At 50.1% G+C, this 230,686-nt stretch carries 156 protein-coding genes, 5 tRNA genes and 3 pseudogenes (1 of these 164 cut by a window edge); 48 read left to right on the top strand and 116 right to left on the bottom strand.

The window, feature by feature from the left end:
- The 3 genes from xseA to D2E26_RS00795 all read left to right on the top strand — a co-directional run.
- A protein-coding gene (xseA, locus tag D2E26_RS00805; RefSeq protein ID WP_125962817.1) for an exodeoxyribonuclease VII large subunit crosses the window boundary here: on the top strand, positions 1–336 show its 3' end. It extends 999 nt beyond the left edge of the window; only the last 336 of its 1,335 coding nucleotides appear in the window; its start codon lies beyond the left edge, outside the window; it ends in the stop codon at positions 334–336.
- Between the two features lie 104 nt (positions 337–440).
- Positions 441–803, top strand: a complete 363-nt coding sequence (locus tag D2E26_RS00800; RefSeq protein ID WP_125962816.1) for an exodeoxyribonuclease VII small subunit — start codon at positions 441–443, stop codon at positions 801–803.
- Positions 804–1,096: 293 nt separating this feature from the next.
- Positions 1,097–1,169: transfer RNA gene (locus D2E26_RS00795), tRNA-Arg, on the top strand.
- A gap of 301 nt (positions 1,170–1,470) precedes the next feature.
- On the opposite strand, the gene D2E26_RS00790 is transcribed toward D2E26_RS00795, so the two are convergent.
- Positions 1,471–1,839 carry a hypothetical protein gene (locus D2E26_RS00790; RefSeq protein ID WP_125962815.1) on the bottom strand — a complete coding sequence of 123 codons (369 nt, stop codon included), beginning with the start codon at positions 1,837–1,839 and terminating at the stop codon, positions 1,471–1,473.
- A gap of 541 nt (positions 1,840–2,380) precedes the next feature.
- Between D2E26_RS00790 and msrA the strand changes: the two genes are divergently transcribed.
- Both msrA and D2E26_RS00780 read left to right on the top strand, forming a co-directional pair.
- The gene (msrA, locus tag D2E26_RS00785; protein WP_206432050.1) at positions 2,381–3,352 is read left to right on the top strand and encodes a peptide-methionine (S)-S-oxide reductase MsrA; all 972 of its coding nucleotides are present in this window, start codon (positions 2,381–2,383) and stop codon (positions 3,350–3,352) included.
- 143 nt (positions 3,353–3,495) lie between these two features.
- Complete coding sequence (locus tag D2E26_RS00780; RefSeq protein WP_125962813.1) at positions 3,496–4,317, top strand: DUF4391 domain-containing protein; 822 nt, start codon at positions 3,496–3,498, stop codon at positions 4,315–4,317.
- 108 nt (positions 4,318–4,425) lie between these two features.
- Here D2E26_RS00780 and D2E26_RS00775 read toward each other — a convergent pair whose 3' ends face one another.
- Entirely contained in the window at positions 4,426–6,081 is a 1,656-nt protein-coding gene (locus D2E26_RS00775; protein ID WP_125962812.1) for a peptide ABC transporter substrate-binding protein, read from the bottom strand.
- 244 nt (positions 6,082–6,325) lie between these two features.
- The gene (locus D2E26_RS00770; protein ID WP_125963345.1) at positions 6,326–7,537 is read right to left on the bottom strand and encodes a pyridoxal phosphate-dependent aminotransferase; all 1,212 of its coding nucleotides are present in this window, start codon (positions 7,535–7,537) and stop codon (positions 6,326–6,328) included.
- Positions 7,538–8,003: 466 nt separating this feature from the next.
- Between D2E26_RS00770 and D2E26_RS00765 the strand changes: the two genes are divergently transcribed.
- Entirely contained in the window at positions 8,004–9,059 is a 1,056-nt protein-coding gene (locus D2E26_RS00765) for a Gfo/Idh/MocA family protein (protein WP_125962811.1), read from the top strand.
- 201 nt (positions 9,060–9,260) lie between these two features.
- Here D2E26_RS00765 and D2E26_RS00760 read toward each other — a convergent pair whose 3' ends face one another.
- From D2E26_RS00760 to glmM, 8 genes are all read right to left on the bottom strand, one after another.
- Positions 9,261–12,872 (bottom strand): AAA family ATPase, encoded by a 3,612-nt coding sequence (locus tag D2E26_RS00760; RefSeq protein ID WP_125962810.1) that lies wholly within the window; start codon positions 12,870–12,872, stop codon positions 9,261–9,263.
- 35 nt (positions 12,873–12,907) lie between these two features.
- Complete coding sequence (locus D2E26_RS00755; protein WP_164515813.1) at positions 12,908–14,164, bottom strand: metallophosphoesterase family protein; 1,257 nt, start codon at positions 14,162–14,164, stop codon at positions 12,908–12,910.
- Positions 14,165–14,294: 130 nt separating this feature from the next.
- Positions 14,295–17,897: a DEAD/DEAH box helicase gene (locus tag D2E26_RS00750; RefSeq protein WP_125962808.1), complete on the bottom strand. Its 3,603-nt coding sequence runs from the start codon at positions 17,895–17,897 to the stop codon at positions 14,295–14,297.
- 207 nt (positions 17,898–18,104) lie between these two features.
- The gene (locus tag D2E26_RS00745; RefSeq protein ID WP_125962807.1) at positions 18,105–19,442 is read right to left on the bottom strand and encodes a 3'-5' exonuclease; all 1,338 of its coding nucleotides are present in this window, start codon (positions 19,440–19,442) and stop codon (positions 18,105–18,107) included.
- A gap of 159 nt (positions 19,443–19,601) precedes the next feature.
- A complete protein-coding gene (locus D2E26_RS00740) occupies positions 19,602–21,350 on the bottom strand; it encodes an APC family permease (protein ID WP_125962806.1) in 1,749 nt (582 codons plus the stop codon).
- 49 nt (positions 21,351–21,399) lie between these two features.
- Positions 21,400–23,565, bottom strand: a complete 2,166-nt coding sequence (locus tag D2E26_RS00735; protein WP_241218811.1) for an APC family permease — start codon at positions 23,563–23,565, stop codon at positions 21,400–21,402.
- A gap of 105 nt (positions 23,566–23,670) precedes the next feature.
- Positions 23,671–24,318, bottom strand: a complete 648-nt coding sequence (locus tag D2E26_RS00730; RefSeq protein ID WP_125962804.1) for a peptide deformylase — start codon at positions 24,316–24,318, stop codon at positions 23,671–23,673.
- Positions 24,319–24,438: 120 nt separating this feature from the next.
- Positions 24,439–25,824: a phosphoglucosamine mutase gene (gene glmM, locus D2E26_RS00725; protein WP_125962803.1), complete on the bottom strand. Its 1,386-nt coding sequence runs from the start codon at positions 25,822–25,824 to the stop codon at positions 24,439–24,441.
- A 356-nt stretch (positions 25,825–26,180) separates the two neighbouring features.
- Between glmM and D2E26_RS00720 the strand changes: the two genes are divergently transcribed.
- Positions 26,181–26,414, top strand: a complete 234-nt coding sequence (locus D2E26_RS00720) for a hypothetical protein (RefSeq protein WP_125962802.1) — start codon at positions 26,181–26,183, stop codon at positions 26,412–26,414.
- Positions 26,415–26,491: 77 nt separating this feature from the next.
- Positions 26,492–26,764, top strand: coding sequence for a hypothetical protein (locus tag D2E26_RS00715; RefSeq protein ID WP_125962801.1), 273 nt, complete (start codon positions 26,492–26,494; stop codon positions 26,762–26,764).
- A gap of 213 nt (positions 26,765–26,977) precedes the next feature.
- On the opposite strand, the gene pepN is transcribed toward D2E26_RS00715, so the two are convergent.
- The 3 genes from pepN to dapA form a co-directional block, all read right to left on the bottom strand.
- Positions 26,978–29,593, bottom strand: coding sequence for an aminopeptidase N (gene pepN / locus D2E26_RS00710; protein WP_125962800.1), 2,616 nt, complete (start codon positions 29,591–29,593; stop codon positions 26,978–26,980).
- Between the two features lie 128 nt (positions 29,594–29,721).
- The gene (locus tag D2E26_RS00705; RefSeq protein WP_125962799.1) at positions 29,722–31,689 is read right to left on the bottom strand and encodes a ribonuclease J; all 1,968 of its coding nucleotides are present in this window, start codon (positions 31,687–31,689) and stop codon (positions 29,722–29,724) included.
- A 672-nt stretch (positions 31,690–32,361) separates the two neighbouring features.
- Positions 32,362–33,312: a 4-hydroxy-tetrahydrodipicolinate synthase gene (gene dapA / locus D2E26_RS00700; RefSeq protein WP_420897182.1), complete on the bottom strand. Its 951-nt coding sequence runs from the start codon at positions 33,310–33,312 to the stop codon at positions 32,362–32,364.
- Between the two features lie 162 nt (positions 33,313–33,474).
- On the opposite strand from dapA, the gene dapB reads away from it, so the two are divergent.
- A complete protein-coding gene (gene dapB, locus D2E26_RS00695; RefSeq protein ID WP_125962798.1) occupies positions 33,475–34,215 on the top strand; it encodes a 4-hydroxy-tetrahydrodipicolinate reductase in 741 nt (246 codons plus the stop codon).
- Positions 34,216–34,341: 126 nt separating this feature from the next.
- Here the strand turns inward: dapB and D2E26_RS00690 are convergent, their stop codons facing one another.
- Positions 34,342–35,070, bottom strand: a complete 729-nt coding sequence (locus D2E26_RS00690) for a GNAT family N-acetyltransferase (protein WP_125962797.1) — start codon at positions 35,068–35,070, stop codon at positions 34,342–34,344.
- A gap of 261 nt (positions 35,071–35,331) precedes the next feature.
- Between D2E26_RS00690 and D2E26_RS00685 the strand changes: the two genes are divergently transcribed.
- Positions 35,332–36,240, top strand: a complete 909-nt coding sequence (locus D2E26_RS00685) for a hypothetical protein (protein WP_125962796.1) — start codon at positions 35,332–35,334, stop codon at positions 36,238–36,240.
- 149 nt (positions 36,241–36,389) lie between these two features.
- On the opposite strand, the gene D2E26_RS00680 is transcribed toward D2E26_RS00685, so the two are convergent.
- Entirely contained in the window at positions 36,390–40,637 is a 4,248-nt protein-coding gene (locus D2E26_RS00680; protein WP_125962795.1) for an ATP-dependent DNA helicase, read from the bottom strand.
- 1 nt (position 40,638) lies between these two features.
- Positions 40,639–45,057 carry a PD-(D/E)XK nuclease family protein gene (locus tag D2E26_RS00675; protein ID WP_241218810.1) on the bottom strand — a complete coding sequence of 1,473 codons (4,419 nt, stop codon included), beginning with the start codon at positions 45,055–45,057 and terminating at the stop codon, positions 40,639–40,641.
- A gap of 323 nt (positions 45,058–45,380) precedes the next feature.
- Here D2E26_RS00675 and D2E26_RS00670 point away from each other — a divergent pair, with 323 nt between their 5' ends.
- Genes D2E26_RS00670 through D2E26_RS00650 form a run of 5 tightly spaced genes read left to right on the top strand, consistent with a single transcriptional unit; the run spans position 45,381 to position 57,403 of the window.
- Complete coding sequence (locus D2E26_RS00670; protein WP_125962793.1) at positions 45,381–46,922, top strand: serine/threonine-protein kinase; 1,542 nt, start codon at positions 45,381–45,383, stop codon at positions 46,920–46,922.
- Positions 46,919–52,540 carry an Ig-like domain-containing protein gene (locus D2E26_RS00665; protein ID WP_125962792.1) on the top strand — a complete coding sequence of 1,874 codons (5,622 nt, stop codon included), beginning with the start codon at positions 46,919–46,921 and terminating at the stop codon, positions 52,538–52,540. Before D2E26_RS00670 ends, D2E26_RS00665 begins: the two co-directional genes overlap by 4 nt.
- 8 nt (positions 52,541–52,548) lie before the next feature.
- Positions 52,549–53,886, top strand: coding sequence for a MoxR family ATPase (locus tag D2E26_RS07450; RefSeq protein WP_125962791.1), 1,338 nt, complete (start codon positions 52,549–52,551; stop codon positions 53,884–53,886).
- An 8-nt stretch (positions 53,887–53,894) separates the two neighbouring features.
- Positions 53,895–55,061: a DUF58 domain-containing protein gene (locus tag D2E26_RS00655; RefSeq protein WP_164515811.1), complete on the top strand. Its 1,167-nt coding sequence runs from the start codon at positions 53,895–53,897 to the stop codon at positions 55,059–55,061.
- Complete coding sequence (locus D2E26_RS00650) at positions 55,058–57,403, top strand: transglutaminase TgpA family protein (RefSeq protein WP_125962789.1); 2,346 nt, start codon at positions 55,058–55,060, stop codon at positions 57,401–57,403. The genes D2E26_RS00655 and D2E26_RS00650 overlap by 4 nt, the downstream gene beginning before the upstream one ends.
- A 145-nt stretch (positions 57,404–57,548) precedes the next feature.
- On the opposite strand, the gene D2E26_RS00645 is transcribed toward D2E26_RS00650, so the two are convergent.
- The 4 genes from D2E26_RS00645 to D2E26_RS00630 form a co-directional block, all read right to left on the bottom strand.
- A complete protein-coding gene (locus D2E26_RS00645; protein WP_125962788.1) occupies positions 57,549–61,568 on the bottom strand; it encodes a DNA-directed RNA polymerase subunit beta' in 4,020 nt (1,339 codons plus the stop codon).
- A 134-nt stretch (positions 61,569–61,702) separates the two neighbouring features.
- Complete coding sequence (gene rpoB / locus D2E26_RS00640) at positions 61,703–65,269, bottom strand: DNA-directed RNA polymerase subunit beta (protein WP_125962787.1); 3,567 nt, start codon at positions 65,267–65,269, stop codon at positions 61,703–61,705.
- A gap of 276 nt (positions 65,270–65,545) precedes the next feature.
- On the bottom strand, positions 65,546–66,733 hold the full coding sequence (locus D2E26_RS07505) for a hypothetical protein (protein WP_206432049.1): 1,188 nt from the start codon (positions 66,731–66,733) through the stop codon (positions 65,546–65,548).
- A gap of 200 nt (positions 66,734–66,933) precedes the next feature.
- Positions 66,934–67,839 (bottom strand): HhH-GPD family protein, encoded by a 906-nt coding sequence (locus D2E26_RS00630; RefSeq protein WP_125962786.1) that lies wholly within the window; start codon positions 67,837–67,839, stop codon positions 66,934–66,936.
- Between the two features lie 124 nt (positions 67,840–67,963).
- Here D2E26_RS00630 and D2E26_RS00625 point away from each other — a divergent pair, with 124 nt between their 5' ends.
- Complete coding sequence (locus D2E26_RS00625; RefSeq protein ID WP_125962785.1) at positions 67,964–68,626, top strand: tRNA (cytidine(34)-2'-O)-methyltransferase; 663 nt, start codon at positions 67,964–67,966, stop codon at positions 68,624–68,626.
- Positions 68,627–68,834: 208 nt separating this feature from the next.
- Here the strand turns inward: D2E26_RS00625 and D2E26_RS00620 are convergent, their stop codons facing one another.
- The 6 genes from D2E26_RS00620 to D2E26_RS00595 form a co-directional block, all read right to left on the bottom strand.
- Positions 68,835–70,199 carry a PFL family protein gene (locus D2E26_RS00620; RefSeq protein WP_125962784.1) on the bottom strand — a complete coding sequence of 455 codons (1,365 nt, stop codon included), beginning with the start codon at positions 70,197–70,199 and terminating at the stop codon, positions 68,835–68,837.
- 99 nt (positions 70,200–70,298) lie between these two features.
- The gene (locus D2E26_RS00615) at positions 70,299–70,571 is read right to left on the bottom strand and encodes an ACT domain-containing protein (protein WP_125962783.1); all 273 of its coding nucleotides are present in this window, start codon (positions 70,569–70,571) and stop codon (positions 70,299–70,301) included.
- A gap of 210 nt (positions 70,572–70,781) precedes the next feature.
- Positions 70,782–72,011, bottom strand: a complete 1,230-nt coding sequence (locus tag D2E26_RS00610; RefSeq protein WP_241218808.1) for a class C sortase — start codon at positions 72,009–72,011, stop codon at positions 70,782–70,784.
- 222 nt (positions 72,012–72,233) lie between these two features.
- Positions 72,234–73,505 (bottom strand): galactokinase, encoded by a 1,272-nt coding sequence (gene galK, locus D2E26_RS00605; RefSeq protein ID WP_125962782.1) that lies wholly within the window; start codon positions 73,503–73,505, stop codon positions 72,234–72,236.
- Between the two features lie 181 nt (positions 73,506–73,686).
- On the bottom strand, positions 73,687–74,979 hold the full coding sequence (gene galT, locus D2E26_RS00600; protein ID WP_125962781.1) for a galactose-1-phosphate uridylyltransferase: 1,293 nt from the start codon (positions 74,977–74,979) through the stop codon (positions 73,687–73,689).
- Positions 74,976–75,791 carry a DeoR/GlpR family DNA-binding transcription regulator gene (locus D2E26_RS00595; protein WP_125962780.1) on the bottom strand — a complete coding sequence of 272 codons (816 nt, stop codon included), beginning with the start codon at positions 75,789–75,791 and terminating at the stop codon, positions 74,976–74,978. The genes galT and D2E26_RS00595 overlap by 4 nt, the downstream gene beginning before the upstream one ends.
- A gap of 391 nt (positions 75,792–76,182) precedes the next feature.
- On the opposite strand from D2E26_RS00595, the gene D2E26_RS00590 reads away from it, so the two are divergent.
- Positions 76,183–77,277, top strand: a complete 1,095-nt coding sequence (locus D2E26_RS00590) for an iron-containing alcohol dehydrogenase family protein (RefSeq protein ID WP_125962779.1) — start codon at positions 76,183–76,185, stop codon at positions 77,275–77,277.
- Positions 77,278–77,340: 63 nt separating this feature from the next.
- Here the strand turns inward: D2E26_RS00590 and D2E26_RS00585 are convergent, their stop codons facing one another.
- On the bottom strand, positions 77,341–78,243 hold the full coding sequence (locus D2E26_RS00585; protein WP_125963342.1) for a polyprenol monophosphomannose synthase: 903 nt from the start codon (positions 78,241–78,243) through the stop codon (positions 77,341–77,343).
- 185 nt (positions 78,244–78,428) lie between these two features.
- On the opposite strand from D2E26_RS00585, the gene D2E26_RS00580 reads away from it, so the two are divergent.
- On the top strand, positions 78,429–79,577 hold the full coding sequence (locus D2E26_RS00580) for a quinone-dependent dihydroorotate dehydrogenase (protein WP_125962778.1): 1,149 nt from the start codon (positions 78,429–78,431) through the stop codon (positions 79,575–79,577).
- A gap of 222 nt (positions 79,578–79,799) precedes the next feature.
- On the opposite strand, the gene D2E26_RS00575 is transcribed toward D2E26_RS00580, so the two are convergent.
- The 14 genes from D2E26_RS00575 to D2E26_RS00515 form a co-directional block, all read right to left on the bottom strand.
- Complete coding sequence (locus tag D2E26_RS00575; RefSeq protein ID WP_241218849.1) at positions 79,800–80,873, bottom strand: NADH:flavin oxidoreductase/NADH oxidase; 1,074 nt, start codon at positions 80,871–80,873, stop codon at positions 79,800–79,802.
- Positions 80,874–81,230: 357 nt separating this feature from the next.
- Positions 81,231–83,447 (bottom strand): transglycosylase domain-containing protein, encoded by a 2,217-nt coding sequence (locus D2E26_RS00570; RefSeq protein ID WP_125962776.1) that lies wholly within the window; start codon positions 83,445–83,447, stop codon positions 81,231–81,233.
- Positions 83,448–83,801: 354 nt separating this feature from the next.
- Complete coding sequence (locus tag D2E26_RS00565; protein ID WP_125962775.1) at positions 83,802–84,584, bottom strand: Crp/Fnr family transcriptional regulator; 783 nt, start codon at positions 84,582–84,584, stop codon at positions 83,802–83,804.
- A 114-nt stretch (positions 84,585–84,698) separates the two neighbouring features.
- Positions 84,699–85,940: a lipoate--protein ligase family protein gene (locus D2E26_RS00560; protein WP_125962774.1), complete on the bottom strand. Its 1,242-nt coding sequence runs from the start codon at positions 85,938–85,940 to the stop codon at positions 84,699–84,701.
- Positions 85,941–86,389: 449 nt separating this feature from the next.
- Complete coding sequence (locus D2E26_RS00555) at positions 86,390–86,626, bottom strand: TM2 domain-containing protein (protein WP_420897194.1); 237 nt, start codon at positions 86,624–86,626, stop codon at positions 86,390–86,392.
- Positions 86,627–86,668: 42 nt separating this feature from the next.
- On the bottom strand, positions 86,669–87,277 hold the full coding sequence (locus tag D2E26_RS07540) for a hypothetical protein (RefSeq protein ID WP_241218807.1): 609 nt from the start codon (positions 87,275–87,277) through the stop codon (positions 86,669–86,671).
- Between the two features lie 255 nt (positions 87,278–87,532).
- Complete coding sequence (locus D2E26_RS07445; RefSeq protein ID WP_164515809.1) at positions 87,533–87,685, bottom strand: hypothetical protein; 153 nt, start codon at positions 87,683–87,685, stop codon at positions 87,533–87,535.
- A gap of 216 nt (positions 87,686–87,901) precedes the next feature.
- Positions 87,902–88,963: a 3-isopropylmalate dehydrogenase gene (locus D2E26_RS00545; RefSeq protein ID WP_125962772.1), complete on the bottom strand. Its 1,062-nt coding sequence runs from the start codon at positions 88,961–88,963 to the stop codon at positions 87,902–87,904.
- A gap of 147 nt (positions 88,964–89,110) precedes the next feature.
- Positions 89,111–91,618: a S9 family peptidase gene (locus tag D2E26_RS00540; RefSeq protein ID WP_125962771.1), complete on the bottom strand. Its 2,508-nt coding sequence runs from the start codon at positions 91,616–91,618 to the stop codon at positions 89,111–89,113.
- A gap of 95 nt (positions 91,619–91,713) precedes the next feature.
- Positions 91,714–92,910 carry an App1 family protein gene (locus D2E26_RS00535; protein WP_420897193.1) on the bottom strand — a complete coding sequence of 399 codons (1,197 nt, stop codon included), beginning with the start codon at positions 92,908–92,910 and terminating at the stop codon, positions 91,714–91,716.
- 156 nt (positions 92,911–93,066) lie between these two features.
- A complete protein-coding gene (gcvH, locus tag D2E26_RS00530) occupies positions 93,067–93,492 on the bottom strand; it encodes a glycine cleavage system protein GcvH (RefSeq protein ID WP_125962770.1) in 426 nt (141 codons plus the stop codon).
- Positions 93,493–93,652: 160 nt separating this feature from the next.
- Entirely contained in the window at positions 93,653–94,684 is a 1,032-nt protein-coding gene (gene nudC / locus D2E26_RS00525; RefSeq protein WP_125962769.1) for an NAD(+) diphosphatase, read from the bottom strand.
- Between the two features lie 95 nt (positions 94,685–94,779).
- Positions 94,780–95,631, bottom strand: coding sequence for an alpha/beta fold hydrolase (locus D2E26_RS00520; protein WP_125962768.1), 852 nt, complete (start codon positions 95,629–95,631; stop codon positions 94,780–94,782).
- A gap of 50 nt (positions 95,632–95,681) precedes the next feature.
- Complete coding sequence (locus D2E26_RS00515; protein WP_125962767.1) at positions 95,682–96,323, bottom strand: DUF4916 domain-containing protein; 642 nt, start codon at positions 96,321–96,323, stop codon at positions 95,682–95,684.
- 335 nt (positions 96,324–96,658) lie between these two features.
- Between D2E26_RS00515 and trxA the strand changes: the two genes are divergently transcribed.
- Both trxA and D2E26_RS00505 read left to right on the top strand, forming a co-directional pair.
- A complete protein-coding gene (gene trxA / locus D2E26_RS00510; RefSeq protein ID WP_125962766.1) occupies positions 96,659–97,027 on the top strand; it encodes a thioredoxin in 369 nt (122 codons plus the stop codon).
- Positions 97,028–97,473: 446 nt separating this feature from the next.
- The gene (locus D2E26_RS00505) at positions 97,474–98,487 is read left to right on the top strand and encodes an aggregation-promoting factor C-terminal-like domain-containing protein (protein ID WP_125962765.1); all 1,014 of its coding nucleotides are present in this window, start codon (positions 97,474–97,476) and stop codon (positions 98,485–98,487) included.
- Positions 98,488–98,683: 196 nt separating this feature from the next.
- On the opposite strand, the gene D2E26_RS00500 is transcribed toward D2E26_RS00505, so the two are convergent.
- From D2E26_RS00500 to D2E26_RS00450, 11 genes are all read right to left on the bottom strand, one after another.
- Positions 98,684–99,859: an acyltransferase family protein gene (locus tag D2E26_RS00500; RefSeq protein WP_125962764.1), complete on the bottom strand. Its 1,176-nt coding sequence runs from the start codon at positions 99,857–99,859 to the stop codon at positions 98,684–98,686.
- Positions 99,860–100,210: 351 nt separating this feature from the next.
- Entirely contained in the window at positions 100,211–101,632 is a 1,422-nt protein-coding gene (locus D2E26_RS00495; RefSeq protein ID WP_125962763.1) for a tyrosine-protein kinase domain-containing protein, read from the bottom strand.
- Positions 101,633–101,816: 184 nt separating this feature from the next.
- Positions 101,817–102,887, bottom strand: a complete 1,071-nt coding sequence (locus D2E26_RS00490) for an acyltransferase family protein (RefSeq protein WP_125962762.1) — start codon at positions 102,885–102,887, stop codon at positions 101,817–101,819.
- Position 102,888: 1 nt separating this feature from the next.
- Positions 102,889–103,896, bottom strand: coding sequence for a hypothetical protein (locus tag D2E26_RS00485; protein ID WP_164515808.1), 1,008 nt, complete (start codon positions 103,894–103,896; stop codon positions 102,889–102,891).
- Between the two features lie 188 nt (positions 103,897–104,084).
- Positions 104,085–105,185 carry a glycosyltransferase family 1 protein gene (locus D2E26_RS00480; protein WP_241218806.1) on the bottom strand — a complete coding sequence of 367 codons (1,101 nt, stop codon included), beginning with the start codon at positions 105,183–105,185 and terminating at the stop codon, positions 104,085–104,087.
- Between the two features lie 38 nt (positions 105,186–105,223).
- Positions 105,224–106,360 carry a glycosyltransferase family 1 protein gene (locus tag D2E26_RS00475; protein ID WP_164515807.1) on the bottom strand — a complete coding sequence of 379 codons (1,137 nt, stop codon included), beginning with the start codon at positions 106,358–106,360 and terminating at the stop codon, positions 105,224–105,226.
- A 1-nt stretch (position 106,361) separates the two neighbouring features.
- Positions 106,362–107,354 carry a glycosyltransferase family 2 protein gene (locus D2E26_RS00470; protein WP_125962758.1) on the bottom strand — a complete coding sequence of 331 codons (993 nt, stop codon included), beginning with the start codon at positions 107,352–107,354 and terminating at the stop codon, positions 106,362–106,364.
- A gap of 678 nt (positions 107,355–108,032) precedes the next feature.
- The gene (locus D2E26_RS07630; RefSeq protein WP_420897192.1) at positions 108,033–108,278 is read right to left on the bottom strand and encodes a glycosyltransferase; all 246 of its coding nucleotides are present in this window, start codon (positions 108,276–108,278) and stop codon (positions 108,033–108,035) included.
- Positions 108,271–108,390 carry a glycosyltransferase gene (locus D2E26_RS07625; protein ID WP_420897191.1) on the bottom strand — a complete coding sequence of 40 codons (120 nt, stop codon included), beginning with the start codon at positions 108,388–108,390 and terminating at the stop codon, positions 108,271–108,273. The genes D2E26_RS07630 and D2E26_RS07625 overlap by 8 nt, the downstream gene beginning before the upstream one ends.
- Positions 108,391–108,531: 141 nt before the next feature.
- Positions 108,532–109,656, bottom strand: coding sequence for a glycosyltransferase family 1 protein (locus D2E26_RS00455; RefSeq protein WP_206432048.1), 1,125 nt, complete (start codon positions 109,654–109,656; stop codon positions 108,532–108,534).
- Between the two features lie 40 nt (positions 109,657–109,696).
- The gene (locus D2E26_RS00450) at positions 109,697–110,941 is read right to left on the bottom strand and encodes a nucleotide sugar dehydrogenase (RefSeq protein WP_125962756.1); all 1,245 of its coding nucleotides are present in this window, start codon (positions 110,939–110,941) and stop codon (positions 109,697–109,699) included.
- A gap of 165 nt (positions 110,942–111,106) precedes the next feature.
- On the opposite strand from D2E26_RS00450, the gene D2E26_RS00445 reads away from it, so the two are divergent.
- Positions 111,107–112,558 carry a flippase gene (locus D2E26_RS00445; protein WP_125962755.1) on the top strand — a complete coding sequence of 484 codons (1,452 nt, stop codon included), beginning with the start codon at positions 111,107–111,109 and terminating at the stop codon, positions 112,556–112,558.
- Positions 112,559–112,741: 183 nt separating this feature from the next.
- Here the strand turns inward: D2E26_RS00445 and D2E26_RS00440 are convergent, their stop codons facing one another.
- Entirely contained in the window at positions 112,742–113,227 is a 486-nt protein-coding gene (locus D2E26_RS00440) for a hypothetical protein (RefSeq protein WP_125962754.1), read from the bottom strand.
- A 463-nt stretch (positions 113,228–113,690) separates the two neighbouring features.
- Between D2E26_RS00440 and D2E26_RS00435 the strand changes: the two genes are divergently transcribed.
- Positions 113,691–114,233: an arsenate reductase/protein-tyrosine-phosphatase family protein gene (locus D2E26_RS00435; RefSeq protein ID WP_125962753.1), complete on the top strand. Its 543-nt coding sequence runs from the start codon at positions 113,691–113,693 to the stop codon at positions 114,231–114,233.
- Positions 114,234–114,249: 16 nt separating this feature from the next.
- Here D2E26_RS00435 and rfbB read toward each other — a convergent pair whose 3' ends face one another.
- The 4 genes from rfbB to D2E26_RS00415 form a co-directional block, all read right to left on the bottom strand.
- The gene (gene rfbB / locus D2E26_RS00430) at positions 114,250–115,293 is read right to left on the bottom strand and encodes a dTDP-glucose 4,6-dehydratase (RefSeq protein WP_125962752.1); all 1,044 of its coding nucleotides are present in this window, start codon (positions 115,291–115,293) and stop codon (positions 114,250–114,252) included.
- Between the two features lie 114 nt (positions 115,294–115,407).
- Positions 115,408–119,940, bottom strand: a complete 4,533-nt coding sequence (locus D2E26_RS00425) for an Ig-like domain-containing protein (protein ID WP_164515805.1) — start codon at positions 119,938–119,940, stop codon at positions 115,408–115,410.
- Positions 119,941–120,510: 570 nt separating this feature from the next.
- On the bottom strand, positions 120,511–124,197 hold the full coding sequence (locus D2E26_RS00420; RefSeq protein ID WP_125962750.1) for an Ig-like domain-containing protein: 3,687 nt from the start codon (positions 124,195–124,197) through the stop codon (positions 120,511–120,513).
- 875 nt (positions 124,198–125,072) lie between these two features.
- Positions 125,073–126,611, bottom strand: a complete 1,539-nt coding sequence (locus D2E26_RS00415) for a sugar transferase (protein WP_125962749.1) — start codon at positions 126,609–126,611, stop codon at positions 125,073–125,075.
- A 695-nt stretch (positions 126,612–127,306) separates the two neighbouring features.
- Here D2E26_RS00415 and D2E26_RS00410 point away from each other — a divergent pair.
- Entirely contained in the window at positions 127,307–128,995 is a 1,689-nt protein-coding gene (locus tag D2E26_RS00410; protein WP_125962748.1) for an MDR family MFS transporter, read from the top strand.
- On the opposite strand, the pseudogene D2E26_RS00405 reads toward D2E26_RS00410, so the two are convergent.
- The 3 genes and pseudogenes from D2E26_RS00405 to D2E26_RS07665 all read right to left on the bottom strand — a co-directional run.
- A pseudogene (locus D2E26_RS00405) lies at positions 128,996–129,898 on the bottom strand (aldo/keto reductase); the annotation flags it as partial.
- 169 nt (positions 129,899–130,067) lie between these two features.
- Positions 130,068–130,850: an HNH endonuclease family protein gene (locus D2E26_RS00400; protein ID WP_125962746.1), complete on the bottom strand. Its 783-nt coding sequence runs from the start codon at positions 130,848–130,850 to the stop codon at positions 130,068–130,070.
- An 86-nt stretch (positions 130,851–130,936) separates the two neighbouring features.
- A complete protein-coding gene (locus tag D2E26_RS07665; protein WP_478213036.1) occupies positions 130,937–134,974 on the bottom strand; it encodes a thiol reductant ABC exporter subunit CydD/CydC in 4,038 nt (1,345 codons plus the stop codon).
- A gap of 593 nt (positions 134,975–135,567) precedes the next feature.
- On the opposite strand from D2E26_RS07665, the gene D2E26_RS00390 reads away from it, so the two are divergent.
- A complete protein-coding gene (locus D2E26_RS00390) occupies positions 135,568–137,403 on the top strand; it encodes an AMP-dependent synthetase/ligase (protein ID WP_125962745.1) in 1,836 nt (611 codons plus the stop codon).
- Positions 137,404–137,560: 157 nt separating this feature from the next.
- Here D2E26_RS00390 and D2E26_RS00380 read toward each other — a convergent pair.
- The 3 genes and pseudogenes from D2E26_RS00380 to D2E26_RS00370 form a co-directional block, all read right to left on the bottom strand.
- Positions 137,561–139,521: pseudogene (locus D2E26_RS00380) on the bottom strand (MSCRAMM family protein).
- 530 nt (positions 139,522–140,051) lie between these two features.
- Complete coding sequence (locus D2E26_RS00375) at positions 140,052–141,161, bottom strand: LacI family DNA-binding transcriptional regulator (protein ID WP_164515803.1); 1,110 nt, start codon at positions 141,159–141,161, stop codon at positions 140,052–140,054.
- Positions 141,162–141,179: 18 nt separating this feature from the next.
- A complete protein-coding gene (locus D2E26_RS00370; RefSeq protein WP_125962742.1) occupies positions 141,180–142,685 on the bottom strand; it encodes a Maf family protein in 1,506 nt (501 codons plus the stop codon).
- A gap of 117 nt (positions 142,686–142,802) precedes the next feature.
- Between D2E26_RS00370 and D2E26_RS00365 the strand changes: the two genes are divergently transcribed.
- Complete coding sequence (locus D2E26_RS00365) at positions 142,803–143,633, top strand: alpha/beta fold hydrolase (protein ID WP_125962741.1); 831 nt, start codon at positions 142,803–142,805, stop codon at positions 143,631–143,633.
- Between the two features lie 85 nt (positions 143,634–143,718).
- On the opposite strand, the gene thrB is transcribed toward D2E26_RS00365, so the two are convergent.
- From thrB to argS, 4 genes are all read right to left on the bottom strand, one after another.
- Positions 143,719–144,846 (bottom strand): homoserine kinase, encoded by a 1,128-nt coding sequence (gene thrB, locus D2E26_RS00360; protein ID WP_125962740.1) that lies wholly within the window; start codon positions 144,844–144,846, stop codon positions 143,719–143,721.
- Between the two features lie 9 nt (positions 144,847–144,855).
- Positions 144,856–146,190: a homoserine dehydrogenase gene (locus D2E26_RS00355; RefSeq protein ID WP_125962739.1), complete on the bottom strand. Its 1,335-nt coding sequence runs from the start codon at positions 146,188–146,190 to the stop codon at positions 144,856–144,858.
- Between the two features lie 114 nt (positions 146,191–146,304).
- Positions 146,305–147,747 carry a diaminopimelate decarboxylase family protein gene (locus D2E26_RS00350; protein ID WP_125962738.1) on the bottom strand — a complete coding sequence of 481 codons (1,443 nt, stop codon included), beginning with the start codon at positions 147,745–147,747 and terminating at the stop codon, positions 146,305–146,307.
- A gap of 241 nt (positions 147,748–147,988) precedes the next feature.
- A complete protein-coding gene (gene argS, locus D2E26_RS00345) occupies positions 147,989–149,764 on the bottom strand; it encodes an arginine--tRNA ligase (RefSeq protein WP_125962737.1) in 1,776 nt (591 codons plus the stop codon).
- Between the two features lie 357 nt (positions 149,765–150,121).
- Here argS and D2E26_RS00340 point away from each other — a divergent pair, with 357 nt between their 5' ends.
- Together D2E26_RS00340 and D2E26_RS00335 are read left to right on the top strand one after the other, a co-directional pair.
- Positions 150,122–150,526, top strand: coding sequence for an acyltransferase family protein (locus tag D2E26_RS00340; RefSeq protein ID WP_125962736.1), 405 nt, complete (start codon positions 150,122–150,124; stop codon positions 150,524–150,526).
- Entirely contained in the window at positions 150,463–151,431 is a 969-nt protein-coding gene (locus tag D2E26_RS00335; RefSeq protein WP_164515802.1) for an acyltransferase, read from the top strand. The genes D2E26_RS00340 and D2E26_RS00335 overlap by 64 nt, the downstream gene beginning before the upstream one ends.
- Before the next feature lie 117 nt (positions 151,432–151,548).
- On the opposite strand, the gene D2E26_RS00330 is transcribed toward D2E26_RS00335, so the two are convergent.
- Together D2E26_RS00330 and D2E26_RS00325 are read right to left on the bottom strand one after the other, a co-directional pair.
- The gene (locus D2E26_RS00330; protein ID WP_125962734.1) at positions 151,549–151,953 is read right to left on the bottom strand and encodes a Rid family detoxifying hydrolase; all 405 of its coding nucleotides are present in this window, start codon (positions 151,951–151,953) and stop codon (positions 151,549–151,551) included.
- A gap of 224 nt (positions 151,954–152,177) precedes the next feature.
- Entirely contained in the window at positions 152,178–153,440 is a 1,263-nt protein-coding gene (locus D2E26_RS00325; protein WP_125962733.1) for a hypothetical protein, read from the bottom strand.
- A 738-nt stretch (positions 153,441–154,178) separates the two neighbouring features.
- Here D2E26_RS00325 and D2E26_RS00320 point away from each other — a divergent pair.
- Together D2E26_RS00320 and D2E26_RS00315 are read left to right on the top strand one after the other, a co-directional pair.
- Positions 154,179–154,859 carry a CYTH domain-containing protein gene (locus D2E26_RS00320; protein WP_125962732.1) on the top strand — a complete coding sequence of 227 codons (681 nt, stop codon included), beginning with the start codon at positions 154,179–154,181 and terminating at the stop codon, positions 154,857–154,859.
- A gap of 10 nt (positions 154,860–154,869) precedes the next feature.
- Positions 154,870–156,276, top strand: a complete 1,407-nt coding sequence (locus tag D2E26_RS00315; RefSeq protein ID WP_125962731.1) for a sugar porter family MFS transporter — start codon at positions 154,870–154,872, stop codon at positions 156,274–156,276.
- Positions 156,277–156,614: 338 nt separating this feature from the next.
- Here D2E26_RS00315 and D2E26_RS00310 read toward each other — a convergent pair.
- Positions 156,615–156,687, bottom strand: a tRNA-Arg gene (locus D2E26_RS00310).
- A gap of 110 nt (positions 156,688–156,797) precedes the next feature.
- Between D2E26_RS00310 and D2E26_RS00305 the strand changes: the two genes are divergently transcribed.
- Positions 156,798–157,478 (top strand): CYTH domain-containing protein, encoded by a 681-nt coding sequence (locus D2E26_RS00305; protein ID WP_125962730.1) that lies wholly within the window; start codon positions 156,798–156,800, stop codon positions 157,476–157,478.
- A gap of 12 nt (positions 157,479–157,490) precedes the next feature.
- Positions 157,491–158,957 (top strand): sugar porter family MFS transporter, encoded by a 1,467-nt coding sequence (locus tag D2E26_RS00300; RefSeq protein ID WP_125962729.1) that lies wholly within the window; start codon positions 157,491–157,493, stop codon positions 158,955–158,957.
- Between the two features lie 97 nt (positions 158,958–159,054).
- On the opposite strand, the gene D2E26_RS00295 is transcribed toward D2E26_RS00300, so the two are convergent.
- The 3 genes from D2E26_RS00295 to D2E26_RS00285 are packed head-to-tail and all read right to left on the bottom strand — an operon-like array spanning position 159,055 to position 162,315.
- Positions 159,055–160,011, bottom strand: coding sequence for a tetratricopeptide repeat protein (locus D2E26_RS00295; RefSeq protein ID WP_125962728.1), 957 nt, complete (start codon positions 160,009–160,011; stop codon positions 159,055–159,057).
- Positions 160,012–160,033: 22 nt separating this feature from the next.
- Entirely contained in the window at positions 160,034–161,059 is a 1,026-nt protein-coding gene (locus D2E26_RS00290; protein WP_125962727.1) for a DUF8094 domain-containing protein, read from the bottom strand.
- On the bottom strand, positions 161,056–162,315 hold the full coding sequence (locus D2E26_RS00285; protein WP_125962726.1) for a GTPase: 1,260 nt from the start codon (positions 162,313–162,315) through the stop codon (positions 161,056–161,058). The genes D2E26_RS00290 and D2E26_RS00285 overlap by 4 nt, the downstream gene beginning before the upstream one ends.
- Before the next feature lie 81 nt (positions 162,316–162,396).
- Here D2E26_RS00285 and D2E26_RS00280 point away from each other — a divergent pair, with 81 nt between their 5' ends.
- Positions 162,397–163,356 (top strand): FKBP-type peptidyl-prolyl cis-trans isomerase, encoded by a 960-nt coding sequence (locus tag D2E26_RS00280; protein WP_125962725.1) that lies wholly within the window; start codon positions 162,397–162,399, stop codon positions 163,354–163,356.
- Positions 163,357–163,471: 115 nt separating this feature from the next.
- On the opposite strand, the gene nucS is transcribed toward D2E26_RS00280, so the two are convergent.
- The 10 genes from nucS to D2E26_RS00230 all read right to left on the bottom strand — a co-directional run bounded on the left by nucS (position 163,472) and on the right by D2E26_RS00230 (position 172,968).
- Positions 163,472–164,176, bottom strand: coding sequence for an endonuclease NucS (gene nucS, locus D2E26_RS00275; RefSeq protein WP_125962724.1), 705 nt, complete (start codon positions 164,174–164,176; stop codon positions 163,472–163,474).
- A gap of 211 nt (positions 164,177–164,387) precedes the next feature.
- On the bottom strand, positions 164,388–164,684 hold the full coding sequence (locus D2E26_RS00270; RefSeq protein WP_125962723.1) for a F0F1 ATP synthase subunit epsilon: 297 nt from the start codon (positions 164,682–164,684) through the stop codon (positions 164,388–164,390).
- Positions 164,684–166,177 (bottom strand): F0F1 ATP synthase subunit beta, encoded by a 1,494-nt coding sequence (gene atpD, locus D2E26_RS00265; RefSeq protein WP_125962722.1) that lies wholly within the window; start codon positions 166,175–166,177, stop codon positions 164,684–164,686. Before atpD ends, D2E26_RS00270 begins: the two co-directional genes overlap by 1 nt.
- A 6-nt stretch (positions 166,178–166,183) precedes the next feature.
- The gene (locus tag D2E26_RS00260) at positions 166,184–167,104 is read right to left on the bottom strand and encodes a F0F1 ATP synthase subunit gamma (protein ID WP_125962721.1); all 921 of its coding nucleotides are present in this window, start codon (positions 167,102–167,104) and stop codon (positions 166,184–166,186) included.
- Between the two features lie 3 nt (positions 167,105–167,107).
- On the bottom strand, positions 167,108–168,766 hold the full coding sequence (gene atpA / locus D2E26_RS00255; protein WP_125962720.1) for a F0F1 ATP synthase subunit alpha: 1,659 nt from the start codon (positions 168,764–168,766) through the stop codon (positions 167,108–167,110).
- 69 nt (positions 168,767–168,835) lie between these two features.
- The gene (locus tag D2E26_RS00250) at positions 168,836–169,672 is read right to left on the bottom strand and encodes a F0F1 ATP synthase subunit delta (RefSeq protein ID WP_125962719.1); all 837 of its coding nucleotides are present in this window, start codon (positions 169,670–169,672) and stop codon (positions 168,836–168,838) included.
- Between the two features lie 72 nt (positions 169,673–169,744).
- Positions 169,745–170,272 carry a F0F1 ATP synthase subunit B gene (locus D2E26_RS00245; protein WP_164515854.1) on the bottom strand — a complete coding sequence of 176 codons (528 nt, stop codon included), beginning with the start codon at positions 170,270–170,272 and terminating at the stop codon, positions 169,745–169,747.
- Positions 170,273–170,339: 67 nt separating this feature from the next.
- Positions 170,340–170,570 (bottom strand): ATP synthase F0 subunit C, encoded by a 231-nt coding sequence (gene atpE, locus D2E26_RS00240; RefSeq protein ID WP_125962717.1) that lies wholly within the window; start codon positions 170,568–170,570, stop codon positions 170,340–170,342.
- 110 nt (positions 170,571–170,680) lie between these two features.
- Positions 170,681–171,490 carry a F0F1 ATP synthase subunit A gene (gene atpB, locus D2E26_RS00235; protein WP_125962716.1) on the bottom strand — a complete coding sequence of 270 codons (810 nt, stop codon included), beginning with the start codon at positions 171,488–171,490 and terminating at the stop codon, positions 170,681–170,683.
- Positions 171,491–171,906: 416 nt separating this feature from the next.
- Complete coding sequence (locus D2E26_RS00230; protein WP_125962715.1) at positions 171,907–172,968, bottom strand: homoserine O-succinyltransferase; 1,062 nt, start codon at positions 172,966–172,968, stop codon at positions 171,907–171,909.
- 134 nt (positions 172,969–173,102) lie between these two features.
- On the opposite strand from D2E26_RS00230, the gene D2E26_RS00225 reads away from it, so the two are divergent.
- Positions 173,103–173,179 (top strand) — tRNA-Met (locus D2E26_RS00225).
- 394 nt (positions 173,180–173,573) lie between these two features.
- On the opposite strand, the gene D2E26_RS00220 is transcribed toward D2E26_RS00225, so the two are convergent.
- Positions 173,574–176,054, bottom strand: coding sequence for a hypothetical protein (locus D2E26_RS00220; RefSeq protein WP_125962714.1), 2,481 nt, complete (start codon positions 176,052–176,054; stop codon positions 173,574–173,576).
- 630 nt (positions 176,055–176,684) lie between these two features.
- Here D2E26_RS00220 and D2E26_RS00215 point away from each other — a divergent pair.
- Both D2E26_RS00215 and D2E26_RS00210 read left to right on the top strand, forming a co-directional pair.
- Entirely contained in the window at positions 176,685–178,691 is a 2,007-nt protein-coding gene (locus D2E26_RS00215; protein WP_125962713.1) for a maltotransferase domain-containing protein, read from the top strand.
- Between the two features lie 148 nt (positions 178,692–178,839).
- Positions 178,840–179,334 carry an inorganic diphosphatase gene (locus tag D2E26_RS00210; RefSeq protein WP_125962712.1) on the top strand — a complete coding sequence of 165 codons (495 nt, stop codon included), beginning with the start codon at positions 178,840–178,842 and terminating at the stop codon, positions 179,332–179,334.
- Positions 179,335–179,501: 167 nt separating this feature from the next.
- On the opposite strand, the gene D2E26_RS00205 is transcribed toward D2E26_RS00210, so the two are convergent.
- The gene (locus D2E26_RS00205; RefSeq protein WP_125962711.1) at positions 179,502–180,287 is read right to left on the bottom strand and encodes a hypothetical protein; all 786 of its coding nucleotides are present in this window, start codon (positions 180,285–180,287) and stop codon (positions 179,502–179,504) included.
- 148 nt (positions 180,288–180,435) lie between these two features.
- Between D2E26_RS00205 and D2E26_RS00200 the strand changes: the two genes are divergently transcribed.
- The 5 genes from D2E26_RS00200 (at position 180,436) to D2E26_RS07440 (ending at position 187,103) form a co-directional block, all read left to right on the top strand.
- Complete coding sequence (locus D2E26_RS00200) at positions 180,436–181,161, top strand: winged helix-turn-helix transcriptional regulator (RefSeq protein WP_241218803.1); 726 nt, start codon at positions 180,436–180,438, stop codon at positions 181,159–181,161.
- A gap of 1 nt (position 181,162) precedes the next feature.
- Positions 181,163–181,825, top strand: a complete 663-nt coding sequence (gene nth, locus D2E26_RS00195) for an endonuclease III (protein WP_125962710.1) — start codon at positions 181,163–181,165, stop codon at positions 181,823–181,825.
- A 212-nt stretch (positions 181,826–182,037) separates the two neighbouring features.
- Complete coding sequence (locus D2E26_RS00190) at positions 182,038–183,567, top strand: ABC transporter substrate-binding protein (RefSeq protein ID WP_164515801.1); 1,530 nt, start codon at positions 182,038–182,040, stop codon at positions 183,565–183,567.
- A 145-nt stretch (positions 183,568–183,712) separates the two neighbouring features.
- Positions 183,713–186,577 (top strand): valine--tRNA ligase, encoded by a 2,865-nt coding sequence (gene valS / locus D2E26_RS00185; RefSeq protein WP_125962708.1) that lies wholly within the window; start codon positions 183,713–183,715, stop codon positions 186,575–186,577.
- 364 nt (positions 186,578–186,941) lie between these two features.
- The gene (locus tag D2E26_RS07440) at positions 186,942–187,103 is read left to right on the top strand and encodes a hypothetical protein (protein ID WP_164515800.1); all 162 of its coding nucleotides are present in this window, start codon (positions 186,942–186,944) and stop codon (positions 187,101–187,103) included.
- Positions 187,104–187,128: 25 nt separating this feature from the next.
- Here the strand turns inward: D2E26_RS07440 and D2E26_RS00180 are convergent, their stop codons facing one another.
- Positions 187,129–187,500, bottom strand: a complete 372-nt coding sequence (locus D2E26_RS00180; RefSeq protein ID WP_125962707.1) for a chorismate mutase — start codon at positions 187,498–187,500, stop codon at positions 187,129–187,131.
- Between the two features lie 32 nt (positions 187,501–187,532).
- Positions 187,533–189,554 carry a transcription termination factor Rho gene (gene rho / locus D2E26_RS00175; RefSeq protein ID WP_125962706.1) on the bottom strand — a complete coding sequence of 674 codons (2,022 nt, stop codon included), beginning with the start codon at positions 189,552–189,554 and terminating at the stop codon, positions 187,533–187,535.
- 424 nt (positions 189,555–189,978) lie between these two features.
- On the opposite strand from rho, the gene D2E26_RS00170 reads away from it, so the two are divergent.
- The 3 genes from D2E26_RS00170 (at position 189,979) to D2E26_RS00160 (ending at position 192,143) form a co-directional block, all read left to right on the top strand.
- Positions 189,979–190,587, top strand: a complete 609-nt coding sequence (locus D2E26_RS00170) for a hypothetical protein (protein ID WP_125962705.1) — start codon at positions 189,979–189,981, stop codon at positions 190,585–190,587.
- Between the two features lie 67 nt (positions 190,588–190,654).
- A complete protein-coding gene (locus tag D2E26_RS00165) occupies positions 190,655–191,371 on the top strand; it encodes a hypothetical protein (protein WP_125962704.1) in 717 nt (238 codons plus the stop codon).
- A gap of 55 nt (positions 191,372–191,426) precedes the next feature.
- A complete protein-coding gene (locus D2E26_RS00160) occupies positions 191,427–192,143 on the top strand; it encodes a hypothetical protein (RefSeq protein ID WP_125962703.1) in 717 nt (238 codons plus the stop codon).
- Positions 192,144–192,296: 153 nt separating this feature from the next.
- Here the strand turns inward: D2E26_RS00160 and D2E26_RS00155 are convergent, their stop codons facing one another.
- The 12 genes and pseudogenes from D2E26_RS00155 to D2E26_RS00105 all read right to left on the bottom strand — a co-directional run bounded on the left by D2E26_RS00155 (position 192,297) and on the right by D2E26_RS00105 (position 204,511).
- A complete protein-coding gene (locus D2E26_RS00155) occupies positions 192,297–193,982 on the bottom strand; it encodes an NAD(P)/FAD-dependent oxidoreductase (protein ID WP_125962702.1) in 1,686 nt (561 codons plus the stop codon).
- A 227-nt stretch (positions 193,983–194,209) separates the two neighbouring features.
- On the bottom strand, positions 194,210–194,521 hold the full coding sequence (locus D2E26_RS00150; RefSeq protein ID WP_125962701.1) for a DUF2469 domain-containing protein: 312 nt from the start codon (positions 194,519–194,521) through the stop codon (positions 194,210–194,212).
- Positions 194,522–194,575: 54 nt separating this feature from the next.
- Positions 194,576–195,535, bottom strand: coding sequence for a GNAT family N-acetyltransferase (locus tag D2E26_RS00145; RefSeq protein WP_125962700.1), 960 nt, complete (start codon positions 195,533–195,535; stop codon positions 194,576–194,578).
- A gap of 285 nt (positions 195,536–195,820) precedes the next feature.
- Positions 195,821–197,320 (bottom strand): Asp-tRNA(Asn)/Glu-tRNA(Gln) amidotransferase subunit GatB, encoded by a 1,500-nt coding sequence (gene gatB, locus D2E26_RS00140; protein ID WP_125962699.1) that lies wholly within the window; start codon positions 197,318–197,320, stop codon positions 195,821–195,823.
- 19 nt (positions 197,321–197,339) lie between these two features.
- Positions 197,340–198,878, bottom strand: a complete 1,539-nt coding sequence (gatA, locus tag D2E26_RS00135; protein WP_125962698.1) for an Asp-tRNA(Asn)/Glu-tRNA(Gln) amidotransferase subunit GatA — start codon at positions 198,876–198,878, stop codon at positions 197,340–197,342.
- 1 nt (position 198,879) lies between these two features.
- Positions 198,880–199,176: an Asp-tRNA(Asn)/Glu-tRNA(Gln) amidotransferase subunit GatC gene (gene gatC, locus D2E26_RS00130; RefSeq protein WP_125962697.1), complete on the bottom strand. Its 297-nt coding sequence runs from the start codon at positions 199,174–199,176 to the stop codon at positions 198,880–198,882.
- Positions 199,177–199,321: 145 nt separating this feature from the next.
- On the bottom strand, positions 199,322–200,224 hold the full coding sequence (locus D2E26_RS00125; protein ID WP_125962696.1) for an ABC transporter permease: 903 nt from the start codon (positions 200,222–200,224) through the stop codon (positions 199,322–199,324).
- On the bottom strand, positions 200,221–201,258 hold the full coding sequence (locus D2E26_RS00120; RefSeq protein ID WP_125962695.1) for an ABC transporter ATP-binding protein: 1,038 nt from the start codon (positions 201,256–201,258) through the stop codon (positions 200,221–200,223). Before D2E26_RS00120 ends, D2E26_RS00125 begins: the two co-directional genes overlap by 4 nt.
- A gap of 247 nt (positions 201,259–201,505) precedes the next feature.
- Positions 201,506–201,841, bottom strand: a complete 336-nt coding sequence (locus D2E26_RS07605; RefSeq protein WP_420897189.1) for a TrmH family RNA methyltransferase — start codon at positions 201,839–201,841, stop codon at positions 201,506–201,508.
- A gap of 39 nt (positions 201,842–201,880) precedes the next feature.
- Positions 201,881–202,327, bottom strand: a pseudogene (locus tag D2E26_RS07600) (RNA methyltransferase); the annotation flags it as partial.
- Complete coding sequence (locus tag D2E26_RS00110) at positions 202,320–203,009, bottom strand: type I phosphoribosyltransferase (protein ID WP_125963334.1); 690 nt, start codon at positions 203,007–203,009, stop codon at positions 202,320–202,322. The gene D2E26_RS00110 and the pseudogene D2E26_RS07600, both read right to left, overlap by 8 nt.
- 209 nt (positions 203,010–203,218) lie before the next feature.
- Positions 203,219–204,511: a DNA recombination protein RmuC gene (locus D2E26_RS00105; protein WP_125962694.1), complete on the bottom strand. Its 1,293-nt coding sequence runs from the start codon at positions 204,509–204,511 to the stop codon at positions 203,219–203,221.
- 297 nt (positions 204,512–204,808) lie between these two features.
- On the opposite strand from D2E26_RS00105, the gene D2E26_RS00100 reads away from it, so the two are divergent.
- Positions 204,809–205,939, top strand: a complete 1,131-nt coding sequence (locus D2E26_RS00100) for an HAD family hydrolase (RefSeq protein WP_125962693.1) — start codon at positions 204,809–204,811, stop codon at positions 205,937–205,939.
- Positions 205,940–206,100: 161 nt separating this feature from the next.
- Here the strand turns inward: D2E26_RS00100 and clpB are convergent, their stop codons facing one another.
- From clpB to D2E26_RS00060, 8 genes are all read right to left on the bottom strand, one after another.
- Complete coding sequence (gene clpB, locus D2E26_RS00095; protein ID WP_125962692.1) at positions 206,101–208,824, bottom strand: ATP-dependent chaperone ClpB; 2,724 nt, start codon at positions 208,822–208,824, stop codon at positions 206,101–206,103.
- 439 nt (positions 208,825–209,263) lie between these two features.
- A complete protein-coding gene (locus D2E26_RS00090; protein ID WP_125962691.1) occupies positions 209,264–210,085 on the bottom strand; it encodes a fumarylacetoacetate hydrolase family protein in 822 nt (273 codons plus the stop codon).
- A gap of 211 nt (positions 210,086–210,296) precedes the next feature.
- Positions 210,297–211,898: a SpaA isopeptide-forming pilin-related protein gene (locus tag D2E26_RS00085; RefSeq protein ID WP_164515799.1), complete on the bottom strand. Its 1,602-nt coding sequence runs from the start codon at positions 211,896–211,898 to the stop codon at positions 210,297–210,299.
- 156 nt (positions 211,899–212,054) lie between these two features.
- Complete coding sequence (locus D2E26_RS00080; protein ID WP_125962689.1) at positions 212,055–215,078, bottom strand: DUF7604 domain-containing protein; 3,024 nt, start codon at positions 215,076–215,078, stop codon at positions 212,055–212,057.
- Positions 215,079–215,471: 393 nt separating this feature from the next.
- Complete coding sequence (locus D2E26_RS00075; protein WP_125963333.1) at positions 215,472–216,479, bottom strand: class C sortase; 1,008 nt, start codon at positions 216,477–216,479, stop codon at positions 215,472–215,474.
- Positions 216,480–216,784: 305 nt separating this feature from the next.
- Positions 216,785–217,594, bottom strand: a complete 810-nt coding sequence (locus D2E26_RS00070; RefSeq protein ID WP_125962688.1) for a YggS family pyridoxal phosphate-dependent enzyme — start codon at positions 217,592–217,594, stop codon at positions 216,785–216,787.
- A gap of 75 nt (positions 217,595–217,669) precedes the next feature.
- Positions 217,670–218,908, bottom strand: a complete 1,239-nt coding sequence (locus D2E26_RS00065) for a glutamate--tRNA ligase family protein (protein ID WP_125962687.1) — start codon at positions 218,906–218,908, stop codon at positions 217,670–217,672.
- A gap of 230 nt (positions 218,909–219,138) precedes the next feature.
- Positions 219,139–219,873, bottom strand: a complete 735-nt coding sequence (locus D2E26_RS00060) for an MIP/aquaporin family protein (RefSeq protein ID WP_125962686.1) — start codon at positions 219,871–219,873, stop codon at positions 219,139–219,141.
- Positions 219,874–220,108: 235 nt separating this feature from the next.
- Between D2E26_RS00060 and D2E26_RS00055 the strand changes: the two genes are divergently transcribed.
- Together D2E26_RS00055 and D2E26_RS00050 are read left to right on the top strand one after the other, a co-directional pair.
- Positions 220,109–220,182: transfer RNA gene (locus tag D2E26_RS00055), tRNA-Lys, on the top strand.
- Between the two features lie 44 nt (positions 220,183–220,226).
- Positions 220,227–220,300: transfer RNA gene (locus D2E26_RS00050), tRNA-Lys, on the top strand.
- Between the two features lie 1,220 nt (positions 220,301–221,520).
- Here D2E26_RS00050 and rplI read toward each other — a convergent pair.
- The 4 genes from rplI to rpsF form a co-directional block, all read right to left on the bottom strand.
- Positions 221,521–221,967: a 50S ribosomal protein L9 gene (gene rplI, locus D2E26_RS00045; protein WP_125962685.1), complete on the bottom strand. Its 447-nt coding sequence runs from the start codon at positions 221,965–221,967 to the stop codon at positions 221,521–221,523.
- Between the two features lie 17 nt (positions 221,968–221,984).
- Positions 221,985–222,233 (bottom strand): 30S ribosomal protein S18, encoded by a 249-nt coding sequence (rpsR, locus tag D2E26_RS00040; protein ID WP_004219092.1) that lies wholly within the window; start codon positions 222,231–222,233, stop codon positions 221,985–221,987.
- A gap of 138 nt (positions 222,234–222,371) precedes the next feature.
- The gene (locus tag D2E26_RS00035) at positions 222,372–222,962 is read right to left on the bottom strand and encodes a single-stranded DNA-binding protein (RefSeq protein WP_125962684.1); all 591 of its coding nucleotides are present in this window, start codon (positions 222,960–222,962) and stop codon (positions 222,372–222,374) included.
- Positions 222,963–223,122: 160 nt separating this feature from the next.
- Positions 223,123–223,410: a 30S ribosomal protein S6 gene (gene rpsF, locus D2E26_RS00030; RefSeq protein ID WP_125962683.1), complete on the bottom strand. Its 288-nt coding sequence runs from the start codon at positions 223,408–223,410 to the stop codon at positions 223,123–223,125.
- A gap of 614 nt (positions 223,411–224,024) precedes the next feature.
- Here rpsF and D2E26_RS00025 point away from each other — a divergent pair.
- Positions 224,025–225,038 carry a ribose-phosphate diphosphokinase gene (locus D2E26_RS00025; RefSeq protein WP_125963332.1) on the top strand — a complete coding sequence of 338 codons (1,014 nt, stop codon included), beginning with the start codon at positions 224,025–224,027 and terminating at the stop codon, positions 225,036–225,038.
- A gap of 588 nt (positions 225,039–225,626) precedes the next feature.
- Here the strand turns inward: D2E26_RS00025 and D2E26_RS00020 are convergent.
- The 3 genes from D2E26_RS00020 to D2E26_RS00010 all read right to left on the bottom strand — a co-directional run bounded on the left by D2E26_RS00020 (position 225,627) and on the right by D2E26_RS00010 (position 229,161).
- Positions 225,627–226,607, bottom strand: coding sequence for a ribokinase (locus D2E26_RS00020; protein ID WP_125962682.1), 981 nt, complete (start codon positions 226,605–226,607; stop codon positions 225,627–225,629).
- 154 nt (positions 226,608–226,761) lie between these two features.
- A complete protein-coding gene (locus D2E26_RS00015; protein ID WP_241218802.1) occupies positions 226,762–227,736 on the bottom strand; it encodes a nucleoside hydrolase in 975 nt (324 codons plus the stop codon).
- Between the two features lie 321 nt (positions 227,737–228,057).
- Positions 228,058–229,161 (bottom strand): LacI family DNA-binding transcriptional regulator, encoded by a 1,104-nt coding sequence (locus D2E26_RS00010; protein ID WP_241218801.1) that lies wholly within the window; start codon positions 229,159–229,161, stop codon positions 228,058–228,060.
- 286 nt (positions 229,162–229,447) lie between these two features.
- On the opposite strand from D2E26_RS00010, the gene D2E26_RS00005 reads away from it, so the two are divergent.
- Positions 229,448–229,996, top strand: a complete 549-nt coding sequence (locus tag D2E26_RS00005; protein WP_125962679.1) for a hypothetical protein — start codon at positions 229,448–229,450, stop codon at positions 229,994–229,996.
- Between the two features lie 482 nt (positions 229,997–230,478).
- Here D2E26_RS00005 and D2E26_RS07500 read toward each other — a convergent pair.
- Positions 230,479–230,686: hypothetical protein (locus tag D2E26_RS07500; RefSeq protein WP_206432047.1), on the bottom strand; the 208-nt coding region annotated here is incomplete at its 5' end.

The raw sequence follows: 230,686 nt of genomic DNA, 5'->3' as shown, positions 1-230,686 counted from the left end.
CGCTTTATTGAAGGCTATGTAAATCGTCCAAGTCTGCTTCAGCCACAGACGATGCTTGAGCCGCATGAGCGTTTTGTTGACGATGCTGTGAACCGTATGCGTATTGCTTTGACTCGTATTGCTGATGAAGAACAGCTGGTTTTGGAACGTAGCCAAGCATCACTGCGCGCATTGAGCCCTCAGTCCACGCTGGATCGCGGTTATGCCGTGGTTATGGATGCTGATGGCCATGTGCTTGATTCCGCATCGCAAGTCAATGTTGGCGATGATTTAACCGTCACATTGAAGCACGGTACTGTTGTTGCTCAGGCTAAACGCATTGTGGATCACGAGTAATGCGCTCAGCACTACCCCATTCCAACCCGACTTAAGTTGTCACATTTATTGAATTCGTACACGTTGAATTCGTACACATCGAATTAGTTATCGAAAGGACCATCATGGCCGCAAAGAAGACCGCAGCAGAAGCAAAGGATCAGACCGCTGCAGAGGAGACCACTACAGCTGAGGATCAGGCAGCAACCACCGAACCTGAGCTTGCTTCAAGCCTGACTGAAGAAGAGCGCCAGAACATTGCCGCTATGACCTATGAGCAGGCTCGTGATGAGCTTATTCAGGCAGTGCAGGCACTGGAGACCGGTGGCCTGAGCCTTGAGCAGTCGATGCGCCAATGGGAAATTGGCGAAGCTCTTGCTAATCGCGCTCAGTCCCTGCTTGCAGAGGTTCGTGCCAAGCTTGATGTTGCTCAGCAGCGTCAGGCTCAGACCGCCCAGACCGCAGGTACACAATCGAACCTCGAGTGATCACACGCAAATAATCACTGCCCATTAATCATCATGGGTCATCACGATAAGCAGCTATCGTGATGACCCATTTTGTGTACTACACAGCACTCAAAAATGATTGATTCAATTACAAAACAGGTACTCAAACTACGTCGCAGTATTCCCGCATTGCCGCGTTACCAGCGTCAAATTCACACCGCATAAGCGCAATTTGTTAACCCCTAAGAATCGCCGTTAAAGATACGATGTGACACTATTTCACAAAATCTGTAGGCCTATTTGTATAAAGCATGGTAGAATCGAGCACTGTTGCCCTGGTAGCTCAGTGGATAGAGCACCGCTCTCCTAAAGCGGGTGTCGTCGGTTCGAATCCGATCTGGGGCACCGATCATAAAAAAGCTTCAGCGTTACATCAGATAACGCTGAAGCTTTTTCTTTCTCTGTCACCCCGCCTAGAACAGCTCTTCTCTTTTTCTAGTCAGTATTCTCCTCACGTCTTCGAGGAATGCTCTCAAGGAATACTCTCAAAGAAATGCTCTCAAGGAACGCTCAAGGAACGCTCTCGAGGAATGTTCTCGAGGAATGTTCTCAAGCAATGTTCTCGAGGAATGTTCTCAAGCAATGTTCTCGAGGATCTAATTTTGCAATACCTCGAAGACCCAATTTTGCAACGTCTTTTCACTACTTACTTGCTACGAATTGTGCGACGCTCAAGAGAATTTGAAAGACCTAATCCAGCAAAAATCACAACAGCGACGACCATCGCATAAAGCAGCGTGGAATGCTCGCTTTCAGCAGCTGCCACCTCAGCAGGTTCAGCATCTTCTTCCGACATAACAACTTCCTCAGTACTTGCCGCTTCTGAATCGACAATCGCAGTATCTGATGCTGGATCTGCATTCACCGTTGTTGCAGGAGCAGCAATGGTCACTGAACTTGATGCTTCCTGTGCTGCAGGAGTTACTGCAAACGCAGAGCTTGTACCCATGAATCCCGTAATGACCATGACTGCAATAGCAACAAAACCGCTAAGCTTCTTCATCATCTTCTTCATGATTCTCCTTTGATCATGCGTTCGCAGCCTCACCACTGTGAAATGCGTCATCTGCATCAGCGGTCACGAGAAGAAACATTTGGCAACAATTACCTGATCCATAAAACAACAATGACGTTATCTAGAAAAGAACAGTGGAATCGTCTTCAGATCAGTCTCAAGTCAATAAACAATATGTACTGAGCCTCTCCCCATTCCGCTCGGTTACTCATCGTCGAGTTACTTCGCAGATGTATCTATGAGCTTAAGCTAACAGAATAATTCTTGCAACCCCTAAATGACTTAATCACAACCAATATCACAGGATTTTCGTCATATTTTATGGGTATACGCTAGCAATACCGCCCAAAACCACCCCTATACGGTATTTATTCATTTAAATATTTTCTGTCTATCCATATAAGAACGGATATTACTGCCATTATGACCAGTACCAGCTCAAACGTAAATCTCAGCAAATCTGCACCTATTTTTGGGAATGAATATTCATACTAAGTAATTGAGCAATTACATGGTTTCGAACCCATGGTTGGAGGCATTTATGAATACACGTTCTATTGTTTTGGCTGGTGGCTGCTTCTGGGGTACGCAGGCTTATTTCCAGCGCATTCCGGGCATTATCAACACTGAGGTAGGCTACGCAAATTCTCGCGTAGAGTCGCCGTCGTACGAGCAAGTGTGCAGCGGTACCACCGGCGCTGCAGAAGCTGTGAAGATCACCTATGATCCGGCCACGATTACACTGCCACTGCTGCTCAAAGCCTATGCTCGCACAATCGACCCAACGACCGTCAATCGTCAAGGTAATGATCGCGGCGAGCAGTATCGCACTGGTATCTATTGGACTGACGAATCCGATGCAGCAACTGTGCAGCAGTTCTTGGCATCACTACAAGAGCAATACAACGTTCCACTGGCCGTTGAAGCTGAACCACTGAAGAACTTCTACAGCGCAGAAACCTATCATCAGGATTATTTGCTGAAGAACCCAGGCGGCTACTGCCATGTGAATTTGCAGGATGCTGATCGCTTTGTGGCTGAAGAGATGTATACAAAGCCCGATGATCAGACGCTACGCGAAGAGCTCTCCCCTCTGGCCTATGAGGTAACGCAGCATGCTGCAACTGAGCACCCATTCTCGCACGAATATGATCACGAGTTTGAGCCTGGTATCTATGTTGACGTGGTTACCGGCGAACCGCTGTTCTCTTCTGCAGACAAGTTTGATTCGGGCTGCGGCTGGCCAGCGTTCTCACGCCCAATTAGTAAGTCTTCATTGACTGAGCATAAGGATTTCTCGCTGTTCAACCGTCCACGTATTGAGGTGCGCAGTCATTTTGGCGACAGCCACTTAGGCCATGTCTTTACCGACGGACCAAGGGAACTTGGCGGCTTGAGGTATTGCATTAATGGCGCAGCATTGCGATTCATTCCACTGGATCGTATGGAGGCTGAAGGCTACGGATGGCTTATTGACCGAGTCAAGCTTGATCAAGCCAAGCCAACCCGCTGACACTATTTTGCAAATCAATCTCATATAGCCTGCAATATGCTGCAGCCCCCTAAGTAATGCTGTAGAGTCATCTCAACGACATCGACCATTACGTCCACGATTCCTTCGTGGTTCGATGGACGCTTGTTTGAGAGGGGAACAAGTTGAACGACTCTACAGCAGAGCCTGAGGCAGCATCGTCCGCGCCTGAGGCGTCATCTACTACTCCATCCGCATTAAGCGCATGCGGCTCATTAACTGCTGTTGATCTCGGACTGCCACACTCGGTGGCAGTTCCTGCAGCAAAGGGTCGTTTACCAAAGGCCATGTTCGCTGGCCACGATCCAGCTGCTTTGTCGAACACTGTTCGTCAACAACTGACCCAGCAAGTCGAATCTATTCATCTGCTTGGCATTATTTCAGCAAAATCAGTGCATGCTGAGCCAAGTGCACATGTTCCAGAAGTCCTTGTACTTAGGCTTCAGCTTGCACAAGATACACAGCACTTCCCTGATGCCGTTATTGAGCTCATTGCCACGCAGCGTAAGGGTGGTATTCTGTTCGTCTGCACGCGCGAAGTCACTGAGCCACAGCCACATGCACCAGAACCTGGCACCTATGTTGCTTACGCAGTCCGTCGTGGTTTCTCAGCACGCGCTGGTCATATGCAAACGTTTGAGCGTTTCCATAGCCCATGGAAGCCAGTAAGCGAGCCGCAACAGTTACGCGTCGTTGGTGATTCAGTTGCACAAATCTGGGACAACCTGTGCGCACAAATCATGCTTCATAAAACAACAACCGAAAACTTGAGTGAGGATCTCAAACTGTTCCGCCAGAAAGCGGCGCTGCGCCGAGATCTCGCCAAGCTGACGGCCGATCACGCGCGAGCGAAAACAATCGAGAAGCGTAACGAACTGTTCGCGAGGAAGGCGCAGATTCAGCGAGCTCTCGACCAGCTCGAGCAGATGGAGCACCAGAGCGAGTAAGCCGCCCACTCAGCAGCAGAACCTAACAAAAATGCCGTAATTACGTGATCTAAAAAAGATCAGTAATTACGGCATTATTCGTATCTAGCAGCGCAAGCGCGCGAGCAATCAGTTGTTCGAGTTGCTCTTAGTCAGCGTCTGGTAGGTTGGCGTGTTGCTGTAGTCGAAGTGCACGCCGTGAATATCCTTGCCCGTAACGGCAGAGACGTTCGTCACCCACAGAGGAACAGCTGGCAGATCCTTGAGCAGGATGTCCTGAGCCTTATCGAAGTCCTGACGACGCAGCTTGTCATTAGGCTGGCGCAGAGCAGCGCTCAGAGCGGCATCGAATGCTGGGGACTTGTAATCACCATCGTTCGAACCCTTGCCATCAGCCGAAGCCGTTGAATACATAGGCGTGAAGTAGTTCTCAGCGCTTGGGTAATCCAACGTCCAGCCTGCGCGGAAGCCCGTCGTAATCGAGCGGTCCGTGATGCGGTTACGCAGATCAGAGAACGTTGCGTATGGATCACCAAGAGCCGTAATACCGAGCGTGTTGTGAATCTCGTTGCAGACTGCGTCCACCCACTGACGGTGATCACCATCGGAGTTGTAAGCAATCTTGAACGTATCGCTGCTCTTCCAAGGCGAGATCTTGTTGGCCTTATCCCAGAGTTCCTTAGCCTTCTTAGGGTTATACTTCAACACCGAAGCGGCTGGCAGGTTCTTCTCGTATTCAGGCACTACAGGCGACGTGAAATCGGTTGCAGGCGTACGCGTGCCAGCGAAGATCTTGTCGCAGATGAGCTTACGGTTAATCGTCATCGAAATGGCCTGACGACGCAGATCGCCCTCTTCGTTCAGACCGAAGTGAGCCAAGCGCTCAGGAATGATGAACGTCGAAGCTTCCGAGCCAGGAACCGTGTACGAGTTCAGTGCAGGATCGGCGCGGAACGAGCGAATTGCCGACTGTGGAACGTTGTCCAGCAGATCAAGGTTGCCAGCAACCACATCTGCGTATGCCGAGTCAACGCTCGTGTAAATGCGGTAGTCAATGCCCTTGTTCTGAGCCTGACGCGAGCCGATGTACTTGTCGTTCTTAGCAATCTGAATGTCTTCGTTATGCTTCCACGACTTGAACGTGTATGGGCCGTTGCCAATTGGGTGCTCACCGAAGGCATTAATATCCTTGTAAGCCACGCTTGGCAGTGGCACGAATGCAACGTAGCTCAACTCAGTTGGGAACACCGAGTCAGGCTGGTTCAACGTCACAACGAGCGTGTGATCATCTGGCGTCTGCACACCACTGAGGCGAGCGTCTTCAGGAGTCTTCTTAGGATCCTGCAGATCGTCGTAGCCCTTAATAATCGACATGAAGCTTGAGCCGAGCTGAGCGTTGCGAGCGTTTGCTGCGAAGCTCCATGCACGTGCGAACGATTCGGAAGTGATTGGCTCACCGTTCGTGAACTTCCAACCGTCCTTAAGCTTGATCGTAAATTGCGTAGCGTCATCGTTTGGGGTAATCGACTCGGCGACTTCCATGTGGGTGTCGCCCTTATAATCCACGCTGATTAAACCGTCGAACAGCATGCGAACAACGTCGCCACCGCCCGTCTCGATTGTGTTGGATGGCACGAGACCGTGCTGAGGTTCCGTGTCATTGACGCTAATTACATCATTTTGAGCAGCCTGCTGAGTGTGACCGCCGCACGCACCGAGCGAAAACAGCATCGTGCCAGCAGCAATAGCCGCCACTGACTTGATGAGTGCGGAACGCATGGTCATAGTGAATGTCCTCTCTCATTTTCTAAGACAACGCGTGCAAAAACGTGCACGACGTGATATAGAAGCCATTCCAATTTAGTTTTGCGTATCGTCACTTTCAGTCTCAGCAAATTCTCCACAAATTATTATTACATTTATTTTCCATCCGTCTAATTTTTAACGTTCACTTACGTTCAGCTCGTTATTCAATTTGTTTGATTTATGCAACGCCACAATCCCGCTGCAGCGTTGCAAAATCACTACCTCACTGCTTGGCCTTGTGCAACGACTGCACAAACTGGCCAAGTCGAGTAATTCCTTCATACAGATCTTCGCGCGATGCTGCATATGACATACGCACATGCGTCTTGGCTGTAATCTGACCGAAGTCAATTCCAGGTGTAAGTGCCACACCGACTTCATCGAGTGCACGCTTACAGAACTCTTCAGCCGTTAAGCCCGTATGCTCCACCGAGCAATAGGCATAGAATGCGCCGTTTGGCTCCACTTCTAATGGCATACCAATATCGGCAAGGCCTTGTACCACAATGGCTTGGCGCTCCAATAGCTCGAGTCGACGCTGTTCAAGAATCTGCTGCGATTCTGGTTCAAACGCTGCCAACGCGGCAACTTGTGTTGGCGTATGTGCAGCGAGGAAAAAGCTTGTAGCAAGGTCATGTACGGCTTCGAGGGCGAACTCAGGAACCACAATCCAGCCAAGCCTCCAGCCAGTCATACCGAATGATTTGCTGAAGCTATTGCAGATAATCGCATCAGGATCATAAGCCAAGGCCGTGCGTACAGCACTACCATCGGGTTCACAGTCAGCCAGATCAATATAAGTTTCATCCACAATGCGCCATAGCCCCTTGGCTGCAGCCTGTTGGCACGTTTCACGCAACGTTTGTGCACTCATTGTGGTGCCTGTTGGGTTTGACGGGCTCGTAATCATAACAACTTTGGCTGTTTCATCGGCATATTGGTCCACGAGCTCAGCATTCATGTGGAATCGCGTACTTGCGTTGGTTGGCACATCAATAATGTGACCGCCGAACACATGCACGAGTTGACGATTGGCTGGATATGACGGATCAGCGATCAGAACGCCATCACCATGGTCCACGGTCAGCGCCGTGGCAAGCATTAGCGCAGCTGAGCCACCTTCGGTGATAATAATGCGCGCTGGATCAACGCTGACGCCATGCTTCTTCAAGTAGTGCTCGCTAATGCGCTCACGCAGTGCTGGCAAGCCTGCTGCTGAGGTATAAGGCAATGGGCGGCCATCGTACAGTGCTCGCATGGCTTGCTCCACTGACGCTGGAGCACCAAAGTCTGGCTGGCCTAAGCTCAAATCAATAATGCTGCGACCTTCACGCTTGAGCTCAGCAGCACGTTCACCAATGCGCATGCCATGGAATGGCTTGACGATCTGTGCTCGTTGCGACAGCTGCGGATGTTGTGACGGTGACTGCTGCATAGTCTGCTGCTGTGCTGATGCTTGGTTCACTGGTGACTGCATGAGTTGGACTCCATCGTCGTTCGTAGTCGATGATGCGTCTCATCGCTGAGTGCTCATCAGAGTTATTGTTCTATTGAGTTCAAGCCTCGGATTTGAGTGCTTATTCCAAACCGGTGTAGCAATTGACGTAGTACTCCACATCGTTATCAGTGTTATATCCGGGTTATCAGTGCTGTATCTGGGTTATCAGTGTTGCATCCGGGTTTGCCTTCATTGTTGCAAACCAAATAGTTCCTTATGCTGTATCGTAGCAACAGAGAACAGTTTTCATCTAATGATTCTCGGCACAGCAGCATAGACGCTGCCTGCATGCTTCAAGGTGAAGTTCAAGTTCTCTTCAGCTTCAGCGCATTAGGCTGGTACCAGTTCCTATGCCTCTTGCAGAGCCAAGACGCTTGCATAGTTAAGAAAGAAGGATGAGTCAATGACACTGCCTCACGATGATGTCAATTTTGGCCGTATGAACGGCAAAGGCCAAGGCACAATTAACGTAGCTATTTTAGGTGCTGGCCGTATTGCCCAGTCCATGGCTAAAACACTGCAGCTCATGGCTCAGGATGACCGCTACTCGAGCCTCGTCGCTCCATATGCTGTTGCTTCGCGCAGCATGGATCGCGCTCAGTCGCTTGCTGACCAGTATGGCTTCGCTCGTGCTTATGGCTCCTATGATGAGCTGCTCGCTGATCCACTTGTTGATCTGGTCTATATTGCAACGCCGCACAGCTTGCACATGGAGCAGGCTATTGCTTGCATGCGCGCGGGTAAGAACGTGCTCGTTGAAAAGTCGTTTACGGCGAATGCTGAGCAGGCTCAGAAGATTCTTGATGTTGCTGATGACACTGGTCTGCTGTGCACCGAAGCCATTTGGACGCGTTATATGCCATCACGCTTGATTATCGATCAGATTGTCAGCTCTGGCGTACTCGGCGATGTAACGACGATTAGCGCCGACCTAAGCTATACGACGTCGTATAAGGCACGTCTGACTGATCCAGCACTGGCTGGCGGCGCACTGCTCGATGTTGGCGTCTACACGCTGAACTTCATTGACATGATTATGGGCGCACAAGAAATTGATCGTATGGTGACGTCGATGCTGCCGTATGAGACTGGCGTAGATGCTTCGAACAGCACAACGCTCTACTACCCTGACGGCACGATGGCTGTAGCAACATCGAGCATGATGTGTCAGTCCGATCGCGACGGTCGTATCCTCGGTACGAAGGGTTATGCCATCGTTCATAACATCAATAACCCTGAAGCCATTGACGTGTTCGGTGACGATCATGATCTGCAGCGCCACCTGCACATGCCTGATCAGCTCACTGGTTACGAATACGAAGTGGAAGCCGCAGCTCGCGCTATTTTGGCTGGCAACAAGGAATGCCTCGAAATGACGCATGCCGATACGCTGCGCATGATGTCACTTATGGATCAGATGCGAGCCAGCTGGCACATGCAGTTCCCATTCGAAAAGTAAGACGCAAGCAGTAAAGCGCAAGAGAGCTTAGACACAAGCGAACTCAAACGCAACACATACAAATGCGGTGTACGAGTAACGCAAACTTGAAGATCAAGTTGCACACTCATGCACCGCATTGTTCTACTGTATTTGCAACACAGTTCAACAGTATTTAGTGCTGCAGCATTCAGTTCTGTAGTACGGAATTCGGCAAGTTGTTTAGTGCACGCTCAACATACTTGGGCCATCTTCGCGAATACGACGCACCTCAATATGATCGCTAATGCGCTCACGCAGTGCACCCACATGCGAAATAATGCCAATCGTACGAGTGCGGCTCACTTCTTCGAGCACATCCATAACTTCATCAAGCACATCAGCAGACAGCGAGCCGAAGCCTTCATCAATGAACAGCGTCTCCATACGCACGCCGCCATTTTCCGCTTCCACAATGTCAGCCAGAGCCAAGGCCAAAGCCAGCGAGACGAAGAATCGCTCACCACCAGACAGCGTATCTGGATCAGCACTCGTATCCGAACGACGATCATAAATACGAATTGGCAGACCCATCGAACGCGTATCGTCATCCTCAAGCTGCAACTCGTAATAACCATCGTGAATATCGCGCAGCAAATCATTCGCGCGATCCAACACATCGCGGAAGCGCTCAGTAATGGCATACGTAATCAGCGTCGTCTTGCGATCAGCGCCCAAGTTGGCACCACCCGTAACAAGCTGAGCCATACGATACAGCGGCTCAAACTCACGCCTTGCTGCAGCCCACACGTGAGCAGCCACAATCATCGTGTGTACTGCCTCAGCGCACTGCTGAGCTGACTCAACAGCCGACTGCTGCTCACGAATAGCAACATCGCGCTGCGACATCGCTTCTGTTAACTGCGCAGTCACGTCCTGCAGTGTCGTATGCACTGCGTTGCGAATAGCAGCTTCGCGTGCTTCTTCAGAAATAAATAATGTCTGCGGAATCGTCAACCCGAGTCGTTCCGGCGTTGGCTTCTCCAGCATAGTTTTAATCTGCTCACGCAAGTGCTGAACGCGAGAAGTCACACCCGTGAACTCCTCGTCGAACTGGGCGATTTGCTCACGATAGTGTTCCAAATCAGCCTCAGTCAGCACAGCAGCTGCAGCCTCAGTGCCGTCTTCGAAACCGGACGCAGCGCAGGCAGTTTTGAACTCCGCATTTGTCAGTTCAAAGACCTTCTTACGCTCGCTGAACTTCGTGCGTTCGGCAGCTTCCTCACGCATCAGCGCCGTCAGCCTGTCCAAAATATGACGCAGAGAATCCAGCTTCTGAGAAGCATCCAGTGCCTGCACGCGCTGCTGTTCAAGCTCTTCGCGCTTCTGGTGCAGCTCCTCGCTGTTCAGACCATCAACTGCAGCCAGCGCCTTCTGATAGTGCTCATGCTCACTGTTCAGCGAAGCCGCGTTCGATTCAGCCTTCTCAACAGCTTCCTGCAGCTCCTCACGAGCCTGAATAATCGCACGCAGCGTGACGCGCGTCTCACCTAAGCGACGCTGAGCCAGCTTCGATTCCTCAACGTTCTCCTCGGCACGCTTCAGTTCCGTTTCGAGTTCTTCTCGCGTGTGGTTGGCAATCAGCTTGGCCAACTGACGCTCGTGCTCGTATGCAACGGCAACAGCGTGCTCAGCTTGCGTTTCCGTAGCCACGGACTCGTCGTAAATGGCACGCTGCTTATCGAGCTCAGCAGTTTGCTGCACACTTTTCATTACTAGTGTTGCTTCAGTAGCCGCTGCAGCTTCGCTATGCGCCGCGTCACTGGCTGCGTCAAGCTTTGGATGCTCAGTACTACCGCACACTGGGCAAGCCTGACCAGGCTTCAACATGGCGCCAACAGCAGCGAGGCCATCATCAATTTTGTCTTGGAAAGCGCGGTCAAGCAGCCTACGCTCTTCTTCCCTACGCTGGCGCGCACGAGACAAATCCTGATCAGCCTGAGCACACACCTGTACAGCAGCCATATGATCATCAAAAGCCTTGAGCATCGACTGCGCACGCTCAAGTGCATGGTCGCGCTTAGCTCGATCAGCAAGCAGCTGCTCATAACGATCAATATGAGCCAGATGCACATTAAAATCACCAAGCTCTTCAAGAGCCTGAATGCAAGCGTGATGACGAGCCTCTGCCTTTTGCTGCACATCGGCAAGCTCTTTAACGCGCTTCGACGACTGTTCCCATTCCTTCACGCGCTGCTCTTGTTCGGCAACGAGCTTCAGGCTCATAACAATCGCGTTTTCTTGCTGTGCAATACGGCTCGTGTCTTCGTACAGCTTGGATACATGCTCGTAGTCGCCATATTTTGCAGTTAACGCAGTGATCTGCTCATCCACATGCATGAGTGCATGCTCCGACTCATGCTGCAAACGAGCAGCTTCAAGCGAGCGATAGTGCAAAGCACTCACTGGCTGAGCCTTTTCCGAACGGTCGATCCAATTGCGCAGTGTCTGCACACGAGACTGACGCGATGCCTGCTTTTGCATCTCTTCAACAGCCTGCGACAGATCATCAAGCGTCGAAGAAATACGCGTCAGCTCATCATGATTGAACTGCAATTCCTGTACATGCTCTTCGGCTTCAGTAAATTGCAATTCGGTGGAGCTGCGCAGCTTACCAGCACGCTTATTAACTTCTTGGCCAACGGCAACAAGGCGATGCTCAATGTCATCAGTATTGCAATCGCAGCCACATTCAATCAAATGGCCGTCTTCGTGCAAGCACCACGTATCCAGATCAGCAAGTTCATCAGTCGATGCGGCGGCTGGCTCAGACTCGGTGCTTTCGCCAGATGCTGCATCGTCAGCCGATGCTGCTGCGGCATTGGCATTGCTGGAGCTCGACGCATTGTTGCTTGAACCTGCAGCGGATACTTCAGACTCTGCGGCATCCTTGCAATCAGCAAAGTCAGGAATCAACGAATCAAGCAGATCATTGATTTTGGCGTCAGTAACTTCATTAGCCCACTGTGCAACAGCATCAATATCTTGTGCGCCTTCTGGCATATCAATATGACGTGCTGCAGCGGTGCGTGCTGCAATAATGGCTGATTCAAGGCGCGTACGCAGCGTATCAACCTGGTCGCCACGTTCATCGCACATGGCCTGCAGCTCATCTTGAATATGTTCAAATGACGAAGCTGCAAACAGGTCTTTGACCATAGACGAACGCTGCTGTGGCTTGAGCTGCAAGAAGCGTGCGAACTGGTCCTGCGGCAACATCACGGTTTGGCAGAACTGCTCAGCGTTTAGACCAATAAGCTCAGTAATCGTATGAGCCACTGGCTGCACACCTTCGTTAACAACCTCAATCAGATCTGGATTGGAGAAGAAGGCAAAATACTCATCGGAATGATCACTTTGTGCGGGATCTGCGAGTAAATGCGATCGCACTAAATCATTAATTTGCGACTGTGCAAACGATGCTGCCGTTACCAGCACGCTTTCCGCAGCATGGCGAATTGTGCCTGTTCCCTGCTCATTCGGCATATCGTATTCAGGCTTGCGACGCACCATGTAGTACGAATCGTTAACCTCAAAAATGAGTTCAACAACAGTCTCTACGCGCGTGCCATTGAGGAAGCGCGAACGCAGACGCTGGTCCTCAGCACCCTGCTGGTCTGGGCCTGGAACGCGACCATATAACGCGAATGCAATGGCGTCAAGAATAATTGACTTACCTGATCCCGTATGGCCTTCAATCAGGAACATATGGTTACGGGACAGGCGTGCTAAATCGACGCTATAGTTCTGCTCATATGGGCCAAGACCCGTAAAGCGTAGCGCGATAAGTTTCATTGCATCATTCCTCTAAAGTCACTAGTCACATTCAATTATTGTTCGTCTGATGCGGCTTGTTTGGCGTGCACACGTTCTACAGCAGTGCGTAATACTTTGAGCTCTGCATCGGTCGCAGCTCGCCCATAGGAGTACTGCACAAAGGATTCGAGAATGCCAAGTTCATCGGCATAAGTCGCAACCTCTGGCACAACTCGCTTGTATTCGCGCTTGGAATCCATGTAGACAACTCGCTTTTCAAGAATGTGATGGAACGCTTCGCCAAGCTGTTGGTACTCGCGACGTTGAATAGGGCCCTTCGTTTCCAACGTAAGGCTCACCCAATCATCACGGTGCAACGGCGCTTCTTTGCTAATCAAGTTCTGCACTGTGTCAGTTAAGCTGACAAGCGCTGGCTGATCCGACTGCACATCAACAGCCTGTACCGTGCAAGGCGTTGCCGCATCATGCGTATCAAAATCAACAAGCATAACTTGCTTACCATTCCCGCGGCGTGGTGGAACCGTTGCCTCCGAGAACGAATAGGCCAAAATAGCACCACTGTATTGGGCAATTGGCGGACGCTGGTCGGCGGCAACAACAGGAATTGTCACCTGCTGCGCTGTATGCAAATGGCCAAGCGCAATATAATCCAGCTGCGAATCAGAGAAAAGCGAAGCTGGCACACTATCGACGCCACCAACGCAAATACCGCGCTCGGAATCAACCTGATGCGTTCCAGACACATATGCTGGTACGAGCATTGTTGCTGCAACATGAGGATCTGCTTGACGCTGCTGCTGCAGATTAGCCTCAATAAGTTCAAGTGCTGCACGCATAGCATCGGCATGCGAGCTGGCAACTGCATGACCGGTCAGCTGCTCTAATGTTTGGCGGCTGGTATCTGGATCAAGGAATGGAACGGCGTAGACGAGCAAATGCTCATTATTAATACGAATATCAACTGGATCAGCAATTGCGGCCACATTGCAACGCATATGAATATTGCTGCGCAGTAAATCGGAACCAACACCTAATCGTGCTGCCGAATCATGATTGCCTGGCACCATAACGATTTGTAACGGATGCCCATTGACTTGCAACGAGCCCAGCCGTTCAAATACGGTACTAAACAGCTCGACGGCTTTTGCACTTGGGAATGGCAAATCATAAATATCGCCACCCACACAAAGCACATCGACATGTTCTTGTTGGATTGTGTCGATAAGCCAATCGAGGGCCTTGGCCTGCAAATCAAGCAGGTCGAGACCCCTAAATCGTCTCCCTATATGCCAGTCAGATGTGTGCAGCATGCGCATGGTTGCTCATTATAGTGCTATTCAGTCTCATTTATGTTGAAATTTAGCCGAATTCCACACATTCTGAGACCGTTTCTTATGCATTTCTAGGCGTGCTGCATAAGTTCTTCGACTAAACAAATTACTAGTCGAGCAACGCAAGAATATCGTCACGCGTCATCGCAGCCACATTAGCTGTGGATTCCGCATCCAGCAACGCATGCGCAAGCTCACTCTTACGAATCTGCAATTGCACAATACGCTCCTCAATCGTGTCGCTTGCCACAACCTTATACACGTTTACCGTGTGCTTCTGGCCAATACGATGTGCACGATCCGTCGCCTGATCCTGAGCAGCTTCGTTCCACCAAGGGTCGGCATGAATAACTACAGACGCACCAGTTAAATTCAAACCTGTTCCTCCAGCCTTGAGCGAGATGAGGAACACAGGAGTGTCATCAGCGTTGAACTTGTCAACGAGTTCAAGGCGACGTTTCTTCGCCGTTGAACCGGTGATCTCGTAGAAATTGAACCCAGCTTCAGTGAGCTTGTCGCCAATCAACTCGAGGAAGCTGACGAACTGGCTGAAAATCAGGACTTTCTGACCCGACTCCTGAGCCGATTGAACAAGTTCAAGAATGGCAGTGAGCTTTGCTGAACCGTCCTTAGCGTTCTCATAGAGCAGGCGCGCGTCGCAGCACAGCTGGCGCAGCTGAGTCAACGCAGCCAACACCTGGAAGCGATCCTCGTTAATGTTCTGACTCGAGGCCAGCATCATCTTCAGCTTGCGCTCATGCGTTGCATAGAGCTTGCGCTGCTCACCTTCCAGAGGCACGTCAATAACGGTCTCAATTTTATCTGGCAAATCTTTGAGTACATCCTGCTTCAACCTGCGCAAAATAAACGGTTGAATAGCATGCTGCAAACGGTCAGAAACATCGGCACGGCCGTCCAAAATTGGCTTCTCGAACGTGTCTTTAAACGCACGATACGAACCCAAAAAACCAGGCATCAGGAAGTCAAAAATACTCCACAATTCACTGAGCCTATTTTCAATTGGCGTACCCGTTAATGCAAAGCGGTGCGCGGCCTGAGCACTCTTCACAGCCTTCGCAATTTTTGTTGCCGGATTCTTAATAGCCTGTGCTTCATCAAGCGACATAACAAGCCACGGCTGCTGCTCGAGCAACTCCGAATAAAGGCGGAACAAGTCGTATGACGTGACGACGACGCCGCTTAAGTGTGCGTAGAGCTTCTTGCGGTGCGCTTTACTGCCCGAAATAACAGTCACAGGTAGCGTTGGCGCAAACTTCTGGATTTCTCGAGCCCAGTTATAGACGAGCGACGCTGGACACACGACGAGAGAGGGGCGTGCGTCACGTTGTTCTTGTTCTGATTTCTGCTGTTCTTTGCTGTAGGCAACGAGCAGCACACTAATGAGCTGGATAGTTTTGCCTAAGCCCATTTCATCGGCCAAAATACCGCCCAAATGCTTATCCATGAGCGTGCGCAGCCAACGATGACCAGTCAGCTGATACGAACGCAAGGTTGCATTGAGATCTGCTGGTGGCTCGTACTGCATTGGATCTACAACGCGAACTTCACCGACGAATTCCTTAAACGATGGTGCTTCTTCAATAACCGATTCATCTTCGGCATCAAGCATGAAGGCACGCATAGCTGGCAGCTCGGCCGTACCGCGAGCCAAATCAGAAAGTGACAAATGATAGCGCTCGACCAGATCGTTGGACTTGGCAATATTGCCGCCATCGATTTTGATAAACGTGCCATCAGCAAGACGGTGATACTGTTTGCGGCGACGATAACTGTCGAGAATAGCGACAACATCTTGTGGATCGATTTCGTCAGCCAGCGGGCTAATACGGACGAGATCACCCTTAACCGACAAGCCCATACGCACCTGAGCTGGGCGGGCGCGCATAATCTTCGTGACCTTATCGGTCGTATATACTTCGCCAATACTGCGCAGTGCCGTAAGACCTTCGGTGTAGAGGCGTAGCAGCTCCCCTGTGGCGTCGAGCGACACATATGGAGCCGTGTGCGGCACGTGGTCTGGAATAACTAGCGGCACATTGCCCGGGCGCGCTACTGCATATGGCGTATGGAAATAAATGCCAACGGCTTGACGAGCAAATTCCTCGGTTGCTTCGTCGCGGACTACGGTCGGCTTATTGGCAGTGTTTGCACTTTGGCGGTTTTCTGTCTGACGATGCTCAGCATTATGGCTGCGAGCTTGAGTTGCTGACGCCTGTGCCTGTGCTTGCGCATAAGCCAGTGTCACTGGCTCAGAGAACACATTGAAGCGTAAGTTCTGACCGTACTCAGCAAAGGCTTCGCAAATGATGACGTCATCATCAGTGCGATCCAAATAGAACTTCAGTGTGCAATCCGCATGCTGTTGCGATTGCAATGGCTGAGGAATGCTGCTGACCTGACCAAATGCCATGAGCACTGGCGTAACCGCATTCGCGAAATGAGCGAAATCTTGTTGTGCGAGCACGAGTGGCATATCAGAGTTACACAGCGCCTGCAGCACGCTGAACTGCTGCATGTCCATCAGAGGAACCTGCTGGAAATATGGCTGACCATAGGCATCCTCAATAAACATGAACGCATTCTTGCCATTCGTGCAAGCATTCAGCACTTTGTTGCTATGTGTAATCGTGAAGGCCAACAGCTGCTGCTGCGAGGCATCAAATTGTGGCAAGAATGACAAGCCCAGATCAGGGAATGATGGCTCAGCATCAGAATCGGTCATCACGATTTGCGAAGGACGATAGGTGCTACGCCACGTTTGTGGATCGTCCACGGCAATTTCAGCATCGGTCTGCCCTGCTGCATGCAGCAATTGTGCAAGCTGCTCTTGCGAAATTGAAATCGTGTTGTATGGCACGCGCATGCCATAGTTGGCAGCAGCAAATGAGGCTGCATTGGCTGCTGTATAGGCTTGGCAAATGGCCGTTAATGCGTTAAGCAATGGTGCATACGAATCTTCAAACATTGCACGCTTGGGCACAAAATCCCATTTCGTTGAGAAATGGTATTGCAGGCCTTTGCGTATGGATCGCATCAACGTTGGAATCTTTTGAATGCGATACCAATGGCCATCAATGAAAATCTGCAGCTTAAACGTCCAGTGAATATCGTCGTCATCACCAGTTGGTGCGTGTAATTCCACACGCAAATGCATAGGATCATGTGGCTGCGAAGCCGATCCGCTGGCATCCATGCTGAGCTGACGGTACCCGCCGAGCGTGCTATGGCGCAGGAACTGCTGCTGCATTTGCGAAACCGTATCAACGAGTTCCGTATCGGCACTCGACATAATCGACATTAACGATGGCGACGAAGCTTGTGATTTGCGAGCGCCTACAGTGCCTTGTGCGATTGCATCACGCATGTGTGCAATATCGCTGGTGTTATGGCTGCCGAATACGGCATCGTTAGCATGTGGATCATTGCCGAACCGACGAGTTGCTGGGCTTGAGCTGGCGTAGTCATCGTCGGCTTCATAAACGTCGTCAAAGGCCATGTCACCGAAGGCATCGTCGTTATTCTGGTAGCGCTTCCAACCGCGTGAGCGTTTGCGGCTGAGTCCTTGTGGAACGTCATCTACGTATTCGGCTGGCTCGTAGGTCACATCATCAAATGCATCGTCATCGCTTCGAGAACCGAATGATGCGCCGAAGGTGCCTCCTGACAGGCGACCATTATTACGAATGACCATCTATCTTGCCTCTTATCTGCTACGAATACAGTTCCACTGTAGTTGCATATGGTCAAACACACGCTCGGCACAGGTAGCAGCGAAATTCCTTGCGTTCTAGTGCTGAAACAGCTGACTTTCTGCTGCAGTGCTCACAGTCTACGAAAGTGTTCATCTTCTACTGCAATGCTTACCTGCTACAGCAGTGCTTGCCTTATGCAGCAGTATTCACCTTCTACGACAGTGCTTGCCGCCTACACCTCGGCGTCCACGAGGACCGAATGGGCCTGCATTGTGTTCTTTGAGTTGGTGCAGATGAGTGCGCATGGCCTCGAGCATAATATGGGCATCTTCGAGTCCTAAGTGACGCTCCCCCAGATCTTCTGGCAGTGCACCCATACGTTGCGCATAGGCTTCCAAACGGTTATCACCCATCGGATGTTCTTCGCTTGGTTGCGAGCCTTCATCCCATTGACGGCTCATTGGCAACGTATCGATAATCGTGATGTGACCATTGCGATAGGCTTCGGCGTATCCGGCAATATTGAACATAAAGAATTTATGCTCGAATGTTGCATTATGAGCCACATATGGTTGGCGTTCGAGACGTTCCAACAACGACTTTTGTGCTGAGTCCCATTCGTCAAATGGACGATACTGTGCATCGGCACGCTTCGTCACATCAATGCCAGTGAGGTCAAGAATAAATGGGTTGCCAAGCTGTGCTGCCAGCGGTGGCACACCGAATGGCAAGCGTGCCTGATCATACGCATGCCTTGGCGAATATGAACTTTCGGTATAAATGTTGTATTGCTCGTGTTCTGCTGGGCTATCGGATTGCAGATTAATCATTTCGAAACCAACATCAATGATGTAATCGCGCCATGCGTTAATACCCGTGGTTTCAATATCGATGCCCATAACGGTATCTACATCGCGACCTGGCAAATAGGCATTACGCCAGTCAGAGTCCGAAGAACGCTTTGCTGACGAGTGAGCAGTAGTCGTGTTCTGCTGAGAGGTAGCGCCAGCTGATGTTGAACCTTGCTGTGCATTGTCAGCTTGTGCCGAGCCTTGCTGTGCAGCATGAGTTTTTGTAGCGTCAGAGTTATCTGCGGCAGCGACCGGTAATACTGCTGCATTTGCTGCTGCAGCAGCTTCGGAGCTGTTGTTCTGCTCATGTGCTGCTTGGACTTGTGCATGCAGAATACCGATTTCATCGTTTAAACGACGATTCAAATATGCGAGTGCACGTGGCAAGCGGAATGAGCTAATAGCACGCTCAAAATCACACATAAATGCCGATGTTGATTGCTTGAGCAGTGCTTCAATACGCTCACGCATGGCATAGTCAGCGCCAAGCGCCTGAGCAGCTGCATCAGCATCAACCTCAATAGGCTGTTCCATCGGGAATTGACCTAAGCCATGGTTGACATCCAGTGCCGCAATCTGATCCCAACTAATGCGCTTGTGATTGGCATCATTGGGCATAACATCACGCCACTGATCAACATCATCAAGAGCTTCTTGTAGCCAAGCCTCATTGATCTGTGTACGTGCACTCATATTGGCCCTTTCACTGGCGCTATACGCTATAACTCGTTCAAGCGTAGTTACTGAAACGCTTGTGAACAAAATCCATAGGCATAGTTGGTATCTATACTTACGGTTTTACTCGATACATTCGATACCATATAGCACCAGTAAAAATCGTGTAGCTGTCTACTAGCTGTTTTCTTCTACGAGTCCCCTGAATTCGTATTGCGATGTATTCACAGTATGCTGACGCTCAGATGTTTGTTGCGTATCAGCGAACTGAGCAAGATCAACGATTTCGTCAGCATCATACGAGCGTTTAATTGGCATTCCCATAGCATGCTGATCTGCACACATCACATCTGATGGCACATTCGAGGCAACACGTCCCGGCTTAGCGAGTCCCTCAATCTGCCAAGTAAACGGTGCAAAATTATTATTTGTATCAAGCCACTCAGTATGTCGCAGTGAAGCTCGATACAGCAGCACGCATGCGAGTGCCACTACGCCAATCATGCACAGAATAATCAGAATGTAGTTCAATTCAGAGCCAATAACATGCAGTAACTGTGCTGGCGGTACGAATGCGAGTGCAATAGCAAACGTTGCTGATGCCATGCCAACGCCTGCCGTTATCCACGCACCAACCATACCACCCGGAACCTTAAAGGAACGCGGCCTATTTGGCTGGTCATACCGAAGCTTCAAGAAGGCAACGAACATCACAATGTAGTACACCATGCACAGAATCGTGATGAGCTGGCCAATCAGTGCCATAAAGCCCTCAACATTTGGCAGAAGGAATACAACAAAAGCGACGGCCGTCATAATGCCCATTTGCAAATAAATAAGACGCGAAGGCATACCGAACTTGTTGTTTTCTTGCAGCCACTTTGGCAAGAATCCAGAACGGCCTGCTTCGCCCAACATACGTGAAGGACCAGCGAGATTCGTAATAAGCACAGCAAATGTATTAAATGTTGCTAAATAGTAGAGCACTATATACAGCTGTGGGAATCCAATAGCTGCACCAAGATCGCGATACACAGCAACCAAAGTTGATACCAAATTAATATTGGGCTCAACCATGGCTATAACCAACGTACCCACAATAAAGACGCCAAGTGAAAGCACCATCGAAATAAAAACAACAAGTGGGAATTGCTTCGATGGTTTCTTCAGATTATTAATATGCGCCGCATTAATATCAATGCCTGCATAGCTTAAGAACACGATTGCCGCTAAAGCAAGTGTTGGCATACCTTGCCAAGTTGGTATCAATGATGCAGCATCAAAATCAATGGCTGGTCGATGTCCTTGTGCGAGCCAGACTAAGCACAGCACAGTAATTATGGCAAGTGGAACAAAGGTACCGAAAATAACGCCATATTTTGCAATACTGGCAAACACTTTCACGCCACGTGTTGCACACCAGCAAATAAACCAGTAGAACACCAGCCAACCCAATAAAATTGGCAAAGAGATACTGAGCGGATGTGATTCTTCAGCGAACTGAACAGCTCTATCGAAATCAGCGGTAAAGAATCCAGTACGAGCTGCTGTTGTTGGAATACTCGAGCCGAACATAAAGGCCATACGGAACCACAGAATGAGTAAGCAGGCAATTGCTGGGAATCTACCCAAACCCTCGCCTACCCAGCGGAAAATACCGCCCTTTTGGCTCCATCCAGAAGCGAGTTCTGCAGCGACTAAGCCTGTTGGCACAAAGAACAACAAGCATCCGCCAATAAAGAATGTGACCGATGATAACCCGTAAAAGGCCATTTGCACATCATTCGTTAAATGTGCAACGGTGGCCACAGTCATCATAGTCAATGCCAGCGTGGTTATTGTTCCAGTACTGTTGGCAACAGTTGCTTCGTGTGTGACTTTTGCGCCGTCTTGTGCATGCGCGTTCGTCGTCAAAGGTGCATTCATCGTGTACCTACTTCAAGTGCGATTGATGACGTAGCGCACAACAAAAGAATTAACTGTTACGCTCGTCCTTATCGCTCTTCATTGTATGGTTAACCCGCTGTTCATGCACTTCGCCATTCACATGCTGACGTGCATATTCCACAGCGGCACGAGCTTCACGTGCGCGCTGGCGGATTTGCGACAACTGTTGCTCGACCTCAGCTTCGTTTTCTTCCGCTTGAGCCAAGACTTCGTAATCATGTGCAGTATTCATATCGGCCTTTGCTTGCTCTTGTGCCTGCAATGCATCTTGTGCTGCATCGTCTGGCAACTGCATCGATTCAACAAGTTCTGCAGGAGCTGCTGGCACTTCTACTTCATCGCCATGCGGTTCCATAATGACGTGAGGCATTGGCTGTGGCTCAATAGCCAAAGTCTTGACCATGCCCATATCGCCCATGAACACTGAAGTTGGTTCATCAGGTTCTGGTTCGCTGACATCCTTGCGCTTGAGCAGCTTATCGACTGCAGCAATAAACGCATCCTGATTCTTTGGATCTGGCAAATTGATCATGCGATCAGCATCGAAATGATGCTTAATTGGCATGCCCATTGGATCCTGATCTTGCGACAGCAGTGCCGTAGGAATATTTGACTTAGCAAATCCTGGCTTCTCCATGCCTTCAATTTGCCAAGTAAATGGGGCGAATTCATTAGCTGGATCTACCCAATCGGCATGATGCTGTGAAGCACGGAACATTAAGAAGCAAATCAGTACAACGAAGGCGATCAGGCTAATAATAATGACGTCATACGTTATGCCAGAGCCGACTTCCTTGGCCAGCTGTGCAGGTGGATACAGTGCGAGCACAATGGCGAATACTGCGGCAGCAATACCGACCAAAGCCACAATCCAAGCACCAACTTTGCCGCCAGGTACCTTAAACAGTCGTGGACGATTTGGCTGATCATAACGCAGCTTCAAGAACGAAGCGAACATCAGAATGTAGTAGATCATGTACAAAATCGTGATGGCCTGCGTAATCAATGCCACGAAGCCTTCAACGTTTGGCAAGAAGAACACGATGAACGCAATAATCGTCATAAACGCCATCTGTGCATACATCATGCGCGATGGCATGCCATGCTTGTTGTTGTTCTGCAGGGACTTTGGCAAGAAGCCCGAACGACCTGCTTGACCCAGCATGTATGAAGGGCCAGCCAGATTCGTAATCAGTGCTGCGAACGAATTAGCCATGCCCAAGTAGACGAACACCACATACAGATCTGGGAAACCAATAGTGGCGCCAAGATCGCGATACACGGTGTAGAGCGTGTAGAGCAGATTAATTTTCGACTCTGGCACGACGATTGCAATAATGACCGTTCCAATAACGAAGACGAGGAACGACAGCACCATTGAAATGAACACGACTGCTGGGAACTGCTTGGCAGGTTTCTTCAAATCTTTAATATGTGCTGCGTTCATATCAACGCCAGCAAAACTAAAGAACACACCAGCGGCCAAAGCCAGGGTGGACATGCCTTGCCACTTTGGCACAAGCGATCCCGCATCGAGTGGAATTGCTGGGCGGTTACCATGAGCCAACCAGACTACAGCCAGAATCATCATGACGGCTAATGGCAAGAATGTACCGAAAATAACGCCATATTTTGCAATATTGGCGAAGACTTTAACGCCCTTAGTAGCTAGCCAACAAATAAACCAGTAGTAGGCCAGCCAGCACAACATAATAGGCAGTTCAACGTTAACTGGATGCGAGTTTTTAGCGAAGTCTACTGCCCAGTCATAGTTTGTTGTAAAGAAGCCAATTGTGGATGACGTACTTGGAATGCCTGAACCAAATACGAATGACGTTTGGAACCACAGAATCAGCAGGCAGGAAATAGCTGGGAACGTGCCCAAGCCCTCGCCTACCCAGCGGAAAATGCCGCCTCGTTGACTCCAGCCTGACGCCAGTTCAGCTGCCACAAGTCCCGTTGGCACAAAGAACAGCAGGCCACCGATCAGGAAGTACGTGACGGCCGACAGTCCGTAGAACGACATCTGCACGTCGTTTGCGATGCCCGCGAGCGTCGTCACGGTCATCATCGTCAGTGCCAGCGTCGAAAGATTACTCGTACTCACTTCCGGCGTGCGTTTGTCGGCTTTGACTGCAGCAACAGCTGCTGCAGACGGTTGCGTTTGGGTATGTGAATGTGCCGTTTTACTCATGTGCATCCGATCAAATGGTAAGTTGGCAGCATTATGTGGCGCGTTCCGTAGCGTTGGGCATAACGCAAACAGGACCACACTGTTGTGGTCCTGCTTATATGGGAATCAGAGTGTGAAGCCGAGCTCAGTTGCTGCGTCTTCTGGAACTGGATCGTAGCTCCAGTAGTCATCCAGGTTCTCGTCAGACGTCAGCGAACGAATTTCAGACTTATCAATGTAGAGCTCGCCGCTCAAATGATCAGTTTCGTGCTGGAAAATACGGGCTGGCCAGCCGTGCAGCTGCTCGTCGTGACGGTGACCTTCCTCATCGGTCCAGTGCGCCATAATATCGAGATGGCGCTTACGCACAGCCTGGAATCCTGGCACGCTCAAGCAGCCTTCATAGAACTTCACGGTCTTCTCGCCGACTGGCTCATAGACTGGGTTAATAATGACGTGGAATGGGAACTCGGCGAATTCGCGTGGATCATCATCATATTCTTCGCTCGTGTGATCTTCCACAACGGCGAAAGCAAGCGACAGACCAATCTGTGGAGCTGCCAGACCAACGCCTGGAGCTTCAAGCATGCACTTACGCATTGCTTCAATGAGCTTGGTCATCGTCTTCTTGCTGAGCTGACCAACGAATGGTTCAGCCTGTGCACGCAGCACAGGATCTCCTGCTTCAACAATCGGCAGCGTCGTATCTTTGTACTGCTTTAACAAGCGTTCAACATCGCGGTTTAACGCGAGATCAACATGCGAGTGATTCATCGAGCATCCTTCATCAAAAATAAATTCGGCACATCGCTTGATGTGCCGAATATATTCAACGTATCTGATTCAAGCTGCCCTGATTATAAGACCTCAGAATCTAAAAACCCTGAGCGTCGCTCACAGCGCAAGTTCTTCTGCCACAACAGCAGCCAGACGCTCGCAGACCTCATCGGCCTGTTCCTGCGTTGCAGCCTCTGCCATAACGCGAACCAGTGGCTCAGTACCCGAAGCGCGCAGCAGCACACGACCGGTTTCACCAAGCAGTGCTTCTTCACGTGCAATAGCATCTTGCACAGCAGCGTTATCCTTGACGGCCGTCTTATCAACGTTTGGCACGTTCACGAGCGTCTGTGGCAGCTGTGGGAAGTCAGCAGCCAGTTCCTTCAGGCTGCGACCCGACTGCACAACTTCGTTGCACAGCGTCAGAGCGGTCAGCGTACCGTCGCCCGTCGTTGCGAACTCACGGTTAATCACGTGGCCGGACTGCTCGCCGCCCAGGCTGTAGTTACCACGCAGCATCTCTTCGAGCACATAACGATCGCCAACTGCAGTTTCGACCGTGCGAATACCCATATCCTTCAGTGCGAGCTTCAGACCAAGGTTGCTCATCACAGTTACGACGAGCGTGTCGTGGTTGAGCTTGCCCTGACGCTTCTTAGCGCGTGCCAGAATACCCATAATCTGGTCGCCGTTCACAAGGTTGCCGTCTTCATCAACAGCCAAGCAACGATCAGCATCGCCATCAAAGGCCACACCCATGTCAGCGTCCGAAGCCTTGACCATGGCCTGCAGCTGCTCTGGATGCGTAGAACCAGCGTGCTTATTGATGTTGTAGCCGTCTGGCGAAGCGTTAATGACAATAACGTCAGCGCCTGCACGACGCAGTGCTTCTGGAGCCACAACCGACGTTGCACCGTTAGCGCAATCAGCCACAATCTTGAGGCCCTTCAGAGGCTTTGGCTGCACCTTGTTTGGACCAACTGGAGCAATAGAAGACACCAAGTGATCGATGTACAGGTTCGTTGCCGTCGTGGAGTCGTGGCTAATACGGCCAACGCCAGCGCCAGTTGGGCGTTCCCAATCCTGACCCAGCACAGCTTCGATTTCGTCTTCCTTCGTATCTGGCAGCTTGAAGCCACCGCGTGCGAAGAACTTAATGCCGTTATCTGGCATTGGGTTGTGCGAAGCAGAAATAACTGCGCCCATCTCCACGTTGAGCACGCTCGTCAAATAAGCAATGCCTGGCGTTGGAATAATGCCAGCATCAATCACGTCGAAGCCACCGGCGCTCATACCTGCAGACAGTGCTGCAGCCAAGAAATCGCCAGAAACTCGAGTATCACGGCCAACGAGTGCACGATGACGACCTTCGAACTGGTCGCTGCGTTCACTCTCATCACCTAAAACACGTACGGCTGCATCGCCGAGTTCAAGAGCAAGTTGTGCGGTCAGGACGCGATTAGCAAGTCCTCGAACGCCATCAGTACCAAACATGCGCGGCATGATCTTCAATCCTCGTTTCCACTGCTGTTCAGGATGTTCTGCAACGAATTGTAGTCCTGCCCCTGCAGCTGCGCCGCGCGCGCAGCCGATTTGCCGCTAAATTTAGCCAAAAAGCGTACCTACAGAAATAAAAAGAAGCGATTTAAAAGAACGATTTTGAGACGCAATCTTAACTGCAGATGAACTTTAGGCATACCGTTGCTGAACTCGGGGGCCATAACGGACGAAACGACCTACTATGGCAGTGTCACCGCACGGCATAGTCAGAGTCGGAAGCGGGGGACGCTACGGGAAAAGAGGTGCAACGAGGCACCCTTTTACACAATTCCTTCGGGAAGAAGAAAGAGAGGTGCATCATGATTACGCGAAAACAGTGGATCAAAATAATTGTGGCTTGTGCCCTGCTGATGGTCGCACAAATTGTTGGCGTTGTATTGGCCGCAGGAGTGAACGAACTCTTGACGTTCCAAGTAATTACTGGAATAGTATTCACCACTGCGTGTATTGGCACTGCAGCAGCCGCAATGGTTGTGAGCAATAATTCGCCATTCGTCACTTCGTCAAGACGCAAGCGACGCATTCGAAAATAAAACAGTCTGCACATGGCTGTTGCGCAGTACTTTCGATCGCACAGGCTTAAGGAAGCCTGCAGGAAAGGAGATGAATCGTGAACAGCATGAGCACAACAACAAAACTGTGGTTCCGAGCGTTTCTTGTAGCCTGCATGGCGGCATTGCTACTCGTAATTGGCGCGATGCATGCGACCGGAGCTGAACAGCTGACCAAACATATGATCGCCAATATTGTCATTATTAGCGGTTTAGTAGGTTTTGAGTCACTGTGGCTCAGTTGGCGCCACGGCAATGTGGAGACCGGCGAGAGTGCTCTACCGCAAAATCATGAGCTCCAAGTGAACTTCGCTAATAAAGAGAATGACTGAAACTGAACTTCAAAGTTGGAATTATATATGGCAGTGGATTTGCTCAGTGATGTACGAATCCGCTACCTTATTCAGACTTTCGAATAAGACTTCCTAGGCTGCCAAAACTCAATTCAATTCCCCTAGGAAACAATTTGACCCGCCATCCGCACGTAACACGGATGACGGGTCAAATTATTTATCGTTTCAAACTAGCAGCTCATCAACTGCAGCTCACAGAGCCGAGTTGAAAGCGCACACGCGCTGCGTACGCTGCGAGGACTCGACGTTAGCGAGCACCATGCGCTTGAGAGCGTTGTCAGCATCAGCGTGCGAGCCGAGCCATGCTTCACCAGCCTCGACGAGCTTCTTTGGATCGGCGTACACAGGGTACAGGCCCTCGATCAGAGCCTCAGCCATGTGGAACGTACGGTTCTTCCAGATCCAGTCGAGCTCGTTGAAGAAGCGATCAACATAAGCGTTAGCAAGCTCAACATCTGGCGTTGCCGAGAAGCCGTTGGCCACTGCCTCGAGCTGGCTGTTCGTCAGATCCATGTTGCGCAGTGCCTGCTCGAATGCCCAGTCCTTAGCCTCAGCCGTTGGACGCTTTGCACGAGCGCCGAGTGCGAACTCACGGTTCTCAGTCGTCTCGTTAGCAGCGAGCTCCTTGTTCACTTCGTCGTCGGACATAGCGTCAACAGCAGCCAGAGCGCTGATAATTGCCCAGCGGAAGTTGTTGTCGATTTCCAGACCCGACAGCACGATGCGGCCGTCAAGCAGACCACGAGCGTTGTTGACGAACTCTTCGTCACCCTTAACGCCGTAGGTCAGGTAAGCGTTAGCGAGCTGGAACTGCTCATCGGAACCAGCCTCAGCAGCAGCTGCGAGCTTCCAGAGCTCTTGTGCCACGTGCTCAGCGATCTCGGTGCGCTTTGCAGGGTTCGTGTAGTGCCACACGGTCGTTGCGATCTGCTGCAGAGCGTAGCGGAACGTCGTCGACTCGTGCTCAGTGCCCAGAGCCTTGAGGCTCGTTGCAATGAACTGCTCAGCAGGCAGCTCACCATCACGCGTCATATCCCACAGCGACAGCCAGATGACTGCACGAGCCAGAGCGTCGTCGAAGCGGTAGAGGTTATCGAGAGCGAACTGCAGGCTCTTAGCATCGAAGCGCAGCTTCGTGTAGGTCAGATCGTCATCGTTGGTCAGCAGGAAGGCTGGCATTGGCTTGCCGGCAGCTTCTTCCACAACCGTACGATCGCCATCAACGTCGAGCTCAATGCGGTCGGTGCGCACGATCTTGCCCGTTGCTTCGTCTTCGTTGTAGAAGCCGATTGCGAGGCGGTGAGGACGCAGCACGTTGTGCTCCACTGGAGCGGTCTGCACGAGTGCGAGCTCAGCGATCTTCTCTTCTTCACCGTCAGAGGTGACGAGCTCAGTCGTCATCGTGTTAATGCCCGACTGCTCAAGCCACAGCTGGCTCCACGTCGTCAGATCGCGGCCCGAAGTGCCTTCGAGCTCGTGCAGCAGATCTGCGAGCGTTGCGTTCGAGTAAGCGTAACGGTTCAGGTAAGCGTTAATGCCCTCGAAGAAGCGATCGCGACCAACGTATGCCACGAGCTGCTTCAACACAGAAGCGCCCTTTGCGTAAGTGATGCCGTCGAAGTTGACGTAGGTGTCGTTCAGATCGTTAATAGGAGCCACGATTGGGTGCGTCGTGCTCAGCTGATCCTGGTTCAGACCCCAGCTCTTCTCACCGGAGCAGAAGGTTGCCCAAGCATCCTTCCAATCGGTTGCTTCAGCCGTAGCGAGCGTACTCGTGAACTCAGCGAACGACTCGTTGAGCCACAGGTCGTTCCACCACTTCATCGTCACGTAGTCGCCGAACCACATGTGAGCGAGCTCGTGCAGCACGGTCACGACGCGGCGCTCAGCCAGTGCGTCGGTAACCTTCGAGCCGAACACGTAGGAGTCACGGATCGTGACCATACCAATGTTTTCCATTGCACCTGCGTTGTACTCAGGCACGTAGATCTGGTCATACTTAGCGTATGGGTATGGAACGCCCCAAGTCTTGGCATAGAAGGCGAAGCCCTTCTTCGTGATGTCGAACAGGTAGTCGACATCCTTAGCCATAGCGTCCTTAAGTGCCTGACGGCAGTACATAGCCATTGGAACCGTGCGGCCATCTTCGTTGGCGTACTCGGTGTGCCATTCAGCGTATGGACCTGCGCAGATTGCGGTCAGGTAGGAAGACATCGTTGGCGTCGTCTCGAAGACCACGCGCTTCGTAGCTTCGTCAGCGTGATCGCCCATCGTGCCAGGCACGGTCATGCGATCCAGAGGCTCAGTTTCTGCAACTGGCATGTTGCTCGTCACGATCCAGCTCTGTGGAGCCACGACCGAGAAGTCGAACGAAGCCTTGAGATCAGGCTGATCGAACACAGCGTACACGCGGCGTGCATCTGGCACCTCGAACTGCGAGTACATGTAGATGTTGCCATCGGAAGGATCAACGCTGCGGTGCAGGCCTTCACCCGTGTTCGAGTACTGGCACGAAGCCACCACGGTCACCGTGTTGCGCTCGTCGAGGTCAGCGAGCTCAATGCGGTTGTCAGCGAATGCAATTGCTGGATCAAGCTGCTTGCCGTTGAGCTCGATGGACTCAACATTGTTAGCAATCAGATCCAAGAACGTCGTCACGCCGCGCTCTGCGCCGAACTCAATCGTCGTAGTCGACAGGAAGTCCTTTGGACCACGAGTCAGATCAAGTGCCACGTTGTAATGGATTGGAGCCTGGACGATTTCTTTACGCTCTTCAGCTTCAGTCCTAGTCAGGTTTGCACCCGGCATGCTTGCCTTCCTTTCAATTGTTGTAGTAATGCTTGGGATTACTTACGTTTGGGGGGTATTTTTCAGTTGTACGATTTCTGCTTGTGCTCGCAGTAGGTTCAATTGCGCGCTGATAGATAACCGTGCTGTCAGTTGTTCTGCGACAACATGTTGTCCATATCAGCAGCGACATCAGCCACTACTGGAACAATCATTGGCTTGCGATGCAGTTCGCGAGCAACCCAGCTACCCAGCGTGCGGCGCATAATCTGCTGCAGCTTGTAGGTATCCTTCGTGCCCGTCATCATGGCATCTTCGAGCTGCTGCACAATCTTGTGGCGCACCTGCTCGAATTCACTTTCATCTTCAGCCACAGCGTTGAGGTAAACCTTTGGACCGGAAAGCACTTCCTTAGCATCGGTATCAACAACCGTGAAGCAAGAAACGAAGCCTTCGGAACCGAGGATGCGGCGCTTCTCGAGCTCCACATCGGTCAGCTCACCAACCGAATCGCCATCAACGTAGACATAACCGCAAGGGACCGAGCCCACAATTGCTGCCTGGCCGTGGTACAGATCAACGACGTCGCCGTCTTCTGCAAGCACCACGTTCTGTGGATCGATGCCGGTCTTGACTGCAATCAGGCCGTTAGCCACCAAGTGACGGTTCTCGCCGTGAATTGGCATAGCGCACTTTGGCTTGACGATGTTGTACATGTACAGCAATTCGCCTTCGTTGCAGTGACCCGAAACGTGCACAGCTGCGTTATCGCGGTTGACCACGCGAGCACCCTTTTGCACGAGCTTGTTAATGACCTTGTAGACGCCATGCTCGTTACCTGGGATCAGCGAGCTTGCAAGAATAACAGTGTCGAACTCGTTGACCGTAATATCGCGGTGGTTGCCATCAGCAATACGGCCCAGTGCAGCCATTGGCTCGCCCTGCGAACCCGTGCACATGTAGACAAGCTTGTTGTCTGGGTAATCCTTTGCCTGCTTCAAGTCAATAACCGTGTCTTCTGGCAGGTGCAGGTAACCCAGATCTGCTGCGATAGACATGTTGCGCACCATCGAACGGCCGACGAACACAACCTTGCGGCCGTACTTGTGAGCAGCGTCAACAACCTGCTGCACGCGGTGCACGTGGCTCGAGAAGCTTGCCACAATAATCTTGCGCGTAGCCTGAGCGAATGCCATATCAAGTGCTGGGCCGATCGAGGTTTCTGGCTTCACGAAGCCTGGGACCTCAGCGTTCGTCGAATCCATCATGAGCAGATCAATGCCCTGCTCGCCGAGCTTACCGAATTCAACGAGATCGGTGATGCGGTGATCCAGTGGCAGCTGGTCGAGCTTGATATCGCCCGTATCAATCAGCGAACCAGCAGGCGTACGCACGCACACTGCGAGTGCGTCTGGAATCGAGTGCGTCACAGCAACGAACTCAAGGTTGAATGGACCAACCTTCATCTTGTCGCGGCCAGTCACCTCGTGCATGATTGGCTCAATGCGGTGTTCGCGGCACTTTGCTTCAACAAGGGCCAGCGTCAGCTTCGAACCGATCAGTGGAATATCCTTACGCAGCTTGAGCAGGTAAGGCACACCACCAATGTGATCTTCGTGGCCGTGCGTCAGCACCAGAGCCTCAACGCGATCCAGACGATCCTTGATGTAGTTGAAATCAGGCAGAATCAGATCAACGCCTGGCTGCTCTTCTTCTGGGAACAGCACGCCGCAGTCGATCAGCAGAATGTGACCGTTGTATTCAATAACGTTCATGTTGCGGCCGATTTCGCCAAGGCCACCGAGTGGCACAATGCGCATAGAGCCCTTGCGGTACTTAGGTGGGGCGATCAGCTCGCGGTGTTCGCGTGGATCAGACGATGCGATTGCTGGAATAGCCTTTGCTGGCTTAGTGGAACGCTTCGTGGTCTTGCGGGAGCGGGAAGTTGCCTTCGTCGACTTGGTGGACTTGGTCGACTTCGTGGACTTTGCGCTCGACTTGGTCGTGCTACGGCGAGTGCTCTTCCTTGTGGTTTCTTTTGCCTTTGCTCCCTGTGCGGTCTTCTTACGTGCGGAGCCGCGTTTACGCGTTGCCGTTTCCTTCTGTTCTGTTGTCATTACTTCTCTTATAGTTTCTGTTCGGTGTTCTACGCCTGTGCGCAGAACGGGGTCTTTGATGTACATACGGTTTGCCGAATCTGTGCTGAACAGATGCTGTCTGCAGCGGATAACTTGCGTCGACAACGCCGCATGGTTGTGCTTGAGCGGTATTCGTTTCGCCAAGCATGCGTGTCGTTCTATAGGTCCTTATGCATTGCGAATTCGTCTGAAGGCACGGAGCTTAGGCTCAACATGCCAAACGCATTAGAACCGACGCGGCACTTTTCCACGTCACCACAATTAGTTATACACGCTCCCCCGCTCAGAGCCTTTGCTGCGCGCGTGCATATACCCCCGTTATTGTGGGACCGGGAACATCATTGCTTGCATGAATACCATTGAGTAAACAAATTACAGGGGTTATTCATTCCCTGGCCTTATATGCCATGGCAATAGTTCAAATGACATTGCAACAACTCAGATAACATAGCTCAGGCTCAAATGCCACAGCAATTAATTCAAATTACATTGCAATAACTTAAATGACATAGCAAAAGACTCAGTTGCCCGCACCATGATTACGCGCTACTGAGTCTTTTGAAATCTAGTAAGTACAAAGTCAGATCGAATTAGAGCACTTTGCACTCATGTTCGTTGTGATGAGCAGATTGTCAACTCCTCTGCATGCATTCAGAGCAGTTTAGCTGCACGCAGGCCTTGAGCTACTTGTTCAATCTGTTCAGGAGTTGGTCCAACATTTGGCAAGCGCATCACTGTGGAATCGATAATGCCTCGTGCATACAGCGCAGCCTTGGCCATACCTGCTTGAAATCCAGCTCCATTCATAGCTTCAATAGCAGGTGCAATCTGCCCTGCAAGCTGCTGAGCCTTTACCACGTCACCATGGTCAAACGCATCGGCCAGATCATGCAGCGGTCCAGCGGCTGCGTGTGCTGCCACAGAAATAATGCCAACAGCTCCGATCGAAAGGAACGGAAGGAACAACGAGTCGTCGCCCGAATACCAAGTCAAACCAGTGTCGAGTCGCTTGCGGATGGCGCCGGAAATATCGCCCGACGCATCTTTGACAGCCGTAACGTGGTCGAGCTCAGCCAAACGGCAGTAAGTCTCATGAGCGATACGTACGCCTGTACGTCCTGGAACATCGTAAACGATCATTGGCTTGTCAACGCACGCATTGACGGAAGCATAGTGCTGGAAAATACCTTCCTGAGACGGACGTGAGTAGTACGGGCAGACGACGAGCACAGCGTCGGCACCAGCTTCCTGCGTCTTCTCAACCATGCGAACCGTATGGGCGGTGTCATTCGAGCCCGCACCAGAAATAACAGGAACATCAACGGCTTCTTTGACCGCGGTCACCAGCGCGACCTTTTCTTCAATGTGCGTGACTGGAGACTCACCCGTTGTGCCATTGACCACAATGCCGTCCGCACCGTCGGCGACGAGCTGGCGGGCCACGCGCTGGGCTGCCTCATAATCGATTGAAAAATCAGACTTCATAGGAGTCACCATGGCTGGTAGCACACGGCCGAATGGCGCCTCATCAAGTAAATGTATCGATGCAGTTGAATCGTTCTCATCAACGTGAACGTTCGTCATCTCATTTGCGTCTGTCATGGTTCACCACCGTAGCGGCTTTACTCAGGTGGAGCTGTGCAATGTCCAATTTTCGGCTCATTTGGTCATTGGGTGCCAACCTTCAGTGAAATTCGCTAGTGTGACGTGTGGAAATGCGCAAAATGAGGTTGCGGAACTCCGCAGATCTGTGAAGGAGAACCTATGATCAAGGTTTCTGTTGTTGGCGCCAAAGGACGTATGGGCTCGCACGTTGTTGAGGCTGTGAATGCTGCGCCAGATATGGAATTGGCGCTGGCGCTGGATGCTGGTGATGATTTGACGGCAATTACCCCTGCCAACACCGATGTGGTTGTGGAGTTCACTGTGCCAAGTGCTTCGCTGAACAATGTGCTGACACTTATTGGTCAGAGCGTTGATGTTGTTGTTGGTACGACCGGTTGGACGCCAGATAAGCTTGCTCAGGTTCGCGGGGTTATGTCTGCCCAGCAGAGCGTGTTTATTGCACCAAACTTTGCAATTTCAGCTGTGCTTGCTGACTACTTTGCTCGTGTTGCTGCACCATACTTTGAATCGGCTGAAGTCATTGAAATGCATCATCCAGATAAGGTGGATGCGCCTAGCGGCACTGCAATTCATACGGCACAAGGCATTGCTGCTTCGCGTAAGGCTGCTGGACTGGGTGCGATGCCTGATGCAACGCAGACCGATGGCGGTTCACGCGGTCAGGTTGTAGACGGTGTGCACGTACATGCCGTGCGTTTACGCGGTCTCAACGCTCATGAAGAAGTGCTGTTTGGCAATGCTGGTGAGCAGCTCGTGCTGCGTGCTGACAGCTTCGATCGCACTTCGTTTATGCCAGGTGTACTGCTGGCAGTTCGTAAGGTAGAAACTGGCGAATATCCGGGTCTGACCGTTGGCCTCGATAATTTCTTGGATCTGTGATGAAACGAAATGGGACTGAGCTTTGGTAATTGCTCAGTCCCATTTTTTATTACGTTTATTTGAGAATTACTCGGTCGGTACTTGAATTACCTTACTTGTAATTGAGTTACCCGGCTTGCTCCGTAATTACTCGGCTTGCACCTTGCCCATGTAAATGTACTGGTCATCGTCAAGGCTGATTGGACCGGTGCCCACTGGAGCAAGTTCAACGTCAGTGTCTTCTGGATGATCAGCGTGAATGCGCTCTGCCACGCGCTGCATACCCTTGTGATCGTAGAACTCGTAATCGCACGTGGAATCAGTGTGCAGGAAGAACGAAGTCACACCTTCTGCAGCGAACTCTTCCTGAGCACGACGCCACAAAGCACCACCAACGCCCATTCCTTGCGTAGTCGTATTGACCATGAACAGCTCGATTTCGCCCTGCGTATCTTGGTTGACGAGCGAATCATCCTCAAGTTCCTTCTCAACAGCAAGGAAGCGCTCTTGGAAGTCAAGCATGCGACGGCCATTTGGCGTAGCCTTCATCAGACCCTTTGCCATTTCCAAAGCTTCTGCGGCTTCAGGGAACATATATGGCTTGCCCTGCACACGCATAAGCAGTACGCCTGCGAACTCACCATTTGAGGTACGACCAACAAAACCATTCGTCGTCAGGCTCATGAAGTGCAGCGTCAAGAAGCGAGAAACGAGCACAGCAGTTGGTGTACCAGCGATGCCTGGAATCTCAATAGGCCATACGCGATCAAATGCCGTCAGAATATCCTCGAAATCGTCCCATTGCACTTGACGATAATCAACAATTTCTGGCCTAAGTCGTTCCACATTCTTCAACTGTGCATGATGCGAATTCATACTGTGCCTTTCTTGCTAGCCCGTAATGTAGCTTAGCCGCTTTTGCCTGTCTTATTCCATAGCAAAGTTCTGAAAATAATGAGCTATTCACAACCAACGATGGTTTATTAGCCTATTTCGATACCTCATTCTTCCATTACGCACTTGCCTATCCCTTGTTTATAGCTATTACACGCAAGGATTCAAGCTAAGAAAGACTGCTGAGTAGCATGACAATCGAGAGAAACAACCTTCTTTTAATCAATAGCAAGGAAGCGAAAGATGAAGAAGCTAATTCGAACATTACTATGCCTAATTGCGGCTATTGGATTTATTTCCGTGAGTGCATGCTCAAGTGAGCTTCCCGGAGCAAAGCTTGAACCCATTGAGGCAGACACCAATACAACAGTGACTTTTGGCAAAATTCAGGTGCCTATTTCTTCCAAGTGGGAAGAATCTGACGATAACGACAGTACGTATGTTATGAATCGTTACGTGATCGATAAGGATCAGTCCATCCGCATCGTTCTGTCGCGAGATAAGTTTGCATTAAATGAAAAGCCAACAACTTACGAAGCACTTAAAACACAAGCAGAGAATTCATTATCTGGTGCAACTTCTCTGAAGACAGAAGAAGCAAAAGTTGATGGTGAGATCGCTGTTAAGGCAACATTTACCAGTACTGGCTACGACGACAAAGAGATCAACGATAATGCTTACTACTTCACGGTAAACACAACTTTATACTCAATTGACTTTGTCAAAGCAGTTCCTGCCTCAGTGGATATTCAATCGTTAATCGACAAGATTCTTCCAAAAGTTAAGATCGAAAAAACAGTACAGATTGTTCCTGTAAATATTGAGATTACGGATCACAACGAAGGCTCTGAATATTACTATTTCAATGTTGTTGTGAAGAATCCAGCAACTTCCGATATTAAGGTAGAGCGGGTCGGAGTTGAGCTTCTTGACAAAGATAACAATGTAGTTGATTCAACCTATGCCTTTAGTAGCCCCGGTATAACGATTGCCCCAGATAAGACCGGTGCCTTTGAATGCAAGGCAAAATATTCTCAGAATGTTAGTAAGGTTCGCGTCACCCATTACTCCATTCCTGGAGATAATGGTCCAAACAGCTTTGAAGAAGTACCGTTAGAGCATCCAAAGACGCTTGATATGCCTGCAGTCTGATACAGCAAAGCAATTGATAAGCTCTATAGAGTAACGCCGAGCGGGTTGAGATGGACTTCCATTTCAACCCGCTCAGTTGTTTGTTACAACTACATTCTGCTCGGCTTGGACTATTAACTCCTCATTGTTTGAATCTTCATCGTTGCCGATTAGTCTTCATCGCTGCTTTGTGGAATGCCCGAGCTTAATTCTTCGAGAATCTGCTGCTCAGACTTCGGCTCTGCCACAATCGTGCGCTGTGATTCTTCAGCCTCGCTGACGTAATAGAGCGCCGCATCGATTTGCTCGATCGGAATGCTACGCATACGCGACCACAGTAATCGATAGAAATCAAGCTGACGCAACTTTTTCTCGATATCAGCCGCACCAACTGGACGATGACCAGTCTTCCAGTCGACAATTGTGAAGCAATCTTCTGTATGAGTTCCATCAAGACGACCGCGGAATACGGCGTCAAGCTTGCCAGGCATAACGGCGAGCGTTTCAGAAGACGGTGCAGTCGAGTCAGACGGAGCTGCGCCGGACGAAGCCGAAGCAGATTCAGCAGACGGAGCCTGAGCTGGAACAGCCATAACAACGCTCTGTTCAGCGGCCTCGAGCTGCCTACTACTCCACTGCGATTCAGCAAGACGCTGCTGCCAAGTCAGCATTTGCTTCTCACGACGCAACTCACGACGCTGCTCAGCAGTTGAAACAACTTGTCCCGTCTCTGCCTCTGCTGCTTGATCGGCCTCAGCCAATGCCTTGATCTCGGCTTCAACCTTCTGCTGTGCATGATGCAGCGAATTAATCATCGTTGCCTGCGACTCGAGAGACTCACCACTGCCAGCCTTCATGAATCGTTCGGCCCAGCTATGCAGACGCGTTCCAGCCTCTGCCGCCGCCGACGTCACGCGCGGAATTGGGCGCACCAACGAACGTTCGAATGCTCGACGCTGCTTCGTATCTTGTTCACCCGCGTTCGACTGCACAGTCGTTACCGTCAAACGATGTGTACGCATAACAGCCGCAGCTTTTCGGGAAACCTCGCGGTCAAGCGCTTCTCCCCTGAGCACTGCCGACGCACCAAGATCAACATCGTGCAGAATCTTCAGAGCCTGCGTTGTTAATGGCATAGTTGATTCCTGTGGCAGTTCCATAGCCGCTGCTTGTGCAGAGTCACCGCGTTTCTGCAGCTCGGTCATAGCGTCGCGTACCAACTGTGCCGATTCAGCAAGGCGCTGCTCAAGTTCAGGACTCAAGCTCGTTGGGAATTCCAGCGGATCAGATTCAATCTCTTCAGGAAGTTCCTCATTCCAAGCGTTACCAACAACTGCATTTTCAAACTCTTGTGCGTTGTCACCAACGAAGAAGCCCTTTGGTAGCTTAAAGCCGAGTGCTTCTGGAGTTTGCTGCTCACTACCTTCTTCTACGGGAGTGATATTCGTTGGCGTATCAACGATTCCACCCTGAGCGCCGCCATGCATGTATTGCATCACATCAGCAACCTCAAGCAAGAAGTTCGAAGCCTTCGTTTGCTCCTGCTGATCCTGCTGCTTCTTAGCTTTAGCTGGCTTCTTTGGCGGGAGTTTCCTCTCATCACGCGAGAGCAGACCGTTCTCACTTTCGGTGAGCAGCACGGACTTCTTTGCACGAGTAACAGCTACATACATAAGACGTCGTTCGTCAGCATGCAGACGACGACCATATTCTTCCTGCTGCGTGAGATACCAATCATCTGCATTGATATCGATACCTTCAAGAGAAGCTGCTAATTCTTGTGTTGCACGAAGCGTACCTTGAAGCTCATCATCCAGAGATTCCAGCGAATCAATGCGCTGAAGTGCAGCGATAGGATCCACTGCTCCAGTTTCATCATCACTGTTGCCGTCGGCAGCATCATGCGGGAACTGCGGCAAAATATTGGCATCCACTCGTACAGGAACTGGCACAGACTGTTCACGTGTTATCCAAGTCGTGGCTGTTTCCACATAGGTTGGCGCCTGCCATGGTTTAGCAGCTTCCAGAGCTCCTGCACCTGGCTGATACTTTGACCAAGCATCATCGCCTTCTGACGCTACGATCTTCAATTGATCGCCGACATTACTTGGGAATCTCTTCTGCTCAAGTGAAGGAATAACAACAGCATCCCATTCCAATCCCTTGGACTGGTGCACCGTCATCAGCACAACATCGCAAACAGCATCAAGACCCTGCGTTGTAGTGTCTTGTGCATCGTTCAACGAGTCGATCCACGAGAGGAATCCTCGCAACGTAACATTCTGGCTGCTCGAAATTTCTTGCACATACGTAGTCACCAGATTTTGCAATGCATCCAATGGCGACTGGATACTTGCCGGCGAATCCGTACGCCCCTGCAAACCAGCGGCAACAACCATATCGACATCAAGATTCAATGCCTCTGCTGCCACACGTACTGCTTCATCAAGAGGACCATGCATCGACTGCTGTACCAACATAACCGCTTGTGCGGCTGCTGTAATAGATGCACGACCCTGCTCGGAAATATTGCTCTGCTCCAGCAAGGTTTCAAGGTCGTCATGCATCAACGCATCAATAAGGAACACACTGTTTGGCAGACGATCACGATATTCACGAACAAGCTTGCGCTGAAGTTCGTACGGAATATCAGTTTGTTCGGCTCCCTCGTCTTGCAATTGCTTATCGCTAATCAAGCCTGATTCGAGCAGAATACGGAAGCGCTGTTCCGTGTTGAGCCGTTCAGCAAGATTGGCGAATGCTTCCAAATCTTCTGAACTGACGTGGTAACGCGGCGTTGCCAGCAAACGAAGCAAATGCACAGCATCAGTGTGGTCGCTAGCACTATGAAGCAATGCCAAAACATCGCGCACTTCTGCACGATCAAGTAATGCAGACTTACCAACAACTTGCACACTTAAACCTGTTGCTTCAAGTGCTGTACGGTACTCATCCATATGAGTTTTCGATCGGAACAGCAAAGCAACATGTGGTGCGTCTGGGTCTTTACCAGATTCATCGAGCTTGGCATAACGCTGCTGGACTTCGTGCACAAACCGCACGATGCCATCAATTTCTTCGCCTCGCGTGGCGTATCGCTGCACGCCCACGGTGCCAAGTGTGTCTTTGTTAAATGCCGTCAGTTCAGGCACATTAACCTCACGCATTGGCGAGCTGCTACGACGACGTTCTACTCGACGCAATGGCATCGTTAATGCATTAGCAGCCTCAAGTACCAATACTGAATTACGACGCGTCATTGTAATTGGCAATGGCTCGTACGTTGGCGGTAAACCGAAATCGCGCTGGAACATACGGAATGCACCAGGGCTTGCTCCTCGCCATGCATAAATTGACTGGAAAGGATCGCCGACAGCACCCACTGCTGCTGGTGAAACCGCTTGATCCTCTGACGTATGGAACAATGCAGCCAGCAATGAAGCCTGCGTTGTGGATGTGTCCTGATACTCATCAAGCAGCACATGCGAATATCGACGACGATACTGCTCGCCAATCGATGGGAACTGCGTTACGAGCTGGAATGCAGCGATGGTGAAATCACTGAACTCGGCCATATGACGCTGCTGCTTTGCTTGCGCATACTGTTCAACGAGCGAAAGCAGCATCTCACGCTTACGCGTTGCTGACAGCAAATCATAAGCCGTATTTACAGCGATTAATTCACCTTGTTGCTCATTTCCAGCTTTCCACTCCTCGACCCTCTCCAAATACTCAGTATCGGTTTCTTTTTTGGTGCGTTTTTTTGGATGGTCGACTATTTTTGGTGTATCTTCAGGAGGCTTACGGTCACCGATTAAGGATTCCAGCAGCGTAATGAATGCTTGGTCCCATTCATGAATACGCGAGCAGGCATCAGCAAATGTATGGCAATCGTTGCCAATCATGGAGCTTGCAATATCATTTGCAAGCGCATACACCTTATCGACCACTGTGGTAAACGCTTGATAGTCATCAGGCGCTGCGATCAAACGATCTACATTGTCAGAAACAACATCACTAATAAGTTGACGAGCGCCTGCTTCACTTAATGGTTGTACGTTCTGGTCGAAGCCGACGAGCAGACCATATTGGCGCACAATACCTTGGAAGAATGCATCATAGGTCAACACTTCTGGCTTCATGAATCGTGCTGCAGTATTCGTCTGCTGTGTATTCAATGTGCTGGTATAGGCACCAGAAACACGTTGCAACAGCTCGCTTGCTGCTTTACGAGTGAACGTCAGGCCTAGAATATGCTGCGGTGGCACACCCTCATCAATCAAATGAATGATGCGCTCGGTCATCGTAAATGTTTTTCCGGAACCTGCACCTGCAACCACAAGGAACGTGTCATTGTGGGCGGCATCAATAATGGCTGCCTGCTCTGCAGTAGGAGTTTTCTTTGGCGCTGCACTCATTTCAGGCCCTCCTTGTTTCGAATACGGTGTCTGTTCCTTGGCCGCATGCTGGGCAGATAGTGTGTTTTACATCGTTTTGGCAATGGTTCATATGGCCTGCTGTTGGATGCGCAGTCAACGTAGTAGATACGCTTGCTGCTGCTGCGTAGAACACACGAGCAATCATTGTTAATGACCAAATGGCGTTAGTGCCTCGTAGTTCAAGGAGCTGTTGCCAAGCGTGCTCGTCTACTCCTGCTGGAGCTTCTTCAGGGAGCTCAATGTTGAACAGCTTTGAGATTTCCTTGAAATACGGTCGCTGTCGATAAGCATCTGCATTCAATGCACCATTTACAAAGAGTGCTGGCTGTGCCACGTTCTCTCGGTAATGACTCTGCGCTGGGTATTGCACATGGCCTTTGTCATCCACACCGGCATAGAACAAATCACATTGAGAAATAACCGGCATATGAGCTAGCGAGTATTTTCTGTGCCCATGTTCTGGCTGCGGGAACGCATAGCCTAGCTGATAGCAGACAAGCTGTAGATCTTGATACTGTTCTGGACCAGTATGCGAGACACCAGTTTTGTAATCGATAATGCGTAATACTTCTGAGCCATTTCCCTGTTTACGCCATTCTTGGCGGTCAATACGTCCAGTAAGACGAACGTTGAGCCCTTCTGGCGAGTATCCCGGCCAGCCACCTACAAGCTGTTCCATAATAGCGAGCAGCGTTGGCTCATCAATGGCATCAACTGATGGCATTGCGTTATATGCAGCGAGTACATCACGAAGATTGAACAGTGCTTGGAACGGTACTTCTGCCTGAGCACTTTCCAGTTCACCTAATACTGGGCATTCCTCATACGACTTATATTGCTCCGTTGTACTGAGCACAAAGTAGTTCGCAATCGACCTCAGAACATCATGGGCACGCAACATATCTTGCTGCGCAGCGTACTGATCCGAGCCCTCTTCTAGCTCAGGTTGTTCGGCCACTAATCGCGTGAATTCAGCCATCATAATGTCAGTCAGTGCAGCAATACGAGCTTCTGTACCAGCTGATTCATCGAGACCAGGTATTGACGTATTTGGCATGTCATACTGGTGTTCTGTTGCGAATGCTGCAACGGCATGGATTATCACACCGAATGATTGGTTCAAGGATCCACGCTGCGGTCCCGAATAGACCTTGTCGAGTTTGGCGCAAATCGGGCAATCCCAATAGCTATCCACCTGAGACGGCGAAAGCATAACAGTCATCGTCTCTGGCTGTGCAGGCTGAATGGCATCCGACACGTGCTTATGTACCGTATTACGATGCTTGGTTCGCTGTTGATCAGCTTGCTGAGTTTCCTGCTGAGCCGAGCGTGCGCCTGTAGTTTCTACAAGTTTCGTGCCGTCTTCTGCTACTACCTCACTGAACTGCAGTTCATACGTTGGCGTTTCCGCAGTCTGTACATCAGCAGCCGACTGTTCCGTTTCTGCAACAGTTTGTTCTTTTACTTCCCTATTGACCACATATGGCCAATTCTTTGGATCTGCTGCATGTACGCCGCCTAAAGCCAGTTGTGCTAGAGCCATGGCAGCATCCTTAACGGATTCGTCTTGCATAGAAGCGTTTTGTTTCGCTAATTCAATACGTGCCAACGCAATAATGCCGCGCGTATCTTCATCAAGCGTATGCAAATCAGACCATGCAGCTTGTGCTACATCGGTGTCGTCATGTAGATCAGCTAAACGGCGTAATGGCAGCGCATATGGCTCTTCACGATCGAACCATTCAGAGCAATACCCGTAAAGGAATTCAGAAGGTACTGTTTCTTCGCTGGCAACTGCGCTCATCCACAGTCCAAACTGCGGTTGCGTTGTATCGACTCGAGTAAGTCCTACAAGGAAGCTCTTCTGCTCGTTGGCCAATACTTCACGGCTCGATTCATTACTCCAATCGAGTGCATCCGGCTGCTGGGTTGCAACGCCGTACAAAGCCATGCGCACAAGTTCCTCACCGCCAAACATCGTGCTTCGTGCTGCCAAGTTTGGCCATACACTTTCTTGCACGCCTGGCATAAACACATAGGCCCAGTGCCTGCCAGCAGCGCCGGCAGGCGTTGTTAAGGTAACCGCTTGATCAATTGGTGCCACTTGAGCCAACGAATCAGCCTCAATCTGCAGCTGTCGCACTTGATCAATAAATGCTGAAATCGACGCATCTTCACTGGCACCGCGTGCATATTCAAATAAACGCATAGCCACGTCGAGTCGATCATTAGCAGCACGACCAGCAGCATTATTCGTAAACGATGCTGTTTGCCAACGATTAGCAACGCCCGTAGCAAGCCAAGCAATTTCCAGTGCAGAAACAGCCGTATGCTCTGTATCTCTTTGCATACGATTTGCGACTGTATCAATGATGCGCCACAGTCGTTGGAATGCCTGATATTGACGTGTTTGGCCAAGCATGAGTCCAAGCATATCGAGCAATTGTGGTGCTCCATTATGCATCAGCATGAGCATCATGGCATCAATACCGAGGCCAAGTTCTTTCTCGTTTCCAGTTGCTTCTTCGAAGTTGGAATTGTCAATGGACAATTGAGAGGAATCAACAGTATTCTGCTGAACCTCGTTGAACTGAGCCGCAAGATCGGTCCAATCTTGCTGCAGCGAAGTGAGCACACTCGAGGACTGCTCTGATTCAGAATCTTCCGACGCAATAACGGTAGACAACGAATCAAGCGCACGCATAGCTGACTCAATACTCTCGAGTCGCAGCGGACGCGACATATGCAGCGACGAATTAGTGTCAGAAGCGGCATCAATAAGCGGGCTATCGGCGATCATACGGACTCGAGAACGTACCCATCCTGCGGCCTGACGAGGAGTCATACCTGAGTGGGCAATACCACGCTGACGCATTTGAGCAAGCTCAATAATGGCGAACAAACCCTGAACAAATGGCTCTTCAATAAGCGGACGAGTCACAGACGAATAACGCACAGGCACGCCATCGCGGCGCAAACGGGCACCAAGCGCACGAATTGCAGCGTTATCGTGCATAATAACGGCCATATCATTCCATGCAACTGGCTGCTTTTGATTTAAATGCAGCGACTTGATGCGCCAAACGACGCCATCTTCTTGCTCGCGGTCCGAGCGATACACCATGCCACGCATCGTGCCATCAGTCAGGCGATTATCTTGATCATCAAGCGTATGAATAGGCCAGGCGCCGTCCATAATTGGCATCTTTCCTGGACGATCTGGCATAGCTTGGTCAGTAGGTTCAATAGCGGCAATAGACAGCGAAACTCGCGACGCAATGGTGTTCAGCAACGTTGCATCAAAATGCGCATCAATAGGCACCATTTGTGCACCCAGCTCATCGCGCAGAATACGGAACACATACTCTGGGTAAGAACCGCGGAATGTTTGTACAGCTTCATCAGGATTACCTGCGAGCACAAGCGTTACCCCTTGTGCTGCAAGGGCTTTGAGGAAGCTCAATCCGGAAAGCGTCAGATCTTGCACATCATCAACAATGAGTTCATCTAACGCTTCAAAATGATCACTACTTGATACGAGCTGTGCAGCTTCAGACAGCAGCTCAGCTGCATCCAAACGGTATTCGCTCTTAAATGTTGCTTGTACAAGCGTCTTGTATTCATGGCGCAACGAGAATGCAAGCTGCCATTGCGTGCGTAAACGCTGACCCATAAGGCCTGAATTTGCAACGTTTTCCAGATATGTTGGTTCCTGTTCAGACGTGAGGCCAATCTCAGCCATACGCGTCAACATGTCACGCAACTGATCAATGAACTCACCATCAATGCCTTCAACAAGCAGGTCAGTCGTGGTTTCTGCAGGCAACGTTAATGCTGACGCCTCATCTACTGAATCTGAAGAGACGTTCTTAGGGGTAGATTTCGGCGCGATTTTCAGCCCAGATTTTGGCGTAGTTTCAGTAATAACTGGGCTACTAATCACGCGTTCCCAGTGGTCTTGCTCAAAGTAGGCGCGCAGTTGGCGGCAGGTTTCGCAGGTGTCGCCTGCCTCAGCTTCTGCAATATGGCGTGCAAGCACTTTACGTAACAGTAGATCCTGTTCTGCACCGTTAATCAGGCGTGGCAGAGGACGGTTTTCTCGCATGCGCTGCGCGGTCAGTAAACGGAATGCGATTGCATTCAGCGTGGTAATTGGACGTGCTTGAGAGCTCACACCGAGTTCGCGAATCAGCTGGTCTGACAGCGTATCAGCAATCTGGCGGTTAGCAACGGTCATAACGACGCAATCATCGCCCAACGCACGGCATTGTTCACTCATGATGTTGAACAATGTTTGTGTTTTTCCTGATCCAGGAGCGCCTGCATACAGCGTGACTTGGCTCGTAGGCATAGCGGCATGCTCGGGTTGACCGAAGACCTCGGTGTTGCGATTTTGCATATTCATAAACGCACCCCCTATTGCCACGGATATGCACTAGATCTTTCTAGGCACACGATCCTAAGAGTATCGTCACTCTTCAAAAGTTTCGAGTATTTCTTCAACCTGATAAATACGCCCTTTTTCGAGGGGTACTAGACGGTTCAAAGCTATAGATTTTCCGGTAGTTCAAAATCGTATATTAGAACATTTGTTCGACACGCCCGAGGGGTTGATGAAACGCTGTTGCGCTCCTCGATTTACATATTTGTTTCTTCGTACTATGGCTCCACGATGACGCAGCAATGGTGCTGTGAGTAGTGATTCGGACCAAAGGAGGAGCCATGCAGTGCATTGATTCACGATTGGAATCTGTTATGGATCCTCCTGTGCTTGAGGGGTTCTCGTATGTGCAGCTGCTGGGCGTTGGCTCAACTGCTGTGGTGTTTGAGTATCGGCAGCAAATTGTGGAACGCAATGTGGCTGTTAAAGTGTGGCGGCACCGACTTCGAGCGCATAGTCGTGATCGGTTTGAGCACGAGGCTGCGCTCATGGCTCGGTGCAGTGCATCGCTGGAAAGCGGAGCTCATGCTTTAGTTCAGGTGCATGCTGCTGGAGTGACGAAAGATGGCCTTGGTTATCTTGTTATGGATCTCGCTCAGCAAGGCAGTTTAAGCGAGCGCCTTGGTTTGCATACTGTTGAATCTACGCAATGGCTCGAAGCGCATCATACGTTAAATGCTGTTGACATGTTGCAATTAGGCATTGGCCTGGCGCATGCCTTGTCAGTGCTACATCAGCAAGGCATTGTGCACCGTGATATTAAGCCGTCGAATGTGTTGTTCGACGCTGCTAATCATGCGATGCTTGCTGATCTTGGCGTGGCAGCCGATTCGTATGAGACTGAGGCTACAGGATTTTCGCCGTTGTGGGCGGCTCCTGAAGTTGATGCTGCACATAGTGGCAATGAAGCTGCTGACATTTTTGCGTTGGCAGCCACATTGTATTGCTGCGTCGTCGGCCATACTGTTGCCGAGCATATTGCTGTTGCTCGTGCCGATCAGTGCAAGCATGCTGTTAGCTCTGCTCACGACGGCCAAGCCTATTCAAGTGACGAACACTGTTCAGATGATTACGAAACGGTGTTATTGGGCCACTTATCTGAAGCTCAAGTACCCGATATTTGTGCGGCTTCTCTTCTGCATGCGTTGCAACCTGAGATTGATCAACGACCACATTCCGCGCAAGCTTTTGCACAAGAGCTTGAGCAAGCTTTAGCCGATATAACCGCGAGCGCTGGTTCTGAATCAATAGCAAGCGCTGCGCCTGCAGACAGTCTTATTGCTCATTCGCATCCAGCTCGCGCTCAATCTGTTCCAGCTGCAGGTTGGCTGCGCTGTGCTATGCCTTGGATATTTCCGATTGTTACTGGTGCTGCTGTTACTGCTGTACTCATTGGCATGCATTGGAGTGCTTCGTGGACTACCTCTTCGTCTCAATCGGGAGCAACGTACGCAACGCCTCATCCTGAGCAGCATCATCCTAGCGGAGACATGTCTGTCGTGGCATCGTCGCCGAATGTGCCATCGGTGCAGGGCCTGCATGGAGTTTTCGACAATGCTGAGCATCCATCTCTTGCTACTTTTTCTTGGACTAATACGGATCCTCAGCAGGGTGATCAGTATGCATGGCATCGTGTAGATAATGTCGAGCAGACTCATGACTCAATGCAGCGACCTCGGCTTATTTCTAGTTCGCAAGTGACTGTTGATGCTGTCCATGCAACGCATATTTGCATTGCTGTGAGTCTGGTTCGATCTAGTGGGCAAATGTCTGCGACACCAGTGGTTGCTTGTGCTACTCGCCCATCGCAGGTGTCATCATGAATCCGCGTCAGTCGAAGTTTATGCGTGCAGTGCTTCTGATGAGCACGTTTGTTGCAGCGCTTGCCTGCGGCTTAGCTGCGATTGTGCGGCATATTGAACAGCCTCAAATGGTGCTTGACGATGGCAGTGTTTGGGTAACGTCTCAGTTTGATCGGCAAGCAGTGCGGTTCAATGTGCGTAATCGTCAATCGAATGCTGTTGTTCCATCGCAATCGAATCATGTTGATGTGCTGCAGTCTGGTTCTTCTACGGTTATGGTGCAGGAACGTGCAGCGATCAATATTGATGCTGCGACGCTTGATACTTCAACTCCTACTGCTGTGCCTCGCAATATCACTCTGCTTATGAATGGCCCTACCATTGCTGCATTTGATACGCAGACTGGTGATGTTTGGCGCGGTTCTGCCGATGATATGCAATCACTTGATTTCAGGAATGGTACACCGCTGTTGCAGTTAGGTGCTCATGCACAAATTGCTGTTGATTTTGAGGGAACAGTTTATGGATATCGGTCTGATAATGCGACTGTTTGGTCTGTGAAACTTGGTGAAACAAGCAGTCATCAAATTGCTTCATTACATCAAGGCCGCTCATTGATTGCCGATTCATTTACTGTTGTTCATCGCACGCCAGTTGTTGCTAGTGGATCCACTATTTATTGGCCACATGGATCTGCTCAAATTGATGTTGCCTCCATGCACAAAAACACAGCTAACAAAGCAATTGCTCATGACGAGTTACCAGTACAACTGCAGCAATCTCCTTCAGATGCTGTGCAGCAACATTGGGTTGCGGCTGCTACTGCATATGGTTTAGTTACTGTGCCGTTGCGTGTAGGACAGCAAACGGCTTCTGTTTTGCAGCACGGTTCACAATCTTCTTTTACTCAGCCCGTATCCGTGCAAGGTTGTGTGCATGCAGCTTGGAGTCAGCAATTAAAGAATTATGTTCGTCTCTGTGAGGCACAGGATCGTGCTCAATTCGTATCACTAGAGCAGATTTCAAAAACGAGCAACGTTGTGTTTCGTACGAATCATCGGTTAGTGGTGCTGAATGATGTTGCTGCTGGTCGGGTTTGGCATCCGCAATCTGGCGTTGAAGCAATAACTGTGCAGTCGAGCGCCGATGCTTCGGAACTCACTGAGCAGCATGATGCGACGGCACAGCATGAGCATACGGTAGCTCAGTTCAAACAAGCACCATGTTCTGAAAACTTTGATGTGCTTCATGCCCGTGATGATGAGTTTGGAATACGAGCACATAATCATGCCACTGTTGACGTGCTGCGCAATGACGAGCTGTCGCAATGTGCTGTGTTACAAATTGCTGAAATCAGTGCCGTTACTGGTGAACACGTTGCTGTTGCTATTGCTCATGACGGGCGCACATTGCAGGTGGATGCTTCTCAAGCGCAGCCTGGTCAGGCTTCTTGGAATTACACGATTAATGATGGCCAGGGGCATACATCAACTGCACGAGTGCAGCTACATATTGTTGGGTCAGGCAATCATGCACCTCGAGTAGCTGATGCTCAGGAGCATGTAGAAGTCGAACAAGGTTCCAGTACTGAGATCAACGCTTTAGCTTCATTTATTGATGATGATGGTGACTCTCTCCTGCTTGAGCATGCGCGTATTGAAAATACTGATGAGGCTGAGGTTTCGATAAGACCCGATGGAATGTTGCGTGTTTTTGCGGGGACTATGAGCTCCGGCACCATGCGTATCCGTATAACCGTGAGCGATGGTCAAGCGAGTACTTCAGATCTAGTTATGGCTACTGTTTGCGCTGCACATTCGCTGTCTCCACGAGTAGATCCTATGTTGTTCAGAGCCACGGTGAATACGCCAGTGCATATTGATCTTGAAAAGTATGTGCATGGTAATGCTGCCGATCCAGTGAAGCTTGCTGAGATTAGTGCGCCGGAGCATGCCACTGTGTCTCGTAATGTACGAGCATTGTCGTTCTCATTGCAAGCTCAGGAAGCTGGCACAGTTGTTGTGCGCTATTCAGTTGCCCAAGGTACGCATACAACAACTGGTATTGCACGGTTTGAAGTACAAGCGCATCAGCAACATAATGCTGCGCCTATTGCAGTTAATGATTTTGCATTTGTTGACAGTACACAAACGGCAATTATTGAGCCCTTACACAATGACATTGATCCAGAAGGTGGCGTACTTACTGTAACCGAAGTTGTGTTTCCATCTGATCAGGCATGCTCGGCAGGAATACAGCGCAATAATCGTATTTATGTTGTTTGTACTGCACTTCCAGAGCAGCCTATGCCATTCACGTATACGATCGCGAACGCCTCACATACAGCACAGGGAACGATAACGTTACTTGCCAAAACTGCTGAATCAGTTCCGGCGATGATATATGCTCCGCCAATTGAAGTGAGTGTCAAGAATCGAGGCATTGTCTCAGTTGATGTATTCGACTATGTTGCCAATGAGTTTAGCGACATTGAACTTGTTGATGTACAGCCACGCGAAGATGAACAGTTCAATGGTGTGCTATTTACCTCAGGAACGCAGATTCGTTTCCAATCCACTGATACTTCTGGTGTTGTTGACGCCACCTATCGATTGCGTAATAGTGCTCATCAGGAAGCTTCAGGCTCTATCTCGTTCCATGTGCATGAGCGTGATGCTGAGGATAAACCTGCTCCTCAGCCACGCATCATCGAAGCGCAAGTTACTGCTGGCGAGCGCCAGCTCATTCAAATCCCTCTTATAGGTATCGATGCTGATGGTGACGATGTACAACTCTTGGGACTTGGTAATACGCAGCCAACATTGGGCCGTGTAGTTGAAGTGAGCGCTGATGCATTGGTATATGAGGCTTTTGCAGATCAGACTGGCACTGATGAGTTTTCCTATGCTGTTGAGGATTGGACTGGCCAACGTGCGCAGGGATTGATTCGTGTTGGCGTATACCAGCAGAATCATGCACAGCCAGTACTAGCTCGCGATGATGCAATTGTGCTACGCCCAAATACAACTGCTAGTGTGCCTGTGCTCGCTAATGATTTGGGTTGTAATGATGAGCCTTTGAGTTTGCAATCTTCTCTTGATGTGCAAGGCCTTGATGATGCTCAGGTTGAAGATAACGCAATTGTTGTGCACACGCCTGCGTATTCAGGCACTGGATACATCCAATATGTGGCACAGTGTTCTACGGGCTTGACTGCTTCGGCAATGGTGACGGTGACCGTTGATATTGAAGCACCTATTGCAGCTCCTGAAGTTTGGGATATTGATGTTCCTGCTGTTGACACAATTGGTAAGCGCACTGTTGAGGTGGATCTTCAGCATGCTATGCGTAATCCTTCTGGCCCATTAGAAGATTTACGTGTATCAGTGCATGAGTCGGCTCATCATGGTGCTCAACTATCGTCGTCGCAATGTGCCGCCTGTGTTGTTGTCACACTTGGTGATGAGGCTCTTTCGATTCCTGTGATAGTGACGAATACGGTTCATCACACTTCTTCTATGGCGTTCATTCATGTACCAGCTTATGGCGTCTTTCCACCGATGTTACGGCCAAAAACTCCAACGGTTCAGGTACGCGCTGGTGATGCCGTGACGCTAGATATCCGTGATTTCGTACGTGTTGGCCCTGGTAAGTTACCATGGCTTGATCGATCACAGTCCCCAACTGCAACGAAGGCGGCACAGCAGCCCACCATAGAAGATGCACATAAGCTCACCTTTGTAGCAGATGAGCAGAGTGGCGGAGAAGCGTCAATATCATTTTTCGTTACTGATACTGATCCAGAATCTATACCCGAACAATCTCGTGTTCAGACTGCTTGGATTACTGTTCCTATTTCGATTGTGCCGTTACAAGCACGACCGCCTACATTGACAGCATTAAGTGTGGATGTTGAAGCTGGTGGTCAACCAGTAACTATTGATTTGCATGCTTTAACCCATGCTCATGAATCGTCGTCTCAGCCACTCACCTACACCGGTGGGCTAGACAATACTTGTATTCATGCCACGGTAACGCATGACGGCACTGCCACAATTAGGGCAGCAAGTAGTTGTGTAATTCCTACTACAGATACTGTTCCTATTCGTGTTACGAGTACGCACGCTGCTGTGCTACAAACCGAAAGCGCTATTACGGTTCATGTGACCGCGCCGAAACAGCCACTGGCCCGTCTGCAACCGCAACATGTGCAAATTCATGCAGGCCAATCAGCAGATATTGATATAGCAGCACAGGCGTTTAATCCATTCCCTGATCAACCATTACCAATTGTTGATGCGCAAGCTTCTGATACTGCTCTGCAAGTCTCTTTCCAGCGCAGCATATTGCATATCAGTACAACAGAGCAGACTGCTGCCGGAAGCTATACCATTCATGTCACTGTTCAAGACGTTTCACATACAGTTTCACGGCAAGTTACTACGACAGTGCAATTGGACGTGCAAGCCCGCCCATCGCCACCGTTACTAATGGTTTCCGAAACCGTAGTTCAATCTGGCGTAGTTACTGTGCACTGGATCCCCGGTCAGGCACATGGTTCGTCAATTGAGCAATATCAAGTTGAATGGCAGTCAGGATCACAGCTCTGTGGCAACCAAACTTCATGCACTATTCAAGGTCTGAAGAACGGTGTGACTTATGAGTTCCGAGTGCGTGCACAGAATGCTGTGGGATGGTCTGAACTGTCAAACAGTGTGCAGGCAAGACCAGATGCTGTGCCTACTGCACCAACACATGTAGTTCTTGAAGGTGGTTACCGCTCTGCCCATGTATCTTGGCGAGCGCCGCAATATGAAGGATCCGCCGTTCAAGCGTATGCAGTCACCATTCATAGCGCCGATGGAACTGCGAAGACTGTGGAGACAACACAGACCGCGATAGCTATCGAGATTCCGATGGATGGAACGTATACGGCTACGGTCCGGGCTCGTAATCAAGTAGGCGAAGGTGCCTTAAGTGCACCAAGTACGAGTGCCCAGGTTTGGTCCGATCCTCAACCGCCCACAGTCACTATTGAACAAGAACCAGATTCTCGCACGGTTCATGGCATGGTCATGGTACATGACTTACACGGTGCTGGTTGCTCGGCAATTGAATTGAGCCGCGGTCAGGTGAATTGCAATGGAGGTTCATTTAGTTTCACGGTTGAGTCCCATGAACTGTTCCATGATCTCAATGTTCAGGCAACGCTCATTCCGTCTCGACCTCATGCTGCTTCTGCACAAGCTCAGTCCAATACGATTCAACCAGGCGTTCCTATTGGTACTGCTGCTGTTACGGTTGCGCGTGATGATGCACGAACCTGCACTGTGCAATGGCAAGTGACGGGTAACGCCGACACAGTACGGGTCATCTTCGGATCTGCGTTTGAATTACATGAGCTTACTGGTTCGCGACAGCTTCTCGTTGAGGCATTACAAGCATGCCCAGCAGCAACCATAATGCCAATGCTCAATGGTCGTGAAGGTACTCCAGTTACGGCAACTGAGCCAGAGCACCAAGGCGTTCAAGACGATCCTCTTATAGATCAAAACTCACCATTAGCAAGCCGCAGCACACTACTTCACGGTCGAATCAGCCACTCCCTTTTCGTTAATTCTTCTTTTGCTACGAGTTAGGAATCATCATGGAATTTTGCAACGATGCAACAGTTTTGAGTGACGCAACAGTGCCGAGTAACGACGATGTCACCATTCACAACGAGCCCGCCCAATTAGGTGACGCAACAGTTGTAAGTGATGGAACCGCTCTAACGGACAGCACGGTTATGAGTGACAGCACGGTTCCAAATGACAGCGCAATCCTAAATGACAGTACAGTTCTGAGTACCAGAGAAGCCTTAAACGACGACACAGTTCTGAGTCCTCCAACTGCACCACATTCGGAGTCAAAGACTGCCTATACACCATCAAATCCAGCGACGAAGAACACCCACATAGCAGCCACAAATGCACCGTTCACAAATACGGATCCACTCTCATCAGATACAGGTCAGCTCTCGCCAGCGCAATTTCATCAGATTTATGAGTCTTTAATCAGCGCGATAGGGCGCACCATTATTGGTAAAACCTCTGTTATTAGGCTGTGCTTTATCGCTCTGATTGCAGGCGGTCATGTGCTGATTGAAGATACACCTGGTACTGGCAAAACAACTTTGGCACGCACTTTGGCAGCACTGCTCCATCTGCCAACCTGCCGTGTGCAGTGTACGCCTGATCTGCTGCCGAGCGATATCACGGGCATCACCATATTTGATCAGCACACAGGCTCATTCCGATTCCGCAAAGGTCCAGTATTTACGAACCTATTGCTCGTTGATGAGATTAATCGTGCATCGCCGAAGACTCAGTCAGCATTGCTTGAGGTTATGGAAGAGCATCAAGTAACAGCAGACGGTACAACCTATGCAGTGCCGAAGCCGTTCCTTGTGGTGGCCACGCAAAATCCAATTGAACAGTCAGGAACGTATGCGCTTCCCGAGGCTCAGATGGATCGGTTCATGTTACGCACTTCTATGGGATATCCGTCACATGACGCAGCCATTACGATTCTCTCCAATACTCATGCTGCCAAGCACACACAATCCGAAGAGATCCCGCTGCCATTAGATAGCGCTGCAACCATATTGGCGATGCAGGCAACTGCTCAGCACACGCATGCTGCCTCTTCCCTGCTTGATTACATTGTTCGCCTTGTTGAATCGGCGCGGCACCAGCCAGAAGTCGAATCAGGCCCTTCGATGCGTGCTGCTCTTGCGCTGCTGAGCTGTGCCAAAGTTCTTGCCCGTATTCATCAGCGCGATTATGTGCTGCCGCAAGATGTAAAACAACTTGCCATCAATGTACTCGCCCATCGCCTCGTGCTCAGTATGCAAGCACAGTTCAATCAGGTCAAACAAGAGGACGTGGTTCAACGAGTGCTTAATGCAATTCCGATGCCGCAAACCGATGCTGTTACACCATGAGGTGCGCTATGACCACGATCAAGTTCTGCAAAGCTAAGGCTCTTAGGCATAACCTGCCAAACATCACCGCACAAGGATGGGCCATGCTTGTCCTCTGCGGCATCGCAACGGCACTGACGATATGTTGCGGATGGCTGCAATCTTTTGCCATTGCAATTTCCTCGGGTGCATTATGCTTACTGAGTTTTATTCAGGCCTTGCGCTCAGCCCCATTGCAGACGCAGCTCGTGAATCTGCCTGACCGTACTTCAGTCGGTTCCAGAGTTACGGCATCCATTCAAGTTACTCACACTGGCCATATTCCAGCTAAAGCCAGTACTGTCACCATACCCATTGGCAATAGCATGCAACACATTCCGATTCCCGCGCTCTTGCCACAGCAGTCGATAACGCTGCCATTCTCTTTTACTGCAGAGCAACGCGAAGTATTAGTAATTGGACCAGCAACTGTGCAATGCGGCGATGTTTTCGGACTTTTTCAACGAAATGCTGCTATGAGCGAGCACTATCAAATTCACGTCGCTGCCTCAACAGTTGCAATCCGTCAGTGGTCACTGCGAGGAAATGCTGATTGCGACGGACTTAGTTCGCAGCAGGTTGTTGACGATGATCTCGAGTTTTATGCATTACGTCAATACACGTGTAACGATGATGCCCGTCGCATCCATTGGCCAAGTAGTGTGCGCACACAGCAGCCACTATTACGGCAATACGTACGCACGCTGCAACCAAGTCTCGTGCTGCTGCTGAATACTCATGCGCAGCAGTATTCGAGTTCCGAAGAATTTGAGCTGGCCGTGAGCTTGCACACTTCCCTCGCTCTCTATGCCGTGCAGCATCATGCGCACTGCGCCGTGCGAGCTGGCCAGCTCTCCTATTCCGCTCACTCACAGTCACAAGTGCTTGATTACAGTAGCCAAATCTGCGAGCACAATAGCACTGAACAGAATCCGCATGTGCTTGTGCATTCCGACTATGTCGTTTTTGTAACCGGCTCCGCGGTCGAAGCTCAGAAAACCGTGCACTTTCAAGATCTCTTATCAAACGCCACGCAGTATCTGATTGTGCAAGCGAACTCTGATCAGCCCTCAAGTATCCAGCGCAAAGCAACATACACCGAACTGACTGTGCAATCGCTTGCTGATTTGCCATTGCTACTGGGAGTACTGCGATGAAAGCGTTCAACAGTATCGTTCCAGCATTGCTCTCACTGTTGGCCGTAGTTCCATTAATCGATGTATACGGATCGCTCGCACTCTGGGCATCCGCAGCTCTACCTGCCGCCTGCTGTGCCACCCTCATTGCATTGCATCATCATCGGTATGCTCAATGGCCTGTTACACTGCTCCTCAGTCTGGTGAGTCAGTTCGTTATAGCACCAGTGTTGTGCTGTAACAACACCACAATCGCTGGTTTTGCGCCGACTCCAGCCACAGTTATCGCAAGTTTCACGGAGTTGTTCCCCGCTTTCCAAACACTGCTCACTTCGGCTGTTCCAGTCAGTTCCAACTACAGTTCACTACTCGTTGTTTGGACGCTCACCTTCTGGGGCACACTGCTGAGTTGTTATGTTGCTCAACTGCATTCTCGACTGGAATTCTTATGTTGTATTCCTGCTCTTGCACTGCTCACCGTTGCCTCGTTGCTTGGTGCATCAACCACTCGATTTGAACTCATTGCAGGCTTAGCTATGACACTGCTTTATGTGCTCTGGTTCTCTTGGCGGTACTCGGTTTTGCGGAAGTCCCGCAGCCTTGCCATTGCTGTGCAACTCGTTCTTTGTAGTTCAGTTACGTTTGCACTAGCACTCTGGTATCCGACGGAACCACTGCGATTACGCGATCATCTCACTACGTCGCAATGGGCTCTTGCTGCAGTCAGTCCCCTAAGCATTATGCGATCGTACGTACAGGACTATCAGTATGAACCACTACTCACCGTGCAAGGATTACCTGATAGTGAGCCCATTCGATTAGCTGTTATGGACTATTTTGATGGCAATATTTGGACTATTGCGCCTCATGCTACATCGCGCAATATGGCATACCAGCGCTACTCCAATAACGCTGCCCTAACACAGGCAAGTACTACATACGAAGTCCAATCTGATGACACATCATTCACAGCAACGGTCACTGTACATAACGGTTTGCATCAGATGTGGCTTCCCACAGCAGGCCAATTGCGTTCATTGAACTTTGCAACAGACTCGGATCGTAGCGAATGGCTGTATAGTGCAGAATCCGCTGCAGCCGTTGTCCTGCAAGGCCTACAGCGAGATACAACGTACACCTTCACGAGCATTCCATTACATCAACCGAGTGAACAGCAAATCAATGCCGTGCAATCCCCGATCCTCCTGCCACAACGCAGTACTTCGTTACAACAGTCAGTATCATCATCACAACAGCCAGCACTATCAGCACAGTCTTCTGCTGCTACGCAACAGTATGCCGGTTCAGCACAGATTCCTGATGCCGTGCAGCAATATGTGACTGCGACGATTTCATCGGACCTTGCTGCTGGTCAGGCTATGTTGCGACTGGCCCGATCACTACACGTGCATGGTGCTTTTTCGCATGGCCTTGCAAACGACTACCCGTCTGCAGCTGGTCATGGCATATTCCGCATTACCCAGTTGCTGAATGCCGATCTTATGGTTGGTGACAGTGAGCAATATGCTTCAGCACTAGCACTTATGGGACGTTGTATAGGTCTTGAAACTCGGATTGTGCTCGGATTCCAAACAGCAGATAAGCAACAACAGTCAAAACATGCTGACGATCAGAGCGCGCAATATCCATCAGAGCGCATGCGTTATACCGGTTCCGATATCAAAGCTTGGGTTGAAGCCAAACTCGATGGCTTAGGCTGGGTCGCTTTCGATCCAACTCCAGATGAAACACAAACACCAGAGTCCTTGCAACAGCAGCAAGTCAGCGAGCAAACAATGAATCGGCAACCACCGATTCCATTGAACGATCCAATTCGTGAACAGGAACAACCACCACCATCTTCGGTGATTGGCGGAGACGATGCTGAGCCTGAACAGTCGCAAAATCAAGTACAGCAACAGTTCTGGCGAATAGGCACGACCATCGCTTGGTGCATAGCACCGATTGTGCTCGTAATACTGGGTTTTGTCGCAGCTATTGCGTTGCAGCAACATCGTCGAAAACGTCAACTATGGCATGGCCGTGTGCAGGCGCGCATTGCATATGGCTGGTCAGTATTAGTGCAAACGGCATGCATCGTTATGAGGCATGATGCCAAACCATTGCTCACGCAATCATTCTCTCGCGAAGAGCAAGCAAGCGTCATCTCTGCATGGTTGAAACCGCAATCCAATAACCGCTTTTACGAAGCTGCTCGCCTTGCTGATCAATACCTGTTTGCAGGTCGTGCGCTGTCCACTAAGCAGGCACATGACTATGCGAAGCTCATTGAACAGCTTCGTAGAACACTGCTGAACCACTTGCCTCGTATACGCAAATGGTTTGCGCTCATGTGCTGCTGATCGCCATTGCTGCGACCACAGCAAACAAAACAGCATCCCCAGCAATAACAAAACGGCCCGCAACCCAATCGGATTGCGGACCGTTTGTAACAAGCTTTACAAAGCTTTAGGGGGCTTCTCTAAACCCGTGCGAAATTACCGCGGATCAGAACGAGAAGTCGTCGCCCAGATCGACTTGACCACCGTTGTCGTTGAGGAAGTCGTCAGGGTTGAAGTCGTCGCCCAGCTTCAGATCGCCGAAGTCGAGGTTCGAGAAGTCAACGTCAGACAGGTCGGCATCAGAGAAGTCGGAATCCAGACCACCATCTTCGGTGAGACCGAAGTTTGGATAGATCGTGTCGCGGATTGCCTTATCTGGCTCAACCACAGCGTTGCGGTAACGAGCAAGACCCGTACCAGCTGGGATGAGCTTACCGATGATGACGTTCTCCTTGAGGCCCTTAAGGTCATCTTCCTTCTCAGAAAGAGCAGCCTCAGTGAGGACTCGAGTCGTCTCCTGGAACGATGCAGCAGACAGCCAAGAATCGGTTGCCAGCGATGCCTTCGTAATACCCATGAGCTCAGGACGACCAACAGCTGGCTTACCGCCGTTAGCAACAGCAGCCTTGTTAGCTTCCTTGAACTTAGCCTGATCAACGAGCTCGCCTGGCAGCAGCTTGGTGTCGCCGGAGTCGATGACCGTAATACGACGCAGCATCTGGTGCACGATAACTTCGATGTGCTTATCGTGGATGTCGACGCCCTGAGAGCGGTACACATTGTGCACCTCTTCGACGATGTTCATCTGAGCAGCGCGTGGGCCGAGGATGCGCAGAATCTTCTTAGGATCCACAGAACCTTCGATGAGCTGCGTACCAGCCACAATGTGCTCACCATCCTTGACGAGCATTGGAGCACGACGCGTCACTGGATACGTGATTGGTTCAATCGTCGTATCGTCAGGCGTCAACGTGACCTGGCGGCCACGCTCGGTGTCCTCAACCTTGATCGTGCCAGCGAACTCGGCAATTGGAGCCTCGCCCTTTGGCGTACGAGCTTCGAACAACTCGGTAACACGAGGAAGACCCTGCGTAATATCAGATGCCGATGCGACGCCACCGGAGTGGAACGAACGCAGCGTCAGCTGAGTACCAGGCTCACCAATCGACTGAGCTGCCACAATACCAACAGCCTCACCGACGTCGACGAGCTTGTTCGTAGCCAGCGACCAGCCATAGCACTTGGCGCACACGCCGCGCTTGGACTCGCAGGTCAGCACCGAACGGCCCTTGACCTCTTCAACACCGTGAGCAACCATGTCGCGCAGCACATCCATGCTCATTGCATCGCCTGCGTGGTAGAGCACTTCACCCGTCTTAGGATCAAGCACATCAGCAGCAAGCAGACGCGAGTATGGACCACCATCAGCAGCCTTGACGAGCACGAGGTTACCGTTCTCGTCACGCTCAGCGACCTTCATAGGCAGACCGCGCTTGGTACCGCAGTCCTCTTCGCGAACGATGACTTCCTGAGAGACGTCGACGAGTCGACGGGTCAGGTAACCAGACTCTGCCGTACGAAGTGCCGTATCAGCCAGACCCTTACGAGCACCGTGCTGCGAGATGAAGTACTCCAGCACAGACAGGCCTTCACGGTAGTTCGACTTCACAGGACGAGGAATAATCTCACCCTTAGGGTTTGCCACGAGGCCTCGCATACCAGCAATCTGGCGAATCTGCATCCAGTTGCCTCGTGCACCCGACTGAACCATGATGTTGACGTTGTTGTCATCGTGGAAGTTATTACGCATGGCCTCTGCAACCTTATCGGTGCATTCGGTCCACAGGTTAATAAGCTCCTGACGACGCTCCTCTTCAGTCAACAGACCGAGGTCGTACTGGTTGTTGACCTTGGCAGCCTGAGCTTCGTAGCCCTTAATGATCTCGTCGCCCTCTGGAGGAGCCACGATATCGGAGAATGCCATCGTCACACCAGACCATGGTGCACGCGTGAAGCCCAGATCCTTCAGTGCATCAAGCACTGCAGCGACCTGCTGCGTCGAGTAACGCGTTGCAATGTCATCGACGATCTTCGAGAGCTTGCCCTTTGGAGCCTGCTCGTTGATGAATGGGTAATCAACTGGCAGCGTCTCGTTGAACAGAATACGGCCCATCGAAGTTGCGAACAGCACGGAGCCGTCGGACAGGCGCTCTTCCTTCACGACGTCTGGGCTACCTGGCTCTGGGTCAACGACCTTGAGCTCGCTTGGCTCCCAGCCGGTAGGCAGGACGAAGTCCTTAGGCAGGCGCAGCAGCACCTTAGCCTGCATATCGATCTCGTGCAGGTCAAGTGCCATCTGTGCTTCGTCGAGCGACGAGAACACACGACCCTGGCCCTTAGCACCTTCCACCACGGTGGACAGGTAGTACAGACCCAGAATCATATCCTGCGAAGGCATCGTCACGGTGTGACCATCTGCAGGCTTCAGAATGTTGTCGGAAGCCATCATCAGCGAACGAGCCTCAGCCTGAGCCTCTGCCGAAAGTGGCAGGTGGACTGCCATCTGATCACCATCGAAATCTGCGTTGAATGCAGCGCAGGCCAGTGGTGGCAGGTGGATTGCCTTACCCTCAACGAGGATTGGCTCGAATGCCTGAATACCCAGACGGTGCAGCGTAGGTGCACGGTTGAGCAGCACAGGGTGTTCAGCGATAACCTCTTCGAGCACGCCCCACACCTCAGCGTCGCCACGGTCGACGAGACGCTTTGCGCTCTTCATGTTCTGAGCGTAGTTGAGGTCCACAAGGCGCTTAATGACGAATGGCTTGAACAGCTCAAGTGCCATTGGCTTTGGCAGACCGCACTGGTGCATGCGCAGCGAAGGGCCGACGACGATCACGGAACGACCCGAGTAATCGACTCGCTTACCGAGCAGGTTCTGACGGAAACGACCCTGCTTACCCTTAAGCATGTCAGACAGCGACTTCAGTGGACGGTTCGAGGCACCCGTCACAGGGCGGCCACGACGACCGTTATCGAACAGCGAATCCACAGCTTCCTGCAGCATGCGCTTTTCGTTGTTGAGCATGATCTCTGGAGCACCAAGCTCAATGAGTCGCTTCAAACGGTTGTTACGGTTGATCACACGACGGTACAGATCGTTCAAATCCGACGTTGCGAAGCGACCACCGTCGAGCTGCACCATTGGGCGCAGATCTGGTGGGATCACAGGGATCACGTCGAGCACCATAGCCTCAGGCTTGTTGCCCGTGGTCAGGAATGCGTTGACGACCTTCAGACGCTTCAGAGCGCGAGCCTTACGCTGGCCCGTACCTGTCTCGATCTCCTCGCGCAGCTGCTTTGCGGCAGCCTCGAGGTCAAAGTCCTGCAGGCGCTTCTTAATTGCTTCAGCACCCATGCAGCCTTCGAAGTAATCGCCGTAGCGATCCTGCATCTCGAGCCACAGATCAACATCGTTCTCCATGTCGCCAGGCTTGAGGCCCTTGAACTTGGTGAACACTGCATCAAGGCGGTTGATCTGGTCATCGAAACGCTGGCGGATTGCAGCCATATCGCGCTCTGCGCCGTTGCGCAGCTTCGTACGCTGGCTACCCTTGACCTCGCCCTCAGCTTCCAGAGCTGCGAGATCCTCTTCCACCTTCTTGGCGCGGTTTTCGATTTCGATGTTACGACGACGCTCAAGGTTGGCGATTTCGGTATCGAACTCGTCCTGCAGGTTTGGCATGTCGTTGTGACGTGCCTCTTCATCGACGCCCGTAACCATGTACGAAGCGAAGTAAATAACCTTCTCGAGGTCCTTTGGTGGGATGCCGAGCAGGTAACCCAAGCGGCTAGGCACACCCTTGAAGAACCAGATGTGCGTCACAGGAGCAGCGAGCTCAATGTGGCCCATACGTTCACGGCGCACGCGGCTACGCGTGACTTCCACGCCACAGCGTTCGCACACGATGCCCTTGAAGCGCACGCGCTTGTACTTACCGCAAGCGCACTCCCAGTCGCGCGTAGGTCCGAAGATCTGCTCACCGAACAGACCATCTTTCTCTGGCTTGAGCGTACGGTAGTTGATAGTTTCTGGCTTCTTCACCTCGCCGTAGCTCCAGCCACGGATGTCGTCTGCGGTGGCCAGGCCGATCCTCAGTTTGTCAAATGCGTTGACGTCCAGCACTGATTAATCCTTCTTACGAATCGTTCGAGTTTGTAAGTTTTTTGACTTCTGCAAGAGTTCCAAATTGGTTCAGCACCTACGCCGGGTGCGGCACGTTTCTTTCACCGCACCCGGCGCAATACTGAATTCTTCAATCATTGGAATTCAGGCGCGTCAACTACCTGGTCTGCCTTGGCAGCAGCGTCCGGACGGGCGCCAATGTTAAAGCCCAGATCGTTGGAAGAGGAAACAGGATCGTCTTCTTCGTCCTTCATGTCAATGGCAACGCCTTCTGCGTTGAGCACTTCCACGTTGAGCGACAACGACTGCATTTCCTTGAGCAGCACCTTGAACGACTCAGGGATACCTGCAGGTGGCAGGTTCTCACCCTTCACAATTGCGCCGTAGACGCGGACACGACCGTCCACATCATCCGACTTAGTCGTCATCATTTCGTGCAGCGTGTATGCAGCACCGTAAGCCTCGAGTGCCCAGACCTCCATCTCGCCGAAGCGCTGGCCGCCGAACTGAGCCTTACCGCCCAGTGGCTGCTGCGTAATCATCGAGTATGGACCAGTCGAACGAGCGTGAATCTTATCGTCGACGAGGTGGTGCAGCTTCAGCATGTACATGTAGCCGACGGAAATTGGCTTAGGGAATGGTTCGCCGGTACGACCGTCGAACAGCGTTGCCTTACCATCGGAGCCAACGAGCTTGTTGCCATCACGGTCAGCAAGCGTCGTGGACAGCAGGCCCTTCAACGTGTCCTGACGAACACCGTCGAACACAGGCGTTGCCACAGGCGTACCTGGCTCTGCCTTCTCAGCACCCTTTGGCACGTACTGCTTCCACTCTGCTTCCAGATCAGGATCAAGCGAAATATCCCAGCCCTGGTGAGCAACCCAGCCCAAGTGAAGCTCGAGCACCTGGCCCAAGTTCATTCGAGAAGGCACACCCAGTGGGTTCAGCATGATGTCGACTGGAGTACCGTCAGCCAAGAATGGCATATCTTCCTCAGGAAGAATACGCGAAATAACACCCTTGTTGCCGTGACGACCCGAGAGCTTATCGCCCTGCGTGATCTTACGGTGCTGAGCGATGTACACGCGGATCATCTGGTTGACACCGCTTGGCAGCTCGTCGCCGTCTTCTTCAGCGTCTTCGCGAGTGATTTCCTTAACAGCGATGACGGTACCCGTCTCGCCGTGAGGCACACGCAGCGAGGTATCGCGAACTTCGCGGCTCTTCTCACCGAAGATTGCACGCAGCAGGCGCTCTTCTGGCGTCAGCTCGGTCTCACCCTTTGGCGTGACCTTACCGACGAGGATGTCGCCAGCCTCAACCTCAGCACCAATACGAATGATGCCGCGCTCGTCGAGGTTTGCCACAGCGTCTTCGCCAACGTTTGGCAGATCGCGCGTGATCTCTTCAGCACCGAGCTTCGTTTCACGAGCATCGATTTCGTACTCTTCGATGTGGATCGAAGACAGCGTATCGTCCTGCACAAGGCGCTGAGAAATAATGACAGCATCCTCGTAGTTGTAGCCGTTCCAAGGCATAAAGGCAACGAGCAGGTTCTTACCCAGTGCCATTTCGCCCTTTTCGGTTGCTGGACCATCAGCCAGAACCGTACCAGCCTCAACGCGTTCGCCATCCTTAATGAGTGGCACCTGGTTGTAGCAGGTCGTCTGGTTCGAACGCTGGAACTTAGCGAGCTTGTAGGAGCTCACGGTGCCATCGTCGTTCATCACGCGAATGATGTCTGCAGACACGTAGACAACAACACCTGGCTTCTCAGCCAGAATGACGTCGCCCGAATCCACTGCCGTACGCCATTCAGCACCCGTACCAACGAGTGGGCGTTCCGACTTAATCAGTGGCACTGCCTGACGCTGCATGTTCGTACCCATCAATGCACGGTGGCCCTCATCGTGCTCAAGGAATGGAATCAGCGAAGCGCCAACGGAAACCATCTGGCGTGGGGACACATCCATGTAGTCGACCATCTCGACTGGCACATCCTCTGCTTCACCAGCAGCGTCTCGTACCAGGGCGTCCTTCTCAATGAAGTTGCCGTTCTTGTCGAGCTTCTGGTTGGCCTGTGCAATGACGTGTTCCAGATCGCGATCAGCGGTCATGTACTCAACTTCGTCAGTCACGTGGCCGTTGACGACCTTGCGGTATGGCGTCTCAATGAAGCCGAATGGGTTAATACGACCGAAGGTTGCGAGCGAACCAATCAGACCAATGTTTGGACCTTCTGGAGACTCGATTGGGCACATACGGCCGAAGTGGGATGGGTGCACGTCTCGCACTTCCATCGATGCGCGATCGCGGGACAGACCGCCAGGACCCAGAGCGGACAGACGACGCTTGTTCGTCACGCCAGCCAGTGGGTTGTTCTGATCCATGAACTGCGACAGCTGGGAAGTTCCGAAGAACTCCTTAATCGTTGCGTTCACAGGGCGGATGTTGATCAGCGACTGAGGCGTAATAGCTTCAGCATCCTGCGTCGTCATACGCTCACGAACCACGCGCTCCATACGGCTCAGGCCCGTACGCAGCTGGTTCTGGATGAGCTCGCCAACCTGGCGAATACGACGGTTACCGAAGTGATCGATATCGTCGACGTCCACGCGCAGTTCAACGTCTTCACCGTCACGCTTGCCAGCGAACGTTGCGCCGCCAGCGTGCAGCGTCACGAGGTACTTCAGCGTAGCGACGATGTCCTCGAGGGACAGGCTACGGTCGTTGAAGTCCTTCTCAAGACCCAGCTTGCGGTTGATCTTGTAACGACCAACGCGTGCCAGATCGTAACGCTTCGTGTTGAAGTAGAACGAATCGAGCAGGTTACGGCCAGCTTCTGGCGTTGCCGTATCGGCTGGACGGATCTTGCGGTACAGATCGGTCAGAGCCTCTTCCTGCGAGTCAATCGTTTCCTTCTCGAGAGCGTCAAGCACGAGTGGGTAGCCTTCGAATGCCTTGCGGATCTCTGGCTTCGTCATGCCGATTGCCATGAGGAACACGATGGCCGACTGCTTACGCTTACGGTCCACGCGCACGCCCAGGAAGTCGCGCTTATCGATCTCGAACTCAAGCCAAGCACCACGGCTTGGGATGATCTTTGCGCCGAAAACTTCCTTATCGGAAGAACGGTCACGAGAACGGTCGAAGTACACACCAGGGGAACGCACGAGCTGCGAAACAATAACGCGCTCCGTGCCACCGATGATGAACGTACCGTGAGGCGTCTGCAGTGGGAAGTCGCCCATGAAGACGGTCTGCGACTTGATTTCGCCAGTCTCACCGTTCTCGAACTCAGCGTTCACATACAGTGGTGCCGAGTAGGTGTAATCCTTCTCCTTGCACTCCTGAACCGTGTGACGTGGCTCCTCGAAGTATGGATCAGAGAAGGTCAAGCTCATAGTTTGTGCGAAGTTCTCAATTGGAGAGATCTCCTGGAAAACTTCATCGAGGCCCGAGATGCGCTGAACGGTGTGCGTACCGTTCTTCTCGTCCTCTGCGACACGTGCCTTCCAGCGTTCGTTACCAACAAGCCAGTCAAAGCTGTCGGTCTGGACGCCTAACAGATATGGCACATCAATAGGTTCGCGGATAGAACCGAAATTCACACGATCCGTTGCCTTGTGAAGGTCAATATCCCTTTGGTCGGCGCGTGCGATGATTTCAGTGGTGTTCGTCGTAGCTTCAGTTTCAGCCAATGGACGTTCCTTATCGCTCTTCTTGAATCGAAATTCTTATTACCGGAAGAAGCAGGACGCCGGCCGCCATATGCCGATAGTGCGGGCGCTTCTTCGTTGCAAGCATGCCCGCTATTTGACACACCTATACGCAGCTTCTCCACATTACAAGAATGCGTAGACAATAAACCCGATGAAGGGGGTATATATTCCAAGTCTCCAAAAATATTGAAGTTTACGGCGTGTCGCGAGGTTATTCCCTCGGGTTCCGTGAATTTCTCACAGCTCCGCTATTCACTACTCAACCGTGACCATAACTGGATCACTTGTCGTCTTGTGATCGTCTTTCAGGAACAACTTGGCCACATAAGAACCAGCACTGACGTGAGGCAATTGCTCATCAGCCACGCACTGATCCGACGAACGGTTCGTGTTCCAGTTCACCTTGTTTTCGTACTTCTGTCCGTCCTTATCGTCGAACAGCAGTCGAGGATCATAGAGTGCTTGGCAAGCATCCGAGCGCCAAATCACATCGTCGCCCGACTTAATCTCGAGCACGAGTTCATCTGGAGCCACGTTAATCACGCAGCCTTCTGGACTCGTTCCCGTATAAGTTGCCATTTCAGTGAACTCAATTGATCCACCAACGCCCGTCGTATTTGACGACGGAATAAGAGACAGTTTCATATCATCTGCCGAGCACGATTTGACATCGCTTTTCTTCGGCACGATTGGTGCAGCCGACTTCTCAATGGCCATAGTGTCGGCTCGCTTTGCGTTGGCATCAATACGTGCGAAGCCGCGCACAATCGATACCAAGCACAGAATTGCAACGGCCAGCACCAGCACAGCCGCAATACCCGCGAGCACGCGGCGACGAACGTACTTCCAGTACTTCCTGCGGTTGAACTTGTTGCCCGGGCCCTTCTTAGGAAGGTTGTTCCTCGTCCAGCTCTGCCCTGCCCTATTCTTCGAGCTAGTCTTCTGCGAGCTTGTCTTCTTCGGACCCGTTTTCTGCGAGTTCTTCAGACCGCTCTGCGTTGGCCTGTTCGTCTTCGTGTTGCGCTGCGTTCGCGTTGCATTACTTACTTTTGGAAAGCTTGAAGAAGCTGTTCTTGTTGATTTCTGCGAACCACGCGTAGCTGTTGATTGCGAAGACCGTGATTGATACGTACGAGACGATTGCGAAGACCTCGACTGTGCAGACCTCGATTGCGAAGACCTCGACTGCATAGACTTCGACTGATGCGACCTCGTTGCTGACGAGTTATGCGGACCCGATGTACGAGCATCACGTGCTGTCGCACGCTGGACCGACTGCTTCAAATCGTCAAGCTTGCCACGCAGTTTTGGAACATTCTTCTTCACAACACTCGAAACCTGCTGGGCAGCATTATGCATGCTTTCGCGAGCCGATGAGACGGTCATATGAGGGCGCTGTGCGCCTTTACGCGAATTATTTGCATGAGGTGAGTGCTGATCCATGAAGCCCAAGTGTAATGACGTTTATGTAAGAGCGTGTCATCACTTACCTAAGCTTCACCAAACGCGTTACAGCAGAAGTAAAAAGAAAACAGCTCAGCCAAGCTGGTACGTAAGCAAAGTCAGACCGACGCCAAGCTGGTACGTAAGCAAAGCCGTGCCAACGCCAAGTCGATGTGCAAATTAAAACAGACCAACGCTGATCAGGCAGGTAGCGAAACAGAACGGTCGGGGCCGATTTCGATTAAGCCGTCTTCATCAAGCGAGGCGACGCAACGGTCGAGCTGCAGCTGATCTTTCCAGAGTTGCTGAACCTGCGCATACTCAAGCGCAACACCATTCGAATCTCTCAGGGCCTGCAAAACCAAGCCGCGCACCATACGATCGGTTCCTTTAAAGCGCTGGCGAGGACGCGTACGCTTCTGACCAAGCCCCGGCAAACCATTCGCATAGAACAAGCACTGCTCACGAATCGGACACTGATCACACAGCGGAGCCTTAGCCGTGCAAAATACAGCGCCGAGTTCCATAACCGACTCGTTCCAGACCACGGACTCGCGAATATCCAGCGGCAGTAACTCGTTGGCGAGCTCACGCTCAGCACGAGAAGCGGCACCACCCAACGACTCCGTACCTTCAAACGCGCGCGTATTGACGCGGCGAATATTCGTATCAATAACGGCAATGCGCTTGCCGAATGCAAAACTTAAAACTGCGCTGGCGGTGTAATCGCCAATACCCGGCAGTGCGACGAGCTCGTCATAAGTCTGCGGCAGCTCGTTGTTGTACTGCTCGGCAACCACTTGCGCGCATTCTTGTAAACGCAGAGCGCGGCGCGGGTAGCCCAAGCGACCCCAAGCGGAAATCACATCAGCTTTTGCAGCAGCGGCCAGCGAACGAGCATCTGGCCAGCGTTCCATCCATGCGAGCCAATACGGCACAACACGAGACATCTGCGTCTGCTGGCTCATAACTTCAGAAACAAGCGTGCCCCAAGGCGTAGTACGACCGAATCGCCATGGCAAATCGCGAGCGCTCGTCTCCCACCAAGCTGCGAGTTCTAGACGTGCGCGTTCTGCTCGAGTTTCACGTTGTTTGCTTGTTTCCATGCCGACTATTGTGGCCGTTCAACCAGACGAGTGACAGCGTAACTGGGTGGGTATCGTGTCGCTTAAGCGCATTACTCTGGAGCGGTTAGCAGCGAGAGAAGCAAGTTCAAGCGAAAGGGCGCATATGGCCGACGAACAGCAGCAAGCTAATCCTCAATCCGCTGATCCACAAACGCAGGTGGAGAGCATGTTTGAGTATGGATATCGCAAATCGAATTATGGTCCTGATGAGCTCGTGACCGATGCTCACGGCAACCCTATTTCGGTTGTGGACGCGATGATGAAGCCTGAGGATGCTGCCAAGATGACGACGTCGACGCCTCATCTGTGCTACTACTCCCCTCGTATTCCAGGTAATACTGGTTCGGCAATTCGTCTGTGCGCTGTGACGGGCACGATTCTGCACTTGGTTGAGCCACTGGGCTTCAACCTGAAGGACACGAAGCTGCGTCGTGCTGGTCTTGATTACCACGATATGGCTCATGTTGTGCTGCACCCTAACTTCGATAGCCTTGTTGAGTCGATGCCAAATTCGCGCATTATTGCTTTTACGGCTCACGCTACGAAGCTGTACACCGATATTGAGTACCGTCCAGATGACATTCTGCTGTTCGGTCCTGAGCCAGGTAATATTCCTGATCCAACTGACATTATGTTTGGTCCTCATGTTGCTGAGCAGGTGCGTCTGCCAATGCGTCCAAGCCTGCGCAGCCTGAACCTGACGAACTGCGCTTCCATTGCTATTTACGAAGCATGGCGTCAGCTGGGCTTCCAGGGTGGCGAGTGATCCCATCGAGCAGCTTCTTCGAGTAACGTTGGCGAGGAATTCCATCGAGTGATTCCGTCAAGGAATTTCAACTACAACGATTGGTAATGCATAAGCTTTTCAATACATAAGCTTTTCAATGCATAGCATTACGCATACGAAAAGGCTGGGCCCCGTAAGGAACCCAGCCTTTTGTATTGCCAAAACTCCACAGAGTAAGTCTTATGTGTTAGTTCTTGAAGCTGTGGATTGGTGCAGGAATGCGGCCGCCGCGCGAAACAAATGCTTCGCAGCTTGCATTGTTGACTGGCATAATTGGCGCATAACCCATCAGGCCACCGAAGTTAGCCATTTCGCCAACACCCTTGCCCACAACTGGAATAATGCGCACAGCCGTTGTCTTCTGGTTAATCATGCCAATAGCAGCTTCATCAGCAATCATGCCTGAAATTGTGGCAGCGCTGGTATCGCCTGGAATGGCGATCATGTCAAGACCAACCGAGCACACGCAGGTCATAGCTTCGAGTTTTTCAATTGTCAGGCAACCGCTCTTAGCTGCTTCAATCATGTTCTTATCTTCAGAAACAGGAATGAATGCACCCGAAAGACCACCGACATACGAGGACGCCATAATGCCGCCCTTCTTGACCTGATCGTTGAGCATTGCCAAAGCAGCCGTCGTACCAGGAGCACCGACCTGAGCCAGACCGATTTTCTCGAGCACTTCACCAACCGAGTCACCAGGAGCTGGCGTTGGAGCCAGCGACAAATCGATAATGCCGAATGGAATACCAAGACGGTTCGAAGCTTCCTGAGCCACGAGCTGGCCAACGCGCGTGATCTTGAAGGCCGTGCGCTTAATCGTTTCGCACAGGAACTCAAAATCGTGACCAACAGCCTCATCGAGTGCGCGAGACACTACGCCAGGGCCGGAAACGCCAACGTTAATAACGGCATCGCCCTCGGTCACGCCGTGGAAGCCGCCTGCCATAAATGGGTTGTCGTCTGGAGCGTTGCAGAATGCAACGAACTTCACGCAACCATACGAATCAATGTCGCGCGTATTCCAAGCAATGTCCTTAATAATGCCGCCCAGCATATTGACAGCATCCATATCAATGCCCGTACGCGTCGAGCCAACGTTGACTGACGAGCACACAATATCGGTTTCGCTCAGTGCCTGTGGCAGCGAACGAATCAGCAGCTCTTCAGCATTCGTCATCGACTTCGACACAAGTGCCGAGTAACCGCCAATCAGATCAACGCCCACTTCTTTTGCTGCGCGATCAAGTGCGTGTGCAATCTGCACGAAGTCCTCGCTCGTCTTGCAGCAGCTCGCACCGACGAGTGAAATTGGCGTCACCGTAATGCGCTTGTTGACAATTGGAATACCAAAGTCACGTTCAATGGACTCGCCCGTAGCCACAAGATTCTTGGCATACAGCACGATTTTGTCGTAAATATTTGCGCACGTCTGTTCAAGACTTTCGTCAGCGCAGTCCACCAGGCTAATGCCCATCGTGATCGTACGCACGTCGAGCTTTTCCTGCTCGATCATCTGATTCGTCTCGTGGACTTCCATGATGTTCAGCATGGTGTGGTTCTCCCGTTTACGCCGTTATAAGTTGAGATATTTGAGATTTTTACTGCTGTGATGCCACTGTGGCGTTCTTTGCCTCACTGGCATCGCGTCTCATACACGATGCATCTTGGTGAAAATCTCTTCGCGCTGGCAACGAATGCGCACGCCAATATCTTCACCGAGAGTGTCAAGATTCTCAACGATTTTCTCGAAAGACACATCAGATTTGGTGTAATCCACGATCATCATCATGTTAAAGAAACCATCAATAATCGTCTGCGAAATATCGAGCACATTAATGGTGTGGTCCGAAAGATACGTACAAACGCGTGCGATAATGCCGACGGTGTCCTGACCGACAACGGTGATGATTGCCTTATTCATGAGTCTCCTTATTTGCCTGACTCGAGCTGACTCCCCCTACCCTATCGATACGGTATGTCTATCGGGTCGCTTCGTCCAGCAATCGAGCTGAAAGCAGCATAATAAAAAGAGCCCGCAGTCTATGCTACGAGCTCTTTGCTATTGCCAATGAGATCTGCTGACTGCCAGTTACTTAGACTCACAGTGCTTCAGACTCAGCAGCTGATGTATTTAACGGTGATGGCTCTTACGCACACCGTGCTGCATCAGTGCTGTGCGCCCACGGCGACGAAGAATCAGATACGTGGCACCACCAACAACCAGCACGATGGCAACGATGAGGCCGATATCCTTCCACATTGCAACGGCTTCAACCTCACCACGGCTTGGCAAGTTATCTGGCGTTGGAATGCGATGACCAGTCACAATAAGCCTGTGCGAATTAATGCCATATGGCGTGCAGGTGATCAGACTCATCAGATCGCGACCCTTTTGGATCTCTAATGGAGACAAATCATCTGGTTCCACAACATGAATTGCATCAACTTCGTACGTTAACGTTTCTTCATACACAGTGACCGAGAATGTATCACCCTGCGTCAAGCGATCAAGACCAGTAAACAGCATGGCCGAAGGCAAACCTGTGTGGCCAGAAACTGCTGCGTGTGTTGAAGGACCGCCTACTGGGAAGCTCGAACCTTCAAGGTGACCTGCTGCAATCTGCAGCACTGTATCGGATGTACCGTGATAAATTGGCACACTCAGGCTCAGTTTTGGCACGGTTAAGTAGGCCATAATGCCTGTGCCCGTTACATCAAGAATGGAGTCGTAAACCTTTTTCTGCTCTTCTCGAGGGCTAAAACGAATATTGCCCTGGTTTACGAGTGATTTGTTGTATTCGTTAGCTTTTTTCAGCTCATCTTCTCGCGTATCTTGAGGCGTATCTGCAACCGCCTCCACATAGCTTCCTACTGCACGCGAGGCAACTCTCCGATTGTGTAAGTCCGCAATTGTCGGATACAGCACCAGACCGAGGCCTATGAGCAGCATGACCATCATCAGCGAGATGAAGCTAAACAGGCCAATCTGTCGTTTCTTCTTTTGAGGCTTTCCGACGGATTTCTCAGTATCGGATTTCGCAGTATCAGATTTCTCTGCATCAGATTTCGCAGTATCAGTTTTGGAATCGTCGGAAAGTCCAGAAGAGTCAGCGCTTTGCGCAGTACTCAGATCTTGCGATTCATCAGACATCTGAGCCTGTTCAGCTTCGTGTTCATTGGTTAAATCTTGAACCTGCTCGGCACTTTGTTCATTAGCTGAACCCTGAACCTGCTCAGTATTGTTTATGTCTTGTGAAGATCGCTTCTGATCGGAGGAAGTTGCAACCTCATTGGTGTTAGGCTGAACGTTGTCATCCGGCGAATTGGTCGAATGTGCGTCTTGCTGTTTATTAGAGGCCACAGTCCCCCCTTTCGCGCTTATAAGTTCACATCGAAGGATTTGAATAGTTTCAATCCTTGCTAAAGATGCTAAGACAATGCGCGCATTTTCGCATTATCTCTGAGCGCTGACTCTTCTTACTCTCTCTGGCCTCCCACCACGATACAGACCGATATTTTTTCGGTCAATATTCTTCACAATTTATATACACTTTAATGTGCAAATTATTACAAACCGTTATTATCACTGAGATACGCGGTGTGCTGCTGCCGATGCGACCACAGGAAGTGCACGAGGAGCATTGAATCCACGACGTTCAAATTCGTCAGCAATGCGCTGTGCAATTGGCTGTGCTTGTCCCTTATCAACAAGAGCAATAATGGATCCACCGAATCCACCACCCGTCATGCGAGCACCATATGCCCCCGCTTCACGAGCGACGTCCACAGCAACATCGAGCTCAGGTACTGTGACCTCATAGTCATCGCGCAACGAATCATGCGATGCATTAAGAAGTTCACCAGCACGCTCAATTTCACCTTTGTTAAACGCATTAATAAATTGATCCACGCGCTCGATTTCTGTGACAACATGACGCACGCGCTTAATCATCGTTTCATCATCAAGTTGCGCAAAAATGCCGTCCATAAATTGAGCTCTCTGCTGATCATCAAGCCCCTGCATCTTGTCGGCAATAACGCGCAGATTCTCTACACCAAGCTTTGCTGCAGCGTCTTCACAAGTCTTGCGCCTTGCTGCATATTGACCGTCATTGAGCTGGTGAGGAGCGCAGGTATCCAGCACAAGTAGCTCCAAATCACGAGCATCCAGATCCACTGGCACACGGCTCACGGATTCAAGAGCCGACAGACCTGGCCTGCAATCAAGGCGGATTGCATAACCTTCAGCGCAGCGCATTGATGCGTTCTGATCAAGGCCGCCCGTTGAAGCGCCTGCCATCTCGTTTTCTGCGCGAATAGCTGCATTAATCAGCTTGATGCGACCTTCGTCACTATCGGAAAGACCCAAACCAGCCAAATCACTTAATGCCAGAGCTGTTGAGCAGGTCATTGCAGCAGAAGAGCTCAAGCCTGATCCCAGAGGCACGCAAGACACAAAGGCAGCGTCAAAACCTTGTACATCAAGATAACCCATTTGACGCAGCGCCCAAGCAACACCAACAACATAAGCGGACCAGCCATCAACTTGGCCAGCCTCAAGTCCTTGCAAGTTTGCTTCAGCAACGTTTTCTGGATCTACATCGGAAACCGTACGAACACGCATGGCATAAGCACCTGCATCAGAACGACCCATAGCCACATACGTGCGATGAGGCAAAGCAATTGGCAGGCACAGACCTCCGTTGTAATCAGTGTGCTCGCCGATCAAGTTCACGCGACCAGGAGCAGCCCAAACGCCTTCAGGCTTCTTACCAAACGTCTTGATGTAGAGCTCTTCAGCTGCGCGAGCTGCCTGCTCATCTTGCATTGGTTCAATAAATTGAACAGCTACCATTGTGCATCCCCTTTGATCATCTATGGCAAAAATTGTTATGTGGATAGAGCAGAAATAAACCATCCACAAGTACACAAAACGATTGTGTACTACTCAAATATGCCCACTCTCCCGCGGAACTCGGGCACTGTTCCGCGGGCGGGCGAACAATTCAGGAATGAATTAATTGAAGTCGATTGGCTTACGCAATATCGACTGGGCCCAGCTCATGGAAGCGAGCGGCAATTAATTCAGGCGTTGTATCAGAAATCCAGGCAGCCATACCGGACTCAGAACCAGCAAGATACTTAATCTTGTTGGCAGCGCGACGGAACGAGAAGAACTGCAGGTTCAGGCGGTAGTGCTCACGACGTTCGTCGTGCACAGGAGCCTGATGCCAAGCGGCAATATATGGCAGATCCATACCCTTGCCGTCGCCCTTGTCGAAGAACTTATTGCCGCGCTTGAGCAGCGTCGAGTACATCTGAGCCAGATCCCAGCGTTCCTGATCGTTGAGCTCATCGAGCGTCAGCACGTCGCGCACAGGAGCAACGTGAACCTCCAATGGCCAACGAGCAGCAGCTGGCACATAGGCCACCCAGCTCGAGTTGCGCATAACAATACGTTCTGCGGCTTCGATTTCAGCGTTCATAATGTCACGCAGCAAGTTACCGCGCGTACGCTCCCAGTAAGCCTGCGTGTGTTCAAGTTCTGCACGCATACGAGGTGGCACGAATGGGTATGCATAAATCTGGCCATGAGGATGAGCCAGCGTCACGCCGATTTCAGCACCGTGGTTCTCGAATGGGAACACCTGCTCAATGCCGTCAATCTTAGAGATTTCAGCAGTGCGGAATGCCCATGCCTCAACAACTGTGCGAAGACGCTCAACCGAAAGATCTGCTGGCAGACCCTTCTCATTTGGATCGAAGCAAATAACCTCGCAACGACCTGCAGCAGGCTTGACTGGCCACAGCTTGCAACCATCTACATAGTGCAGTTCGTTCGAAGCACCTGGCACCTGCACCATTGATGGGAAGCGGTTTTCGAACACAACGACGTCGTAATCAGTATCTGGAACTTCGCCGTCCTGATATGGGTCGCCCGGCTTGCGTGCTGCAAGTGGGTTGCCCTTAGCCGTAGCTCCCGGACCAGCCGTAATTGGACGGTTCATACGAGCCGTTGCCATTGGAATCCAGTCACCCGTCAGTGGATCCTGACGCATTTCTGGAGCTGGGTAAGGAACTTGCGTTCCGTCAGGTGCGATTTGATCCGAGAAGCGGTACGCCAGTTGGCGCGGATCCTTCAGTTCTCGAGTCTTCTGTCCGGAAACGTAGAGGGGGTTGTCGTCAATGTAGAAAAACTCGCGTCCATCCGCCAACTTCGTTGGTGTGATGCGGATGTGTTCACGTGCGTAGGCTGTGGGGGTATAGCCGTCGCGCTTCGTTGCGCTTTGATTTCCGCAGACCGATGCCGAAGCATCCTGTGCAATCATGGCAATTGCTCACTTTCTTCTTCTGAGTTTTCAGTTGGGTGTGCCAGCACAAGTTCCTTGACGAGATCTCGAGTTCTGGCGACCGAATCGGCATCAAGGCCATCATCGGTTATTACCGTGTCCACTTGGCCGAAGCGAGCAAACAGCGACAATGATGTACTGCTCCACTTGGTGTGGTCGGTAAGAATAATCGTGCGGTCAGCAATATCCATCATGGCCATATCAGTTGCTGCCTCAAGCGAATTAGGCATAAGGAAGCCACGTGGAATCGAGACCGAATGCGTGCCCAAGAACACCGTATTCACGCGCAGTGATGCAATAACCTTGTCAGCAATTGGGCCAACAAGCGAATTCGAGCGCGTAATAACGCCACCAGTCACAATAACTTCTACGTCTTTGGACTCGAGCGCTTGTACGAGTTCGGCAACAGGAATCGAATTCGTAAGAATAGTAATACCGTTTGCGTTCTGCGATTCAAGCAGATGCTGTGCAAACACATAGGCAGTGGTACCACCGCCGATGGCAATAACATCACCTGGCTGCACAAATTCAACTGCTTTTTGTGCAATCGCATCTTTCAGACCAATGTCCATCTGCGATTTAACCGAGAACAAAGGCTCACTGAGCAGTGTGCTCGTCGAAACGGCACCACCATGGACGCGTTTGAGCAGCCCCTTGTCAGCGAGCTCGGCAATGTCACGGCGAATAGTCATAGCCGAAACGCCAAGCTCCTTTGACAATGCCGAAATGCGCACAGCACCTCGCGTGCGAAGGCGGCTCACAATCAAATGTTGACGTTGTGATGAAATCATGTGAACATTATCGCACATTTTCAATCAAATACCAAAACCAAACGAACACTTGGGTGTTGCGAAGGCACATGAAAAACAACAAAGTCCTGATTTTTGTAAGCATTGTGCGGTTTTGTTCACTTTCCACAATGCGAATCAGAGCCACTCAAACCGTGTTTAACGCTGCTAAAGTCATCGCTCAGCAAAATAAATGTTCGCTTCTTAGCCCCAACCCGTCAGAAGTACAACATATTTTTGCCAATCTGATCCCTATTGTCTCTTCTCAATGCGTTGTGCAGCACAAGTGCATTACGGAAGCATACCGAAACGAATATGCTCCATCAAAACCGCCTGTTCTGCAACATGCTATTGCCCCTACACCATCACTAAACGCGAATGGAAGTGAGAGCTTATGACGAGTAACGTACTACCTTCTGATGTGCGTCCAGGACCAAATCGTTATGTGAGTGAAGCCGGTGCCGCACTGCGCGTTACTCATTATCTTGAAGACTATGTGCGTCCAATTATTGTGACTGGTATTAAATCAGCACAAGCCTTTTTGGACTACACGGGTGCTGACGATTTCTTTGCACCAACATTGCGCTATGACGGATCTGCAACGGTACGCAATGCACAAGAGCTTGTTGAAGAAGCACATAAATATAATCCAGATGTCATTGTGGCTATTGGCGCTGGCAAGCTTAGCGATACGGCTAAGAATATGGCCGAAATTATGAATCTGCCACTTGTTATTGTGGCCACACTGTGCTCGTCTTGCGCAGCATTCTCTGCTTGCTCAGTCAACTATGACGATCAGCATCGCTATGTTGGCACTCCTATGCATAAGTCCAATAGCGCTTTGCTGCTTGTGGATCCAGCACTTATTGCTGAAGCTCCTGTGGAAAGCATGGTCGGTGGCATTGGCGATACGATTGCCAAATTCTACGAAAGCGATCCTGTGTTTGAGATCAAGGCCGCGCATGAAGGTTTAACTGCGTTTGATCGTCTTTCTGCACATGGTGCCAAGCTCCTGCGCGACACCTTGCTGGAATGCAGTGAACCTGCTCTTTCCGATTTGCGCGATGGCCAAACCAAAACAAGCTCCGTCAAAATGCTAATTGATACGAATCTGGGCCTTGCTGGCATTGTGGGCGGCTTTGGTGGTGCTGCTGCACGACAGTCAGGTGCACATGCCGTTCATAACGCATTAACGCAGCTGCCAGGCTCTGCTGCTTCTATGCATGGCGAAAAAGTTGCTTATGGTGTGCTGTTGCAATTGCTCGTAGAAGGTAAGCGCGAAGAGGCTTTGAAACTGCTGCCGTTCTATAACTCGGTTGGCTTGCCACATAGGATGGCACAAATGGGTCTGCGATATACGCCAGAAAATGCGCAGATTGTTGCAGCCCATGCCACGCGTGAAGGTTCCGGCTTCTATAACGCCGTACCTGACTTAACTGCCGAGCGCATTATTCAAGCTATGGCCGAGCTCGAAGAGCTCAGCCTCTGAACACTACAAGTTCATAGCAACTAGCACTACATGAGTTAGTGCTACTTACATCAGCTAGCACAATTAGCGCTTATTGCGCTTGAACCTACGCTGCAATCCCCAACGAGTGACTCGACTCATGGCTTCTCGAACAATGGCACCATCCATTTTCGAGTGGCCTCGAGTCCTCTCGGGGAATGTAATTGGCACTTCTTTAACAATTGCGCCAGCTTCGATTACGCGACGTGTCATATCAATTTGGAACACGTAACCGTTCGCTTCGATTGACGATAAATCAATCCTTCGTAAAACAGACGCGCGATAAGCACGGAAGCCGCTCGTCATATCACGAATATCCAAGCCCAGCATAACGCGAGAATAGAGCGAGCCAGCGCGCGAAATAGCGTCGCGATACCAAGGCCAGTCTTCTGTACGGCCGCCGGGAACTCGACGCGAACCAAGTACAACATCAACTTCAGGATGTCGCTCAAGCTCACCCAAAATGCGACGCAAATCAGCAGGACGATGCGAACCATCCATATCCATTTCGCAAATTACATCGTAATGGTGAGCGAGCGCCCAGCTAAAGCCCTGCACATAAGCCGAGCCCAAACCCTGCTTGGCCTTGCGATGCAATACATGCAGATGCGAACCATTCGTGCACTGATTAACACGATGTGCGCGAGCTACTTCTTCAGTACTGACCGAAGCGTCAGACGAGGCGAACACTGGAGCGCCCTGCTCGTCAACGAAGCACTCGAGACCAGTTGCAGGTGCTGCACCAGACAGCGGCGAATTCGTTTTTGCAAGCACGCGCATGCCAGGCACACCCGTACGGGCTGCGATAACGCGAGAAATAACATCAGCTGCATGACCCGTACCATCAGGCGACGAATCGTCGACAATAAGCACATCAATGCCGGGATTGCGAGCGAATAATTCAGAAAGCGTGGGCTCAAGATTTTCACGTTCGTTATACGTTGGCATCACCACACATACACGACCTAGACTCACTGGCTTCACCCCGCTCTCGTCGGTCTCATTACGACCGTACTCAACGTTTCCGCACTTTACTCTACCCACAGGCAGTGCAAAATTGCTGATATCTGTGTGAAAAGCGCCAGCGAAAATGCTATATCGTTCATTTCAGATTCGTGGCACAATGGTCAAGTATGAGCTATGTTTCCGAGAATTCGTTGCACGACGCAGTTAATAAGGCGACAACAGACCTCGTCACTTTTGCTTATAAGCATGTAGTTAAACCACACTTCGTGTTTAATCACACGCCAGATGTGGCACATGACCAAATGATCCGCTTCTGTGACGTAACTGCGAAGATTTCACCACTAATGTGGCTTTTGCGTTCTACGCTGAATTACACCGATCCTGTGCTGGAGACCAATGTTATGGGCGTTGATTTTGCCAACCCATTCGGTCTTTCAGCAGGCCTCGATAAGAACTGCGATATGCCAGTTCTACTCGATAACGCTGGCTTCGGTTTTGAGACGATTGGTTCCACCACGTCGCGTCCTTGCGCCGGCAATGCTCGCCCTTGGTTCCATCGTCTGCCGGAATACGATTCGATGATGGTGCACGTTGGCCTTGCCAACGACGGTTCCGACGTTGTTATTGAGCGTGCTGAAGAAGCTTGGCATAACGCCCACTCAATGCAGACTTCGATTTCTATTGCGCGCACAAACGATAACCTCGTTGGCGATCTCCAGGAAGGTATTGAAGATTACTGCATTTCTATGCAGCGCGCTGCTGGTCGTTCGGCAATGATTGAGGTCAATATCTCTTGTCCAAACACCACGGCTGGCGAACCATTTACAGCTTCGCTTGATGCGCTTGATGATCTGTTCACGGCGCTGGATGGTATTGAGCGTCCTCAGCCAGTGCTCGTCAAGATGCCGTTGAATAAGACGTGGCCTGAGTTCCGCGATCTGGTGCAGGTACTCAGCGAGCACAATGTGCAGGGTCTGACGATTGCCAACCTGCAGAAGGATCGTACGGGCATGGATATTCCATCGACGTGGCTTGGCGGCCTTTCCGGCTCCCCTTGCTATGCCGCAGGTAATGAACTGATTAAGAAGGTCTACCGTGAATTCGGCGATCGCTTTGCTATTGCTGGCGTCGGCGGCGTCTTCACGCCTGAGCAGGCATACGCCAAGATCCGCGCTGGCTCCAGCCTTGTGATGTTCATTAGTGCACTGATGTATCGCGGTCCTCAAACGATTAGCGTGCTCAAGCGCGGTCTCGCCGAACTGCTGAAGCGCGATGGCTTCGATAGCGTTGAGCAGGCCGTCGGCCTCGATGCCTGAATAACCAAACAAATTCATTTCAATTGGCTTTAGCTCATTTTGCTTGGCTTTAGCCCGCTAACCAAACAATACAAAAGTTGCGTTGCCGAAACACTACCCTTTCGACAACGCAACTCTTTTTTGTGGCTTTTCTGCCGCAGTTCCAAGCTACTCCTGTACTGGGAATACCAAGTTATTCCTTCACGAGGAATGCTGGACTATTCCTGTACTAGAAATGCCAAGTCATTCCTTCACCTTGAACGCACCGCGCACATACTGTGGTGGATACGGCGTCTGCTCAGTTGGCACACCAAGCTTTGCATAAGCGCGCAGTGGCCACGATGGATCGCGCAATGCCGCGCGACCGATTTCCACAGCATCAGCCATATGCTCCTTAAGCACGTGTTCCGCCTGCTTTGGCTTCGTAATCAAGCCGACGGCCGTTGTAGGAATATTCGCGCCACGACGTACCTCATCAGCGAATCGCACCTGGTACAGCTTCTTGACTGGGATCGTCACGCCGTCAATAATGCCGCCCGTTGAAACGTCGATCAGGTCCACACCATGAGCCTTAAGCGCGCTAGCCAGCTCTACGGTCTGTGCAATATCCCAGCCACCTTCTGCCCAATCGGTTGCTGAAACGCGCACAATCAGCGGCATATCCTCACGAATAACACCACGCACTTCATCAACAATTTCCAGCAGAATACGCATACGACCGGCAAGGTTGCCACCGTATTCATCCTGACGCAGGTTCGTCAGCGGATCCAGGAATTCCGACAGCAGGTAACCGTGTGCTGCATGAATTTCGACGGCATCAAAGCCCGCTGTCATCGCTCGCCACGCTGCATCACGGAACTTGTGTACAATCTCATGAATTTCATCGACGCTCAGTTCGCGCGGCTCACGCAGCTTGCCGTACGCCAGTGCGCTCGGCGCGACCGTCTGCCATCCGCCCTCCTCGAGCGGCACGCTCTGTCCCTCGTATCCGAGCGAGAAACAGCCCGTAGAACCCTTACGTCCCGCGTGGTTCAGCTGAATTGCTGCTGCCGCACCTTGATTTTTGATTCCACGCGCAATCCATTCCCATGTGTCAATTTGGCTGTCTTCCCATAAACCAACATCACATGGAGAAATACGACCTTCTGGTGTGACTGCTGTGGATTCCACAATAACCATGCCGAAGCCACCAGAAGCGCGGCTCACATAGTGCTGGTAATGGAAGTCCGTTGGACGGCCATCATGAGCCAATGCTGAATACGTATCCATTGGCGGCAACCAGATACGGTTACGCATCGTTAAGCCTCTGAGTCGCATTGGTCGACATAGACGTGGAAGACGGGAATCATCTTGAGAATTCTGAGCCGAGAACGCACCCAACTGCTGTTCTGACTGCTGAATCGTCGAAACAGGACGAGCATGCTTTGCCATAGTTCCTCCTTACCGCTGCACCAACTGTGTGCTGCTGTTCTGAGCACCATCTTGGTCAAGAAAGTCAAACGTTTGCTGGGAACTGTGAAATTCTTGAGACAACAATTACGGAACGTACATGGAAGTCTGCTGCCCTACTGAAAAGCGGCAGAACAACGAAAAATGCCGCTGATCTGGTGACCAGCGGCATTCATAATGCTGCACGCCCGAACTCGAGCCGGACTCAGAACGAATCAGCGGAACTTAGCGCTGCTGCTGATTGTTCTGGTTGTTCTGACCGTTCTGGTTATTCGCCGGTGCAGGACCTGACGAACCCATGTACTTCGCGGCCGGCTGTCCGTAGTTCGAATCGACCTGAATATTCTTCTTATCCAAGTAGCTGTTCGTGAACTTGGCGTATGCAGGAGCGGCGATCGTACCACCATCCCAGTAGCTGTGGTACTGGCCGTTGATGGCGATGTTAGCGATGCGGTTGTTGTTTGGATCCTGAACGTCACCAATCAGAACGAACGTTGCGATCTCGTGAGGCGTGAAGCCACCCGTCGTCACATACGTATCCTCGTTCGTACCGGTCTTCAGGAACGACTTACGACCGTTAGCCAACTTACCGAACTGACCTGCGCCATCAGGACGCTCAACGCCCTGGTTCATCGCGTAAGCAAGCGTCTGAATAATGTCCTTGTCAACAGCCTGGTGGCAGTTAGCACTTGGGACCTTGAGCTTGTCGCCGTCAGCGGTTTCAACCTGCTTCAGAGCGATTGGCGAGCAAGCGACGCCGTCAGCTGCATAGGTTGCGTAGACCGAAGCCATCGTCAGTGGCGAGACAGAAGTGGTACCACCGATGAGCAGCGCTGGGTGCATCGAAACGTCGGAGTAGACGTCTTCCTGACCCATGATGGCGTTGTGGTAACCCACAGCCTTTGCTGCGTCAGCCACTGCGCACAGACCGATCTTCGAACCCATCGAAGCCATCGTCGTGTTGTGCGAGCGGACCAGACCTAGGAATGGGCTTTCTGGGCTCACGGTGCCGTTCGTCAAAGCGTTCGTCACGTGCCAGTTATCGGTACCACCCGTGTAGCCGTTGCAGCTAAACAGGCTCGTCTGGAAGTTCGTTGGGTTGATCAGGTTCTCGTTAATCGAGCGGCCCTGCTGCATCCAAGCGATCAAGTTAATTGGCTTCCAACTCGAACCGATTGGGAAGCCGCGACCGCCGCCGTCGACCTGGTCAACAGCGTAGTTCATAGAAGCACGCGTTGGATCAGTTGCTGCACGCTCGGTTGCGTCGTACGTACGGTTCATGCCGAAGCCCAGCACCTCACCCGTGCCTGGCTTCACCGATGCCATAACGATCTCCATGCCCGATGGATCGTTTGCAGGAATCGTCTCATTAGCCGTCTGCATCATGAGCTGGTTTGCGTCAATATCAAGAGTCGTGACGATCTTAAGACCACCCTCTTGCAGCAGGCGCTGGCGTTCTTCCTTCGTCTTACCGAACTCTGGAGAGTTCTCGATCTTGTGGACCACGTAGTCGCAGAAGAAGCCTGCGTCGTAGTTTGCAGCCATGCAGCCACGGGACACGTCCTGAACGTGGAGCGTCTCAGCGATTGGCTGCTTGACAGCATCCTCATACTGCTCTTGCGTGATGAAGCCTTGTTCCTTCATCTGCTTGAGCGTCATGTTGCGCTGCTTCTCAGCTTCTGGCTGGTTCTCAGGAATCGAAGGATCGTACTTCGAAGGGTTCTTCGTAACCATTGCAATGGTTGCGGCCTGAACTGGCGTGAGCTTGTCAGCAGTCGTGTTGAAGTAGCGTTCTGCTGCTGCCTGTACGCCGTACAAACTGTTGCTACCGAACTGTGCAATGTTCAGGTAGCCCTGCAGAATCTCCTGCTTCGTGTACTTCTGCTCCATCTGCATCGAGATGAGCATCTCACGCATCTTACGAGCAATAGTGTCTTCAGTGGCGTGGTATTCGCCAATAGGATCGCCATTTTCGCGAGCCTTAGTTGCGAGCACATTCTTGACGTACTGCTGCGTAAGCGAAGAGCCGCCCTGCTGATCGCCCTGGTTCACGTACGTCTGCACAAATGCACGCATAACACCCTGCACATCAACGCCAGAGTGCTCGAAGAATCGACGATCCTCACGAGCCACAACGGCCTGCTGCATAGGCGTAGAAATTTGCTTCAGCGGCACAACTTCACGGTTTTGTGCATAAAAATCTGCAATAACGGTCTTGCCGTCGTTTGCATACATAGTCGACTTCTGAGGCAGAGTCGTTACATCAAAGTCAATGCCTTCGATCTCCATGGAAGGCGTTACGGACTTCACCACATTGTTCGCTGCAATCACCGATGGCAGGAACATTAAGCTCGTGACCACTCCTCCAGCTACACACAGAGTCACGAAAGCAAGTACCAGCGCAAGAGCGCGCTTGGCAGTTATAGGTTTCCTTTTGGGCATAGGCTCCATTCTATGATGCAGCCCTTATATCGCAAGAGTGTCGTGAACTACTTATGCCAAACCTACGCATAAATGGCACAGTTGCGCGGAATTTCAAGCAATCTGTGCATCTTGCGTTGTTAAAAATCTGTATAAATTTGTACGAATCATGCTAGGAGCGCACTTTTAGGTCCAAGAACGAATATCAAATTCTGGACAGCGCGCACAAACCATTCACAAAATATCGATGTGGATTGGGGTTTCAAAGCAGAGTTGCGAAAAGACTAGAAGTTGAAGGCGCTGACCAGAGCTACAAGCTGAGAATACAAAAGGGTTACGTGCCATAGAACTGGCTCGTAACCCTGATTTCGTCTCTTAGCGCTTTGATCTACGAATCAATGCACCTGGCTGATAAATAATGATAGTTCGACCTTGACGAGCAATCCATCCACGATTCGTGAAATCGGTCAATGCTTTATTTACGGTCTCACGCGAAGATCCAACAAGCTGTGCCATCTCTTCCTGCGTCAGATCGTGAGGAACTTCTAAACCGGCCTCTACTGGGCGACCGAACCTTGAAGCTAAATCAAGTAACGTCTTTGCTAAACGGCCTGGCACATCAGTGAACACAAGATCGGCGATACGTTCATTATTGGAACGCATACGGTTGGCCAAAACCTGCAGCATATCCACGGCTACGCGTGGATACTCATCGAGCCATGCAAACAAATCATCATGTTCGACCCACAGCACACTCGTTCCATTGACCATGGCAACGGCTGTTGCGGTACGCGGACCACCTTCAGGATCGAATACTGGGATCTCTCCTAGCAGCTCACCACGAGCCTGAATACTCAGCAGCTGAATACGATCGTCATGCGAAGCACGAGTAAGTTTGACACGTCCTTCTTCGATCAGATACATGCGATGATCAGTGTCTCCCTCATGGAAGATCACATCGCCTTTATCTACAACTACGCGATGCATGAGCGGCAACAGTTTGCGTGCCTGATTGGAATTGACGCGACGGAACAGTGCCGTGCGCAAAACTAAACTCTCAAGCTCATCAGATGGCTCTGTTATGTGCTCAACCGTGCCATGACCGACACTCGTAGCCTCTGGGGTCTCGTCATTGAGTCCCTGTGCAACGTGGTCCATGGTTCTCCTCAGATTCTTAGGTATTTCTTGAGCTCTGCTGTACGCGCTCTATCATAAACCAGACCGCCCAAACATAGGGCTTTATTTTACGATATATGCGCTTTTCAACTCGTGCTACCGTTCAGAATCAGGCTGTGAGAAGGCCCACAATTCTGCGGTTTTAGCGAGCACATCCACTACTGCTTCGCGACTTAGAGAAATCTGGCCCACAATTGGGTCTACGCGCCTACGAGCTGAATGCACACCTTTATCCATCATTTTGATAATTGATGTCTGAAGCACTTCGCTCATAAGGTCAGCATCGATCGAGTATGCCATCGTCGTATGATGAAGCAGTACTCCATGCTGAACAGAAGATGAGCTTTGTGGATACTTACGTTCTGCTGCCCCACCGATTTTGCCATGTGGCGAGGCAATATCGTTGAGCCCCGTAAAACCAACAGTTAAGCCGATCTGGCGTAATGCTGCTACTGCGAAAGCATCACACAAGTTGAACGTTTGGTCTGCAGTCAACGACTCCGACCATGACAACGGTGTTACGAGTGAATAGGTAATAGTGCGCTGCGGTTCAATAACCATGGCACCCCCACCTGTTGCGCGTCGCACAATAGTGAATCCATGATCTCGAGCAGCTTGTTCATTTACTTCACTAGCAATGTTTTGGTACTTACCAACAACGATTGTTGGCTCTTTCCATTGCCAAAAACGCAGGCGCGGGCGGCCGTCTGCTGCAGTTAATGCAACTTGCTGCTCATCCATTTGCATTTCGTCAACACCTGCACGCGGCGTATCAATAAAGATCTCGAGCCTGAGTTTTCCTAGCTCTCGCCATTTTGCTCGAATTACTGATTCACTCATCGAACTCGATAAATCATTGCTAATTGGCAGCGATGTATATGCTTGGCCAGATTCGTCGTAGTCCAAGTCCAATGCCATAACAATGGCTTCTACGAATGCATGCGCAATTGTTGTTTCGTCTACGCCAATAATCTGCGGATAATCCACATTATGCAGTATTGGTGCAATTGTCTGAGCTGCCTGTTGTTCAAGGCGTTGCTGGTCGAACTGCTGCTGTGCAAATTGGTGCTGATCTAATTGTTGGTCAGACAGCTGGTCGGACTGCTGGTCAGACAGTTGGTCAGACGGCTGATCTAACGGCTGCTGGCTGCATTGTTGCTGCGCTACTGGAACTAGTTGCGCAAGAGCCTGCTCTGCAAGGCGAATCGAGTTATGGTCTGGTGAATCAGGCTCGCGATCAAGGAAATAGTCACCATCAATGTGGACGTGATCATGCTCATCGATGCGCACGCGCACCATTTTGCCGCCCACTTGTTTCGCTTCTGCTTGTCCTTGCATGCCCCGGATTCTAACTCGAAACACATAATGCTCGTAGCAAGACCAACGCTGCCACACTGCTACGGAGCTAAATTCCGTATCAGTGAATACCTCAACGCACAAACCGTTGGAATTCCGCCATTCTTAAGAACTGCGAACACACGAGTGCCATTCTCAAACGCAATATCAGTGTGCCAGTTCTTCGAGACCACCGTTTTTTACACACCCAACTGCGCAACCAATTGTGAATAAGTGTTTTAAGCACTCAAGCACCACAACCAGTTTTGGCTAAATTCCAACGATCTGTCAGTTTGAGAGAGCTTCTCAAACACACTCTTTCACAATTGCCAATCGAGTTGAGTGTGTAAGTCCCTCCTATCAGACAATAAGTTATGCAAAATCCTCTTGTCAGGTAATAAAAAAGCTCGGAAAGGCTGTATACCTCTCCGAGCTATTAAGTATGGAAACTACTAATCCAACAGTTCTACGCCCTTACCATCACGATGCAGTGGATCGCCCTGATTCGAGCACAGAATCATAATGCCCTCAATAAGGCCCCACAGTGCTGCGGCGATTGGACCCAGACCGAATGCAATCCAACCGATCAGCGTCAGCAGCAGCTGTGCCACTGCCTTGCCTGTGTAACCGAGGTAGAAGTTAGCAACACCAAAGCCACCCAAGAAGATATCAAGCAGACCTGCGGCAATCTTGTTGCGTGGGCTGTAACCTGCTGGCAGCGTCTCACCGGTTTACGAATACACGTAGTTTGGCTGGCCGTACTGCTGAGAGTATGCCTGCTGCTGTGCATAGATCTGCTGCTCATACGTTGGCTGGCCATAACCTGCTGCAGGCTGTTCGTAGCCAGCTGCTGGCTGCTCATAACCAGCGTTTGGCTGAGCATAACCCTGAGGAGCGTAGCCTGGCTGTGCGTAACCTGTCTGTGCGTAGCCTTGCTGAGCATTGTTTGGCTGAGCGTAGCCATTCTCCTGCTGAGCATAGCCGTTTGGCTGAGCGTAACCTGGCTGTGCATAACCCTGCTGAGCATTGTTTGGCTGAGCATAACCATTGGCTGGCTGCTCCGTGTATGCAGGCATCGTCTGTGGAGCAGGCTGTGCTGGAGCCGTCTGAGCTGCTGGCTGCTCGTATGGGTTGGCATAGCCGTTTGCAGCAGGCGCTTCGTTCACAGGCGCATTATTCACAGGAGCAGTATTCATTGGAGCTGCGTTCACAGGTGTGGCTGGCGTCTCAACTGCTGGAGTCTCTGCCACTGGAGTCTCGGTTGCTGGAGCCTCATTCACTGGGGCGGCATTCTGATCCGACGCCGTTGTTGGATTGAAATCGTTATTTGCGTTAGTCATGGGAATCCACTTTCTCTCGAAACCGATTGCACATGCTACTCTTCGTCACCCCAAGGTTGTTGCGAGCGCATTGTGAATGACATTCTAGGGGTACCCCCTCTATGCCCGTCAATGTGTTTCGTTTCAAACAAAAATCGGTTGCGTGTACTTAGCATACACGCAACCGATTTATTCGCATAGCATTCACTCTTGTTTTGAGAGTGATCGCAAGCAGCTCATACTGCTTACGGACGTATGCAAGCCGATTTGCCGATCTCAGGCCACGTAGGTTGGGCCGTACTCGCTTGGCACGTGCGTCGTAGCGATGTATGGGCCAGCAGCGCCTGCTGCGTAGTCCTGAACACCGTTGGAGCAGTGCAGGTAGTTTGGATCGAATGCATCAGCAAAGTAGTTCTTGCAGTCACACATAGTGCACCTCGTTTTCCTTGGGTCTAGAGATTTCCAAGACCTCTGTACGCTGTTCACTGTACAGGCGAGCCACGAACAGCTGACTGATGGTGAACAGACGTTAACATTTTCTACTCATCTCAGTGTCGGTTTTGTTCCTATAGTTTTCCTGCAAGTTTCCTCAGAAGCTTCTTCAGAAATATCGCTGGTTCAACAGCTACGCCTACGCAGGCACTGTCACAGTCGTGCCAGAATATCGCGGCCAACCTCATCGGTAGAACGCTGCGTAGAACCGAGCTCTGCAATATCAGCTTCCACAGCAGCATCAATACGATCAGCTTGCTCATCAAAGCCCAGATGACGAAGCAGCATTGCAGCCGAAAGAATTGCAGCTGTTGGATTAGCAATATTCTTGCCTGCAATATCTGGTGCCGAACCATGAATTGGCTCGAACATCGATGGATACTCATCCTTGGCATTAATGCATCCCGAAGCCGAGTAGCCGACGCCACCCACAACAGCACCTGCTTCGTCGGTCAGAATATCGCCGAACAGGTTGTCCGTCAGGATCACGTCAAAGCGCTGTGGATCAGAAACAAGGTAAATAGTTGCTGCGTCAATATGGCAGTAATCGTGTGTTACCTCTGGATACTCCTGAGCGACTCGATCAACAATACGCTGCCACATATCGCCAGCATTGACGAGTACGTTCTTCTTATGCACGAGCGTCACATGCTTGCGACGCTTCATAGCCAGATCGAATGCGTAGCGTACGACTCGTTCAGCACCGTATGCCGTGTTAATCGACACCTCGGTTGCTACCTCTTCAGGTGTATCGCGGCGCACCGCACCACCGGAACCGCAATACAAACCCTCAGTACCCTCACGCACAACGACGAAGTCAATTTCACCCGGGTTCGCCAGCGGACTGGTTACACCCTTATAGAGCTTCGAAGGACGCAGATTCACGTACTGATCAAGCTCAAAACGCAGCCTCAGCAGCAGACCACGTTCAAGAATGCCAGCCTTAATACGAGGATCTCCCACCGCACCAAGCAGAATCGCATCGGTCTGCTTAATTGCTGCAAGATCTTCTTCAGGCAGGATCTGACCGTCACGCAAATAGCGCTCGGCTCCTAAATCAAAGTTTTCGTAGGTAAATGACGCAGCATCACCTGCGGCCTTTTCCAAGGCCTGCTGAGCCCATGGCGTGACTTCCTTGCCAATGCCATCGCCCGGAATAACGGCCACTGTGTACTGCTGTTTCTCTGATGCAGTCGAAGTAGATGAATGTGTCATAGGGGTGAGCGTACACGTGCTATCCACATGAAAAGATGCCCCTGCTCAAGAAATGGAACGCATGGCCCGAACCTCTCATATCGTGGACCATGCGTTCCGTTGACTAGCCGCTATTTTCGGCTATTTTTCGCCTTTTTGAGGACTGCGCTACTTGGTAATGCCCATTGCATCAAGGCACCAAGCATTCTCGAAGCAGACCTCTTCCCACTGCTTATATCGACCAGACTTACCGCCGTGACCTGCGACGACCTCAATCTTCATAATTGCGTCAACGCCCGCAGCCTGCAGTCGCGCTACCCACTTCAGTGGTTCGGCAACCATGACTCGCGAATCGTTCATCGACGTCGTAATAAACATGTGCGGATACTTCTTGACGAGCTCACTCCGTGCACTCTTCTTGCCAGCCGTACCGTCCGCAACAGCATCTTCAGGACCTGGTGCATTCTCGTATGGCGAGTACGACTTCATATAGCGGTAGACCTCAGCATCATGCAATGGGTCTCCCCACTCGTCCCACTCAGTCACGGTCAATGGCAGCGACGGATCGAGAATCGACGTCAGAGCATCCACAAATGGCACATCCGCTTCGATGCCTGCGTACCGTTCAGGAGCCATATTGGCAATCGCGCCCATCAGCAGACCGCCTGCCGAACCACCGTTTGCCACGGTTCGAGATGCATCGGCAAGACCGGTATCTTCGAGTGCTGCCGTCACATCCACAAAGTCTTCGAACGTGTGCTTCTTATTGAGCAAACGGCCCTGTTCGTACCATGCGCGGCCCATTTCGCCGCCGCCACGCACATGTGGTACTGCATACAGCACTCCGCGATCCAGCAGGCTCAGTCGCGAGACTGAGAACGTTGGATCCGAGCTGATTTCGTAAGCGCCATAACCAATGATGAACATTGGGCTGTTCGGCTTCAGCATGCCCTTGCGCCACACGAGCGACACCGGCACGCGCTCACCGTCACGTACGCTCACCCACGCACGCGCCTCGGCATAGTCATGTGCATCGAAGCCGCCGAGTACGTTCGCTCTCTTGAGCAGCACGTCACGGCCCGTAGCCACGTCCAGTTCGTGCAGCTCGCCCGGCCTTGTGTAGGAGCCGAACGAGTAACGAATGCGCGGCGCTTGGTAATTCGGGTTGCCGCCCGCGCCCACTGAGTACAGACGTTGCGTGGTAACGTCCAATTTTTCGCTGATTTCTGCCATTGCAGGCGTGGCAGTCATATCGTCGCATTCGTCGTTTTCGAGCGTAGGAGGCACTACCTCGCGGAATCGCCATGGACGACCTGCTAAGAAGTCTTCTGCGGCATCAGCCTTCGTGCACACAGCCAGATGAGGCACGCCAGATTCGCGATACGACAATGCCACATACCAACGGTGCAGCGAAATACCTTCAATACCAAGGCCGCGAGCGCCCTGCAAAATCTCAGGGTTGCCTGGTGCATACCATGGCGTGCTAATTGGCTTGACTGAAGCGCCAGCTTCTACCTCGTCGCCACGTTCGCAGCCATATGGCGAACCTTCTACAACGCGTACACCTTCGCCGAGCGTGTATGGCGGCTTGTGCTTACGCATATCAATAACGTCAATTTCGAAGTTTGGATTATTGGCGTTGTGGTAGACGATAGCCAGTGGAATGTCTTCGCGCACACCGTTTTCGTCAGGTTCGCCTGCCTGCTCGAAGTATGCGAAGCTGGCATCGTATTCCACGTTCTGCTGACGTGGAATGAAGACCTCGAACTCTCCTGTTGGATTATCAACAGAGAGCGTGAGTACTTCAGTTGAGGTCTTAGAGCCTGTGCCAATAACAATGCGTCGCTCGTCGAATGACATGCCAACGCCGCACCAGAAGCGTTCATCAGTTTCGCGGAACACTTCCACGTCGTTACTAATATCGGTGCCCACTTTGTGGCGCTTAACCAAATAAGGTCGCATAGCGTCATCAAGTTCGGTGTAGAACACCCATTGCGCATCTGGCGTTAAGCAAGCACCTGCAATACCTGGGATCAGATCGGGAAGGTCACGCTGCGTTGCATCGGTCTGCCACAAGTCGCGAATGCGATAATCATATTTCTCTGCACCCGTCGTATCGATGCCGTACAGCATGAAGCGACCGTCGCGGCTCAAATCAAGGCCGCCGAGACGGAAGAAATCGTAGCCCTCAGCTTCAGCGTTCATATCGAACACAATCTGCTCACCTTCAAGCGAGCCGGGAGCGGACTGAGCGTCAATAACTGGAGCATCCCAGTCGTCTGCACCGTGAATTGGCAGACGGCACTGCACGGCGTACTGCTTACCCTCTTGCGTACGTGTGAAATACCAGTAGCCATCCATGCGCGTTGGCACGGTCATATCGGTTTCTTGCACATGCGAGCGGAATTCTTCAAACAGCGTGGTACGCAACGACTTCAGGTGAGCCGTACGTGCATCACAGTATGCGTTTTCAGCGGCTACGAATTCCTTAACCTCTGGCGAATCTTTGTGACGCATCCAGGCATAGTCGTCCATAAAGGTGTCGCCGTGGAATGTACGAGGCTCAGGATGGCGCGCTGCCACTGGCGGCGTCACCGATGCCGTGGCAGAAGCAGTTGCAGCGGTTGGATTCGAAGCTGCAACTGGCTGAGAAGAATTGGCTGCATTTTCACTCATGCCGGCGATTATATTACGGTTTGCGGGTTCGCGGCGCGAATTACTCCGCGTGAGTCATAACATTTCGCGAGTGTCGTGCAGCTACAGCAACCACATCAGTCCGCAAACTGCTGCAAATATGGCAGCATCGTCTTCATCAGATTGGCACCCGTAGTACCTGTAAACACTGGCACTTCAGTATCTGGAATTGGCTGAGTCACAGCCATGCCACGTCGCATTGCTACTGGCAGACCACCAGAGGCTTCACGCACCGAAAGCTGACGAATACCAATAGCCAGCACACGACCTGGGTAACGGCGTGCAATTGTGGCATAGGTTGTTGGATCCTGCTGGCCATCGTCACCCAGCAGAATGAAGCGCATCTGTGGGAAATCATCCATAAGCTGGTCCACATATTCAAGCTTGTGATTCACGCCAGAAGGCACGAAGGTCTTTGGCCGTGGATCCAGATCACGCAGCAGCATTGGACCATCTGGGAAGCCGTAATCGGTAATAAAGCCGCGAATCTGGCTTTCTACATTCCAAGGCGAAGTAGATAAATAGAAGAATGGCGCTTGTGGGAACATGCGCTGCAACTTGTTATACATAACTGCCATGCCCGGCACACTTGCACGCTTGCGCGGATTCGAGAGCAGCATGTTATAGGCCGCGCGCCAAATCGTTGGCACCTGCGTGACCATAATCGTGTCATCAACATCAGAAATGATGCCGACTGGGCAATGCTCACTAATCGTAAACAGCTCAGCACTAACTGGCGCACGATGTGGCACATGGCACTTCATCGTATGAATACCAGGCGTCAGCGGATGCTCAGCAAGCAGATCTAAATAGCCTGCTTGATCAGAAATGGCGTAATCCGAAGTGCGAGCGCGCTGGGGATCATTGCGTTCAAAGCGCTCGATTTCACCAATTTGCACGGTACGCAATGGCGTGCCATCAATATCAATGCGCACGCACTCATAAGGTGCTGCAACATCAAGCATGGCTCGAATACCACGCACTGGCTTATGCGGATTCACATGGCGCGGTGCAAACACCGTACGGCAAATCAGTCGCGAGAACTGCTCAGTGCCATAGCCAACATAAGGCTTCACGCTTGGATACCAGCCCATCTGATGAGCGTAGCTCGTGGAAATGCGCGTCCAAATGCCAAATGCCTTGGTTAGGAATTTAATAATTGGCTTTTTAAATCGGCTAATGCCAATTCGATTGCGCAAATGCGCAGGGATTGAACGGTATTTGCTCGTCTGCGCAATTAGTTCACGCGCCGTAGCAACGGAAACAGTAGGCAGCGCTACTGCAGGGGCTTTCCCCTTTTGATCATGACCTCGATGCTTTTTCTCATGTTGCCATGCGCGATCGAGGATTTGCTGATCGTTATCAGTAGCGCTCTGCTTCACTAAATAATCCCGTCTTTGTGCAGCTTTCACTGCTTCCCTGTAGGCTGCTCAGTTCTTTGCTTCGTTAGCCTTGTTCTCCTTGGCCACCAGTGCAGCGTACTGCTCAGCAGTCAGCAGATCAGGCTGATCATCATCGTCAAGTTCAACCTTAACAATCCAGCCCTCACCATAAGGATCATCGGCCAATGCATCCACATCGTCTTCGAGTGGAGCGTTGACATACTTCACAGTGCCAGCAACTGGGCTCGTGAATGGCTGCACAATCTTTGCCGATTCCAGCGTGAACAGCTCATCACCAGCATTCACATGCGTGCCAACCTCTGGCAGATCAACGAATGCGAGCTTACCGAGCAAATACAGTGCATGCTCAGTCACACCCATAACCACAGGATCAGCTTCATCATTGACCCACACGTGCTCATCGGAATACTGCAACTCTTCAGGAATATCGAATTGTGTGTTCTGCTCCGCCATCGTTGCCCTTTCTATGTCTACGGTAAAGCTGCATTGAGCGCAGGTGCTCAAACACTTTCGTCGTACCTATAGGGGGATTATAGCGGCCAAGCATGGGGCGAAGCAGAAATTAGTCAACCGTAAAACTCAGCAAATTCAAAGAAACGTGGTGCAGGGACGTTCACTCCACTGTATGACCAAGCCACTGCTCAATCATGACGCGAGCGATGGCGGCCTTCACAGGAGGTTCCATACGGCCCGTAACAAGCGCGCGCATGTACTCCTCACGCGTCACCCACTCAGCTGCAACCGTCTCAACGTTGTCAACGTGAATATCAGTCGTCTTGGCAACGGCCTTGAACGCCATCATCAGCGAACCCGGGAACGGCCAAGGCTGCGAGCCCAAATACTTGACCTCGCCAATTTCAATACCCGTTTCCTCAAACGCCTCACGACGAGCCGCGTGCTCCAAGTTCTCGCCGGCCTCAACGAAACCAGCAGAAACCGAGTACAGCAGAGGGTTCGACCAAGCCGCGTTGTGCTGCACCAGCAGACGGTCGTCCTGATCAACGATGGCTGTAATCACTGCTGGCTCCACGCGTGGGAACAACTCGCGACCGTCGTCAGCATTCGTGCAGCGCTGAGCCCATCCCGCATGTGCAGGAACCGTTGGCGCACCGCAAGCTGGGCAGTAGTGCTGACGATCATGCCAGTTTGCCAAGCTCAGTGCTGTCGTCGCCTGACCGATTTCACGTGAAGAAGCGTGTGGCACGAACGAACGTAAGTCCATCCACGTCAGCTGAGCACACGCGCGCAGCAGCATTGTGACTGCTTCAACGGAATACTGTGCTTCCTGAGACTCCTTGAGTTCCTGAGCCAAGCCCTCAAGTCCCGTTAAATTCAGTGCAATAACGCGCTCGGCCTGCTCTCCCTTGCCGTACGCACCCAAATACATGGCCGCAATTGGCAGCGCCTGTACGGCCGCCGAAACGTAGCTGCCCGGCAGCGTTGCGAGACGCGTGTGCGGACTGCGCTGTGCGTCACGAGGCACGGCCAGCAGACCGTTACGTACCAGAATGACGTGCGTGTGTGGTTCCTGCAGCAGCTGTGCGATCAGACCCGGCTCATTACGGCGCTCAATTTCGTACGAAATGTCACCTTGAGCAAGCGGCAGGAACGGCAGGGTTTGGGTAAATGCCAGTGGAGAAAACATCAAGTGCCTCTATATTTTTCTTATTTCTGCAGTGGTTGAGTAGCAGTCCTATCCCCGACTGCTTCACCGTGCTGTTGAACGCAACGAACTTAAAATCAGGCCTGCACGCGGCGCACAAGTGCGAGCAGTGCATCGGCCACATCTTCTGGATGCTCCCAAGCGCTGAAGTGACCGCAGTCATCAATGGACGTGAATACGACTTCACTGTTGCGCATCTGCTCAGCAATTGGCTTCATAACAGCTGGAGCGCTTGAAGGATCCTGCTCACCACAAATCACTGCTGAAGGAGCCGTGATCTGCTCGAACACATCGTTCAGGTCTGGACGGCCTGCAGCCATGCGTTCACGCCAAGCAATGCCTTCTGGAGCCTGCTGCTCAATCCACTCCGTGAACTGTGCAATATAGGCTTCGGACTGCTTAATCGACGAATCCTTTGGGCTCTTGTCAACAAAGAACATCACAGGTTCGGTTGTGTTGTTCTGCTCGCATTCGTTCGCAATAACCAGGCGGTTTGCACGAGAAGCTGGCTTATCGGCGTCACCCTTTGTATCGAGCAGAGCCAAACCAGCCACTGCTTCTGGGTGCCTGCGCTGAATGTCGAGCACCAAGTAGCCGCCCATCGAGAGGCCTGCCCAAATAGCCTGCTTATAGCCGGCCTTGTGCAGCATCTCTACGTAAGCGTCGGCCATTACGTCGAGTGCCTGCTCGTATGCGCCGTCCTCAGCGACGTGACCAACTTCACCCAACTTAATAATTGGAGCACCGCCAGCACCTGGCATATCTGGAGTCCAGATTGGGAACTGCACCATTTCTTGAGCATCGCTGAGTTCCATCATTGCGGTGACGCAGCGGTCCCACATACGGCTATCAACTGGGAATCCGTGCACCAAAATCAGTGGCACTCCCTGACCGTCACGCTGGATATGGTTCACAATCTCGACTGGCATTGGCAACTCCTCCTGTGCTCCTATGCTCCGTACTGTTCTTTTACTGTTCTTTACAGTACGCCTGCGTACTCCAAGGCCTTCGCCACAATACGACCGTGACCATCTGGCATCTGATTAATAATTGACTGAATGTTGTCGCTTTTGACGCTCGTCCATTCCACATCAATCGTTTCGTCTCGTGCCTGGCAGTCACCAGTAATCGTCACGATGTAGCACAGGGCAATTGCATGCTGGCGCGAGTCATAGAACGAGCCACGCTCCTGCGATGGGAAGAATTCAGCGACCATAAATGGCTGCATAGAAATAGGAAGTGCCGGCAATGCCAGTGGACCGAGGTCGCGCGTTACATGACGCATAATGCAGTGGCGCAGTTCCTCGTTGTGCATAACGCGACCAGCGACCAGCGCACGCTCCACAATGGAGCCTTCATTGCTGACGCGCAGCAGTGTGCCGACTTCTTCCACACGACCCAACTGATCGGTGTGCACAGGCACAACCACTACATATGGCATTGGTGTGCGTGAACGCACGAATGCAAGTTCATAATCTTCCATCCAGCCATCTGGCTCATGGAACGAGTCTCCCGGGAAATGGCCCGAGCCAAAATCACCACCGTCGCCGCCGTCCCCTCCGCGGCCGTTTTCAGCGTCAAAATCGCCTTCGCTAGGAATTTCCCCATCTAGTACGCGCATGTTTACTCCATTCGCTCACTACTTCGTTTAACTCTCTAATGTATTCGTTTCGAGACTCGTTGTCACTCAATATTGCTGTCACTCATTAATAGTGAAACTTTCATAGGGAAACTCTGTAAGCGGCAATAGTGAAACTCTATAAGCGCCGCATCATTACATTCAGCACGATTTTTGCGTTCGAATTCCAGCATCCATCCAGCTTATTTCAAGATTCGCTCGTCATACTCGAGAGCAGAGCGCGGAACAATCCACGTACAGCATGTTTCGACCTACGTGTGCAACAGCAACACGAAACAACGTGTGAGCTACGAGTAGGTCAGAGGAATGGAGGAGTTATGGCAACTCACGAAATCACTTCCGAGAACTTTGAAGACGTTATTAAGAACAACGAGCTGGTCTTTATTGACTTCTGGGCAACTTGGTGCGGCCCATGCCGTGCATTCGGCCCTATTTTCGATAAGGCAAGCGAGAACAACGCTGATATTTACTTCGGCAAGGTCGACATCGACAAGCAGCAGGAGCTCGCAAATCAGGCTGGCATCCAGGCTGTGCCAACGCTGATGATTGCTAAGAAGGGTCACATCGTCTACCAGCAGGCAGGCGCTCTGCGCGCTCCAGATCTCGACAGCATCATCGAGCAGGCTAAGAAGCTCGACGTTGAGGCCGCTCTGTCCGAGGCTCAGCAGCAGGAGCAGCAGGCCTGAGTGACGCCTTGCTCGTAGCATTACGGGCGTTGAGTACCACTCAAAGCTACGCCTCGTAACGCTTCAAGCTGAACACTTAATACAACCGTTTGAAGAATCGTCACAATTTGTTCACGATTCTTCAGGCGGTTATTTTATTTCCCTGATTTTCTCCCGTTTTCTCGATGTCCACGAGACGCATCATCTCTTCACAAACGTGACGGTATGCCGAAGATTACTGTCGCTTGAGTTTGTATGGCACCGTTTAGGGTAAACTGTGGAGTTGGGTGCTTTTCCGGTGGTATGTTTCGCCAGGTTCTTTTATGAACTACAAGTTCATTGTTGCCTGCGTTACGTCCGGCACTCACCGCTGTTCAGCAGCAGTTTTGATTGCGCTTTTTATTTCTGTATAAAGCAGCTGAAACGGTTACACCGCCGAGGATTATTGTCTGACACCAAGGAACCTAATGACTGACCATCGCGCAGCTCACAGTCCTACTCTCAGGTCGCTGAGCAAACGTCAATGGATCAAGATTTGTGCCGGAGTGGCCGTTGTTGCAGCCGTGATTACGGGCGGTGTCGCAACCAGCAATTTCTACGTAGATCAGCATAAAGATGCAGCGCCACAGGTGACGGCTGTATCCGCTTCCGATGCACAGGCAGCTTCACGTGGAACTTCGCGTGAGGCACTTACAGGTTCTACGTCTTACGTCAAAGTCGTTATTAATGGCAAGAGCCAGAACATTTATGGCACGAACTTCACTGATGTGAAGTCGGTGCTCGATGCTGCTGATATCACGCTCGATCCTGAAGATACGGTCTCGCCATCGTTGAAGACCAAGGTCGACGAGAACACCGTTATTAAGATCGATCGTGCTGGTGCTCAGCTCGAAACTACGGATCAGAAGGTTCCTTTCAATACGATCCGTAAGGAAGATCCAAATCTTGAAGAAGGCCAAGAAAAGGTAGAGACCGAGGGCCAGGACGGTATTCTCGAGTGCTCCAACCTTGTGCAAAAGGCTGGTAACAAGGTGCTTTCTTCGTACGCCTTTACTACGAAGTTGAAGAAGGCTCCCGTTGACAAGGTTGTTCTTGTTGGCACCAAGAAGGCAAATCAGCATGCCAACAATGACAATAAGGCATCTACCCCATCCACTGATATTGGTACAACAACACCTATTGGTGAGATGCAGCAGTGGGCACATGATTATCTGCTGGCTAACGGTTACTCCGAGGCTGACTTCACGGCTACGGTTTACATCATCGGCCGCGAATCCGGTTGGTCTGTGACTGCTACGAACCCATCCTCCGGTGCATACGGCTTGCCACAGTCTTACCCAGGTAACAAGATGGCTTCCCACGGTGCCGATTGGCAGACGAATTATCAGACGCAGCTGCGCTGGTTCTGGGACTACTGCAAGGACCGTTACGGTTCCATCCAAGGTGCCTACCAGTTCTGGCTGGCCAACCACCACTACTGATTTGAATTCATCTGGCGCCACCTCTCCCCTACTCGAGAGGTGGCGTCTTTTTGTTTATCTATGGATTAGATAAATCATTCGAATGAAGGCTCAAATAATCCACTACACCTATAGCCTAAGCAATCCGAATAGACTTATTAATTAAAAAAACAGTTGCTAACTAGTAATAAATCCACTAGCTAGCAACCGACATTCATCAGGCCCTTAGTTCCTGACTCGGCTCATCAATATCCTTCGTGAGCTTCATCCACACTCTTGAACTGGCAACCATTTGAGTAGTAAACGACCATATTTTGTTTGCATACTTTCCTGGATGACGATCAAGTACGAATTTGAACAGGAAACGACGTACATAGTCGATGGCCGTACACACAACGAAAATACCTAAGACAATTCCGATAGATACTAACGGCGCCCACGAAGATACAGTTAGTTTTCCAATATCAAATTGACATGCAAGAAACATACGTATTGTCGGATACTCATGAATCAAATAAACAGCAAGCGTAGAGGCAGCAATGGAATTGACTATTTTGTTATGCCATAAATGTTTTTTATTAATTGCTATAAAGAAAATCCCAAGAGCTGCAAGAATCACAGGAAGCTTCCCACTACCAGCAAATCCAACCTGTATTTTTTCAAATAGACCTATTCCAGTAACTTTTTTAAGAATCCCTCCGCAAATTATGCAGGCAATAAGAACACTGCATCCAAAAATAGCGAGAATCCAACTTTGCCTCTCGTTTGGAACCAACCCATACCATTTTATATAAGCAACAAAGCTATACAGAATTATGAAGAAAACGAAAGAATCACCAAGCACACCAAGATATGTCAATGGCGTTAAACCGTAAATAACACCCCATGTCACAGTTAATAATAAAACAAGATAAAAATGTAGTCTCTGTCCAATCATAACTAAAGAACGAGTTACAAAAGGACAGAAAAGTAGAAAGGCAACATACGCCGTGCAATACCACCAGATTTCACCCCAAACAGGTATTACACTTTTGATAGCAAGTGAAGTCGAGAGAGAAGGGAAACTCTTCACAAAATGATGTATCAGCAAAGTCCCAGACGACAACGCAATACTATAAAAGAATAGCTGCTTTTCGAGCGTAAATATTCTTAAATAATTCTTTTTTATATTTGTCATTTTCTCATCGCATAAATACCACGCCGAAATAAGAAAGAAGATGACAACACCAATTTTACCTAATACCTGAAGGCACAGATAAAAATCCGATACAACTGGAGAAGAGAGAGAGCACACATCTGTTACATTGTGGATAACATGATGATGAGCAATTATCATCAACATCGCAATAATTCGAAGTAACTCTATATTTGAATTTCTTACTCTTGTCAACATTCCACCTATCTAAATTGGCTCAATCTATGTTTTGTCCATATAAACGTTTCACTCGGACCCGCAAATTAGTTAAGTGTTACACAATACTTTTCTATCTCAACTGAGGACACCTTTATGAGTGCCTTCTTGCTAACCAGAAGCTTTTTCTATATAGAAACTATTCGGGTTCATTCCATCATTGATAACCATTTATGAAAAGCGAACTTCGATTAAGCAGGGTGATATCCAATGTATCTAACAAAGATTCATATCAGGGCAGATGCCTGAGAACTAGGAATATTAAAGCACTCTCATCTAAGGTAGTTTTCCTTAGATGAGAGCACTTTAATAGTCTAATTCATGATCTACTCACTATCTCTTCGTACTTCCATGCTTAGGCTGGTCGTCATGATGTTGCTTACCGCGAGCATTTGAACCACCGTAGTAGTAATAGCTGCTACCGTACAGAGACTTACGTGAATCGTCCTTAATACAGTTGAATACAAAGCCAGTAACTTCAACATTAAGATTTTTAACGAGCTGAGCTGTTTCTGCAAGCTGCTTTTTCAATGTTAAACCGCGACGAGAGACCAAAACTAATCCACCACCCTGCTTTGCGAACAACGCAGCATCGCTGGCAACTACCATAGGCGTAGTATCCACAATCACATAATCATACTGGTGCAAAGCCTGAGCGATAAGTTCTGTCATAAGTGGGGAGTTAAGTAATTGGCCAGCATTCGGCGGCTTTGGTCCAGCAGGCATAACATGCAGATTAGGCTTCCAATACGGTTGCACTACATCCCTAACCGATGCCTGATCAGAAAGCACGTGTGCAAGACCAGCAGAACCATCAATATCAAGCTTCTTTGCCACTGAAGGATGACGAAGATCCGCATCAATAAGCAAAACCTTTGCACCATTTTCAGCGAGAGCTGTTGCTATATTCACTGCCGTTGTGGTCTTGCCTTCATTGGCACCAACGGCAGAGACCACAATTAAGCGCGAATTTGTGCCAGACACCGGTGCGATAAAGGACAGATTCATACATATTCGGCGGTATTCCTCAGCCTCTGGACTGCTAGGAGCATTGATAATAACGGAGGTGTTACCAGCAATATCATCAGTCTCTGGAATACGACCAAGAACTGGTGCACTAATATAATCAGACAATTCTGTCTCATCTTGAATCTCGCGCGAGAATAGATGCTTTATAAGAGCAGCGAGCACACCAACTACCAAGCCACCAATAACGCCAATCGCAAGTACCATGGCACTCTTTGGTGAAGTTGGTTTCGAGGGGGCAGAAGCCGGCTGAACCATAGTTATCTTTATAGGAGATTGCTGTTCATGCATATACAACGATGTTTGCACTACGGTTTGGAAAGATTCTGCTACTGTATTCGCTATATCAGCTGCCTGCTGTGCAGAATTCGACGTTGCCGTAATATTAATAAAAGAAGTACCATCAGGATTTACTGCAGTAACTGAGTTCAGCATTGACGTCGGGATACCGAGCTTCTGTGCAGCAGGGTCAAGAACAAGCGTAGTTTTAATTAATGATGGGAACGACTTAATCTGCGTGCTAATGTAAGAAGATGCCGTGCTCAAGCTTGTATAGTTATCTGGCGCAATCGAAGCATCACCGTATGTAGCATATGTTTGTGATGTAGCTGAATACACTGGTTTCGATGTAACTAGGTATACACATGAGATACCAAATACAACGATAAAACTAATAATCATCGTAATAATGTGCTTACCAATAATGCGAAAAATGTCCATTGCAGACATACTCGCACCCTGATTGCCATCCAAATTCTCAGATGAGAGTATTTCTCGTACTTGTTCCACGCCGTTCCCTCATTTTATTTACGAATTTACTAAGCAGATAAAAGTTTACATTAGGCATTCCCTGTTTACATAGGAATAACCCTGAATTAAACCACTATTTCACCATTACGTATTATCCAGAATACTACACAACCATTTCTTTCCTCATTGGCCTTGGCATACCAATACACATCCACAACCAACGATTAATAATTAATGTTGCCAACCAACAAATTACACATGACACAATTACAATTATCACTCCTGCAACAACTTGTAGATAGACATTTTCCGCAATTATTGATACAGGTATTATTTTAAAGAACACTGCCCTTGCAGTAGCAATAGAAAACCCATTGAGACCATAGAAAACTATCGTATTGCGCCCGATATATTCTATTGTTGCTAACTTCTTCTGCAAAATGGAAAAAGCTACAACAAAAAGAGATCCAACAATAGCTGCCATAATTGCGGGAACTGATTTTTGCATACCATCCTGTTTATATACAAGTAGCAAGGTCGAAAGCAGAGAAAACATAACACCAGAAACAAGTAACATTTGTAGGGCGCCCACTCGATCTAGACTCTTCAAGAAATCAGATATCAAGATACCGATAGAGACAAACGCCAACGCTTGGAATACGGTGTAGAAGAAGAAGGGAAATAGCTTTATTATATACGCAAATCCCGTATTACATGTTCCACAATAAAACCACATCAACGATGACGCTGCAGCGATAAGAGGAAGATACTTCTTGCAACACCTATATATCCAATACAGTACTAGTTCGCCCCAGAATAGCGCCCAGAAAAACCACAATCCCTGATAACCAAATAATATTTCAATTATTTGTGCTATTGGTGAGGTGATCAACTCTCCATGAAATGAATCAATGGCCTTTGGATTTATAATAGATAAAACCACTTTTCCTAGACCATACAGAGAGAAAAAATAATAAGGAATTAGAAGCCTTCTTACACGCTTTGTTACAAATTCCTTAAAAGATCCATCAGCATGAAATGTCAAACCGCTAAGAATAAAGAAAAGCGGCATGTGGAAGTAATATACAACCTTTTTACTTGTTATCAGATCAGGAAACCATGGATTATCTCCGTTCCCCGATAGATGACCCCAGAAGACCAATATCATGGCCCAGCCTTTAGAGACATCTATCCAAGGAATTCGTTTCTTTACAATAACCCCATTCTGGACCAATCTAAATCCCCCTTCTCTGCACTGCTATCCGAGTTTCAAATCTTTTTGTCTTTTGCATTTTATCTAGTCCGCAATATGAGGAAAAAACGAAGGATTGAAAAACTGGAAATGCGGCCATCTCATGACGAACCCAAGAACCAAAATCTGGCTCAAAGAAGAATGATACCAACAAAAATGCAGTAAACACTTCAAAAGATAATATATATTCTGTCTTTATATATGGTTTCATTACGAAAGCAACAATAATGCGCAGATAAAAAACTGTAATTAAAATCTGAAAAATAATAAAAGGAATATATGATACTCCTCTGAATAGTAGCTCAATAGGTATCATCATTCTGATAGCACTTATAGGGTAGTTAATAAGTGATATTAGAAGACCATTGCCTGGTATCAGGTTGATGATAGCACTTTTTGCATCAGCACTTCCCTCTCTAGCACTATTCGCATTAGCCCTACTACCAACGATAGATTGATATTCTGCAGGGAACACTATAGAGGATACGATAAGAAAGAAATACACAAAGACAACAACTGTCAATGCTAATTGAAGGATAGATACTTTATCCATTTTCGAGTGGAAGTATTTTAGCAGAAAATGTATTCCGATAAAGAACACAGCCACTAACATAAAATAAGATCTAAACGATAATCCTTCTATTATAAAAATAATGGCTACTAAGCTGACACGCATTCCTATCGAAACATTCGGAATTAAAATGGCAAGCAACACCAAGTAGAAAAAGAAAAATTGAATAACATCTTTGCCTATGGTAAAGATATATATATTTAATAAAACAATACACGCAAGCCAGAATAGTTCCTGTAAAAGAGACAGCTCCGATTTAAAAAATAGGAATACCACTATTGCGGTTGTAAGTAGAACCCCTAAGACCAGGCTCCACTCATACATTGTTGTTAGCCCAAGATAGTTGATACTCCGGAATATATTAGCTGCAACAACATATGATCCGCCCCAGGCTTTCATAGAGCCACTGCCCACTACCATGGAATTGATACGTAAATTATCGTAGTAATATTTTGTGGGTAGTATATAGACTACAGCTATTTTGCCTAGTACTAGGGCAACGAATGAGAGAATTACAAGAACCAACTTACGCTGCTTCAGCGATATGGAATTAATCAAGTAAGGCCTACTTCCTCATTCTAAACTTAATGCCGTTCTAAGTACTATAATTATCGACTTAGATAGAAACTCTGCAATTTCTTTGCCGTTTCATGAATATCAAAACCACTACGAACAATCAAATCCATATCTGACCGCCTTTGGTCCTGAGATTTTTCAATACATATTTTTGCCCAGTCTTGCGGAGACTGTTTTAAAGACACGTATGTTAAATACTTACCAAAATCGACTTCTCTAGTGACCTGATCAGAGACTATACATTGGAGCCCTGCTGCCTGAGCTTCAACTAATGAAACTGGCAAGCCCTCAAAATGAGATGGCAAAACAAAAACATCCATGGCTTGGAGGTAGTCATTCACATCAGAAACAGAACCAGTAAAAATAATATCTTCAATAATTTGGAGAGACTCCGCCTTACGAACGAGCTCCTGTTTAAGATCACCATCGCCAACAATAAGCAACTTTGAGTTCTTATGTATTTTTTTTAACTCGGCAAAAATATCAAGAAGGAAGCTTTGATTTTTCTGCGGAGCTAGCCTACCTACATTTCCCAATACGAGCTGATCATCTATTTGTAATCTAGAACGCACAGACTCACGAATTTTTTCATTATATATAAATTTAAACGAATCTATTGCATTCTTTACAATAGTTACCTCTCCATTCAAAAAAGCATCTTTTCCGTAGAGCCAGATACCAGCCTCTTTAGAACACGCAAATTTATCCGTGGGATATGGAGGAAGCTTATACCGGAAATAGTCACGAAAAATAGTCTTAGCGTTGAAGCCTCGATATACATTATGTGCATGAGCAATACGTACAGGGACATTCTCCTCTTTGGCTATACGAAGAGGAAAATAGCTACGTTCTTCAAGATGAGAGTGAATAATTGAATATTCAGGATGATCCCTTAAAAATGATCTAAACTCATGTTTATATTCACTAAAGCGCCATGGATACATGGGACCCATGCGATATATTTTACCGCCGAGACTCTCAATCTCCTCTTCATATGCACCAATTTTTTCACGATTCACAAGAAAATCAAACTGAACTTTATCACGGTCGATACTACGATAATAATTCATTATCATGGTCTCTGCACCGCCACGATCTAAGCTCGTAATCAGATTAAGAACACGGCACGTCATCATATTCCTCACAAATATATACTTTTGATAAATGAAAATTAACTTAAGAAAAACTCTTGAATATAAGCACCTTGCATATTGGTATCATATTCACTTCCAATAAGATTATTTTCTTTTTGGTCTAAGCGCTTCATACTAGATGCCCTCAGTAATGCAGCCACCCAATCACTTACATTTTTGTTTTCTTCAAGAGGCAGACGCTGCACATTACTGTTAATTTTAGACTCAGGCGGATTACCAGTAGAGATAACTGAAGGTAAACCACTTGCCTGAGCTTCAAGCAATGCAATACTCATTCCTTCATACCTTGAAGGGAAAACAAATACGTCCATTGCTTGATATAAGTCAGCGACATCCTTTCGCTCCCCTAAAATAAGTACTTTATCTTCAACACCAGCCTGTCTTATGTGTTGTTCAATGGCTGGCCGATCATCACCTTTGCCAATGAGCAGTAACCTGCTATTCGGCACTTTATCTACATATGCCCTATATACATCAATAAGGAAATGATGATTCTTCTGCGGATGGAATCTACCAACATTCCCTAAAACAATCTCATCCGACCCAATGCCAAATTGATTTCGAAGGGTCTCTCGCTTCTCCTTATTAAAGAGATACTTTTTACTATCGACCGAATTATTGATTAGCCGATAACTATCATATTCCATAATTTTTTTACCGTAGAACCATTCAGAGGCTTTATCTGAACACGTCCAAAAATCTGTAGCATATTTCTGAATACGCGATCGATTTAATACATGAAGGGCACCACGGATTTTACCATCCATATTCTTAGCATTATGACAATGCACTACTCGCTTAGGAATGCCATGCTTATACGCTTCGATTAAATAGTCAATATTAGCTAGACTCACGAGGTTGGCCCATATTCCAGCATATTCCGAAGAGTGTTCTTTAAAGATATTTTCTAATGCACGTTTATAAGTAATAGGATCTTGAGAGCGCTTAGGAATATGATAAATTCTCCCACCATATTCATTAATTTCATCTTCATAACTTATCTGTGGTTCATTAGCAATGAAATCAAATTGCAAACGGCTTCTATCGATAAGAGAGTATGTATTCATGAGGAATGCTTCAATACCTCCTCTATTACCTGACATACCAAATACTAGAACTCGTTTCATTGCCATCTCCCCGCAAAGATCAGTCATCTTATTTTCCAAGCAACATTGCAACTTTAAGCGCAACAATAGTAGGTCCATATCCATCTAGCAACACGATATAAGAAATCTTACGTAGCGCATGTACGTTAATTTTTCCAATATTCTTCAAAGCCACTTTAGCCGCGCGTCTATTGGCGCTGAATATTCTTCTTTTATCCTTACTCGTAATTTTGCAAGAAGTACATACGCGCACACAAATATCTATATATGTGCGGATAAGATCCATATCCGTATATTCTTTCAATGAAGGATAATAATGAAGTATGATGCGATGAGCATCTTCGATTATTCTTATACCGTCTCTTAAATCATTCTCTGTTTGTTTATTTTGCAAGCTATCTGAACGATCTGCAGTATAAATATAATAAGCATCTTTAACATAAATTGCTCGCTTCGCACGACATATTGCTTTTATGCAGGGAACATGATCTGAATAAGCTCGCTGAATAGGGAACGGATTACTGTCAAAAAGTTTAGCTGAAAATACTTTGCCCCATAAGACACCATTAAGACTACCGGTACCAGTTAATATCATCTTTAGGATTTCAACCGGTGTAATCTCACGGCTAGAGATGACAGAATTTAACGATTTTCCTAGCTTACCATTTCTAGAATAATAGAAATTTGTAAGTAAGAGATCCGGATTACTACGCAAATTAGATTTAATTTTACTAATATAATTTGGACTTATGTTATCGTCAGGGTCAATAAAGGTATAATACCTTCCTTTTGCTTTTGCAAGGCCGTTATTTCGTGCTGCAGCTACTCCCTTATTATCTTGGTGGATAACTATACAAGCAAATTTATCTATACTATTCAAGATTTCCAGAGAGTTATCTGTTGACCCATCATCAATAAATATGATCTGCACATCTGCTAAATCCTGAATACTCAAGGAATCGACGAGGCGCGGTAAATACTTCGAAACGTTATAGACTGGAATAATAATACTAAGAAGGAAATCGTTCGCCGACTTACCCATGCATACCTCACAAATGTTTTTTGTAAACTACAAGTACAATACTCTACACGAAGATTCCATTGCTATCACACAGCAAACTTACTTATTATCTCGCAATATCCTTCGGCAATACTTCAAAATTAGGATTAATTTTGCATATAAAGCGATAACTCTCACACTATGACGCCATATTGCAAACCCAACAAATATATTCCTCAATCCACGTATTTTAAAACATCGGACGCACTTACGCGCTACCTCATTATTAATCATGCTAGAGAGCTGCTCTTTCCTATACACAGAGGATTAATTCTTATTAGAATATGAGCCCTCCGTTAATCACCTTATCTGATTTAAATATTCATTATCAAACCATGAGACTGACAACGGGTACCAATTAATTAACTCTTTTTCAGCAACAAGAAACGCATTTGCGCTAGTCAAAAAATAGTTATCTTCATGATTAGGAGCACTCAAACTATCCGAGCAATATATGCAATAATATAAAGGGGCACCAACACGATCTACTCGTTTAACCTTATCAACTAACCTTAAATTAAAACAGCACCCTCTACTACAACCATAGATTCATCAAAATGATTGCCTTTTATAAATTTTCCCTTATACAATATATTCTATACAGGTATGAGAATACCAGTATCCAGTAATTTAGAAAAATCTAAGAAATTGACTATTATTTTAACACGTATAATATGGAGAGATGTTTGCCGTCTCTTTTATGATTTCATCTTTATCATTAATGCAATCATTAAGGTTACCCACTATCACCATGCCAGAATTGTTTTGTGTCACCTTACATGCCATGGTCTCAATCATGATAGGAGGAATCCAATAATCTCCATCAATAAAAATGATACGGTCCCCCGTATAAATGTTTATCCCGGAATTACACGCTGAAGCCAACCCACCATTCTCTTTATATATGAACCCTAATTCGAGAATCTTTATGAGACCACACGTCGCATATAGTTCTGCATTCATCGGGAGAGCCATCATCTACAAGAATTATATTAAGATTCTTATAGGTTTTATCTATAATACTTTTCTCACACTATCAGGACATTCCTCAACTTTATTGGCAGGAACAATGGCAGAAACAATAAGGTTAGATAAACTCATCGTATTCTTCTAATTTATTATTGTTCCGCTTATTATTATTTCAGGATACGCATCAGGATCAAATGATGCTCTGATACCAAGCCTCTAATTTTCTCGCACTATCCTTAATTTCATATCCAGCAGCACGTAGAGTATCTCCATCTGAAATGCGCGATTGTCGAGGTGCATATTCCAAGGTTGCTTCTAAGCATTGTGCCCATTCGTGAGCTGAACACTTTAGTGGCATTACAGTTACAAGTTCATTATCAATGAATGCTTCTTCTGTAATCTGGTCAGAAGCAACGATAGGAAGACCTGCAGCTTGTGCTTCAATAGCAGTTAGAGGAAGACCCTCATACAATGACGGGAATAACAGCACGTCAAAAACGCTGTACCAATCCGCTGCATCATCGCGAGAACCCATAAAGAATACGGAAGCTTGAATTCCGAGTTGAGTTACTTTTTGCTTGATTGCCGGCATCGTATCGCCAATGCCTAGAAATACAAGCTTGGCATTTGGAATGATCTTTAGCAGCTCCTTAAAGACTTCCACGGAAAATTCTTGATTCTTTTGGGAACTAAAGCGACCAATTTGCCCAACTATTGGGGAGACACCTGCTCCTATTGATTTACGTAAATCTATACGCTTCTTTCGATTAAAGGAGTACTTCTGCAAATCAATGGCGTTATGAATGTATTGCACCTTATTCTGATCCACGACTCTCTTGCCAAAAAGCCATTCTGCCGATAGTTCTCCGCAAGCAGCAAGATGAGTTGGATACAACTTTGATAAAGGCCGTAGCACTTCCTTAATAGCAGTCTTTGCAATTTCCCGGGGATTAGCCGTACTGTGACTATGTGCAATACGAACCTTGACACCAGCTTTTTTAGCCTCATATAGAGGGAATATGCTCAACGCATTAATGTTTGAATGCACAATATCTGGTTGAGTTTTGCGAAATATATTTAGACAAGCCTTTTCATAGGCTGGAAGTTTTTTATACGATGGGATGGTAAAGATTCTACCCCCATATGATTTAATCAACTCTTCAGGAACTTTTTCAGAGTCATCCTGAACAATAAAATCGAACTGAACTTTACTATGATCGATGAACTTGTAATGATTGAGAATTGTAGCCTCAACACCGCCTCCCATCATGCGGCCCATAATTTGTGCGACACGAATAGGTTCTTGTTGAGGCATTACAACTCCTTATTTATACCGAATTATAATTATAAAAATCTCAGTCTCGTTTGAATAGATCTCGTGTGTAAATCTTTGCAACAACATCAGCGAGATCAGTATTCCAACGATTTGCCACAATCACATTTGACTTTTTCTTGAACTCTTCTAAATCATGAGTCACTGGAGAACCAAAGAATTCTTCATCATCAAGCGTTGGCTCATACACAAGTACATGAACACCCTTGGCCTTGATGCGCTTCATAATGCCCTGGATAGACGACTGACGGAAATTATCCGAGCCGCTCTTCATCGTCAAGCGATACACACCTACTACTGGATGATCCATGCCAGCAATCCGCTCGAGAATCTGATCAGCAATAAAATCTTTCCTTGTACGATTCGACTCAACAATCGCACCAATCAGATTCTGCGGAACATCAGCATAATTAGCTAACAACTGCTTCGTATCCTTCGGCAAGCAATAACCACCATAGCCAAAACTTGGATTGTTATAGTGCGAACCAATACGCGGATCCAAGCCAACGCCCTTAATAATCATCGCGGTATCAAGGCCACGCGAAGCTGCATACGTATCCAACTCGTTAAAGTAGGCAACACGAAGTGCTAAATACGTATTCGCAAAAAGTTTAATAGCCTCAGCCTCAGTTAAACCACACACAAGCTCTGGGATACCCACAGAACCATCATGTTTCTCACGCTCGTGTTCATTAGGATCAGCACCCTGAGCAAGTAAATCAGCAAATTCATGAGCAGCCTTTACCGCATACTCATCATCCATAGGAGCTCCAACAACAATACGTGACGGATGAAGATTGTCATAAAGAGCCTTGCCCTCACGCAGGAACTCAGGAGAGAAAATAATCTTCTCATCATCAAGCTGCTGACGAATGCGCTCTGTATAGCCAACAGGAATCGTAGACTTAATTACAATCCACGCAGTCTTATTCACACTACGAATTGCTGCAATGGCTGCTTCGACACTGGATGTATCGAAATAATTTTGCTTCGCATCATAATTTGTAGGTGTAGCAACTACCGCAAAATCAACATCCTTATAGGCAACATTTAGATCTGTAGTAGCCAAAAAGTTTAAGCTCATCGTTCCATCACGATGACCATCAAGGAAACGCGTAATCTCTACATCAACAATAGGACTGACATTATTATTCAGTAGCTCAACCTTCTGTGACACAATATCTAACGCACGCACCTCATTATGCTGCGCCAACAACAACGCCACAGACAGGCCCACATAACCAGTACCCGCCACTGCAATCTTCATAGAGAATTTCTCCTGCTCATGAATATACTTTTTTATATGCAATAAAAAGCAACATTCATAGTATAATTGAGATACCTCCCTAAAAGAACTATTCTCCACAACTACCTCTAACATGTGGGAATATTGGATTCAAACTACACCTGGATTACAATTACGGGGGACAGAATGGGACAGAAGGAAATAAAAGAGCCAAAAATACGATCAGTTAAGTTCAACGTAGCTATGAATATGATCTTAACTACTTCTTCTTTCCTTTTCCCGCTAATTACTATTCCCTATGTTTCGCGAGTACTTGGACCATCAGGAATGGGAATAGTATCTTGGATGCAAACTCTTATTACATATTTTTCTCTAGTTGCAATGCTAGGGATTACTTCATATGGAATTCGTACATGTGCAGAAGTACGTGATAACAAAGAACAACTTAGCCAGACTACTCAAGAATTAGTCGTGATTCTAATTTGCTCAACAACATTAGTTTATATTTTATATATTGTTGCTCTTTTTTTGATTCCAAAGACACGCGATAATATAACTTTAGCATTTATTTTCAGTATTGGAATATGGCTTACTTCATGCGGCTGTGACTGGTTCTACCAAGCAATTGAACAATATGGATACATCACCGTGCGTAATATTGCATTTAAAATTATCGGTCTAATCCTTATGTTCCTCTTCGTACATAATGTCAGCGATTATATTCTATACGGTATCACGATAGTTATCGGAAGCTACGGCTCAAATATACTGAACTTATTGAAGTTACGAGACTTCGTCACTTTTAGTAGGAAACGTAATCTCAATATTAAGCGTCATATTAAACCGATGATAACATTCACAATTTCGAGTATATCTTCGGGAATGTATGTTCAAATGGATATGCTTCTTTCAGGTATATTTCTTTCTAACACACTAGTAGGTGTGTACCAAATGATAGTCAAGATCAGAGGTATCTGCTACACCGCAGTTAATTCTGTAGGGTCTGTAATACTTCCACGTATATCATATTATGAGTCTCAGAGTCATCATAGCAATACAAAAAAATTGATAGGAAAAAACCTTAATTTCCTATTTATTATCAGTTTTGGAATGATGATTATGCTCATCTTCTGTGGACAACCAATTATTCAGATTCTTGGTGGATCGCAATATTTAGTCGGCACAACAGCTTTAACTATCGCCTCACCAATTATCCTGTTCTCGGCAACAAATAACACTCTTTCTCAGTATCTCATCGCTTCAAATCATGAAAAAGAGTATGCTGTCGTCAATATATGCGGTCTTATTCTAAGCATCATATTCTGCTGTATTCTTATCCCAAGATTCGGTATAAATGGTGCCGCTCTAGGTATTGCACTATGCGAGTTCTGCACACTATCAATTCGCTCATTCATTGTGCGAGACTTTATAAAAGAACTCCGTGAAGAAACTGATTTCTTACGAATTCTCCCAGCAATATTAATTACCGCTGTATCAGTATGGTACGTACAACGATTTATTCAGGGATTGAACCCATTTGTCCAACTTATCATTAGTGGACTTGTCTTCTCTATTATCTATCTCAGTTCACTTATCATAGCTCGAGAGAAATTTATATTAGGGCTTCTTCACCGCTAAGTAATACCTGTTACTGGTAAAAATTGCCTCGCTACAAATGATATAGTTCATCTAATTCTTCGGGTCATATGTATTGAGCTTTAAGAGGTTAGCATCTTTCACGGCTACAAGAACTTAGACATTAATATCAATTGGGTTCCAGATCACTCGATCCAGAACCCAATTATCAGCTATACAAGTAACTTACTTAGTTGCGTGATTCCAGCCATCCTGGCCACCGTTAACATCTGCTGCTTCAGCAGTGTGAGGCTTACGACCACGCTTACGAGTTACGCGGATGTCAGCTTCGTGTGCATCGAAGATCAATGCATCACCCTTTGGAGACAGCACACCACGCATCGAAGCACGAGGAATCTCCTCCTCGTTATCGGTCGATGGCAGATCGAAGTACTTCAATACTGCAGTCACCACAATTGGGTTATCGATATGTGCGGAGGCAGTGTACGAAGGACGAACGCCCAATGGCATGGAATCCTCGTCACTTTCCTTAGCACGCATCACAGCAAACTGCTGGGTATCAGGATTAATCAAGAAGACGATGTATTCAGGGAAATTCAATTCCTCGACAGCCGACTTATTCAAACGAATACTATCCGGCGTAACCGTCATAACTGCCTTACCAGTCTTACGGGTAAGGCTCACTGCTTCAAAGCCCTTTAACGACGACATAATAACGCCCTTTCCATAGGCGGATTAACCGCCCCGCACACACGTATCGCTCTCACGACCGCTATTTTTATTGCTGACTTAAATTTATGACTTCCAGCCACATTGAGCATGTGGTTAAAAGTAGGCTCCCCCTATTAGGCTAACCTCAATTCATCCTCACCTTACACGCCAATATGGGGTGAAAACCGCGGATTGTACCACTTAGTTTACCACCATATTTAATATCACTAATGAGCTAATTAATACAACTCAAAGCAGACATATCTACTAAAAGTTTAGACAGAATTCACCTAGCCTTGTAATTTCAGGCGGATTATATATGATCCGCGCCAATACTTACATATATCCACCGTACAATATGGAACAGCAATACTGTTAATTCGCGATTACTATGTGAAGCAGATACCGCCGCTAAAGTGGACAAACTTTTCAATTAATAAGTTAGGTATAGGAGCTCTCATTAATGAAAGTGCTATTTGTATGTACAGGAAATATTTGCCGCTCTCCTATGGGAGAGCTCCTATTCCCACATTTCTTCTCTGATCCTAATTTAATTGTTGACAGTGCTGGAACAAATGGACTCGATGCTCACCCAATCGATCCATCAAGTGCACAACTTTTAACCACCGATGGCATCGATTCTTCATCGTTCCGTTCTAAGCGACTCACGCCACAATTAGCACGTTCTGCTGATCTTATTTTCTGCTTCAGTGCTCATCAGCGCAGCGAAATCATTCAGAGGAATCCTACAGTTGCACGTAGGACTGTCGTACTCACTGATTTTGCCAACATGTGCAACTATTGCGCTACACACAATCTTATTACAGGCGATTCACTCGAAGAACGTTTCGACTCGGTACTCGCAAATGCATCGCTTATCCGCCCAATGCTTCCGCATGCGCAAGATATTGCAGATCCGTATCAACGAGAATTCGAGGCATTTAAAACGGCTCACGCTCAAATCAATGAGGCACTGGCGACTATTGCTCATGCAATAGATCAATAAGTAATACTCTGGCAGATCATTGCTGCTGTTGACGATATCTTTCTTCAGCAGCAGCTTTGGTCGGCTTCCACCATGCTTCATTATCGATGTACCATTGCACAGTTTTTTTGAGACCAGCATCGAAGTCAGTATGCTCTGGACGCCAAGCGAGTTCGGTGCGTAATTTTGTAGCATCAATGGCATATCGGCGATCATGTCCAGGACGGTCTCGAACCCAATCAAAATCGTCTTCAGATTTGCCCATCACTCGCAGAATAGACCGCAACACATCAATATTGCTTCGTTCTCCATTTGCGCCAATTAAATAGGTTTGCCCAATTCGACCTTCAGTAAGGATCTTCCAGACACCAGAAGAATGATCTTCTACATGGATCCAATCGCGTACATTGCGACCATCGCCATATAACTTTGGTCGTCGTCCTTCCAATATATTCGTGATAGTGCGTGGAATGAATTTTTCAACGTGCTGGTAAGGACCATAGTTATTACTGCAATTCGAAATAGTTGCACGTACGCCGAAGGTGCGAACCCAAGCACGAACAAGCATATCTGAGCTTGCTTTCATTGCCGAGTATGGACTAGACGGGTTATAAGGCGTTTTCTCAGTGAATTTATTCGGATCATCTAGTGCTAAATCGCCATAAACTTCATCAGTACTTACTTGATGGAATCGCACATCATAGGCACGCGCCACTTCAAGTAGACGGAACGTGCCCTCAACATTAGTTGCTAAAAATGGTTCAGGGTCTGCAATGCTGTTATCGTTATGCGACTCCGCAGCAAAATGCACAATGGCATCGTGCCCTGGAACAAGTTCATGTAATAAATTGGCATCACAAATATTGCCATGTACAAAGTCAACACGATTCCCTAACAGAGGCTTTATGCTGTCAATGTTGCCCGCATAGGTTAATGCATCTAACACTGTAATGTGCACTGTAGGGAATTTGTTGTAAACGTAGTGCACGAAATTTGCTCCAATAAATCCTGCTCCCCCAGTAACCATGATGTTGTGAAATGGAGCATTCGATGTCGATGCACTTATCTGCTGCGCTGCCATATAAAACAGCATAATCGTATAAATCACTGAGTTAGAAATTTCACAGCAATAACAAGGAGCCCAGTCCTGTAAGAACTGGGCTCCCGTGACTATGGAATAGTCGTTATGCACTTACTACCATTTGCTTATTTCGTTATAAAGGCGGTGCAGGAACACTGCCGTATCTTCACGAAGCAGGTTGTTAGTGCCGCGGAAGGTGCCATCTGGGAAGCCCTTAGTGATACCAACACTTGCCAGCCACAGAATTTCCTTAGCTCCAATGGAACCAGACTTCACATCCTTGAACCTAGCGTAATCAGCTGGCGTAGGTACGAAGGACTCTGCGGACTTATCACCTTCGATGACTGCGAATCGATGCATGTAAATCGCAGTGTCTTCACGATTCACTGGCAAAGATCCACGGAAGGTACCATCTGGGAAGCCCTTGATGACTCCCCTGCTGGCCAGCCAAAGAATTTCCTTAGCGCCAGTTGTACCCGGCTTCACATCCTTGAACCTCTCATAATCGAACTGAGAAGGCTTGAAGGACTTAGCTGATTCGTCACCGTTCAGAACTGCTGTACGGTACAGGAAGACAGCCAGATCCTGGCGTACCAGATCCCTACCGAAGCCGAAGGTGCCATCTGGATAGCCCTTAGTAATTCCGTTATCAGCCATCCATTGGATATCTGGAGCTTGATAAGCAGAATCTGGAACATCTGAGAACGAGCACGATCGTACTGTTACTTCAACCACTGCAGCATGACCCTGAGCAGATGCAATAATCATTGCCTTGCCATACTTCTTGGCCACAACAGTGCCAGACTTCGATACCTGAACAGTCGATGCATCGGTTGACGAATACGAAATCGTCTTATCCGTCGCATCATCTGGTAGCGCCTTGGCCTTAATATCCTTCGTCTCGCCTAGAGCCAGCGTCAGCTTGCCCGAAGCTGGATCAAGAATCTTGACGTCAGTTACCGGAATATATGGAACATCCGTAACAGTTACCGCAACAGGCTTAGACTTCACACCACCAGCCGTAGCCGTAATAGAAGCCGTACCAGCCTTAAGCGCCGTCACCTTACCATTCTGATCAACAGAAGCAACCGCAGCATTACTCGAAGACCACGTCAACTTCTTATCCGTCGCATCCTCAGGCAAAACCTTCGCCTTAATAGCCTTAGATTCACCTGTGACTAGTGACATCTCACCAGATGCAGGGTCAAGAATCTGAACCTCAGACACAGGCACAATACGCTTGGTCACAGTCACGACAACAGGCTTAGACTTCACACCACCAGCCGTAGCCGTAATAGAAGCCGTACCAGCCTTATGAGCTGTCACCTTACCATTCTGATCAACAGAAGCAACCGCAGCATTACTCGAAGACCACGTCAACTTCTTATCCGTCGCATCCTCAGGCTTAACCTTCGCCTTAATAGCCTGAGAATTGCCCTCGACCAGCGACATCTTGCCAGATGCAGGATCAAGAATCTCAACCTCGGTTACTGGTACAACGGGGTCAGTAACAGTCACAGCAACAGTATTTGACTTCACACCACCAGCCGTAGCCGTAATAGAAGCCGAACCAGCCTTATGAGCTGTCACCTTACCATTCTGATCAACAGAAGCAACCGCAGCATTACTCGAAGACCACGTCAACTTCTTATCCGTCGCATCCTCAGGCAATACCTTGGCGTTCAGTTGTGCAGAGTTACCCTTCTTCAGAGCCAAGGATGATGGTGTAACTGTGACTGATTCCACTGGCACTATGACTTCACAAGGCGGATCGTTAACAGTCACCTTGCCATTTTCAACGGTAAGGAATTCACCAGTGCCACGATAATTCTTGCCACCGTTGTTATCCCATTCCTTGCCATCTTTATTGAAGACAAATTCCACTTCAAGCTGGTCAGGATTATCGACTTTATACCTAACATACTTATCGGAGCATGCAGGTTGCATAGGCACGCCAGGAACTGGAGTCCATTCACCACCCTTAAGCCTGTAATGGAGATTCGTGGAATCCTTACCGAACTTATTAGCTGGATAGAAAATATAGGTCGATGTTGCTGCAGGTGCCTCACCCGTTACGGTCACCGTAATCGAGTCTGACTTGCCACCGACCGAAGCCGTTATGGTTGCCGTGCCCTTCTTAACGGCAGTAACGGTACCATCCTTAACGCGAGCCACCTGTGGGTCAGAAGACTTCCAAGTAACTTTCATCTTTTCAGCTTCCTTAGGTAACACAGTTACACCAAGTTTTGCCGACCTTCTACCAGCAAAGTCCAGATCAAGTTTCTTTCCTGGCGCACCAGTAATCGTGACAGAGTCAACAATTACCGGCTTGCAAGGAGCCAAGGTCCATGACTGATCACTTACCGTCAGCTTGCCATCCCACAAATAATCACCGTCAATACGCAGACCCTCTTTATCAACGTGGGTCTCACTTTCGTCAGGATCATCTGGCGGGAACTTATTACCAGGCTTCTCACCCGGGCCACCATTATTGAAGATAACGCGAACTGGATAGTCCTCTGCCTGATCAATCAGATCCTCTGGAACTTCGTAAACAAGGTCTGCGTTACCATCGCAAGTACCCTCTTCCTCATCCATTAAGATACCTGGCCAAGGTGCATTTTCGATTGGCTTCGGGTGAGCTCCCTGACTGTCTATATAGACATATGCATAAGTTTGAGGCCAGCCCTGAGTCTTCTTGGCATAAGCTCTATACGTTACCGTCGCACTCGGATCGCGCTTGAGCAACGAAACCGAATCTTTTACAGTTGAGCCATCTTCACACTCACCAGATACAGTAATCGTCACTGACTGGCCGATTGATGTTTTCGCACCAACCGTAAGCTTCTGACCATCCGTATAGCTGCCTGATGCGCCTTCGCTCGTGCTGTAGCGAGTATTCGAAACATTCTTAGCGTTCAACGTTACCGTTGTAGTATCCGTCTTAAACGAAGAACCTGATGTGGTGATAGATACCGAACCATGCTTAGGTGCAGCAGCATTAGAGAAGACTGAGATCTTACCACCACGAGCAGTTCCAGACTGAATTGTCTTACCAGAAACCGTTATGGCGCCACCATTAACTTGGTCAGTATAGGTACCATCAGCTACCTGAACTTTAGTACCTTGCAGATTGATGTCATTACTGCCAATATTCGTAATACTAATGCCATCGGTTTTATCTGAGCCGCCTGATTTATAGCGCTCAACCATAAAGCATTGCTCGGTGTTGCCACAGTTACTCACATATTCTGCATTGTTTTCCATAGCATTACGGAAATGGTTCACTGCAACGACTTCTGGATTCTTCCACTCATTATCACCAGCATCACCGAGTTGAGATTGCTCTGCGAACTGCGGATTACTTCCGCCTGAGCCGACTGGTCGATTAAAGAACAGCGGTGTGCCACCAGCGCGAGATCCAATAGCACCCCAACCCATGCGCAGTTGCTGGGAATTCAATCCAGTTGATTCTTTATCCGAATTCGCATAGGTGTCATGAGATTCCACCCAAGTTACAACTTGATCGTCTCTAGCACCATCAGTTTGGAACTTCCATAATTTATCTTTATTAAGTTTTCCGCCCCAAATTTGCTCACGAAGTTCTCGGCCATACTTCGAGGCCGTAAAGCCACCACCATTCGACGAATCCTGTTCGAACAATTGTACATATTTGTTAGGAGCCAGACCCCAATCGTCGCCTTGTAATATTTCGCCATACTGGTACTGAGCTCCATTTTTCAGCACAGTTGGCCAGTAATTGGAATGTTCTTTGCCTCGGTCATCGAACTCGCTTGGAAGCTCAATATGCTTGGCAGCATCGAAACGAAAACCATCAGCACCATCGTCAACAATTTGTTTCAAAAATGTTGCCATACGTTTGGCAACTTCCTGATCTTGCGTATGCAAATCCCATAAACCTGATAACTGGCATTGCGTTACTTGCCAACGATCGTTGTAATCAATGGATCCGTTGCAAATTCCATCATCTTTATGGAAAAACTTAGGCTGCTGCCAATCTGAACTAATGCGTCCCCAATCAGATGTGAAATGATTAATAACACCGTCAACAATGATGCGTACACCATATTTATGAGCTTCTGCAGTCATAGCTCTAAACTCATCTTCAGTACCAACAACATTGTTGCCTATGCGCGTATCAGTTGGCTGATATACGTAATACCAGTTTTCCTTGAATTGCTTACCATGTTCAGGACCTTTAATATGACTAATTGGTGTGGTCTGAACAGCTGTATACCCTGCTTCAGCAATATCTTTCATGTTGTTTTTAATCGTGTTAAACGACCACATCCATGCATGAAGTATTGCGCCATGTTTGATTTCTTTGGCAAGTCCATACGAATTGCGGGCACTCTCGAATGCTGAATTGCGTATAGTACGGTTAAGACTTTTATCCTTATCGTTTACGGTAATGCCATCAATGGCTTGAGCAGAGGAAGTGGTTACAACAGCACCGCCAAACAATGTTGCGATAACAACAATGGCCGCTGTTATTTTTCCCCATATTGCATGTAGATTTGTACGAATATTCGCACGTAGTTTTATACATATCTTCGCGATCCAAGATGGCGAATTATAATGGTCTTCACCATTACGCGCCTGTTGTTCTACAGTGAAGCAGGACACTACAGTGCTTCCTTTCTCATGACTCGGCAGAAATCAAGACCTACTCAGTCCTTGTTTCTGGCAATCATGCGCTTTTCCTTCATGGAATTATTGGATTCGGTATACGAATTCCAATATTCTGTTTTGTGCCAGCGGGCTCCCCCTTATGCCAAATGCAGGGAGGTGTTGGGCAACAAAGCAAAGCATAAGTTGCCTTCACCATAGACACCTATGCTGTACTCAGCTTGCTCAACTCATCTGTTCACTGCAATCTTGCTAGCCGCACTCATTATAAAGTAACCAGATTGGTATGTATGAACCAGACGACATAATTTGATACTCACTCTTGTCGATCCCCATAAATGGGATTGGCTACTAGGCTTGCTCGAGCTCACCATAGTGAGCTCATATTGTGAATCACCATATTGTGTATTACTTGATCGCAAAAATAATGGGCGAATTCCATCACTGGAACTCGCCCATCGATATAACGCTAGATAACAGATCTCAGCACTGATCAAACTGTTGTATTACAGAGGATCACTGTAGCCTGCACATCACGGCATTATTGTTCTATGTACCGTATTCGCCTCAGGGAACGGTAACTTTAACTAATGCTGCGTAGCTGCCAGCATATGCCACAATGTATGCAGTACCTGGCTTAATCGCAGTAATTACACCATCCTTTGCTACCTTAACGATTTCTGCATTAGTTGAAGCCCAATGCACGGTTTTATCTTTTGCATTGGTAGGTAACGTCGTAGCTTTGAGCGCTTGTGACTTGCCAACTGAAAGGCTCATTGAGTCTGCTGTTGGCTGGGTGATTTTTACACCACTCACAGGAACTTCAGCTACACAAGGTGGATTATTGACCGTTATTGAACCATCATGAACGAATAACGTTTCACCCGTACCCTTGTAGTTCGCGGAATTATTGTTATCCCATGTGTTATTGCCGTTGTTAAACACGAATTCAACTTCGCGTTGATCCGGATTAGCAATTTCGTACTTCACATAGCCATCGCAGGCCGCTGTCATCTTTACGCCCGGAACCTGAGTCCAGTCGCTGCCTTGCAGATGGTAATGCAAGTATGTGGAGTTACCACCATACTTTGATGCTGGATAATACACCGTCGTTGTTGTAGGACGAGCAGGTTTCTCCTTAACAGTCACGGCAACCGTGTCTGTCTTGTTACCAGCTTTAGCAGTGATTGTTGCCGTTCCTGGCTTTAGACCAGTGACCTTGCCTTGAGCATCGACTGAAGCAACGGAGGCATCTGATGAAGTCCAAGTCACTGACTTATGCGTGGCATTTGTTGGAAGTACTGTTGCACCAAGTTGTACTGCATGATCTGTGGAACCAAGATCAATAGAAACCTGATCATGAGTAGTACCAGTAATATCAATTGACTCTACTGGGACTTCGTCAACAGAACCACCTGCAGCTCCAATACGTGCGAGTGGCACCGAATAGCTATCAAGGTCAGACTTCTCGAATGAGTTGTTAGGCTGAGAATTGGTATCTGGCAGATCAGCATTGTCATTAGCTGCAAGATCGTATGGCAATGCATCCATACCAGACATGCCCATTGTTGCTACAACCTGCACGCCAATACCAGTCTTTTCAACATCAGCAGCCGTAATGCCCAGCTCAGACAGCGGAATAGACATCGCGTAATGGATATCTTCATTAGCAGAGTTGTGGCCCTTGCTATTGAAATTAACCCAGTTGGCATTATCGTTCTTTACATCACCTGACACACGATTGTGAGCTGGTCCCCAGCCACCGTCAATGCCCCAGACTTCCTTGCTCAGAATACCCTTGCCGTATTTGAACTTAATGCCGGTTTTCTTAGTGCCAGTCTTTACATCAGCGCCTGGTCCATACAGTGCATTTTTGTTCAGACCGTTCTTGTCACCGCCATACATCCATGGGCCGTTGGCTCCGTTGTAAGAGACGCCAATCAGATTGTTAATACTCTGCTCCCACTGATTATTAGAGTTCCAAATAGTACCTCCAGTACTGAGGTTGAGATTCTTACCAATCTTGTTATCAGTACGACCAGTATCCAACGCAATCCACATAGGGCAATTCAATTCACCAAATAGAGGACGACCAATTGGATAGGTATCGTTCGGATCAACAACATCCTGTACATTGGTCATTTCCCACATGAGGTAGAGGTTGTTATCGTCGTAGGTACCGTACAGGGCGTACAGATCAATAGGAACCTCATACATTGAATTATCACGGTAGACGCGAGGGTCATCATTGGCTGCACCTTGTGCAATGAGCATGGACTTATCCCACTGATTCAGATCGCCATCAATATTGATGGTCTTCTTAATTTTCTGCCCAGAGGTGTTAGTGAAGTAACGCTTCGCTAATTTCTGATCCTGGCGTTCGGTCTTTTTATAGGTGTATTGAAGGTTGAAATCCTTCTTGGTATCGCCCGTACCTTTACCAGTCAGTGTCAGCGTAATAACATCGCCTACCTTGGCATTCTCGCCAACAGTAATTTTGTCTCCTGAGGTGAAAGTGCCAGACTTACCATCCGAGGTCTTCCACTGCAGATTCGTAGCGTTCTTTGCACGCAGCGTCACTTCAATACCATTGCCAGTGAATGTTGTATTTGTAGGAGAGGCAGAAATCGATTCGGTATCGACAGTAGATCCTCCCTGACCATTCCAGAACACAGAAACCTTGTATCCCTTGGCATAACCGGACTTGATCTTGCCGCCAACAACCTTGATTTCATTGCCATTGACCTGGTCCTTATAGGTACCATCGTCAAGCGTTGTGGACATATCAGTAAGATCTTGGTCACCACCCATATTGGCAATAACCACACCATTATTGTCTGGGTTGCCATCAGCAATGCCGCGCTCAATCATTAAGCAAGAACCGCTATTCTTGCAGTTCTGCAGATTTTCTGGAGCGCCTTCCATAGCATTACGGAACTTGTTTACAGCTACAACTTCTGGGCTCTTCCATTCGTCATCGCCAGCAGCGCCTAATGGAGTCCGCTCAGAGAATTGTGGATTGCTGCCGCCAGAACCAACTGGGCGGTTAAAGAACAATGGCGCACCACCAGCACGCGAGCCGACAATAGCCCAGCCCATACGAAGCTGGTAAGCATTCAAATACGTTGATTCCTTGTCACCGTTGGCATAGTTATCGTGCGATTCGACCCAAGTAACAAGCTGGTTGTCCTTAACACCTGTGCCCTGCAAGTCACGCAATGCATTAGCGTCTAGGCGACCAGAACCAATGGCTGAGCGTACTGCCCTACCATAGTTTGATCCCGTATTGCCGCCACCATTCGATGAATACTTCTCGAACAGTGCTGGATAAGCAGCTGCATCAAGACCAGGATCGCCTTGCAAGACTTCGCCATACTGATACTGTGCACCGTTTTGCAGAATCGTTTCAAAATACGGCGAATGAGGCTGGCCTCGGCTCGCGAATTCATCTGGCAATTCAATATGTTTTGCCGCATCGAAGCGGAATCCATCAACACCATCGGCAACTGCACGAGCAAGATAATCGTGCATACGATTCGCAACTTCTTGGTTCTGTGTATTCAGATCCCACAGTCCTAACAGATGGCACTGTGTAACCTGCCAACGATCGCCATAATTGATCTGGTCACCGTCTCTGCCGCCGCAATTGCCGTTTCGAGAATGGAAGAGATTCTTGTTCTGCCATTCTGGATCAATAGCATTCCAGTCTGAGGAGAAGTGATTAATCACACCATCCACAATGACGCGGATGCCATATTTATGAGCTTCAGCCGTCATGGCTTTGAGGTCATCTTCACTACCAACGACCCTGTTACCGATTTTTGTGCCCGTTGGCTGATAGACGTAGTACCAGTTTTCCGTGAACTTAGTACCGTTCACTGGTCCCTTAATCTCGCTAATTGGCACAGTCTGAATTGATGTGTATCCAGCATCAGCAATGGCCTTCATATTGTTCTTAATCGTATTGAACGACCACATCCATGCATGGAGAATTGATCCATAATTCATTTCACGCGAGAGACCGTACTGCTGACGAGCTGATTCGAATGTTGCATTACCCAGCGTGCGGTCATAGCTGGTTGATGGCGTATTTGCTTCTGCAGAACTTACGCCTAACGATACGCCGCCCAATAGCGTTGCAACTGACGCTACAAGTGCCGTTATTTTCTTGGACACATGCTTTGTTTTGCTTGCAGAACCCATCATGCTGTTAGGCGCACCCGTACAGTTGTGGTTCTTCACCGCATTGAACACAGTGTTTCCTTTCTCTCTGCTTCAGTACTCTTCATCGAGTGACTGGGCGGTAGAGGCTGACTCGCATTACACGAGCACACGCATATCAAGGAATGTTTGATACATTGATGAAATTTGCCCCCACCCTGCTCAACACTTGCATTCGCGCTCATCGGCGTTGGTGAAAACCTTGTCTTCTCACTACTCAAGGCTTCATAACTGGGGGTTCAGTAGGAATGCAACCGCTAGCATTACCCACAATTGTAAAAGCCAAAATTAGCTGTTTTGGTCTGTTCGAAATTACCCCTGAAAACGTTAACAATACCCAAAATTCATATTAGAAAAAGACAATCCAGAAAACAGAACTACTTAAGCGCTTAACGCTTAATACCCCCTAAATTGAAGATGAACGCAGAGAAAATTTTTACAGTGTTTTCTCTGGCGTGTTATCCACAAAACCCAGCAATTCGAACAAAATATGTATGTTTTCTAAATTGAAGGGGGTAAAAAATGGGGTGTATCAATGTATTAATGACATCATTTGCATTGAAATATATGCATTTTTGAATCGCACTACTGATTGATCTGCACATAAAGTTCTGCCGGTGTACCCGCTTTAAGATACACCGGCAGAACTTGAACCAATCTCGCAAGGAGAAGTATCACGTACACAGTTCGCTGTGCCTGTATGGCTTGCTCTACAGAGATTTTCCTAACAAGAGATATTCGAGCAATATGATCTCCAAGCAACGGACATCTAAGCAATACAATTGCCGAGCATCAGATGCCTAGGCAATCCGATCGCCAAGCAATGGCTTTCCAAGCAGGCAATAACTCAGCAATGGCAAGCCCAACAGCATTCAACAAACTGTTCTTATCAAACTTATATCTTCTGTTTAATATGCGCCGCGAGGATGCAGCACTACACCAATAGTGCGCAGAATGTAGATGATGTCACCCATAATGCTCCAGTCCTGCACATAAGTCACATCAAGCTGGCGGCTTTCCTCTTCATTCAGATCATTACGACCCGAAACCTGCCAAGGACCAGTAATACCAGGCTTCACCAAGCTACGTGTGGCATAAACACGATCAAAGGTACTCACTTCTTCAGCAAGGAATGGCCTTGGTCCAACAACGCTCATAACACCACGGAGCGAATCAAAGAACTGCGGAAGCTCATCGAGACTCGTTTTGCGAATAAATCGACCAACCTTGGTAATACGAAGATCGTTCTTAATCTTATGAGTCGTTCCAGTACGAGTATCTGCAGAGGCCATAAGATCAGCCCACTCTTGATCTGCATTCACTCGCATTGACCTAAATTTGTGAATATAGAATGGCTTGCCGTACCTACCAATGCGCTCCTGCTTATAGAACACAGGGCCGTGATCCTCGAGCTTAATTGCGAGCGCCACAATCGCCATAATTGGCGAAGACACAATAATGGCAAGCAAGGAAACAATCACGTCAAAAATGCGCTTCAGAATCTGGCCGAATGGCGAATACTGTGGCAAGTAGATCGTCATAATCGTCATGCCATTACGGTTCTGAATACGTGTTGCATGGCCAGCAATATCAACTGCTGAAGTAACCAGTGCCACTTCCAGGCTCAGCGCTTCCATGCGCAGCGAGAACGTATTGAGGTTATCGGAAAAACGATCAAGCACATCGGTGACCATAACGGTTTGTACACCAAGACGTTCGAAGCGTTCACCAACATGATCGTCATAACGCACCACTTTGAGTGCATTATTATTCGTTGCATTGAGCTGCTCATAGGTCAGCTCATAGTTGTCGTCAGCCTCAATAAGACCCGTTTTGCGGTTTACGCGAATTGGGCATACTGCTAATGCCCTATAGGTCAGCTGCTTACGGTTATTGATTTTGCGCAGTGCATTGCCAATACCTTCTGGTGAACCAACAATAACCGTTGGATACATATAGGCGCCTTTTCGCCTATATTGCACAGCAAGTGCCCTCACGATCATACGAGAGACCATCGTGGCTACCATTGCCAGCAGCGTCGTAAGCATCAGTACGTCTGCTCGTACGTTGGTGTGCAACACAAAATTCAAACATCCAATAAAGCAGAAGCTAATGCAGGCAGCGTTAAAGAGACGAACGTTCATCTCATATCCGTCGCCTAAAAGGTGACGGTGATACACACCAGCGATTTTCAGGCAGAATCCATAAATCACTGAGCAGATAACGATGTAAATGAAGTCGTCGTAGCGTCCGCTGAATTTCGGCAGAGCGAACTCGTGAAACAGATTAAAGCGAGACATGAGAACGTACTGCACGCATGCGTACACAAGCATGTCGAGAATAACTAATCCAAGATTCAGGTAGAAGCGCCAAAACAAAACATTTGAAGAGCGCTGCTGTACTTTACTTGCTATATGCTGCCGCTGATCAATTGCCACTTGCGTCATATTACCCCGCCTTCTCGTGCGGACCTACGGACATGAGTTAGTCTTAGTGTCAAACCAAACCGGAATGAAATGCACAGCTTTGTGCTTTATGGCACGACTATACGAAACAGTTATAACCCCTTCACAGCGAATTTTTGGCATAATCTCAGCGTATGAGACCTAACTTTCTGTATGGTCTCATTCCCACTTGCCGCACCGTTTCGGCGACTGAAAACTGTTATGAAACAGATTTGTATAAGTGGTGAACTATGCGTATCGCATATTTTCAAATCCCAGCGTGTCCCAACACTCGCAACGAAATACGCCGTTGAGTGCCCCCATTTCACCGTAGGTGTGCACCGATTATGTGCTACAGCGACCTCTCGGTCAGCTTCTCCATCAAGCTCTCCACCAGCTGCTCCATCAACTCCCCGCCATCGCCCCATCAAATTCCCCGTCCACTTCCCCACTCACTTCACTTGCGGCATACCATGAGATTAAGGTCGCTCGATGCCGTCATAATAAATACGTTCATTAATTGAAGTATTTGACACACAGAAGAATCCCGCACAATGGACGGGATCCACATCCCGCAGCCAGTTTCAGCGCCTACATTTCTCGGATCAGAGTCTTACGCGAGAACCAGCATCGACGACGCTCCTGCTGACCGCAGCATTGACAACAGAAGATAGAAGAAACTACAAAAAAGAGGCCGCATGAACGCATCCCCATCACGCCCATACACGCGAGATGTGCATGATGAAGAATCCAAACTCACTAACACCTCGGAGACGCAGTCTTCGCAAAACTCAACTCCAGACTCGAATCCAAACCAGGGTCCAAAATCCAAAGGCTCAAAGCGCTTTGCTCAGGCTTTGACGCGCGAACAGTCGTATCGTAATGGCCATTTAACTCACGTCGCTTTTCTTTCGCTGGCCATTCTGACGTTCATTACCTTCATGGGCAACTTCACGCAGCTTCAGCTGAGTGCTGCCCTGCCAACTATCGTTGAGGAATTCGGCATTTCGGTCACCACCGGTCAGTGGCTGACGTCGGTGTTCCAGCTCGTTATGGGCATTATGGTGCCATTAACGGCTTATTTGACGCGTCGTTTTACTACTCGTCAAATCGTTATTGCTTCGATGATTATCTTCACGATCGGTTCGGCTATGTCTTGGTTGAGCCCATCGTTCATTCTCGTTTTGGCAGGTCGTCTGCTTGAGGCAGTTGGTACGGGTGTTATGTGGCCTGTGCTGCAGATTACAGTGTTCTCAATCTTCCCTCTGGACCGCCGCGGTGCAGCAATGGGTCTGGTCGGTATGGCTATGAGTGTCGCTCCTGCAATTGGCCCTACGCTTGGCGGTATTCAGACCGACGCAAACGGCTGGCGTTCGATCTTCTTAACGCTGACCGTCTGTGGCGTTGCCGCTCTGCTGCTCGTGATCTTCTTCCTGCACAATTTTGGTGAGGTTGAGCGCACGGCTCGTGCCGACTTCTTCTCCGTTTCGTTGTCGGTTATTGGCTTCGGCGGCTTGATGTTCGGCTTCACGAATATTCAGGGTTACCCAATGTGGCACCCAATTGTGTGGGCCCCTATGGTTATTGGCGTTGCCGGTATTATTTGGTTCGTCGTTCGTCAGATCCGCTCGACTCGTCGCTTCAACGAAGGCAAGGCTCAGCAGCCTGCTCTTCTTGATTTATCAGTGTTGAAGAATCACGGATTCCGTACGGGCACTATCATCGCGTCGCTGAGCTTCTTTGCATTCTCGTCGATTGTTGTCATTATGCCTATGTACATCCAGACGTGCCGCGGTTATTCGGCTACGATTTCTGGTCTGGTCATGCTGCCAGGCGCTCTTGGTCAGGCTATTTCGCAGTACTTCGGCGGTCGTGCACTGGATCGATTCGGTGCTCGCCCAGTGTCGTTAATCGGCACCATTATTCTGCTCATCGGTACGATTCTGATGTCAATGGTTTCTATGACGTCGTGGATTTGGTGGGTCTCGATTTGCCAGTTCACACGTCAGATCGGTATGGGCTTTGTGCTGATGCCATTAACAACATGGTCGTTGAACTGCTTGTCACCAAGTGAGGTTTCTGCTGGATCTGCTGTAACGAATACGGCTCGTCAGATTGCAGGTGCTATTGGTGCTCCTGTCATTATTCTGCTGATGAGTACGCTGACCGTATGGCGTCAACAGCAGCTCGGCGGCGGTGCCGATCAGCTGATTCCAGCTAACGTGTTTGGTGTGCAGTGGGCACTGCGTATTTCAGCAGTAATTAACGTCATTATGGTGCTTATGGTTATCTTCCAGGTGCGTGGCCAAGGCGCTGGTTCTGCTCATGAAGCAGCACGTCGCGCCCTGTCTCACATGCACCGCACCGACGTGGAAGCATCACGCTGATCAAGCGTAGGTAAATGTTGCTGGATCGTGGCCTGCACGCGTAGGTCCATCCAGCGCATCAATTGCCGCATGCTCTTCTGGTGTTAAAGCAAAATTAAATAAATCAAGGTTCTGACGCTGGCGCTCAGCATGCACAGACTTCGGAATAATAATCGTGCCATTCTCAATGTGCCAGCGCAGAATAACCTGTGCTGGGCTAACCTGATGTGCTGCTGCAATACGCTCAATCGTGCCATCACCAGCATTGAGATCAGCGCCACGAGCCATTGGCGAGTATGCCTCAACAGCAATATTGTGCTGCTTACAGAACGCCACAACTTCACGCTGCTGCCACGTAGGATGCAGCTCAATCTGGTTCACAGCAGGCCACTGACCAGTTTCGTTATAAAGTCGTTCAAGATCTGCAGGCATAAAGTTACAAACACCCAGCGTGCGTACACGGCCAGATTCCTGCAGCTCACGCATAGCACGCCAGGTTTCACTCGATCGCCAATCGAATGGCGTAGGCCAGTGAATCATATACATATCCACATAATCCAAGCCCAGCAATCCAAGCTGACGCTCAAATGCGCACAGGCAAGAATCGTAACCCTGCTCAGAATCCTTAAGCTTCGTGGTCACCCACAGCTTGGCACGCCTCTGCTGTGCCAGCTGCTGAGCATCCACACCACGTTCATCAGCAAGCTTGCTCACAGCATCAGTAACTTTGCCGTTCCAGCCTGACTGAGCCAAAGCACGACCAAGACCAGCCTCGTTGTTGTATCCTGCTGCACCATCAATATGGCGATAGCCCAATTCCAGAGCAGACTTCACTACTGGAACAACGCCCTCATCATCAATGCGCAGCACGCCAAGACCAACTTGTGGAATGACATTGCCATCGGATAACACGATGCCTGGCACCTTTGCCGCCTGCTGCTCAGCTGCGAATACAGTCATATGCTTGCCTTTCTGCTCGTCATACACATCCTAGCGATGCGCAAGGTTGTTCACTGCTCTCTCAAGATCGTTCATTGAGCTTTCGAAGTTGCTCACTGATCTGCCGAGGTGCTCACTAACCTCTTAAGTTTGTTCACTGGTCTGCTGGAATGCTTTGCCCCGGGCAACCATGCAGAATCGAAAGCATGGCACGCTTTTCTGGTGTAGTCACTGACAAGCCATATTTGTCTTTGACACCAATTTGACGAGCCACATAGTCACAGCGATACTCGCCATTTGTTGGCAACCAGTAGGCCGCAGACTTCGAGCCTTTATCTTGATTAGCAGGACCATCAACAGCGAGCAGGTTATACATGTCATTGCCAAACTGCAGACGCTTGCTGGCATCCCACTCACTCGCACCAGAACGCCAAGCATTCTCAAGTGCCACTACGTGATCGATTTGTACAGCCGAACTCGTGGTCTTACCACGCTTGAAATGAATGAGCTGACCCGTATACGGATCCTGCAGGTCTCCAGACTTGACCTTGCAGCTACCACGCTTCGTAAACACCACATTGGTCATATCGCGTGCCAGCACATCGTCTCGCACATCACAACCATTGCCATCGTCATCAGTCGTGCGATAGCCGAACAGCTCACGGTCATAACCTTCTACTGCCCCACCATCTTGTACAGGCAGCTTTTCCAAGGTTTCTGCAGCCGTACCAGTTGCCGTATAACGACCCGTAAGACGTGCTGCATCATCATTTACATGCGGTAGTGCAAAGCCAATAATGATGCCAACAACAATGGCAAGAATCAGCAGAATAAGTACGCGCTGTATTGATGCATCTGATCGCTTTCCTCGCGCAAGTGTGCGTGGTTTACGCGACGTACCAGATGAACGACGCGAGGAACGACGATTCGCGGCCACAGAAATCCCCTTAGAAAAATAAACGAACTTTCCTAAGACTTTAGCGCGAATTGGGCGCGACCGGCCGCGGGCCGCGCCAAATTCCACTACAAATCAATAACTTCGTCGCAAATGCGCATGGTCGACTCGCGATGCGAAACAAGCACAATCGCGAGGCTCTTCGAGCGCTGCTGGGCCTGTTGTGTAGCCTGAATCTGCTCAGCCATAGCCTGATACTTCGTCCTGTACTTCGGCTTCTTGGCCGATGCGTCCTGCGCCTTCGCCTTCATCTTGGCGTACTTCGGCTTGTACTTTGGCGTCTGCTTGAGCGCAGGCTCTGGCTCGCTCAGCCTGGTACGACTCTCAGCCAGTCGGTTAATCGACTGCAGAATCGTGGCCTCGTTCAGCGAGTCAAGACGGCTCGTTGGCTCGTCGAGCAGAATCAGATCGGCGTTGCGCAGGAACACACGAGCGAGTCCAATACGCTGCCTCTCACCTTCTGACAGACGGCTACCGAGTTCGCCAACCTGCGTATCGAGACCGTGCGGCATCGACTCCACAAGTGTCAATGCCGACGCCTGCTTCAGAGCCTCGCGCAGCTGTTCATCAGAAGCGCCGCCATTAGCGAGCAGCAGGTTCTCACGAATCGTCGTGTCGAACAAATACGTCTGCTGGCCCATCATCGCCTGCACGTGACGCCTATACGATGCGTCCACGTTCGGCAGCTCACGACCCGACATCGTTACCGAGCCGCTTTGTGGATCGAAGTATCGCATGAGCAGCTTCAGTACCGTCGACTTGCCGCGTCCAGAAGCGCCGCGCAGGCCGAGAATGCCCGTAACAGGAACGTCGAGATTGAAGTGCTCAAGAACGTCGTGCTGACTTGCGTTCTGTGCCGACTCCTGATCCGCTGTTGCTGTTGACTTCTGTGGTTGCCCCACATAGCTAAACGTCACGTCGTGCATCATCATGCCATCGTATTGAGGCTTTTCAGTGCCCTGTTCCACAACAAGTGGTGCTTCGTCTTGCAACGCAAACATACGACGTGCAGCAGCGAAAGTATTCGTTAAATCGCCAGGCAATGCACTGAGTGCGAGTACTGGGCCGAACGACGAAACGAATAGCACAAATGCCGTGACATTGAATGCAATATTCGTTGGGTCGGTAACGCTCATGCCGATCGTAATGAATGCTGCAATAGCCGAGTAGGCCATAACAATAACGTTCGTCAGACCAGCGAATGCACCATTATGCGAAGCCAGCTGCAGCTGCTGCCTACGCAGTGCATGAGCCAGATTCATCAGACGTTCCAGACGTGCATCAGCCTGCTTGAAGTTAATGATTTGCGCAAGACCGCGCATATCGTCAAGCACTTCGTCGCTGAGCAGTGCCGTCTGCGTACGCAAATCACTGCCGTACTTGGCTAGTCTGTCGCCGAAGATCTTTGGGCACATCAGGCCAAGCGTTGCATAGGCCACAATCATCAACACTGCAATACCTGGGTTAAACAGTGCAAATGCCGTAATGACGTAGAGCAACGAAGTCGTAATAGCAATAACCACAGGTGAAATTGTGTGAGCGAAGAAGATCTCCAACAATTCCACATCAGTTGTAATCAGCGCGATTAAATCGCCACGGCCATGACCCTGCAGCTTAGCTGGAGCCAAACGGCGCAATGCATTAAATGCCTTGTGACGGAACAGCGCCAGCAGACGGAATGCCACATTGTGGTTCTGATACTGCTCGAAGTAACGCAGAATACCGCGGATTGCAGCACAAATAGCACAGCACGTTAATGCCATAGACAGGCCCATACCCCAGACCTTGTTGCCTGTGGCACAGAACAATGCAATCGTGCCAAATACTGGCACGAATGTTGCTGCCAAGTGACCGATGGTACCGAAAATACAAGCGGCAATCATCTGACGCTTCAGCGGACCGACTTCGCCAAGCAGACGAGCAACAACGGCACCATCGGAGTTCTCTACATCGGCATCATCGTGCTTGGTATGTGCTTCGTATGCGGCTTCAGCGGCTGCATACATTTCGTCTGCAGAAACGAAGTTGAAATTGTCTTCAGAATCTGCAGCCGCATACATTTCAGCAAGCTCTACTTCGGTTGCCAATGTATTGGCATCATCATCGGTAGATGTAGCGGAAGCAGCAACCTTTGATTTACCAGCCTTACTTGGGGCATCCGCCGTGGATTGAGATACTGCCTTTGCAACCGTTGCAACTGGCAATGTCTTTGGCGCTTCATGCTGCTGAGCAGTCGTCAGCTGAGCATGTTCACGCTTACCAACCTGCTCCGTTGCCTGTTGCATGGCATACATCTGCTCGAACAAGCCCTGCTGAGCCATGAGCTCATCAAAGGCACCTTGTTCCGCAACAGAACCATCATCAAGTACCACAATATTGTTGGCATGCTGCGCATTAGCCAAACGATGCGTCACCATGATGACCGTACGAGTCTTGGCAAGCTGCTCAATCGTTTGCATAATGAGCTGCTCGCTCTCAACATCAACGCTGCTCGTAATCTCATCGAGAATAAGAATTGGCGAGTTCACAAGCAATGCACGGGCCAGAGCCAAGCGCTGACGCTGACCACCCGAAAGATTGGCAGCATCCTGCTCAATGAACATATCAAGGCCATCAGGCTGATGTGCAATGAACTCATCAATATGAGCCTGTTGCAACGCCTGCATCAACTGTTCATCGGTTGCCTCTGGCTTAGCCATCAACAGATTTTCGCGCACTGTACCTGCAAACAAATGGCTGCGTGCATCTACGAGTGTGACGGCGGAAGTGAGGGAATCCAATGTGAGGTTCGATAACTCATAGGCATCGGATGCAGAGAAATCAATATCAGAAGAAGCCTTCGTAAACGCATGCAGCGAAATAAGACCTGCATACCCAGTCAGACGGCCGGAGAGTAGCGCAGCGAGCGTGGATTTACCTGAGCCGGACTCGCCAACAATGGCAGTGAGCGAACCTGGCACAGCCGTAAACGACACCTCATGAAGTGCGTTACGTGTGGCCGTTGGTGCGAGCACAGACGACGTTGATGCTGCAGAGTTCTCAGGCTGTGCGGCAGGACCAGAATCACCAGTTTGCGAAGCAACATCCTTGTACGAATAACCAACACCTTCGAGCACCAAACCAAGATGATTAGCATCCGCTGGCAGCTGCTGCGTACCGTGCTCTGGCTCAGCAGCGTCGAGCAGCGTGAAAATGCGCTTGGACGACGTCATACCGTTCATAGCAACGTGGAAGAACGAACCAAGTTGACGCACTGGAATGAAGAACTCGGCGCTCAACAAAATAATGATGAGCACACCAGCCACGGTTACGAGATTGCTATTGAGGAATGCGAAGACGCCGTAATCGATGTGCATAAACGTAATGCCGCTGTGCAAATACTGCCAAACAGCAGTAATAATGCCTGCTGCAGCACCACCGAAGGCCACAATATCCATTGCAGTTAGCGAGCGCAGCTGGATCTGCAGCACCTTCATTGTCATGACGCGGAAGTCTTCGGCCTGTTTATCCATGCGCTTGGCGGCGTCGGTATCAGCGTCGTAGTCCTTTAACGTTTCCAGACCTTGCAAGTTGTCAAGGAAGGCAGCTCCCATGTCGGTGTACTTGCCCCAGTACTGCTTGAATACGCGGGCAGCGCTCATAGCGACGAGGCCCACAATAATCACAATGAGTGGTACGCAGCACAGCAGCACGATTGCGGCTGGCATGTTAATTGGCGCAATGAAGGCGAACAACGTAATTGGTGCAAGAACAGCGTAGATAAGCTGCGGAAGGAACAGGTTGAAGAAGCTCTGAACTTGGTCAATACCCTCGCCCATTGATTGCACAACATCAGAGGTACGCACGCGCTGGCTGTAGGAAGGTCCGAGGCTGACAAGCTTCTGGTAGAGGCGCTGACGCAATGCAATTTTGACTTCTTCGCCTGCTGCAACGCCAAATGTAGCGGCGGATCGCATCGCGAGGAATTTAATGAAGCCTAGGCAGATGAAAATCAGCACATAGTAGGCAATCGTGAGTGTTGGCCAGTAGGTTTGCCAGATCAAATCACTGCCGTTTGGCTGTGCACTCATAGGGAAGAATGCGTTGGACAGATTAGTGAGATTCATGCACGTGTTATCTGCCGGTGCGCCGTTGGCAAGCTTGGCGCCTTGAATAATGAGGCATCCCAGATGTGGTGCATGACGGTCTGCTTGCAGCAGGATGACGCCGAGCAGACTGACGAATGTATATACAAGCGCAATGCTGGCTAAGAGGTTAACCCACAATGCCACTACTTTTGCTAGAACGAGTTTTCGAGTGCCAGGGGCAATACTCAATAATCGTTTGTCTATCATCGTGCTGAAGACCTCCGCCTACGCATCTCACATCTATTTGGTTGCACAATGAGTCGCGCCTCAGCATAGCGCGCATCATCTTGCTCTTGCATCTGATTCTCAAATTTACCAAGGCAGTACTGTATGCACGGTGATCATTGCGAATGGCCTAAATTGCGCCATTTTGTGGAGTATTTCTGCACGTTTGTGCATTTATACAACATCTGGCTCTTCAATCTTGAATAATTGCACAATGTGCGTTGCGGTTTACGCACGTAAGGTGACTGTTCGTTGCGCATTGCTATGTGGGTTGTTCAGAAATCAATCTTCGAGAACCACACGAAATACGCAGTACACCAAGCTTTTGAACGGTTCTGGAGGGGAACATGCTGACCGAATACACGACGCCGGGTGAGCGACTCACGCTGAACGACGACGAAACTCGATACAACTTTTTACTTGACCGCATTGCACGAACGGGCACGGACACAATAATTGCTGAAAATAAGCAGAACGATGGCACGTGGATTCAAGTGACGGCTGGTGAATTCCATGACCGCGTGCGTGAGATTGCCAAGGGTCTGATTGCGTTCGGTATTCAGAAGGGCGATGCCGTAACGATTTTCTCGTCGACGCGACTCGAGTGGGGTCTGCTGGACTTTGCACTGGCTGCTGTGGGCGGCGTTCTCGTGCCGATTTATGACACTGATTCGGCAATTCAGGCTGCGCATATTATGAACGATTCGTCGGTACGTTTAGCCATTGCTGATAATCGTGAGCGCTTTGATCGACTCGATTCGGTGTTGGATGAATGCCCATCACTGGAACGTATTTTGATGATTGATGGTCATGCACTCGAGACGCTCGAGGGCCTCGGACTGATGGTGTCGGACGAGGAACTTGATGAGCGCATTAGCTCGGTGAAGGCCGACGATCTGTCGACAATTGTGTACACGTCGGGATCTACGGGCGCACCAAAGGGCGTGGAGTTGACGCATCGCAATATTTTGGCGAGTACACGTGCGGCTGCGGCTTGTGTGCCAGAGACGCTGAGCAATGAGCCACGTCTGCTGCTGTTCCTGCCACTCGCCCACTGCTTTGCACAGCTGGTGCAGTACATTGCGATTAATTCCGATGATGGCGTTGTTGGTTATTTGTCGGGCATTAAAACGTTGCCTGCTGATATGCATACGTTTGAGCCAACGTTCATTCTGGGTGTACCGCGTGTGTTTGAGAAGGTATTTAATGCTGCTTCACGTAAGGCTGGCACTGGCTTCAAGGGTCGTATGTTCCATGCAGCTGCTGAGCATGCTATTGCTTGGTCGCAGACGGTGAATGGTGGCACTGATGTTGGTACTGGTCCGGTAACGCCTTCTGCTGAGATGCGTGCTAAGCATGCGATGTATGACAAGCTCGTCTATCACACGATTCGTTCGGCTTTTGGTCCGCGCATTCAGTTCTTGGCCGCTGGCGGTGCTCCACTCGATACGTCGCTGTGCCATTTCTTTAATGGCATTGGGCTGACGATGATTCAAGGCTATGGCATGACGGAAACTGCAGCACCGTTTGCCTTCACACGTCCATCAGATAACCGCATTGGCACAGTTGGTAAGCCAGTGCCTGGCTCGAGTGTGCGTATTAGTGCTACAGGCGAGCTAGAAATGTCTGGCCAAAATGTGTTCCGCGGCTACCACAATTTGCCAGAGAAAACGGCTGAGGCGCTGAGCTCTGATGGCTGGCTGCGTACTGGTGATTTGGCTTCTATTGACGACGAAGGCAATATCACGATTACTGGCCGTGCGAAGGACATTCTTATTACGGCTGGCGGTAAGAATGTTTCGCCAATTCCTATGGAACAGACCATTGCGAAGTGCCCGATTGTGGAGCATGCCGTTGTGGTTGGTGATAATCGTCCATTCATCGGTGCAGTTATGACGCTTGATAAAGAGGGCCTCGAGCAGTGGCTGCCAACGGTTGGCCAGGACGCTTCGTTGTCTATTGAGCAGGCTGCTGCCCTACCCGTTGTTGCCGAAGAAATCCAGCGTTATGTGGATAAGGCCAATGCGGAGGTCAGTCGAGCAGAATCAGTGCGTAAGTTCATTGTGCTGACCGATACGTTCTCACAAGACAATGCGTGCTTAACGCCAAGTATGAAGGTTGTACGTCCTGCCGTGAATCGCGTATTTGCTGACGAGATTGAGCGTCGTATTTATACGCGATGAAATAGACAGAAGTATTGCAAGACAGTACTAAAAGATAGTCCAGAATAACAAAAACGCTCTTGTGCCAAGATCCCCAATGAGGAGAATCTTTGGCGCAAGAGCGCTTTTGTTATAGCTGTTGGAAGCCGCTAAGCGGACTCAGCTAGCAAATAGTGCATTACTTATTTGCAGCCTTTGCCTTAAGCAGCAGACCGATACCTGCCATGAGCAGGATCACAGCAGCAGCAATGATGCCAGCAACGGCACTACCCGTGGAAGCGAGGCGCTGCTGTTCAGCCTGTGCAGGAGCCTTCGACTCTTCAGTCTTCGACTCCGTGGACTTCTCAGCCTTTGATTCCGTAGGCTTCGTCTCGGTGGTCTTCGACTTGACATCCTTCGTAGGAGTCTTTGGCGTATCAGTGCTGTGTGGCGTTGGGGTCACTGGCTTCACTGGCGTATTACCAGAGTGAGATGATGGCGTATCTGGAGTATCAGGGTGCTCAGGCTTCGTAGGCTGATCCTGAATCGTTGCCGTGTACACATTGTTCTGAGCATTAGCCAAATCGCTAGCCTTCACCGTCACAGGAGCAGCAACCTGATAACCAGCAGGAGCCTTAGTCTCCGTCAACGTGTAATCACCAGCAGCAACTTAGCCAACTGACCATTACCATCCTTATCCGTGGTAATCGTGCCCATCTTCACACCCTGAGCATTCGACACCGTAAACGTAGCACCAGCCAGAGGAGCATCATCCTTACCCGTCTTATGCAACGCAATCGTGTACAACACAGGCTGATCCTGCACCGTCACCGAATACACATTGTTCTGAGCATTAGCCAGATCGCTAGCCTTCACCGTCACAGGAGCAGCAACCTGATAACCAGCAGGAGCCTTAGTCTCCGTCAACGTGTAATCACCAGCAGGCAACTTAGCCAACTGACCATTACCATCCTTATCCGTGGTAATCGTGCCCATCTTCACACCCTGAGCATTCGACACCGTAAACGTAGCACCAGCCAGAGGAGCATCATCCTTACCCGTCTTATGCAACGCAATCGTGTAGAGCACTGGCTGGTCGGTAGCCTTCACCGTGAAGGACTTGTTGGCATTATCGAAATCAGCAGCCGTTACATGAATAGGCGTGGTATTCAGCAAGTAACCCTGTGGAGCCTTGGTCTCGGTAATCGTGTAGTTATCACGCAGCAGACCAGAGACGGAACCAACGCCATCAGCATTGGTCGTAATCGTGCCAACGCTTGCGCCCGTCGAATCGCGGACTACGTTGTACTGAGCACCAGCAAGCTTCTGACCGTCAGGACCAGACTTCTCCAGCTGGATCTCATAGTTGTAGCCGTTTGCCTGACCAGAAGCGTTCTGGTACACAACGCGCGACGACAGACCCTTGTTCAGATCCTTCGACACAACAGAAGCGTCGTTAGTAACGGCTTCGTTATCAAGAGCATTGTGGTTCAGGTTCACCGTATAGATGATGTAGTAACCCTTGGTGCCGTTGTTTGGGAAGTTAATCGTGAAGCTGTTGTCGCTAGCATTGAACGTTGGGTTCACGAAAGGCATTGGTGCCGTAGCCAACGAAGACATCACATACGTGTTCGATGCCTTATCATAAGTGAACGTTGGCTGGAAAATAGAGAACGAACCCTGGTTGTAAGTTGCGCCAGGAGACTTCAGCGTATCGGTAACAGTCAGATCACCAAAATCATGGCCACTAGCGTTCACACGCAGCGAGTAGCTCAGCGTGTTAGCGTTCTGGAACGAACCGACCTTACTAATAACCTCATCTGGATTTGCATAGCGAACCGATGGCGTAATAGTACCGGCAGCGGTTACTGGATGTCCGTTGACATTGAGCACAACCGTATAAGGCGACTGATCAACCTTACCGTTCTGTTCAAAGTAAGCCTGAATCGAACCAGTGATATCCGAATGGCTGTCAACGTACTTCGTGAATGTCAGCGTCATCGTGCGGCTGGAAGCATCCATAGATGCGGTTGCAACGATATTCTTGCCGCTTGCGTCATACACATTGAAGGTCTCGTTCTGGGAGAAAACGAAGCTCTTTGGCAGGCTGATTGTAGCGGTATCGCCGTCATGAACATTATTTGGCAGCGAGAAATTCATTTTTAATGAATAAATTTTCGTACCAGAGTCACTGGAATCTGCAACCGTAGCTGAAGTCACAATGTTGTCAGTGAGTTCAGCTGCATTAGCAGTGTTAGCAACAGCGCCCGAAGTAACCATTGCTAATACGAAGCTCAGTGCGCCAATAATTGCGGTGAAGATACTAAATATATGTTTATGTCTATTCGTCTCAGTTAGAGGCGAAGCCGTGTTCATGTGCATGACATTCTCCTGAATTCCTATGTACATAAGGCGTCGCCGGAGATCATCAATCACGTAAATTATTCGTATCGGTGGTTCAGCCGTCACAACGGCGCCCGAATCTCAGCACCAAAGTATACAAGTCCCCCCTTAATGAAAAAACAACGATATGCTGGCAAAATAAAATGCCATTACGGCTAATTTGGTGTCTAATTTTTTGATCACATATAGCGTTATTATTTTACTGGCAGTAAAGAAAGAGGCCTCAGTGCTCTCCCCAAACAGAGAACACTGAGGCCTAACGCTTTTATACAGTTTCTGGCTTTTGCTTACGCCCTTGCCGCCGGTGCCAAGCTCTTACGCAACACAGGCTTAGCTGGCACCAAACCAATGCCATGCGAAGAAATCGAGAACGCAGCCTCTGGGCCCTTCCCCATCAGATACAGCGCATCTCGCATCACCTGAGTACCGAGAGCATCAAAGTCCGGGCGAACCGTCGTCAACGGTGGCGTCATGTTATCGACGGCAGGCATATCATCAAAGCCCACAACGCTCACTTCTTGTGGCACACGCACACCATGCTCATGTAGTGCACGCAGCACACCAATAGCGTGAGCATCATTCGCACAAATCACACAGGTTGGCGGCTTTGCACCAATACGACCAATATTTTCCAGCACGTGGTTCATACGCTGATACGCTTCGCCAGCATCCCAACTCGAGCACTGCACAGTCACGGAACTCATTGGCGAGCTGAAGCAAGCCTTGTTCCATGCTCGCAAACGTGTATACGCATCGCGCCAATCCTGAGGACCAGCAAAATACAGCACATTACGATGGCCGTAATCAAGCACAAGTCGATGCACTTCTGCCATCGCACCGTACTGATCAATACCCACGCACGATGTTTTCGAACGCTTTTCGCGAGGCAGCAGTCGCATAGCCTCTGGAATACTCATCGCACCGTGCGATGACGTCACAATAACGCGCGGCTGTGAAAGTGGCGCACGAATTGCAGCCTCAAACATGGCATCAGTTGGCGCCAGAATAATTGCAGCATCAACTTCTTGTTCAAGCAACGGTTCACAGAATCCATTGAACTGCTGCTGCGTGCACTCCACATTGTGCATAAGCACCACATTAAGTGTGAGTTCATTAGCACGTGCTAGCGTCTCAATAGCCGCAATTGTGGTCACAGGACCATAGAAACGCTGGCCACCTGCAATCAAGCCGATCATGCGCGAGTTACGTGAGGCCAGTGCTCGCGCCGAATTACTCGGCCTATAGTCGAGCTCATCAATGGCGCGCATCACTTTTCGACGGGTATCAGCCGCCACTGATGCAGAGTGATTAATCACTCGTGACACAGTTTGATGACTTACGCCCGCCAGTCTCGCCACGTCGAACATCGATGGTCGACGCGTACGCCTGCTCGCCATTATTGCCTCCCACTTACTTCAGCGTACTTGGTGTGCTAGTTCCTGCAGTCTATGTTCAAAGTTCGACCAGTCGGCCTTCAGTGCCGTCAACAAGCGGCGGTTTGGTACGTCATCAATTGGAACCCAATTGACTTCTGTACTTTCGTCGTCGTTGGCATGCGGTGCGACATGATGATTTGGTTTCTCGAACGCAAAGACCGTGGTGTAGCCCCAGTTACCATGATCCTCTTTATAGGTGCCAAGCACTTCAATATCGTCGGCATGAATGTCGGCTTCTTCCATGGCTTCGCGCAGTGCACCTTCAATAGGAGTCTCACCATCTGCAATGGCTCCGCCAGGAATGCCCCATGTGCCGCCTTCTGCACTCCATAGAGAGCGATGCTGCAACACAACATCGGTGACGTTACCCTGCTCATCAGTACGTGCGAGCAACACACCTGCAGCACCATTCGTGCCCCAGTGACGACGACCGCAGTTGCAATCAACCCAGCCATCACCTGGCTGATGTACGAATTCGACAGCAGACTTCTCATGCGATGGTTCAGCCTTAATAGCGCCCTGCTCCATACGCGTACGATCGTCAGTGCCAACGTTCCACAAATCAGTCCACTCGATTCCCAGCTCAGTGGTCAAATGACGTACCAGCGGCAAGCTGACGCCAATAATGCCTGATGGCGCACCTTCAATCGACTCAATAAATGCACCGCCGAAGCCGTCAAGCGTAAACGAACCAGCAACTTCGAGTGGCTCACCAGTGGCGATATACGCATCAACATCGTGCTCGCTGAATTCACCGAAGTGCACTAATGCCTTACTAGCGCCGCGAGCTACCTTGCCCGTTGCAAAATCAATCAAGCAATGACCAGTCCACAATTCACCAGTTTTGCCGCTCATAGCCATAATGCGCTGCTTTGCCGTTGCTGCATTATGAGGCTTGCCATAGGCTTTGCCATCCAGCAAGAACATCGAGTCGCAGCCCAGAATCAGTGGACCGCTCTTCGAAGCGGCTAGGCCAGCATGCTGTGCTTGGAATTGACCTAAATCACAGCTTCGCGTTGGTACAGTAACGCCCGAGAAATCACGCGTCATTGCAGCAGCCGTTGCATCAGCAGAATATGGCTGCTTATCAGTGCCCTCTTGGCCAGCAGCACCATTTGCACCAGCCGCAGCCAAGCTTGCTGCATGCTCAGCTTGATCAGCAGCAGCCTGCGTTGCAACAGCATCGGCCGAAGCAGTAGCACCTTCGAGCGGATACCCAGTCACCGCTACGCCGCGAGCGCTGGCTGCTGTATCTGCAGTGCTGCGGTACATGTTGTAGACCACATGTGCTTTAGCCTCAGCCAGCATCATGACGCGCTTATCAATACCAAGCTCATCAACAGTGCAGTGTTCTTGTGCTGCAGCAGCTTGCACCACGGCATCTTCGTCGACGTGCGATACGCGAATTGTTGGGCAAATGCCTGCATCAAACAGCACATTGCGTCGTGCAGGAGACTTCGAAGCCAAAATCACAGGAATCGTCATATGCCACACTTTAGCCGTACGCTATCCGCTTGCTCACTTTCAGCTCATTCATTTCACTGAATTTTTCACTAGCATAAGAACGGATTTTGAGCACAACAACGGAATCGTAGGACCACTATGATGCAAGAACATCGTTTTTTGACCTCTATGGGACCAATCCATTACTGGACGAGTCCGCGTATTCCTGATGCTCCTACGCTGGTGTTCTTGCCGGGACTGGGTTCTACGCACTACATGTTTAGCCGCCAGATTGCTTGGTTTATGAAGCATGGTGTGAATTGCTTAGTGTGGGATGCACCATCGCATGGCGTCTCTCGTCCGTTTGATCTGCAGTGGAGCATTGACGATACTGCTCGTTGGTTGCATACCATCCTGCAGCAGGAACACATTACTGAGCCTGTGCTCGTTGGCCAATCGATGGGAGGCTTTACCGCTCAGGCCATGATTCGCTTGTATCCGGGCGAAGTGCGAGCATTCGTGGGCATTGACTCCGCACCACTCGAGCGCCAGTACTATTCCAACATGGATCTCAAAATCATGCATTTACAGCGCGTGTTCTATCGTTTCGTGCCGCGTTGGTTCAGGCTGTTTGCTGGTCCGTATGGCGTTTCCACCACCAAGTATGGCCGTTCAGTGGCCCGCTTCATGCTGTTTGAATACACGCATCCGCAGTTCGTTCATTTGATGGGCCATGGATATGACACAATTGCCCACGCTATTAAGGCAGACAATCGCTATGCTCTGACGTGCCCAACGCTGCTACTGTGTGGCGATATGGATCTCGCCGATGCTGCACAACGACTTAATCGCCAGTGGTCTGAAACTGAGCATCTGCAGCTGCACTGGATTCCAAGCGCTGGCCACAACTCAAACACTGATCAGCCCGATCTCACGAACGAGCTGATTACCAACTTCCTCGACGATCAGTGCGGCATTCATTTGAAGTAAGCAATTTCAATCTGACGCACTACAAATCTGCCGATCCCGCATACCTGACTACAACTTCAGTTTGGTAACCGGATCGGCAGTAATCTCACGCAATTGGTTCTGCTGTTACCCTGACGCCAGTTCGGTTGACTGGCAGGTGCAACACGCGCCATTTACCCGAATCAAGTTGCGGCGCGGCTGCCGCGTCAATATTGGCTGCAGCTTGTGCAAATACTCGCTTGAGTTCTGCTTGATTTTCTGCCGTTTTATTAATTACTGTTGTTGCGTCCTGAGCAGTTTCAGCACCGCGAGCGCTCCCCTGCTCAAGCAAATACGCGCAATCATGCAGCACGAGCACACATGGGCCTGCGCCAGAAACACATGCAGCATATCCAGCCTCACGTAGTGCATAAATAAGCTCGGCTGAAGGTGGCATCAGACCAAGGCGATATGGCTGATGCAAATTGTCTTCTGTAGCATCGAAAAGCAGTGCATTCGTTATAGTTGCGCTGCTCGTTGCCATAACAGCTGGCATTAGCGACGCATGCGAAATATTGGCAATAGCATCACCAAACGGCACCTGATCTGGCAGTACACTGCGCGCAGCACTCGTAGACAGCTCAAAGTCAGGAATGAAGACGCTTGCCAGCATTGTCTGCTTTACCGCATAGTTCACGGTTCTAAATCCAGCACCGAGGCGTTCTGCAGCCACACCAACAACGGATTCACTAGCTTCACGCTTCCATGAAGCCGTCATCGAGCCATAAACCGCTGGAGCTACATTATCTGGATGGCCTTCAAGCTCAGCCGCAACAGCAAAAATGAGATCGCGATTCGTCAACTCGCCCGTTGCCACATCAACATAACCAGCAAATGCTGCTGCTGCACTGACGCCAGCCACAATGGCTTCAGCTGATGAACCCATGCCACGAGCTTGCGGAATACGATTCGTGCAGCGCACATGTATAGCAAACGTACCAAGGCCGAATCGCTCGCAAGCTTGGCGGAAGGCACGCACCACCAAATGGGATTCATCACGAGGCAGCGTTTGCTCGCCTTCGCCTTCAATATCGACGATGACGCTTGGCTGCGCATCGTATGGCGCAGCCGCATCAATCAGCGAGAATTCAACCTCGTCAAAATAGTCAAGTGCCAAGCCCAAGGTGTCGAACCCTGAGCCCAGATTGGCACTTGTTGCAGGCACTTGTACACATACACGCTGCACTGGTGTCATACATTCACCTCAGTCAAGAACGCGCAGCACGCTTGGCTCGCCTACTACGCAATCGAGCGTGCACACGTCGCTAATCGTTTCGCGCAACGTGAGCTCATCAGTTGGATGCGTCACAATACGGAACTGCTGAATCTCACCGTCATAACCAGGATCGGTCTTCGTAGGCTTCAAATCCTGATTGACGCCATTAATCGAAACGCCATGATCACCGAACTTACGAGCTACCTGAGCCAGCGTGCCAGGCGTATCGTGCACACGGAAGTTCACAGCAAATGCTGCCTTCGAAGCCGAAAGTGGTGCCTTTGGCAAATCGTTGTACATCGTGATCGAAGGACCTGTCGTACCTGCGGCAATATGACGAGCCACAGTCACAATGTCACCAACCACAGCAGAAGCCGTTGGAGCACCGCCAGCACCGCGACCATAGAACATCAGATCATCGGCATACTTGGCCTTCAAGAACACAGCGTTAAACGAACCATGCACGCTAGCCAGTGGATGATCCTTGTTAATCAGTGCTGGATACACGCGTGCGGAAACACCAGCTTCACCGTTCTCCACAACGGCCAGCAACTTGACCACATGGCCTTCCGCTGTTGCAGCAGCAATATCATCAGCCGTGATCTTCGTAATGCCTTCAACGCTGACGTCATCAATCGTCAAATTCGTATGGAAGCCAAGCGTTGCCATAATGGCAGCCTTATTTGCCGCGTCATAGCCTTCAATATCGCCAGTTGGATCAGCCTCGGCATAGCCCAATTCCTGAGCCTTCTTCAGCACATCGTCGAAATCAAGACCCTTGGTGGTCATCTCATCGAGAATGTAATTCGTTGTGCCGTTCACAATGCCGAGCATGCTCTCGACCTGATCGCCAACGAGCGACTCACGAAGTGGACGCACAATTGGAATAGCACCGCCCACTGCGGCTTCAAAGTAAATATCTGCATGATGCTGCTCAGCCAATTCGTACAGTTCTGGACCGTACTTAGCCAGCAGAGCCTTATTGGCCGTCACTACTGACGAACCGTTTTCCAGTGCTTGACGCACGAACGTACGAGCTACACCAGTACCGCCAATAAGCTCAACAACAATATCAGCGCCGTCCACAACGCTGGCTGTATCGTTGGTCAGCAAAGCCTTATCAATCCAAGGAAAATCAACTTCATCTGGATCAAGGCATGCGACGCCGCTCAACACAATTGGACGGCCAATACGCTTGGCTAACTCCTGCTGCTGCTCGACCAACAGTCGCGCCGTCTGAGAACCCACGGTGCCCGCTCCAAGCAGACCCACGCGAATTGGTTCAGTTGCATTACTGGTATTCGGGGTTGCGTTTGTAGACACTGTTTCTCCGTTCTTCCAAGTCTTAAGCTCGCGCCTATTTTACGAAATTTTGGCATTTTCAGCCGTTATCTGACCGTCTTTTAAGAACAGGAAAAATCACATAAATTATTTTGATTACTGTGAAACGTCGAGAGCCAGTAAATCGTCAACAGTCTGACGACGAAGCATAACGTGAGCACCCTGCGACGAAACGGCAACAACGGCAGGAATGAGCTGTTGATTGTAATTACTGGCCATCGTGCGGCCGTACGCACCCGTAACAGGCACGGCAAGAATGTCACCACGTGAAACATCGGACGGTAAATCAACAGCGTTGACAACAATATCGCCTGACTCACAATGCATACCAACAACGCGGCTCAGGCGAGGCTCGGCCTCGGAGTTGCGGTTCGCGAGCACGGCTGTGTATTGCGAGCCGTACAAAGCCGGACGAATGTTGTCACTCATACCGCCGTCCACTGAAATATATGTGCGAGAAGCCGGATCTCCTGCGAGCGCCACAGTTTTGACGGTACCAACGCGGTACAGCGTCACGCCTGCTGGAGCCACTACCCAGCGTCCCGGTTCGAACGAAATAATTGGCATTGGCAAACCCAAATTGCGGTTCGCTGTCGTTACGGCGTCTGCCAAGCGAGTGAGCTCACGTTCAATATTCATTGAGTCTTCGGAATCGGTGTAAGCCACTGAATAGCCACCGCCCAAATCGACTTCTGGCAGCAAATAGCCCGAAACTGCATAGAACGTTTTGCGCAGCAGCATCATGCGGCGAGCGGCCTGGATAAACGCATCGGCATCGTGAATATTCGAACCAATATGCGAGTGCACGCCAACAAGTTCGAGCACATCGGAATACTTCATAATGTTCTGCAGCACAGCAATTGCTGGTCCATCAGCAATGCCGTTCAAGGCCTTAAGCAGATCAGGCGTATCACCAGTAGATTCAGCCGCCTGATCGAGCGCCGTATCGAGTGCATCCGTATTCGCACCAACCGGCAGCAGCGCTACACCGAATTTCTGGTCTTCGTGGGCTGTACTCACGAATTCGTGGCCGCCCGCGTGAATACCCGAGGTGACGCGCAACATGACGCGAGCGCGTTTGCCTAAGCGCTTGGCAATGGCAGCAATACGAGCTGGTTCTTCTGGCTCGTCAATAACGATTTTGTTGAAGTTATTCGTTATAGCGCACTCAATTTCTGCATCGGACTTGTTATTGCCATGCAGCACAAGGCGACGGCCGGAGACGCCAGCGGCCAGAGCGATTTGCATCTCGCCCATCGTGCATGTGTCAACAAACATGCCTTGGCTCGTGACGATGCGTGCGATTTCTTTGCTTAAGAAGGCTTTTGCAGCAAAGCTGACATGCGTAGTTGTTGTATGGAATGCGTCGGCTGCAGCAGTGACGAACTGATGCGCACGATCGCGAACTTCATCAGTATCGATAACGTAGAGCGGTGAACCGAATTGGTCGAGTAATGCTGTGGCAGTAATGCCATGGAACGTCAGCTCTCCTTGAGCATTGCGCTGCGTTGCGGTCGGCCAAATCGGTGTGAGATTCATCGCGTCTCCTTGCGCCCGGAAATCTACCAGCTGGATGTTCAGATAAAAATAGCAGACATCACGCGGGTTTGCATGATGTCTGCCATATTTACTGGTACGGATCAAATCCGAACGCTAAAACTGAGGTCCAATCTCAGTTTGGTGAGACTGTAGCTCAGCTGGAAGGCTCGGAACCTTACTCAGCAGAGCTCTAGTCTTTGCTCAGGAGAGCTCTAGTTTTTGATTAGGTTTTAGTCCTTAATCACATCTTGTCTGGTGCCGAAACAGCAAGCAGGCTCAGGCCGTTCTCAATAACCTGCTTCACAGCGTCATTGAGCTTGAGGCGTGCAGCAGCGCGTGCTGGCTCTGGGCACTTAGCGATGCGTGCAGCCTTAGCTGCTTCATCATCCTGGCGTGCTTCTGGATCGGTGAGCTCCATTGGCACAACGCGCTCAACGTTGTACCACTTGTGGTAAGCAGCAGCCAGATCCTCGAGATAGTGAGCAATGCGGTGTGGTGCGCGCTTGTCGCCTGCTTCAGCAACAACACCTGGCCACTGTGCAATAGCTGCAATAACCTCGCCATCAGCTTCGGTATCGAGCAGCGAGAGATCAGCATCAGCTGCGTTAATACCAGCTTCTTGAGCGTTACGGTCCACATTGCACGAACGAGCGTGTGCGTACTGCACGTAGTACACAGGGTTATCGTTCGAGTGCTTAGCAAGCAGATCCAGATCAATATCGACTGGCGAGTTGTAATCAGTGCGAGCCAGCGAATAACGCGAAGCGTCCACACCAATAGCATCCACGAGATCGTCAATCGTGACGATGTTGCCGGCGCGCTTCGACATACGCACTGGCTTGCCGTCCTTCATAACGTTGACGAGCTGGCCAATCAGAATCTGCATGTTCTTGCCTGGCTCATCGCCATATGCAGCGCACATTGCCATCATGCGGCCAATGTAGCCGTGGTGATCTGCACCAAGCATGTAAATTGCCACATCTGCAGAGCCCTCTTCACGATGACGCTTGTTGCGGTAGTAAGCCACATCTGCTGCGAAGTAAGCGTAGTTGCCATCGGACTTGATGATGACGCGGTCCTTGTCGTCGCCATGCTTCGTGGAAGCGAACCACGTTGCGCCATCCTTCTCAAAGATGTCGCCGCGAGCGCGCAGATCAGCAATAGCCTTGTCCACCTCACCATCGGCATACAGGCTGTTCTCGTGGAACCACACGTCGAAGTTGACGCGGAAGTTCTTCATCGACTGCTGGATCTCGTCGAACATCATTGGCACTGCACGCTTACGGAACTCCTCGCGCTGCTCGGAGTCACCTTCACCCAGAGGCTCACCGTTCTCATCGGTGCCGCCATCCACGCGTGGCAGGTTCAGAATATCGATGCCGTCTGCATTAGCTTCTGCAATAACGCGACGTGCGATTTCGTCAATATAAGCGCCCTTGTAACCATCAACTGTCGTTGGCTCGCCATGAGCTGCAGCAACAAGCGACTTAGCGAAGCGGTTGATCTGCTCGCCGTGATCGTTGAAGTAGTATTCACGAATAACTTCAGCACCGTTAGCTTCGAGCACGCGTGCCATCGAATCGCCAACTGCTGCCCAGCGCGTACCACCAATGTGAATTGGACCCGTTGGGTTTGCAGACACGAACTCGAGGTTCAGGCGCTTGCCACCCAAGTGATCATTGCGGCCGAAAGCCTCACCCTGCTCAAGAACCTGATCAACAACTGCTGCAGCAGCGGACGAATCAAGCGTGATGTTAATAAAGCCAGGACCAGCGACTTCAACGCTCTTAATGCCAGCAACCTCACGCAGCTTTGCTGCAAACTGTTCAGCAAGATCGCGTGGCTTCATGCCTGCCTTTTTAGCAAGCTGCATTGCAGCATTCGATGCCCAATCACCATGTGCACGGTCCTTAGGACGCATAACGGCGAATTTTTCAACGGCTGGAAGCTCAACTTCAGGAGAAACAACGGCCTTTGCCGTGTCATACATTAATTGGGAAAGCTCTTGAGGATTCATGCAAACTAGTCTAGTGATAACGCTGACAGCGCTATAGGAAACGTTTTCCCCCTTCAACCCACCCTTCATCTCACTATTCGGATTGAAATATAAGAGTTTTGGGGAAGTTAGATTAACAAAATGTGAAGATCGCCTCAGAAAATTTTGCTGAACATTACGAGATCCTATATCGTAATCGGGGGGATAAATCGGGGAACTCTTAAACGGAATTCGATTTCTCAACAGTAATGTTCTAGATCTTATGTGTTCTAGCGCTTGCTGATGGGCAGATTGGAATTCGTACTAGCGTCCCTAGATTGCATTTCCTTAAACCGGCACCTCGCTCGGATAGGAAAATTAACTAAGGGGATTACTATCATGGCTACACTGCATGCAGCAACTGCAACAGCATCTGCTGAGCAGATCACGAATGCTGCCACACCATCGCCAACAACAACTAAGGTGCGTCGTAAGACTACGCGAAATTCCAGCATTGAGCTGCTTCGCATTATTTCGATGTTCATGATTGTGGCATTCCATTACACACTCGCTAATGACGACACGGAATGGCTGACCAATCAAGCGACAACGTTTACTAAATTTGTCTATGAGTTCGTGTTCATGGGCGGCGGTTGGGTTGCCAACTTTATCTTCTTTGCTATTTCCACGTGGTTCCTGCTGGATCGCACCAAGACGCTGAAGCAGAATCTGAAGTCGATTTGGATTCTCGATCGCCAGATTCTGTTCTGGAGCCTGCACTGTTCGCCTTCACGATGGCTATGAAGCTGCCTGTGGGACAGGGTATTAGCAATATGATGAATATGAAGGGCCCATGGGAGCTCGCTCTTATGTCGCTAATGCCACTGTGCACGAATCTGTGGTGGTACATGACGAGCTACGCGATCTTCCTGCTGTTCCTGCCATTCCTGCAGGAAGGCATCCGTAAGATCGGTCAGAAGGCTCATGGTTCGCTTGCTGCTGTCATGCTGGTTATTTGGGGCTTTGCAGGCATGCTGTACTGGCCTCAGATGCAGTTCAACCTGACCTGGAGCAACGTCTTCGTCTTTATCTACTGGTTCGTGCTCATTTCGTACTACAAGTGGTACATGAAGGAATTCAGCAAGAGCACGCTGTGGAAGATGATCGGTGTAAGCCTGACTGTGGAATTCGTCTACTGGGCTGGTTTCTCGCTGCTGTTCGAAGCCACGGGCAAGTATGCAGATGGTCAGAAGTTCATCTTTGATCAGTTCAAGCTGCCTACGATGGTTATTGGTTTTGCAATCTTCCTGCTCGTTAAGGATGTGCACTTCTATAGCCGCGCCGTGAACTGGATCGCGCAGTCTGCTGTGAGTGTGTTCCTGATCCACTTCTATCCACCAGTTTATGTGTGGTGGACGCAGCAGCTGTTCCCACTGCACGAGATGTATGCTTCTCAGTTCCCTATTCTGTCGGTGCTGGGCGTTGTGGCACTCGTCTGGGCTACCTGCCTGGTGCTCGATATGGTACGTCACGTGATCTTCCAGTTCACGTTCGACCGCAATACTGGCGCACTGTTTGACCGCGTTTATGCAGCCATTGCGCGTGCATGGGAACGTTCGAAGGACAAACGCGCTGCCCGTGCTCAAGCCGCATCCGAGCATGGCTCGGAAGTTACGAATGGCCAAGTTCCAATTGCCGATGCAGCCTAATGTTGCACTGCAGTAATACAAATTAAATAACGAAAAAGCTCCTGCACGAACCGGAAGGTAATGCAGGAGCTTTTTGCATACGTAAGTGGTGACGGACGTACCGTACCGTTGAATAATTCAGGACAGCTGCTGAGGAAGAACGGCAATAACTTCGATTTCCACAAGAGCGCCCTTAGGAATCATATTGTTGCCGAACGCAACTCGGGCAGGCTTGACCGAGCTCGTAAATGCCCTAGCGTATTCAGCGTCAACTTCTTTGAAGTCCTCAACATTCTTCAAATAGATTGTGGCCTTGCACACATGTTCCATACCGCAGCCAGCCGCAGACAGAATATTGGCAATGTTCTTCAGCGCACGAGAAGCCTGCTGGGCGGCAGTGCGGCCGTCAAGCTCGCCCGTTGCTGGATCAATACCAAGCTGGCCAGAAACAAAAACAAAACCGTTGGCCATAACTGCTTGGCTATATGCACCTAAAGCTGTTGGAGCCTGCGTCGTTGCAATGGCATGAAGCCTACCGTTCATAATCCCTCCCAAGTGGTGCTGCGTGGCTTGAGCTACTTGTTCTGGGAGCAGTTGTTCGTCACTGTCGCAGGAGCTAATACCAACAAATGCACCATGCATAGAGTCGATGAATACTACCAACCGGTATTCTATTCATCTTCACTATGCATGGTGCGAGCTGTCCAGATATACGCTGTGCAGAAAAGCTGTACGGCTAAGCTGCACAACGAAGCTCCCTGCAGAGGTTACTGAATGGCATGCTGCCAGCACAATTGGCGACCAGCACCCTCTGGCACATAGAATTCGCCACGTTCGGCTCGCAATGTATGACGAGCAGCGTCGAAGCTCACATCCCAATCAATTGCAGCGGCAATCTGCAATGCGTTATTGCCTAAATAACCAATTGAAGAATGCTCAGTGTCATATCCACGGCAAATATGCAGTGGCGCTACGCCAGAAATTGGATCGGTTGCCACGCTGAAATCGCTTGCTGTTGTTGTATGCAACGACGATTCCTGCATCGTGTTGTTCTGCACCACAATGATGCCGCTTAAATCAACTGATTGTGCACGGTCACCGTCGAATCGCACCATGCGTACGCCAGCACCATCCACGTCTTCAAATGACACGTTATCCGTAACCGTCACGTCGCGGAATGTGTTATGAATGCCTTCCAGCACAATGCCATTGCCCGTATTACCGCTGACTTCAACGTTATTGAGGTTGGCGTCGTCCTTGGCATAAATTGCACCACCACTGAAGTTTGAGTATCCGTTCAGGAATGAACTATCGGTAATATTCAGCGGTACCGCCGATGAGATTGCAGAGCCCTGTGACCTGCGCTGCTGATTCTTGGTAAAGCCACAATGGGTTATATTCAACGGCTGAGTTTGCTCGCCTGGCATTGATGCTTCATTGACATAAATCGCACCACCATTGTGGTACGAGTAATTCTTGATGAAGTTAGTGTTCTTGACTTGCAATGTTGCAACGGACCAGATTCCAGCACCGTCCTCATGTTCCGTATGACCTCTATACAACGTTCCTTGCTGAGTCGTTCCGCCATTGATGTGCAGATTGCCTCGGTTCTCTATGATGCGGCATTTCTGCTCGGCATCAATAACATGACCATGCAAGTTGAGATCAACTGACATGCCTCGGTTAAACACCAGCGGTGTGCTAATGATCACGTCAGATTTCAGGTCAATAACAGCTGGTGACTTCTTGTCGTTAACAGCATGAACGGCTTCAATAAGTGAGGTATATGCCGTTGTATCGTCATCCTGACTGACCGTGGCCACAACTTGACCTGCTGGTACTGGATGAACATCAACAGATTCTGGCGCTTTTGGAATATCACCATTACTTGAGGCGGCTCCATCTGCCATTGCTGTGCTGCACAGTGACAGAGGCACCATCATTGCGGCTGCTGCTGCGAGTGCAGCAACCTTCTTGTTTGCTGCCCAACGAGAGGCATGCTTTTGCGTTGTATTTGGTACTGCGTTCATTACTACAGTCCTCCTTTGGTAAGGCCAAATAGGCCTGCACTTATCTAAATACAGAAAAATGGATCGTGCTGGTAAAACCTTGCTTCCCGTGCATAATCACTACGGTGCATTCATAGATCATTCACTTTGCCGTACTGGAATGCAGGCTCAGCCTTACTGATTATTGATTTTGCGAGTACTCAACAGTGCATAAGACAGTGGCACTGTTGTTCTTGTTTCCATGTGGGGTTTATCGCCGAAGCGATATATCCATACTGAGCACACAAACTGCTAGTTCGCTGGCGAAACACACTACTCCACAACATCTCCAGATGAAATTCATTTTTATTTAAGACTGTAGTAAACGTTTACTTTCGCATTATTCCAACGTTTTCGCCTTATTTTAGGTCTGTTATTGAGAACGACCATAAGACCCGTCATTACATTGCTCTCACATTTCGAGACAAAAATTTAGTGTGTTTTGACCGAAATCAAACGTCTTTGCAAATGTATTCAGAGCTCGTCTCAGAGAGTAAACGTTTACCCCCTACTGGTACGAGGCATTCAACCTCTGAATACAGTTGCATATGTTCGAATCGTTAACTTTCTCACTTGCAGACAGCAAATCCAAACGCTTCACCAAGAGCACAGCAATTGAAGACCATTTTCAACTCAGCCAGCCGCCGCATCAGCCAGCGAATTTTCGGTATAAGTATATTTTCAGCAATCTAGTCAGAAAAGGTTTACTAGACTAGTTATATGCACGAAGACGATGGCACTGAGATAAGTGCAAACACAACACCAGGCGGAGGTTTCCAATACGAACGCCGCTTCTTCTGCCAAGACATACCGCAGGAGATTGTGCAAAACGAAGTGCCTCATCTGATTGTGCAAAGTTATTACGTACATTCCAACAACTATGCACTGCGCGTGCGCGTCAAGTCCGACTCGATTTCAATGAAGATGACTTCAGATCTTGACCCACTTGAAGTACTGCGCAAGCACCGAGATGATTTCCGTTCAGCGACCGTTTCAGTCAAAGGACCTTCTGTGGGTGGCACCCGCTACGAAGCAGAACAGATGATTGATCCGCAATATGGCGTCGAGCTCATATTGCGCGGCGGAGATGTTCTCATCAAGAACCGGTATTCGGTTTGGATTGGCGAAGATGGCTGGAATCTCGACATATTCGGAGGTAACAATGCTCCCCTCGTTATAGCTGAAGCGCTTCGCGCTACCCCTGTCACCAACCTGGTAATTCCACGATTCTGCATCACTGAAATTACTGACGAACATCGCTTCAGTAATGATGATTTATCTTGGAATCCTTACTCATCTTGGGCACAGCAGTTTAACGAAGAACTTGCTGCACGCGGACCGGAATTCCAACAGCTGTTTGGACACAATCGGTTCGAGAATATTAATGGCGATATTGAATAGTAGGCCCCTTATGAATACAACCACTCCTCAACCACAAACAAAACAACCACGTGAGAAAACATCACTGAAGTACGTCATTATCTTGGCGCTGAGCGCTGGCCTTGCCGGCTTGCTCTACGGCTACGATACGGTCAGCATTTCTGGTGCTATTACGTATCTGACGGCTATTTGGCACCTGGGTGCAGGCATCCAAGGCCTTATTGTTTCGTCCATTATGATCGGCGGTATTGTTGGTGTCGGTCTGTCTGGCTTTATCTCTGATCGTTTAGGACGTAAGCCTGTTCTGATTATTGGCGCTGTTCTGTTCTTCTTCGCCGCTATTTGGTCGGCTTTGGTCAACGATCCAACTTCGCTGATTATCGCTCGTATTGTTGGCGGTCTCGGCATCGGTCTGTCCTCTTCTCAGGCCATTACCTACATCACCGAATGCGCACCTGCTAAGCACCGTGGTTTCCTGTCTTCGATGTACCAGTTCCTGTGCACGATCGGTATTCTGCTGACCAACTTCGCTAACTTCGGCATCGCTTCAATGGGTGGTATCCACTCTGAGTTCGCTGACAAGGCATGGCGTTGGATGCTCGCTATCGGCGCTATTCCAGCACTCGTGCTCGTACTCGCTCTGTTCTTCATGCCAGAATCCCCTCGCTTCCTGCTGCAGAGCGGTCGCAAGGCAGCCGGTATGCGTGTGCTCGAGCGCATCAACGGTCGCGAAGCTGCTCAGCGTGAGGCAAAGGCTATTGAAAAGTCCCTTGCTGAAGACGCTAAGGGTTCGTTCAAGGATCTGTTCCGTGCTCCTCTGACCTACGCTCTGGGTGTTGGTATCTTCCTGGCACTGTGCAACCAGCTCGTCGGCGAGAACGCCATCTTCTACTACGCACCAACGATCTTCACCGACATCTTCCCAGGCGGCAACACAGCATTCCTGTGCTCAGCAATCACCGGTACGGTTAACGTGCTCGCTACGATTCTCGGCCTCTACCTGATCGACCGTGTCGGCCGCAAGCCTCTGATGATCTCCGGCGCTTTGGGCATGTGCGTGTTCTACGTGCTCATGGGTCTATCAATGATGTTCCACTGGAACGGTGTGCTGACGCTCGTCTTCGCATGCTGCGTCATCGTGTTCTTCGCTTACTCGATGGGTCCAATCACGTGGGTTATGGTCTCCGAGCTGTTCCCAACCTACATGCGTGGCCGTGCAGCAGGCTTCTGCACCATGTTCACGTGGGGCGCTAACTTCCTCGTCGCTCAGTTCACGCCAACGATGATGGATCACTGGGGCGGCTGGACGTTCATCTTCTGGGCAGTGTTCGACTTCCTCGCCTTCCTCGGTGTGCGCTTCTTCGTCCCTGAGACCAAGGGCCGTACGCTCGAGCAGATCCAGGCCTTCTGGACTAAGAAGCACGATCTCGCTGCTTAATACTCACGGTTGGAGTCAGCTTAACTGCTGTTCAGTTGACTCCAACCCTCACGTTGACACCTTCTGTTCTTACTTTCTCTCACTTCTTGTTTGACACCGGATTTTGAGTTGATATGTATTTTTCAGTTTGTGACATGTGCACAATACGTATCAACTCAAAATACGAAACTACTTAGGCAATTAGGCCTTAAGTGTTGATTGATCTTGCTCGTGGGTATATACGCAGCCAAATGCCCACGAGCATCTTTTTAAGCTTTTCTGCGAATCCGCTAACCACAATATGCACAATTATGTGCAAAAAGGGTGCATCACTCGATGCACCCTTTTTCTTTATGCTGTGGGCCCGGAGGGGTTCGAACCCTTGACCTTTCGCTCCGGAGGCGAACGCTCTATCCACTGAGCTACGGGCCCATCGGTGAACTACTGTACACTGCAGCACGACCGAAATGCACAAACGCAATTATTTTATGTAAAGATATTTACTACGAGCTATATAAAGAGAATGGTTACTAACATAGATCATGCAAGAAGATGACAGCACCGAGGTTAGCGCGAACACCACTCCAGGTGGTGGTTTCGAGTACGAGCGCCGTTTCTTTTGCAGAGAGATTCCGCAAGAGATTTTGCGCAATGAAGCGCCTCATCTAATTGTGCAAAGTTACTACGTGCATTCCAACAACTATGCACTACGTGTACGAGTGAAGTCTGATGTGACATCACTGGAGATGACATCAGATCTTGACCCACGCGAAGTGTTGCGCGAATACCGAGATGACTTTCGTTCGGCAATGGTGTCGGTCAAAGGTCCTTCTGTGGGTGGCACACGCTACGAAGCAGAGCAAACCATTGATCCGCAGTATGGCATTGAGCTCATATTGCGTGGCGGAGACGTCATCATTAAAAACCGCTATACGGTTTGGATCGGTGAAGACGGTTGGAATCTGGACAGATTTGGAGGTATGAATGCCCCGTTGATTGTTGCTGAAGCACTACGTGCTAGCCCAGTAACCAACCTCGTTATCCCACGATTCTGCATTACTGAAATAACCGACGAACGCCGATTTAGCAATGATGATTTGTCGTGGAATCCATATTCTCGTTGGGCACAGCAGTTTAAAGACGAACTTGCTGCACGCGGACCTGAGTTCCAGCAACTCTTTGGTAAAAACCGCTTTGAAGATATTAATGGCGATATTGAATAGTAGGCCCCAAACATGGAAAACACCACATCACAATCTGAAGTTATTGAAACACCACAAGTTATAGAAGCTGTACAGCCTGGCGAGGTTGTACATCCTAAAGAAACGTCTTCACTGAAATATGTCATTATTCTGGCTGTGAGTGCAGGCTTTGCTGGTCTGCTCTACGGTTACGATACGGTCAGTATTTCTGGCGCAATTACGTATCTGACGGCGCTGTGGAATCTTGGCACGGGCATTCAGGGACTGATTGTTTCGTCCATTATGATCGGTGGCATTGTTGGCGTCGGTGTTTCCGGCTTCATTTCTGATCGTGTTGGTCGTAAGCCAGTACTGCTTTCTGGCGCTATTCTGTTCTTCTTCGCTGCAATTTGGTCGGCACTGGCTATGAACCCAGGAACGCTGATTGCTGCACGTATTGTTGGCGGCCTTGGCATTGGTCTTTCGTCGTCTCAGGCTATTACCTACATCACCGAGTGCGCTCCTGCAAAGAACCGTGGCTTCTTGTCTTCGATGTACCAGTTCCTGTGCACGATTGGTATTCTGCTGACCAACATTATTAACTTCTTCATTGCTGCCAAGGGCGGCATTCACTCAGACTTCGCTAACCAGGCATGGCGTTGGATGCTCGCTATCGGCGCTCTTCCAGCACTCGTACTCGTCTTCGCACTGGTGCTGATGCCAGAGTCCCCTCGCTTCCTGCTGCAGCGTGGTCACAAGGCTGCTGGTATGCGTGTGCTTGAGCGCATTAATGGCCCTGAAGCTGCTCAGCGTGAGGCGAAGGCTATTGAGAAGTCGCTCGAAGACGACAAGAAGGGTTCGTTCAGGGATCTGTTCCGTTCGCCACTGTCGTATGCATTGGGCATTGGTATTTTCTTGGCTCTGTGCAACCAGCTCGTTGGCCAGAACGCCATCTTCTACTATGCACCAACGATCTTCTCGAGCATCTTCCCTGGCGGTAACACTGCATTCCTGTGCTCGGCAATTACGGGTACCGTCAACGTGCTCGCTACGATTCTTGGCCTGTACATGATTGATCGCATTGGCCGCAAGCCACTGATGATGAGCGGTGCCCTTGGTATGTGCATGTTCTACGTGCTCATGGGTCTGTCGATGATGTTCCACTGGAACGGCGTGCTGACACTCGTCTTCGCTTGCATGGTTATTGTTTCGTTCGCATACTCCATGGGCCCTATTACCTGGGTTATGGTTTCCGAGCTGTTCCCAACCTATATGCGTGGTCGTGCAGCAGGCTTCTGCACGATGTTCACTTGGGCTGCTAACTTCCTCGTTGCTCAGCTGACGCCAGCCATGATGACCAACTGGGGCGGTTGGACGTTCATCTTCTGGGCAGTGTTCGACTTCCTCGCCTTCCTCGGCGTACGCCTGTTCGTACCTGAGACCAAGGGTCGTACACTTGAGCAGATTCAGTCCTTCTGGACCAACAAGCAGCATGCAAAGAAGCATGAGCTTGTTGCCTAATTAAGATTTACGGACTATCCCCCTTTTAAGTCCGCAAAACACAAGAGCGGGCCAGTTCTATTGAACTGGTCCGCTCTTTTCTATGCGTATTTTGCAATCAGTACATCAGCACGGCCAAACGCCTGCGTGCACGTCCCAAGCGTTCGTCGCTTGGATCAGGAATAGAGAAATACTCTACGAGACGCTTACGAACGGGCTCAATATCTTGCTTGTGCGAGGCAGCGAAATCAAGCAAGCGGTCGAACGCGTCTTGAATTTGACCACCGATCATATCGATGTCGGCCACGGCAAGCTGAGCTTCGACGTCGTCAGGACGGTCGGCAGCGGCCGTACGCACGGCGCGAACGTCAGCCTGAGCAGAACGTGCGAGCAGACGAGCCTTAGCGAGCTCACGCTGAGCGAGCGCGTCAGAAGGATCAGACTCCAGCACCTTCTCGTAAGCGGCTGCAGCGCCAGCGTAATCACCCGACTGAGCCAGTGTATGTGCTTCCATATGCGAGGCAGGAATCTCAGGCTCAGCGTTAGCAGCATCGTCAGCTTGAGCCGACTCAGCGTCCATATAAGGAGCCGTACCCTGCACACCAGCCTGCTGGGCCACGCTCAGCAGCTGAGGAATAACCTGCTCAGTCACCTGCTGCAGCTCGGTATCCGATGGCAGGCCCTGCAGAATTGGCATTGGACGGCCACCAATTAGTGCGAACAGTGCAGGAGCACCCTGAATTTGGAAGGCCTGACCAATTTCGGGGCTCTTCGAAATATCAATACGAGCAAGCTGCATCTGGCCCGAAAGACCGTTCACAGCATCGGCCAGAGCCTTGGCCATTGGGAACAGACGGTCATCGGTTGGAATCCAGAAGAACACAACAATTGGCCACTGCGTGCTGTTCGTGACCATGGACTGCAGCGTCTGTGTGTCGACATCAATAACATAGCCGCCGGCCGAAGGGGCGCCTCCCTGCTGACCTGGTTCAGCTTCTACGCGATGACGCACAGCTTCCAGATCAACTGCACCTGCCAAATTAATGCCTGGACGAATATGTTCATTCGATGCCATGCTTTGCCTCCTCAAAAATACCTCAGATTGCTTCGACCTTGACTGGCTGACGTTCTGCACCCACTGCAGTGACTACATGAGCCGAGTCAACAGCATTGGACTTTGGTGGAATATACAGTGCCACAACGTTGACGTACTGCACACGCATAGTGCTGGTGGCCTTGCCGTCGCCAAACAGTGCCTTTTCTGACTTCGAAGCTGGCTGCGATTCGCGGCCCTCGCCTGCCGAACGTGTCCATTCCGAGTTGATTTGTGCAACAACCAAGTCGCCACCATCAGCCGAACGCATGACGCGCATTTCGCCATTCACTGGCGTAAACGTCTGCTGCTGCGAGCCCTTATTACGCTCCATACCCTGCTGAACCGTGTTCTGCAGCTGCTCGAGTTCCTGGCGGAACAGGTCATCGCCGAAGTCTGCTGCATACTTGCTGTTCTTGCCGTTCTGCAGCACGTCAGCATAGCGCTCAACAGCCTGCTTTGGCGTCATCAGCAGACCGTTATCGCTTTCGGTACCGTTCTGTGCACCAATGGCTGGAATAGCGAACTTTGGCATCTTCACACCCTGGAACAGACGTGCCAGACCCCACAGCTTGTAATTCGAGCGTGCGCTGTTCTGCGTAAACACGAGTAGGCGCTTCGACTGCTGATCATCGGTTGTTGTCGTAATCGTGAACACTGAGCGAGGCCAGCCGTTATCGGTTGGCACAACCGTCTGCGTAATGTCGGTTGGAATCTTCGTCTTAGGATCGAGCTCGTTCGTCTTGCTGGCGATCTGCAGCTCACTCTGGCGAATTTGCAGCTCTGGTCCGGTCATAGCCTGACCAAGATTTGCTGGATTCTTCTCGTCATTGCACTTCTGAATATCAGCAAGCAGCTTCTCGCGGATGGCCTTCTCTTGATCCGTAGTCAGATCAGGAATAGCTTCTGCGTTCGTGTCTTGCGACACTTTTGGCAGCTCGCCCTCGCAGGCAGCCAGCGAGACGCCCATGACGAGCACGGCCGTTGCAGCGATCAGTCGCTTGACAATTCGTGTTGTTGAGCCGTTCATTGTTCGTCCTTCTCCTCGCTTGCCGAGTCATCAGCTTCGTTGTCTTCTGATGATTCCTCGTCCTGCGACTCAGCCTGCTCATCCGCTGCTGGTTCCTGTGGGAACTGCACATGCTCTTCGCGAGCAAGGCGAGCAAAATAAGCCTGCAATTCATCCTGCGTAATCACTGAAGTCTGCGTGCCATCATCAGGTGCAGCTTGTGGCTCAACTGCAGACTCCGACTGTGCACTGCGCACATCCGTCTCATCTGCTTCTGGAGCCTCTTCTGCAGCATCCGTTGCTGGCTCAGCATCATTCGAAGCATTAGCCGTCTTCACCAACATATTGCGGTTAGTTGGATCAATAATCGTTGGAGCCGATTCTTCTTCATGCTCTGGCTTGGCATGACGACGATGTGCCTTCGTTGGATCATGAGGCTTGCGCTTCAGACCACGCGTCATCGTCTTAAACGTGCCGGCAACAGCTTCGCCAACGGTAACCTCATCTGGCTTACCCTTAACGGCCTGATGAATCTTTGCGATCGTAGAAGCATCTTCATCCAAGCCATCAATGCCCAGAGCCTTACGGCGCTTTTCTGGATCCATAGCGAATACCGAAGCACTCAGTACAGCAAGCACAATGCACAGGCCTGCAGCGAAGTAGAACGGCATAGCAAAGTCAGGAACCTGCTGGCGATCCCATTCCATAACAATGTCAGCCGAATTCTGGTTCGTGCCCATATCGATCAGGCCCACCAGCGGCGTATTTTGCATGTCCTTGAGCTTGACTGTGACCTTACCCGTCGAGCACTTGACTTGGCGCCACATATCAGAGTCAGCAAAGGCAACATCCTGATCCGATGGCGTGGCTTGGCCATGTGCCTTCTGATCAGTTACTTCCAGTTGCGTCCACGACTCAAGGCCAGAAATACGCGCATATGGATAGCCCTCTACCCAACCTGTGGCATCCTTCTGCGTTGCAACTGCCATGCACAGTTGTGTTTGTGGATTAGAAGCTTTAATAGAAACAGTCACATCTTTGTCGACTGCGCCAAGCATGCCTTGGTCAATCATAATGTACTGCTCATTTTTAGCCTGAGCACTTGCACTAATGTGCGTCGAAGGCTTCCAAATCGTTGCGTTAAGTACGCCGAATACGATGAAGCAAACGGCTAGCAGGCCAAAAATAGGAGTGACGATGCCACGCATGATTTTGGCATGCCGCGAAGGCTCGTGCGACCTTGGGGCGGACTTTGATTTCTCTGCTGCATCATTCATAACGTCAATATTCTACAAGCTTTTCGGAAACCTCCACGAATTCTCCTCCATAAATCATGCTGGAAGGTTAATCTAGGGGTTATGCAAAAACACAAGACTTCTATTGTGGCACGCGCTCTTGCGGCTGCAACGGCGCTCATTGCTTGCATCTCGATGGCAGCATGCGGATCCGACGATTCTGCTCAACCAAACTCGGCAATCCCCGGAGTTTCGGCAAAGCAAATTGCAGGCGTAACTGCTTCTGGCAAGCCTGGTGAGAAGCCAACTATTTCGTTTAAAACACCACTGACTGTTGAGAACAATGCCTATGTCATTCTTGAAGAAGGCAACGGTGCTCAGATTAAGGCTGGTAACCGTCTGTGCCTGCAGGGCCTTGTTATTAACACGAAGGATGGCACCGAGCTCAACAGCACGTGGGCTTCTGGCCAGCTTGATTGCTCGGTAGCGCTCAATGACACCTACCGTCAGAGCAACCCAGATAGGTACGAGATCTTTACGCATATGAAGGTCAACGGCACGGTTGCATTTGGTAGCAACGATGGCACTGGCGCAGCTTCGTATCTGTTCGTGTACACGATTGTTGATCAGATGAAGGATTTGACGAAGGCTGAAGGCACAAAGGTCAAGGATATTCCTGCTGATCTGCCAACGGTAACGACTGCTGAAGATGGCAAGCCATCGATTGATATGCATGGCTACAAGGGCTCTGACAAGCTGATTTCGCAGACGATTATTGAGGGTACTGGCCCAGAGACGAAGGAAGGCGATTACGCCGTCGTCAAGTACACGGGTTGGCTGCTCAACGGTAAGCAGTTCGATTCCAGCTGGGATAAGAATACGACGTTCGATGCTCCTCTGTTCACGTCGAGCACGGGTGGCGTTATTAAGGGCTGGGAGAAGGGCCTGCAGAACCACAAGGTTGGTTCCCAGGTGCTGCTCGTTGTTCCACCAGACATGGGCTATGGTGACAAGGAAAACGGTTCAATTCCTGCAAACAGCACGCTTGTGTTCGTCGTGGATATTCTCGGCAAGTACAAGTGATCAGACGTTTGACTCATTTGCAAGCCAGCCCCCGAGACTGACTTACCCCTGAGTCAAACCACAAAAAATAACCGCCATGCTATGGAAGCATGGCGGTTTTCTTATAGCTATTGCTTTAGAACAGCTTCAGCGAATCGTCTTCTACTCCTCGCATCTCGTCATAATCGAGCAGCAGGCATTCAAAACCACGATCCTCGGCCAATACTCGTGCTTGAGGGCTAATGGTCTGTGCTGCGAAAATACCGCGTACAGGAGCCAGCAGAGGGTCTCTATTGAGCAATTCACAGTAGCGAGTCAGCTGCTCAACGCCATCAATACCACCATGGCGTTTAATCTCAATAGCCACATGTGTGCCTTCAGCGTCCACAGCCATAATGTCGACTGGGCCAATAGCCGTTGGGAACTCACGACGTACCAAACGTGCGCCTTCGCCAATACGCTCAATCTGCTCGGCTAAATAACGCTGCAAATGGTCTTCTACGCCGTCCTTAATCAGGCCTGGGTCCTCGCCCAAATCGTACGTGTTATCGGCATAGATGTGCTGGAACGTAACCTCGAGAATGTCAGAAGTCTTATCTGCGGTAACTTTAATAATCTTCTCGGGCACAGGAGTGGACGGATCGTGATCACTCGGGTCTGGCGTGATGTCATGAATTGTGCACGGCGCAACCATCCAGTTGAGTGGCTTATACGAGCCCAACTCAGAGAAAATGAGCAGCGAGTTGTCTGCCTTAATCAGAATGACTCGGCGTGCGAGTGGAAGGGATGCTTGAAGTCGGCCGGTGTATTCGGCACTGCAGTCTGCAACAATAACGCGCATAAGCACCACCCTAGCGCAGCCCACAACCTTGGGCACAATTACGAAGTGAATCTTCAGCAAGAAACGGCTGCCAATATGGCGCACGAAATGCCAGAGTTGGTGCCAGAAAAATCAAGATAAATTAATGAAATAAGAGCAACGAAAAGGGACATACAGTCGAAACTGCATGTCCCTTAACGTTGAAATTCAAATCAGTTGAGCATCAACTGGATCACAGACCCGTTTCCTCAACCGTCTGATTTGAAATACTGCGTGCGCTCTCGATGACGACAGTGAGCTTATTCGAATCGAATGAGATGAAGCCATCGGTCACTTCGAACGAATGCTTCGTGCCTTCTGGGTCGACGACCACAAGATCGCCCTCACGAATAACAGTCAGCACTGGTTCGTGGCCCGGCAGGATGCCCATGCCGCCCGAATACGCAGGAATCGTCACGGACTTAGCCTCGCCGCTCCAGACCGGATGGTCCGAGGCGACGATGTTCACGTTCATCGTCGCGGCTGACATCACTCACCCAGCTCTTTCTGCATCTTGTGCCACTTCTTCTCGAGATCTTCGATGCCACCGATGCCAGAGAATGCCTGCTCTGGAACATCGTCGTAGTAGCCATCGCAAATACGAGTGAAGGCTTCGATCGTTTCTTCAGCTGGCACGTAGGAGCCCTCAACGCCCGTGAACTTCTGTGCAACATAGAAGTTCTGGCCGAGGAACTGCTCGATCTTACGTGCACGGTTGACGGTCGTCTTATCCTCTTCGCCGAGCTCGTCGATACCGATCAGAGCGATGATGTCCTGCAGCTCCTTGTTACGCTGCAGAATTGCCTTGACGCGGTTTGCGCACTCGTAGTGAGCCTGGCCCACGTAACGAGGATCAAGAATACGAGACGTCGAGCTCAGTGGATCCACTGCAGGGTAAATACCCTTCGAAGCGATATCACGCGAAAGCTCAGTCGTTGCATCCAAGTGAGCGAACGTCGTAGCAGGTGCAGGATCGGTGTAATCATCTGCAGGCACGTAAATAGCCTGCAGCGACGTAATCGAGTGACCACGCGTAGACGTAATACGCTCCTGAAGAGCACCCATCTCATCAGCCAGATTTGGCTGGTAACCCACTGCAGAAGGCATACGACCCAGCAGCGTGGACACCTCAGAACCTGCCTGCGTGAAGCGGAAGATGTTATCGATGAACAGCAGCACGTCCTGGTTTTCAACATCACGGAAGTACTCTGCCATCGTCAGAGCTGTCAGAGGCACACGAAGACGCGTACCAGGCTGCTCATCCATCTGGCCGAAGACGAGAGCCGTCTTCTCAAGCACGCCAGCTTCTTCCATTTCGCCGATCAGATCGTTACCCTCACGGGTACGCTCACCAACACCAGCGAACACGGACACACCACCGTGGTTCTGGGCCACACGCTGAATCATTTCCTGAATCAGCACGGTCTTGCCGACGCCTGCGCCGCCGAACAGACCAATCTTGCCGCCCTGCACATATGGCGTCAGCAGATCGATGACCTTGATGCCCGTTTCGAACATCTGCGTCTTCGACTCAAGCTGGTCGAATGCTGGTGGGTTGCGGTGGATAGGCCAACGTTCCTTGACCTCGATGTGCTCGCCTTCCTTCTTGTTAAGGATGTTGCCAGCAACATCGAACACGTGACCCTTCGTCACATCACCAACTGGAACCTCGATTGGGCCGCCAGTGTCGTGCACAATTGCACCACGCACAAGACCATCAGTTGCCTTAAGTGCGACCGTACGAGCCGTGGAGTCACCAAGGTGCTGCTCCACTTCAAGCGTGATTGTTGTGTTCTTGGTCTCGCCCTCTTCATCAGCGCCCATGCCCGCGAGTTCCACGGTCAAAGCGTTGTAGATGTCAGGCATATGACCGACAGGGAACTCCACATCAATAACGGAGCCCTGGATTCGCGTGACGCGACCCACGACAGGCTCTACAGGCTGCTGAGTCGCGGCCGTGGCTTGCGTTGTTTCTTCAGCCATTGCGTCCTACTCTTCCTTGTTGCTCAGTGCATCGGCGCTGCCGATGATTTCGGTCAGTTCCTGGGTGATGGACGCCTGGCGCGAAGCATTGAGCTTACGGGTCAGGTCCTCAATCAGGCTACGTGCATTATCTGTGGCCGTGTGCATTGCATTCTGGCGGCAAGCAACTTCCGATGCAGCTGCTTCCAGCAAGCACTCGTGGATGCGCGAACGCACGTACTTTGGCAGTACGACGTCAAGCACTTCCTCAAGGCTTGGCTCAAATGCGTACAGCGGCAACGCTGTTTCCATCTGCTCCGTCGTTGTTGGGCCAGCTTCTCCGTGCTCAGCCTCAACAATCTGCACAGGCAGCATGCGCAGCACGCGCACCTTCTGCACGACCATGTTGATGAACTCGGTGTACACAATGTACAGCTCGGAGACACCGCCCTCTTCTTCGGGCTTCATGTACGCGTTCAGCAGCGCACGTGAAATAGCGTCTGCGACCTCAACGCCGGGTTTCTCAGTGTCACCTTCCCACGTCTGAGCCAGATCGCGGTTACGGTACTTGTAGTACGTCACACCACGACGGCCATATACATAAAGCTGTGGCTTCTTGCCCTTAGCTTCAAGGCGATTGAGTAAATCCTCAGTCTCACGCAGGATCGACGACGTGTACGCGCCAGCCATACCACGGTCCGCCGTAAGAGACAACACTGCAACATGAGGGTTGTCCTCGTTGGACTGCGCAATTGGATGCTTGATATGGCTGTGCGCCACGAGCGTCTGGACGGCATCGAAAATCGCATCAGTGTACGGCTTCGCGTTCATAGCCACTTCACGGGCCTGAGCGATATGCGAAGCCGCGATCATCTCCTGGGCGTTAAAGATCTTCTCCAACGAACCCGTGGAGGCAATCCTGCTCTTTAATGCGAGTTGCGATCCCATAGGTCACTTCTTTTCTTCGGTCTTCTTCGAGCTCTTAGCGTTCTTTGCCACGATCTGCTCTTGTTCAACAGGCGTGACCGATGGAGCTGCCTTCTTCCTCGTCACCAGTGGCTGACCAGCCTTGGTCACATAGGAATCACGGAACTCATCAACGGCCTTCTCCAGTTCGGCTTCGGTAGCCTCAGAGAAATCGCCAGTGTCGCGAATCGTGTCCATAACCTTGGTTTCGTTGGCCACGTAATCGAGCAGACCATGCTCGAATGGCAGCACTTCCGAAATTGGCAGGTCATCGAACTTGCCATGCGTACCAGCCCAAATCGACACGACCTCTTGCTCATTCGAGTAAGGCGAGAACTGTGGCTGGCGCAGCAGCTCAGTCAAGTGAGAGCCGCGGTTCAGCTGGTTCTTCGAAGCCGCATCCAGATCAGAGGCAAACATAGCGAACGACTCAAGCGAACGGTAACGAGCCAGCGAAATCTTCAGCGTACCCGAGACCTTCTTCAGAGCCTTCGTCTGTGCAGCACCACCGACTCGAGACACCGAAATACCGACGTCGACTGCAGGACGCTGGCCTGCGTTGAACAGATCAGACTGCAAGAAGATCTGACCATCGGTAATCGAAATCACGTTCGTTGGAATGTAGGCAGACACGTCGTTTGCCTTCGTCTCGACGATTGGAAGACCAGTCATCGAGCCACCGCCAAGATCATCAGAAACACGTGCGCAACGTTCGAGCAGGCGGGAGTGCAGGTAGAAAACGTCGCCAGGGTAAGCTTCACGTCCAGGTGGGCGGCGCAGCAGCAGCGAGATTGAACGGTAAGCTTCAGCCTGCTTAGACAGATCATCGAATACGATGAGCACGTCCTTGCCGTGGTACATCCAGTGCTGGCCAATTGCCGAGCCCGTGTATGGTGCGATGTACTTGAAGCCAGCGGAATCAGATGCTGGCGAAGCCACGATCGTCGTGTACTCCATTGCACCAGCCTCTTCAAGGCTCTGGCGCACCGAAGCAATCGTCGAACCCTTCTGGCCGATAGCTACGTAAATGCAGCGCACCTGCTTCTTAGGATCGCCCGATTCCCAGTTCTTCTTCTGGTTGATGATCGTATCGATAGCAATAGCAGTCTTACCAGTCTGACGATCACCAATGATGAGCTGACGCTGACCACGGCCAATTGGCGTCATTGCGTCAATTGCCTTCAGACCAGTCGACAGTGGCTCATCGACAGGATGACGATGCATCACATCTGGAGCCTGTGCTTCGAGGATGCGTCGTCCTTCACTCTTGATCTCGCCCAGACCATCAATTGGGTTACCCAGCGGGTCCACCACACGGCCAAGGAATCCGTCACCAACTGGCACGGAAAGCACCTCACCCGTACGGCGAACTTCCTGGCCTTCCTCAATGCCAGCGAAATCGCCGAGAATAACGACGCCGATTTCACGAGCATCCAAGTTGAATGCCAGGCCGAGCGTGCCATCCTCGAAGGTCAGCAGCTCATTGGCCATGCAACCAGGCAGTCCCGTCACATGCGCGATGCCGTCGCCGGCCGTTGCGACATGACCTACTTCAGAAGCAGGCGTGTCGGACGGCTTATATGAGTCCACAAACTCATTCAGCGCCTCACGTATGGTGGCGGGATCAATGGTCAAATCTGCCATGATCACTCCTTATTGTTTGTTCAAAAATCAGTATGGTTCAGGTGTGCTGAAATCAGCAGTTCGGGTTGTTCACTCGCCGAACGACACCTTTGCCATGCGCTGCAAGTTCTCCAGTTGCGCAACCACCGTGCGATCAGTGACTTCGTCACCAACCTGCACACGCATGCCGCCGAGCACTGATGGATCAACGACACAGTGGATAAACGCCTTGCGTCCCAGCTTCTTCGTGTAAACGTCGATCAGTCGCTGAATCTGTTCATCGTTCAGAGGCGTTGCGGTGGTCACGGTGACCATCGATTCGCCCATGTGACGAGAGAACTTCGAGATCAGCCACTGAAGCGTCTCAACGAAACGACGCTTGCGTGGATTTGCTGCAGCATGCTCTGCAAGCTTGACTGTCATCTTGTCAAAGTGCGCATTATCGATGAGCTTATGAAGCAGCTCAACGCGGGCCTCTGCAGTAACGCCATTCGAACCCGACAGGCTCGAGCGCACCACAGGAAGGTTCAGCAATGCGGATTGCAGTTTCGCAAGTTCGACCGAAATCTGTAACGTCTGTCCTCGTGAATCAGCCTCATACATAACAGCATCAACGCCGAAGTCTTCAACAGCGTTATCGATGTCGTATGCACGGCTCCAGGAACGAGCAACAAGATCGTCGAGGATTTCGAGCGTGATTGGCATAGCCTGCTCGCCCATCAGTGTGCGGACAAGCTTCTTCTTGTCTTCTACAGGACGGCCAGGGTCTGTCATTGCGCGCTGCAACCTTGGGTTGGCATCCAGCACGTCGCAGAGCGTGAACATCTGCTCGGCCAGCTTCCCGGCTTCACTTCCGAGAGCTTGAATCTTTGACGCCATCAGATCACGTGAGCTGCGGTCTGCTAGGCGCGAAGCTTCTCCTCGCATTGTTCACCTCCCTTCTTGTTGGGGTTTACAAAGATTTTTATTTCCGTGTAACCGGATTAAAGTCTTTGTGCCTCATTTGCCTTGATCAGCGGAAGCCATACCGTCGATCTGCTTGTCAATCATGTCTTGCTGAACTGCCGCATCCGTCAAGTCGCGCTGCAGAATACCTGCAGCCAAGCGCACAGCGTCTTGGTTGATCTGTGCTTTGACTTCGACAAGAGCCTTCTGCTTCATCGCTTCGATGGAGCGGTTAGCGTTCTCGGTAATCTGTGCAGCTTCTGTTGCAGCACGTGAACGCGCTTCGGCGATAATACGTGCAGCTTCAGCATTAGCGTTATCGCGCTTCTGGGATGCATCGATGCGAGCCTCAGCCAACTTGGCTTCGAACTCCTTCTTCATCTCATCTGCATCCTTTTGGGCCTGCTCAGCCTTAGCCATGCCGCCCTTAATTTTCTCAGCGCGTTCGTCGAACACAGACTGGAACTTTGGCAGGAAGAACTTGTAGAAGAACAAGGCGACGATGATCAAAATGATCAGCGACCAGACGATGTCATAGACCTTAGGAATAAACAGGTCGGCTCCGCCCTCAGCGAGGGTCACCATAGCGTCCTCCTCCTTTCATGTTCTTGGAACAACTGCACTCGTTTTTCTAACTGTGATGCTTCGATCACTGGAAGATGAACGCGGCAACGAAGCCGAGCAGTGCCAACACCTCGACGAATGCCAAGCCAAGGAACATGAGGGTCTGCAGACGACCACCGAGCTCAGGCTGACGAGCCGTACCTTCGATCGTCTTGCCGATCAGGATGCCCAGACCGATGCCAGGGCCAATAGCGGCCAGGCCGTAGCCGACGACGTTCAGATTGCCGGCAACCTCAGCGAGGGTAACGATATCCATGGTTGTTTCCTTTCTGGTCATTGCTTGGGTCGCGCATGGCCCTTACAACAAATTCTCAAATCTTTAATTTTGAATGATTACGTTACTAATTGCAGTCGTCAGATTGCGTATTAGTCGAGTTCTGGGTAGCTCATGTTGATGTATGCCGTGGTCAGGATGGCAAAGATGTATGCCTGCAGGCAAGCCACCAAGATCTCGAACAGGTACATGAACATGCTGGCTGCAAACGTAATAACACCGAACGTAATCATCCAGTTATGCAGCGTAATGAGGAAGTATTGCGTTGCCGACAGGCACAGAGCCAAAATCAAGTGGCCCGAAACCATGTTGGCAAAAAGTCGAATCGTCAGCGAGAACGGACGAATAATCAGCAGCTCGAGCAGCTGAATTGGGGCCAGCAGAATATACACAGGCCATGGCACGCCAGCTGGGAACATTTCGTCCTTCAGGAACTTGCCAATGCCCTTCTCACGAATACCGGCAATCCAGTACTGGCAGAAGCACCACATTGCGAAGACTAATGGCAACGTAATTGTTGCCGAAGCTGCAATATTGAAACCAGGAACTTCACCGCACAAGTTGAATACGAGCAGCGACAAGAACACAGTCGTGATCATAGGCACATAACGCTTGCCGCGCACCTCGCCCATCACCTGATACACAATGCTGTTCTTGACGAAGTCGATCAGCCATTCCACGGCGCTCTGCCAACGGCTAGGTACGACCTTGGCCCTTGCTGCTGTAATGCCAAGCACGAGCAGCATAATAATCGTGGCGAGAATACGCACGAAGATGATGCGGTTAATAGCGAATGGCGTTCCCTGGAACAGAATCTCTGGAGGCAGGAAGTCCTGCACGCTTGGCTTCTCCATCTGTGCCTCTGCAAGTGTTACGGCACCGATTCCGAAACTACCGATCATGCACGCCTCCTAAACAGCTCTTCTAACCAGCCGCTTCCATCTGTATCAACCAAATCAACATTTCAAATACGTTGCGTCGACATGTCAATTCAGTTTTGCGCTCCGAAAAAGCGCGATCTCATTTTAAGTCCGCGCCTTTGCTTCACTTCACGAAACGCATTGAAGCTCTCTTAGCATGTTAGACCCAAATTTAGGCCCTTCATGCATGAAACCCTGCGAGCAAACCACAATGTGGCCTACTACGCAGGGATCATTCAAACGGCTGATTGGATTATTAGCCCGCTGGTGGACATGCGCTACACACCAGTTCGGCGTGTCACAGCCATCAGCAAAATCTTCTCTCTGCGCTTCGTTTATTTGTTGATGACAGTTTTACGCCGTGGTATCGGCAATTTCCTAGCTAAAACGCTTCACCATCACAGGTCGGGGGTATGCGTAACACCCCCTTGTGGAACGATTCCGTATTCGCATGCGCCGAATGGAACGAACCTATCTGAACGAGGTGATGCAGGTTCATGACGGACTGAACGATCCGTACCAAGTTGGCCAGTTTCGCGTAATCCCGGGATTCTCGTGATGTCGTATGGCGTTGTCTGGTAGACCCAATGCAGCCAATTTCGCCATAAAAGATTAGCGTGCGCTCTCCACGAAAAGAGGGGCTCAATCGATGGGTCATCATTTGGGAAATAATTCTCAGGAAATGGAACATTCGTCATATGACGCTTGAGATCACGCTCGTACTCTTCTGCAAGCGTGCTGCGTTCATACTCCCAATGACCTAGAGCAAAAACTTCACTGAAATCTTTCGTCGCAATTAATCCAGGACCAGATTGTGGTCCCCATGTCAGCACCTGCAGCTGATCACATGCCGCAATATCCGCCTCATTGACACCAGCCAGACGCGAATGTGGTTGCAAACAGACCTCATCAAAGCCATTTGTTAAGAAGCAATACTCATCTTGCAAGAACTGAGGAAATACACCGAATAGCTTGGTGTCCAAATCGATTTTGCGCACACCATAGCGATGATGCAGTGCAGCCATAGCTCCCCAGCACAAATACATGGTGGAAAACACATGCGTACTCGCCCAGTCAAAAATGCGTACGAGCTCTGGCCAATAATCCACATCTTCAAAAGCCAAGTGCTCAACAGGGGCACCCGTAACCACCAGACCGTCGTAATAATTGTTTTCGAATGCCTCGAGTGGTTCATAGAACTTCACGAGGTGATCAGCACTAACATGCGTGGACTCATGTGTTGACGTACGCATGAAATCAATCTCAACCTGCAGTGGGCTTTTTGAGATCAGACGCAGCAATTGCGTTTCTGTCTCAATCTTCTTTGGCATGAGGTTCAAGATCACGATTTTGAGCGGACGCATATCCTGTCGCTCTGCATCTGGCTGCTCGAGCGCAAAAATGCGTTCAGAGTCAAGGATGGCTCGTGCAGGTAAACCGCTCGGAATAGTAATAGGCATGCCGTCATTATTGCAAACACTGATGTTACAAGGGTGACAATGTTCATTAGGGGGTAAGAAATATGCGCAACACGCCGATTTGACAGGCAGACGAAGCGGCGTAATGTATTAAGAGTTGTCTTCAAGACGACCGACGCGGGGTGGAGCAGCTCGGTAGCTCGCTGGGCTCATAACCCAGAGGTCCATGGTTCAAATCCATGCCCCGCTACCAATACAGAAACCGGAAATCGCAAGATTTCCGGTTTTTTGTTTTTGCAGTCTTGTTCTCGTTGTGCACTACTTATTTCTGTACACCGTTTTCTCCATACACTACGTATCTTGGTACACCATGATCTAGTGCACTTCTATCTCCGCACACTGTTTTTATATGTACTTCTTCTATACGCACCACTACCTGCGCACACCATCATCTCTGCATAAGAATATGTGCCGACGGAAGGCTACTCGTTCTTGAGTAGGCTTCAGCCGGCACACACAACACAACCACTTCTCAAAAGGAGACAGTATTCATTTCAACTGTTTTCTGAACTACGTCGTTTCAGATTACGGTTTCTATGCTTACCGTCAGTAGTCATGATAACCATCCCCCCTTAGCCATATAGCGGTCATCTCGAAATGTGGTTATTTTGTGAAGAAGCCGCATGCCTAGCACGTGATTGAGGTCGCGAAACCCTAAGCAGCAGAACGGCCAACACAGCCAAACTGGCACTCACCATCAGAGCCACTACAGTCGCCGATCCAGTCCGTGCCAACGGTGTTTGTGGCTTTGGTGCCTCTGCTGCCGGCGACGGTTTCGGTTCTGGTTTTGACTCAGGCTCACGAACTTTAACAATTTCGGATTCAACGCCAAGATCATGTGTTGCTAACACATCACCTTCTTGACTCCAGAGCGTTGCTTTCCAATACACCAAGCCCGCTGTTGGCGAGCGCGTTTGCTTACTATGCACGATTTGATCAGTTACTGTTGCATCAACTGCAACATGATCAGAATCGAAAAGCACTGCATTGAGTCCTGGCTCTTCACCTTCTTGTATGGCCTCATAAGCAACAAACGTGACATAAGCTCCTTCTGGCACCTTGCCTTCTACATGTGCTGCATCAGAAAATGGCTCATTAATATCTACTTCTGCCGAACTAACTTGTGTTGATATACGTGGTGCTTGCTCATCTGGCACTGGCTTATGAATCCGCACACGTTCCCATGCATCGTCATATCTGCTCGTTGCTGGTTTTGCGCGTCCATCACCCTTGAAGCTCCAGACAAAAACGTACCAACCTGGATATTCGGCAACTACGGTAACGGGATTACCATGTGCGTCGGTGGATCCTCCGCCGAATTTGATGCGTCCGTTGACTGCAGGCACATCCCACGTGCCAATGAGCTTGTGATGATCATCTTCTTGTGGCACTTCAGCAGTATCTGGTCGATACTGGTCATCCTCACTATCTGAGGCCGTACCGCTTGTAGAGGCGCCGGCCCACCACACACTGACTTGTGCATTTGGCTCATCGGCAGGAACTCGCATAGCTTCACTGCCTTGGAACTCGCCATGATCGTCAGGGAATCCGCGCACTGTAATTACATCCATTAATTCAGTACCAATATGACCCGTGTGCTCAGCAGCTTCTGATTCCACTTCGACTGTACGACGTGTGGAATTTGACTCCTGATGTTCAAGGAATACGGAATTGAAATCTTCAATCAAATACTCTTGAACATGCTCTGGCTGCTGAGCTTTGCTAATCGTCCAAACCCAAGTACCAAATGCAGAATTTTCCGTTGTTTTATATTCTTTGCCATCTGAGGTCAGTGCTGTTGCTCGTTGTGTTTGTTCTGGAGCAGTAAACGTGAGATCAGCATTGGCAACTGGTGTATAACCAGCAGCCTGTATGCGATCCATATAAGTTTGTGTGGATTCATGATCGGCTGGTGCGAATACTTCAGTAAATGCAGATTTTGGCAAACCGTCATAATACGATCCGTGTGCCTGAAGACTGAAGCCTTCTGGCCATGGTTGCCATGCATCTTTGGAGACACTTAAGGCAACATCGTCTTGTACCACTTCCCCAGCCTGGGTAACTGGTTCAACAGCTTGGGTACTTAAGCGTGGCTCAATCATGCCATGTACAGGGAACGACTCCGTTTGTATCGTATCGGCAAATTGAGCACCTCGACGGACGAAGTCTTGGCCACTTTCGACAAACATTATGGAGTATTGATTAGAGACCACATCAACACTGACTGGACCATCGCCTGTAGCTTCCCATTCCACAGTAACTTCAGTATTGAGTGGAGCATGCTGCAACGCTTCTGGCGATGTGCCAACTACACGTGCTGGTCCACGAAGTTGAATGGCGAAATTACCTTCTTCTGGACGCATGCCGAATTGGTTATAGACATTAATTATTGCGTGACCACGGCGCTTGTATTCGTCATATTGCACGTCAATAGACGCATGCGTTGGCACATTACGTTCTGCTTCATTCCAGAGCACTTGCCCGCGCTCATAAGAAGATGCATACACATCTAATGCTGTGTCACGAATGCGATTCCATGCATGGTCATTGCTGTCATTGAAATCAAAATAATCATGGACGAGCCAGCCAATACCACCATGGTTTCTACGATCTTCCTCAGTAATCGAACGCTCTGGCCTGGCATATTTATTGAGCAACCACCCCATTTTTCGCGCTTCAACACTATCTGGCGCTGGTGCTTCAGAAATCACAATAAAGTCTGCATCATTAGCGAATTCACGACAGTAATATGCTTCATTATGCTCATCCGTAGCAAGTCTGCCCATGTAATAGGTATCGTGCAGTATTGCCCCAGCCATGGCCATAGAAAAGTCTTGTGTAATCTGCTTCTCTGCATAAGCCGCTTTTGGCAGTACACCAACCAATATCATGCCAAGTACGGCACCACATGCAGCAATACTGCTCCATTTACGATGACGTGGAGGCGGAGCCGCATGAGCTGCACGTTTATCCGGCGTACTGAACCGAACTAATTGCTGTTGAAGACGCTTGAAAACAGCTTGACTTCGTTGTTTAACATTCACGAGTTTTCCCTTCTTCTCTTGCATACAGCGCACTGACACCAACCCTGTGGTTGTCTGATATCACCGCTGTGTGCAATGTGTTCTTGCTGGCCATACAGGTGACCAGCAAGAAGCGACGCAAGCATGCAACTTCGCTGTGCTTGCACTGGCCCAACCAGTACCCTGAGCATGGCATGGAGCCCTCAGGGTTTGAAAGTGGAAAAGGGTGATGTGGTTAACTGCTCAGTTCGGGCATAGCATTGTGGATAACTCGAAAAGTGCAGATCAAGGGCTGAATCGGATGGGCAACTATAACGCACGAATCAGGCTCAAGGCTATGACTGATTACAACCACATCTAACTGAAAATATTCACATACCCCCTATTAGGTAAATGAACTAAATAAATAGGGCACAAAAGATGGCGGTCGCACCGCGCTACCCCCGTGTACGCAAAATCTGCACAAACCAAGGAAAATCACACAAATTTTGTGGATATCTTTTCACAAATGGGTCCAAAAATTAGGAACTGGCTACTCTTCCTAAGCCATACCCCCTAGAATGAACGGCTGGGAACAAATTTCATTATTCAGAACAGATTCTCAACATCTCACCCTGAACAACGAAATTTTGCAACTCATGAAGTCCACCGCAACATCGAGGTCCATCAATAGCTATGGTTAGGAAAACAGCAGCAACTGAAACTGCACAAGCATCAAAGTCGCAAACTACTCGTACTGCAAAGACGACTAAGACGTCATCTGCCCGCACATCGTCTACGCGCACTGCGTCAGCACGTTCTTCTCACACTGCTGCAACGCGAGCATCAAAATTCAGCCGTGTTGCTGTCTATGATGTAACGCCTCACGCTGAGGCTGGCCACTTCCCTGCTCGCGTGGAACTCGGCGAAGCATTCCGCGTTGAAGCTCATGTCGTAGCAACGGACGCTGTGGTGGGCGCAACCGCATATCTGCTCAATACGCGCGGCAAGATTTTGATGAGCGTTCCAATGACTTCAGGCGACTCCGATACTTCCCTGTTCTCCGGCATGCTGCAAGTTGGCGAACCAACGTCAATTAAGCCATGGCAGGCAGGCTACGATGCTATTGCCAAGCAGCTGGGCTCCTACAAAGTTGCAGTGAAGGGCTGGACCGACGCTTATGTGACTTGGCTCGATTCGATGGCTGATGTCTTCGAAGATCCAACGATGCCACTTACCGATATTCTGGAACGCCAATTCGAGGAAATGGCCCAGATCTTGACGCGTTGGTCGAAGTCTCGCGATGCTAAGCTCACTGCTGCCCAGAAGAAGCTGCTAACCGATGCTGCCAAGACGGTTACTGATACCACGCTGCCAACGGCACAGCGTCTCGAAGCCGTAACCACTGACGACATTAAGCAGCTGCATCTGACGAATCCTCTGCGTGAGGATCTGACGTCAAGCGATGCTAGCGCCATTGTTGTTGAGCGTCCGCAGTCGAGCTTTGCCGCTTGGTATGGCTTCTTCCCAAAGTCTGAAGCTGCTGCACTCAATAGTGAGGGCCAGGCTGACGATAAGCCAGCCACACTTAGTGCTGCATTCACGGGTCTTGAGCGCGCTAAGGCCGAAGGCTTCTCGATTGTGCATCTACACACCTATGCTCCTACGCGCAGCACCGATTATGCCGATCTCAAGGCATTCTGCGATAAGGCACATGAGCTCGATCTTGAAGTCGCTCTGGATGTAACGACCGACCTCATTATTGACAATGACATTCCAAGCAAGCGCCTGCGCACCGTGCATAACGCACTCGATACGAACGAGATTATTGAGCAGTTGCTCAAGGCTGTTGAAGCTGGCGTAACTGCATTCCGCGCTTCTACTACGCTGCGCGGTCTCGATTCGTGGCACGCCATTATTGAAGCCGTAACGAAGAAGCATCCAGAAGTGCTGTTTGCCGCTGAACAGTACGTTGATCCAGCAACGCAGCATGCCCTCGGTTTGGCTGGCTTTAAGCAAAGCGATAGCGAGTTCCACTGGAACTACACGAAGGATGAACTGACTTCGTTCTTGACTGATACCTATAGCACCAAGAGCTTTATTGAACATCGTTCGTTCTGGCCAAGCACGTATCAAGTGCTTACCGATTACTTGCGCGATAACGGCGCTACGGGTTATGCAATTCGTGCCGTACTCGCTGCTATGGGCTCGCCAAGTTGGGGCATTATGGCCGGATACGAACGTGTGGAGAATGAGCAAAGCGCCGAAGGCCAAGCTCCAGCTATTGATGAATCAGAAAATATTATTGTGCGTGAATGGCCAGAACAGCCAGACGCAGGCATTGCCAAGCTGATTCAGACGCTGAACCAGGTCCGCGCTGAGCACGTGAGCTTGCGCAGCTTCCATAACCTGACGATTCTGCCGACGAATAACACGTTTATGCTCGCGCTCGTGCGTCACACCCCAGCCGAGCTGACGGGAACAGGCAAGCCGGACACCGTTATTGTTTGTGTCAATCTCGATACGAATAATGCTCAGCCAGCCAATGTTCATATTGACCTGCCATCGCTCGGTCTGCCTACGGATAAGCCGTTTACAGTTAAGGATGAGCTGACGGGTCAGCAGTTCGAGTGGAGCTGGGATAACTACGTTTCGCTCGCCCCTTGGGCAGATGTGGCTCATATTCTGTCGGTTCAGTACTGAGTCAAGCTCGTCTCGGTACTGTACAGACCCCAGTTCAGTACCAAATTTCAACTGAATTTCACGCTGCGCCCCCGTTTCGGTAGGGCGCAGCGCGTAATGTGGGCCTCACTAAACTAAGTTCAATCTTTGGCATGAAGGAGAACCCAACATGGCAGAAACGTTCAACGTCGTTGTGGAAATTCCTCGCGGCTCCAAGAACAAGTACGAAGTCGACCAGGAGTCGGGCCGCGTGTTCCTTGACCGCACGCTGTTCACTTCGATGGGCTACCCAGATGATTACGGCTACATTGAGGGCACGCTGGGCGAAGATGGCGATCCACTCGATGCACTCGTGATGGTTTCCAACTCCGTGTTCCCAGGCTGCGTCATTGAGTGCCGCGCTGTTGGTATGTACCACATGGTCGACGAAGAAGGCGGCGACGACAAGATCCTGTGCGTGCCAGCTGACGTGCGTTACGACTCGATCAAGAACATCGAGGATGTTTCCGAGTTCCACAAGGCTGAGATCAAGCACTTCTTCGAGCAGTACAAGGCTCTGGAGCCAGGCAAGGAAGTTATGCCAGGCGATTACTGGACGGGCATCGATGACGCTAACAAGGTCATCAAGGAAGCTCGTGAGCGCCTCGCTGCTTCTGAGAAGTGAGTAACGTCTTATTACAACAGTTACGTTCGTAAGTAACTCGTTATACGAAGAAACCCGCCGTGCGTTGTGCATTGGCGGGTTTCTTCTTTTTTATTTCTCGTAAACGCTCTTGAGGTTCACGGTTGCAGCATTAGGCTCACCGTGCTGGAACCAAGTTGCTTGTGTGTTCAGCCCCAGATCGTAATCACTACGGCGCCAAGACCAACAACGGCGCCCGTGAGCATAACTGGCAGCATAGCCATACCGAGCCATGGCAGATGGAAATGCTTGGCAATGTGCACATCGTGGTGCCAAATATACGTTGCTGCAGCCAAGGCAATAATGACACCAACGCAAATAATGGCCAGCAGAAGCACCGAAATATGCAGTGCCGTAGAGCCATCATCCTGAGCAATGCCGAAGTTCTGCAGCACATATGGCAGGAAGCACCAGCCCGTGCTCAATACGCAGCTTGCGCTTAATGCAACATCAGCACCAATGTGCTCAATGAGCTCAGTGCGCTGTTCGCGCATCATTTGGCGAATAAAGTCAATAACAATCACGGCTACGAGCACGCTGGCAACGCCTGCTACCCATGTGCATGGTCGCTCCGTGAAAATGTGGTTGTGCTGAGCGGCACCGTGCAGTGCAATAACGTCACCAATAATTGGCGAGGTAGCGAACACTAAAGCAAACAGTGCTGCAATAGCAGCAATAGCGCGGCCCGAGGCATTAACGCGCAATGGGCTCGTAAACGCTTCAATAACAACAAGCGCCACAACTGCTGTTGATACAAACGTCACAGCCACTGAATTCATTTGAGCGCCAGAACCCATAGGGATTAAAGAAATCAGCACGAGAATTGCATAAGCGACTGCCTGCGCTGCGATCAACCAAATATACGGCTTACGATCAGCTGGGCCTGTAACCGTAATCGGTGAGCCTGCAGCTTGTTCGGGTTCAGTCGATGCCATAACGCGTTCCTTCCTGATGTAATGCTCACCAATGTAGTAGGGCGCCCCCACATCATTTTGTTCAAAATATATTCCGCAGAGCAATGAAATACTGTAAAACGATTACACTTAACCCATAGAGCGGCCTAGATGCTAGGCATTTCGTTCCATGAGGGGGTTCGGCAATATGGATTTAACGCTGATGACGCTTGCTGAGGATCCGGCATCAGTTCTTCCTTCGCTGGCCTTGCTCTCCCATCGTGTTCGTGTGCTGCCTATGGATGCAGCAAGCATTGTCAAAATGCCGGAAGACACGATTCTGATTCTTGATGCGCGTGATGATTTAGCAACTGCTCGCACGCTATGCAAACTGATTCCAGCTTCGGGTTTGCTTATTCCTATTGTGCCTGTGCTCACCGAAGGTGGCTTCACTGTAGTCAATGCTGACTGGGGCGTGGCTGATGTCATTGTGAATACAGCTTCACCAGCAGAAGTTGAAGGACGTCTCAAGCTCGTTTCAGAGCGAGATATTTCTGCACTGCACCGCGCTCATGGCAATGGCGATAGCGGCGAAGACGGCACAATTCGTTGTGGTGATCTGGTGGTGGATACCGATGGTTATACGGCATCAATGCATAGCCAGCCACTTGATTTGGCCTACAAAGAGTTTGAACTGCTCAAATATTTGGTGCAGCATCCAGGCCGCGTATTTACTCGTGCACAGCTATTGCAAGAAGTGTGGGGTTACGACTACTACGGCGGTACTCGCACCGTTGATGTGCATATTCGTCGCCTACGAGCCAAATTAGGTGGCGAATACGAGCATCTGATTGGAACTGTGCGTAACGTCGGATACCGATTCGACCCACCAGAGCAAGAAAGCGACGAAAGCTGATATGGCACGAGAATCGAAGAAAGCGCGTTTGCAGCGTATGCAAGGTGAATACCAATTGCTATGCGAAGAGATTCCTCATCCAAAATGCGCGCTGAACTTCGAAACTCCATTTGAATTGCTTGTTGCTACTGTGCTCAGTGCACAATGCACCGATAAGCGCGTGAATGAAACCACTCCTGCCCTATTCAAGGCATATCCAACGCCTCAAGCTATGGCTCAAGCTGATGTTGATGATGTTGAAAACATTATTCATTCACTCGGCTTCTACCGCGCAAAAGCACGCAATATTGTTATGTTGTCGCAGGATTTGGTCAATGAATTTGATGGCCAAGTACCGCAGGATATGAAGGATTTAACGAGCCTTCCTGGCGTTGGTCGTAAAACAGCCAATGTGGTACTCGGTAATGCATTCCATGTTCCTGGCTTCCCTGTTGATACGCACGTTATTCGTGTGACTTCGCGTTTGCATTGGCGTGACGACTGGAACGATAAAAATGCAACGCCAGAGCATATTGAGCAAGAAATAACAGCGTGCTTCCCGCCAAGCGAATGGGTGGATCTGTCGCACCGTCTGATTCTGCATGGCCGTTATATTTGCAAGGCTCGTAGGCCATTGTGCGAGCAGTGCCCACTCAATCAGACGTGTCCAAGTTCATTGGTCTGAGATCGTTTCCAAACACCTTGGCTTGTTTCTTATGCAATCAGTGCATTCGTTCGCTCTTTGCGCCATAGTTATTTTGTTAAAAGAAATAACAATTGCCCCAAGATGGGTGTTGAAGCCGCATTATGGCTTAATTCCTCGGATTTGATGTAATTTTCATAGTTACAACTTACGAATTCTTCTCATTAATCACGCCCATCACTACAATGGGGCGCATGAGTAAGAAGGAAGAACGTACGGGTTGGGGTCGCTGGGCTCTTTTTGCGGCAATTCTCGCCATTATGGCTCTGCTCTTTTCCATCGGTTTCTCGATGGTACGCAGCTCAGCACCTGATACCGGTGTCACTGCCGTTGAATCTGATTCCACATTTGTTATTGGTTTAACTGACCGTCCTTCTTCGCTTGATATTCGTACGAACAAAGAGACTTCTGTTGAACAAGCACTGCTTGCCAACGTCTATGAATCGCTCGTCAAGCGCAATAACGATAACGACGTGGTTCCAGGCATCGCAAAAGAATGGTCAATTTCCAACGACGGCCTGACGTACACGTTTAAGCTTGATAGCAATGCTCGTTTTGCTTCTGGTCGTGAGCTGAATTCAAGCGACGTTGTGTGGTCACTTGAGCAGATTGTGCGCAACCACTGGCAGGGTGCTGATGCGTTAGCACAGCTCCAGTCGGTGAAGAATCCAGACGATCAAACCGTGGTTATTAAGCTCGCTGAGCCAAATGCTGCACTGCTGCGTTCACTCAGTGGCCGTGCAGGCATTGTGTACAACCCATCGGAATCGAAGCTGAATTACGAGAACGAAGCAGCTGGCTCTGGTCCGTTCTTTGTGGCCTCATATAACGAAGACTCAATTGTGCTTAAGCGCAATACTCGCTACTGGGCTAAGCCTGCTCAGGCTTCGCAGATTACGCTCAAGTATTTTGATAACGAATCAGCCCTAGTTGATGCAGTTAATGACGATTCGGTCAATATGGCTCTGCCAACGCGTGCTTCATCTATTGAAGATGCGGTGAATAATCCTGTGTTCAATGTGGCAACTGGCGTCAGTGCACAGCAGGTTATTGTGGGCTTCAACAACGAGAACAAGTCGATTCTGTCTGATGAGCAGGTTCGCCAAGCCGCTCGTTATGCCATTGATACGAAGACCATTGCCGAAACAATGAAGGATGCTTATAGCGCTTTGGGCGGTCCTATTGGCCCACTCGAACCAGGCTATGAGGATCTGACTGACTTGTTCCCACATGACGTTGCTAAGGCACGTCAAATGTTGAGCTTCTTCCCTGCTGGCTATGTTGGCACCATTGATTTCTTGGTGCCTCCTCGCTATGAGGATCTCGGCAAGATGGCAACGCAGAATCTGCAAGAAGCTGGCTTCCAGGTGTCTATGGAAGTCGTTGATTCTGGTTTGCTGCAATCGCGTATTGATAATGGCGATTACGATATGGCCATTATGCAGCTTATTGGCCAGTACTCGTACCGCCAGTTCACGACGCCTGACTCGGTATTCCATTACACGAACGCTCATGCTCAGGATGAGTACAAAGCAGCTTTGCGCAGCACGAATGCCACCGATTACGACAAGCATTTGGCCGCCTTTGCACGCGTTGCTTCTGAGGATGCAGCAAGTGCATGGCTGTATACGCGCAAGGATTTCGTCATTTCTAAGGCAAGGCTTTCGGGATACCCAACAACAATGACGGCAACGTATTTGCCGCTTGCTGATTTAACGCGATAATCGCGAATACTGTACCGAATCGCTTGAGAGAGGTTAGCCCAGTGCCCGCCTCTTTCAAGCGATTTGTTGTACCCCCGGAAATCGTTGAAATATAGCGCTAAACTGAGCCCGAAAATGTCATCAGCGGGCCATAAACTAGCTAACTATGACTGAAAGCCGTAATATCTCTATTTCCGCGAACCTGACCGCGCTTCCTGACAGGGTGAGCGTGGACGGTCTCGAGAACAAATGGGGTGAGCAGTGGGACGAACAGCAGACCTACGCTTTCCAGAACTCTCGCGATCGTAAGGCTGTGTACTCAATCGATACGCCGCCTCCAACCGTCTCCGGCAGCCTGCACGTCGGACACGTGTTCTCTTACACTCACACCGACGTTATCGCACGTTTCAAGCGTATGTGCGGTTACGATGTGTTCTACCCAATGGGCTGGGATGATAACGGCCTGCCTACGGAACGTCGTGTGCAGAACTACTACGGCGTGCGCGTTGATACGTCGCTGAAGTACGATCCAGATTTCAAGCCACCATACGAGGGCACTGAAGGCAAGAAGATCAAGGCCAAGGATCAGGTCCCGATCTCTCGTAAGAACTTCATTGAACTGTGCGAGAAGCTGACGGCTCAGGATGAGAAGCTGTTCGAAGCTCTGTGGCGTAAGCTCGGCCTCTCGGTGGACTGGAAGCAGACGTATCACACGATCGGCCGCCACCCTCAGCGCGTGGCACAGAAGGCTTTCCTGCGTAACCTGGCTCGTGGTCAGGCATACCAGAAGGAAGCTCCTGGTCTGTGGGATGTGACGTTCCAGACTGCAGTGGCTCAGGCAGAGCTCGAGTCGCGTGAATACCCTGGCTTCTATCACAAGATTGCTTTCCACTTCGAAGATGGCACGCCTCTCTACATTGAGACGACGCGTCCAGAACTGCTACCTGCTTGCGTGGCTCTGATTGCTCACCCAGATGACGAGCGCTACCAGCAGTACTTCGGCAAGTTCGTGTACTCGCCTCTGTTCAACGTCAAGGTGCCTGTGCTGGCTCACCCAGCTGCTGAGAAGGACAAGGGCGCCGGCATCGCTATGTGCTGCACGTTCGGCGACGTTACCGATGTGCAGTGGTGGCGTGATCTGCACCTGCCTACGCGCTCGATTATTCAGCGCAACGGCCGCATCGTTATGGACACTCCTGACTGGATTGAGGACGAGAAGGGCCGCGAGATCTTCGCTCAGATGGCCGGTAAGACGACGTTCTCTGCCCGTAAGGAAGTTGTTGAGCAGCTCCGTGAGTCCGGTGATCTGGACGGCGAGCCAAAGCCAACGACTCGTATGACGAACTTCTATGAGAAGGGTGACAAGCCACTCGAAATTGTCACGTCTCGTCAGTGGTATCTCGAGAACGGCGGTACGAACGCTGATCTCAACGCTAAGCTCATCGAGCGCGGCAAGGAACTCAACTTCCACCCTGATTTCATGCGCGTGCGTTACGAGAACTGGGTGAACGGTTTGAACGGAGACTGGCTGATTTCTCGCCAGCGCTTCTTCGGTGTTCCATTCCCACTGTGGTATCCAGTAACTGCTGAGGGTGAGCCTGATTATGAGCACCCTCTGACGCCATCTGAGGATGTGCTGCCAATCGATCCTGCAATCGATGTGCCTGAAGGCTACACCGAAGAGCAGCGTGACCAGCCTGGTGGCTTCACTGCTGAGCAGGACATTATGGATACGTGGGCAACCTCTTCGATGACGCCACAAATTGTGACGCATTGGGAAGAGCCAAGCGACGAAGACAAGGCTCTGTTCAAGGCTACGTTCCCTATGGATCTGCGCCCTCAGGGTCAGGACATCATTCGTACGTGGCTGTTCAGCTCTGTGGATCGTGCACAGCTTGAGAACAACTGCCTGCCATGGGCTAATACGACGCTTTCTGGTTGGATTCTTGATCCTGACCACAAGAAGATGAGTAAGTCCAAGGGCAACGTCGTGGTGCCAAGCCAGCCAATCGAGAAGTACGGCGCTGATGCAGTTCGTTACTGGGCTGCTTGCGCACGCCTCGGCCTCGATGCAACGTACGACGAAGGCCAGATGAAGATCGGTCGTCGTCTTGCTATTAAGCTGCTCAACGCTACGAAGTTCGCTCTGGCTATTGGCCGCGAAGACGAAGAGCACCACGTTTCCGAGCCAGCAACGGCTGTTTGGAACCCAGAAGACGTGACCGAGCCACTCGATCGCGCTGCTATGGCCAAGATGGCTCTTGTGGTTCGCGAAGCAACGCTGTTCCTTGAGAACTACGAGCACTCGAAGGCTCTTGAGACGATTGAAAGCTACTTCTGGCAGTTCTGCGACGACTATATTGAGCTCGTCAAGAACCGTGCTTATGGCACGCCAGATGCTCATGGCAATACGCCATCTGAGGCTGCTATTAAGTCGGCTCGTACGGCACTGGGCATGGGCCTTGACGCATTCGCACGTCTGCTGGCTCCATTCCTGCCATACGCAACTGAAGAAGTGTGGAGCTGGATGCACGCAGGCGAAGGCTCTGTGCACCGTGCACCATGGCCAAAGCCACTGCCATACGCAACGGCTGCATTCCAGGTCTCCCCTGATCTGCTGGCTAACGCTGGTCAGGCTCTGGCTGCTCTGCGTGGCATCAAGTCGAAGGCAAAGGTGTCTATGAAGACGCCAATCCTTTCGGTCACGCTTGCTGTGGATCCTGCTGTGCGCGAGTCGATTAAGGCTGCTCTGGGTGATATTGCTCAGGCTGGCCGCGTTATTGGTGACTTCTCGCTCGAGAACGCTTCTAACGTGATGAACCGCCTGCAGAACGAAGGCTCGAACGCTGTTGCTAATGCAGTAAAGGATGCTGCTGAAACTGTGGCTGATGCTGCAGCTGGTTTGGTTGGCATTGCTACGGGCGCTGTTGAGTCCGCTGCTGATGCAGCAAACGACGCAGAAGCTGCTGTTATTACTGTGGCTGAGAGCGTTCTTGGCGAGCCTCCTGCAAAGAAGCCAAAGAAGAAGTGATTACACTTCGCTAGCTCTTGTATGAGATAGCAACTGATAAACCGGCGCTATAGCAACTATGGCGCCGGTTTTTTGTATGCAATGTTGCATGAAACATGATTCCATGCATGAAAATGAAACAGATGAAAACATGACGCATTGACTTATTGCGCAATGTTTGCGCTCATATTCCATGTTGTGTCAGCACTGTTTCATATGTTGCAGACGTTACTCAGAATTCATCTCATAATAAGAATTGAATTTTGTGTGAGAGATACGGTGATCGAAAATATCTGTAGAACTCAGTTACATAACTCAGTTCTCGATGTTCAGATGGTTTTCCACTGAAACATTAGGCCACAACAAATCTAGGTAAGGATTCACTATGGCTGCATCCGAGTTTTCTGAATTTGTTAGTATTGCCCTGTTTATTGCTGTTGTTATTGCACTTGTTGGAATCTCTGTGTATTTGATGTGCACCCCACGTAAAGAGAAGGTAGCATCATCATCGTCAGAGACCTCGCAATCAGGCGATCCTCAACAATAAATAGCGCTCTGTTATCAAAGCGTAATCACGCAAAAATATCAAGAATACCTGCATCGCCACCAGCGTCTGCAATGCGCTGGTGGCGTTTCTTTGCCTCAGTCACCACGAATTCGCGATACAGCTCTGCAATTTCTGGATCGAGTCCAACTTCTTGAGCGATGCGATGTAAACGTTCGATTTGTGCATGTTCGCGCTGATAATCAGCTGGTGCGAAGCCTGCACGAGCCTTTAATAGGCCTACTTGGCCGGTATAACGGAAGCGTTCTGCCAGCATGGCAAGAATAGCCATATCAACGTTATCAATCGATTGACGCAGCGAAGTAATACGAGCAACTACTTCACGAGTTTCCTCATCTTGCCAATCAGCTTGATCGTCAATAACGGTCTCTTCTGCCATGCTTTGCTCCCGCACTATTGGGCGATAATCGCTCAGTTATTGTTATTGCTATTACCGCGACCCATTGTTGCAAAGAAATCACGGTTCGTAGCCGTCTTACGCAGACGAGGAACAAGCGTCTGATAAGCCTGCTCAGCATCAAGGCCGCCAAGCAAACGACGCAGACCGTAAATCAGTGGCAGTTCCTTTGGATCGGTAATCAGCTCTTCGCGGCGCGTACCCGAAGCGTTAATATCAACTGCTGGGAACAGGCGCTTATCAGCAAGCTCACGGCTCAGGCGCAGCTCCATGTTGCCCGTGCCCTTGAACTCTTCGAAAATAACCTCATCCATCTTCGATCCCGTCTCAACCAGAGCCGAAGAAATAATCGTCAGCGAGCCACCGTTTTCGATGTTGCGTGCGGCACCGAAGAACTTCTTTGGTGGGTACAGAGCCTGAGCATCAACACCACCAGACAGAATACGACCCGAAGCAGGGGCTGCAATGTTATAGGCACGAGCCAAACGCGTCATCGAATCGAGCAGCACAACAACATCCTGACCCAATTCCACAAGGCGCTTTGCGCGTTCGATAGCCAGCTCAGCCACAGTCGTGTGATCAGAAGCAGGACGATCGAACGTCGAAGAAATAACTTCACCCTGGACCGTACGCTCCATATCGGTGACCTCTTCTGGTCGCTCATCAACGAGCACAACCATCAGATGCACTTCAGGGTTATTCACTGCAATCGAGTTAGCAATGTTCTGCAGCGTAATTGTCTTACCAGCCTTTGGAGGCGACACAATCAGACCACGCTGACCCTTACCAATTGGGGAAACAATATCGATAAGACGGCCAGTCAGATGCTTGGCATCGGTTTCCTGAACCAGACGCTCCTGTGGGTACAGTGGCGTCAGCTTCGAGAACTCTGGACGGTTTGCAGCTTCTTCAACGCTCATGCCGTTAATCGAAGTAATCGACTGCAGTGGAACGAACTTCTGGCGTGCATTGCGATGTTCACCCTCGTGAGGTGGACGAATCGTACCCTGCACAGCATCGCCCTTACGCAGGCCATACTTCTTAATCTGGCCCATCGAAACATACACATCGTTTGGACCAGGCAGGTAACCCGAAGTGCGCACGAATGCATACGATTCGAGCACATCAACAATACCTGCTACTGGAACGAGCTCTTCAGCATTGTGCTCTTCGCGCTCAACGCGGTTATTACGACGGTTATTGCGATCATTATTCTCGTCACGCATAGCGTTACGACGGTTCATGCGTTCGCTACGATCGTTGCGCTCATTGCGCTCGTTACGATCCTCGCGATCGAAATCATCGCGATTGCGACGACGGCGATCATTGTTATGCATGCGCTCTTCGTTACGGTGCAAATTGCGGCCGCGACGCGACACAGTCGTTTCATTCGAACGTTCGCTATCGCCCTCACGCACTGGCAGAGCGGCAAGAATATCATCAAGACCATCATCAGCCACACGGTTACGACTTGCACGACGGTTCTCGTGCTGATCATGGTTGTGCTGTGCTTCAAGTGCACGGCGGCGGCGCTGAACACCTGGACGCACATCGTTTTGTTCCTTCGACAGCATGCCGAAAGCGTCCTGAGCTGCTTCGCTTGCAACTTCTTCAATCAGGGCTTCACGGCTGCTCATTTCGCGACGCTTACCGCGCACGCGACGGGACAGCACCGTATTACCTTCTTGATCAGCATCGCGACGGTTTTCTTCGCGACGGCTCTCTTCACGACTGCTGTTGTCATTGCTTTCTGCACGACGGCCACGCTTTGGTGCCTTGGAATCTGGGTGCACAGCAACAAAAGAATTCATCTCTGCAGATTCTTCAGCAGAAGCTGCAGCGGATTCATTAGAAACGGCCTTGTTACCGACCTTAATTGACACACCTTCTGGCACAGCTGCACCAGAGCGGGCTGCTTCAAGTACCTCTACCAGCTTGTCCTTACGCAGCGTCGAAGTACCACGAAGGCCCATCTGCTTTGCAAGCTCCTTGAGCTCAGGCAGTTTCATATCATTGAGATTCTGGCTAGTTGCCACAGGTATGCCTTTCTTTTGCCATATACAAAAGATTCCCTTTGTATGGCTGAAAAAAGAGTACTACGAGAGAAATCTCTCGTTTGGAAAACCATCACGCGCAAAAACCGTTGCGTGATGAACTGACTCATACCATACATCAACTATGCGACTGAGTACATATATTTCATATATTCTGCTCATATTTTACAAATAAAAGGTTTTCAGGCACTTTTCGACTGTGCATAACGGCAAATATGCGATAATGAAATTACATGTTGAACGACCAACATCGCAGTGAAGCTATCAAGCGTTGAAGCTTACCTACTGCATATTCCAGCAAAGCTGCTGTTTGCAGTTGTTCTGAGATTGGAGCAATACTATGCGTGTATTCAATCGTTATCAATGTGCTGCATTACTGACCTCATGTTGTGTTGTATGCAGCTGTTTGACTGCAACAGCACAGGCAGCTCAGTCGTATCAAACACCGCAATATACACAATATGGTTGTGCGCGGGAGATGGAAAATACAACAAAGCGCAGCATACAAACATTTACTACTGCTGATCAGAGCATTCAATTTGAAATTTGTCTTGCAATTGATCAACCAGATCATCGATATCCTGGATCAGTACAAGGCCCTCATTCAATATTTTGGCCAATTGATGCCACAGTGCATCAGATAACGGCTCCAGCGCTGAGCACGGTAACTATAGAACCGTTCATGGCTGTCCAAGCAACAGCAGTAAAACCATCGCGCTTGGCATTAGGATTTACCCCATATAATGCAAAACCGCAGTCTGCCGTATTTTCAGAATTCATATCAAAAACTGGAGAACCGAGTTTCTACCGTAGTCTTCGCGAGATAATGCTCGTTCAATCGCAGCACTATCAACTTCCGAAGAACTGGAAGCTTGCAGAAGCTGTTGTCGAAACACAAGCCGCTCATGATTGCATCGAAATTTCAGCTATGTCTATGAATCTCGCGTTGCTTATTAGAGTGCCAAATTCCACTGCATCGCTCCTGAAAGTTTTTAGCATTCGAGGAACACTCTAAATTCACTCGCATTCATTATTTCGGCACAGAGTTCTATCTCATGCCAGAACCACATAAGGAGAATATTATGGTCACCACATACAGCACATCAAAAACAAGCAAGTTTAGTAGCTGCAAACACACCGTTCAAACCATTGGCCTACGTGGCATCGCTGTGCTTGCTTCATGCTGCTTCGCAGCAGGAATTCTGCCTGCAAGTGCAAATGCAACTACCAATGCATTATCAAATCAAGCAACAACGTTTACACCTGAATATACGGAATACGGTTGTGTAAAAAAACTTAAATCAGGTGCTCGTCGAACCACGTCTCAACAGCTGCATTACAAAGTATGCATGGCAAGCAAAAAAGTGTTAGACGAATATAAGGAGGGCTGGCATGTCATGAGCTGGTCAGTTGATACAACCGCTGATAAAGTCCCTGAACAAGACATAGATTGGTTGAAAGTCACACCAACAATGGATATATCAGTTGGTTCTGCGTCTGGCTCCTCTGTTGTTCTGGCATACGGCACCTGTCCTGGCTGCGCTTATAACCAAGTATTCTCAGGCAAGGTCAATGACAATAGCACCGTATCAACTACATCCACTGAGATACCAGTGACTCCTCCTGATCATTATGAACTGCCAATCACGAGTGGCTTCATTACTGTCAAAGTTCAGTTACAAGACGATAAAGATCTCGTAGAACTCACTCAAGTTCGTACAAAACTGAGAATTCATGTGAAAAAAGCAAACTGGCCAACCAATCGTTGGACTACACAAGTGCATTCTGCCGAGTTGTAAGAACGAATGACGGCACAGCATTTATTGTCGTGCCAGTATCAACAAAGGAAATATTATGTCCACTCTATTGAGCAACTTCACAAGCTCATGTGGCTGTAGCAACAATCGTAAGCTCAACACTACTGTGCTGCGAGGTATTGCTGTTGGTGCAATTTGTTGTTGTATAACAGGTATTCTGCCTACTGCTGGAGCTATGGCGTCAACACAAACTTCAGCACTCAACAGTTTTGAGCCACAGTATACCGACCATGGTTGTGTACGTGATCTTGGAGAAACTGCTACACGCACCTTTAGAAGTTTAAATGTGTATAAAACCTGCTTAGCAACAGAAAAAGTATTAGATGAATACAGAGCTGATGGATGGCACGTGAGGAGTTGGAGAGCTGATATCAGCACTGATTGGGATCAAACCATAGGCGTTAAGTGGTTCAAGGTTGCACCCGCTATGGATATTTTGGCTGGTAGTAGGTCTGACTCGTACATCATTATGGGGTATGGCAAAACTCCCGGAGATACATCATCACAGCGCTTCTCAGGCGATATTGATGAAAAAGGCAGGGCATCAACACTATTCGATGAACGTCCAGCTGGTTCTCTTGAACACTATGAGCTTCCCGATAATTACCAATATATTTCGGTACAAACTCGGCATAAGAACCGCCACGATTTAGTAGACTTCATTTCGGTTCGATTAAAATACAAAGTTCATTTTCAACAAGAAGATCGAAGATCAGGCATCTATACTACGCACATTCATAACGCCAATTTGTAGCATCAGCAGAAATAAAAACATTGCTCAACGTACGATGAGCAGTGATACCAAAAAAGGCCCGCCAAAAAGCGGGCCTTTAGTATACACAGCAGTAGTACCACGTCGGTGACATCACCATATTGGTGACATCACCATATTGGTGACATCAGTGCGTCACTTGGACTCGTGGTAGGACTTGTCGGTGTTCACCGACCAAACGTTGTCCTTGCTCTCCTTGTGCTCGTGGATGTTGTTCACAGCCTCAATAGCCGTAGCCATCGAGTGATCCATGTTGTTGTAACGGTGCTGACCGTTACGACCCACGCAGTACAGGTTGCCGAACGAATCAAGGTAGTTGACGAGTTCAGGCATCTGAGCATACGTATCGAAGTATGCAGGGTAAGCCTTCTTGACGCGCTCACGGTGTGCATCGAGCACATCGTCTGGGCCAGAAATAACGCCCATGCGAGTCATTTCCTGAATGGCAAACTTGCGAGCTTCTTCATCGCTGAGGTTCCAGAAAGCGTCACCTTCGGTGCAGAAGTACTCGAGGCCAATCCACACGGTGTCGTCAACATCCTTGACCAGGTATGGGCTCCAGTTGTTGAAGATCTGGATACGGCCGACCTTGTAGCCAGGATCCTGCACGTAAATCCAGCAATCTGGCACGATTGGTGGGTTGCCGAGCGTAGGAATATCAGTCGTATTCTTCAGGCTGAGCTTCTTGACGAGCAGACCAACAGTCACGAAGTCGCGGTAAGGCAGGCCTTCAGCCACTTCCTTCATTTCTGCAGGAACTTCAGTTTCCGATGTGTCAATAGCCTCAACAAGGTCCTTGACTGGCATCGAAGACATGAACGTATCAGCCTTGAGCTCCGTACGCTTGCCGTCTGGGGACTCGTACACCACCGAGGAAATTGCACCGTTTTCGGTGTTCACCTGCACAACCTTGGCGCCCGTAATAACCTTGGCACCAGCGTTACGTGCGTTGCGTTCAACAGTCTCCCACAGCTGGCCTGGGCCGAGCTTTGGATACCAGAACTCTTCGATCAACGAAGTCTCAACTTCAGCGTTACTACGCTTCTTTGGCATCAGCTTCTGGAAAGCGTTCTTGAGCACGCCCATAATCGACAGGCCCTTAACGCGCTGCGAACCCCAGTCAGCCGAAATCACCGATGGGTGACGACCCCAGAGCTTCTCGGTGTAACCCTCGAAGAACATCGAGTAGAGCTTACGACCGAAACGGTTGATGTAGAAGTTTTCCAGATTGTCTTCTGGCAGCTTGTGAATAACCGACTTCAGGTACGAGAAACCTGCCTGCAGCGTCAGCTTTGGACCCATTGCCTTCAGCGTGTTCATGCTCAAGGAAATTGGGTAATCAAGGAAGTGCTTGTTCCAGAAAATACGGGAGACGCGGTGACGCTTGAGCATCACTTCATCGGTCTTCTCTGGATCTGGACCGCCTGGCTCGAGGTCGCGCTTACGACCGAGCTTCTTATCGTCATACGAAGGTGCGCCCTGCAGTGGCAGCGTCTCACGCCACCAATCCATAATGCGCTCGTCCTTCGAGAAGAAACGGTGGCCACCAATATCCATACGGTTGCCGTTGTACTTCACGGTACGAGCGATGCCGCCGAATTCCTTAGTCTCTTCGAGCACTGTCACGTCGTAGCGCTCAGCGCCACCGTTCTTGACAAGCTCCCATGCGGCCGTCAAACCAGCAGGGCCGCCGCCAATAATGACGATCGACTCCTTGCTTGCTGCATCCTGAGAATCAGCCTTCTGGGCTGGCTGCTCGGATGGTGTTGATTTACTCTGCGACACTAGGGGATCTCCTTTACCCTGACGCACTCTTCTCATTCAGATTGCTAGTAATCATGCTTACGCAAAACCGCAGCATGCATAAGTCATTCATATGTATATAGGCAGCCAAAAATACGGCGCTATACACAGTCCTTCATGACATAATAGGCCGTAGCGTGCACACTGCGGACGAAAAACGTACGCAATACGCTGTAAGGGGGTATATCAATAACCTACTCCCCTAGCTTGGTCACGCTACGGCTCAATACGAAAAAGTCACGCTATCACACAGCGTCTGGAATGCCAATATCGGTTTTCTGCATTTCCTCAACATTGACATCTTTAAACGTCACAATACGCACGTTTTTTACAAATCGGCTGGAGCGATACACATCCCAAACCCATGCGTCTTGCAGCTGCACATCGAAATAAATATCCTGACCTGCAGAACGCACGTTGAAATCGACTTTATTCGCTAAATAAAACCTACGTTCGGTTTCTACAACGTACTTAAACAGCTTAATAACGTCTCGATATTCTTTGAATAGCGAGAGTTCAGCATCAGTTTCGTAGTTATCGAGCTCTTCTGCGCTCACTATACCGTCCTTTATTGGCTTCAGTCTGTGAATTCTGGACTTGAAGCGTATTCGTCAGTCGTCGTTCATCATGCTTGTGCGTCGCTCATTACGCTGCGTGCCGAGCGTTCGCCACCATGCTTTGTTCGACGATTTCCGTTCTTCAGTATTGTAAGGCCAGCTCTCCTCGTTGTCGCGACATTCATCGTTACGCGCTGGCTGGTTGAACATTTGGGTGTTCAACTCACGTTCGCTCTGCTCATGACGCTTGAGAGCTTCTTCAATTCCTGGATTACCGAGGATGTAATGCATACCGAATACATCGAGCGACCGTACTGGATCGTATTCATCCTCAAGTGTATCCATAACAATCAAGTTCTGATACTTACCATTGCGCTCATCCCACAGAGCATCACGTGCTTCGCCAGACTTCACGAAGCCAAGCGATTGATACACCGAAATGGCACGCTGGTTTTTCTCTGGCACCGAGACCCAAATACGGTGCAAGTTCAAGCCATCGCCGTGATGTGCAAAGCCATACGTCATAATGCGTGGCATAGCATCGCGCGAATAGCCGCGACCGCGGAATTCACGACCAAGTACGACTTGGATGCGGGCGGAACGTGCCCATGCATCAATATCAATCAGGAACACCATGCCAATTACTTCGGTGGCATTCTCTTCGGTTACTGCAGTATCAACAGCATCCTCTGGTACCTTGCACAGTGTCCATGCAATAGTACGACGGAATTGCGAATCACGAATATTGGCATCCGAAATGCCCTTTGACCATGACACCGAACGTTCTACCCAAGCGTGCAACGCTGCACGTTCGGCAACACGATCTTTGCCAGTTACTGCTGATGCGTGATAATACGCATCCAACTGATCCATAAGTGGTAAATCATCGATGGTGGATGGTCTCATAATGACCATTTCGCCACGTACAACTGGAATAGTAATGCTGGCAGGCAGATGCCTAGTATCCTCATGAGACGGTTTTGCATTGTAAACAGCCTGAGCCGATGCAGTCATTACTTCAATCCTTTTCCAAAAGCTGTGCTTCTATGCCACAACTCTTCTAATCTCGTATACCCCCATCATTAAGCATACGAAAAACGATGCCAATTGGTCTTACCGTGTTCAAGTCTGCCTAACAAACCTATGAAAAATCAATAGGCGTGTCGCCTCCTTTACTGTATGGAGACAAACACGCCTATTGCTACTCGATGTGCTGATCAATTCGCTATTCGATGCAGTCATCGATATGCGAACTGATCAGTATTTCGATCAGCTTTCGATCAGCTGTGCGGAATGCGCTCAGCCCTTGATCTTCTGCATGACGATCTTCGTCACGGCCTTTGCATCAGCCTGGCCCTTCGTTGCACGCATCACTGCACCAATGATGGCACCCATTGGCTTCATGTTGCCGCTCTGCAGCTTGGCAACGATGTCTGGGTTAGCGTCCATAGCCTCCTGCACGGTCTGCTCAAGAGCACCGTCATCAGACATGACCTTGAAGCCATGAGCCTTGACGACCTCTTCAGGCTTACCTTCGCCAGCAATGACGCATGCCATCGTCTGCTTAGCCAGCTTGTCGTTCAGAGCGCCGGAGCTGATAAGCTTCTCAACCTCAGCCACATCGTCTGGCGTGACGCCGAGCTCTTCAAGAGCCTTGCCCTGCTCGTTAGCTTCGCGAGACAGCTCGCCGAGCCACCACTTCTTTGCACCAGCAGCGCTCGAGCCTGCAGCCACAGTCTGCTCAATGAGATCAAGTGCATCGGCGTTAATCACGTCGCGCATCTCAATATCGTTGAAGCCCCACTCAGCCTTCAGGCGGTTACGACGCTCACGTGGCATTTCTGGCATTTGTGCCTTCATGCGCTCAATGTGCTCATCGGTGATGTGCAGCATCACGAGATCTGGATCTGGGAAGTAGCGGTAATCGTCTGCATCGGACTTCAAACGGCCGCCTGCAGTCGTCTGCGAAGCTTCATCCCAGTGACGCGTCTCCTGCAGGATTTCCTTGCCTGCGTTCAGACGTGCAGCCTGACGACGGATCTCGTACTGAATCGTCTTTTCGATGCCGCGGAACGAGTTCACGTTCTTCGTTTCCGAACGCGTACCGAATGGATCCTCTGGGCTCTTACGCAGCGAGACGTTGACGTCTGCACGCATGTTGCCGTGCTCCATACGAGCCTCGGAAATGCCCAGTGCACGCACGATATCGCGAATTGCACGCATATAAGCGCCTGCAATTTCTGGTGCGCGATCGCCAGCGCCTTCAATTGGCTTCGTCACGATCTCGATCAGTGGCACGCCTGCACGGTTGTAATCGACGAGCGAGTGATCTGCGCCCTCAATACGACCATCAGCGCCACCAACGTGCGTGTTCTTACCAGCATCATCCTCAATGTGCGCGCGCTCGATTGGCACACGGAAGATCGTGCCATCTTCAAGCTCAACATCGAGGTAGCCCTCGCCGTTCGTTGGCTTGTCGTACTGCGAGATCTGGTAATCGCGTGGCATATCTGGGTAGAAGTAGTTCTTACGTGCGAACTGGCTCCACTCGTTGATCTTGCAGTGCAGTGCCAGACCCAGCTTGATTGCGTAGTCGACTGCCTTCTCGTTAATCACAGGCAACGAGCCAGGCAGACCAAGGCTGACAGGCGTCAGCTGCGTATTTGGTTCGCCACCGAACTCGATGTGTGCAGGGCAAAACAGCTTCGTATCAGTGCTGAGCTCTACGTGAGTTTCCAAGCCAAACACCACATCGTACTGCTGCGTGGCTTCGGCATATTTCATGAGTTTTTCTGCCATGATTATTCCTTCTGCCCTCTCACTTATTCAAGCCGTCAAGCCATGGAGTCTTCATGTCTTGCCAGATTGGTCCCTGCCAACGCTGCTCGAGTGCGGTCTCGAGTGCAGCTGCTGGCTTGTACATGACTTCATCGCGCTGCTGAGGTGCAATGAACTGGAAGCCAACAGGCAGGCCATCATCAGACAGGCCAGCTGGAATGCTCATAGCTGGAACACCAGCCAAGTTAGCTGGGATCGTAGCAATATCGTTGAGGTACATCGACATTGGATCTTCGGTCTTCTCACCGAAGCGGAATGCCGTCGTTGGGCTCGTTGGAGACACAAGCACGTCAACCTGCTCGAAGGCACGCTTGAAGTCTTCAATAATCAGCGTACGAACCTTCTGTGCGGAGCCGTACCATGCATCGTAGTAACCAGCCGACAGAGCGTAGGTGCCGAGAATAATACGACGCTTCACTTCTTCACCGAAGCCGGCTTCACGCGTGTAAGCCATCATGTTGGCAGCCGTCTGTGGAACGTCCTCAGGTGGCATCACGCGCAGGCCGTAACGCATACCGTCGTAACGAGCCAGGTTCGAAGACACCTCAGAAGGCATGATGATGTAGTAAGCACCCAGTGCGTACTCAAGGTGAGGCAGCGAGACTTCAACAACCTCAGCACCCATTTCCTTGAGCAGAGCCACGGACTCGTCGAAACGAGCCTGCACGCCTGGCTGGAAGCCTTCACCCTGCAGTTCCTTAATCAGACCGACCTTCAGGCCCTTAAGATCGCCCTTCAGGCCTTCACGTGCAGCTGCAGCAACAGGACGCACTGGCTCAGGAATCGACGTCGAATCGCGACGATCGTTGCCACCAATAACTTCCTGCAGCAGTGCCGAATCAAGCACGGTACGCGAAACAGGACCAATCTGGTCGAGCGACGATGCCATAGCAATTGCGCCATAACGGGAAACGCCACCATAGGTTGGCTTAACGCCAACGGTACCCGTCAAAGCACCTGGCTGACGAATAGAACCACCGGTATCGGTGCCCAGTGCGAGTGGAGCTTCGAATGCTGCAACAGCTGCAGCAGAGCCACCGCCCGAGCCACCTGGAACGCGGTCCAGATCCCAAGGGTTGTTCGTGTTGTGGAATGCCGAGTGCTCAGTCGAGGAGCCCTGTGCGAACTCATCGAGGTTCGTCTTGCCGAGCAGTGGCATGTGAGCTGCCTTCAGGCGCTCAATAACCGTTGCATCGTATGGAGGAACCCAGCCCTCAAGAATGCGGGAAGCAGCCGTCGTCTCGATGCCCTTCGTCACAATCATGTCCTTGATTGCGATTGGAACACCAGCGAGCTCTGGCAGAGCGGCCTTGTCTTCGTCGCTCAAAGCATCAAATGCATCTGCCTGCTCACGAGCAACATCAGCAGAAATCTTCAGGAATGCCTGAACGCTTGGTTCAGCAGATTCGATGACATCAAGATGTGCATCGACGAGCTCACGGCTCGAAATTTCCTTAGCACGCAGCATTTCACCCATGCGTGCAGCGGACAGTTGGACTAACGAGTTAGCGTCGCTCATTTCACTCCTCTCCCAAAATGCGCGGAGCCACGAACATGCCGTTTTCCTTGACTGGAGCACCGGCCAGAGCCTGCTCCTGCGTCAATGGCGTCTCCGGCGTATCAGGACGCAGATAAGCCTCGAGCGGCACAGGATTTGCCGTTGGTGGCACATCTTCGCCAGCAACCTGCTGCACCTTGTTGATGGAGTCGGCGATTACATTAAGTTCGCCACTAATTGAATCGATCTCTCGCTCAGTGAGCGCAATCCGGGCTAAGTTGCCCAGATGCATGATTTCTTCGCGTGTGAAAGTTGGCATAAAGCTCACTATACGTTTGGTTTATGACGGTTGCACTGCCGTGAAAGAAACGGCTCACACTGTGGAGCTATAGCAGTTATGAAACAGCCTCGGAAATCAATATAAAAATAGTGAAATCCGAGGCTAAACCAGTTAGTGGACCGTTTTATATATCGGAACGACGCATACGCCAGAAGCCGAGCGCGAGCGCAAGAACAACCCAACCCAGCAAAATGAGGCCGGCACCACCCCACGTTGGCGTGAAGACGTGGACACCGTTCTGAGTTAGCTCCATGTCGGATGAATTCACGCCTTTGTATCCGCCAGACATGAACTGGCTAGCGCAGTAACGCGGCAGCAAGTGCTGAGCGATTGTTGCTGGCTTGCTGACACTTTCCGAGAACATAAACAGATTCAATACGGTTGGCAGAATTTCAATAAGGCCAATAATCGTAAGAATGCCGCTCACTGTAGTGCGCAATAATGCACCAATGCCGAGGCTCATCACAGCAATCATGGCGAGCGCGAGTGCGCCACCGAATACCGTGGTGTACGGCAGAATGCCGTCGAACGCATCTTTAGCAAACATGTCTTGTTCGAAGAGTGCGATGCTGACACCTGCGGCAATCAGCAGGCCTACGAGCGAGGACACGAGTGCCAGTACAAAAACCGTGACGATTTTGGCAAGCATATACATGCCGCGGCGAGGCACTGCTACGAGTGACATCTGCACGCTATTCGTTGAGAATTCGCTCGAAATGTTCATAGCGCCCAGAATGGCGACCACGAGCATGCAAGGTGTAACACCGCCGGCTGTTGTTGACCACAAAGTTGCTGCTTTAACTTCGCCGACCTGTATCGCAGACATGAATGCGGCGACTAATACTGCCGAAGCGATCAGCAATGCCGCGTTGGTAATCAGCAGAACATAGGTGGACTTCAGACTCATTGCCTTAATGAATTCGCTGCGCAGTGCGCCGCCGAAAGTGAGGCCGCGCCACTCGTAGTTACCACCAGTACGATGGCTGTGACGTGCGCGAGCTACTCGCGTTGCTTTGGTGCTGCTCATCGAACGTCTCCTTGCTTACCGTCCAACATCTGCTGGCCTACTGGCTGTGCGGATTGTGCCAGCTGTGCTGATTGTGCTGGTTCTACTTTGTGTACTGGCTTGACTGGCTGTGCCTCATACTCAACTTCGCTATGCGTCAGCCTCATATAAGCGTCTTCCAGAGAGCTGCGTACTTCGCAGAATTCGTATACGACAATATTCGTGTCGGCCAGAATCTGTGCTGCCGAAACAATATCGATGCCCGTAAGGCGCAGAGCTGCTGCATCCACTGGAGCTGGCGTAGTAAGTTCCATCGGCTCAATATTGACGCTTTGGAACGTGCCGAACAGCGAGAAAATATGCTCTGGATCAGGCGTGACCACATGGATATAGCTCGTACCGTGGCGTGCAATAAAGTCGGCAACGGTCGAAGTCTCTAGAATACGGCCCTGGCCAATAATGACGAGATCATCTGCTGTTTGCGCAACCTCACTCATCAGATGTGAACTCAGCAAAACAGCCTTGCCCTGTGCAGCGCAAGCACGGCACAAATCTCTTACCCATTTCACGCCTTCTGGATCGAGGCCATTTACTGGCTCGTCAAGAATCAAGTTATTTGGATCTCCAAGCAGAGCTGCGGCAATAGAAAGACGCTGACCCATACCAAGTGAGAACTGGCCAGTTTTGCGCTTAGCAACTGATGTCAAACCAGTAAGCGCCATAACCTCGTCTACACGAGACTGCGGAATATTGTTAGTCGCTGCAATAGCACGCAAATGTGCTCGAGCATTGCGACCCTTGTGCGCACCGCGCGCGTCAAGTACTGCACCGACACATTCGAGTGGGTGCACATGATGAGCATATGGACGACGGTCAATAGTGGCTGTGCCTGATTCAGGTCGCAGCAGACCGAGTACGGCTTTCATCGTTGTGGATTTTCCTGCACCATTTGGTCCTAGGAATCCCGTAACGCGACCATTCTTTGCCGTGAAAGTAACATCATCTAACGCTTTTTTAGCGCCGAAATGTTTGGTCAAATGAGAGATTTCAATCATTCCCCTGAGGGTAGCGAAATATGCATAATTGAGATCGAAATGTCCACTAAGTAAAAATGCGTATAAAACTACCCACAACCGCAATCAAATACCCATTGCAAAGTGTGCTGCGCTATTGTGTAACGCCATTCATAACGTTATTGCGCAACGCTATCCATAACGCTATTTCGAAGCGTTATTTTCGCAACGTATTTTTAAGCGATTGTGGGTCAGTTATTTCAATTCGTCTTGTGCGGGTACGCGTATGTCACTCGCTCACCGACTGCACCTGAGCATGCTGGGCAATCCATGCATGCATTGACACAGCTGCAGCTGCACCAGCATTAATCGAACGTACCGAGCCGAACTGCGAGATAAACACCACGTCATCAGCCAGTTCCAGTGCCTTATCAGACAAGCCCGGGCCTTCTGCACCGAACAGCAGCAAGCAGCGCTCAGGGAACTTATACTTTTCCAACGCCACTGCACCAGGCACAATATCCATTGCAATAACGCGTGCCTGCTGAGCCATTTCGTAATCGTGCGTAGCCTTCTCAAGCTTGGCTTTCTGCTCAGCCGAGTCGCCCTGACCCTCTTCAAGCATGCGCGAGGCCTCGTTAATACGCTGTGCCGCATCCATGCTCTCCTGCTGAATGCGCTGGTGCCAGTCATCAACAAGCTGCTGGATCGATGGATGATTCTCAACATGCTGGTACAGCTCAGTCATCAGTGCACCCTTGCGGTTCCACTTATGTGGGCCGACGATATGCACTGTGCGTGCTGCAAATGCATTTGCCGTACGCACCATAGAGCCGATGTTGAAATCGTGAGTCCAGTTTTCAATGGCAACTTCAAATGCATGCCTACCACGTGCATCCAAATCGTCACGAATTGCTTCAACCGTCCAGTAACGATAGCGATCGATGACGTTACGTCGGTCACCCTCGTCGAGCAGCTGCTGGTCAAATGTTGGATCCGTTGGACGTGGCAGGTTTGGATGTTCCTTCTCCCAAGGACCCACGCCTACTTCACGAAACTCAGGTTCTCCAGAAGCTTTTGCTGCAACGTCAATTGGGTTCGGTTCATGCATTGTTTGGTTCGACTCCATCTGCGATTTCACGCAGTTCCGATTCGTGGAACACCTCAATAAATGGCAGTTCGTGACGTTCGTCTGACACTGGGTTCACCACGTCAATCACTGGCTTCTCCATGTCAACGCCGCCTACCAGCGCTGCCACGGCCACCACTTGCGCTCCCTGCGCTTCTACAATGCCGAAGTCGAGTCCCAGCTCGTTTCCATTACGCAACGTTACGAGCGACGAAGTTTGAATATATGATTTCTCAGATAGCCACGCATCGAGTAACAGCACACGTTTGCCAGCGATACTAGGGCCCTTCACGGCTGGGAACACAAAGTCCATAATGAAGCCGTCCAGGTCCTCACCACGCGATGCTGCGGCCTGCATCATTGCGCAGACGAGTGGCATAGCAGCAGGAGTTAATGCACCAACAGCATCGAAATCATCAACGCCAAAGCCCTGCTCTTCGAGCGTATCGATCAGCAGATGGCCCAGCAATACTGTTGCACGGTGATCAAGCGTCACCGTATACAGTTCGGAGAAGGCTTTGCCCGCAAGCATTTCAGCGAGCAGCGCTTTGAGCTGATCACGAGGATCCATCAAAGCGAAACCTTCAGGAGTTGGCAAAGCCTCAGGCACAGTAGGTGTCGAGATTGCATCATGCGTCTTGCGGAAAGTCTTGTCTTCGCTCATATAAGCCAGCCTAGCCGTTGAACACGTCATCAGAAACGGCCGCCTTGCTGCGCGCGTCTGAGGTATTGGAGAAATAACAGAAATTCAAATAATTTATTGAACGAACTCGGACGCAACGGAAGCGCCCACCAGAGACGACGCGGTATAGAAAAAGCTCCGCCGATCAACGACGGAGCTTAACGAGTACTACTCGAGGTATGCGGCAGAACTCAGATCAGACGAGACGAATCTGGCGTAACTTCAGGAGCCGTGAGCTCACGCACGTCAGACTTGTCAGGATCGAGCATTTCAACTGGGCCGATAACCTTCGATGGGTCAATGCGCGACATTCGGCGAGCGCTGACAAGCACACGAGACTCGAGTGAGGATGCGAACTTGTTGTAGGCCGCAACCGTACGCGTGATGGACTTGCCGAGATCCGTGGCACGATCACCGAGCACAGCAAAACGCTCGTAGAGTTCACGTGAAACATCGAACAGCGTCTTAGCATCGTCGGTCAGTGCCTGCTGCTGCCAAGCGTATGCCACCGACTTCAGCACAGCCCACAGCGTGACTGGCGAGGTCAAAGCAACCTTACGAGCGAACGCATCGTCCATCAACGTTGGATCGACTTCAAGAGCGGCCTGCAGCAGAGCCTCATTAGGAATGAAGGCAATAACAAAATCAGGCGACGTTGGCAGTGCGTTCCAATATTCCTTGGCAGACAATGCACGCACGTGCTCGCGCAGAGCCTTGGCATGAGCGGCAAGCAGTTCGTTACGACGCTTGAGCTCAGCCTCGTCAGCCGAATCAGGGATTTCGCAAGCGCGCTGGTAATCGGAGTAAGGAACCTTAGCGTCGATTGGAATCGTCTTGCCACCAGGCAGATGGATCACCATATCTGGGCGCAACGTGTTGCCCTGTGCATCTTGCACAACAACCTGCGTATCAAAATCAACGTGTTCGAGCAGACCTGCGGATTCCACAATATTGCGCAGCTGAGCCTCGCCCCATGCACCACGCATCTTGTTATTACGCAGAGCCGATGCCAGCGAGCTTGTCTGGCGATCGAGTGCCGACTGCTGCTCATGCAGCTGCTTGAGCTGCTGGCTCAGCACGCCCATCTCCTGACGGCGGCCATTCTCAATGCGAGACACCGTAGTCTGCAACGTATCAAGGTTCTTCTGTACAGGAGCCAGTGCTTCCAGCACCTTACCCTGCTGTTCCAGCTGTATACGCTGCTGATCGAGCTGTCGACGCTGCTCAGCGGCTTGCTGCTGAGCCTGCTGCTCGGCACGAATGCGCTCAGATTCCAAGCGCGCCTGCTCTTCTTGCTGACGCTGGGCAAGCTGCGACTGCACATAAGCGAGCTGCTCGCGCAGGCCCTCTGCTTGGGCACGCATCTCAGCACTTTGCGTAATAGCGCGCTGGCCTTGCGACTTACCAATCAGGTAGCCAGCAGCGAGCGCCAGAAGCGCCACAATAAGTAAAACTAGAATGCCAACACCGACGTTTTCGAACATATGTTCAGTTAACACGAGGCTAATGACGCTCGCAAGGTGTTTTGCTCTCAAACTGTGTTTTTCACACTCAACTGCGCGACCAATTGTGAAAGAGTGTGTCAGCCAGAATACAGATTGGCTTCATTGCAACGTTTTTCGGCGATACTGACAGGCTTAAACACACTGTTTCACAAATCGATTTCGGTTTGAGTGTGTACAGCGGGAACCGATTTCAAAGAAATATGCACAGATCTCGAACAAGGGCTGGCGTGCCTGATCTCTTCGCGTATTGTGGGGTACTACGTGCAAGGAGGGGCCATGACGCTGAACTTGTTTGCAGCAGCACTAGTGGTGCTGCTGGCCGTGGCCGCGACGATTGGCATCGTACGCGCTATGACAACGACAGGAACGAAATTCGAACACGAACAGGTGTCGAACACCACACTTATCCGCCGCACATCAATCGCAGCAATATTAACGGCAATTACGTTGATACTGTCTGCTGCGCATTTATTTACTCATGCCATACCGCAGTGGCTCACAAGTGAATGGACGAAGGCATTACTGATTACGCCAGTTATGTTCCTGAGCGGCTATTCAATTCACATTGATGGATGGAAAGCTTGGCATGCGCGACGACCTGATTTACAAACACTTGCCTCACTAGGAACTTCCGCTGCCTATGCCTATAGCCTGATTGTGTGCTTTACGGGCGATCAATTGCCAGAACAATTACGTTCTACGTATTTTGAATTTGTTGGCGTCACGATCACACTCGTACTTGCGGCTCAGATCACTGAACGGTTGTGGTTGCCAGCCAATCCAAAGTTCCCGCTGCAGCAGGTAGTTAATCGTATTGCTCAACTACTCGTTCCCATTGTGCTCATCATTGCCACATGGACGTTTGTAATTTGGCTGATGTTAAGCCCTCAACCGGCATTTGTACGCGCATTAGTAACTGCGATTAGTGTGCTTACGATTGCATGCCCATGTGCATTTGCTTGGGTTATTACTTTACCTATGACCTTTGCTGTACACCGTGCAACACAAGCAGGGCTTGATGCGCAAAACCTGTTGAGTTGGCATAACTGCGAGGCTCATTGTGCACATAATGATGTGCCACAGCGCGGCGAAGAGGCAGAACATGTCATCGAAGATTCGCAGAAAAGTAGTGCTGTACCAAGTGAAGTACTCCAGCACAGCAAAGTAAACGACGAACACAACAGTGCTATTGAGCAACTCAAGAAGCGCTTGCTGCATGTTATTACAGCCAATATTGCTTTTGCCGTGCTCTTTGCCATCGTCACTATTCCAATTGCAGCTGGTGTGCTGTATCCGTTGATTGGTTGGTCGTTCAATCCAGTACTGGCCAGCATGGCAATGATTGTGCCATGCATTGGTGTGGCACTGATTTCGTTGACACTCAAGCTGCCACTTCCCCGCCGATAAGCAGATATAACAAAAGCCGGCCGCTTGCTTGATCAGAGCAAACGACCGGCTTATTTCGACTGTCACACCCGACTAACCACCATGGTTATAACAGCTCTCTCGTGGCGGGCAGTCCTCGGGCGCAACAATAACCTGAACAGAAACGTTCAGGTCACAGTTGCTTAGAATGCGGGACGATCGGATTCGCGGAAGTCAGCATCATGCGGACTTGCTGGATCGTCGTGGTCGCCGTTGTTGACGGAAACCGAGGTGTCTCCTGGGTTCGTGTCGCCAGCGAGCGGATCGGAAGTGTGCACGCTGAGCTCGAGCTTCTCACCGCCGGTGTGATCGACGAGCACCGTGCTGCCATCCTTGACCTTGCCAGCCAGCAGCATACGTGCGAGCTGATCGCCGACCTGAGTCTGCACCAGGCGACGCAGTGGACGAGCACCATAAGCTGGATCGTAACCGGTCTCAGCGAGCCAATCACGAGCGGCAGCCGTCACGTCGAGCGTGATGCGGCGCTCAGTCAAGCGCGAAGCAACCTGCTGCACCTGCAGATCCACGATGCGGCCAAGCTCCTTCTGCGTCAGCGGCTGGAAGATAACCTGCTCATCGAGACGGTTCAGGAACTCAGGACGGAACTGTGCGTGCACAGCGGCCTCAACAGCCTTGCGCTTTGCATCCTCGTCCATGTTTGGATCAACGAGGAACTGCGAACCCAAGTTCGACGTCATGATCAGAATCGTATTCTTGAAGTCGACCGTACGGCCCTGACCATCGGTCAGGCGGCCATCATCAAGCACCTGCAGCAAGATGTCGAAGACCTCAGGGTTAGCCTTCTCAACCTCGTCGAACAGCACAACCGAGTAAGGACGACGGCGCACAGCCTCAGTCAGCTGGCCGCCCTCTTCGTAACCGACGTAGCCAGGGGCGGCGCCAATCAGACGAGAGACCGAAGCCTTCTCCATGTACTCCGACATATCGAGACGCACCATAGCGCGCTCGTCGTCGAACAGGAACTCAGCCAGTGCCTTAGCGAGCTCAGTCTTACCAACACCAGTTGGGCCAAGGAACAGGAACGAGCCAGTTGGACGGTTAGGGTCAGCAATGCCAGCACGCGAACGACGCACAGCATCAGAGACGGCACGCACAGCCTCGCTCTGGCCGATCACACGATCACCCAGGTAGTCTTCCATACGCAGCAGCTTCTCGTTCTCGCCTTCCATCAGGCGACCAACAGGAATGCCGGTCCACTCAGCCACAACGCCTGCAATCGAGTCGGCGTCCACATGATCAGGAACCATTGGCTCCTCTTCATGAGCGTAGGCAGCTTCGCTTTCTTCCTTGTGCTCTGCCTCGACGAGTTCCTTCTGAATAGCAGGAATATCGCCGTACAGGATGCGGCTTGCACGAGCCAGATCACCTTCACGCGTAGCCTTGTCAGCCTCAACGCGCATCTGATCAAGCTTTGCACGAAGCTCGCCAACCTTGTTGTGGCCAGCCTTCTCAGCATCCCAGCGAGCCTTCAGACCCGTCAGGCGCTCACGCGTATCAGCGAGGTCGTTCTGCAGCTTGCTCAGACGATCCTTCGAAGCGGCGTCCTCAGCCTTCTTGAGCTGCATTTCTTCCATCTCAAGACGCGTGACCTTGCGCTGCAGCTCATCGATTTCCTCTGGCTGCGAGTCAAGTTCCATACGCAGGTGAGCTGCTGCTTCATCGACCAAGTCGATTGCCTTATCAGGCAGCTGGCGGCCGTTGATATAGCGGTTCGACAGCGTTGCTGCAGCGACCAGTGCGTCATCGCCAATTGTCACCTTGTGGTGTGCCTCGTAGCGCTGCTTCAGACCACGCAGAATTGCGATCGTGTCTTCAACGCTTGGCTCACCAACGAAGACCTGCTGGAAACGACGTTCCAGAGCTGGGTCCTTTTCGATGTTCTCGCGGTACTCATCGAGCGTGGTTGCACCGATCAGACGGAGCTCACCACGTGCCAGCATTGGCTTAAGCATGTTGCCAGCATCCATCGAGCCTTCTGCGGCACCTGCGCCCACAATCGTGTGCAGCTCATCGATGAACGTAATGATCTGGCCGTTCGACTGCTTGATTTCGTCGAGCACGCTCTTCAGGCGCTCTTCGAACTCGCCGCGGTACTTCGAGCCTGCAACCATCGAGCCGAGGTCAAGCGAAATCAGCGTCTTGTTCTGCAGCGTGCTTGGCACGTCGCCTGCCACAATGCGCTGAGCCAGACCTTCAACCACTGCCGTCTTACCAACGCCAGGCTCACCAATCAGCACCGGGTTGTTCTTCGTACGACGGCTCAGGATCTGAATCACACGGCGGATCTCCTGATCACGACCGATAACTGGGTCGAGCTTGCCTTCGCGAGCGCGCTCGGTCAGGTTCGTCGAGAACTTCTCAAGTGCCTTGTACGAGCCTTCTGCATCTGGGCTCGTCACCTTAGCGCCACCACGCACTTCTGGAATTGCCTTCTTAATAGCGGCTTCCGTTGCACCGTGGCGAATCAGAATATCGGCTGCCGAGTTTGGAGCTGCCTGCACAATGCCGAGCAGCAGCATCTCGGTCGAGACGTATTCGTCACCAAAGTCCTTAATATCGTTGTCAGCCTTGCTGATCGTCATCGACAGCTGGCGTGAAGCCTGTGGCTGCGATGTGCTCGAGCCCGATGCGCTTGGCAGTGCGACGAGTGCGTTACGCACTTCTGCACCAACGGCCTGTGGGTCTGCGCCAACAGCCTGCAGCAGGCCGCGCACCACGCCGTTCTCCTGACGAAGCAGTGCATCGAGTAAGTGCAGCGGCTCCACCTGTGGGTTGCCTGCTGCTGCGGCGCTTTGAATTGCATCGCCCAGCGCCTCCTGGGCCATACGAGTTAAGTTCTGTTCCATAAATGTCCTCCCATAAACGGGCCACTTACTCTTCGTATTGACCCGTTCCTTTGTTCTGACATGTCCAACAGGCCCATGGTGAGGTTTATTCCAAACTTGAGTGACATTGACTCAAGTTTTTGTTCTCACCTGAGTTTCGCCGCGTTTTGCTTGTGGTTTGCCGTGGGTTCGCTGCGCATGTCGAGCGCATTTCGTGCACGTTTACTGACATTGTGGCTCAGGAACAATAAAGGCTGCCCGGTTTTAGCGGACAGCCTTTTGCATGGAATTCATAGGAAATTCAAAGATTTACAACAGGTTTGTCGAACCCCCTTCAGTTCGTTCGGCTCAGTCCCGTTGTCTCCGTTGCGTTTCCTACGCTTTTTCATTTTTTCGATTTTTATTACTGTGCCAGCCACAGTAGCGGTTATGAAGCTTCGCTGGTGTGCGACCGTGCTGTTCAGGCACGCACCACAACATTGCGCAGCTTGCCGATGCCACTGACCTTGACCGTGCACTCGTCGCCGGACTTCAGCGTGCCCGATGCATATGGCGTGCCCGTCAGAATAACGTCGCCTGGCAGCAGCGTCGTGAAGCTCGAGATAAATGCAATCTGCTCTGGAATCGAGTGGATCAGGTTAGCCGTGGTGCCGCTAGCCTCTGGCACTTCTTCGCCATTGAGCTCGAACGAGATCTTGGCATCACGCCAGTTGAACTCATCGCGCGTTACGATCCATGGACCCAATGGGCACGACGTATCGAAGCCCTTCGAGCGCGTCCACATTGGATCGCCCTGTTGCAGATCGCGCAACGTCACATCGTTCGTGCAAGTGAAGCCCAGCACATAGTCCATTGCATCTGCTGCAGAAACGTTCTTGGCAATACGACCCATAACTACAGCCACTTCTGGCTCGTAGCACATTTCGTCAGAGAAAACTGGGTAGACGATTGGATCATCAGGGCCAATCACGCTCGTCGAAGGCTTCATGAACAGATGAATATCAGCTGGAGCGTGATCTTCAGCCGACCAGCCCTGCTCATGCATGAACTCAGCATGTGCTTCATAGTTCTTAGCGAGGCCATAGACCTTCGAAGGAATAACAGGAGAAAGAAGGCGAATGCCGTCCTGATCAACACGGAAACGCTCACCCGTTGGTGTCATTGCAGCACCAGCAAATGGGAAACCCTCAAGTGCGATCAGATAATCAGTGCCGTCAGTCTCATCCGTCTGAACGAATGCGTACTGAGGAGTGTCATCGTGCAAAAAACGTGCAATTCTCATGGTTGTTAGTGTACGCGAGATTGGTTATATTCACCATTACTACAATCGGGAATACAGGCTTGTACTACTCAGTGAGGCCGTTATACAGCACATTTTTTTAAGGCCTGTATGCCTTCCTTTGATAACAAAAGCGCTCAAGGAATGAGGTCCACTCCTTGAGCGCTCGTGGTAGCTCACGTTGAGCTACTTACTTCCTGAGCATTTCAGCAGCTTATGCGTTCATCTGCTTCTTCAGCGAGCGCGAACGCCACAGAATCAGAATTGCGATAAGTGCAAGAACAAGTGCCATAAGGGCGATCATCGTAATACCAGCGGCACCAGTTAATGGCAGCTGAGCAATCGACGTAACGTTCTGCACGGTCATCTTGCCGTTGTTCAGTGAGACCAGACCAAAGGCATCGTTCTTCGAAATCAGCACGGTGCCATCCTGCGTAATCTGCACATTGAAGCTTGGCTTGATGTTCTGCACATAACCGTCTGGGACCTGCGTCTCAGTAACCGTGTAGACGCCTGCGGCGAGACCGTTGAACGTAACGGTATCGTTGTTATCTGCCGAAGTCGTCATCGTTACAGGCTGCGTGTAGTTCTTGCCCGTACCAGTAATTGCAAATGTTGCGCCAGCCAGTGGCTCACCGGACTTACGATCGGTCTTCGTGAAGCTGAAACCATAGGTGTTCGTCTTTACTGGATCGCCTTCAGCACTCCAGTTAGCGCCACCATCGTGGCTGATCTTAGCGACGTTCGTTGCCGAAGGCTGCTTGGTAGCATCACTTACGTTATTCGTGTTAGCCACTGGTGCATCTGGAGTAACCGTTGCCAAGTAGCTGACCGTAATGTAGTAGCCATCAAGGCCCTTCACATTAGCGATCTGCAGCGTAGTTGTGGTGCCCTGAGCCGCATCACCAGTCTGCGAAACAATGCTCAGCACAGGCTTTACACCACCCGTGTATGCATTGCCATTTGCATCAGTAATTGCCATCGAAAAGTCGCTGGCCTGGGTTGGGATCTGCAGGCCCTTGCTTGCCGTATCTTCAACCTGCATTGTCACTTCACGGTTCGAGGTACCAGGAACGAGCAGCTTAATGCTGTACTTGAGCTTTTCACCCCAGTATGTGGTGCCATCGTTTGGCGAACCATCTCCATTAGCAACCGTCTTCTTTGGGCCCGATGGCTTCTGAGGCTTTGCAGTGGCCACGCCGAGTTCTTCGCCGTTGAGATTGGAATACGACTGGCCGTTGGCCACAATATTGGTGCCGACGAGCATTGGCGTACCATTCATCTCGCCATTCACCGTTTCCGTCACCATGTAATAACCAGGAGTCAGACCAGTGAACGTTACCGTAGCTGGCTCAGACTTGGTGTTCACGCTCGTTGGAGCAATTGCTGCAGCCTTTTGCGTACCTACATAACGGAACAGACGATCTGCAAAAACACGACGCGTAGCATCAGTTGCAGCAGCACCGTTTTCATCCATTGCCGTTGTGACATAGGTCAACTCATTGCCCGTATAAGCTTGTGGAATGCTCTGATCACCTAATGCATAATTCAGGGAATCAGCAATAGCATCAGACCAAGCTGGATTCTCCTGAAGGTCCACAGACGTCACCTGATTGCCAGACACCTGAGGGTTGACGTAGGTACCAAGCAAATATGCCTGGAAAGTATCCGTCTCAGCGTTTGCAGTGGTAATCGTAATGGTGCCGTCAGTCGAGGCAGCCGTATCGTCAGCCATTGCTACTGATGCGCCAATTGCGAGACCGAGTAGTGTAGCTGCAGCGGCTACGCTTGCACACAGTCGTTTCCAAATTGCCATCATTATTCTTTTTCTCCTAATTCACCAGCCGCCATACGTACATGCATTCGCCAAAGACGTCAGTACATGTGCTATCTGACCGCAGTTTGCTGTTATTTGCTCAGGAAAAGTTCGTAGTACACCGTTACCGTTGAACAGTTCTTCTGGGGAAAAGCATTATGACTTTTCGTGTGACCAAGAGTGCTCTTGCCTGCGCCATAGCATTGTCCTTCCTATAGCTACGAGCGCGAGCGCGCCAAGTCCGGTTGCTACACCCAGCCAAAGCCGAGGCGTAGCACTACCCTCACCTGTGAGCGGCAATTGCGTTGCAGGTTTCAGCCTGTTTGTAAATGCCGCAACATTGGTATTGGTTGCCGTATCGGTAGCATTCTTGCCGCCCGCATACGTCACAGTTGTTTTCACGCTGCCATCGTCATTGAATTCAGGAATGCCATGTGTATCTTCAACAACATTGAGTTGCACATCAACATGGTCCTTATCGCATTCCCAGACTGATGGATCAGGATTGTTTTCTTGTACAGTAAAGCGATAACTCTGAGCTGTTTGAGCATCTGGCAAGCTCACATTCACAGCTGTTTGGAATGATGCCGTCTTCGCTTGGCCCATCGTAAAAGGACCACGAACTGTTGTCGTTGCAGACGTAAATGGCTTATTCTCCAGCGTCTGCATAGACTTGCTGCTTTCTGCAGAGACATTATTCACTGGTCGCAACGTAAACGAGAACGAATTATCAGTATCCGTGTTAGCCACAGTTTTTTGCACAGTAATGCTGCTCAAATCAAGCTTTGCTACAGCTGGATAATTCGTAATAGTCGTCGTAACATCGCGCTGGGCATTTGCTGGAATAGTTAACACATGGTTCGCATCATATGCTGCCTTATAGCTGGTGTTCTTACCATCTACGGTTGCCGTTACTGGCTCTTCTGACAACGTATATTGACGCTGCTGATCGGTTACTGGAATATAAATCTGCTTCGACCAATCGGCATTTGCGTTTGCACCAGCCTTAATTTCAATATGGTTGTAGCTCGTGCAGGACTGATCCGCATGGTCTACTACTGCACAGGCAAGATCCACATAAATTGATGATGGACGTGCAGCCTTACCAAGCCAGTGCTTGTTTACCGTAAGAGTCGAGTAATGCTTCTGTGCTTCTGGCGTCTGTATATCAACCTGGAACACTGGATGTGGCATCGTCGCATTGATATTCGGCTGTGTTTGGCCGTCAACACGTGGCGCATATGACAGGAATGCATTGGCATTACTGCGGAAACCAAGCTGATCTTCGGATTCATCACCGGTGTTCTTCTCTCCAGTCACACCGTTATATGGATCCTCTTTGCCGCTATTCACGCCATCAACGTATTCCTGATAGGCCTTGGCAGTTGGCTTGATCGTATACTCCAGCACATAGTTGTAGCCATTCCTCAACGTGTAGTTCTGTGGGAATTGCACTGCAATAGTGTTCTCTGGAAGTTCTGGATTCGACTCATGCGTTTGCAACGTATAGAGTGCTTGTCCCTGTGATTCAAGACCAGCATCAGCCAACGTAATTGGCTCATTCTGAGCATTTTTCACAATCAGCTGTGCACCATAATGTTGAGCTGCATCTGGCTGCGTAAATTGCACATAATCAGAAAGCTGATCTTCCATTCTGATGTTCTGATATGCAGCACCCGAAACAATCGTGCTCGAAAGTCCTGCAAAAACGCTGTCTAATGCGTTTGCAGAGGTAGCAGCAAAGTAATAGTCACCATCGGTATTACGAGCATGTGGATCCACCGAGCACGATTCGCCCGTCCAACGGCTATAGGTACAAGTGCCTTCTGCATCTGGGTAATTGTTCGACAGATCGTTCATGAATGTTTCTGCCGTTTGATCAGTGCCAGGAATTGCATTAATGGCATAGACTTCAGCATTCAACTGATGCTTGAGTTTGTAACTCTCATCAATGGCATCAGTAGCAACACCTTGTGAATAACCACTGCCCTTACTCGTCGAAGGCTCACCATCGCTGAAGAACACCACCATGCGCTTTGCGTTCTGGCGCGGTCCTTCATTAGGGTTGCCTGCCTGCTGACCTGCAGGATCAAGCGCACGTTCTGCTAAATCCATGCCGTAATCAGCTTGAGTAAAACCACCAGGCTGCAATGCATTTACGGCATCATCAACACTGTTTGCCGAACCAATCAGGTTATCGGTAAGCGGCGTGACGATCTGCGAATAATTACTTTGATCCGTTGTTAACAGCACAACTCGCTGGTTACCAACCTGAATAGCTTCAGGATAAGTGTCATTACCAATCTGATCGCTCTGTGTACCAGCAAACTTAATGAGTGAAACACGAACACGGTTTGCTGGATCCTGAATCTGTTCGTTGTACTTATTGATATCGGTTAAGAACGAACGAAGTGCATTCTTCAGAATTTGAATACGCGTTAACGAAGTCTGCGTATAGAACTGCGTAGAGTCTGGCGAATACTGCTGGTCATCGGAATCAAACCAGCCAGTAACCAAACGTGTAGTAAACCAGTACCTCACCCTTCTTGTGGTATACGTAACTGGTTCATATCCATTACGAGTGGACACATAATACGTGGTATCCGTATTGACTTGCGAAGCATCAACTGGTGAATACGAAGGATTATCGACGAGCAGCATACTGCTAGAAACATCAAGCACCAGTGCCACATCTAGTGGCGTTGCCTGCTGTACCGCAGTCTCGCTGGACTTACCTTTCACACTCATATCCAACGTATAGGTGCCATTGAATTGCCCCGTTGCTGGATCAGTATTCTTATGAATTTGCTTCGTAAATTCTGGAGCATCAGCTGGAGCTGATGGTGGCGTTGCATCATTATTGGCAGCAGGCTGAGCTGGGGCACCATTAACCACAGGCTGCGTTGCATTGGCCTGAGCCGATGCGTCACTGCCATGTGCCGCAGGTTGCGTAGCTTCTGCAGGCTGCGTGGTTTCAGTAGATTGTGCAGCATGCTCAGCCTGAGCCGATGCAGCATCATCTGCATATGAGGTAGGCAGTCCGATTAGAAATTCAATAAAACAGAGTGCAATTGCACAGAACACCGCAATAGCGCGACACGTTATGACGTTTGCACGCAGACTCATGCTGCTTACAGCATGCTTACCGCGCGCGTGACGCAGCCTGCCCTTACTTGACATAACGAACAATCCTCTGCATTAGCGGAACATAGTACAAACCACATTCCTGTTTCGGGTCATTTGTGTGCTCCGGGCATGCAAGCCCTAGGCAAGACAAACTATCTTCCCTGAGTCTGTTTTTGTTTGCTAGGTAGTCACCTGTTGGTTGTGACGGTTAACGAATAACCCCCATTACTCGTTAACTTCAGTCTAAAATGGCAACTTTGCGCGCAAGTGCCCCCTTCGCAGTCAGCATAAAATAGAACGACTTAAGCGCTACATACCCACCGCTAGTAAGCAATCAAAAAAGAGAAGAAAAGAGCCTAATTAGTGCTCTGAGCGAACATATAGGGGTGTTCAACAAAACCGCCCTATCCCGTCTCAAAATCGGATAAGAATCAATCTCGTATCGCATTACCAAGCTGGACGATTCTTACCAGCATGATGCATCACGATGAATCGATGCCAGCGCTTCCATACCCCCGCAAGAATGCTGCCGAATACCAAAATTGCAAGGACGGTGCATATGCCTATCGTGTGCAAATCATATACATCAGATGGATGCGGAGCAGGATTTGGAATGGACACGCGATGCCCAGAAACCAATAAACGATGCGTATTCACGCCGTATGGCGTACACGTCATCAGCGTTACGCGGTCCTGCCCTGGCTCAACGCGCAATGAAGAGACATCTGACGGATCAATAACCGAAATTCTGTCGACTTCATAGCCAAGTTCTTTGCCCATAACATCGATATAGAAGAAATCACCCTTCTTCATCTCGTCAAGGCGCGTAAACATTGCAGCCGCAACAAGACCACGATGCCCAGTAATAACAGCATGCGTATTCTTGCCGCCGACTGGCAGACTTGTGCCATACAAATGACCAGCACCGCGCGAGAGTGCCGCATCATCAGTTCCGTGATAAATCGGCAGGTTCACGCTAATTTTCGGTATCACAATCGCACCCATAACGCCGTCTCCAGTGTCCAGTAACGACTGATATTCAGCATCTTTACTGGCAGCCGATTCCGTGTGCTGATGTCCCGAAACGCTCGAACTCCCCGCTACACTCGCGAAAGGATCCACAGCCTCACCCAGAATTGGTTGGCCGCTTGCTGCAAGTTTTTTATTGTATTTCTGTGCTGCCTGCAGTTGCTCTTCTGCCTTCGGATATGGCCACCCTGCTACGCGATTATGCACCGACTGCGTTTGCGAGGACTGATTCGCTGCTGTTTTCCATTGCAGAATAAAAGGCGTAGCCGCAATGCATAGAGCACCAATACCAAGAATGATGCCCACAATACGCAAAATGAGCATGCGACGGCGGATCGAACGCTGACGAGCAGCAATTTTGCCCACTTCTTTGGTATTTGGATCAACCGTCCATGGCTTACGCGCATGCACATAAGCAGCATGCATATCATCAGCCTGAGCATTCGCTAATCGAGCTTTGCCAAATCGACCCTTTGCAAAATGAGATGAAGAGGCTCTATCGACAGTATGCGCGGCAGGCTCGCGGAGCGAGTCCCGATCCTCGATGTTGCCAGCCATCGCCATCTCCTCTAGTGCAATATGCCAAATGAAGTGCAGCAAACGTTATAAGCAGGTAATGCTTATAAGATTTTCTTGCTCTCTTCTAAGACTGCCATATTCAGTACAGCTCACCAAGAGTTCAACAGCTAACAGGAAAATATGCGTCCACGTACCAAAACGGGTTGAAGAAATCAGACGAACAGACGCTCACCAAAAATTGCACGGCCCAAACGTACCTGCGTTGAACCTTCTTCAATTGCAATTTCTGCGTCGCCGCTCATACCCATAGAAAGCTGCGTGCAGTGGTGCAAATTCTCTTCACCCGAAGCCAGCAGCTCATCACGCATGGTACGCAACTGAATAAAGCCCTGACGGATCTTTGCTTTGTCTTCAACATGAGCGCCGACAGTCATCAGGCCTTCGAGCTCAATTCCTGGCATTGCAGCGATTGCAGCTGCAATATCCTTAGCCTGAGCTGGATCACAACCTGACTTGCTTGCTTCACCAGACACATTAACTTCGAGCAGCACACGAGCTGTCATATCGTGCATAGTTGCACGTCGAGCAATTTTTGTTGCCAAGTCCTCGCTATCAACAGATTCAATAACGTTGGCATATGGCAAAACTTTATTGATCTTATTGCTCTGCAACTGACCAATCAGATGCAAATACACATCTGGTTCAACAGCGTTCTCTTGCACACCAACGGTCAGGCCTTGTGCTGCACAGAGTGCACGAACACCTTCAATTTTGGCCGTAATCTCCTGTGGACGATTCTCACCAATCACACGAATACCAGCGTTCAATGCTGCAACCACTTCTGCAACATCACGCGTCTTCGTTGCAGCGAGCAGCTGCACGGAATCTGGTTCACGACCAGCACGCTGCGTTGCTTCTGCTAGGCGATCGAGTACACGATGCACATTGTCAGTGATTTCTTGCTTACGCTCATCACTAATCGTTGTATTGGCTAAATCTTTATGCTCCATATACGCAACCATCGTGTTCTCCTCGTATCCTGCTCTTCTAACTCTTACTTCTGTCTATTGCTTCTATCTATTTACGCTTATTCCAGCTTACTCAGCGCACCTGTTACTCAGGCGGTTGGCTAAATCATCTGGCAGTGCTTTGTCGTAATTCACGGCACGCACAGCTTGCCACGAGAATGCTTCAAGGACTTGTTGTGCAGTCATTGGTGCTGGATTGAAATCTTCGCGCATTGGATCAATATGACCCTGCTCATCGTAGGTAACACCTTCTGCGTTTAAGCCCAACAATGCCGCGCAGTATCCAATAATTTGCTCAGGCTGCACGCCTTGTGTACGCAAATATCCTAGATCCAGCGAGCGCGTGCGCTTGGCCAGACGCACACCAGCGGCGTTATCAATTAGTGCCAAATGTGCAAACTCAAGATCCGATGCAGTATCGGTCGACTGTTGGCTGCCGGCTTGTTGCACAGCATGTTGTGCAACATGTTCCGTAGACGTACTCAGCTGCGAGGCACTACCCTGCTGTGCAACGGCCTGCACAAAGCCGCGTTCCATAAGTAACTGACGGATATGCAATTGCAAAGCGGTCGACCGCAATAAATCACGACCGCGCACAATCTGCGTTACACCCTGTAAAAGGTCATCAACCGTAACGGCAAGCTGATATGCAAATAGACCGTCAGAACGGCGCAGCACTGTATCGCCTAAATCGCGACCTAAATCAAAACTCTGCGCACCTTGAATCAGATCATCGAACTGTACTAAGCCAGCCGCGTCACCTGGTTCAGGTACCGCTAATCGCCATGCATGACGACGCGTTTCACATGGAACATTTGCCTCAGTATGTGAGGTAATGCTCTGTTTGGTCGCAGCGGCATCAGCGGTTGCAGAGGAATCAATAAAATCAGTGGCAGCTAACTGTTCAATTGGCGGATCGTGACGAGACCATGCAACACGGCACGTGCCTGGATAGCGCACGAAGCCGTCGCCCTGCTGAGGCGCGCTGGCGGCGCGGATCTCAGCCCTCGAGCAGAAGCAAGGATACAGCTGCGTCGGCTGCTCAGCGAGCGTGCGCAGCGCCTGCATATACAGATCAGAGCGGTCGGACTGATAGACTGGCTCACCATCCCAGTTGAGGCCGAGCCAATTCAGATCGTCCATAATCCAACGATCTGCATCTTTCGCAACGCGAGGTCCATCAATATCTTCAATGCGCAACACAATTGGCTGCTGCTGGGCGCGCGAACCAAGCCACGCGGCGAGCATGGCCATAACGTTTCCCATATGCATACGTCCAGAAGGTGTAGGCGCAAATCGACCTGTCATATCCGTCTTTCTTTCGTTGAACCAACCTTGAGCCAAGTGTAGGAGCGGGGCCTGAGTATGAACGCAGGCATTACCGTCGCCTTGCTAGGTACAACAGGTACTGAACTCAAGTTGGACGTTTTATAAAGATTGAGTACTCCATAAAACAATGCCGCCCCACAGCAAGTAGAGCGGCATTTGCAAGAAACCAGCCGAAATGGCCGGCAGATAACCTATTCAGGCGAAGTACATCAGATGGCGAACAGAACCTTGAACAGCCAGCAGCCGAGCATACCACCGAGAATTGGGGCGACGACTGGGATCCAGGCTTCGTTCCAACGCGACTTGCCCTTGTGCTTAATAGGCAGCAGCGAGTGCAGCAGACGAGGCATCAAATCACGTGCAGGGTTCAGGCCAGGACCGGTTGGACCACCCATCGAGGTGACGAGGCCCCAAACGATGAAGCCGACGACGATCGAAGCGGCAGCGTAGTTCGAGCTACCCCACTGCAGCTCGAGGCAGCACAGAGCGCCGAGAACGAGCAGCATCGTGCCAATGAACTCGCTGATGAAGTAGTTAGTGCGGCTTTCGTAAGCGTCAGCCGTGCAGAACGTGCCGAGGATTGCTTCTGGATCCTCAGTCTTCTGGTAGTGAGGGTAGTAAACGGCGTACACGAGCAGCTGGCCAACAGCAGCGCCGAGCAGCTGAGCGATGATGTATGGCAGGACCAAGCTCCATGGGAACATGCCATTCACAGCCTGTGCGAGCGTCATAGCAGGGTTAATGTGTGCACCCGAAACGCCACCGAACATGAGCACAGGGAACATAACACCAAAACCGTAGCCCATAGCGATGTTGATCCAACCAGCTTTGTGGCCCTTGGTGCCTGAAAGTTCAACATTAGCCACAGCACCGTTGCCGAACACCATGAGCACTGCCGTACCCACAAATTCTGCAGCGAGCTTGGTAAACAGTGAGATCTCCACTGAATTATCCTTCGTTCTTCTCTTTAACAAACTAGAACCGCCCGGCTTTCGGGCATGAAAAGGAAACCTTCGAGCAGATAGGACGGAATTTCGACGCGAACAACGCCACGTTCAATGGTATCGCTAGGTACGTAGCAAATTTGAAATCGGCGAAATAATGCGAGACACGCCGTAACTTGCATGTGAAGGAAATGTGAGTATATTTATTTTCTGGCTTTGATGCCTACCAACTTTTGCCCCTTTAGCTCAGTTGGTTAGAGCAGCTGACTCTTAATCAGCGTGTCCAGGGTTCGAATCCCTGAGGGGGCACTTTTTCTTTGGTACTATGGTTATTAAAGAAAATAATTGAATACGCCCCTTTAGCTCAGTTGGTTAGAGCAGCTGACTCTTAATCAGCGTGTCCAGGGTTCGAATCCCTGAGGGGGCACACGCAAGAAAAAACCTCAACCGTTTAGTTGAGGTTTTTTCGTATCTACAGAGTAATGCATCTACTGCTTCCCTTACTCCTCTTATGAAGTACTCCTCTTGTGAAGTCTTCTCCTTCTCTCCTCTCCTTTCCATCCTTTTACTGCTGCTACTGCTTCTATAGCTATTTCTTGATTCTTTTCCTTACCAAACGCATGTGTGGCACAGCAACGCACACCCAACTGCAGAACCATTTGTGAAAGAGTGTGTTTTGTTTCTCTAACAACTACATATTTCGGCGGAATACTGCGGAAGTTGCATTTGCTGCGCACACCCTTTCACAATTCATCAATGAGTTGGGTGTGGAAAATCGATGAGTCTACGAACTTGTGCACACTGCTACGCAACTCTCAATTGATAAGCGTGTGATTTGAGCACGGCCGAATTACGCACAAACCCAGAATTTTCAACATTTCTAAAAAAGAGCAAAACACGGTTACGCACAATGCTGCCGTAGCAGTGCGCCAGGCATGCACTATGCAGAGTGGCAAGCAAAGCATTAAGAGGAACACAGGCCGCAGAATGCTAAGCAGTTTAAACAATTCACAGCACCTGAGATGATATAAGACTCGTATAAGCCAATTTCGCTTGAACATGCATCAAACATCACATATGCAGTAAAACGACGCTTATGGCCATTGCTATGGCTTTATACACGAACACCATACAACGCGTAGCTACTCTACAAATACAAGCAGCAAGGTTATTCGCTAAACCAAGCTTGTACACACCTTACGAGGCTCAACCGGGCTTACACACACGTTATGCGGCTCAATGAGGCTCGCATTACGAAGCACTCATGAAAGCACTCATGAAAGTATTCACGAAAGCACTTTTCAACACTGTTTTGTGCATAATTATTCATAATTTGCGTTATCCACTTGTGCACTGTGAACATGTGCAGCAGTGCAATCCACAAAAATATGCACATATTCACATATGAATCAACGAAGCATATTCATATCAGAAGATTCATACCAGAAGATTCCTCGGCAGGATCTCTGAGTGCACAAATATAAAAAAGAAGACCCCGCCTGATTCCAGACGGAGCCTTCTTCAAATGCTTAAGCTCAAACTCGTATATGGAGTCTGATGGACGAATTGCTGCTCTGTGAAAGCTGCAACTTTACAACCGACGTTCTAAAGAGCAGGCCTTATGCACAGATCACAATTCGTGAGACATCACTCAGCAACGACCTTAACGGTAACGGTTGCAGAAATTTCAGGATGCAGAGTGATGGTTGCTGGGAACTCACCCGTGGTCTTGATTGGAGCGACGGCAATAGCCTTTGGCTCAACGGTGACCTTGGATGCGAGAGCAGCAGCAATCTTGTCAGCGGAGATACCGCCGAACAGCTTGCCGGACTCAGACACCTTAGCGGCGATCTCGACGGTCGTGCCATCGATCTTGTCCTTAGCAGCCACTGCATCTTCACGGGATGCAACAGCGCGTGCCAGACGAGCGCGCTTCATTTCCTCAGCCTGTTCTGCAGCGTTCTTGGTCCACTTGAAAGCGAGACCCTGTGGGAACAGGAAGTTGCGAGCGTAGCCACTCTTAACGGTGACGATATCGCCCTCATTGCCGAGGTCGTTAACGGACTTAGTGAGAATAACCTTGGTTTCAGCCATTGTATTTACTCCTCAACTCAGCGACCATTGGTGGCGTATGGAAGCAGTGCCATCTCGCGGGCGTTCTTAATAGCCGTAGCGATCTTGCGCTGTTCCTGCACGGTCACACCAGTGATACGGCGGGAACGGATCTTACCGCGATCGGAAATGAACTTGCGCAGCAGTGCAACGTCCTTGTAATCGATCTCGGTGATCTTAGCAGCCTTGAGTGGGTTTGGCTTCTTCTTGAACGGCTTGACCGGCGGCTGCGGCCTCTTGCGTGACATCTAATATTCTCCTTGAATGAATGGGATAACTCGTTTTGAAAACGGTGCCAGATCGAAAGTCTTACAGCTACTGAAGCTGTATCCCAATTTGCATAAGCAAATGTGCTTCAGAACTGTGCCGTACTGGCAATCAACGAATCAGAACTCTGGTTCCTGCGAAGCACCACCGAATTCGCTTGCACCAAACGTGCCGAACGAATCGTCGGACGAACCTGCCGAACTCCATGGATCAGCTGCAGGCTGCTGAGTCTGCGTCTGACCGCCGAAGCTCGAACCACCCTGGTAATTAGCGCCACCTTGGTAGCCACCATTACCCTGGTTCTGGTTGAATCCGCCGCCATTATTGGCGTTGAAACCACCGTTCGAAGACTGACGCTGAACCTGTGCTGTTGCGTAACGCAGCGATGGACCAATTTCGTCCACCTGCAGCTCCACCACAGTGCGCTGCGAGCCATCCTGAGCCTGGTAGCTGCGCTGCTGCAAACGACCCTGCGCAATAACGCGCATGCCCTTGCTCAGCGACTTTGCACAGTGCTCACCGAGATCACGCCATGCGGAGCAACGCATGAACAATGCGTTACCATCCTCAAACTGGCCCGTGCTGCGGTTATAGCTACGAGGCGTAGATGCAATAGTGAAGCTAGCCACCATTGCGCCACTGTTCAATGTACGTAGCTCTGGATCACTCGTGAGGTTACCCACAATTGTGATTACCGTTTCACCTGCCATGGCGTTCCTTCTTTCAGTTGGCTCGTTACCGCTTCAACGTTTTGGTCTTCAACGTATTGGAACGAGCTAAATTTCGTTGAACTATGACCTGGTACCTGATGATTTGCTTGTAATCCGCGCCGTACTACTTCATTCGTGCGGCGAGCTTAAATCAGCTAGATTACTTGCGAAGAATCTTCGTACGAATGATGGATTCGTTCAGGTTAAGCAGACGATCGAGCTCATCGCTCGTTGCTGGCTCAGCCGTGTACAGAACGACAACGTAGTTGCCCTCGGTCTTGCCATCAATTTCGTAAGCGAGCTTGCGACGTCCCCAAATATCGATGTTCTCTACAGAACCGTTTTCCTTGGTGACAATTTCCATATACTGGTTCGTCAGCTTCTTCAGGCCGTTCTCATCCAGTGCTGGATCAGCGATGAACATGAGTTCATACTTGTGTGCAGACATCACCCACCTCCTTCGGACTTGTGGCCGCGGTCCTTCCGCGACAGGAGTGTGTTTGCAGTCGCGCACATATTGAGAAGCACTGTGCTTCAAATATGCACACTAACTTGCCTAGATTATACGAAACCCCGGACGCTTCCAACCCACTGTGACATGCGTCAGGAAGTCCCGTTTCTACCGTCAATAGCTTCCCTATTTTGAGTCACATTTTCAGTTATTTCAATGGTTACGTTTGCATCGCAAGAACGTCGCGCACAGCTGCATTACTGACGCCAGATTTTTAACTATTTCACGTTCATCGGTATGCCATTGTTCCTGCGGTTTTGGGAGCGTCATCGAACGTTCGTTACGTTCTTCATGAGGCTTTGAGCAAGACTTGTTTTGGTTTGATTGTTCATTCTTTTTTATTTCTCGTCTTGCAATATGACTCCTTATAAACACGTATAGGCCTGCGCAATACATACTCATTGCTATATTTGGCCAAAGGCATCACCTGCATCTCGAAGACGAATCCCACCATGAATACATGCGTTCATGCGCAATTCATGCGTATTCGTGTCGTATGTTCGCGCTGCGTGCTTGCTAGCTATTTCACATCATTAAAGGAGCTGCTCAACATGTCTGCAATCCTCGAAGGACATCCCGATAAACGATTGGCTCTCGTAACGGGCCGCGCTTATCCGGAACAAGCCGAGGAAACTGCTCATTTTCTAGGCACGGAAGTACTGAAGACCACTGCATACGACTTTGCAAACGGCGAGATGTATGTGCGTTTCACCGAGCCTGTGCGCGGTTCTGATATTTTCATCATGCAGGCGCACGCTAACGACATCAACAAGTGGATCATGGAACAGCTCATCATGATTGATGCAGCTAAGCGCGCTTCCGCTCGCTCGATCACTGTTGTGGCACCATTCCTGGGCTATTCTCGTCAGGACAAGAAGCACCAGGGTCGTGAGCCAATCACGGCACGCCTTATTTTCAATCTTTTCCGCGCAGCTGGCGCTGACCGCGTTATTACTGTTGATCTGCACGCTGCTCAGGAGCAGGGCTTCTTCAATGGTCCTGTTGACCACCTGACTGCAATGCCAGTGCTTATCGATTACATGCGTAACCGCATTGAGCCTGAGAATACGACGATCGTTTCCCCTGACGCTGGTCGTATTAAGGTTTCCGAGCAGTGGGCTGCTAAGCTCGGCGGTCTGCCACTCGCCTTCATTCACAAGTCCCGCGATATTACGCGTCCTAACCACGCTGTGGCTCACGGCATTATTGGTGAGGTCGAAGGCCGCGACTGCATCGTTATCGACGATATGATCGATACCGCTGGCACGATTTGCGAAGCTGTTCGTACACTGCACGAGAAGGGCGCTAAGTCCGTCACGCTCGTTGCTACGCACGGCCTGTTCTCTGGCCCTGCAATCGAGCGCCTGAAGGAATGCGGCGCTAAGGAAATCGTTGTGACTGATACGGTCCCAATTCCAGAAGAAAAGCGTCTCGACAACATGACTGTGCTGTCCATTGCACCACTGCTGGCTGCTGGTATCCGTTCAGTCTTCGAGGCAAGCTCGGTTACGAACCTGCTGAACGGTCTTCCAGAAGACATGAAGCCACGTAACATTTACGCATGATGCAACAGCTCTGCATGAGCTAACGTACATGGCCTTATACAGAGCGCACATGATGTGTTGATGTTGTACAACATAGACCGCTGATATTGCACAGCATAGAGTGCATATTGCAGTAGCACATCATTGATGTAGCTTGATTTGAGGATTCAATCCACACGGATTGGATCCTCTTTTTGTATCGCTCGCAAACTCGTGAACGAAATCATGCACGAAGTCGTATTCGAAATTGTGAGCAAGCTCAGATGCGAAGTTATCCCAAAATTCGTATACAGAATCGTGAACGAAACCGTTAGCAGAACTGTGCGCAAACTCGTGATCCTCATCGCGCGCAAAACCCGCAGAAATGGCCATGTTCAAAGACATGTAGGGGGGTAATAAAATGCGACGATATTATGCACGTGATACAAGCACTTTATAGTGATCAATGTGCATGAGGAAAAGCTGAATGATTCTGCGCCGATGCAGAAATAAAAATGAAACTAAAACAGTAAAACAGAAGAAAATACCATGGGGCCGGAAAGCACATAACATGCTTTCCGGCCCCATAGTGTTAGATCCCAAGGAAACCGGGAGAAATCCCGGACGTTTTTACTTGGCCGAGAATGCTTCGCGGATCTGCGATGCGTTGCCGTATGAAGCCTGAGCACCATAGCTCATAGCGGCATATGCAGAGACGTACGAAGCAAGCTGAGCCGAATCGCTGAGCGACAGGTCAGAAGCCAGACCAGCAAGCACGGTACCCATGAAGGAGTCACCGCAACCCGTCGTATCAACAGCCTTGATACGCACTGGGTAGATGCGCTGGATTGGTTCGTCAGCGGTCGAGTCGAGCACGACGGAACCGTCGCCACCGAGCGTGACGATAGCCTGATCAAAGCCATATTCACGCATGCGATCAAGAGCGAAGTTCCAATCGAACGAATCCCAGTTGCCATCAGCTGGCTCATCAATGTTGAGCAGCTGAGCCATCTCGTGTTCGTTGACGAGCAGCACATCAGCTGCAGCAACGAGCTCTTCTGGCAGCGTTGGGCGGAATGGCGAGTTGTTCAGCAGCACCTTCACGCCTGCAGCGTGGCACATCTGAGCAGCCGTAGTCACGGTCTCGATTGGGCTTTCGAGGCACAGACCCAGCACGCTCGAGTTCGTCAGAGCCTTGCGCTCAGACTCGATGTACTCTGGGCTCACGCGAGCATTCGAACCTGGGGAGTACACAATTGCGTTCTCACCCGAGGCATCCACGGTAATAACCGTCGTGCCGCTAGGTCCAAGCACGCGGCGCACGTGCGTCGTGTTGACGCCCGCATCATTGAGCTTGCCGAGCAGGAACGCAGCGTTCGAGTCGGAGCCAACTGCACCGAACATGTGCACCTGAGCGCCAATACGGGCGGCAGCAGCAGCCTGGTTGCCGGACTTACCGCCAGGCAGCACCTGCAGTGGACCACCGTTCACGGTCTCGCCTGGCTTAGGCAGGCGCTCCGTCGTCACCGTATAGTCGGCGTTCATGGAACCGACCACGGCTACCTTTCCATGGATCTTGTCTAGCGCGCACAACGGGTTGGCAAATGTCATGGCGGTTCTGTTCCTTTCAGATTGGACCTAGGGTCTGTGTGTTGATGGTTTGAGTTTGAGTTTGGTTTGAGTCGCTGAGCTTCAAATCAATTCGAAAGCTGAGGCCAAATTGATGGCCGCAGCTTCGTCGTTGATCAAAGTTAAGCAGCCCGAATCAGTGAACCAGCGTATAGGTCGAGTTTGCGACCAGGTTCGTGATTCGATCCATGAACATCTTCAGGAAGCGGTCAACGTCAACGCCAACGCACACCTTCGAAGTCTTGTGTGGATCGTTGAGACGATCAGGATCACCAATCGTGCGGCCGTTGCTTGGGCCATCCACGTCGACCATCATGTTGATGTCGAGCATGTTCACGAGCGTTGGATCGATTGCGACGCCAACAGCCAGTGGGTCGTGCAGACCACAACCGCCGAGCTTTGGAGCCGTCGTCTCATAAGCCTTGATGTAGTAATCCGTAATATCAGCAAGCTTCTGGCCTGCATCGGTACCCGTGGCGCGCCAGCGCTGCGTATCCTTGTAGGTCAGCAGCGTCTGCAGCGTGACATCGAGACCAACCATTGTAGTTGGCATGCCGGAGCGGAACACATAGTTTGCTGCGTATGGATCCTGGTGGATGTTTGCTTCCGAGCAAGGCGTGACGTTGCCTGGCTGGGTCAGAGCGCCACCCATAAGCACCTCAGCATCAACAAGATCAACGATGCTTGGATCCTTCTGGATTGCTGCTGCAATGTTCGTCTGTGGTCCCGTTGGAACGAGCACGAGGTCCTTGCCGTACTTGTGAGCGGACTCGATGATGAAGTCCACTGCGTTCTGGTCTTCAATCGTGCGCGTTGGCTCTGGGAGCTCAACTTCGCCGATGCCGTTCTTACCGTGAATGAATGCAGAGATCTCTTCGACTTCGAAGCCATCACGCTTCAGAGCGTGGGACAGGCCCTTGTACACCTTGACCTCTGGGTGACCGAAGAGCTCGGTCAGTGCGAGTGCGTTGCGAACACCCTGTTCCACAAGCACGTTTCCGTAAGTACCCGTAATACCGATGAGCTCAACCTCTGGGCTACCCAAAGCAAGTGCAATTGCGAGTGCGTCGTCCACACCGGTGTCGAGGTCCAGAATCATCTTCTTGGTCATGGTGATGCCTTTCTCCATTGTAGGGCCGTACGGTCATCGTTGACGGTCACCATTATTTTCTTCTCATTTCGGCCACCTCTCAAGTGGCTAAAACCGTTTGATAAAACGTTTTATCAAGCGTAAAGTCTAGTGCTGAAAATTGAGCATGTCAAAACAATTAATACCCTCCGCGTTTCGGGGGTACCCCTTGTTTTTCTACATGCTTACTCTGCATTTATTTGCATTGTTTTTAACGCTCTCGTTGGCGTTTTCGCTACGCGCGTAACGCATTTAATTCGACAGCGGCAGACAGAGTTCTCCCACGAAGTTGCAATGCTCATTTCAGATCTTTGGCTGCCCCACAGTTTCACGCATTACGAGCGTTGGTTCAAGCAGCAGCGTACATGCTCGCGTCAGCCAGGACTTGCCAGAACCCAAGCCATACAAGGATTCCTGACTCTCATCAGAGGACTTTTCGGCGGTCGTATGAGCCGATCCCGCGCGATCGCGTTCAATACGACGATCAATAGCCTCAATCTGCTTGCACAGTCGCGTCCAACCTTGCTGAGCAAGTCCTTCTACATCTTGCGCAATGGTCGTTAAGTCATACCTCATGCCATAGCGCTGCAACATGTTGTCGTAACCAACAACAGAAATATCTTCAGGAACGCGCACACCGCGACGTTCACAGCTTTGAATAAAGCCCGAAGCCATTAAGTCATTGCAGCAGAACACTGCAGTTGCATCGGAATCCAGAATCTGCTCGGCAGCACGAGCGCCACCTTCAAATCGATATCCCCCATCGAACAGCAGCGCTGGATCAATAGGATTACCATCCGCTTCAAGCTCGCTTAAGAAGCCCCAAACACGAGCATCAGCATTACGCGAGTCAGCACCGCCGGTCACACAAGCAATGCGCGTATGACCTGCATTCAGCAGACAACGAGCAGCCAACGATCCGCCGTAACGATTATCAACGCCTACGCCATCACACCAGTCACCATCGAACAGACGATCCAGCAACATCACTGGGCAATCAATACTCTCAATTTGATTGCGGAACTCTTCCTGATCGTTATACGATTCGCGCGCTGCAATGATCATAATGCCGTCCACGCCGCGCGACGTCAGCTTTTCAATAAGCTTGCGCTCGGATTCTCGCGAATCGTCCGAGCTTGCCATAATCAAGGAATAGCCACTGCGTGCACACTGATCTTCAAGGCACTTGCACAGTGAAGCAAAGAATAGATTTTCAATATCTGGCACAATCAGTGCGATTAACATCGAACGCTTAGTGACGAGGCTTCGTGCGTTCTGGTTTGGCACATAATTCAGATCTCTTGCAGCCTTCAAAATTCGAGCTTTTGTTGCCTCGGCTACACGTGCCTGTCTACCGTTTAACACGAGCGAAGCAGTAGCGACAGCCACTCCAGCCCTCGCTGCCACGTCTTTGAGCGTAACTCTACGCACGTCTCTCTCCCTTGATTACAGTCACGTACGGCATCCACCACGATTTATTTTGATTTCCGCGTCTATGCAGAAATCAATACACACAGCAATGTGTTAAACCGTACGTACTGAGCTTTCTCTCTCTAAAACAGAATTGTAGCCCAACGAGAGCACCAATAAAACGATTTAGCAAGTTGTGTCTCTGCTCTTAGGGGAGAGATAGCGCAACGGTTAACGGTATAATGTGCACGCAAGAGAAGAAGAAAAAAGTGGGGGTTTTCCCATGTTCGATGAAAAACAACTAGTCGAAGCGAAAGAAGATGATGATTCGCTCGACGAAGCTGAAGTGGACGCCGAAGATCATCAGCAGAAGCACGCTTGGAAAACAATTATTGCTGTAATTGCAGTTGTTTTGCTCGTCGTAGCTGTCAGCTGTGGATTCATTGTGTGGAACAATGCACGTATATACCGTGACGATATGTTTCGCACGGCATATAACACATGCCAAAACCAGGCTGATAAGGTGCCAGCAAGCGAAGAGGAGCTTTCCGCTGCGCTGAAGAAGGCACGTCACACCGCAGATACACTGTCTGCAACTGATGTTGCTGATCCAAATACGCTGAGCGATTTGCAAGATGCAATTAGCAGCGGCGCTTCGGTGAAGCGCGCTCCAAGCTGCAATGTCGATGCAAGCGCAGAAACGCTTATTGAGACTGCACGTCTGATTGATACGTCAATGGACAATGCACACAATGCAGCAAATGCTTTGCAATACTCTACGAAGGCTGCTTTGGCTTCGCAGAAGGAATTGGATCTGCTGCATAATAAGTAAAGCTTCGAGGAGCCTGCACAATACTTCAGTATGTACAAGGCATCAAGCAAAGAGCGGGATAGCTGACAACAGCTTCCCGCTCTTTTTGTATATGGTTTTCGACTGGCCGTGCTCTGCTATTCCTTACGCTCTACTATTCCTTGCACTCTCCTATTCCTTGTGCTCCTGCTTCTAGCTCCCGCGCCTAACCTCATAGCTCGATGTGTATGGCAGTTATGAACTCTCTAATTACTCTTCGTAAGTTCTCTAAAGCTGCACTATCTTCTCTGATCTGATCTATCTCAGTTGCGTCCAGGTCTTCTCGCTTATGCACTGATCTGTCTCACTTGCGCCAAAATCTATCTCGCTTACTCCTGATCTATCTCACTTGCGTCCAGATCTATCTTGCTTGCGTCTAGATCTTTCTCGCTTACTCCTGATCTATCTCACTTGTGCCCTTATCTTATGCTGCTTGTAAGGCCCGCTGTGCCTCTATTGCACTGTTACGCATATGAATAGAGGCATACACGAATAAACACCGTTGAAACGGCCTTATCCGTATATGCCTCTTGAAATGTCTGTGAATATGTTTGAACCCCGATAACCGTTGTGGTTTCGGGGTTCAAACTTGAAAAGTTGTGTAGCGGCGGCGTGCTACTCTCCCACATCCTCTCGAATGCAGTACCATCGCCGTGCCAGGGCTTAGCTTCC

This window comes from Bifidobacterium dolichotidis (assembly GCF_003951975.1).
Classification (GTDB): domain Bacteria; phylum Actinomycetota; class Actinomycetes; order Actinomycetales; family Bifidobacteriaceae; genus Bifidobacterium; species Bifidobacterium dolichotidis.
The sequence above is the reverse complement of the archived record's forward strand: the minus strand, read 5'-3'. Positions and strand labels throughout refer to the sequence as shown.

Bases quoted from the DNA above. Each gene is read 5' to 3' on its own strand.
- D2E26_RS00800 (WP_125962816.1), top strand. From the start codon at position 441: ATGGCCGCAAAGAAGACCGCAGCAGAAGCAAAGGATCAGACCGCTGCA.
- D2E26_RS00790 (WP_125962815.1), bottom strand. From the start codon at position 1,839: ATGAAGAAGATGATGAAGAAGCTTAGCGGTTTTGTTGCTATTGCAGTC.
- msrA (WP_206432050.1), top strand. From the start codon at position 2,381: ATGAATACACGTTCTATTGTTTTGGCTGGTGGCTGCTTCTGGGGTACG.
- D2E26_RS00775 (WP_125962812.1), bottom strand. From the start codon at position 6,081: ATGACCATGCGTTCCGCACTCATCAAGTCAGTGGCGGCTATTGCTGCT.
- D2E26_RS00770 (WP_125963345.1), bottom strand. From the start codon at position 7,537: ATGCAGCAGTCACCGTCACAACATCCGCAGCTGTCGCAACGAGCACAG.
- D2E26_RS00765 (WP_125962811.1), top strand. From the start codon at position 8,004: ATGACACTGCCTCACGATGATGTCAATTTTGGCCGTATGAACGGCAAA.
- D2E26_RS00760 (WP_125962810.1), bottom strand. From the start codon at position 12,872: ATGAAACTTATCGCGCTACGCTTTACGGGTCTTGGCCCATATGAGCAG.
- D2E26_RS00755 (WP_164515813.1), bottom strand. From the start codon at position 14,164: ATGCTGCACACATCTGACTGGCATATAGGGAGACGATTTAGGGGTCTC.
- D2E26_RS00750 (WP_125962808.1), bottom strand. From the start codon at position 17,897: ATGGTCATTCGTAATAATGGTCGCCTGTCAGGAGGCACCTTCGGCGCA.
- D2E26_RS00745 (WP_125962807.1), bottom strand. From the start codon at position 19,442: ATGAGTGCACGTACACAGATCAATGAGGCTTGGCTACAAGAAGCTCTT.
- D2E26_RS00740 (WP_125962806.1), bottom strand. From the start codon at position 21,350: ATGAATGCACCTTTGACGACGAACGCGCATGCACAAGACGGCGCAAAA.
- D2E26_RS00735 (WP_241218811.1), bottom strand. From the start codon at position 23,565: ATGAGTAAAACGGCACATTCACATACCCAAACGCAACCGTCTGCAGCA.
- D2E26_RS00730 (WP_125962804.1), bottom strand. From the start codon at position 24,318: ATGAATCACTCGCATGTTGATCTCGCGTTAAACCGCGATGTTGAACGC.
- glmM (WP_125962803.1), bottom strand. From the start codon at position 25,824: ATGCCGCGCATGTTTGGTACTGATGGCGTTCGAGGACTTGCTAATCGC.
- D2E26_RS00720 (WP_125962802.1), top strand. From the start codon at position 26,181: ATGATTACGCGAAAACAGTGGATCAAAATAATTGTGGCTTGTGCCCTG.
- pepN (WP_125962800.1), bottom strand. From the start codon at position 29,593: ATGCCGGGTGCAAACCTGACTAGGACTGAAGCTGAAGAGCGTAAAGAA.
- D2E26_RS00705 (WP_125962799.1), bottom strand. From the start codon at position 31,689: ATGACAACAGAACAGAAGGAAACGGCAACGCGTAAACGCGGCTCCGCA.
- dapA (WP_420897182.1), bottom strand. From the start codon at position 33,312: ATGACAGACGCAAATGAGATGACGAACGTTCACGTTGATGAGAACGAT.
- dapB (WP_125962798.1), top strand. From the start codon at position 33,475: ATGATCAAGGTTTCTGTTGTTGGCGCCAAAGGACGTATGGGCTCGCAC.
- D2E26_RS00690 (WP_125962797.1), bottom strand. From the start codon at position 35,070: ATGAATTCGCATCATGCACAGTTGAAGAATGTGGAACGACTTAGGCCA.
- D2E26_RS00685 (WP_125962796.1), top strand. From the start codon at position 35,332: ATGAAGAAGCTAATTCGAACATTACTATGCCTAATTGCGGCTATTGGA.
- D2E26_RS00680 (WP_125962795.1), bottom strand. From the start codon at position 40,637: ATGAGTGCAGCGCCAAAGAAAACTCCTACTGCAGAGCAGGCAGCCATT.
- D2E26_RS00675 (WP_241218810.1), bottom strand. From the start codon at position 45,057: ATGCAAAATCGCAACACCGAGGTCTTCGGTCAACCCGAGCATGCCGCT.
- D2E26_RS00670 (WP_125962793.1), top strand. From the start codon at position 45,381: ATGCAGTGCATTGATTCACGATTGGAATCTGTTATGGATCCTCCTGTG.
- D2E26_RS00665 (WP_125962792.1), top strand. From the start codon at position 46,919: ATGAATCCGCGTCAGTCGAAGTTTATGCGTGCAGTGCTTCTGATGAGC.
- D2E26_RS07450 (WP_125962791.1), top strand. From the start codon at position 52,549: ATGGAATTTTGCAACGATGCAACAGTTTTGAGTGACGCAACAGTGCCG.
- D2E26_RS00655 (WP_164515811.1), top strand. From the start codon at position 53,895: ATGACCACGATCAAGTTCTGCAAAGCTAAGGCTCTTAGGCATAACCTG.
- D2E26_RS00650 (WP_125962789.1), top strand. From the start codon at position 55,058: ATGAAAGCGTTCAACAGTATCGTTCCAGCATTGCTCTCACTGTTGGCC.
- D2E26_RS07505 (WP_206432049.1), bottom strand. From the start codon at position 66,733: ATGGATCAGCACTCACCTCATGCAAATAATTCGCGTAAAGGCGCACAG.
- D2E26_RS00630 (WP_125962786.1), bottom strand. From the start codon at position 67,839: ATGGAAACAAGCAAACAACGTGAAACTCGAGCAGAACGCGCACGTCTA.
- D2E26_RS00625 (WP_125962785.1), top strand. From the start codon at position 67,964: ATGGCCGACGAACAGCAGCAAGCTAATCCTCAATCCGCTGATCCACAA.
- D2E26_RS00620 (WP_125962784.1), bottom strand. From the start codon at position 70,199: ATGCTGAACATCATGGAAGTCCACGAGACGAATCAGATGATCGAGCAG.
- D2E26_RS00615 (WP_125962783.1), bottom strand. From the start codon at position 70,571: ATGAATAAGGCAATCATCACCGTTGTCGGTCAGGACACCGTCGGCATT.
- galK (WP_125962782.1), bottom strand. From the start codon at position 73,505: ATGGTAGCTGTTCAATTTATTGAACCAATGCAAGATGAGCAGGCAGCT.
- galT (WP_125962781.1), bottom strand. From the start codon at position 74,979: ATGATTGCACAGGATGCTTCGGCATCGGTCTGCGGAAATCAAAGCGCA.
- D2E26_RS00595 (WP_125962780.1), bottom strand. From the start codon at position 75,791: ATGATTTCATCACAACGTCAACATTTGATTGTGAGCCGCCTTCGCACG.
- D2E26_RS00590 (WP_125962779.1), top strand. From the start codon at position 76,183: ATGACGAGTAACGTACTACCTTCTGATGTGCGTCCAGGACCAAATCGT.
- D2E26_RS00585 (WP_125963342.1), bottom strand. From the start codon at position 78,243: ATGCCAACGTATAACGAACGTGAAAATCTTGAGCCCACGCTTTCTGAA.
- D2E26_RS00580 (WP_125962778.1), top strand. From the start codon at position 78,429: ATGAGCTATGTTTCCGAGAATTCGTTGCACGACGCAGTTAATAAGGCG.
- D2E26_RS00575 (WP_241218849.1), bottom strand. From the start codon at position 80,873: ATGCGACTCAGAGGCTTAACGATGCGTAACCGTATCTGGTTGCCGCCA.
- D2E26_RS00570 (WP_125962776.1), bottom strand. From the start codon at position 83,447: ATGCCCAAAAGGAAACCTATAACTGCCAAGCGCGCTCTTGCGCTGGTA.
- D2E26_RS00565 (WP_125962775.1), bottom strand. From the start codon at position 84,584: ATGGACCACGTTGCACAGGGACTCAATGACGAGACCCCAGAGGCTACG.
- D2E26_RS00560 (WP_125962774.1), bottom strand. From the start codon at position 85,940: ATGCAAGGACAAGCAGAAGCGAAACAAGTGGGCGGCAAAATGGTGCGC.
- D2E26_RS07540 (WP_241218807.1), bottom strand. From the start codon at position 87,277: ATGACTAACGCAAATAACGATTTCAATCCAACAACGGCGTCGGATCAG.
- D2E26_RS07445 (WP_164515809.1), bottom strand. From the start codon at position 87,685: ATGTGTGACTGCAAGAACTACTTTGCTGATGCATTCGATCCAAACTAC.
- D2E26_RS00545 (WP_125962772.1), bottom strand. From the start codon at position 88,963: ATGACACATTCATCTACTTCGACTGCATCAGAGAAACAGCAGTACACA.
- D2E26_RS00540 (WP_125962771.1), bottom strand. From the start codon at position 91,618: ATGAGTGAAAATGCAGCCAATTCTTCTCAGCCAGTTGCAGCTTCGAAT.
- gcvH (WP_125962770.1), bottom strand. From the start codon at position 93,492: ATGGCGGAGCAGAACACACAATTCGATATTCCTGAAGAGTTGCAGTAT.
- nudC (WP_125962769.1), bottom strand. From the start codon at position 94,684: ATGTTTTCTCCACTGGCATTTACCCAAACCCTGCCGTTCCTGCCGCTT.
- D2E26_RS00520 (WP_125962768.1), bottom strand. From the start codon at position 95,631: ATGCCAGTCGAGATTGTGAACCATATCCAGCGTGACGGTCAGGGAGTG.
- D2E26_RS00515 (WP_125962767.1), bottom strand. From the start codon at position 96,323: ATGCGCGTACTAGATGGGGAAATTCCTAGCGAAGGCGATTTTGACGCT.
- trxA (WP_125962766.1), top strand. From the start codon at position 96,659: ATGGCAACTCACGAAATCACTTCCGAGAACTTTGAAGACGTTATTAAG.
- D2E26_RS00505 (WP_125962765.1), top strand. From the start codon at position 97,474: ATGACTGACCATCGCGCAGCTCACAGTCCTACTCTCAGGTCGCTGAGC.
- D2E26_RS00500 (WP_125962764.1), bottom strand. From the start codon at position 99,859: ATGTTGACAAGAGTAAGAAATTCAAATATAGAGTTACTTCGAATTATT.
- D2E26_RS00495 (WP_125962763.1), bottom strand. From the start codon at position 101,632: ATGTCTGCAATGGACATTTTTCGCATTATTGGTAAGCACATTATTACG.
- D2E26_RS00485 (WP_164515808.1), bottom strand. From the start codon at position 103,896: ATGGTAGTGGGCAGTGGCTCTATGAAAGCCTGGGGCGGATCATATGTT.
- D2E26_RS00480 (WP_241218806.1), bottom strand. From the start codon at position 105,185: ATGACGTGCCGTGTTCTTAATCTGATTACGAGCTTAGATCGTGGCGGT.
- D2E26_RS00475 (WP_164515807.1), bottom strand. From the start codon at position 106,360: ATGACTGATCTTTGCGGGGAGATGGCAATGAAACGAGTTCTAGTATTT.
- D2E26_RS00470 (WP_125962758.1), bottom strand. From the start codon at position 107,354: ATGGGTAAGTCGGCGAACGATTTCCTTCTTAGTATTATTATTCCAGTC.
- D2E26_RS00455 (WP_206432048.1), bottom strand. From the start codon at position 109,656: ATGCCTCAACAAGAACCTATTCGTGTCGCACAAATTATGGGCCGCATG.
- D2E26_RS00450 (WP_125962756.1), bottom strand. From the start codon at position 110,941: ATGAAGATTGCAGTGGCGGGTACTGGTTATGTGGGCCTGTCTGTGGCG.
- D2E26_RS00445 (WP_125962755.1), top strand. From the start codon at position 111,107: ATGGGACAGAAGGAAATAAAAGAGCCAAAAATACGATCAGTTAAGTTC.
- D2E26_RS00440 (WP_125962754.1), bottom strand. From the start codon at position 113,227: ATGTCGTCGTTAAAGGGCTTTGAAGCAGTGAGCCTTACCCGTAAGACT.
- D2E26_RS00435 (WP_125962753.1), top strand. From the start codon at position 113,691: ATGAAAGTGCTATTTGTATGTACAGGAAATATTTGCCGCTCTCCTATG.
- rfbB (WP_125962752.1), bottom strand. From the start codon at position 115,293: ATGGCAGCGCAGCAGATAAGTGCATCGACATCGAATGCTCCATTTCAC.
- D2E26_RS00415 (WP_125962749.1), bottom strand. From the start codon at position 126,611: ATGACGCAAGTGGCAATTGATCAGCGGCAGCATATAGCAAGTAAAGTA.
- D2E26_RS00410 (WP_125962748.1), top strand. From the start codon at position 127,307: ATGAACGCATCCCCATCACGCCCATACACGCGAGATGTGCATGATGAA.
- D2E26_RS07665 (WP_478213036.1), bottom strand. From the start codon at position 134,974: ATGAATCTCACTAATCTGTCCAACGCATTCTTCCCTATGAGTGCACAG.
- D2E26_RS00390 (WP_125962745.1), top strand. From the start codon at position 135,568: ATGCTGACCGAATACACGACGCCGGGTGAGCGACTCACGCTGAACGAC.
- D2E26_RS00375 (WP_164515803.1), bottom strand. From the start codon at position 141,161: ATGGCGAGCAGGCGTACGCGTCGACCATCGATGTTCGACGTGGCGAGA.
- D2E26_RS00370 (WP_125962742.1), bottom strand. From the start codon at position 142,685: ATGACGATTCCTGTGATTTTGGCTTCGAAGTCTCCTGCACGACGCAAT.
- D2E26_RS00365 (WP_125962741.1), top strand. From the start codon at position 142,803: ATGATGCAAGAACATCGTTTTTTGACCTCTATGGGACCAATCCATTAC.
- thrB (WP_125962740.1), bottom strand. From the start codon at position 144,846: ATGACACCAGTGCAGCGTGTATGTGTACAAGTGCCTGCAACAAGTGCC.
- D2E26_RS00350 (WP_125962738.1), bottom strand. From the start codon at position 147,747: ATGAATCTCACACCGATTTGGCCGACCGCAACGCAGCGCAATGCTCAA.
- argS (WP_125962737.1), bottom strand. From the start codon at position 149,764: ATGAATCCTCAAGAGCTTTCCCAATTAATGTATGACACGGCAAAGGCC.
- D2E26_RS00340 (WP_125962736.1), top strand. From the start codon at position 150,122: ATGGCTACACTGCATGCAGCAACTGCAACAGCATCTGCTGAGCAGATC.
- D2E26_RS00330 (WP_125962734.1), bottom strand. From the start codon at position 151,953: ATGAACGGTAGGCTTCATGCCATTGCAACGACGCAGGCTCCAACAGCT.
- D2E26_RS00325 (WP_125962733.1), bottom strand. From the start codon at position 153,440: ATGAACGCAGTACCAAATACAACGCAAAAGCATGCCTCTCGTTGGGCA.
- D2E26_RS00320 (WP_125962732.1), top strand. From the start codon at position 154,179: ATGCACGAAGACGATGGCACTGAGATAAGTGCAAACACAACACCAGGC.
- D2E26_RS00315 (WP_125962731.1), top strand. From the start codon at position 154,870: ATGAATACAACCACTCCTCAACCACAAACAAAACAACCACGTGAGAAA.
- D2E26_RS00305 (WP_125962730.1), top strand. From the start codon at position 156,798: ATGCAAGAAGATGACAGCACCGAGGTTAGCGCGAACACCACTCCAGGT.
- D2E26_RS00300 (WP_125962729.1), top strand. From the start codon at position 157,491: ATGGAAAACACCACATCACAATCTGAAGTTATTGAAACACCACAAGTT.
- D2E26_RS00295 (WP_125962728.1), bottom strand. From the start codon at position 160,011: ATGGCATCGAATGAACATATTCGTCCAGGCATTAATTTGGCAGGTGCA.
- D2E26_RS00290 (WP_125962727.1), bottom strand. From the start codon at position 161,059: ATGAACGGCTCAACAACACGAATTGTCAAGCGACTGATCGCTGCAACG.
- D2E26_RS00285 (WP_125962726.1), bottom strand. From the start codon at position 162,315: ATGAATGATGCAGCAGAGAAATCAAAGTCCGCCCCAAGGTCGCACGAG.
- D2E26_RS00280 (WP_125962725.1), top strand. From the start codon at position 162,397: ATGCAAAAACACAAGACTTCTATTGTGGCACGCGCTCTTGCGGCTGCA.
- nucS (WP_125962724.1), bottom strand. From the start codon at position 164,176: ATGCGCGTTATTGTTGCAGACTGCAGTGCCGAATACACCGGCCGACTT.
- D2E26_RS00270 (WP_125962723.1), bottom strand. From the start codon at position 164,684: ATGTCAGCCGCGACGATGAACGTGAACATCGTCGCCTCGGACCATCCG.
- atpD (WP_125962722.1), bottom strand. From the start codon at position 166,177: ATGGCTGAAGAAACAACGCAAGCCACGGCCGCGACTCAGCAGCCTGTA.
- D2E26_RS00260 (WP_125962721.1), bottom strand. From the start codon at position 167,104: ATGGGATCGCAACTCGCATTAAAGAGCAGGATTGCCTCCACGGGTTCG.
- atpA (WP_125962720.1), bottom strand. From the start codon at position 168,766: ATGGCAGATTTGACCATTGATCCCGCCACCATACGTGAGGCGCTGAAT.
- D2E26_RS00250 (WP_125962719.1), bottom strand. From the start codon at position 169,672: ATGCGAGGAGAAGCTTCGCGCCTAGCAGACCGCAGCTCACGTGATCTG.
- atpE (WP_125962717.1), bottom strand. From the start codon at position 170,570: ATGGATATCGTTACCCTCGCTGAGGTTGCCGGCAATCTGAACGTCGTC.
- atpB (WP_125962716.1), bottom strand. From the start codon at position 171,490: ATGATCGGTAGTTTCGGAATCGGTGCCGTAACACTTGCAGAGGCACAG.
- D2E26_RS00230 (WP_125962715.1), bottom strand. From the start codon at position 172,968: ATGCCTATTACTATTCCGAGCGGTTTACCTGCACGAGCCATCCTTGAC.
- D2E26_RS00220 (WP_125962714.1), bottom strand. From the start codon at position 176,054: ATGCAAGAGAAGAAGGGAAAACTCGTGAATGTTAAACAACGAAGTCAA.
- D2E26_RS00215 (WP_125962713.1), top strand. From the start codon at position 176,685: ATGGTTAGGAAAACAGCAGCAACTGAAACTGCACAAGCATCAAAGTCG.
- D2E26_RS00210 (WP_125962712.1), top strand. From the start codon at position 178,840: ATGGCAGAAACGTTCAACGTCGTTGTGGAAATTCCTCGCGGCTCCAAG.
- D2E26_RS00205 (WP_125962711.1), bottom strand. From the start codon at position 180,287: ATGGCATCGACTGAACCCGAACAAGCTGCAGGCTCACCGATTACGGTT.
- D2E26_RS00200 (WP_241218803.1), top strand. From the start codon at position 180,436: ATGAGGGGGTTCGGCAATATGGATTTAACGCTGATGACGCTTGCTGAG.
- nth (WP_125962710.1), top strand. From the start codon at position 181,163: ATGGCACGAGAATCGAAGAAAGCGCGTTTGCAGCGTATGCAAGGTGAA.
- D2E26_RS00190 (WP_164515801.1), top strand. From the start codon at position 182,038: ATGAGTAAGAAGGAAGAACGTACGGGTTGGGGTCGCTGGGCTCTTTTT.
- valS (WP_125962708.1), top strand. From the start codon at position 183,713: ATGACTGAAAGCCGTAATATCTCTATTTCCGCGAACCTGACCGCGCTT.
- D2E26_RS07440 (WP_164515800.1), top strand. From the start codon at position 186,942: ATGGCTGCATCCGAGTTTTCTGAATTTGTTAGTATTGCCCTGTTTATT.
- D2E26_RS00180 (WP_125962707.1), bottom strand. From the start codon at position 187,500: ATGGCAGAAGAGACCGTTATTGACGATCAAGCTGATTGGCAAGATGAG.
- D2E26_RS00165 (WP_125962704.1), top strand. From the start codon at position 190,655: ATGGTCACCACATACAGCACATCAAAAACAAGCAAGTTTAGTAGCTGC.
- D2E26_RS00160 (WP_125962703.1), top strand. From the start codon at position 191,427: ATGTCCACTCTATTGAGCAACTTCACAAGCTCATGTGGCTGTAGCAAC.
- D2E26_RS00155 (WP_125962702.1), bottom strand. From the start codon at position 193,982: ATGAGAAGAGTGCGTCAGGGTAAAGGAGATCCCCTAGTGTCGCAGAGT.
- D2E26_RS00145 (WP_125962700.1), bottom strand. From the start codon at position 195,535: ATGACTGCATCGGCTCAGGCTGTTTACAATGCAAAACCGTCTCATGAG.
- gatB (WP_125962699.1), bottom strand. From the start codon at position 197,320: ATGGCAGAAAAACTCATGAAATATGCCGAAGCCACGCAGCAGTACGAT.
- gatA (WP_125962698.1), bottom strand. From the start codon at position 198,878: ATGAGCGACGCTAACTCGTTAGTCCAACTGTCCGCTGCACGCATGGGT.
- gatC (WP_125962697.1), bottom strand. From the start codon at position 199,176: ATGCCAACTTTCACACGCGAAGAAATCATGCATCTGGGCAACTTAGCC.
- D2E26_RS00125 (WP_125962696.1), bottom strand. From the start codon at position 200,224: ATGAGCAGCACCAAAGCAACGCGAGTAGCTCGCGCACGTCACAGCCAT.
- D2E26_RS00120 (WP_125962695.1), bottom strand. From the start codon at position 201,258: ATGATTGAAATCTCTCATTTGACCAAACATTTCGGCGCTAAAAAAGCG.
- D2E26_RS07605 (WP_420897189.1), bottom strand. From the start codon at position 201,841: ATGCTTGAAGAGGGTCAGGGCGACTCGGCTGAGCAGAAAGCCAAGCTT.
- D2E26_RS00110 (WP_125963334.1), bottom strand. From the start codon at position 203,009: ATGAGCGAAGACAAGACTTTCCGCAAGACGCATGATGCAATCTCGACA.
- D2E26_RS00105 (WP_125962694.1), bottom strand. From the start codon at position 204,511: ATGTTCGAAAACGTCGGTGTTGGCATTCTAGTTTTACTTATTGTGGCG.
- D2E26_RS00100 (WP_125962693.1), top strand. From the start codon at position 204,809: ATGACGCTGAACTTGTTTGCAGCAGCACTAGTGGTGCTGCTGGCCGTG.
- clpB (WP_125962692.1), bottom strand. From the start codon at position 208,824: ATGGAACAGAACTTAACTCGTATGGCCCAGGAGGCGCTGGGCGATGCA.
- D2E26_RS00090 (WP_125962691.1), bottom strand. From the start codon at position 210,085: ATGAGAATTGCACGTTTTTTGCACGATGACACTCCTCAGTACGCATTC.
- D2E26_RS00085 (WP_164515799.1), bottom strand. From the start codon at position 211,898: ATGGCAATTTGGAAACGACTGTGTGCAAGCGTAGCCGCTGCAGCTACA.
- D2E26_RS00080 (WP_125962689.1), bottom strand. From the start codon at position 215,078: ATGTCAAGTAAGGGCAGGCTGCGTCACGCGCGCGGTAAGCATGCTGTA.
- D2E26_RS00075 (WP_125963333.1), bottom strand. From the start codon at position 216,479: ATGCATGCTGCTTATGTGCATGCGCGTAAGCCATGGACGGTTGATCCA.
- D2E26_RS00070 (WP_125962688.1), bottom strand. From the start codon at position 217,594: ATGGTTGCGTATATGGAGCATAAAGATTTAGCCAATACAACGATTAGT.
- D2E26_RS00065 (WP_125962687.1), bottom strand. From the start codon at position 218,908: ATGACAGGTCGATTTGCGCCTACACCTTCTGGACGTATGCATATGGGA.
- rplI (WP_125962685.1), bottom strand. From the start codon at position 221,967: ATGGCTGAAACCAAGGTTATTCTCACTAAGTCCGTTAACGACCTCGGC.
- rpsR (WP_004219092.1), bottom strand. From the start codon at position 222,233: ATGTCACGCAAGAGGCCGCAGCCGCCGGTCAAGCCGTTCAAGAAGAAG.
- D2E26_RS00035 (WP_125962684.1), bottom strand. From the start codon at position 222,962: ATGGCAGGTGAAACGGTAATCACAATTGTGGGTAACCTCACGAGTGAT.
- rpsF (WP_125962683.1), bottom strand. From the start codon at position 223,410: ATGTCTGCACACAAGTATGAACTCATGTTCATCGCTGATCCAGCACTG.
- D2E26_RS00025 (WP_125963332.1), top strand. From the start codon at position 224,025: ATGTCTGCAATCCTCGAAGGACATCCCGATAAACGATTGGCTCTCGTA.
- D2E26_RS00020 (WP_125962682.1), bottom strand. From the start codon at position 226,607: ATGACATTTGCCAACCCGTTGTGCGCGCTAGACAAGATCCATGGAAAG.
- D2E26_RS00015 (WP_241218802.1), bottom strand. From the start codon at position 227,736: ATGACCAAGAAGATGATTCTGGACCTCGACACCGGTGTGGACGACGCA.
- D2E26_RS00005 (WP_125962679.1), top strand. From the start codon at position 229,448: ATGTTCGATGAAAAACAACTAGTCGAAGCGAAAGAAGATGATGATTCG.